This window comes from Pantoea sp. AS142, from assembly GCF_037152305.1.
Classification (GTDB): domain Bacteria; phylum Pseudomonadota; class Gammaproteobacteria; order Enterobacterales; family Enterobacteriaceae; genus Pantoea.
In genome coordinates, this window is record NZ_JBBCMO010000002.1 from 113,841 (window position 1) to 344,526 (window position 230,686).

The window sequence follows — 230,686 nt, forward strand, 5'->3', positions numbered from 1 at the left end:
ACCCGGATTCAATGGGTGAGATTGGCAGCTGGTTTGCCAGAACGTTTCCCGATGCGCTGGTGGTGTCCGTTGGCTCACCTGGTGCGGGTCGTCAGTGGTTCGGCGAAACCGACCTGCATGATCAGACCATCCAGCAGCGGGTTGATGCGGCGATGCCGCAATTTGTTGAGTCTGTACGCCACTGGCAAAAAAAGAGCGGTGTACGGCCGGAAGCCACAGCCTTGATCGGCTTTTCGCAGGGCGGCAGTATGGTGCTGGAAGGGGTTAAAGCCCATGCTGATCTGGCGAGCCGTGCCGTGGTGTTTAACGGCCGGTTTATTACCCTGCCGGAAAAAGCCAGTACCCGCACCACGATTCATCTGATCCACGGTGATTATGATGAACACATCCCGTTGCACCATGCGCAGCAGGCGGAGCAGCGGCTGACGGCCAGCGGTGGCGATGTCACATTGGATATTGTTGACGATCTGGCGCATGCCATCGATCATCGCAGTATGGAACTGGCGCTGAATCATCTGCGCTACACGGTGCCCAAACGCTACTTTGATGAGGCGTTTAACGGGGCAAAACCCGGCGATGATGATGTTATCGTGATGATGTAAAAATGCCCCTGCATGACAGGGGCATTTTCGTTTACTTCTTCTTCGGCCAGTTGTCGTCGTCATCCCATTTATCATTGAAATCACGATGCGGCGGCAGGTCAGGTTTATTATCCATAAATTTTTTGTGATCGATGCGTTTCAGATCTTTATACACGTTCATCAGCACGCCAACCATCAGCAGGATCACCAGGATCCACCAGTAATCTTTAATAAATTCCATTTGCTGCTCCTTAACAACGCCGTCAGGCGATCAGTTGTTCCATGATGCGTTGGTACATCCGGCTCAGCATCTGCAGGTCGGAGGCTTTTACACACTCATTGATTTTATGAATGGTGGCATTCACTGGCCCCAGTTCCACCACCTGCGCCCCCATCCGGGCAATAAACCGGCCATCGGAGGTTCCGCCAGTGGTCAGCAGTTGCGGCTTAATTTCATTATAGTGCGTTACAGCTTTCACGACGGCATCAACCAGCTTACCGCGCGTGGTCAGGAAGGGCTGACCAGAGAGTTTCCACTCAATGGTGTAACGCAACTGGTGACGATCCAGCAGCTCTGTGACCCGCTGACGAATCATCTCATCGGTGAGTTCGGTGCTGAAGCGGAAGTTAAACTGCACGAACAGCTCGCCGGGGATCACGTTGTTGCTGCCGGTGCCAGCCTGGACGTTCGCTATCTGCATGCTGGTAGCCGGGAAGAACTCATTCCCCTGATCCCACTCTGTCGCGACCAGGTCGTTCAGGGCGGGCATCGCCCGGTGGACCGGATTATCCGCCAGGTGCGGATAGGCGACGTGGCCCTGCACACCGTGTACCGTCAGGTTGGCGGTGATCGAGCCGCGTCGGCCATTTTTCACCACATCACCCACCACTTCAGTGCTGGAAGGTTCGCCAACCAGGCAATAGTCGAGTCTTTCCCGGCGCGCCATCAGCCGTTCAACGACTTTAACCGTGCCGTTGGTACCGCTGGCCTCTTCATCGGAGGTAATCATAAAGGCGAGTCGCCCTTTGTGATTGGGACGCACGGCAACGAAACGTTCGGCAGCCACGACCATGGCTGCCAGCGATCCTTTCATATCGGCAGCGCCGCGGCCAAACAGCATCCCGTCGCGAATAGTGGGTTCAAAAGGCGGGTTAATCCAGCGGCTGGCATCGCCAGGTGGCACCACATCAGTATGACCGGCAAACGCCAGCGTTTCACCTTCGCCACGGGTGGCCCAGAAATTCAGGGTGTCGTCGATGTTCATCGTTTCAATCTTAAAGCCAATGGCTTCCAGACGGGCGATCAGCAGAGCCTGACATCCGGCATCATCGGGGCTGAGAGAGGGGCGACGAATAAGCTGCTGCGTCAGCTCAATGACCGGGCAAAACATATTATGACTTCTCCTGGATAGCATTCTGATAGGTGGCTTCGCTGAAACCGGCGAGCAGGGAGCCATCCGGGGCGCGCAATAGCGGACGCTTAATCATGGCGGGATGCCCCAGCATCAGCGCTTTGGCACTGCTGGCATCGGTAACCGCTTCGCGATCAGTCTCGGGCAGCTTACGCCAGGTGGTGCCGCGGGTGTTAAGCAGGGCCTGATAACCCAGCGCATCGATAAATTCCTGCAGCAGGGCATCGGTCAGGCCATCGGCACGGTAGTCGTGAAAGTGATAAACAACGCCTGCGTCTGTTAAAAAGCGCCGGGCTTTTTTTATGGTGTCGCAATTTTTAATGCCGAACATCACCCACTGCGTGCTCATTGACCGATCCTTATTGTCCTGTAAGAAGTAAAAGCTGAAAAAGCAGCCAAGGCGCGAGTTTAGCATAGTGTGATCCATTGCGGCATCTGCCCGGGCGCGGGAATCAGACCAAATATCATGTCGTAATGACAATCATTTCTCATCGGGTAACCGCTATCAATTTCGCAGGCAATCATTACCTTGCTCATCATTGAGTTATTAAGAATTTCGCCATGCTGATAAAAGAGTCTACCGCTGGGCTTAAAAAAATTATTTTCAATCAGCTTAAGGGGTTGCTGAAATGTGCGTCAGCTTGCATAAACAGCAAGATTCATGTTTTTATTGCGCACGCCGATAGATATAACAGGTGTAAACGTATTCACCTGACCAAAAAAAAGACGTAGTATTGCCAGCACAATAAGAGAGGGCATTATGATTGACACTGAAATGGGAACCTGGAAAGAATTTATCGAAGCGATGTTACGCAACAAGTAATACGCTAAGAGAAAAGCAGGACAATCCCGCTTGCTGGAATTCTTACCACACACAGAAATAAGGCGGTCACTGTTACCAGTGGCCGCTTTTTATTTGGCTTTAATCGTGCGGTTTCTCTTTGAGCGGGAAACGACGACGCACCAGCACAAAGAATAGCGGCACAAAAAAGATGGCCAGCAGCGTGGCGGAGATCATCCCGCCCATCACGCCGGTTCCCACGGCGTGCTGGCTGCCAGAACCTGCACCGCTGCTGATTGCCATCGGCAGTACCCCAAAGATAAAGGCCAGTGAGGTCATCAGAATCGGCCGCAGACGCTGACGCGAGGCCTCAAGCGTGGATTCCACCAGTTCACGTCCTTTGCTGTTGATCTCATTAGCAAATTCCACAATCAGGATGGCGTTTTTGGCGGATAACCCCACCACCGTCAGCAGGCCAACCTGGAAGTAGACATCATTCTCCAGCCCACGTACCCAGGTGGCGATAAGCGCTCCCAACACGCCCAGCGGCACCACCAGTATCACCGAGAATGGGATTGACCAGCTCTCATACAGCGCGGCCAGGCAGAGGAACACCACCAGCAGCGAAATCGCATAGAGCGCCGGTGCCTGCGAACCGGAGAGCCGCTCCTGATAAGAAGCACCGGTCCACTGGAACCCGACGCCCAGCGGCAGAGCATTCACCAGTTTTTCCATCTCATCCATCGCCGAGCCACTGCTGACGCCGTTGGCTGCTTCACCGACAATCTCCAGCGACGAATAGCCGTTGTAGCGTTCAAGACGGGGCGAACCGGTCTCCCAGCGGCTGGTCGCAAAAGCGGAGAAGGGCACCATTTTGCCGCTGCTGTTGCGCACATACCATTTGTTGATGTCATCTGGCAGCATGCGGAATTCGGCGGCGGCCTGAACATAGACCTTTTTCACCCGGCCACGATCCAGGAAATCATTTACATAGTTGGAGCCCCACGCGGTGGTCAGAGTGTCGTTGATGGTATCAAGTGACACGCCCAGCGCCTGCGCTTTACGTGCATCCACATCGATCTGTAACTGCGGGCTGTCATCCAGTCCATTGTGTCGTACCCGCGACAGCGCCTTGTCGTTGCCCGCCATCTCCAGCAGTTTGTCGCGCATTGCCATCAGTTGGGTATGACCGATACCAGCGTGATCCTGCAGTTGCAGGTCAAAGCCGGAGCTGCTGCCCATGCCGGTGATCGCGGGTGGACTGCTGGCAATCACCCGACCTTCTTTAATCTTCTGAAATGCTTTTGTCGCGCGATCAATAATCGCGAACGAGGTGCGATCGGCCCCGGGTCGCGATTCCCAATCTTTAAGCCGCACAAACAGACGCGCCACGTTCTGTCCATTTCCGCCTGGGCCTGCGCCGATGGTGGAGAAGACCGACAGCACGTTGGCTTTCTCCTCAGTGAGATAATAGTGTTCGACTTTCGCTACCACGCTGGCGGTTTGCGCAAGCGTTGCGCCTGCCGGAAGCTGAACCTGAGTCAGGAAGACGCCGCGATCTTCCAGCGGCAGAAACGAGGTCGGCAGACGCAGAAACAGAAAGGCCATCAGGCCGATAATGCCGAGATAGAGCAGCAGCCAGCGCCCCCCCTTGCGCAGGATGCCCGCTACCCCGCGCTCATAGCGGTCAGCATTACGATTAAAGTGACGATTGAACCAGCCGAAGAAGCCGCGCCGTTCATGCTGCTCGCCCGGAGCCGCGGGTTTTAGCAGCGTGGCACACAGCGCCGGCGTCAGGATCATCGCCACCAGTACCGACAGCACCATCGCCGAGACAATAGTAATAGAGAACTGACGATAGATAGCACCAACGGTACCGCCGAAAAACGCCATTGGCACAAACACAGCAGAAAGCACCAGTGCGATACCGACCAGTGCACCCTGAATCTGGCCCATCGATTTTCGCGTGGCGGCACGCGGCGAGAGCGCCTCTTCATGCATGATACGTTCAACGTTTTCTACCACCACGATGGCATCATCCACCAGCAGCCCGATTGCCAGCACCATGGCAAACATGGTCAGGGTATTGATGCTGAATCCGCAGACATAGAGCACGCTGAAGGTGCCGAACAGAACCACCGGCACGGCAATGGTAGGAATTAAGGTGGCGCGGAAGTTCTGCATAAACAGGTACATCACGCCAAATACCAGCACAATCGCCTCCAGCAGCGTTTTCACCACATCCGTAATCGACGCTTTAACGAAAGGGGAGGTTTCATAGGCGATTTTCGCTTCCAGACCGTGCGGAAAGTAGTGAGACAGCTCCTCAATGCGCGCCCGCACCAGCTTGTCGGTGTTCATTTCGTTGGCCCCGGACGCGAGTTTCACGCCCAGACCTGAGGCGGGCTGGCCGTTGTAGCGGCTCAGATAATCATATTTCTCCGCGCCCAGCGCCACGCTAGCCACATCGCCCAGTGTCACCACGGAACCATCAGGATTGTTCTTCAGAGTTATGGCCCGGAACTGCTCAGGGGTCTGCAGCATCGACTGGGCGTTAACCGTCGCGTTAAGCGCCTGTTTCTCCACCGACGGCAGGCCACCGACCTGACCCACGGCAACCTGGGTGTTCTGCGACTGGATCGCACTGACCACATCGTCGGTGGTCAGTGAGTAGGCGATCAGCTTGTTGGGATCGAGCCAGATGCGCATCGCATATTGCGAGCCGTAAGCATCAACCTGGCCAACACCATCAATACGGCTTAGCGGATCCTGAATATTACTGGCGACATAGTCTGAAATATCCTGTTTATCCATGCTGCCATCGGTAGAGACGAAGGCCACCATCAAAATATTACTGTCACCGGTTTTGTTGACCGTCACGCCCTGCGATTGTACCGCCTGCGGCAATTTTCGCAGGGCGGATTGCAACTGGTTTTGTACCTGCTGGCGGGCTTCATCAGGATTGGTCCCGGCAGTAAAGGTGAGGGTGATTTGCGCCTGGCCGGTATTGCTGCTGTTGGAGGACATATACATCAGATTATCGATGCCAGTCATGTTCTGCTCGATCACCTGGGTGACGGTGTTTTCCAGTGTCTCGGCTGATGCACCCGGATAGTTAGCGGTGATACGCACATTGGGCGGGGCCAGATCGGGATACTGTTCTATAGGCAGCGAAATAATCGAAAGCGTGCCACACAGGCAGAGCAGAATCGCCAGAACCCAGGCAAAGATGGGGCGGTCGATAAAGAAATTCGACATTACATCGACACTCCTCAGTACTTTTATAATCGGTCGGGCCGACCGGCAACGGGCGCACTGGCAGAAAAATCGGAGGGGCTTTGCCACGATTTTCCGCCGCCATTTACTCTACGTGTGGCAGCGGAGGAAATCGTGGAGAAATTGAGGAGAAAATGTAAATTCGTTGGCTATTTGCGGCTTTCAAGCCACATTACTGTCGCGGCGACGCGTGAGCGGACATCCAGCTTGCGCAGCAGGTTACGGATATGCACTTTTACCGTCTCTTCAGAGATATGCAGAATGGCGGCGATCTCTTTATTCGACAGGCCGCGCGCCACCTCCTGTAGCACATCGCGCTCGCGCTCGGTGAGCTGACGCAGGGGATCGGCGCTGTGCTGGCGATTAACCAGGTAGCTGGCAACCCCTTCGCTGAAGACCTTTTCGCCACGCGATGCCTGCAGGATATGTCCCAGCAGGATCTCCGGCTCGCTATCCTTGAGCAGATAGCCATCGGCACCCGCATCCACCATGGCGAAAATATCACTGCGGGCATCTGAGACGGTCAGCACCAGGATGCGCGAACTGATCCCTTCGTGGCGCAGCGCCTTGAGCGTATTCAGCCCGGACATGCCTTTCATATTCAGATCGAGCAGAATGATGTCGGGTTCCTGTCGGCGGGCCTCTGCCAGTGCTTCAGTACCGTTGTTGGCTTCGGCAATCACCTCCAGTCGGGGATGCAGTGCCAGCAGTTGACGCACACCGCGGCGCATCAGCGGGTGGTCATCCACAATCATCAATGTTAACGCGGGCTGTTGCATATTTTCTCCGTTTGATCGGTTTCAGACTAAGGCAGATCTGAGGGGTTGGCTTACCGGCATCACCAGATGCTGAACCGACCATTCTGCAATCTGAGGCCGAGGGATTATTTTAATAAGTTAAGATCTGGTCTGGCCCATTACTCCAGCGGGCGCGCCGGTTGCGCTGGAAAGCGCAGCTCAACCCGAGTACCACCCTGCCCGGCGTGGATGGTCAGATTGCCGCTCAGACGCTGGGCGCGTTCCGCCATAATGGTCAGGCCGTAATGGCCCGGCGGTTCATCCGTGCTGTTAATCCCCACCCCATCATCCGTAATCGTCAGTAAGTGGTCACCTTTTTCACTGTGCTGATAATCCACGAGAATTACCTGGGCACTGGCGTGACGAATCGCATTCAGCAGCGCCTCCCGGGCAATCTGCAACACATGCACCTGCTGTTGTGCCTCCAGACTCAGCAGGCCGTTCTGATAGTTAAAGTGTATCTCTGCGCCGCTCTTTTCCTGCAGCGAGGCGATCATCGCCTGCATCGCCGCCACCAGATCTGCCTGATCGATGGTCAGACGGAAGGTGGTCAGCAGTTCGCGCAGCTGGCGATAGGCATCGGCCAGCGCCTGATCGAAGTCAGCGATAATGGTATGGGCAGCCCTGTCCTCCTTATCCACGGTGCGGCGCAGCAGGGTCAGCTGAATGCGTAAAAAGGAAAGCGACTGCGCCAGCGAGTCATGTAATTCGCGGGCAATGGTGGCGCGCTCTTCAATCAGCAGCATCTGTTGATACTGCTGCTGTGCCTGCCAGATCCAGAGAGAGCGCCCCAGCATTGCCGCCAGGCTGCGCATCAGCTCATCCGGCGGAGAGGCACCCGGCGTCTGCCAGCGCAGTTCACCAATCTGTTGCTCATCCTGCTGTAACGGCAGGCGTTGCCACTGACCCATTGCCTGATCATCACCGGCGCGGAACTGAAACTGGTCGCTGTCGAGCCAGATCGCCGTCAGTTTCTCGCGTGTCAGCACATTGGTTAACACCGCTTCAAACAGGTCCGGATGCAGCGGGCTGGCGGTCAGCATCTGTGAGCTGTGATACAGCAGTGACAGCGTACGATTAGCCTGGGTTAAATCTTCCGTTTTGGCGCGTACCGTGCTTTCCAACAGCTGATAGTGCGAATGCAGACGTGCCGCCATGCCGCTAAAGGCATGAGACAGCACCCGCAGTTCATTCTGCTGCTCAACATGAAGCGGCGGAAAAGCAAAGTTGCCGCTCTCGACGTAGCGACTGGCAGTGACCAGCGCATTGAGTGGCCGCACTACCTGCTGTCGGGTAAAGCGAATCGTCATCAGTGCCAGCGCTACAATCGCAATGACACCGACCAGGCTGCTGATGGCTACCAGATGCATTTTCAACTCGGTATAGCGTTGCAGACCCAGCACAAAGCGATCGATTTCACCGACGTAAATGGGAACCTGCTGTTGGTATGCCACGGTATCAACCTGTTGCAGCTGCTGCTGTAGCGAAGGCCAGGCGGATCGCAGTCGTTGATAGCGAACGCTCACTTCAAGCGGTACCCAGGGCCGATTCAGTTTTTGCAGCGCTGGGGCATCCAGTGTTTGCTGAAAGAGCACCAGATGATGAGGCAGGTTTTGCTGCTGACGGCTGGCATCCCAGGCCATGCGATAGCTTTGCATGCGCAGTGAACCCGCCAGATTGATCGCCTCCGCGTCGCGATGACTGCTGAGTAGCGTGACTAATGCCAGCCCGGTGGTGATCAGCGACAGCAGGACAATAGCGCTGAGCGCCTGAGCGATGCTTTGAGTAACGGAACGTTTAACAATCACATTAATGGCCCTGATAAGAATGTGGGAATTATAGGAGCCCAGTAACGTAACGCAAATGATCAATCCCCTGTTTATTTCACAGGAGGTTACCTATCGCACACAAAATGACCGCAATTGACAGTTCCCAGGACACGCTACTGTTGAACGGTTAAAAAAGGAACAGCTTTACACCGCCCCGATGTTGCTTTTCATTGCAGCGCTAATAATTCGTTCAGTCATTAGCTCAACCCCGATTACAGATTAAGGAGCATCCAATGAAAAAACTGAATGCAGTACTGGCGGGTGCATTACTGGCTACCGCCTCATTTGCCACTTTCGCCGCCGCGCCAGTGGATCGGTCGCAGGCGCAGAGTATGCAGAGCATCGGCAGCGTGTCGGTCTCCGGCGTTCGTGGCTCACTGGACGATGCTAATCGTCAGCTGTCGCAAAAAGCGGAAGAAATGGGCGCCAGCCATTACCGCGTTATCGGTGTCGATAACCCAGGCGACTCCAGCCTGTGGAGCGGCACCGCAGAGATTTATCGCTAACCCAGCCCTCCTGTTTCCATCCCTGTAGCTTTTACCGGCCTGAAATGGCCGGTTTTTTTGTTTTTGTGCATCAGGATGGATTCTTACAAATCAGCCTGTGCATCTGCCCGGTATATTTTGCTTCGTTCTTGCAGAACGGGTAGGATTCATCGCCGTAAATTCCCGCGTTGTCTGGCACTCACTCACAGACAAGCGCACAGAGGAAAATACCCCATTTCACAGGGCACTACGCCTGAAGTGGGGAAACGACGACTGATGGTCAGGACAAACAGGAATGCTATGAAATCTAAAAAGAAAACCCCAAGTGAGATGCGCGCTGCGAAGCGCCGCTGGCTGAATTCTCACGATGCTGGTTACCAGAAGGCGATGGGTAACCGTCACGTACAGATGATTGCGATCGGCGGTGCCATCGGTACCGGTTTGTTCCTGGGCGCAGGTGGCCGTTTGCAGGCTGCTGGCCCCGCGTTAGCCATCATCTATCTGGTGTGTGGCATCTTCTCCTTCTTTATTCTGCGTGCGCTGGGCGAACTGGTATTACACCGTCCCAGCAGCGGCAGCTTCGTCTCCTATGCCCGTGAGTTTCTTGGCGAGAAAGCCTCCTACGTGGCGGGCTGGATGTACTTCGTCAACTGGGCGATGACCGGTATCGTCGATATCACCGCCGTCGCGCTTTACATGCACTACTGGGGCGCGTTTGGTGATGTGCCACAGTGGGTCTTTGCCCTGGGTGCGCTGGCGATTGTTGGCACCATGAACATGATCGGCGTTAAGTGGTTTGCCGAGATGGAGTTCTGGTTCGCGCTGGTAAAAGTGCTGGCGATTGTGGTGTTCCTGGTGGTGGGTGTGGTGTTCCTCGGCACCGGCAAACCGCTGGATGGCAACAGCACTGGCTTCCATCTTATCACCGATAACGGTGGCATTTTCCCGCACGGCTTACTGCCCGCACTGGTACTGATTCAGGGCGTGGTATTCGCCTTTGCTTCTATCGAATTAGTGGGTACGGCGGCAGGCGAATGTAAAGACCCGAAAACCATGCTGCCTAAAGCGATCAACAGCGTGATCTGGCGTATCGGCCTGTTTTACGTCGGCTCTGTCGTCCTGCTGGTGCTGCTGCTGCCGTGGAACGCCTATCAGGCGGGTCAGAGTCCGTTCGTGACCTTCTTCTCGAAGCTGGGTGTGCCTTATATTGGCAGCATCATGAACATCGTGGTGCTGAGCGCGGCGCTCTCCAGCCTGAACTCCGGCCTCTACTCGACCGGGCGTATCCTGCGTTCCATGTCGATGGGCGGTTCGGCACCGAAATTCATGTCAAAGATGAACGGTCAGCAGGTGCCTTATGCCGGTATTCTGGTCACCATCTGCGTTTACGTGATTGGAGTGGTGCTTAACTACTACGTGCCTTCTCAGGTGTTTGAGATCGTGCTGAACATCGCCTCGCTGGGCATTATCTCCTCCTGGGCCTTTATCGTGGTTTGCCAGCTGCGTCTGCGCAAAGCGATTAAAGAGGGCAAGGCGGATGATGTCAGCTTCAAGCTGCCCGGCGCGCCATTTACCTCGTGGCTGACGCTGCTGTTCCTGTTCAGTGTGCTGGTGCTGATGGCATTCGACTACCCGAACGGCACCTACACCATTGCCTCTATTCCGCTGATTGCTGTGGTGCTGGTGCTGGGATGGTTTGGCGTGCGTAAGCGTGTTAGCGCTGTCGCGCAGACCGAACAGGATCATCACGAAGAAGAGCCTCAGCCGACCCGACTGGCTGACGACACCTCACGCTGATAAGCGCTGCAGCAATCAGGCCAGCCTCCGGGCTGGCTTTTTTTGGCCGTCAATCGACACGTTACGACGAGAATTAGGATAGTTTTCCCCTAAGCAACCCCCTATGATGAAAGGCTCCCTTTATGCGGTAACGGAGTCATCATGTCGTTTAAGATCAACATCATCAAAGATAAGCTCCTGTCTGAAAACTGGTTTGTGCTGCGTAACTACACCTACGACATCACCGATCGCCGTGGCGAGGTTATCCGCCATAAACGCGAAGTCTACGATCGCGGAAACGGGGCAACCATCCTGCTCTATAACCGTGAAAAGAACAGTGTGGTTCTGACGCGCCAGTTCCGTATTGCTACTTACGTCAATGGTAATGATGGCGGCATGCTAATCGAAGCCTGCGCCGGCTTGCTGGACGACGACTCCCCGGAAGATTGTATTCGCAAAGAGGCGATTGAAGAGACCGGTTATGCGGTAGGCGAGGTGGAGAAACTCTATGCCTGCTATATGTCGCCGGGCGGCGTAACCGAACTGATCCATTTCTTCGCGGCCGAATATAATGAATCGCTGCGTGACAACGCGGGCGGTGGCGTCGAAGATGAGTCGATCGATGTGCTGGAACTGAGCTTCCCGGATGCGCTGGCGATGGTCGCCGATGGCCGCATCCGTGACGGAAAAACTATTATGCTGTTACAGCATGCCCAAATTGCGGGCTGGCTGACGCCATAAAAAACCGTGCAGTTAACCTGTTGCCGCGTGACAGCGTTGAGAGTGGAGGGGTAAGACGGAGTCCACTGTATGCACGCTTTTTAAGCGGTTAACTGCGCTTTTTGCACAGGTTCACAGAATACGAACCCTGTCAGGGCCGTGGATGCGCTATCCTCTCCACTCTGGGTATTCGGGGATCGATTTTCTTAATGTCGTATTGGATGAAGTCGCTGTGGCTGTTGCCGTCTCTGTGGGTTGCCTGTGTTCAGGCGGAACCGTTGCAAAAGTCATTCAACGACTGGCAAATCACCTGCAACAATGAAGCCTTTTGCGTGGCGCGCAATATTCCGGGAGACAAAGGGTTAGTGATGACGATTTCGCGCCATGCGGGCGTCAACGATCGCCCCTTGCTGCGAATCGACTACGGCAGTGCCTACAGTGGCACTCTGCCGGGCGGCCCGCTTCAGGATAACCTGCTGCTCGATCAGCGCCGCCTGAAACCCGACCTCAAACACTGGACGGTAGAGCCGCATCATCTCGCCACCAGCAATGCTATCGCCATTGATGAGTTCCTTGATCTGATCATGGAGGCGAAAGCCTTACAGCTTACCTACGATCCTAATGCGCAAATCTCTCTGCGCGGCATGAAGGCCGCGCTGTTGCTGATGGATGACACGCAGGGACGGGTCAACAGCATGAGCGCGTGGATTAAACGTGGCGAGAGAGCCAGCTGGGATGTTCCGCCACCGCCTGCGCTGCCGCCACTGCCGCCTGCTGTCGTGCCGCCCGCGGCGTTGACGCGCGACGAGACCAGTGGATTAATTGATTACGCCACCTGGCGAGTCAATACCGACGCCTGCTCACTTGATCCGCTGCGCCGTCAAGTCAGCGTGGCGCCGCTCACCGATCAGCGCGCACTGCTGCTGGTGAGCTGTGAGATGGGGGCGTATAACGTGATCGATTTGGCGTTTGAAGTGACGCGCAGCCAGCCCTACGTGGCACGTGGCATCACCTTAACCCTGCCGTTTACCCCGCCAGGAGCCAGTGATCGACAGCTTGAGCTGATTAACGCCGAATATGATGCGTCAAGGGGCCTGCTTTACACCTTTGTGAAGGGACGTGGATTGGGTGACTGCGGCAGGGCCACGCGCTGGCAGTTTGATGGCACGCGTTTTGTGTTAGCGGAGTATGCAGAAGAGTCAACCTGTGATGCCTGGCACAGCAGTGATGACTGGCCAACCCTGTGGGTCAGCCAGTCTGACGGTGGTGTACAGCAGCGTTAACGAATCGCCTGTACCATCATTGGTGAACCAGACTGATTGCCGACCAGTTCGGCCAGCATATTATTTACGCCGTCGCTCATTGGCGTGAAGCGGGTCAGCGGCGAGCGCGTTACCACCACAAATACCCCAACGTTATGCTGCGGCACCATCGCCATATAAGTGATGAATCCGCCGCCGCCGCCGGTTTTCTGAATGATGCCGGGACGACCATTTTTCGGCCCCATAAAGACCCAGCCCATGCCCAGCGCATCCGCTTTACCTGGCACATCCATGCCTTCTACTTTGTTTAGCTGATCGCGACGATAGATCAGTGTTTGCAGCCTGTCGATCTGCGGCGTCCGATGGTTAACCGAAGAGTTAAGGAACTGTTGCATCCAGCGACCCATATCATCCGGCGTCGAGTAGACACCGCCGCTGCCAATTGCCGCCAGGGTATTATTGCAGGGACTGGCCCCTTTTTCCGCCACCATCAGGCGTCCGCACTGTTCAGGCGACGGCGTAAACGTCGTGTCTTTCATGCCGAGCGGTCGGGTAATCAGCTGCTGAAACAGCGCCGGATAGGGAGTGCCGGTGGCGCGCGACAGCGCATCGCCCAGCAGATCGTAGCCCAGGTTGGAGTAAGCGGCACTGCTGCCCGGCGCTGTTTTGAGGTTAGCGCGTGGCAGCCATGCCCAGCGCTCACCACGGGTTGGCCAGACAAACACCGGACGCTGCGCTTTGCCGCCTGGCTGTTCGCGCGGCAGTCCGCTGGTGTGGGTCGAGAGATTAATCAGGCGAATGGGCTGACCATTGTAAGTGGGCACGCGTGTACCCGGTGGTGCATATTTACTCAGGGGATCGTCGAGACGAATTTGTCCGCGCTCAGCCAGTTTCACCATCACTTCACTGGTCATCAGCTTACTCAGCGAGGCGATGCGAATCAGCGAGTCTTTCTGCGGACGGACATTGTTGCCGGGACGGGTTTCACCAAAGCTGGCGAACACTCGCTGATTGCCATCAATTGCTACCAGCGCCATGCCGGTTGCGCCGCTGCCGTAAAAGATATGTTCCGCATAGCGATCAACAATCTGAGAAGCCAGTAATGGATCGGGCGCGACCTGCGCCATGCTTTTTAAGGGAAGCAGTGAAACCATCAGGGCCAGTAAATAGGGTGTGCGCATGTTCAACGGAAGTGGCTTCGCTATAAAAATCGGAGGAAATCTGCCTTAACTCATCGGGATGCACTCGGTCAGTGAACCGCATTATCCCGGCAGAACAACAGCAGGAACAGACGGAGAGTCAGTGCACAGGCAGCATTAAGTATGACGGCTCTATAGTAATCAGTTTGCGCAGGGCGTGAAGAGGGGAGCGGAGATTTTTTTCTGTTTCAGGCTAAGGGATGAAATGGCCCTTCCCGATGATCCGGGAAGGGCAAAAGCATTAAACTGGCTTGAGTAATGCTTCAGCGTGGCTGACGATGTTCTCGACGGTGAAGCCAAACTCCGGGAACAGTTGACTGGCTGGCGCGGATTCACCAAAGGTGGTCATACCGACGATCGCACCGTCCAGACCGACATACTTAAACCAGTAGTCAGCGATACCCGCTTCTACGGCAACGCGTGCTTTCACCCCGCTCGGCAGGACGGATTCACGGTAAGCGGCATCCTGCGCATCAAACAGGTCAGTAGAAGGCAGTGAAACCACCCGCACTTTGTGACCGCCCGAGGTAAGCTTATTCGCTGCACCCAAGGTGATCTCAATCTCTGAACCAGTCGCAATCAGAATCACTTCTGGCGTGCCGTCGCAATCTTTCAGCACGTAGCCGCCGCGTTTGATGTTTTCGATCTGCTCCGGGGTACGTTCCGGCTGCAGCAGATTCTGACGGGAGAGGATCAGCGCAGTCGGGCCGTGATGGCGTTCGACAGCGGCTTTCCACGCCACAGCGGTTTCAACCTGATCGCATGGGCGCCATACGCTCATGTTTGGCGTCAGACGCAGGCTGGCGATTTGCTCAACCGGCTGGTGCGTCGGGCCATCTTCGCCCAGACCGATGGAGTCATGGGTGTAGACCAGAATCTGACGCGCCTTCATCAGCGCTGCCATACGCGCGGCGTTACGCGCATATTCGACAAACATCAGGAAGGTCGCGGTGTAGGGGACGAAACCGCCATGGTGCGCGATGCCGTTACCAATGGCTGTCATACCGAATTCACGAACGCCATAGTGAATATAGTTTCCAGCGGGATCCTCTTTGATCGATTTGGAGCCTGACCAGATGGTGAGGTTACTCGGTGCCAGGTCAGCAGAACCGCCGAGGAATTCCGGCAGCAATTTGCCGTACGCTTCCAGCGAGTTTTGTGACGCTTTACGGCTGGCGATTTTCTGCGGGTTAGCCTGCAACTCCTGAATGAAACGGGTCGCTTCGGTTTCCCATGTGGCGGGCATTCCGCCATTCATCCGGCGTTCATACTCTTTCGCCAGCTCAGGATGGGACTCTTTATAAGCAGCAAACTTCGCGTCCCACGCTTTTTCGCGTTCAGCACCCGCCGCTTTGGCATCCCACTGCTGGTAGATTTCAGGCGGGATCTCAAACGCCGGATAATTCCAGCCGAGCTGCTTGCGGGTCAGGGCAACCTCTGCCTCACCCAGCGCCGCACCGTGCGACTCCTCTTTACCGGCTTTATTCGGTGAACCGAAACCGATGATGGTGCGGCAGATAATCAGTGAAGGCTTATCGGTGACGCTCTGTGCTTCTTTGATCGCCTCGCGAATGGCATCAGCGTCATGTCCGTCGATGTCGCCAATCACATGCCAGTTGTAGGACTCGAAGCGTTTATGGGTGTCGTCAGTAAACCAGCCTTCGGTCTCGCCATCGATCGAGATACCGTTATGGTCGTAGAAGCCGATCAGTTTGCCGAGACCCAGGGTACCCGCCAGGGAACAGACTTCGTGCGAGATCCCTTCCATCAGACAGCCATCGCCCATAAACACATAAGTGTGGTGATCAACGATCTCATGATCCGGACGGTTAAACTGCGCGGCCAGCGTGCGTTCTGCAATCGCTAAGCCAACGGCGTTAGCCAGTCCCTGACCCAGCGGGCCGGTAGTGGTTTCAACGCCTGGGGTGTAGCCGATCTCCGGGTGACCCGGCGTTTTTGAGTGCAGCTGACGGAAATTTTTCAGTTCTTCAATCGGCAGGTCATAACCGCTCAGGTGCAGCAGGCTATAGAGCAGCATCGAGCCGTGGCCGTTAGAGAGGATAAAGCGGTCGCGATCAAGCCAGGCGGGATTGGTCGGATTGTGCTGGAGGAAGTCGCGCCATAACACTTCGGCGATATCGGCCATACCCATGGGCGCACCGGGGTGGCCTGAATTTGCCTTCTGTACCGCATCCATGCTCAGTGCACGAATCGCGTTTGCCAACTCTCTGCGTGAGGACATAAAGTTCTCCCTTGTTATGCATCAGGGCAGGAAAGTCCCGCCCGACTAAAATGAAGACTACAGGCGTGCGGAGAGCACATCTTCCAGCTTTTGCTGGTCAACCGCGAACTGGCGGATACCGTCAGAGAGTTTTTCTACTGCCATCGGATCCTGATTATGTTCCCAGCGGAACTCAGCCTCGGAAAGTGGCGATGGCTGGTGGAAGCCTTCGGTTGATGGCTCCAGTTTGCGCTCCAGCGGCGCATCACTGTTCTGCAATTCTTCCAGCAGGTTAGGCGACAGCGTCAGGCGATCGCAGCCTGCCAGCGCCACAATCTGCTCCACTTTACGGAAGCTGGCGCCCATGATGATGGTGCTGTAACGGTGCTTTTTGTAGTAATCGTAGATGCGACGCACGGACTTCACGCCCGGATCTTCATCCGCCACATAGGGTTCCATTGGCTTGCGCGAGTTATACCAGTCGTATATGCGGCCAACGAAAGGAGAGATGAGGAACACGCCCGCTTCGGCACAGGCACGCGCCTGCGCAAAGGAGAACAGCAGCGTCAGGTTGCAGTGGATGCCGTTCTTCTCCAGCTCTTCCGCTGCACGGATACCTTCCCAGGTCGAGGCCAGTTTGATCAGCACGCGTGAGCGATCAATACCGTGCTCTTCATACATCCGAATCAGTTTTTCTGCTTTGGTCACACACATGCCACGATCGAAGGAGAGGCGCGCATCCACTTCGGTCGAAACACGGCCGGGTATGCTTTTCAGGATTTCCATACCGAGGTTGATCGCCACTTTGTCGCTGGCATTGATGATCTGCGTCTCTTTGCTGCCGCCCTGTTTTTTCGCGTATTCAATCGCATCGTCAATCAGATGTTTATACCCTTCGAGACCAGATGCTTTCAGAATGAGTGAGGGATTGGTGGTGGCGTCTTCCGGGTGGTAATTACGAATCGATTCAATATCACCACTGTCCGCCACCACGGTGGTGAACTGTTTTAGGGCTTCTAGCTGGTTCATTTCTAAACTCCTTGAAAAGAAAAATGAAAGCGAACAGGGAGCACCTCAGGCCTCGCAGGCGGTCTGTGGCATGTTCTGCTACCGGAAACGCGAACCCATAACATTGCAACAGACACTTTCTGATGAAAATGCGGTTTCTCTGATTGTTGCGCTGCGAGGCGGTGCGAAGGAGCCGTCATGCGGTATTACCGTGGGTGCGCCATATTCCACCCCTAAGCATAGCAGTCAGTCGGAATGACGCAGGCAACACTGTAGCAATCCGTGCCCTGTGAAACAGAGCGCGTCGATCGGGAGAGGGGTAAGCGCAGCGCGGGTCGGGAACCACGCTGCGGCGGCAGAAGCGATCAGACTGGCAGGTTCAGCCAGTTTTTCACCGGCAGAAAATCGCGGTAAAGGGCAGCTTCAGGAGAGTCGGCGTCGGGCTGATAATCATATTCCCAGCGCACCAGCGGTGGCATCGACATCAGGATCGATTCCGTACGTCCCCCGGTCTGCAGGCCAAACAGCGTGCCACGGTCCCACACCAGATTGAACTCTACATAGCGCCCACGGCGGTAGAGCTGGAACTGGCGTTCACGATCGCCCCACGGGTGATCTTTACGGCGCGCCACGATCGGCCGATAGGCATCAATAAAGCCACGGCCCACTGCCTGCATAAAGCTGAAGCTCTGCTCAAAGTCGGGCATGTTGAGATCGTCAAAAAAGAGGCCGCCAATGCCGCGCTGCTCATCACGATGCTTCAGATAGAAATAGTCGTCACACCACTTTTTATAGCGCGGATAAAAATCATCGCCAAAAGGCTGACACAGGTTCGCGGCCGTCTGATGCCAGTGCAACGCATCTTCTTCGAAGCCATAAAAAGGGGTCAGGTCAAACCCGCCGCCAAACCACCAGACCGGATCGGCACCCGGTTTCTCTGCGATAAAAAAGCGCACGTTGGCGTGGCTGGTGGGCACATAGGGGTTGTTCGGATGAATCACCAGCGACACGCCCATTGCTTCAAAGCTGCGACCCGCCAGTTCTGGCCGGTGAGCAGTGGCGGATGCCGGCATCTGATCGCCATGCACATGCGAAAAGTTTACGCCCGCCTGCTCAAACACCGTGCCGTTGCGCAGTACGCGGCTCTGACCGCCGCCGCCGCCGGGACGCTGCCAGCTATCTTCAGCAAACACTGCGCCGCCATCTTCAGCCGCCAGCTGGTTACAAATCTCATCCTGCAAGGCGAGCAGGAACGCTTTAACGCGGGAAATATCAGCCATCTTTTCGCTTATCGTAGGTTTTAGTCTGAGGCGATTATACGCAAAACAGCGCCGCTTGCATGAGTGCGGCGCGTCGCACGGTGTAAACCCGCTATTCGCATCAGACGTTGCGGCGGTCAAATTCATCAAAGTAATTGACGATACCGCTGGCAATGGCGGCGGCTATTTTCTGGCGAAACGCGGTGGTGCCGAGCAGCTGCTCTTCACGCGGATTTGTAATAAAGGAGGTCTCGACCAATACCGAGGGAATCGACGGTGACTTGAGTACCGCGAAGGCGGCCTGCTCGGTGTGCTGGCTGTGAAGATGATGCACCGGGCGGATCTGGTCCAGCACGTGCTTGCCCAGCGTCAGGCTGTTCTTAATGGTGTCGGTCTGCACCAGGTCGAACAGGATCTGCTGCAGATAGTGATCCTGCTGCTGTGCTTTCTCGCCGCCCAATTTATCGGCATCGTTCTCCCGCTGCGACAGGTAACGCGCCATGGAGCTGCTGGCACCGCGGTTAGAAAGCGCAAACACCGAGGCGCCGCTGGCATCAGGGCTGGTAAAGCCGTCGGCATGAATCGACATAAAGAGATCGGCGCCGTGCTGGTGGGCAATCTCTACCCGCTGATAAAGCGGAATAAAGTGGTCGCTGTCGCGTGTCAGACGAACTTCTATGCGCGGATGGCTCTGTAGCTGGCGCTGCACGTTACCGGCAATCTCCAACACGATGTGCTTTTCTTCCGAACCTTCTTCGCCTACGGCGCCAGAGTCAATGCCACCGTGGCCGGGATCGATCATCACGATGCGTTTACCGTTTTTCGCGGGCGGGGCAGGGCGCGTATGACGGTTTGCACCGGTAAGGGCAGACGGCTCTTTAGCCTGAACCGCGCGCGGCGATAAAATGGCCAGAGCCAACCCGGAAAGCAGTAACTGGCGACGATGGATCAAACGTTTAAGCAGGCGCATGTAAGGGTCCGGTAACAGGAATGTTGCCGGTGTTATAGCCTAAGGCTCTCTTGCCTGCGATCACAGAACCATTTCAGGGCATTACTTTGTATTGCAGGTCGCAAACAGAAAGTTTGCGCTTTTTTATTTCCCGTCAGTCATGGAGGGTTGCGTGCAGCAGAGAATGCGTGATAATCAGCAAATTGTGCTTATTTGCAGGTAAAGAAGATGGAAATCCGCGCCTTCCGCCAGGAAGATTTTGAAGAAGTGATCACCTTATGGGAACGTTGCGATTTGTTACGGCCATGGAACGATCCGGAGCTGGATATCGAACGCAAAATGCATCACGACCCTGATCTTTTTCTGGTTGCTGAAGTGGGCGGCGTGGTCGTCGGCACGCTAATGGGTGGCTACGATGGTCATCGCGGCGCGGCTTACTATCTGGCGGTGCATCCTGACTATCAGGGACGCGGCTTTGCCAATGCGCTGATGAATCGTCTGGAGAAAAAGCTGATCGCACGCGGCTGTCCGAAACTGCATCTGATGATCCGTGAAGAGAATGATCAGGTAGTGGCATTCTATGAGAAGCTCGATTATGAGCCGGTCGATGTGCTGCTGTTTGGTAAACGTCTGATCGAAGACCGTGAATACTAAGCCGTTGCCTGACTATCTGCCGGACGACTATGACGCTAAAGGGCAGCTGCGGCTGCCGTTTCTTTTTTGGCTGATCCTGTTACTCCAGGCGCGAACCTGGCTGATGCTGGTGATGGCCGGGGCGTCACGGCAGCAGGGCAACGATTTGCTGGCGCTGTTCTATCCGGATCGTCAGGCATTCTGGAGCGGTCTTGCGCTGGGTTTACCGGCGCTGGCGGGCCTGCTGCTGACCGGTTATCGCGCGCGCCTGCCGCGACTCTGGCAGCACTGGCGCAGCGTGCTGGCGCTGTCATTGCTGGTTAATCTGCTCTGGCAGGGAATACAATTTTTACAGGGCGATCTCTTTAGCTCACCGCTGCCTTTAACGCTAACCCTGTTCGACCTGCTGGCGCTGATCTGGCTGCAGGTCAGCCATCGTTGCCGTGACTGCTTTCTGCCCAAACATCATCTCAACTAAACTTTTTGTCGCTTTGCGACTCCAATCAGTTCCGCCTTCCGGCATCGCATTTACAGGAGTTCTCATGAAAGCTGTTCGTTCCACGCTACTGATCGCCGCCGTTGTACTGAGCGGCTGTGCCAGTTCGGGTCCCGGCGCTGACAGCAGCCAGCAGGCAAGCTGGTGGAATCCGCTGACTTATCACTGGTCGTCGGCACTGCCGTGGAACTGGTTTGGTTCCTCGTTGACGGCGACTGAACAAGGTGTGGGTGGGTTAACCGCCTCAACCGCCATGAAAGAGGACGCGATTAAAGCCGGACTGAACGGTGACTATACCCTGCGACAGGGCATGCGCAGCCAGAACGGTCAGGTGATCTCTTTCTGGCAGGCGCTGGATGATGGCAAAGTGAAACTGGTGATTTACGGGCAGTCGCAGGTTGAGCGTGTTGAAGTCATGGACAGCGCGATTGCCAGCAACGACGGCAGCAAAGTGGGTGATGCCTTCAGCAATAAGTTCACCAAAGCCTTTAACAACTGCACATTAACCAGCGGCACAGATGCGCGTGACGTGGCGTGCCGCGCACCCGGTCGCCAGCATCTGACCTATGTTTATCATGGCGACTGGCATGGGCCGGAGGGATTGATGCCCTCTGACGATACCCTGAAAAACTGGAAAATCAGCAAGATTGTCTGGCAGCGTTAATCCTGTTTTTTCTGCGCGCCGCCCGTCAGGCGGCTGCTGACGTTCTCGAAACCCCTTGCCAGCGCCTGCTGCACGGGGTTCCTCCCCCCTTCAGCTTTTGCTGATTTCTGCATTAACTCTGCCGCCGTCTTATGCTTTTTTCGACTTTGAAATCATCAAACGATATATAAAACCGTTACTGGTTTTCACTGAGTTATAAATAAACTGATGCCTCAGCGGGTGAGATCCGCATCAAACTTTTTCAGGGTGCTAAATGACATTTCAAGCGATAAAAAAAATCGTGAGCGGTATCGCACTGTCGCTGAGCCTGGCCAGCGCAGCCAATGCCACTGAACTTCTTAATAGTTCTTACGATGTATCGCGGGAGCTGTTTGTTGCCCTGAATGCTCCGTTTGTTAAACAGTGGGATGCCAGCCATCCGGGTGATCCACTGACCATCAAGATGTCGCACGCCGGTTCATCAAAGCAGGCGCTGGCTATCCTGCAGGGACTGCGCGCGGATGTCGTCACCTACAATCAGGTTACCGATGTACAGGTGCTGCACGATAAAGGCAACCTGATTGCCGCAGACTGGAAACGCCGTTTGCCGAACAACAGTTCGCCTTTCTACTCCACCATGGCTTTTCTGGTGCGCAAAGGGAATCCTAAACAGATTCACGACTGGTCAGATTTAACCCGCACCGATGTGAAGCTGATTTTCCCTAATCCGAAAACCTCCGGTAATGGCCGATATACCTATCTGGCCGCCTGGGGCGCAGCGGATAAAGCGGACGAGAAGGATCAGGCCAAAACCCGAGCCTTTATGACGCAGTTCCTGAAAAACGTTGAAGTGTTCGATACGGGGGGGCGTGGCGCGACCACGACCTTTGCTGAGCGCGGTCTGGGCGATGTACTGATTAGCTTCGAGTCGGAAGTGAATAACATCCGCAACCAGTACGGCAAAGATGAGTATGAAGTGGTGGTGCCGAAAACCAACATTCTGGCGGAGTTTCCGGTGGCATGGGTGGATAAGAATGTCGCCACCAATAACACCGCTGCTGCGGCCAGCGCTTACCTGCATTATCTTTATACCCCTGAAGCGCAAAATATTATTACTCACTACTACTATCGCGTGAATAACCCACAGCTGATGGCAGAGCAGAAAGATCGCTTCCCGCAGACCAGCTTGTTCCGGGTGGAAGAGGCGTTTGGCGGTTGGGACAATGTGATGAAGACGCATTTTGTCAGCGGCGGTGAGCTCGATAAATTGTTAGCGGCGGGGCGTGGATAATGTTTACAGCCAGCCAGAAACGCGTGTTGCCCGGTTTTGGTCTTAGCCTAGGCACCAGCCTGCTCTTTACCTGCCTGATCCTGCTACTGCCGATCAGCGCGGTGATCATGCAGCTATCTCAGATGACGCTGACACAGTACTGGGATGTGGTGACCAATCCGCAGCTGATTGCCGCCTATAAAGTGACGCTGCTCTCTGCTGGCGTCGCATCACTGTTTAATGCGGTGTTCGGCATGCTGATGGCATGGATCCTGACCCGTTATCGCTTTCCAGGCCGGACACTGCTGGATGGCTTGATGGATCTGCCGTTTGCACTGCCTACGGCGGTGGCGGGTCTGACCCTGGCCGGACTCTTTTCGGTTAACGGCTGGTATGGGCAGTGGTTCGCCCAGTTTGACATCAAAATTTCTTACACCTGGATTGGTATCGCCATTGCTATGGCTTTTACCAGCATTCCGTTTGTGGTGCGTACCGTGCAGCCGGTACTGGAAGAGTTAGGCCCGGAGTATGAAGAGGCAGCCGAAACGTTGGGTGCCACGCCGTGGCAGAGCTTCCGCCGCGTTGTGCTGCCGGAAGTGGCTCCTGCGCTGCTGGCCGGTACTGCGCTATCTTTTACCCGCAGCCTGGGTGAATTTGGTGCGGTGATCTTTATTGCCGGTAATATCGCCTGGAAAACGGAAGTCACCTCGCTGATGATTTTTGTCCGGCTACAGGAGTTCGACTATCCGGCGGCCAGCGCTATCGCCTCGGTGATCCTGGCGGCATCGCTGATTCTGTTATTCGCAATTAATACATTACAGAGCCGCTTTGGCCGTCGTCTGGGAGGTCACTAATGGCTGAAGTTTCTCAACTTAATCACGTGGCTCGTCAGCCAGTGAATTGGGGCAAATGGCTGCTGATTGGTATCGGCGCGTTGATCTCGATTCTGCTGCTGGTGGTGCCGATGGCCTCCATCTTCTGGGAAGCGCTGAATCAGGGAGTGATTGTCGCCCTCAACAATCTGGCCGATCCGGACATGCTGCACGCCATCTGGCTGACGGTGATGGTGGCGTTGATCACCGTACCGGTTAACCTGGTGTTCGGCACATTGCTTGCCTGGCTGGTGACACGCTTTACCTTTCCGGGTCGTCAGCTGCTGCTGACCCTGTTTGATATTCCTTTTGCCGTGTCGCCGGTTGTGGCCGGTCTGATGTATCTGCTGTTCTGGGGCGTAAATGGCCCGGCAGGCGGCTGGCTGGATGCGCATAACATCCAGGTTATGTTTGCCTGGCCGGGCATGGTGCTGGCGACGGTGTTTGTGACCTGTCCGTTTGTCGTGCGCGAACTGGTCCCGGTGATGCTGAGTCAGGGCAGTCACGAAGATGAAGCGGCGGTGCTGTTGGGGGCCTCTGGCTGGCAGATGTTCCGTCGTGTGACGCTGCCGAACATTCGCTGGGCGCTGCTGTATGGCATCGTGCTGACCAACGCCCGTGCGATTGGTGAATTTGGTGCGGTCTCGGTGGTATCAGGATCGATTCGCGGTGAAACCTACACATTACCGCTTCAGGTTGAATTGTTGCACCAGGATTACAACACGGTCGGCGCGTTCACCGCCGCCGCCCTGTTAACCCTGATGGCAATTATGACGCTGTTTCTGAAAAGCATTGTGCAGTGGCGTTTAGAGCAACAGCACAAACGCCTGCAACAGGAAGGAAATCATGAGCATTGAGATTAACAAGATCAACAAATCCTTTGGTCGCACCTCGGTGCTGAACGATATCTCTCTGGATATTGCCTCGGGTGAAATGGTGGCGTTGCTTGGTCCATCAGGCTCGGGTAAAACCACGCTGCTGCGCATTATTGCCGGGCTGGAGCATCAGAACAGCGGTCAAATCCGTTTTCACGGCAACGATGTCAGCCGACTCCATGCGCGCGATCGTCAGGTTGGTTTTGTTTTTCAGCATTATGCGCTGTTCCGCCATATGACAGTGTTTGACAACATCGCCTTTGGCCTGACCGTGCTGCCGCGACGTGGACGTCCTTCCAGGTCGGAGATCAACCAGCGTGTTACGCGTCTGCTGGAGATGGTGCAGCTGGCCCATCTGGCGAATCGCTTTCCGGCACAGCTGTCGGGCGGCCAGAAACAGCGTGTGGCACTGGCGCGTGCGCTAGCGGTTGAACCGCAAATTCTGCTGCTGGATGAGCCGTTTGGTGCGCTGGATGCCCAGGTAAGAAAAGAGTTGCGCCGCTGGCTGCGTCAGCTGCATGAAGAGCTGAAATTTACCAGCGTGTTTGTGACCCACGACCAGGAAGAGGCGATGGAAGTCGCGGATCGCGTGGTGGTGATGAGTCAGGGCAACATTGAACAGGTCGGCACGCCAGATGATGTTTGGCGCGATCCGGCTACCCGCTTTGTGCTGGAGTTTCTGGGTGAAGTCAATCGCTTTGATGGCGAGATACAGGGATCGCAGTTCCACGTCGGCGCGCATCACTGGCCGCTAGGTTATACCACAGCGCATCAGGGTGCGGTTGAGCTGTTCCTGCGTCCGTGGGAAATCGACGTGTCACGCAGCAGCAGCCTGGAAACGCCGCTGCCGGTGCAGGTGCTGGAAGTGAGTCCACGTGGACACTTTTGGCAGCTGGTAGTCCAGCCCACCGGCTGGCAGAGCGAGCCGTTCTCGCTGGTGTTTGAAGGTGAGCAGACTGCACCGATTCGCGGTGAGCGTCTGTTTGTTGGCTTGCAGCAGGCACGTCTGTATAAGGGCGATACGCCGCTGCGCGCAGTTGCCTTTGCACAAAGCGCCTGATATTTTCTCATCAACACCGGGCGGGAGTGTCACTCCCGCTTTTTTTTGCCTTCAGTTTGTAACATGCCAGGAACCGCACCGTGACGACTCTCGAAAATACCATTGGCAATACACCGCTGATTAAGTTGCAGCGCCTGACGCCAGCCAACAACAGTGAGGTCTGGCTCAAGCTTGAAGGCAATAATCCAGCGGGCTCGGTAAAAGATCGTGCGGCCTGGTCGATGATCAATCAGGCGGAGCTGCGCGGTGATATTTCACCTGGCGATCAGCTGATTGAAGCCACCAGCGGCAACACGGGTATTGCGCTGGCAATGATCGCGGCATTGAAAGGCTATCGTCTGCGCCTGCTGATGCCGGACAACATGAGTCAGGAACGGCAGGACGCGATGCGTGCCTACGGCGCTGAGCTGATTCCCGTGCCACGTGAGCAGGGCATGGAGGGCGCACGCGATCTGGCGCAGGCGATGGCGGCGCGTGGTGAAGGCCGGGTGCTGGACCAGTTCAATAATCCCGATAACCCGTTGGGCCACTATCAGACCACCGGGCCGGAACTGTGGCAGCAGTCGAACCAGCGCATGACCCATTTTGTCTCCAGCATGGGTACCACCGGTACGATCACCGGCGTGGGACGTTACCTGAAAGAGCACAACACGGGCGTGCAGGTCATTGGCTTGCAACCCAGTGAAGGCAGCAGTATTCCGGGCATTCGTCGCTGGCCGTTGGCCTATCTGCCGGGGATCTACCGGCCCGATCTGGTGGATGATGTGATGGATATGACGCAAAAGGAAGCAGAAGAGACGACGCGGGCGCTGGCGCGCCGTGAAGGCATTTTCTGTGGCGTCAGTTCAGGTGGCGCGGTGGCGGGAGCGCTGCGCATTGCGCAGGCCAATCCGGGCAGCGTGGTGGTGGTGATTGCCTGCGATCGCGGCGATCGTTATCTCTCTACCGGACTCTATCATCAGTAACCTCTGCTGATGCGGAAACAGGCCAGTGCGCGCATTTACCGCCCACAGGCCTTTTTTTAGCCAGGATTTCCTGTGTCAGATAGACTGAATCTGTAAGGATCACGAAAATCAGGCTGCGTTCATACCCGGCACAGGACAAAATAGCGCCAATTCTGTCGAGAGATAACCATGAAAATTTTGCTTGTTGATGATGATGTCGAATTAGGCACGATGTTAAGCCAATACCTGATCGCCGAAGGGTTTGATGCCCAGCTGGTTTTGACCGGCAGCGCCGGGATTCAGGGCGCGCTATCGGGAGAGTTCACCGCCATGATTCTGGACATTATGCTGCCCGACATGAGTGGGATCGATGTATTGCGTCAAGTGCGGCAGAACAGCCGAATACCGGTGATCATGCTGACTGCCAAAGGCGATAATATTGATCGCGTGATCGGTCTGGAGATGGGCGCGGATGACTATATGCCCAAGCCCTGCTATCCACGTGAGCTGGTGGCTCGCCTGCGCGCGGTATTGCGTCGTTTCGAAGAGCAGGTGCCGCAGCCTGACGCCAAAGAACCGCTGCGCTGGGGGGAGCTGACGCTTAATCCCGCCACCCGCATGAGCGAATGGCAGGGTAAAACTTTTGATCTGACTGCATCGGAATTTAACCTGCTGGATCTGCTACTGCGTGCGCCGGACAGAGTGGTATCGAAAGATGAGCTATCTGAAAAGGGACTGGGGCGTCCACGTGAAGCCTATGATCGCAGTGTTGATGTGCATATCAGCAACATCCGTCAGAAGCTCAGTGCGTTAACCGCTGACAGCATCAACATCGAAACCGTTCGCAGCATCGGTTACCGCATTCGATGAGACAGAGTTATCGTGGACGCATGTTCTGGAAGATCTTTATCGGCTTCTGGATCGTTTTTGTCATCATGAGCCAGCTTATCTGGCTTGGCTTTACGCTCTCCGGTAAACGGCATGAACCGCCTGAAATCATGGCAATCCGTCGCATTGTTGATCTTCAGATGACTTCTGCCGCGTCGGTGCTGGAGCGGGGCGGGCCTGATGCTCTCAATGCGATGTTGTCGGACTGGGATAACACCGACCGACAGTTTTTCCATGTGACGCAGCAGATAAAATCGCCACAATCACAAAACAGCGGCAATCTGAACTATGTGGGGCCTCTTCCGGAAGAGGTGGTGCGCTGGGTGCAGGGTGCGGATGGCAAAGAGTATCAGCTGCGCTACGACCTCGATGGCATGCGTAAAGACAGCACGCATAACATGATGCCGCGAAAATTTCTGAATATTCCCGAGCCAATGTTTATCTTCGCCGGTTCAGTGGGATTGTTGTTCAGTTTGCTTCTGGCCTGGAATCTGACGCGCCCCATGCGACAGTTGCGCGAAGGATTTTCCCGCGTGGCGGAGGGGGATTTAAGCGTGCGGCTGTTTCCGATCCTGCGTAAGCGCCACGACGAAATCTCAAACGTTGCAGAAGCATTTGATGCCATGGTCGAACGGCTCGATACTCTGGTGCGCGCTCGTGAAGAATTGCTACACGATATCTCACATGAACTTCGTTCACCCCTGGCACGACTGCAATTGGCGACCGGTCTGGCCAGACAGACGCCAGAAAGCGTGAACAGTTCGCTTGATCGCATTGATGAAGAGGCGCGTCGGCTGGATAAGATGATCGGCGAACTGCTGACGCTGTCGCGGGCTGAGCATGAAAGTATTCCTGATGAACAATATTTTGACCTGACCGGTTTGCTACAGGCGGTCATCACCGATGTCCGTTATGAAGCGCAAATCCCTGGCGTCCAGGTAGAATTGCAGGTCGACGATCAGGCCGATTATACAGTGCGTGGCAACGCAGAGCTGATACGGCGCGGAATTGAGAATGTATTACGGAACGCGCTGCGCTTTTCTCTGCCAGGACAGCGGATTGAGGTTGATTTGCGCGCAGAACAGCAGTGGCTGGCGATTCAGGTGCGCGATCAAGGGCCTGGTGTCGATGAGGAGAAACTCTCCAGCATCTTTGATCCCTTTGTGCGGGTTAACTCGCCGCTGATGGGCAAAGGCTATGGTCTGGGGCTGGCTATCGTGCGTAAGGTGGTGTTGGCGCATCATGGTGAGGTCGAAGCTCGCAACAGGCCAGAAGGCGGACTTGAACTGACGCTCCGTCTGCCACATTGGCAGCCCTAAAAAACCTCATACGGCAGAAACGATAACGGCACCCGCGGGTGCCGTTATGTTATAAACGAATGCTTACTTCCTGATGCGAATCACCGGCGTTTCGCCAACGATGACCTGGCCAGACAGCTTAATCAATTCCTTGATTTCATCCATGTTGGAGATAACAACAGGTGTCAGGGTTGATTTCGCTTTCTCTTCCAGCAACGGCAGGTCAAACTCGATAACTACGTCGCCTTTTTTGACCTTCTGACCTTCTTCAGCAATACGTTTAAAGCCTTCACCTTTCAATTCAACTGTGTCGATACCGAAATGGACGAACAGCTCGATGCCATTGTCTGATTCGATCGAAAAAGCGTGATTGGTTTCAAAAATCTTACCGATAGTGCCATCAACAGGCGCAACCATTTTGTTGCCGCTGGGCTTGATCGCAATACCGTCGCCCACGATTTTTTCTGCAAACACCACATCTGGTACGTCTTCAATGTTCACGATTTCGCCTGACAGAGGCGCTACGATATCAATTGTCCCAGCGCTATCCGTTTTTTCGCCAAAAAGTTTAGAAAACAAACCCATGATCTTCTCCTAAGCAGTAATTTGGGGCCAGCATCATGCAGATTAGCAGAGCGTTTTTTCCTTAATGAACTTGTTTACCAGGTTCATTAAGTCTTCCGCTGTTGGTTGAGCCAGTGCCTGCTCTGCCAATGCCTTCGCATCTTCAAAATTAGTATTACGAATGATTTTCTTAATGCCAGGGATAGAAATGGCACTCATGCTGAACTCGTCCAGCCCCATTCCCAGTAACAGTAGTGTAGCACGTTCATCACCTGCCAGCTCACCACACATACCGGTCCATTTGCCTTCAGCGTGAGATGCATCAATGACTTGCTTGATTAAGTTAAGCACAGATGGGGTCATTGGGTTGTACAGGTGCGAGATCAAATCATTACCACGATCGACAGCCAGAGTATACTGCGTCAGATCGTTTGTCCCAATACTGAAGAAGTCGACTTCTTTTGCCAGATGATGCGCAATCACGGCTGAAGCAGGCGTTTCCACCATGATGCCGACTTCAATGCTCTCATCAAAGGCTTTGCCTTCTTCACGCAACTGGGCTTTCAGCAGTTCCAGTTCCGTTTTCAGAGTGCGCACTTCTTCAACCGAAATAATCATCGGGAACATGATGCGCAGTTTACCGAACGAGGAGGCGCGCAGGATGGCACGCAGCTGGGCATGCAAAATCTCTTTACGATCCATAGCGATACGGATAGCACGCCAGCCGAGGAATGGATTCTCTTCTTTTGGCAGGTTCATGTACGGCAGATCTTTATCACCGCCGATGTCCATGGTACGCACGATAACAGCCTGTGAACCCATGGCCTCCGCAACGGCTTTATATGCCTGAAACTGCTCTTCTTCGCTTGGCAGTGAGTCACGATCCATGAAAAGGAATTCGGTACGGTAGAGACCCACACCTTCAGCGCCATTACGCTCAGCACCAGCGATATCACGCACGGTACCGATGTTGGCGCAGACTTCAACCTGATGACCATCCAGCGTAACGGCTGGCAGATCTTTCAGCTTGGCTAATTCATGTTTTTCCGACAGATACTGGTTCTGTACGGCTTTAAGCTCTTCCTGAATCGCTTCTGAAGGGTTGACGTGAATCGCATTGTTGACGCCATCAAGGATCAGGAAATCGCCATTTTTAACCGTGACGGTCACATTGCCGGTGCCCACAATGGCTGGGATCTCCAGCGAGCGCGCCATGATTGAGGTATGTGAGGTACGGCCACCCAGATCGGTGATAAAGCCCAGTACCTTTTTCAGGTTCAGCTGCGCGGTTTCTGATGGCGTTAAATCTTTTGCCACCAAAATCGATTCATCCTGAATAGCGCTAAGGTCAACGATGTGCAGACCGAGAATGTTTTGCAGCAGACGTTTACCGATGTCACGTACGTCAGCCGCACGCTCTTTCAGGTATTCGTCATCTAACTCTTCCAGTGCTTTCGCCTGGCCATCGATGACCGAGTAGGCAGCAGCATCGGCAGAAGCGTGATCTTTTTTGATCAGGTCGATGATTTCCTGCTCCAGCTCTTCATCTTCCAGCAACATAATGTGGCCTTCGAAGATCGCTGCTTTCTCTTCACCGAGGGTTTCACCCGCTTTGACGCGAATAGCTTCCAGTTGTAATGCCGCTTTGCTACGGCCATCAAGGAAGCGCTGTACTTCCTGCTCAACCTGGTCATCAGAAATTTTCTTGCGGTTGATGACGATCTCGTCTTCTTTCAGCAGCAGTGCTTTGCCGAAAGCGATACCTGGTGATGCTAAAATGCCTGAAATCATAACGCTACCTTTTAATCACGATGGCTTATGGGACTCTATGCGGTGCCATTGTCGAGGGACACGTACTCTACGAAAGCAATAACGCGGACAGGTTGTCCGCGATCAAGATGTTTGCACTCAATGGCGCAGAGGAGTCGATTTGCTGGAGAGCTGAGCGGAGATTACTCCAGTTCAGCCATCAGTTTGACCAGATGCTCAACTGCTTTTTGCTCGTCTTCACCTTCCGCGGAAAGGGTCACAACCGTTCCCTGGGTTAAACCTAATGTCTGCAGCTTGAACAGGCTTTTCGCGCTCGCGGATTTACCGTTAGAGGTTACGGTAATTTCTGACTGGAAAGCTTTGGCTTCTTTAACAAATTGCGCAGCTGGGCGAGTATGCAGACCGTTTGGTGCAGTAATGGTTACTTCTTGCTGGAACATTCTATTTCCCCAACGTTATCAGGATGAGTGTTATGGATCTAAAGTCTAGCCTGGAGCCTTCACTTTAGCCTGTGTAGGTGCGCGGGTATAGCATCATGCTGACCAAAGACGCGCATGCGTCAAATCTACAGTCCGTTGCGTCTCAAAAACGATTCTACACGTCAACGGTTAATTATGTCGTGATTCGCCGTTTTACTAAATCCGTAAATCGATTCAGCTTGATCCACTTCAAACGTGGATTAATTTCAGGCATCGAAATAATTGGCAGTCTAAATACCAGAGCGTCGTCACTGAAATCAATCTGCCGGGTAATGAAAGTGAGATCTGTGCCACAAAAAAGCACCCGTTCGGGTGCTTTTTTCTCCATTTTCAGACTATCAGCCTCTGCTATTGCAGCTCTTTTTCAGTGAAGAGATCGGCAAATAGCGCGGTACTCAGATAGCGTTCACCGGAAGAGGGGAGAATCACCACGATGTTTTTGTTAGCGAAGGCCTCATCTTCCTGCAGCTTCAACGCAGCTGCAACGGCTGCACCGGAAGAGATACCGGCCAGAATACCTTCTTCTTCCATTAGCTGACGCGCCGTGCTGATCGCTTCTTCATTGGTAATTGCCACAACGCGATCAACCAGGTTTAGCTCCAGGTTCCCTGGAATAAAGCCTGCGCCGATACCCTGGATTTTGTGTGGGCCGGGTTTAATCTCATCGCCCGCCAGCGCCTGAGCAATCACCGGCGAATCAGTCGGCTCAACCGCGACAGTAATCAGATCTTTCTTACCTTTGGTGTTTTTGATGTAGCGGCTGACGCCGGTAAGCGTACCGCCGGTGCCGACACCCGCAATAAAGACATCCACTTCACCATCGGTGTCTTCCCAGATTTCCGGGCCGGTGGTCTTTTCATGGATTTCCGGGTTAGCCGGGTTGCTGAACTGCTGCAGCAGCACATATCTGTCAGGATCACTCGCAACAATCTCTTCGGCTTTACTAATGGCGCCTTTCATGCCTTTAGCGCCTTCGGTCAGCACCAGCTTCGCGCCAAGGGCTTTCAGTAATTTACGACGTTCCACTGACATCGTTTCCGGCATAGTCAGTGTCAATTTATAACCGCGTGCGGCGGCCACATAAGCCAGAGCAATACCCGTGTTGCCGCTGGTGGGTTCAACCAGTTCAACACCCGGTTTCAGAATACCGCGTTTTTCTGCGTCCCAAATCATATTGGCACCGATACGGCATTTTATGCTGAAGCTCGGGTTACGGGATTCAACTTTCGCAAGGATGCGGCCGTTACCGATGCGGTTCAGTCGAACCAATGGCGTATGACCAATTGTCAAAGAGTTGTCTTCATAGATCTTACTCATGGCCTGTCCTTAACTGTATGAATTATTGGGAACGCTATGAGCATACCTGTTCTGCCTGGGGGCGGAAGGAAAGAAATCGCATATCTATATGTCGCCCGGCAATAAGCCCCGCTAAAAAGAGCATAAGGCGCGCTGATGAGTTTAGTGCACCGCGTTGCGTGCCAGTTGCTGCCGGTAGCGATCGACCCACATGGCAGTGGCACCGCAGACGGCAACCGGCATAATGACAAGGTTCAGAATAGGAATCATTGTGAACAGACTGGTTAGTGCGCCAAACTGCATATTAGCCGTTTTGTGCTGGCGCAAGGCGTTGCGCATTTGCTGAAACGGGACTTTATGGTTGTCGAATGGGTAGTCGCAATACTGGATCGATAACATCCAGGCGCTGAACAGGAACCACAGCACCGGTGCTACAGTCTGACCAAAACCAGGAATAAAGTAGAGCAGCAGCAGTCCAAGCGCGCGGGGCAGGTAATAACCCAGTTTTTGCAGCTCGCGCTTCATGATGCGCGGCACATCTTTAATCATTCCAGCCCAGCCACTGTCGGGCAGCGGTTTGCCTGTCAGGCGGCCTTCAAGCTGTTCTGCCAGCAGGCCGCAAAAAGGGGCGGCAATCAGGTTCGCCAGCGTCGAGAAGAAGTAGCTAAACACCAGCACAATCGCAATCACCGACAGCGGCCACAACAGATAGCTCAGCCACTGCAGCCAGTCCGGAATATGGGCCATGAGACGCGGGATCCAGTCACCGAGACGATAGAAAAGCCAGACGAATGCGCCCCCCAGCATCACAATGTTGATCAGCAGCGGCATCACCACAAAACGGCGAATGCCAGGCAGACGTACTAGTTTCCAGCCCTGGCTAAAATAGTGCATGCCGTTAAAATTTGAGACGGAATTCTCAAGGGCCATAAAGCCAATTCTCCTGAAGGTGTTAAGGCGCGCTCACTATAACCTGGCTTTTTCTCCCGGCCAGGTGCTATTTGGGTAAAAAAACAGCGAAAAAGCGTGGGTTGCCTATCTTATTTGTCAGAAAATACTGCACAGACTTGCACTTGTGTAGCAGGGCAAATACAGTTAGAGGATAAAGTTTGCCGCGGTGGCAAGGTATTGGAACAACAGAGAATACAATGATGCAGGATTTGCGTCTGATATTAATCGTTGTTGGCGCGATCGCCATTATAGCGCTCCTTCTTCACGGGCTGTGGACCAGCCGTAAAGAGCGTTCGTCAGTGTTCCGCGATCGCCCGCACAAACGTCTAAAACAACATGATGAGCACGACCTGACAGACGACGACGATGGCGTTGGAGAGGTTCGCATTCGTTCTGAGCGCAATGCCCATCAGGAACCGCGTTTCGATGAGATTCGTGAGCCACAGCCAGAAGCGCCGCGTAAGCAAGTGCCCGTTGAGCCTGTGCGCCAGCCTGCGCCACGACCTGCACCGCCACCCGAACCTGAAAGCGATCCGCTTTTTAACCCGGCACCGCAGCCTGCACAGCAGTCGCGCTCTGAACCGGTTCGTCAGCAGCCAGCCCCCACTTTTGTCGCGCCGCCAGTTCAGGCTGACCCGCTGCTGGATCTCGATCCGCTGGAATCTGTACAGCCAGCACCGCAGTATCAGGCAGAACCTGAGACACAGCCTCAGCCTGAAGTAACATCGGCTCCGACGTCTGCACCTAAAGCGCCAGCGGAAAAACCTAAAGAAGCGGTACTGGTGTTGCATGTTGCCGCTCACTCTGGCGGCGAACTGAACGGTGAAGCATTACTGCAGGGGATTTTGCAGGCGGGCTTCCAATTTGGTGAAATGAACATTTTCCATCGTCATCTTAGCCCGGCGGGCAGTGGGCCGGTCTTATTCAGTCTGGCCAATATGGTTAAGCCGGGCTCGTTTAACCCAGACCTGATGACCGATTTCAGCACGCCCGGCATCTCTATCTTTATGATGGTGCCTTCTTATGGCGATGCGAATCAGAACTTCAAGCTGATGCTGCAGTCGGCCCAGCGTATCGCTGATGATGTGGGCGGCGTGGTGCTGGATGATGAGCGTCGCATGATGACGCCACAAAAGCTGGAAACTTACAAAGCGCGTATCCGCGATGTGGTTGGCGTCTGAGACCTGCGTTAACTGTTAACTGAATTGTTAAAACAAACCCCCGCCTGTCGGGGGTTTTTTATCTGATGGGGCTTTATGAAATCCGTCCAGGATCACATCACCGAACTGCGCACCTCGTTGCGCCATCATGAATATCTCTATCACGTTATGGATGCGCCCGAAGTACCGGATGCTGAATACGATCGTCTGATGCGTGAACTGCGTCAGATAGAAGAGGAACATCCCGATCTCATTACCCCTGATTCGCCGACACAACGCGTGGGTGCTGCGCCGCTAGCCGTATTTGAGCAGGTACGCCATGAAGTGCCGATGCTGTCGCTGGATAACGCCTTTGATGAAGCCACGTTTATGGCCTTCAACAAGCGGGTGCAGGATCGGCTGAAAAACAGTGACGACATCACCTACTGCTGTGAACTCAAGCTTGATGGCGTTGCAGTCAGCCTGATGTATGAAAATGGGCTGCTGGTTCAGGCCGCGACGCGGGGTGATGGTACAACCGGCGAGAACATTACCGCCAATGTCCGCACCATTCGTGCTATCCCGCTGCGGCTTAGAGGCGACAACATTCCGGCACGACTGGAAGTGCGTGGCGAAATTTTTATGACGCAGCACGGCTTCGAAACGTTGAATGAGGAAGCGCGACGCAGCGACGGCAAAGTGTTTGCTAACCCACGCAACGCAGCGGCAGGATCGCTGCGTCAACTTGATCCGCGCATTACCGCCAAACGTCCACTGACCTTCTTCTGTTACGGTTTTGGCCTGCTGGAAGGCGGTGAGATGCCGCACAGTCACATGGGGCGCCTGCAACAGTTCAAAGCCTGGGGCCTGCCGGTCAGCGACCGCATTAAGCTGGTGCATAACGCCGAAGAGGCACTGGCCTTTTATCGTGACATTGAGCAACAGCGTCCAAATCTTGGTTTTGATATTGATGGCGTAGTCATTAAGGTCGACTCACAGGCACTACAGGAGCAACTGGGCTTTGTGGCGCGCGCGCCGCGCTGGGCGATTGCCTTTAAATTCCCGGCACAGGAACAGCTGACCTGGGTGCGGGATGTTGAATTCCAGGTTGGCCGCACGGGAGCTATCACCCCGGTGGCTCGTCTTGAGCCAGTGCAGGTGGCGGGTGTAATCGTCAGCAATGCCACACTGCATAATGCGGATGAAGTCGAGCGGCTGGGATTACGCATCGGAGATCGGGTGGTAATTCGCCGCGCGGGTGATGTGATCCCGCAGGTGGTCAATGTGGTGACCACTGAGCGTCCTGAACAGACGCGGGAAGTGGTCTTTCCTGCACATTGTCCGGTCTGCGGTTCCGAGGTTGAACGGGTCGAAGGGGAATCGGTCACACGTTGCACGGGCGGTCTGATCTGCGGTGCACAGCGCAAAGAGGCACTTAAGCATTTTGTCTCGCGTCGGGCGCTGGATGTTGACGGAATGGGCGATAAGATTATCGATCAGCTCGTGGAGAAAGAGTACGTCTATACCCCCGCCGATCTGTTCCGTCTCACGGCGGGCAAGCTGACCGGCCTGGAGCGCATGGGGCCGAAATCAGCACAAAATGTCGTCGACGCGCTGGAGAAAGCAAAGTCGACCACGCTGGCACGTTTCCTCTATGCGCTGGGCATTCGCGAAGTGGGTGAAGCCACTGCCGCCAATCTGGCCAACCATTTTGGCGAGCTGCAAAAGGTCATGGATGCCGATCTTGAGGCGCTGATTGCTGTGCCTGATGTTGGCAAAGTCGTTGCCGCACACGTACGGAACTTCATGGAAGAGGAGAGCAATCGTGAGGTTATTCGCCAGCTGACGGACGATATCGGTATTCACTGGCCGCAGGTGGTGGTGGTGAGAGCCGAAGAGATTGACAGTCCGTTCGCCGGTAAAACGGTGGTGCTGACTGGCTCGCTGTCACAGATGAACCGCGATGATGCCAAAGCGCAGCTGATCGCGCTGGGGGCAAAAGTCAGCGGAAGCGTGTCGAAGAGAACCGATCTGCTGATTGCGGGTGAAGCTGCCGGTTCAAAACTGGCGAAAGCCCAGGAGCTGGGTATAGAAGTGATTGATGAAGCGGAAATGATCCGCCTGCTGGGTGCCTGAGATGGAGGAACATCAGCTGGTGGCGATAGCCAATACGGCGATGCCGTTTGGAAAATATAAAGGGCGGATGCTGATTGATCTGCCTGAGCCTTATTTGCTGTGGTTTGCCCGCAGTGGCGGCTTCCCGTCCGGCCAGTTGGGTGACCTGATGCAGCTGACTCTGACAATAAAAACAGAGGGTCTGGAGGGATTAGTTAAACCGCTCCAGACCCGAAGGTAACCGTGCCCGATCAGGCGGGCCGCTGAGTTACTTCTGTGACTCCATTATCGAATCTTTAACCTGTAGCGCCTGCTGTTTCTCATTGGTCTTCTTATAGCGTCCGGCAATAAACGAGCAGACCATCAGCTGAACCTGATGAAAAATCATCAGCGGCAGTACAATGATCCCCACGGTACTGGCCGGGAACAGGATATTCGCCATCGGCACGCCATTTGCCAGACTCTTCTTCGAGCCACAAAATAGCACCACAATTTCATCGGCGCGTTTAAAGCGGAACAGGCGCGAGGCCAGCAGGTTGATAATCAGCACCGCTGTGAGCAGCAGGATAGATCCTGCCACAATCCATAACAGCGTAGTCAACCCAACGCGATGCCAGATACCGTTAACCACCGCCTCACTGAAGGCTGAATAGACCACCAGCAGAATCGAGGTCTGATCAGTTTTACCAATCAGGCTGCGGTGTTTCTCAATCCAGCCCCCAATCCAGCGACGTGAGAGGTGACCCAGAATGAAAGGCACCATCAGTTGCAGCATAATCTTACCGATCTGCTCCAGACCATCGCTGGGCGCGCTGCTGTGAACATTCATCACCAGGTTCACCAGCAACGGCGAAATGAACACACCCAGAAGACTTGATGCTGAGGCGCTGCATACCGCTGCCGCAACGTTACCTCCTGCCATTGAGGTAAAGGCGATGGCGGACTGCACGGTAGCAGGCAGGATACAAAGATAGATAAAGCCGGTATAAATTTCCGGACCGACATCAACCGGATGCCACCAGACTAACAGCAGACCCAGCGCCGGAAACAGCACAAAGGTGCTGAACATAATCCACAGATGCAGTTGCCAGTGGCTGCTGCCGGAGATGATCTTTTCACGCGAAAGTTTGGCACCGTGCATAAAAAACAGCAGGGCTATGGCTGCCGTCGCGAGATAGCTAAAGATATCAACATAGATCCCTTTCGCTGGCAGGAAGGAGGCCAGCAGCACGGTGATAATGAGTTTAACCATCATCGGATCGAGCTTTAAAAATCCCATTGTTAAAATCCGGTAAATTTTTCAATAGCGCGATTGTGCGCGAAACGTGTTTAGAAATAAAATTGATTTATTGAATTAATCTATGAGTAAAATCGATGAATTATACCCTGCGTCAGCTACGTACTTTTATTGCAGTGGCACACTACGGTGGTTTCAGTCAGGCGGGGCAGGCGATAGGTCTGAGTCAGTCGGCGGTCAGCCACAGTATTAAAGAACTGGAAGCGGAAACAGGCGTGCGATTAATGGATCGAACTACCCGGGAGGTGATGCTGACCGAGGCGGGAAAACAGCTGGCGTCACGCATGGAGCGGCTGCTTGAGGAGATTCATACCACGCTGCTCGATATCCGCAGCTTTGGCGAACAGCGCAGTGGTACTGTCCGAGTCGCAGCCAGCCAGACCATCTCTGCTCATCTGATGCCGCAATGCCTGGCCGCCAGCCAGCACCATTTTCCCGATATCAAAGTAATACTGCACGATCGCGCCCAGCAGTGGGTGCTGCAAAGTGTGCGTAACGCTGAAGTCGACTTCGGAATTGTTATTGGGCCGCTGAGTGACAGCGATTTCGACAGTATCGCGATTCTGGATGAGCCTTTCCTGCTGTTATGTCGCGATGATGATCCGTTGGCGCAGGTGGAAAGGGCAGAATGGTCGATGCTGGATGGCCGCACGATGGTATTACAGGATTATGCTTCCGGCAGTCGGGTACTCATTGATGCGGCGATGCAGCAGCAGAATATCAAGGCTGAAGTGGTGCAGGAGATTGGTCATCCCGCTACGCTATTTCCTATGGTACAGGTGGGGATCGGCATCAGTATTTTGCCCGCGCTGGCATTACCGTTACCGGCGGATCGGGCATTGACGGTGCGGCGTCTTTACCCGGAAATCAATCGCAGCCTGACGCTAATAAAACGCAAGAACCGTTCGCTGACTCCAGCTGCCGAAGCAATCTGGCAGGAGGTGCGCCAGCAGGCGACGCTGCTGGCGCAACAACGCACGGCCAAACCGGCGTTTTAGATATAGACGTCGACTTTATTGCTATCGGTAGGACGGTTAATGCCGTCCGCTTTGTTCTCAGTGATCGGCTGAGTGCTGTCACTTTTTGGCTGATCCTGCTCTGCCTGCTTCTGTATGAGCTGAGCAAGCTGTGCCTGCAGCATAGTGATTTGTGACTGGTACATCTGCTGCATTTCGGACTTCTGATCCTCAGTCAGTTCTTTGTTGTCGGACAGTTCCTTAATTTGCGTTGAGACATTCTGAATTTGTTTATTCAGCGCCGCGACCTGCGAGGCAACACTGCCGCCGCCGCTGTCACCGCTACTGATCATACTGCTTAAAATGCCGGAAATTGAAGACATCGTTTTCTCCCTGTAGGTGGTCAATAACGTTATCGGCACGTCATAAAACGACTTGAGAGTCCAAAGCGTTAAGGTTGTGAAAAGGCGGGATAGGTTAATGTCAGTGCAGCAGAAATAAAACAGACACCCAAAAAGGCTTACAGACAGCAAATAAATTTAAAGCGATGGGAGTATAGGCCAGTAGCAAGTATCGCGGCCTGGGGATGGCCCGTGCTGAATCTGCCATGGATGGCGATTTTGGGTTTTTGCGAAGAGCCCAGGCTCCCTGAGCCAGCACGCTGTTAACGTCTGAAGTTGCTGTAAAAGAGGGCAGTCCTGAAATTCGGGATATCGGTATAGCAGAAACGAAAAAAGCGCCTAAAAGGCGCTTTTTTCTGAATTGGTGGGTCGTGCAGGATTCGAACCTGCGACCAATTGATTAAAAGTCAACTGCTCTACCAACTGAGCTAACGACCCGAAGTGGTGGGTGATGACGGGTTCGAACCGCCGACCCCCTCCTTGTAAGGGAGATGCTCTACCAACTGAGCTAATCACCCACTTCGTACTTCTTTTTTTCGGTACATCTCTAACAGGCAAGATATGGTGGGTGATGACGGGTTCGAACCGCCGACCCCCTCCTTGTAAGGGAGATGCTCTACCAACTGAGCTAATCACCCATATCTTCATACCTGTTCACTGCGGGCCACGCAACTAAGAGTGGTGGGTGATGACGGGTTCGAACCGCCGACCCCCTCCTTGTAAGGGAGATGCTCTACCAACTGAGCTAATCACCCCCGCTGTGTGGAGTCGCATTATAGGGATAGTTGATTTTGAGTCAACGCTTTTTAAAACATAAATGTGCGTTCGGTTTATTTTTAAACATCCTGTCGCGCTTTTGGCCAATGTGCTGGTTTTACTGGCAGAAAAGCCTCTTTTACCGAATGGCAACCGGCGGGCATCCATTGAGGATTCACCGTCAGATGCTAGAATGTGTCCACTGTTTTTCGCGTCTAACCTGTTTTTTGTCATCCAGACAGAGAACCCGCGCATCTAAGGCAATACTCAATGAAAATCAAAACACGCTTCGCGCCCAGCCCGACTGGCTATCTGCATGTCGGCGGCGCCCGTACCGCACTTTACTCCTGGCTCTTTGCCCGTCATAACCAGGGTGAATTCGTGCTGCGCATTGAAGATACCGATCTGGAGCGCTCCACGCCGGAAGCTATCGAAGCCATTATGGATGGTATGAACTGGCTAAGCCTCGACTGGAATGAAGGCCCTTACTACCAGACTAAACGTTTTGACCGCTACAACGTGGTCATTGATGAAATGCTGGCAGCGGGCACTGCCTATAAATGCTATTGCTCTAAAGAGCGTCTTGAAGCCCTGCGTGAAGAGCAGATGGCCAATAACGAAAAGCCGCGTTATGACGGCCGCTGTCGTGACAACCATGAACATCGTGCAGACGATGAGCCATGCGTAGTGCGTTTCCGCAATCCGCAGGACGGTTCGGTTATCTTTGACGACCAGATCCGTGGCCCGATTGAGTTCAGCAACCAGGAACTGGATGACCTGATTATACGCCGTACCGATGGTTCACCAACCTACAACTTCTGTGTCGTCGTGGATGACTGGGATATGGGCATCACACATGTTATTCGCGGTGAAGACCACATCAACAACACACCACGTCAGATCAACATCCTCAAAGCAATTGGTGCCCAGGTTCCGGTCTATGCCCACGTTTCGATGATCCTGGGCGATGATGGTAAAAAACTCTCCAAGCGTCATGGCGCGGTAGGGGTGATGCAGTATCGTGATGATGGCTACCTGCCGGAAGCGCTGCTGAACTACCTTGTTCGTCTTGGTTGGTCACATGGCGATCAGGAAATTTTCAGCGTGGCTGAAATGGCTGAACTGTTTACCCTGGATGCCGTCAGTAAGTCTGCCAGTGCATTCAATACTGAGAAACTGCAGTGGCTGAACCATCACTATATCAATACGCTGCCACCAGAATATGTGGCGACACATCTGCAATGGCATATCGAAGAGCAGAAAATTGATACCCGCACTGGCCCGGAATTGGCGAAGCTGGTTGGCCTGCTGGGTGAGCGCTGTAAGACATTGAAGGAGATGGCTGAATCCTGCCGCTATTTCTATGAAGACTTTGCCGGATTTGATGCCGATGCCGCGAAGAAACATCTTCGTCCGGTGGCGCGTCAGCCGCTGGAAGTGGTTCGCGATAAGCTGGCCGCACTCGATGAGTGGACAGTTGAAAACGTGCATCAGGCTATTCAGAGCACCGCAGATGAGCTGGAAGTCGGAATGGGGAAAGTTGGCATGCCGCTGCGTGTGGCCGTGACCGGTGCTGGTCAGTCACCCGGTCTGGATGTCACCGTGGAAGCGATTGGCCGCAGCCGCAGCATTGCACGTATTGAGCAGGCACTGACCTTTATCAGTGAGCGGGAAGCGCAGGCTTAATAAACACAACCGGAAGCTTCACGCTTCCGGTTTCTTTACTCTTCACCAATTCCCAGCCGCTGTAATACGCCTTTAATCCCTTCGCGTAAGATTAACGCAGAGAACTGATCCTGTTCATCCTGACTCATTTGCTGGATAGAACTTATCAATAACGCAGGTAATGAATTAGCTACTGCACCATAAGTTGCCGCTGGCTCATTGAGATTACGCGTCGACTGAATAAAACTTTTTACACGCTCATCAATATGGATCAGACGCGCTTTTCCGCCTTGTACACCGGGCTTTGGCGTAGTTGTCCAGTTCTCCCGCTTGATCCATTTATTCACCGTTTGCCGACTGTAACCCGTTTCTGCAGCCAGCTCTTCGGGAGTAAGCCATTCCTTTTTCACGATGCTATCCCTGTTAAATACATTAGCCATATATATTACAGCAAAACGTAACAGGGGAAAGTAACTGAAGCTGAAATTGCCTTATGTCTCTCGACATAAGGCAAAACAAGGTTACTGCGGATTACTGGCGGGTTCAGCGGCAGGACGGAATGCAAGGAAATAGGCCAGACCGACGAAGACGGCACCACCAACGGCATTACCTAAGAAGACCGCGGCAAAATTGGGGAAGTACTCTGCCCAGCTCATCTGACCGGCAAAAATGGCGGCCGGAATAATAAACATGTTGGCGACGACGTGCTGGAAGCCAATGGCAACAAATGCCATAACCGGGAACCACATGCCGAAGATCTTACCAACCACATCTTTACTGGCAAATGCCAGCCATACTGCCAGACAAACCAGCCAGTTACAGCCAATGCCAGAAATAAAGGCGTGCAGGAAATCGGCGTGAACTTTTGCAGAGGCGATAGCGACAGTTTTCTTCAGGTAATCCCCCTCGGTCATGCCGAGCATGTGGCCAAAGAACCAGGCCACAGCTATGCTGCCGATGAAGTTTGCCAGGGTCACCCAGAACCAGTTACGCGCCAGACTCATAAAGCTGATGCGACGGGCGAACCAGGCCACCGGTAACGTCATCATATTGCCGGTCAACAGTTCACCACCGGCCAGAACGGTCATTATGATACCCACCGGGAACACCGCGGCACCTAATAGGCCACCAAATGAGCCCCAGTCTGCGGGCAGGGTGTTAATAACGTGAAGGTCCAGCAGGAAACCGGTCGCGATAAATGCGCCCGCCATAAAGCCGAGAATCAGAAGGATGCTAACAGGCGCACGGCTTTTAGCCACGCCTGCCTGGATCGCCAGTTGTGCGATTTCTTTGGGTGTATGCAGCGACATAGTATCTCAATAGTTTTTTTATGATTAATGGGAACAAAAAACGCCTGGTGGACGCGCGGCGCGCGGGAGGGGGTCCCGGCGACCACTAAATTAGCGGACTAAGTTTTGCATGCTAAAAAGGCGAAGACAAGAAAATTCCTATAACATATTTAACCGCTGATTAACCTTATGCCAAATCGAATAACATTCAAAAAAGCTTCTGCCTGAACAGACTCGATTTTCACCTGCGGCATGCTGCTTAACCTTCTCAGGTTGCCGCCTTTTTCAGCGATCAAACTGAGAATGTCATTTTGCCGTTGACACCCTGGAGGCGGTTTCATATTATGCCGTCCGTCGCTTCACGTGACAGTTTTTCGGTTCGGGGCTATAGCTCAGCTGGGAGAGCGCCTGCATGGCATGCAGGAGGTCAGCGGTTCGATCCCGCTTAGCTCCACCAAACGTCTTCCCAAATGTTTGGCACTGAAAAACGATTCCAGATGTGGGGGTATAGCTCAGCTGGGAGAGCGCTTGCATGGCATGCAAGAGGTCAGCGGTTCGATCCCGCTTATCTCCACCATTTCTGACAACGACCATGTTCTGACACCGACGTTGTCAAAATCCTTTCTCACTTGACCTGCCATTCACCGGTTGCTACAGATTTTAACGCTTTTGCTTCGCCATCTATCCTGCTGCACGCTTAAAGGCGTTATTAACCGGCAACGCCATGACATCCGACGCTATTTGCGGGACGCTGTGCTGCTTATTTCGCACGGCTTGAATGAGACGTTATGCAGGTGTGTCATGGAAGTGGTAAAGCAGGAAAAGGCAATCAGCGGGAAGCGGAGTAAGAATGGAGCACAAAGGAGAAGGGCGAGACCCGCTCGCCCTTGAATGCTTAGAACGCCAGCACCAGACCGGCGATAGCGGCGGAGAGCACGCTGACCAGTGTTGAGCCGTACAGCAGCTTCAGACCAAAGCGGGAAACCACGTTGCCCTGCTCTTCGTTCAACCCTTTGATCGCACCGGCCACGATGCCGATAGAAGAGAAGTTGGCGAACGAGACCAGGAACACGGACAGAATACCCTCTGAATGTGGCGACAATTGCCCCGCGATTTTCTGCAGCTCCATCATGGCGACAAACTCATTCGATACCAGCTTGGTCGCCATAATACTCCCCACCTGCAACGCTTCGCCAGAAGGCACACCCATCATCCAGGCAAACGGATAGAAGACAAAGCCGAGAACGCCCTGGAAGCTGATGCCGAAGATCAAATCAAACAGCGCATTCAGACCTGAAATCAGCGCGATAAAACCAATCAGCATGGCGGCAACAATAATCGCGACGCGGAAGCCGGCCAGGATATATTCGCCAAGCATCTCAAAGAAGCTCTGGCCTTTATGCAGGTCCTGCAACTGCAGATCTTCTTCGTTCTCTACGCGATAAGGGTTGATCAGCGACAGCACGATAAAGGTGCTGAACATGTTGAGCACCAGCGCCGCCACCACATACTTCGGCTGCAGCATCGTCATGTAGGCACCGACGATAGACATCGAGACGGTCGACATGGCGGTCGCGGCCATGGTGTACATGCGACGCTGTGACATCTTGCCCAGAATATCTTTATAGGCAATGAAGTTTTCTGACTGTCCCAGTATCAGAGAACTCACGGCGTTGAAAGATTCCAGTTTACCCATGCCATTCACTTTCGACAGCACTGTACCGATACCGCGGATCACCCACGGCAGGATACGGAAATGCTGAAGGATACCAATCAGCGCAGAGATAAAGACGATTGGGCACAACACATTAAGGAAGAAGAAGGCGAGGCCTTTATCGCTCATGTTGCCAAAAACAAAGTTGGTTCCTTCGGCGGCATACTTCAGCAGATGGTCAAAAAAGCCCGCGAATCCTTTGACGAAACCCAGTCCCGCTTCTGAGTTCAGGAAGAACCAGGCGAGCACAATTTCAATCACCAGTAGCTGTATAATGTAGCGAATGCGAATGCTTTTACGATCGTGACTGACCAGCAAGGAGAGTATCCCGACCACCACCAGTGCTAAAAGAAATTGCAAAATATGGGACATGGTTGCTCCAAATTTGAGGAGGGTTGTATTTTGTTGCGTATTCTATGTAACGCGTTTCTTAAAAACGAGAGCTAAACCACAATATAAGTATTCGCTATCAGTATATTTTCCAGAAAAGTTCCAGAGATCACGCCCTGTTAACAAATCATCCACCCCAGATAACCACATAATTATTGTCTGAATTTTACATCGGGCGTAAAGTGACACCGTTGCTCATATTTTTAGCAATCATCCCCTTTACTATAATGTATAGCAATGGCTATACTTTATAGCAGTATCTATTACACCGATAACAATAAACGAATTTCACTTGCACATGCCAACCCCTAAGCTGCCGGGGCAGGCAAATGTTCAGACAGGGTAGCGTATATGTTTGAAAGTCGTACCGCAGAGCGCGCCGCTCGCGGAGTCAGAAAAGTCAAACTCGCACTGCTGGGACCCGCTTTTATTGCCGCAATCGGCTATATCGATCCGGGCAACTTTGCGACCAATATTCAGGCGGGCGCTGCTTACGGCTACAAATTGCTGTGGGTGGTGGTCTGGGCCAATATCATGGCAATGCTGATCCAGTTGATGTCAGCCAAGTTGGGTATCGCCACCGGTAAAAACCTCGCCGAGCACATTCGCGATCGTTTTCCGCGGCCCGTCGTCTGGTTTTACTGGGTGCAGGCGGAAATTATCGCAATGGCTACCGACCTGGCGGAATTTATCGGTGCCGCGCTGGGGTTTAAACTGCTGCTCGGCATTTCATTAATGCAGGGCGCGGTGCTGACCGGCATCGCCACATTCCTGATATTGATGTTACAGAGCCGTGGACAGAAGCCGCTGGAGCTGGTGATTGGAGGACTGCTGCTGTTTGTGGCCGCTGCCTATATCGTCGAACTCTTCTTTTCTCAGCCCAACGTCAAAGAGCTGGTGATCGGCATGGCGCTGCCTGCGTTACCGACGTCAGATGCTGTATTCCTGGCGGCCGGTGTGCTGGGTGCAACCATTATGCCGCACGTGATTTATCTGCACTCCGCATTGACGCAGGGGAAAAGTCAGGACAGCAAAGGTCAGCGTTACTCCTCAACCAAACTGGATGTGGCAATTGCTATGACGATCGCCGGATTCGTTAACCTGGCGATGATGGCGACCGCCGCGGCGGCCTTTCACTTCAGCGGCCACAGCAAAATCGCTGAACTCGACCAGGCCTATCAGACGCTCCAACCGCTGTTAGGCCAGGCTGCGGCAACGGTATTTGGTCTGAGCCTGGTGGCCGCCGGATTATCCTCAACGGTGGTTGGCACGCTGGCAGGGCAGGTGGTGATGCAGGGCTTTATCCGTTTCCATATTCCGCTGTGGGTGCGTCGTACCGTCACCATGGTGCCCTCCTTTATTGTCATATGGGCAGGCTGGGATCCGACCCGGGTATTGGTGATGAGTCAGGTACTGCTGAGTTTCGGCATTGCGCTGGCGTTGATTCCGCTGCTCTCTTTTACCGGTAACCGCGAGCTTATGGGCGATGATATGGTTAATTCGCGTCTGATGCAGAACACCGGACGACTGATCGTGCTGCTGGTGATTGCGCTAAATCTTTACCTGCTGGTGGGTGAAGCGCTGGGGCTGTAGCGATCTGTGAAACCTGAAACGCCCGGTTCTGCCGGGCATTGCAGACAACTGACAAACTCAAGTCAGATATCTTTCAGTCGTGAATTCGCTTAAAGCACAGGAACCCGGTCAGAGGAGGAAAGCGTCCCTCGCCAGGGACAGCGCGGGCCGAGCATGTCATGGATGAGGTCTTTTGCGTCTTTCCGATCTGACCGGGTTTCCTGTGCTGGCTCTGTCTGGCAGCAATCAGGCCTGACCTAATCAACAAATAAAAACGCCCGGCTCTGCCGGACGTTTTTATTAGTGGCGATCGTGTCCGTGATGATCGGGGCCACGATGGTCGGAGCCGTGGCGGTCATGATGATCCCAGCCACGATCGCGATCGCGGCGATACTGATGTTCCCAGCGACGCTCACGGCCGCGCTCGTGCCAGCGACGTTCACGCTCCCACTGTTGTTGACGACGCCACTCTTCGTGTCGCCACCAGCGGCGTTCGTTATAAGAATAGCGGTCATTCCACCAGTGCGGTTCACGCCAGCGACCGCCATCCCAGTAATAGCCACGGCGATCGCGATCGCCAAGATTCAGAGTGACGCCAGGGGCCAGAGTAATAGAGGCACCAGAGGCCTGGGCTGTGTGGTGTGCCAGCGGCGACAACAGGGCCAGCAGGGCAGCAAAAATAAGGACTCTTTTCATTTTCTTCTCCTCATCAACAGTCTGATGCTGTTGTGGCGCAGCGATTATGCCTGCGTATTGCGATTGTTACCGCATCATTGTGTCGGAAAATTGTGAGGAAATTGGGGAGGGAAAAGGGATTGAGACTATTCTGGCGCAGAAAACGCCCGACCTGAGGCGGGCGAGGAAACGCTTACATCAGTGCCAGTTCAATCGCAGCTAACTCGGTGTCGCTGAACTGACGATGGGTGAGCATCGCCACCGCATCATCGATCTGGGCCGTTTTGCTGGCACCGATCAGCACGGAAGTGACACGCTCATCGCGCAGCACCCAGGCCAGCGCCATCTGCGCCAGCTTCTGATCGCGCTGCTGTGCAATAACATTCAGCTTGCGAACCTTTTCCATCTTCTCTTTGGTCAGCTGATCCTCATTCAGGAATTTACTGCCGCTGGCCGCGCGCGAATCTTCCGGGATGCCCTGCAGATAACGATCGGTGAGTACGCCGCCCGCCAGTGGAGAGAAGGCGATACACCCGACACCCGCATCGCCCAATGTCTGAATCAATCCCTGCTCTGGCGAACGTTCAAACATCGAATAGCGCGGCTGGTGAATCAGACAAGGGGTGCCGAGATCGCGCAGGATAGCTATTGCTTCGGCAGCAAGATCGGCCGGATAGTTAGACAGGGCAGCGTAAAGCGCTTTGCCCTGGCGCACAACATGATCCAGTGCGCGCATCGTCTCTTCCAGCGGCGTTTCGGGATCAGGACGGTGATGATAGAAGATATCCACATACTCAAGCCCCATTCGCTTTAGACTCTGATCCAGGCTGGCGACCAGATATTTACGCGACCCCCAATCCCCATAAGGTCCCTGCCACATGGTATAGCCCGCTTTAGTGGAGATAATCAGCTCATCACGATGTGCTCGAAAATCTTCCCGCAGAATGCGACCAAAGTTCTCTTCCGCTGAGCCTGGTGGCGGGCCGTAATTGTTCGCTAAATCGAAGTGAGTGATGCCAAGGTCAAACGCATGGCGCAGCAGTTCACGGCTGTTATCAACGCGAGTACTGTCACCAAAGTTATGCCACAGTCCCAGCGAAACAGCGGGCAGTTTAATGCCAGTGCGACCGCTGCGGCGGTATTCCATCTGTTGATAGCGATCGGGATGGGGAAATGAGGACATTCAGCGCTCCTGGGTAAAAACGGGGATATGTGCCAAAAGTCTATCAGTGTATACGGTTACACTCAGTGACAGCGCGCTGCAATTCGCATTTTTACAGAATATTCCGCCAGCGTAACGTCGCCTTTCCAGCCATTGCGGCAGGCGATAATAGTGGCATTCCTCGCTAATTTCATCCTCTGTCAGATACTTAACCCGACTCTTCCCTGAAAGGAATGCGCAATGTCCATATTTACTGTTGGAGATTACCTGCTGACCCGTCTGCAGGAGATGGGTGTAAAGCATCTGTTTGGCGTGCCTGGTGACTACAACCTGCAATTTCTTGACCGCGTAATTGCCCATCCGGCAATCAGCTGGGTGGGCTGCGCTAATGAGCTCAACGCAGCTTATGCGGCGGATGGTTATGCACGCTGCAATGGCGCAGGGGCGCTATTGACTACGTTCGGCGTTGGTGAACTCAGCGCGATTAATGGCATTGCAGGCAGTTATGCTGAACATCTGCCGGTAATCCATATCGTTGGCGCGCCTGCGACTCAGGCTCAATTGCAGGGGGATTGTGTTCATCATTCGCTGGGCGATGGCGATTTCCAGCATTTTATTCGCATGGCCGCAGAAGTCAGTGCGGCAACGGCACAACTTACAAGCGACAACGCTCCGGCTGAGATTGATCGGGTGATTGTCGCTGCGCTGCAGGCCCGCCGTCCCGGCTATCTTTCGCTGGCCGTCGACGTGGCGGCCATGGAGGTACAGCCACCTGCGCAGCCCCTGGGCAGTCATCAACTCTCTACGCCCGCAGCGCGCCGCGCTTTCAGCGCCGCGGCGGAACGTTTGCTGGCACCGGCAGAGCGCATCTCACTGTTGGCAGATTTTCTTGCGCTACGCTGGCAGCAGCAGTCTGCGCTGGCCGCGCTGCGCAAACAGCGTGCGATTCCCTGCGCCAGCTTGCTGATGGGCAAAGGGGTACTGGATGAACAGCAGCCGGGTTACGTCGGTACCTACGCGGGTGAGGCCAGCGCGGGTCAGGTGTGCGAACAGATCGAGCAGGTGGATGTGGCGATCTGCGTCGGGGTGCGTTTCACCGACACCCTTACCGCCGGGTTCACGCAGCAGTTTGCCCCTGAGCGACTGATTGATGTGCAACCCTTCAGCGCCAGCGTAGGCGGTGAACACTTTGCGCCGTTGTCAATGGCTGATGCGCTCAGCGAACTGCAACCGCTGTTTGAACGCTATGGCCGGCAGTGGCAGTCCGCCGTCACACCCTCGGCCGCGCAGCCGTTAGAACCGGCCGGCGCAATCAGTCAGCACGCCTTCTGGCACACGATGCAGGCATTCCTGCAACCCGGCGACCTGGTTCTGGCGGAGCAGGGGACGGCTGCGTTTGGGGCCGCCGCGTTGCGACTGCCCTCGCAGGCGCAGCTGGTGGTTCAGCCATTATGGGGCTCAATCGGCTATACTCTCCCGGCAGCGTTTGGTGCGCAGACCGCCGACCCTGGTCGCCGGGTTATCCTGATTATCGGAGACGGTTCGGCGCAGCTGACGATTCAGGAACTGGGTTCGATGCTGCGCGATCAGCAGCGGCTGATTATCTTTTTGTTGAATAATGAAGGTTATACCGTCGAACGGGCGATTCATGGCGCAACACAACGTTACAATGATATCGCCCAATGGAACTGGACAGCCTTACCGCGCGCCCTGAGCCTGCAAAGCCAGGCGCAGAGCTGGCGCATCAGTGAAACTGTGCAGTTAAAGGAAGTCATGGCGCGACTCTCCGCACCTCAATGGCTCTCCCTGGTTGAGGTGATAATGCAGAAAGAGGATTTGCCGCCACTGCTACGAAAAGTCACCGCCTGCCTGAATCAACGCAACGGCGGCTAAGTTTCAGATAGTTGCCGCTGTGCAGGGTGGACTATCGCGGTTAGGCTGTAGCACACCTGAGTAAGACGCTCACCAATCGCACCGGTGAGCGTTGTTGTTTTATGGGCAGAATTTTATAGTGTCCTCCAACTCTTAAGACCCCAAGCGGAGCAACAGAAGAATGACAACCTATGCCTTGGTCGGCGATGTCGGCGGTACTAACGCACGCCTCGCCCTGTGTGAGGTGGAAAGCGGCAGCATCACCCAGGCCAAAACATTCTCAACATCAGAATATGACAGCCTCGAAGCTGTCATCCGCCACTATCTTGATGAACAACAGCAGAACGTTAAAGATGGCTGTATCGCTATCGCCTGCCCGATTACCGATGACTGGGTTGAAATGACCAACCATGACTGGGCGTTTTCTACGCGCAAGCTCAAAGAGAACATCGGTTTTGAACACCTGGAAATCATTAACGACTTCACCGCGGTATCCATGGCGATCCCAATGCTGACCGCCGACAACGTGATTCAGTTTGGCGGGACAGAGCCGGTCAAAGATAAACCTATCGCGATTTATGGTGCCGGTACAGGATTAGGCGTCAGCCATCTGGTGCATGTGGACAAGCGCTGGGTCAGCCTGCCAGGCGAGGGCGGTCATGTCGATTTCGCCGCCAACAGCGAAGAAGAAGATCAGATTCTGGAAGTGCTGCGCGAAGAGCTGGGCCATGTTTCAGCGGAACGTGTGCTGTCGGGTGCCGGTCTGGTTAACCTCTATCGTGCGATTGTTAAAGTGGATAATCGCGTACCGGAAAACCTGAAACCCAAAGATGTCAGCCAACGTGCGCTGGACGACAGTTGTACCGACTGCCGTCGCGCACTGTCGATGTTTTGCGTCATCATGGGCCGTTTCGGCGGCAATCTGGCGCTGAATCTCGGCACCTTTGGTGGCGTCTACATTGCGGGCGGCATCGTGCCACGCTTCCTGGAGTTCTTTAAATCGTCGGGTTTCCGTGCCGCTTTTGAAGATAAAGGCCGTTTCCGTGACTATGTTGCCAGCATTCCGGTTTATATGATTACGCACGATCAGCCTGGTCTGCTGGGCGCAGGCGCACATCTGCGCCAGACGCTGGGTCGCGAAATCTGATTCGGCTCAACCTCGCGCGCTGACGTGCTGCATGCGATGGAGTTTTCCGGTCCGCCCGCTTTGCCGGGTCAGGATCGGGAACTCACCCCCTGCTTTATTCCTGCCTCGCTTTCCCTTTCCTGAACAGTTCCGTATTCATGCTGCACTACAGGCGCATGAGTTGTCGAAACAGCTTCACCTTACTGCGGCTGACCGGCACCTGAAATTCCAGATCGCGCAGCTTCAGCAGATAGGTATTGTTAAACCACGGCTCGATTTCGCGGATTTTGCTGAGGCTGACGCAGTAAGATCGGTGGCAGCGGAAAAACTGCTGCTCCGGCAGGCGTGAACAGAATTCGGTAATATTCATCGACATCACGTATGACTCGCGCCGGGTATAAACAAATGTCAGCTTCTCATGCGCCTCAACGTAATAAATATCATTCACGTCCGTGACGATAATGCGCTCATCTTTGATCAGGTTGACCGTCTGCGGCGCGGGCGTAGCGCTGAGATGGCTGACCGATTGCTGCGCCTGGGCCGTGGCTTCCAGCTTGTTCAGCATGGTAACAATTCGCGACTCCTGATAGGGCTTGAGAATATAGTCAAACGCCTCCAGCTCAAACGCCTCTACCGCATGCTCTTTCCACGCGGTAATAAAAACGATCAGCGGCTTGTGGGCAAACTGATGGATATTCTGTGCCAGCAGCATGCCATCCAGCGAGGGAATGTTGATGTCGAGAAAAATCACATCAACCCGATGCTGTTGCAGATACTTCAGCACGTCGAGACCATCGTCAAAGCAGGCTTCAATCTCGATTTTGCTGTGATGCTGAATCATCCAGCTCAGCTCCTGCTGCGCCAAAAATTCATCTTCCACAATTAGGGCTTTCATACCAGATTCTCCGCCAGGCGCTGGCCGTTCTTACTCAGCGTAAAGGAAATTTCGGTGCCCGGCTGATGCCGCACGATGTTCAGTCCCTGACCCGACAGAAGTTTTACCCGATGGTGAACATTGAGCAGCCCGATTTTATTACCGGGCATCTCGTTGCGCGCCACCCGTCCCATCACGTCGTCGCTGATGCCCTGGCCGGTATCCCGCACTGAGACCCGCACCCGATCGCCCAAATCCCGGACGCTTAGCGTTACCACGCCTTTGCCTTTACAGGGCTGGATGCCATGCACAATGGCGTTCTCCACCAGCGGCTGAATCAGCAGGCTCGGCAGCAGAAAATGCAGGTCCTCATTGACGTCATAAATCATCGTCAGCTTATCGCCAAACCGCGCCTGTTCGATGGCAATGTAATCTTTCACCTGCCACAGCTCTTTACGGATGTCGATCAGCTCGTCGTCATTCAGTTCCAGGTTATAGCGCAGATAGCGTGACAGGTTTATCACCAGCTGGCGGGCGGTATCGGGATTAAGCCGGATAGAAGAGGAAATAGCATTCAGTGCGTTGAACAGGAAATGGGGATTTATTTTACTTTGCAGCGCGCGTAGTTCCGCTTTATTGGCCATCTCACGCAGCTGCTCGGCGCGTGACACTTCAAGCTGCGTTGAGATGATTTGTGACAGGCCGATCGCCATCTCCTTCAGCGAGCCGGTAATACGGTGTGCGCGACGGTAATAGATTTTCAGCGTGCCGGTGACTTTGCCTTTTTCCCACAGCGGGATCACAATCATCGAATGGATATCTTTGGTACGGTGCGCTTCATCGTTGTTCTTAATAATAATTTTACCGCTGGCGATTGACTGCGCCGTGGTGGGGCTGATGCCATCATCCCCATGCTGATAATTGTGTTCACCATAGCCGACGTAGGCCAGAATCTGTTTTTTATCGGTCATCGCCACCGCATCGGCTTTAATCTCCCGCCGGATAATGTCACAGATGTTGCGCAGCGAGTCGCTATTCACCTGACGAAACAGCGGCAGGGTTTTGTTGGCGATCTCCAGCGCCAGCTTGGCCTGACGGGCGGCAATAGCCTCTTTCTCTCCCTCGACGCTCTGCACCAGTAATACAATAATGCCAATGCTGGAAGCACCGAGGATCATCGGTAAGGCAATCTCCGACACAATTGCCAGCCCGAGTGAGGTGGGGCGCGCCCACAGAACGATCAGCAACATCGTCAGAGCTTCACACATCATGCCGCCGACGATACCGGCACGCCAGCGATGCTCTTTCAGCACCCGGCGGTTAATGCCGCCCGCGACGATACCGGCAATAATGCTGGTAATCAGACAGGGCACGGAAGTCACACCGTGAATATCGATCAGAAAGCGGTGCAGACCCGCAATGATGCCGGTGGCGATGCCTACCCAGGGACCAAACAGAATGCCGCCGGCCATAACAGCGATGACTCGCACATTCAGCAGCGAACCGTCGACATTAACACCCGACCAGGTACTGAACAGCGCAAACAGGGAAAAGATCGCCGTAACCGCCACTTTCTCCGCGCGGGTGTGTTCATCTTTTTGCAGCAGCTGACGAAACGGGCGGGTGCGCGTCAGGAAAAACAGGCAGATCAACATCAGGGCGGCGCGGTCAAATACTGCCAGTAACATCGTGAAGTGGGAAGACACAGGCGACTCGTCGGCAATGAAAAGTGCCTCTATGATAAAAAATGTGATCACGAACCGCTAGCGTCCCGATCAATCACTCCGGGAGTTCGTGTTTTAGATCAATTTTTGCGGCATATGTGCTAAAAGAGGAAAGGTTGAGTGGTTTAAAGGGGAACAGTTTTTCAGCCTGTTCGCGCTGGTCGCTGATGTGCCGTTTTGCTATGTTGCGCCATGACACGCGCAGCGATCGCTGGAATAGCGTGACCATCGGGAGCAGCACATGCAACTTGTCACCGACAGATTAACCCTGAGTAAATTACAGCCAGAAGACTGGCAACTGTTTCGTGCCGTCCATGAAGATCGCGACACCATGAACTGGGTGAGCGAGATTCCCGATGAAGCGGATATCCGCCAACGCTTCACCGAGCGCCTGGCACCCTGGCAGGCAAGCAGTTTTCATATGCTCTGCCTGGTGGCTCGACAGCGTGACAGCGGTGAGCCGATTGGCCTGTTCGGCTGCAGCCCCGAATGGGAGCCATACCGTCAGGCGGAAGTGGGCTATATGCTGCTGCATCGCCATTGCGGTCAGGGTTATGGCAGCGAAGCACTGGCGGCGCTGTGTCAGTTTTTGCTTGAAGCCGATTTTCACAAACTCAAAGCGATGGTGATTGAAGGTAATTGGGCGTCACGCCGTATCCTGGAGAAAAATGGCTTCCAGCTGGAGGGCACGCTACGGGATAATTATCTGCTGAACGGCTGCTGGGTGAACGATTGGCTGCTGGGGCGGCTGAACCCTCATCAATAAAAATATTTTCCGCCACCCTCGACAAAATGATCCTGGCCACGTTATGTTCATAGCGGGTCACTACAGTGACACGCGTCGCTCGGACGGTCCGGGCGCTTACGTAATCCAGAGGACATCATGGCTGATAACAGCATACCCCGTCGTTTCTCGCGTATTGAACGTTTACCTCCTTACGTTTTCAATATCACCGCTGAACTGAAGATGGCTGCGCGTCGGCGCGGCGAAGATATCATCGATTTTTCAATGGGCAACCCTGATGGCCCGACCCCGCCACACATTGTCGAAAAGTTATGTCAGGTGGCGCAGCGTGACGATACGCACGGTTATTCCACCTCTCGCGGCATTCCGCGACTGCGCCGGGCGATCTCGCGCTGGTATGCCGAGCGCTACCAGGTTGAGATCGATCCCGAATCAGAAGCGATTGTCACCATCGGTTCCAAAGAGGGGCTTGCGCACCTGATGCTGGCCACGCTGGATCATGGCGATACCGTATTGGTGCCTAATCCCAGCTATCCGATTCATATCTACGGTGCGGTGATTGCCGGGGCGCAGGTGCGCTCGGTGCCGCTGGTGGCGGGTGTCGACTTCTTCAATGAGCTGGAACGCGCTATTCGTGAGAGCTACCCCAAGCCAAAAATGATGATCCTTGGCTTCCCATCCAATCCTACTGCACAGTGCGTTGAACTCGACTTTTTCGAGCGGGTGATTGCGTTGGCGAAGCAGTACAACGTGCTGGTCATCCACGATCTGGCCTATGCCGACATCGTCTACGATGGCTGGAAAGCGCCGTCGATTATGCAGGTGCCGGGCGCGCGTGATGTCGCCGTCGAATTCTTCACCCTGTCAAAAAGCTACAACATGGCGGGCTGGCGCATCGGTTTTATGGTGGGTAACAAAGAGCTGGTCGCCGCGCTGGCGCGGATTAAAAGTTACCATGACTACGGCACCTTTACGCCACTTCAGGTGGCGGCGATTGCGGCGCTGGAAGGGGATCAACAGTGCGTGCGCGACATCGCAGAGCAGTACAAACGCCGCCGTGATGTGCTGGTAAAAGGGCTACATGAAGCGGGATGGATGGTGGATAACCCAAAAGCCTCGATGTACGTCTGGGCAAAAATCCCTGACCATTACGCGCATCTGGGTTCGCTGGAGTTTGCCAAGCATATGCTGCAGGAGGCGAAAGTGTGCGTCTCACCAGGCATCGGGTTTGGCGATTATGGCGACACGCATGTGCGCTTTGCGCTGATTGAAAACAGCGATCGCATTCGTCAGGCGGTACGGGGAATTAAAGCGATGTTTCGTGCCGATGGCGTATTGCCAGGCAGCATGAAAACAGAAGAAGAGAGCTGACAGCCAGCAGGGGCGACTTAAGAGTCGCCCCGTGGCGGCACTGTCACGCCATTACTTCAGCAGCAGAACAAAGGTGCCGAACCAAAGTAACGCGAAAAAAGATATTCCCATCAAGGCATATTTCACAAAGCAACTCCTCTGAGCGGTTACGATGATGGCGATCCCAAACCAGTGCAACGCGAACAGATGTGGAAAAGAGATCGCCATTTACAATAGTGGTCTGCTCTTTTCCCGGTCGATCTGAATAACTCAGAACAGGATCAGGCGCTAATTTACGCGTAATCCCGGCCAAATGAAATAGGTCCGTTCTGAGATATTGCTCACATTTTTACTCCGCTTCGATTTGGGGGATCGCCGACATGCCGACACGTAACTGGGCCAGATGCTGTTGGTCGCTATCCAGCACAATCTTCACCGGCAGACGTTGAACGACTTTAGTGTAGTTGCCAGTGGCGTTATCGGGTGAGATCGCCGAAAAAGTTGCGCCGGTGGCCGGTGCGATGCTGTCCACATGGCCGGTAAAGATCTTACCCGGCAGGGCGTCTACTCGTATTTGCACCCGCTGGCCTGGGCGCACATCACTTAACTGCGTCTCAAGATAGTTAGCGGTAATGTAGGTTTGCTGCAGTGGCACCACTGCCAGCAGACGGGTTCCGGCTGAAACGTATGCGCCGGTCCGCACCGAGCGCTGACCCACCATGCCGTCAACGGGAGCCATAATACGCGTGTAGGAGAGATTCAGTCTGGCCTGATCGACGCTTGCCTTAGCCACTGCAACGTCCGCTTCTGCTGAACGCACCGCGGCCTGTAACACCCCTATCTGTTTCACTGCTGACGTCAGCGCAGCCTGACTCTGATGCACGGCTGCCAGCGCCGAGCGCTGATTTGAAGTGGCTTTCTGCTGATCGTCGGCTGCCACGGTACCGCTTTTATAAAGGCGATTGTAACGATCGGCGCTCTGACCGGCATACTGCGCAGAGGCTTCGCTGGCTGCGAGGCTGGCTTTCTGCTGATCAATCACCGACTGCTGCTGTTCCAGCTGGGCCTGGCTGCTCAGCAGTTTTGCCCGACTCACCTGCAGGTCAGCCTCGGCACTTTCCAGCGCGACACGATAGTCACGGTCGTCCAGCGTTGCCAGCAGCTGGCCAGCTTTGACCTGCTGATTATCCTGTACCTGCACGCGGCTGACGTAGCCCGACACTTTCGGCGCCACCAGGGTGTAATCCGCATTAACGTAAGCATCGTTGGTGCGGTGATCGTTGCCGGTCATCAGTGACCAGATCACAAAAGCGATGGCCAGTAACACCAGCAGCAACAGACTCAGCAGCAGGGTTCTTCTCATTTCGAAAGCACGCATATTCAGTTATTCCGGGAAGGGTTTTGAATCAAAGTTTGAGGCGGCCACACCCGTTTTGGCAGGATGGCGGTAAGCAATAACAGGCAGGCGGCAAAGCCGGTCAGCATCAGCCAGCAGTCGCTCAGGCTCAGCACCGTGGCCTGATGCCTGACCAGGGTGGCGAATCCGCTGAGATTATCGCTGGCACTGATGCTGCCATCCGGCAACAGCGGCAAACTGCTGCTGGCCTGATCGGCCGTTGGAGCTATCATCAGCCAGCTGCGACTGGCCGCCTGATTAATCAGAACACTGGAGTGAAACTGCTCACGATGGGAGACGAAAACCTCAACCAGCGTGGAGGCCGCAATGCTGGAAAAGCCGCGCACCGTATTAAACATCGCCGAGGCAAATGGGCCTTCTGGTGGAGCCACAACGCTGGTGGCGCTCATCAGTATCGGCAAAATGATCATCGGCTGTCCGAACGCCTGCAGAATCTGCAGCAGCCAGAAATTCTGTCGCGCCCAGTCACTGGTGATCTGCGAGCCCAGCAGACAGGAGGCCACAAGCAGGCCGACGCCCGCCGTAAGGATCCAGCGGCAGTCGATCCAGCGGATATTCAGCAGGGCTGCAATCAGCGGCGCGATCAGCAATTGCGGCAGACCCACCGTTAGCGCCAGCGGGGCAAACTCAAGGGGGCGAAAGCCGCTAACCTGACCAAAATAGGCCGAAGGCAACGCGGAACCTGAAAGGCCAAGAATGAGCACGCAGGCCAGCCCCAGCAAGCCGTGCGCCAGATTGGGCCGCCGGAGCATCTGCAACTTAAACAGCGGCAGTGGGTGAAACCACTCATTAATCAGGAAAACCATCAGCAGCGGCAATGCGGTCAACAACATACCGGCAATCAGTGGGGAGTTTAGCCAGTCGAGGCGCTCACCCTGGGTCAGCGCCAGAACCAGCAGCGCGACACCACTGCAGCCGGTCACCATGCCAAACAGATCGATCTGTTGAAAGCGTTCCGGACGCAACGGATCCTGGGGCAATCCCCAGCTGATCAGCAGCATAGCGATTAACATCCCCGGCACCACCTGCCAGAACACCATCATCCAACTGACATTGTCGGTCCACAGCGAGGCCAGCGAGGCCGCCATGTTGGGGCCAAACGTCGCGGTCAGCGCATAACCCGCCAGGCCAAACAGTTTAAACGGGGGCGGCAGAAAGCGCAGGGCGACGGTCATCAGCATCGGCGGGAGTGCGCCGCCAAACAGGCCCTGAAGCACGCGCAGGCTGATAAACAGCGTCGGGTCCGGGACCAGCGGCAGTAGAATGCCGGTCAGCATAAATCCCGCCGACACGCCGAGGGTAAAACGCCGCAGCGACAGGGTAACGGCGAACCAGGGCGCGATCATCATGGCGGCGACTTCTGCCGCCTGATAACCGGAGATAATCCAGCTACCCTGATCGTAACCGATGCCGATGGCGGCACGGATATCGGCCAGCGCGATATCACTGACGCGATCATTCAGCCCGGCGGTCAGCGCAGCGATGAGCACACCAACTAAGCCGAGTGCCAGTCGCAGTGTAAAAGGATGAGGGGCCAGCACGGAGGCTGGCTTGGCGTTCATTGCAGGCAATCTCATTATTATGATGCAGTGTATTGCGATGTGATACAGGCCGTAATATTACATCCCGGTATACTGTATTGCAATGTGGTACAGGCTGTAAAAAGTGCGGCATTCGCGCTACAGTAAGGCAGCTCAAACAGGACGACGCTATGGCACATCAACCCTCCAGCCGTGAGGATGAAAAAACGGGCGGTATACAGGTCATCGCCCGTGCGGCAAAAATTCTTAATGCGCTTGGCGAACAGCCGGGCGGCATGAGCCTCGGCGAGATCGCTCAGGCTGTTGAACTGCCACGTTCAACGGTACAGCGTATTGTTGGCGCACTCGACAGTGCAGAGCTGGTGCGCAGCAGCGGGGCGGGCGGACTGCGTCTGGGGCCGGCACTGTTAAAACTGATCTCCAGCGTCCATACCGACGTGGTTGATCTGGTCAGTCCGCTGCTGGAAAAACTCTCATCCGACACGAATGAAACAGTTTCGCTGGCCCGTGCCAGCGGCAGCCAGCTGGCGATTATTCACCACGTAGTCGCATCGCGTGAGCTTCGGGTCGTCCCGCATATGGGACTCAACCTGCCGCTCTATAGCACGTCCGGGGGACGGGCATTGCTGGCGCTGGAATGTGAAAAAGATGTGCGGATGATCGTTGGCGACGCCTGGCAGGAGTTAACCGACATGACGGTGAAAACGCTGCCGCAGTTGCTGCAACTTATCAGGGAAGTGCGCGAAACCGGTATCGCCGTGGATCGCGGTGAAACGCTGGAAGGTATCTCTACCATGGCGTTTGCGCTGGATACGCTGTTTGGTCGCTTTTCTGTCTCTTTGCTGGTGCCCTCTGCACGTTTTCTTCGACACGAAGCCCGCTTTCGTGACGAGATGCTGAAGTGTAAAGAGGCTCTGGTGCGTGAAATTGGCAAAGTCGCCGCGATTGAAGGATAAGCATCTGATGAAAACCCTGCTGATGGCCATTGATCACTCTCCGGTAGCAGAGAAAGTGATTGCCTTGACAATTGAAGAAGCGCTGGCACATCGTGCCGATGTGGTGGTGCTGTGCTGCGTGGATCCTGCCTACTCCTCCTGTAATCAGCCGATGGAAATTGATGCGGGTGAAGACCCGGCTGATTTTGTGGCGGCGCAGGATGAGCAGAATACGGCGGAAATGGTGGTGCGTCATGCACTGGCACCGTTACTGCGCGCGGGCATTAATGCGCGTGGCATGATCCTGGCGGGTGAGGCGGCAGATACCATCGTTGCCCAGTCGCAACAACTGAAGACCAGTATGATTATCATGGGTCGTCGCCATCTTTCCTCTTTTAATCGGCTGTTAAAAGGCTCGGTCAGCGCATCGGTTATCGAGCGTGCTCATTGTCCTGTGCTGATCGATGTGCGTAAGGATTAATTCCGCAGCATGAATTCTCTGCTTTTTATTACGCTGGCCGCATTTGCGCTGCTGGCGCTGATCGTCATCGTGCTAATCAAAACCACCCGGCTGCGTTTGTGGCAGGGGCTGATAATTTTTCTGCTGCCACTGATAATGGCTAATCTGCTGTGGTTCAGCTGGGTAGCGCCGCATCAGTTGCAGGCCAGCCAGCGTGAGCAGGCGGTGAATCAACTGGCAAAGATGCCAGGCTATCGGGTGCTGCAAACTCAGGAACCGGCGCTATGGCTGTTGTTGACTCAGGAGCTGACCCGTCGGATCCGCGCGGGGGAGCCAGCTGAGCAGGCAATGGGCGAGCTACGTGGCTGGCTGATTGAAGTGATTAATCAGCGGCTGATGCGTGGAACAGATGCCGCGGTCGTCAACTACATCAGCGTCTCGGTTGAAGAGATGCGGGCGCTGAACCAAATCGATCCCGGCCTCTGCTTCCGTTATCTCTATCCGCAGGTAAGTGGTGGCATCAATTTGCAGACCACGCTGCCGCCGTCGCTGAATCGCAAAGAGACGGATGCCATGGAGGAGTTGCTGCTGAACAGTCCTCCGCCCGAGCAGCCACTGGATAAGACGCTGGCGCAGGATGATTTGCAAAAGATTGTAGCCCGGCTCTATCTGCAGTGGGGCGACAAGCTGCAGCAGCTGAATATGCCCGCCGACACGGCAGTAGATCGCTCATCGCTATGTGCCATGTCAATTGATCTCTACAGTGCGATTCTGACATTACCTGACAAGCGCGCCGCTAACCTGTTACGTAGAATGATTGCACTGACTGGCCAGTAAGCGGCAGCGGAATAGTGGCCGAAAAAATGCCCGCTAAGCGCGGGCAGAGAAGAGAGGAACAGATTTTTATTTTTGGCATTTCCTGGTGTGGTGCAGTCTTCGTTTTGTCTGAATACATCCTGTCACTTCTTGCACGATAGCGATAGCCGTTTAATCATATTGCATCAATCGGTAAAAGCTTTTTAGGTTTTGATTTTTCGCGCATTAATCCTATGGATACGTGGCATGTTGCGTCATAAACTGCGCGGGCAACATGAGGACAACTAAATGAAAAAACTAATTACCGGCGTACTGGCGCTGATTTTGCTGAGTGGATGTACTGCCAGTAAACCCGGGGCATTTGAACGTGTTGATGAAGACCCAAGCTCAAATACCGTGCAGTATCGATTTGATCCGGTAAAGGTCAATCGTGACGCAATGGATATCGATCTCGCAAACTACTGCACCCGTAAAGGATTTGATAAAGTCGAGGCATTGCCTGCGCAGGAGAGTCATATTCCAGGACTAAAGAAAGCATGGTTCCAGTGTAATTACGCACTCAAAAGCTAAATAAAACGGGCGGGATAATTATCCCGCCCTTAAAGTTTAACGCTTTTATTTTATGCTGTGTGAGATCTTTGCCCGTTAGCGGCGATGGTGACCGCCATGATACCCATCGTGATAACCTCCATAGTAGCCTCCATGATATCCGCCACCACCTCCGCGGTGCCAGCCATTGTCGTGTCTGGGGCTGATGATACAACCGCTTAATAACGTCATCAGCACAACCACCGAAGCGACTTTAATTAATCTCTTCATCGGAAGTTTCTCCTCTTTTCCAATAACTACGACACTACGCTGTAAAAGTGGAGTGAAGATGCAGGCTTTGTAGAGTTATTTAAGAAGATATAACGGAATATTTCAGGATGCTGCATTTTGCAGCGACAGGAAATAAAGAAATCAGAATGAACTGAATAATAAATACTATCAGAGAGAATATTCTCAAAATCAAGAGAAAATAATTCTCATTTGAAAGTTTTTACCACTACATTATTAGCATGTCAGTTCATTGGGAGAGAAACATGGCGCATGACGTTAAAAATATTTTGGCTTTACAGGCTGAACTGGGCGAATGCCCGCTCTGGTCAGTTGAAGAACAGGTGCTCTACTGTATCGATATCCTGGCACCGGCCATTCACCGTTTTGATCCGGTCAGCGGCGAATTGCAGACTTTCCCGCAGGCGGAAGAGGTGGGATGCATCGGTCTGCGTGAGCCGGGTGGGCTGATAGCCGCATTGCGCAGCGGTGTCTGGCTGCTGGATGCACAGGGTAAGCCTGAGAAAAAGGTTGCAGAGAATCCCGGTATAGCAGCGCAAAGTCGCTTTAATGATGGCCGCGTGGATCCCTGGGGTAATTTCTGGTGTGGCACCCTGTGGGAACCGCAAGACAAAAACGGAGCCCTGCTTTGCCGCGTGACGCCTGACCTGAAGCTGGAGGTGAAAGCGCGTGACATTAAAATTTCCAACGGGCTGGCATTCTCTCCTGACCGGCGCTGGATGTATCACAGCGATACGCCGAATGAGACGCTCTATCGCTATCCGTTAAATGAGCAGGGCGAGCCGGGTCAGCGCACACTGTTCCGGCATTTCGATGCGAAGGGCGGGTTACCGGATGGTGCCGCTGTGGATAGTGAAGGATTTTACTGGTCAGCACAGTTTGATGGCGGACGTGTGGTGCGTATCGATCCGCAGAGCTGCGACATTGTCGATGAGATCCTGCTGCCGGTGAAGTGGCCAACCATGGTGGCCTTTGGCGGTGCCGATCTTAAAACACTGTTTATCACCAGTTCGCGGGAAGATCGCACGGAAGAAGAGCTGGCACGCTATCCGCAGTCCGGCGATATCTTTGCAGTGGACGTCGCCGTTGCGGGAATGGCAGAGCCGCGATTCCGCGGCTAAATGTTAAGGGGCCGCTTCACCGCGGCCCGTGATAGTTAATGACGCTGCAACACCGGTTCTGCTGTGACGGGACTCTGTGGTAAGCGGATGGTGAGTGACAGGAACAGGGAAATGACCAGCAGCGTCATAATCAGGCTGAAGGTGACGATGAAACCACCAAACAGGGAGGCGACAAGTGAGCCCAGCACGCTACCGATACCAAAGCCGAGATAGAGCAGGCCATAGTTTTTAGTCAGGTTGTTGAGGCCGAAGAAGTCACTGACCAGCGACGGGAATACCGTAATGGTACCGCCAAAGCTGAAAGCGACACAGGCGAGTGACAGGAAGAAAGTGATCTCATTCATCAGGGTGAATAGCAGTACGCTCATACCGATAAGCGACACAATTTGCGCCAGCGAAATGACTCTGATGCGCATCATCCTGTCAGACAGCACACCCAGCACCAGGCGACCACTCAGGTTGGCAATGGCTATCACCGTTACCGCACTGGCTGCGGTCTGCGTGGTCAGATGCACCAGTCCTTCGCCGATATCTTTGGCAACGCCTATCACATACAGGCCGCTCATGCAGGCTGTCAGGAACATCAGCGCCAGCATCCAGTACTGCGGCAGTCGCACCGACTGTGCCAGCGTGTAATCCCGCGCATGTTGCTGGCCTGTGCTGGTGGTCCCGTTCTGCTGCAGTGGCGCTTCACGCATTAGCAGCGCACCAGAAATAATCATCGACATGGCCAGCACCCCCCAGATCATAAAGGTCTGCTCCAGACCGACCGTCGCCAGCAGTGTTCCGCAGATAAATTTGAATCCCAGACTGCCAAGACCGTAAGCGCCTATCGCACAGGCAGAGATCATTCCTTTGCGCTCCGGGAACCACTTCACGCAGTTTGAGAGCGTCATCAGGTAACCGGCACCATCGGCCAGACCGACCAGCAGTCCGGCACTGAAATAGAGCATCATCAGGTTATTCGCATGTGCGGTGAGCCAGAAACCCAGCGCCATCAACACACCAGCGCCGATAGTGACGCGGCGTACACCAAAACGTTCCTGTAATTTCCCGGCCAGTGAAGAGGCGATAGCCAGACCTAAACTCAGCAGGCCAAAGGAAAAAGCAACCTGACTGACAGGTGCATCCAGCTTTTGTGACAGCTGGCCATTGAACAAACTCCATGTGTAGACTGACCCCAGCGCGAACTGAGTAATTACCGTTCCGAACAATGTAAGCCAGCGGGAACGCTGGTAAGAAGCCTGTTGAGTCTGGTTCATGATTTATCTCTCCCATCCGGGAATCTGGAAACTGCAGTCAGAATAAAGCCGTGATTCGCGCGTGTGAGCAGTAAAGGCATGAACGGAACAGATCAGGGAATGAAATGCCATTCAGACGGTATGAATGGCGCCGCATAGGCGTTAGCGACGTTGCGGCAAAAGTAATCAAACCGGCAGCTTAATGTGTAAGCGTAATTAGCCGTAAGATAATGTTTCAGTCAGCTATTTCTGTGAGCAAGTTTCCAGATTATTTGCCAGGCTGTTAGTTCACTTAACAGGAGGAAATATGAAAGACCGGACATATGAATCCAGCACCAGTGAGGATGAAGTTTGCTGCATCATCGGTCAGGCGGTGATTGAACTCAGTACAGAACAACAGCCTGTGACCAAATCGACGCTGGCATTGAAACTGCTCTCAATGGCCGATCGTGATAGTGACGATGAGCGTGTTCTGCTCTACTGGATTGCACGTAAAGCGATCAATCAACCACAGAAACTCCTTCAGCAGCAGTGGGCGTAACGCCCAGCCGGACGCGGGCAAATTAGGCCGCCTCCGCGTCAGCGAATTACCCGGCGACGGCTTGCCGGCCAGCGGGCAAACATTACGATATTGCCCAGCAGAATCATGACAAGGCCAGGGATGGCGCTGGCATGCCGCCCAGACCCTTCATAATGGGTAGAAAGTGCCAGCGGAAACAGAACCGTTGTATAGGCAGCCCGACGGGCTCCGATACGTCCCACCAGCGTAAAGTAGGCACCGAACCCTATCACCGATCCCACGATAGCCAGATAGGTCAACGCCCCAATCCCCTGCGTATTCCGGTCGGCTGTAGCGAAACACCCTGTAGCAGTGAGACCAGTGCCATGATTAGCGCACCGTATAACATGCCGTAGCTGTTAGTTGTCAGCACGTCGCGTTGCAGACGCTGATGCCGCTGACTGATCATATTGCCGAATGAAAATCCAGGCGTGCCCAGGGCACTTAAACCCATGCCCTCCCGTCAGTCATGATGGCGTCGAACCGAATTGCATTATAACCTGAGCAATAAAACAACCGTTCTCAACCGCTACAAAGCACATCACTCTCCATTCCCGTTTTTTTTGCAACCCGCACGGTTGTTTTTCCTGGACGCACTCATTCACCGGCGGCTGAAATATTCATATCGCTGGCACGGGTATGAGATATGCGTAAAGTCCAGTTGTTGTAATTCCTTTCATCTGAAGAAAATAAATAAGCCCCGTTTAAGTAAATAATAAGAAATGATGGAGACCTGAAACTGTCTTCAGTTTTTCACATGCTCAGTCACGCCCTGATTCTTATTTTTTAATAAAAGTAAAAATCAGCTATTTCATGTTGTTGATGTATTTTTGTGCGAAACAGTATCCTGAGTTAAATTGCGCCTTCGCTGCACACCTTTATTCCATAAGGACTAAAGGGGTTATGCAAGAAAATTCTTATAAATCATAAAGATGATCTGTAATTGTTACGAGATGAAAATGTAAGATATTGTTACATTTTTTTATTTCCGATCGGGTGGCAAGCGTCCCTACACTCCAGTCATTGGGTTTTATCCGAATTTTTTATTTCAGATTAATACCCAAAAAATACCGTGTCGATATGCTGGTGAATGGAATGCGCTCGCTTTTCTTTCCGGGATTTCTATTTCCGTCGGATGACGTGAATGGGGACGTTGTTCTGGCTGGGTTTGCCTTTCTTATTAATTTCTCACTGGCATTGACCATTTCTATCATTCCATAAAACAGGGAAAGCCATGTCTAACTCTTCCTTTCAGTCCGAAATACCCAAGGCACGTATTAATTTAAAACTTGATCTGCATACGGGGGGAGCGAGCAAGAAAACGGAGCTCCCCCTTAAATTGCTGGTGGCGGGCGACTTCAGTAATGGTCAGGAGTCTGCACCATTGTCTGAGCGCAAAAAAGTTAATTTGAATAAAAATAACTTCGACTCAGTGCTTTCCGAATATTCCCCAAAAGTCAATCTTACCGTTAAAAACACGCTTGCTGATGACGGTAGCGAAGACAACATCAGTCTGACCTTCCAGAGTATGAAGGATTTCACCCCGGAGCAGGTTTCCCGTCAGATCCCTCAGTTGAAGGCGATGCTTTCGATGCGCAATCTGCTGCGCGATTTAAAAGCTAACCTGCTGGACAACCAAACTTTCCGGAAAGAGCTGGAAAAAATTCTGCTCGACCCGGCGTTAAGTGCAGAACTCAGAGCCGAACTTTCATCCCTGGCACCTAAACAGCCATAACGTTCACGATGTTTTAACGGATTAATAAGGAAGATGCTGATGTCTGTAAAGAATGAGAATGCCGTGGGTGGCGAGAGTGTGGTGCTTGAACGTCCTGCAGCAGGTGGGGTTTATGCGTCCCTGTTTGAAAAAATCAACCTGAACCCGGTCTCCGAGCTGAGTGCGCTGGACATCTGGCAGGACGCGCAGGCGATGTCGGATGCAACCGCGGATGAACGTTTAACGGCCGGGATGCAGGTATTTCTGGAATGCCTGACGAAAGCGGGCTCAAAAGTTGAAAAACTCGATAAAAACCTGATTGACCATCATATCGCTGAGCTGGACTACCAGATTAGCCGTCAGCTGGATGCGGTTATGCACAGCGACGAATTTCAGGCGGTAGAAAGTCTGTGGCGCGGCGTGAAATCCCTGATCGACAAAACTGATTTCCGCCAGAACGTGAAGGTTGAACTGCTGGATATGTCCAAAGAAGACCTGCGTCAGGACTTCGAAGACAGCCCGGAAATTATCCAGAGTGGACTGTATAAACATACCTATATTGATGAGTATGACACCCCGGGCGGTGAGCCGATTGCCGCGCTGATTTCCGCCTACGAGTTTGATGCGTCTGCGCAGGATGTTGCCCTGCTGCGCAATATTTCTAAAGTCTCTGCTGCAGCGCATATGCCGTTTATCGGCTCTGCCGGCCCGAAATTCTTCCTCAAGGATTCGATGGAGGAAGTGGCGGCCATCAAGGATATCGGTAACTATTTTGACCGCGCTGAATACATTAAGTGGAAATCCTTCCGCGATACGGACGATTCCCGCTATATCGGTCTGGTGATGCCGCGCGTGCTGGGTCGCCTGCCGTATGGCCCGGACACCGTGCCGGTGCGCAGCTTCAACTATGTGGAAGAAGTGAAGGGCCCGGATCATGACAAATACCTGTGGACCAACGCCTCGTTTGCCTTTGCGTCTAACATGATTCGCAGCTTCATCAACAACGGCTGGTGTGTGCAAATCCGTGGCCCGCAGGCCGGTGGCGCCGTGCAGGACCTGCCTATCCATCTGTACGATCTGGGTACCGGCAATCAGGTGAAAATCCCGTCAGAAGTGATGATCCCGGAAACCCGCGAATTTGAGTTCGCGAATCTTGGCTTCGTTCCGCTCTCCTACTATAAGAACCGCGATTACTCCTGTTTCTTCTCGGCGAACTCCACACAGAAGCCTGCCCTGTATGACACCGCGGATGCAACGGCGAACAGCCGCATCAATGCCCGTCTGCCGTACATCTTCCTGCTGTCGCGTATTGCGCACTACCTGAAGCTGATTCAGCGTGAAAATATTGGCACCACCAAAGACCGTCGTCTGCTGGAGTTAGAACTCAATACCTGGGTGCGCAGTCTGGTTACCGAAATGACCGACCCGGGCGACGAGCTGCAGGCTTCTCACCCGCTGCGCGATGCCAAAGTGATTGTGGAAGACATCGAAGACAACCCGGGCTTCTTTCGCGTCCGACTGTTCGCTATTCCGCACTTTCAGGTGGAAGGGATGGACGTCAACCTGTCACTGGTTTCTCAGATGCCGAAAGCCAAATCCTAAGGCGAGGGGAAATCAGGGATGAAAATTTACCGCCCGCTTTGGGAGGATGGGGCCGCTCTGGCCCCGCAACAATTCCAGCAGCAGGCCCGCTGGAGTGAATACGTTGCCGACACGGTCGCCCGGATGGGGTTTTCTCATCCCTGGGGCGTGGTTGCGGCAGAATTTGATGATGCTGCACTGGCGCTCGCGCGCCTGAACGCCACCCGTCTGGTGGTGCGCTTTCAGGACGGTACCCTTGTTGATACCGATCTGGCTGACACGCTTCCTCCGGTCTGTGATTTGTCTGTTGCCGCCGGCAGTGAAGCTGTTGACGTGGTTGTCGCACTGCCGCTGCTGAGCGCCAGTGGCGGCAACCTCGATAACTGTCAGGACAGTGAGCGGCCGCGTCGCTGGAAAGCGGAGCGTGTCGTCGTGCAGGAACTGGCCGGCCATGAAAGCGGGGAAATCGCTATCCTGCGTCATGCGCTGACCCTGCGTCTGTCCAGCCAGGAAAACACGGCATACCTGACCTGTCCGGTAGCCCGTCTGGTGCGTAATGCGCAGGGGCAGTGGAGCCGGGACCCGTCCTTTATCCCGCCGATGCTGTCTGTTGCTGCCAGTCCGTGGCTTGCCACCGAACTGGGTGACCTGCTGGTCCGTCTGCAGGCCCGTCGCCGTCGCCTGATGGCCATGCGCCGTGAAAGCAATGAGCGTATGGCCGACTTTGCGGTTGCGGATGTCTCCCTGTTCTGGCTGCTCAATGCCCTGAACAGCGCCGAGCCGGTGCTGACGGAACTGCTTCAGACGCCTGAGCGTCACCCGGAACTGCTGTACCGCGAACTGACCCGTCTGGCCGGCAGCCTGCTGACTTTCTCACTTGAGCACGACGCCGGCGATATTCCTTCTTACCATCACGATGCACCGGAACGGGTATTCCCGCCGCTGCTGGCACTGCTCGATAAGCTGCTGGAAGCGAGCCTGCCGTCACGGGTGGTGAGTATCCACCTGGAGCACCAGGACCAGATCTGGAAAGGTGCCCTGCACGATGCGCGCCTGCGCGAAGGAGCAGACTTCTACCTTTCCGTGCGCGCCTCCATGCCGAATCATGAACTTCAGACGAAATTCCCGCAGTTGTGTAAAGCGGGCAGTTTTGAAGATGTGTCCGATGTGGTGAATGTGGCCCTGAGCGGGATGGTTATCAAGCCGCTGAACCATGTGCCGGCAGCTATCCCGTTACGCCTCGAGAACCAGTATTTCTGGCTGGATCTAAGTACTGAGGCGGCTCGCGCAATGCTAGAGATGGGCAGTTGTACCTTCTACACCCCGCGTTCTCTGGGAGAGGTGAAACTTGAACTCTTTGCGGTGCTGCGCTCATGAATAAATCCGAACAGAGTCAAATCGAACGCATCTTCTATCCAGGCTGGCTGATGGCCAGCCAGCTACGTGGCGGCCAGGAAGTCCGGGACGGGGAAGGGCTCTATCGCCGGGCCTGCCGTCTGGTGCAGGAGGCAAAAGCGGCACTCACGGAGGCAGGTTACAGTGACATCAGTCGTGACCATATGGTGTATGCCCTGTGTGCCCTGCTTGATGAGAGCGTGATGAACAGGGGAACCACCGATGATGGTTACCTGACCTGGCGTCGTGACCCGCTGCAGGCACACTTCTTTGGCACCCTTAATGCCGGTGAGGAGCTGTGGGAACGGATCCGCAACCTGCTGAAAGAAACCGCCCCTGACGCCGCCGTCCTGACCTGCATGTACCGGACCCTGCAACTGGGGTTCGTCGGTCAGTATCGCGCCCAGGATGATGAACGCCGGGAAGATATTTTTCGCGCACTCGCAGAACGGGTGCCGGCCTTCTCGCTGGCACAGGACGCCCCCATCGTTGCCCGGGCATTACGCCTGCGCAGCAGTCGTCGCTGGTACTGGCTGAACTGGGTTGTGGCCACAGTCGCCCTGGTGGCGCTCTGGTTCTTCCTTTCGTCTTCGCTTACCGAGCTGGTAAGCCAGACCGTCAGGCCAGGATAAGCGATGCGGGATGCGTACCGAAATCTGTTAACTGCCCTGGGTGCCGTGCTGGCGCTGTGGCTCATTCTGGGATTCTGGCCACTGTCCACGGGCAGCCGCGTGGCGCTCAGCCTGCTGGTTGTTCTGGTCACCGGGGTGATGTTCTGGCGTCAGCGTCGGGCCTCCCGGGCGCGGGCGAGCGCTGTCCGGGAGAGTGTGGATGAAAACCTGCCGCCGGAAGATTTTCAGGGGGCGGTGATCCTCGTCTGCGGCGACAACACCCCGCTGTTTGTGTCCGGTTTCCGTCACCGGGAAACCCGGCAGGGCTGGTATCTGTGGGTGAAGGATGCAGAACAGCTGCCAATCCTGGCACAGCACCTGAGCCTGGTGCGCCCGGCCCTGGTGTCGCAAATTTCCGTCATGCTGGCGGTGGTACCTGAACAGCACACCTCCGGGGATGACTTCACCCAGTCTCTGCGGGGCTGGCAGCGGGCTGTCGTCCAGTGCCGTGCGGCATTTGGCACTCTCCCCCCGCTGTGGACCGTGACCTGGGTATCGCCCCCTGTGGCCTGCGCGGAGGCCGAACCCGTCTGGTTTACCACAGTAAGCCAGCGAAGCGGTATTCAGGTGTATCAGCCCGGTCAGGGCAATGTGTCACTGACGGCGTGGACCCGGGAGAGTGGATCTGACGGGCGACTTTATCGTCTGAGTCAGGGTCTGTGGCTGGACAGCCTGCTTGCCTGGCAGAACAGCGCGGTGAATGACCTGCTGTCGGTACGCCAGGGCGAGCTGCCGGTGATGAAACCCTGCGTGCAGGGGATGTGCATGGTGCCGGTAAGCGGTATCACGGGCAATCTCTGGCAACAGCACATCATCGCTGTGACGGCGTTGCCACCGGATGCCACCGGCACAACAGAGCCACTGCCGCTGCCTGAACTGCTGCTGCCGGCGTTACCACGCTGGCGTGGTGTGAGTCGCAGAATGGTGTTCTGGCGTTATGCCGGATTACTGGGCGGGATTTTCCTGGCGCTTGCCATGCTGGCGTCCTGGATGAACAACCAGCGCCTCATCCGTAATGTTGGCGATCACCTTGCATTGTATCACCAGCTGACGGGGAAGCCTGTTGCCCCGAAACTGCGGGCGCAGCAGCGCCTCAGAGTTGATGGCGCATTGCTGGACGACTGGGCGCGTCGCGGGGAGCCACTGCGTTATCGCCTGGGTTTGTATCAGGGGCTGCGCCTGGTACCGCCTGTTGAGGCTGCCGTCAGTGACTGGGCCCCGCCGCCACCGCCTCCACCGGTTATTAAGAAAATCATTCAGGGTCCGAAAACCATTCGTCTTGACAGCATGTCGCTGTTCGATTCGGGCAAATCGGCGCTGAAAGCCGGGTCCACCAAAATGCTGGTGAACTCGCTGGTCGGCGTTAAGGCGAAGCCGGGCTGGCTGATTGTGGTCGCTGGCCACACCGATAACACCGGCAATACGCAACTGAACCAGACGCTCTCTCAGAAACGTGCCGAAGCGGTGCGCGACTGGATGCGTGACACCGGTGACGTGCCGGAAAGCTGTTTTGCGGTGCAGGGTTATGGCGCAAGTCGCCCGATCGCAACCAACGACACCCCGGAGGGCCGTGCGCTAAACCGCCGTGTCGAAATCAGTCTGGTACCGCAGGCCAATGCCTGCCAGATACCGGGCCACACCCAGACGTCATCGCAGGATGATGACGTATCACAATCAAATGGAGAGTAACTCTCATGGCAATTCCTGTTTATCTTTGGCTGAAAGACGACGGCGGCGCGGACATCAAGGGTTCTGTTGACGTGCAGGACCGTGAAGGCAGCATCGAAGTTGTCGCTCAGGAGCATAACCTGTACATCCCGACCGACAACAACACTGGCAAGCTGACCGGTACCCGTATCCACACCCCGTTCCTGTTCACCAAGGAAATCGACTCCTCCAGCCCGTATCTGTACAAGGCGGTGACCACCGGTCAGACCCTCAAGTCTGCGGAATTCAAGTGGTACAAAATCAACGACGCGGGCCAGGAAGTGGAGTACTTCAACACCAAACTGGAAAACGTGAAAGTGGTGAAAGTGAATCCTGAAATGTATGACATCAAGGATCCTTCTAAAGAGAAGCACAACCACCTGGAGCGTATTGAACTGCGTTACGAAAAAATCACCTGGACCTACAAAGACGGCAACATCATTCATTCCGATTCCTGGAACGAACGCGCCACCGCGTAAGTCACGAGCGGGCAGAGTTTCTCTGTCCGCTTTTTTGCTTTTGCTGAACGTTTGCCTGTGCGGGCGTTGAGCAAAAAACATCACATCCCGGAAACAGACCTTATGGGCCTCGGTAACGGCCAGGGGCGGTAGCGTGCCTGAACGGTCCTCAACAGTGAGCAAGTAAACATGGAAAACCCGGCAATCCTTCTTCGACGTCTCAACCCTTACTGCGCCCGCGCAATGGAAGGGGCAGCCTCTCTGTGCCAGACCCGCGCCCAGGCAGAAATTCTGCCGGAGCACTGGCTGATGAAACTGCTGGAGCAGGGCGAAGGTGACCTGACCGTACTGGCACGCCGCTACGAGTGGGACATGGACGCCATCTGGCAGGATTTGCTGGGCTGGCTGGATAAACAGCCTCGCTCTGTACGCCATCGCCCGCAACTGTCTGACGCCCTTCAGACCCTGATGCAGGAGGCCTGGTTGATTGCCTCGCTCAATGGCGAAGAGCAAATTCGCAGCGTCCATCTGCTGATGGGCCTGGTGGAAAAACAGAACCTGGTGCGCTGCGATGGCCTGTGGCCACTGCTGACCTGACGCTCGGTCAGAGCCAGCTGGAGCGCCTGCGTCCTCTGCTTGATGGACAGTCGGATGAACGTCCGGAACTGCAGCAGGAAGCAGAGCTGGCGCAGAGCCGCGGCGGTGAGGTGGAGTTTGTCGGCCGTCCGGTCGGTGCAGAACTGAAAGAAGGCGAACTCAGCCCGGCGCTGCAGAACGCACTGGAAAAATTCACTCTCGACGTCACCGCCAAAGCCAAAGAGGGCAAAATCGACCCGGTATTTGGCCGTGATAACGAAATTCGTCAGATGGTGGATATCCTCTCGCGTCGTCGCAAGAATAACCCCATTCTGGTGGGGGAGCCGGGTGTCGGCAAAACGGCACTGGTCGAAGGGCTGGCGCTGCGGATTGCCGAGGGTAATGTGCCGGAATCCCTTAAACCGGTTATTCTGCGCACCCTCGACCTCGGCCTGTTGCAGGCAGGTGCAGGCGTGAAAGGTGAGTTCGAACAGCGCCTGAAAAACATCATCGATGCCGTGCAGCAGTCACCCAACCCGATTTTGCTGTTTATCGATGAAGCCCACACCATTATTGGGGCAGGTAATTCAGCCGGTGGCGCCGATGCGGCCAACCTGCTGAAGCCTGCGCTGGCGCGTGGTGAACTGCGCACTATCGCTGCCACGACATGGAGCGAGTACAAACAGTATTTTGAACGTGATGCCGCACTGGAGCGCCGCTTCCAGATGGTGAAAGTGGACGAGCCGGATGACGATACGGCCTGCCTGATGCTCCGTGGCCTGAAATCCCGCTATGCCGAACACCACGGCGTACATATCACCGATGATGCGGTGCGCGCCGCCGTCACGCTGTCCCGTCGTTACCTGACCGGACGCCAGCTGCCGGACAAGGCTGTCGATTTACTCGATACGGCCGCAGCCCGCGTCCGAATGAGCCTTGACACCGTGCCGGAACCGCTGACCTGCATTCGCTCGCAGATTACCTCTCTTGAAATGGAGAAGCAGGCGCTGATGGAAGATATTGCTGTCGGCAATCAGAACCATGGTGAACGCCTGACCGTCATTGAGCAGGAAGAGAACGATCTCATCGTTGCACTCGACGCGCTTGAAACTCAGTACGGGCAGGAACTGAAACTCACCGAACAGTTGCTGGAAAGCCGCCAGGACATCTTCCGTTGTGGTGAGACTCACGCGCTGCAACAGGAACTGAACGGAATGCAGCACGGTAACCCGTTACTCTCCGTCGATGTGGATGTACGCACCGTCGCCACCGTCATTGCCGACTGGACGGGCGTGCCACTGTCTTCCCTGATGAAAGATGAACAGACCGAACTGCTGAACCTGGAAAACGAAATCGGCAAACGGGTTGTGGGCCAGGAAGTGGCGCTTGCAGCTATCGCCCGGCGTCTGCGCGCGGCGAAAACCGGCCTCACTTCCGAGAACGGTCCGCAGGGCGTTTTCCTGCTGGTGGGCCCGAGCGGCGTGGGGAAAACCGAGACGGCGCTGGTGTTAGCAGACGTAATGTACGGCGGGGAGAAATCGCTGATTACCATCAACCTGTCTGAATACCAGGAGCCACACACCGTATCACAGCTTAAAGGCTCGCCTCCGGGCTACGTGGGCTACGGCCAGGGCGGCATTCTGACCGAGGCGGTACGCAAACGTCCGTACAGCGTTGTACTACTTGATGAGGTGGAAAAAGCGCACCGCGATGTGGTGAATCTGTTCTATCAGGTTTTCGACCGCGGCTTTATGCGTGACGGCGAAGGGCGTGAAATCGACTTCAGAAATACGGTCATTCTGATGACCTCTAACCTTGGCAGTGACCACCTGATGCAACTGCTCGATGAGCAGCCGGAAGCAACTGAAGGCGACCTGCATGAACTGCTGCGCCCAATGCTGCGTTACCACTTCCAGCCGGCGCTGCTGGCGCGCTTCCAGACCGTGATTTACCGTCCATTAGCAGAAGCCGCCATGCGCACCATCGTGGAAATGAAGCTCGCCCAGGTGAGCAAGCGTCTGCATCGTCATTACGGCTTGTCCACGATTATTGAAGAGAGTCTCTACGACGCACTCACTGCCGCCTGTCTGTTGCCGGATACCGGCGCGCGTAATGTTGATAGCCTGCTCAACCAACAAATCCTGCCGGTACTGAGCCAGCAGTTGCTGATTCACATGGCGGCAAAGCAAAAAACACACTCCCTGGCGCTCGGCTGGAATGATGAAGAAGGGATTGTACTGGCGTTTAATGAGGCGCACGGAGGCTGAAATGCAGATTTGCATGATGGATTACGGCAACCTGTCGGCAGCCTGTATAACCGAGTCCGGGCAGAGGCGATTGATGCCTGGCATGGTTACCGAAATCATCATTCTGAATGGTTTGCCCTTTTCAGCGATAAAACCAAAAGAGACGGTATCAGGGTGAATGGTCTGAACCGTACGGGATTTCGTCTCCACCCGCTGAACAGCGATGGTTCCGGTGAGTCCTGGGGTTGTATTACCCTGCGTCGTTCCAGTGATATTCAACACCTGCGACGCCTCCTGCTACAAAGAGGAACTTTCCCTGTTCCTGGTGGCAATGGTCTGAAGGCCTATCCCCCCTCGATGTGCGTGGCACTCCGAACTACAGCCTGTGTGATAAAGAAACGGAAGAAAGAAAAGAGGCTGAGAAACGTCGTACACAGCAGGCTCTGAAAAAGCGAGCGGAGAATGCCGAATGAAAATCCTGCTGTTTATCGTGCTGTTCTGGAGCGGGATCCACTTCATTCCTGATGTATGGGTTGCGAGTTTTGTTAAGGCCAATATCCCGATTAGCGGTGACGGGGAGGAAGCGATGGACAGCTTCGAAATGCATATCATCGTGATTAAAACAACGTTGTGTGCTATTGGGGCGTATCTCCTGATGAAGCTGCTCTTCTGGCTGCACAACCGCCCGAATACATAGCCTGTTTTCTTCTCTGACCGACACCGGCCCGCGCCAGCCCTGACGGAATAACCGAATACACAATGGAGTCAATGCCATGAGCCTGACGGATACCCTGAACACGATGGTGGCCACCGTCACCGGAAAAGCCCTGAACCGCTACCGCCTCGATATCCCTTCCTGCACGGCCGATATCGACGTGGAGGACTTCAGAGGTTCAGAAGCGATGAGCGAGCTTTACAGCTACACCATCAACTTCACCAGTGGCGACAAGAACATTGATGCCCGCCAGATGCTGAGCAAGCCGGCGACCCTGACCATGGGCGCGGGCAATTTGCTTTCCCTGGCGGAGCGCAAGGTGGTTCACGGGGTGGTGACCCGTTTCGAACGTACCGGTGGTTCAGCAGATGAAGCGCAGTACTGCATTGTGCTGGAGCCGTTTCTGGCGCTGCTGGGCAATCAGTTATGTACTCACCGCTTTTTCGTCAATAAATCGGTCCCGGAAGTGGTGTCAGAGGTGCTCACGGAGCATGGGCTCAAAGGCTGGGAGTATGAGTTTACTCTCAAAGCCGACTATCCAAAGCGTGAGCAGATTAACCAGTATCAGGAAAACGACCTCGCCTTCATTGAACGTCTGCTGGCGGAGGTGGGGATTTTTTACTTCTTCACCCTGCAGCCTGACACCCAGACCGAAGTGGTGCACTTTGCGGACAAGCAGAGCGCCTGGACGTTTGGGAAAAAGCTCCCGCTGAACAGCCCGTCAGGGACGAATGACAACGGCATTGATTCAGTATGGGGCGTGCATGTCTGGCACAACGTGGTGGAACGTTCTGTCACGACCAGTGACTACAATCACCGTGAAGCCCAGAACATCCTGATGTCCATACCGGCTGACATGACCCGCGGCGACGGGGAAGGGAACACCTATGGCGATGTGTACCATTATCGCCCGCGTCACCTTGAACGTGGCGACAAAATTAACCCGGCAGCGGAAACAGGTAACTTCTGGGCACGCCTGGAGCATGAACGCTACCTTTCCACCCAGACCACTGTAACTGGCAGCAGTACCGATCATACCCTGGGCCCGGCTCAGGTGTTGACTATCACCGAAACAGCTATCCCGCCGACGCTGCCGCGTGAAACCGAAAACGGGCTCGTCATCATCAGCGCCGGTTATTCTGCCAGCCGTCAGAGCGCGCTGAAGGTGGAATGGGCGGCCATGCCTTACTACGAGAACCGCTGCTGGCGTCCTGCTGCTAAAAAGCGCCCGGTGGTCAGCGGCACCCTGACGGCGCGCGTGACCAGCGCCAAAGATAACGACATCTACGCCTGGCAGGATGCATCAGGCATGTACCGGGTGAAATTTGATGCTGATCGCGACGATAAACGCCAGGGCATGGAAAGCATGCCGGTGCGCTTTGCCAGGCCTTACGGTGGTGATAAATACGGCTTCCACTTCCCGCTGATACAGGGTACTGAAGTCGCCATTGCCTTCCACGAAGGTGATCCGGATCGCCCGTATATCGCCCATGCCCTCCACGACTCCCGCCACGTTGACCATGTCACTGAACTGAACAGCACGCGTAACGTTATCCGCACAGCTGGCCTGAACAAGCTGCGGATGGAGGATAAACGCGGCGAAGAGCACGTTAAGCTGAGTACCGAATACGGGGGTAAGACCCAACTTAATTTAGGCCACAATGTCAATGCTTCAAGGGTACTTCGTGGTGAAGGGGCGGAGCTGCGCACTAACGACTGGGTCAGCGTTCGTGGTGGTAAGGGCGTTCTGCTTACTGCAGATGCTCAGCCTGACGTCGGCAGTAAAATGCTTGAAATGGACAGGGCTGTAGAACAACTGGAACAGGCACTCACGCTGGCAAGAAGCCTCCAGGCTGCTGCGAAAGGGGCACAGGCAACAGTATCTGACATCGACAGCCAAAAAATGCTAAACAGCTCACTGAAGTATCTGAAAATGCCGGGAATGCTGGCCAGTGCACCGGCTGGAATAGGCATTCTTAGTCCTGAGGCTGTCCGGCTTGCTTCAGGCGGAGCAAGTATTGGCCTGATGTCAGGTAAAAACACGGATATCAGCACCGGGCAATCGTTCACTGTAGCGGCAAGTGAGGCTGTAAGTTTATTTGCACAGTCTGCAGGAATGAAAATGTATGCAGGGGCAGGGAAGATTGATATTCAGGCACAAGCTGACGCCATGAATGTCTCAGCATTACAGGACATCACTGTCGCCAGTGGTCAGGGGAGCGTGAAGGTAAATGCCAGCAAGGAACTGATTTTAAGTTGCGGTGGTGCTTATATAAAACTTAGCGGTGGGAATATTGAACTGGGATGTCCGGGGAATATTTTGCTAAAAGCGACCAATGTTAATCAGACAGGTCCTGCCAGCTTAGATACACCGCCGGTGACTTTCCCGAAAGGGTACAGCGAAGGGTTTATCACAACATCATCCGCCAGCGGAGCAGTAAAGCCTTTCACCACATATAAAATTACAACGGCTGAAGGGGAGGTTTATGAGGGCATTTCTGGTGCAGATGGAAAGACATCTCCAATATTTACGTCTATGCCATCGCAGTTAAAAATCGAATATCCGCGAAATATTGCTGATAGCCAGGAGGGCGAATAACATGACTACCGCTGTATCCTCACTCTGCCGTAAAAACCCCCATGCTCCATGTGAAGAGCAAATGCCCTACTGGGTCGAATTTCAACTGGTTGATGAGCAGGGCGATCCCGTGGCGAATATGCCATGGACTGTTGAAAGTTCTCATCCAGTTTCTGGTCCAGTCGAAGAGTTTACGCATTCAGGCCAAAGCGATGCTAATGGACTTATCCATATTGATATGCCGCATGGTCTTGAGTTGAAACTGACACTTGACAGTAACCAACTGACAAAGGAAATGGAAAAGCGCTCTCTTCGCGTGGGTAGAGATCCTCTAAAAGACTCGATTGTTCGTCCAAAAGCTGAGGGAAATGGTTATGTGTGGCACTACGCCGTCGTGGGCGAATTATTTCATGAGCAACCTGATTTGCAATTAAGAGACGGGGAAGAGTTACCCTTATTTCATTTTCCAATAAGTAGTTCATTTAAGGGCATTAAGGTCAGAACAAATGAACTTGAAAAGCGCCATGTGATCGAAGTTTGCCCGTTCAGAGCTTGGGAATTAGTCCTCCATCACCAGAATGATTACTCAATGGCCAATGCCATTAATTTAGGATTGGCCTCGGATTTAGCTTATGATGATATAAATATTATAACGAAGTATTTTATTAATAAATGTCAGGACCTATCGACGATACCATCCAGAAAGATTGGTCAATCGACTATTAATGCTTTAGTTGTCGATGTTCCTTATAGCGATAGATATGTTTTCCCTGTCGGTTTTGATTCAGCCAAAGCAGAACAACCTGAAGGTGATACACAGTTTTACTATGTGTACAATAAAACTAAGGTTATAGTGGCTTGGCGTGGAACAGCTAGTATGACCGATGGTATAACTGATGCCTCATTTAGACCAGTTGATGCCGAGAGTTGTAATAAAAAAGTTGAATGCACCTCACTGGTTCCAGCAGGTAAAGTTCACACAGGTTTTTGGGAGGGGTATCGTGTCATTGATAAACTTTTCCATGAAAAACTGGAATTACTTAATGACTTGGCTGAAAATTTAGACTTGTATATTTGTGGACATAGCCTAGGTGGCTCTTTGGCTCTAATTCATTCGGCAAAACTAAAGAATAGCAATCCACTACTTTATACATATGGTATGCCAAGAACGTTCACTAAAAATGCTGTAGATGCATTATCAAGTATTATCCATTACCGACACGTAAACGATCAAGATCCAGTACCATCAGTTCCACCTGAGGCTGATCTGGATAACCAGTTATATAAATTATGGGGGCCATTGGGGACAACTCTCGGTTTTTTATGGTCTGTCTATGAGCTTACCGCCTGGCAAATCGTAGAGTGGGGGGACTGCTTTTGGCACCATGGAAACACAGTTGCATTTTTAACCACTACTCAAAGTAGAAAATGGCAACAATGTAGCATAGAGCTTCCTTACCCAAGAAATTGCATGACCATTCAGGCAAGGCTTCCTGAAAAAGTTAAGCTCTATCTTGTACCTTCCCTGGCACTTCAGGAAGCTAAACAATCCGGACAAGTTCAAAAGGATTTTAAAGCTACGCTTACCAAGGAAGATCTTAAAGAATTTTTCCCTGAAGGTATGAATCCAATTAGAGGTATTCCAGTTAATGTTGGAAATCATCTCCTGACATCATATATGCCCTATATAAATAATAAATTAGTAGGGTTAGCTTATGAAAAAGAGTTGAGCGATGGAAAGCCCTTCACTGAACATGCGGATAAAGTAGCTTCCTTTGAATTACAAATGGATCACTATTCAGGCGAAATTCCCAAGAATGAGCTTGACAGGAATAAAATATTTCTTTCACTCGAGGGTTTACTAAAAAACTCGCTTAACTCAACCCTCTCTGCTGCATCTGGATCTGATGCTATTAAAAGATTTGGTTATTATGGTGAAGAGGACATGGAAAATGTATAAGGCATTTAATTTATTCATCTTGCTTCAAGCTGTTTTTTTGCTAAATGGATGTGCTCAGGCAACCGACAGAACATTATCACCACCACCGAACTCCGATTGGATTAATGTTGAGATAAAAAATCCTTCACCGTATACAAAGCCTTTTCCTCTTGAAGTGTTGTACGTATCAACGACGTGCAAGCGTGAGTTGATGAGCATGCGTGATGGTCAACATTATGAGAAGGTGGGATATAACCCAGTAAAAATTCCACTTCATAAGCACAATGATTCAGATGTTTGGGTTGCAAAAATAGCAAAAGATGGCGGCGGTAAGTGCAGCTGGAAACTGAGTGAGTTCAATTTGGGTATTGAATATGTTGATGCTACACACCTCGGGAAGGGTTTAGTTCCAGGTACCGCAGTTGGTGCAACAATTGCGTTTGATGACAATGCAACGAAAAATGGCCTGTTTAAGACAGTACATGGTGATATTACTCTGTCTCCAAAGTATTATCCGTATATAAGAGAGCGAAAATTAAACTCCACTGAAACTAGCCTATCTTTATTGGGAAAACAGGATTTTATTTCCTTACGAGGGGATGCAACCACTAAAGTGAATTTTATGCCCTTTCTGGACGAAACGAAAGTTACTCGATATATCGGTGTGAAAAAAAAAGAACCTGGCGCGCATGCTAAGATAATTTATCCAGACGGAAGTGTGGCGCCAAAAGGTACGGTTATGCCTGATTTTAATAAAATTAATGCGAAGTGATTATTGTTTTTTGTTTTTTTAACGTGACGCCGTCTAAGGCTATGTTACTCTATCCGCGGGGTATGTTGTTTTTGTTCCACTCAAGGTTGATGCTCTATGAGTTAGTTTTTTTGTTAAGAGGACATGGAAAATATATAAGGCATTTAATTTATTTATCTTTCTTCAGGCGATTTTTTTGCTGAATGGATGTGCTCAGGCAACTGACAGAACATTATCACCACCATCGAATACTGAATGGGTAAATATTGAGATAAAAAATCCTTCATCGTATACAAAGCCATTTCCTCTTGAAGTGTTGTACGTATCAACGACGTGCAAGCGTGAATTGATGAGCATGCGGGATGGCCAGCATTATGGGAAAGTGGGACTCAATCCAATAAAAATATCTCTTCAGGAATAGATCTCATCAGGTATATGGATTGCAAAAATAGCAAAAGATGGCGGTGGTAAGTGCAACTGGAAACTGAGTGAGTTCAATTTAGGAATTGAATATGTTGATGCTAGTCACCTCGGTAAGGGCTTAGTTCCGGGAACTGCAGTTGGCGCAACAATTGCGTCTGATGACAATGCAACCAAAAATGGTCGCTTTAAGGTGTTTGAAGGCTCTGAACTTGTTTTATCTCCTGTGTACTACCCTTTAATTGATAGTAATAAAGATATAAATGTGAATGATACTTTGAATTTATTTGGTCAGGATGATTTTTTACTGAAAAAAATAGTATCTCCTGCTAAAAGCATTCGGATAAAATTTGAACCGACAGTTGATGAGTCTAAAGTAGTCCGAATGATCGCCCCAACAGAACAAAAAGTCGGAGTAAACTATAAAATTATCTACCCAGATGGTTCAGTTGTGTCCGACGGAACAACTCACCCTGATGTAAATAAGTTAAAGGATTAATTTATGTATAGGGTTACTAATAAGCTATTCCTCAATGCTCTAATGTTTTTTATTGTTAGCTATGTCAGTGCAGATGACCGAACATTATCGCCACCATCCGAAACTCCTGATTTTAATAAAATCAATGCAAAGTAACTGCTAATAAATATAGGCGTTTATTATGTCCAATGGCATCGTTTTGCTCGGTGATAAAACTTCTCACGGCGGAAAAGTGATCTCCGCTTCTTCCAATATTACAGTCGACGGGAAAAAAGCCCCTTTAGTTGGCGATATGGTTAGCTGCCCTGTAGAAGGACATGGAACGAATCCTATCGTGGAAGGATCACCGCACCGGACATTTAACGGTCGCGCTGTTGTCGTTGATGGCTGCAAATGTCAGTGCGGTTGTACTGTAATTTCAAGTGCTCAGAACAGCACAGTAGGATAATCAATGGGCTGGGAAAGGACGAAAGCAACAACAATGGAGTTGCCTCCTGAGCCATCTTTTACGGGATGGCTGTTGGCAGGCGGTGTTGCCGCAGTTGTGGGTATTTTGCTGTTTATTCTGCATGCATCAGGCATGGTTAAGGCACTGGCTTTGTTTAATATCTGGTGGCTGGCATCCAGCCCGGTTTTTGGCTGGTTTTTCCTGTTTTGTTTGCGGGGCTGGCTGTGGGGTAGAACAGTCAATGAACATCATTTTTTGCAGAAGGAAGATGAATACGGACAGCAACAGTGGGAAGTTTGGGCAAAACGTTATCTGGCCGTGCTTGGAAGCAGCATACTGCTACCTTCTGGAGTAACCTCTGACGCCATTGCTAAATCAGATGCTGCAGACGCGCCGCAATTTCTTTCACTGACCAGCCATTTTGATGCGAAATCGACGACGTCCACCTCCTTGCTCGAACTGGGTCTGGCCAGTGTACAAAACGCGGTCGCGATGTTGCCTGCGACAGTGCCGTTCAACGTCACCATTGTGAGCGACATGATTTCGTCAGACTTCGAGATCCGGTTTCGTGAATCATGGGGAAAAATTTATCCAGGGCGTGCGCTCACAGGTTCGATTTCATGTCGCGAAGCCCTTTCTTTTGCCTGGATCGAAGAGCGCCTTAAAAATCCCGTTTTCGATATTGATTTGATCCTGATATTGCAGAAGCAGAGTGCTAAACAGTATTCCGATGCACTCGCGGCGTTGATACTTACCAGCGATGATGTTGCTGAAAAATACCAGCTTCCTCACGCTGCCCGCATCTTGCGACCAATGCTGTTGGACATGCCAAATTTCAGGGCTGATATGGGTTTGTTCCTCGAAACACAAACGATTGCCTGTCAGACATCAAAAGTGTTTTGTGATTATGGGCACTGGAATGACGGGTTTGCTGATCTAATGACGGCATCTCAATCACATCTGACACCGTGGGTGCCCCAAAAGATTGATGTACTGGAAAAATATAACGGTATTCCAGGGGCTGGCAGTGCGTGGCTTCTAGCCTCATTACTGGCCGACATCGTGTCCGTCAGCAACAAACCTGTTTTAGGGTTGTTTACCTCAGGTACTGATCGTTTTGTCAGTACTGTTACCTCAGGGAGTAAAAATAATGATGCCGGGTAGTACATGGAGCAGAGGGGGGCTTGCCGGCATAATAGCCTGCATCTCAGCGATTATAGTGGCCTTGATCCTTCATTTCGGCCCCTCGCATGGCCTTGATACCCGACTGAAGCAAGTGCTTGCATTTGTTGCCGTATGGATAGTCTTGCTGATTGTTTTCTATACGCCGTTCATGTTCCGGTTTATGAAGGAAAGTTATCATCGCTGGCGAGAACAGAAGAACAATGCGTTGCCTTCTGATGAATCAAGAGTTGCCCGGACTCCGCCTCGCAATGTCACCGTTGATACCATCCGTGACGCCATGCGTAACCTCTACGGTCGGCGCTGGGGCCGTAAAACGCGCATTCTGCTGATAACTGGCACTGTCTCTGAGGTGGAGCAACTGACCCCTGGCCTCACTGGGCAGCTCTGGCAGGAAGACCGTGGCACACTGTTGCTGTGGGGCGGTGATCTCAACACGCCAGCAGACAGTGCCTGGCTGAGCGCACTGCGCAAACTGCGCCGCCGTCCGGTAGATGGGCTGGTATGGGTGACCTCGGCGTTCGACCAGTTGTCAGCGCCGGGGCTGGAACCACCATTACCGGCGCCTTCTGAAAGCACCATGGACTCCCTGTCCCATGCCATCAGCGCCCGTATGGAAACGCTTGGCTGGAAACTTCCCCTGTATGTCTGGTCCCTGCATCCGCGCGCCGGTCAGCCGGAAGGCCGTATCGTGCAGGCCACAGGCTGCCTGCTGCCTGCCGGCTGTTGTACCGAAGGGCTGGCAGAGCAACTCTCCGCCCTGACGTCAGATTTGACCTCGCAGGGTCTGCAACAGACCTGTGATGATGTTAAACACAACTTCCTGCTGACGCTTGTCGACCAGCTTATCCGGGAACCGGAGAGCGTGACCACGCCATTGTCGGTGATGCTCAATCCGTACCGCCCGCTACCGCTGGCGGGCGTCGTGTTCAGCCAGCTTTCTGCCGGTGCTGAACGTGCCGTGACGCATCACTGGGGCATGGACAGGCGCTGGGATGTCTTGCCTGAATCTGTCGGGATGCTTCCTGCCGCGCTGCGCCCCGTGAAACCGGGCATTCCGTGGCACAGAGTGTATGCATCTGTTGTCGCCCTGGCGATGGTGGGCTGGGCTGCGTGGATGGGCATCGCGTATGTCACCAACCGCAGCCAGATTGTCGGTGCGAATGCCCAGGCCGCACTTGCCGCCCGTCAAAACCAGCCCCTGGAACAGCGCCTCCATGCGCTGTCTGAACTTCAGAAAACGCTGGCCCGTCTGCAGTACCGTTCTGAGCATGGCGTGCCCTGGTATGAACAGGCCGGGCTGAGTCAGAATGACGTGCTGTTGGCTGCACTCTGGCCACGGTACCAGGACAGTGCACTGCCGCTGTTGCGGGATGCGGCCGCAGACCACCTGCAGAAGCAGGTCAGTGCCTTTAACGCACTGCCGCCGGGCAGCCCGCTGCGTGAACAGATGGCAAAAACCACCTATGACCAGCTTAAGCTCTACCTGATGCTGGCGCACCCGGAACACATGGACGCCGCCTGGTTCAGTTCTGCGCTGCTGCACGACTGGACAAAACGTGATGGTGTGAAAGGCGCTGTCTGGCAGGGTGTGGCTCCGTCACTGCTGACGTTCTATGGCGCGCATCTGGCTGTGCACCCGGAATGGAAGTTCCGTGCGGATGAGAGCATGGTCAGCCAGGCACGTTCCCTGCTGGTTCGCCTGATGGGCGTGCGTAACAGTGAATCGACCCTGTACCAGAAAATGCTTTCACAGGTGGCGCGTCTGTATGCCGATATGCGTCTTGAAGATATGACGGGTGATACCGATGCTGCCCGCCTGTTCAGCACCACCGAAATTATATCAGGGATGTTTACCCGTCAGGCCTGGGATCAGGCCGTGCAGCCCGCTATCGAGAAGGTGGTGAAGGCACGCCGGGACGAGCTCGACTGGGTGCTGACCGACAGCAAGCGTCAGGTAAATAAACAGGACGAGACCTCGCCGGAAGCGCTGAAAAAGCGCCTTACGGAGCGTTACTTTGCAGACTTCGGCGGGGCATGGCTGGCGTTTCTCAACAGCCTGCGCTGGAACCGGGCCGCCACGCTGTCCGATTCCATTGACCAGTTGACCCTGATGGCCGACGTGCGGCAGTCACCTCTGGTGGCGCTGATGAACACCCTGAACGTGCAGGGGCGCGCCGGGCAGGCTGGGGAGGCGATTTCAGACTCCCTGGTGAAATCAGCCAAAAATCTGCTCGGGGGTGATAACAAAGATGCCATTGACCAGAGTGCCGGTGTACGCGGTCCACTGGATGCAACCTTTGGCCCGGTGCTGGCACTGATGGACAAAAACCGTACCGGTGCGCAGGAGCAAAGCTTGCAGTCATACCTGACCCGCGTGACCCAGGTCCGTCTGCGCCTGCAGCAGGTGACCAACGCCGCCGACCCGCAGGTGATGACCCAGACCATTGCCCAGACCGTATTCCAGGGAAAAGCCGTGGACCTGACCGAAACCCGCGACTACGGCAGCCTGATTGCAGCAGGCCTGGGGCAGGAATGGAGTGGCTTTGGTCGTTCGGTGTTTGTGAACCCGATGGAGCAGGCCTGGCAGCAGGTGCTGACCCCGGCCGCCGACAGCCTCAACGCCCAGTGGCAGCAGGCAGTGGTGAGTGAATGGAACTCCGCCTTTGGCGGACGCTATCCGTTCAACAACTCCAGCAGCGATGTGTCCCTGCCACTGCTGGCTAAATACCTCAATGCCGATTCCGGGCGTATCGCCCAGTTCCTGCAGACCCGTCTCAAGGGCGTGCTGCACAAAGAAGGTAATCACTGGGTGCCGGACAGCATTAACTCGCAGGGGCTGACCTTTAACCCGGCGTTCCTCAATGCCATCAACACCCTGGGCCATATCTCGGATGTGGCCTTCACCGAAGGCAATGCCAGGATGAACTTCGAACTGCGACCAGGAACGGCCGCAGGCGTAATGCAGACTGACATGATTATCGACAGCCAGAAGCTGACTTATGTGAATCAGCTCCCGGCATGGAAGCGCTTCACCTGGCCTGCGGATACCGAAGCACCGGGGGCGAATCTGAGCTGGATTAGCACGCAGGCCGGGACCCGTCAGTACGCAGATATTCCGGGGCGCTGGGGCCTGATACGCCTGCTTGATAAAGCCAGCGTAAAAGCGTATCCGGGCGTGGGAAGCAGCTACAGCCTGAGCTGGAAAGCCCAGGATGGTCGCGCGCTCAATTACACCCTGCGTACCGAAGCCGGCGAGGGTCCGCTGGCGCTGCTGAAACTGCGTAATTTCCGTCTGCCGGAAACCATCTTCAGCACCACCGGAGTTGCTGCGTCAGACCAGGTCGCCAGTGCGAACAGTGATGCAGAGGAGGTCTACTGATGAGCACGCTCAATGCCTTACTCGATGCCTGCCAGACAGAACAGGAACCATTACTTGTAGCAACCCGTAAACGCGTGGCGCAGTGGGACCGCTGGCTGCAGCCGCTGTCCGGTTCATCGCCCATTGGTGAGGACCCAGGCTATGATGATGACTTCCAGCAAATGCGCGAGGAGGTCAACAAACTTTCCGGCGCGGATACCGAACTCATCTGCCGGCTTACAGAGAAGCTGCTGACCACCACCGCGAAAGACATTCGCGTGGCGACCTACTACTGCTGGGCGAAACTGCACCGGGAGGGCGAGCAGGGGCTGGCTGAAGGACTCGAACTGCTGGCCGGTCTGCTGGCGCGCTTTGGCACACAGTTGCACCCGCAGCGTGACCGCAGCCGTAAGGCGGCACTGGAATGGCTGGCAGGATCGCGTATGACTGACTCGCTTTCCCTGTACCCGGAAGTGGTCAGGATCGATGCGATGCGTACTACCGGGGCGCTGCTGCTGATCGCCGGGCTTACCGAAAATGAGCCGGATGAAACACGCCCGGAGCTTAATGTGCTGTACGGTGCCCTGGAAAGTCGTCTGCACAAAGCGGGGGGCGTGGATGCGGTGGTCCCGCAGAACGCCAGTACCAGCGAACCCCCTTTGACCATCAGTCACAGTGATGTCCCGGCCATCGGGCGGATCACCTCCGGTCAGGATTTGCTGGCCCAGGCCCGCACGCTCACCGAATACCTGCGCGATCAACCAGATGGCTGGCTGTCAGCACACCATCTGATGAAGAGCCTGCGTCACGACACCCTGCGGGCCATTCCGGCACCGGATGCGCAGGGGCGTACTCGTATCGAACCCCCAAGGGCGGACCAGCGGGCGCTGCTTAAACGCCTCTACCTGCAACAAAACTGGGCTGAAATGCTGGAAACGGCGGACAGCACCTTTTCCCGGGGTGCCAATCACCTGTGGCTGGATTTGCAATGGTATATCCACCAGGCCCTGACGAAATCCGGGCAGGGCGCATTGGCCGACATTGTCGCGGCTGACCTTAAGGGATTGCTGACCCGCCTGGCCGGTCTCGAAACGCTGGCGTTCAGTGACGGAACACCGTTTGCAGACGAGGTGACGCTGAACTGGATCCAGCAGAGTGTGCTGGATACGAGCGGCGGGTGGGGCAATGGCACGCCATCAGCCCCGATAAGCGCCGGTAACGATGACATTCTGGCACTGGAGCCGGAAGCCGTGGCGCTGGCGGACAGCGAAGGCCCGGATGCCGCGCTGGGCTGGCTACAGACCCGACCCGGCATGACCACCGATCGTCAGAAGTGGCTGTTGCGCCTGCTGATGGGGCGCATTGCTGAGCAGTACGGTAAAAATGAGCTGGCGGTGCACCTGTTTGCGGAGCTGGGTGAGCGTGCCCGTGAAGTGACCCTCAGTGACTGGGAGCCTGAGCTGTTATTCGAAGTTCAGGCCCGCCATCTGAAACTCCTGCGCCTGAAAGCCAGTCGCAGTGAGGCTGATAAGGCCCGCCTTACGCCGGTAATGGACCAGCTACTTGCCGGGCTGATTGCTGTCGATCCTGCCCGTGCCGCCGTGCTTTGCGGTTAAATCCACAGGAACAGAAATAAATGGAAGATTTGACCCTGCGTTATTACGACGCGGAAATGCGCTACCTGCGTGAAGCCGCGAAAGAGTTCGCACAAACCCATCCCGATCGCGCAGCAATGCTCGACCTGGAGAAAGCCGGGACGCCCGATCCCTATGTCGAACGCCTGTTTGAAGGCTTTGCTTTCTCAATGGGGCGTCTGCGGGAGAAGATTGACGACGATCTGCCGGAACTGACCGAAGGGCTGGTCAGTATGCTCTGGCCACACTACCTGCGTACCATTCCGTCGCTCTCGGTAGTGGCATTTACCCCTGCGCCGCATGCCATGAAAATGGCAGAAGTGGTGCCAGCGGGTCTTGAGATATATTCCCGTCCGGTAGGGCCAAAGAACACCGTCTGCCGTTACCGTACCACCCAGGATGTGAGGCTTAATCCCCTGGGTGTTTCGGGCATTACCATGACAACCGAACCTGACGGTCGGTCGCTGTTGCGGATACGCTTTGCCTGCAGCAGCCAGGCAGACTGGTCCAGTGCTGACCTCAGCCGTCTGAGCCTGTATCTCGGGGCGGATGCCCCCGTCAGCAGCCAGCTGCACCTGATGCTGACCAAACGGCAGGCTGCTTTTTATATGCGCCTGCCCGGGCAGGCTGACCGTATCCGTCTTGACGGGTATTTCTCGCCGGGGGGATTTGCAGAGGAGGACGGACTGTGGCCGAAAGGTGACGCCGCTTTCAGTGGCTACCAGTTGCTGCTGGAGTACTTCACTTTTCGCGACAAGTTTATGTTTGTCCACCTTAACGGTCTGGAGGGTATCACGCCGCCAGCAGGGGCCGAGTATTTTGATATTGAAGTGGTGCTCAGTACGCCGTGGCCATCAGACCTGCCGGTCACCGATGACGCGGTTCGCCTCCACTGCGTACCGGTGATTAACCTGTTTACGCTGGAGGCTGACCCGCTCACTATCTCTGGTCTTGAAAGCGAGTACCTGCTGCGTCCTAAACGTCTGCAGGACGGACATACCGAGATTTATTCGGTGGATTCAGTCACTGGCTCAAACCGGACCAGTGACGCAGAGTATGTGCCGTTCAGCAGCTTCAGGCACAAGGGCGGGATGATGCGCCGTCATGCACCACCCCGTTACTACCACACCCGCGTGAAACGCAGCGTCACCGGGCTGTATGACACCTGGCTTATCCTCGGCGGTCACCAGTGGAAAGATGACCGCCTGTTTGAGCGCGAAGCCGTGTCGCTGCAAATCACTGGCACCAACGGTCAGCTACCGCGCCGGGCATTACAAAGCACGCTGCTTGACCGCTGTGAACAGGTAGTCAGTACACCGCTTTCAGTACGCAACCTCTGCAAACCAACGCTGCCAGTCTATCCGCCTTCCGAAGACCGTTTCCAATGGCGGGTTTTGAGTCACCTTGGATCCGGCTTCCTGAACATGATGAGCACGGCCGAAGTGCTACGCGGGACGCTTGCGCTCTATAACTGGCAGGAAGATGCGCTGAACACCCGGCGTCTGGAGGCGATTCAGCAGGTGACGCACCACCGCCTTCAACGTTTTGAGCAGGGATACCTGCTGCGGGGGCTGGATATCGAAGTGACCCTCGACAGCAACGGCTTCACCGGTGAGGGCGACATCCATTTGTTTGGTGAAATGCTTAACCGGTTCTTTTCGTTGTATGCCGATATGAATCAGTTCAATCAGCTCACCCTCATCGTTCAGCCAGAAGGAAAATGCATCCGGTGGAAAGAGAATCACAGTCCGCGTCTGCTAGGCTGATAAAGCGGCTGGGGGACCGGCTGCCATATATCAACTTTTACCGCTTCTGCCAGTTACTGGAACAGAGCCAGCCTGACAAACCGGTCACCGGCAGCACCTGGCAGGTACGCCATGATCCGGTGCGCTTCCGGCCCCATCCGGGCATGGGCTTTCCGGCATCTGAAATCAAAGGGATTGAGCAGTCTGAGCATTCGCATCTGCCGCCGACTGTGCGCATCACCTTTATGGGACTCTACGGTGTGGAGTCCCCGCTGCCGACGCACTATATCGATGACATTACCCAGCGACGGGAAGGGTATGAGGCCACCGCGGATTTCCTCGATATCTTCAACCATCGGCTGATTGCCCAGTACTACCGTATCTGGCGGAAATACTCCTACCCGGCGACCTTTGAGGAAGGTGGTAAGGACAAAACCTCACAGTATCTGCTGGGGCTGGCCGGGCTCGGAATTGACGGTTGCACGGACAGTATCGCGGCCCCGGCTTCGCGCTTTCTGGCACTGCTGCCGGTCATGTTGTTGCCGGGGCGTACCGCAGAAGGCATGGTCTCGCTGGTGCGTCTGCTGGGACCCAACACCCAGGCGAAGATCTGGCACCACGATAAACGCCGTGTGCCGTTAAAAAAGCCGCTGACCCTGAGCGTCAGCCAGCCCGTCACCCTGACAAACCGACCGGTGATGGGTAACTATGCTACCGATGTGAACAGCCAGGTGCTGATGCGCCTGATAACCTCAGACCCGGCTGAGGTGCAGGGCTGGTTACCGGGTGGGGAGCTTCACACGGATTTAATGGCGCTGCTGCATGTGTATCTTGGGTCACGGCTTGATGTGCGTCTGCAGTTGTGTGTCGACCGTAGCCTGCTGCCGGACGCGACAATAAGCACTAAACCCGGAGCCGATGCTGTGCAACTGGGCCGCACAGCCGTGATGCGCCCGCTGAACGCGGCGAATACTGCTACTCACCCCAAAACCATAACCATCAATCTTGGCCGCTATGAGCGGGTACAGGAAAATATTCACCGCAGGGAGACCGATGAAGATGGCGATTACCGCTGGTAAATTTCCCCTGGTTGCACTTGCCGCAGGTATCACTCTGATACTGGCGGGTTGTGGCCTGACTCAAAAAGTCACGGACGGCACGGTTGCCATGACTAAATCGATTTTCTATAAGCAGGTAAAAACCTTGCATCTTGATATTTGCGCCCGGGAAGCCATTAACAGCAATGCCAGTGGGGTTGCGCTTTCGACGGTGGTGCGAATTTACCAGTTGAAGGACCGCAAGACTTTCGACAGCACGGACTACCCGTCACTGTTTAAAGCCGACAGTCAGGCCATCAGGGCGGATCTGGTGGCAGAGAAAGATATCCGCCTGCAGCCGGGTGGGGCGGTGACGGTGGATATGCCGATGGAGGAAGACGCGCAGTACGTGGCGGTGGCCGGGATGTTTATGTCACCGGACCAGCTGAACAATACCTGGCGCGTAGTACTGAGTCGCGATGACCTTAATCCGGATAAGGCCCGGGTGATTGCAGCGGGCAATAACCAGTTGATCCTGCAGGCGCTCAACGATGAGTGAGACATCCCGTCCTTCGCTGTATGAAACGCTCTACGGCAACTTCACCGGCGGCCTCGACCTGCATCAGGTCAGCGAGCAGAACCAGGTTATTCTGTCCGTACTCGACAATATGCAGCGTATCCTCAACAGTCGTGCGGGAGCGCTGACGCATCTGCCGGACTATGGTTTGCCCGATATGACAAAAATACTGCAGGGCATGCCGGGAACGGCGCATGAGATGATGGGCGCATTGTCTGCCGTACTGCTCAAATATGAGCCACGCCTGAAAAAAATAACCGTTGTCCTGCTGGATCAGAACGTCCCGGGAGAACTGCGCTATGCCATTGATGCTGAGCTAAACGGTGTCGGTCTGGTGCGTTACGGAACCGAGTTTATGCCCGAGGGGCGGGTTCTCCTGCGACATTTTAAGCAGCAGTATCTCGACACGACAACCCGTCTGTCAGGCCAGAGAACACCCTGTCAGTAAAATCACAGTTCCTCGAAAAATTGCAGGCCAGACAGCCAGCCCCTGTCTTGTTTATCAGCAAGACTCTGGCCGATATCGCAGAATTTCGCTTGAGAATAACGCAGCTTCAGGAGCAGATGGACGCGTGGCTGGTGGATGCCGGACTGAATGTGGAGGCGTTCACGGCATCTGTCACTGACCTGCTGGTGGAGGGCGGGCTTTTGACATTGCCGGTATCGTCCTGCGAGTCGACGACCGGGCCGTAAAATTTATGCCGGTATTTTTGTACGGTCAGGGTGTGACCGGGTGTGTGGAGGCGACCTTTCATGATGGAGGACATGTGACTTCACTGGGGCGTTTGTTCATGCGGTCAGGAACGGTGAACAACTGGACCTTTACTCCGCCTGGTACATTATCCCGCCCAGGGCAGTGTTTTGATGAAAGTACATTTTTTAGTTTGTCCCTGGCGCTTCTGCCATAGTTGCGGGTATTGCAGTACCCGTCTCCCTGAATATGCAGAAAGCGAAGCTGCATAAACGACAATCTTCAATAGTTCCTGATACGCCAAATGGACAACTGGTCATGAATGACATCTCCCCACGTAAAATAAAAACTGGTGGCGACCCACGCACGCTGCCGGACTATGCCGCCTTGCGCGATGAGCTGAACAAACTCACGCATCCGGCGAGGCCGGATGTGAACTGGCGATATGCCGAAAAACTCTGTCTCTCACTGTTTGAGCTGAATGGTGTGGAGCTACAGACGCTGTGCTGGTACACGCTGGTCCGTACGCAACTGGCTGGCTTATTCGGGCTTAATGAAGGGCTTGCGATACTCGAGGCCCTGATCAGTCATCAGTGGGGGGCGCTGTGGCCGCAGCCCGTTCATGCCCGCATGGAAATCCTCAGCAGCCTGAGCCAGCGTCTGCAGCAACGGATGCGCTCTCTCCCGCTAAATTACAGCGACCTCAGCCAGTTGTATCGGGCAGAGCAGTTGCTTACTGGTCTGGGAGAGGTGTTGCAGCGTCTGGAGCTTAAACATCTCAGCCAGCTTGATATGTTGCGTACCCGGATGCACAACAGTGCTATCCGGCTGGAAAACAGCGACGACACAACCAACTCCGGGCCGAGTATTCAGCCGGGTATTGTGTTGCCTGCCACCGTGATGAACGGTGCGACAGCGGCCACAAAGGAGCTTGCCGGTCGCCCGCCTGATGATACCCCAGGCAGTGCAATTAAGTGGGTATATGTCGCGCAACCAGAACAGCAGCCGAACGTGGAAGTGCTGTCGACAATGCCCGCTCCGGTTAAAAAGTGGAAATCCTTCGTCGCCGGGATGTGTACCATGCTGGTGATAAGCACCGTCGCCGTGTGGAGCTGGCAGTATCTTCACCGACCTGATCCGCTACAGACTCAGCTTGCAGCTTCACTGGCGCCATTCCCTGCACCTCTCTCGCCTGAACAACTGGATATGTTGCGTCAGCAGACTTCTTTACCGAAGGACCTTATCGCCCAGACACAGCAGCAGCTTGCCTGGTTGGATAAATTACCTCCTGACTGGAATATCACTTACGCAAGAAAACTTACAGAACAGGTTCAGTCGCTGTGGCCGGAACAGGCTAAACATCTGACACAGCAGCGGCAGCAACAAATTAATGTCTCTGCGTTGTCAACTGATGCAATGAACGGCTGGCATAAAGGTATGACGCAGCTTCAGGCTCTTGCCGATAAACTGAATGCGCTTGACGGTCAGAGAGGGAAATACATCACCGTTAGTGAACTTAAATCGCAGGTCTTTGGCATGCTGGCAAGCTTCAGGCAGACAGTTCCACTGGAAGAACAGTTTCGTTTGCTGAATCAGTTGCCTGAAGACTCGCTACAGCGTCAGCAGCAGGTCCGGCAGGCTGAGCAGCGCCTCCGGGCTCAAGTCTATACGCTGGTGGAAGAAAAACAGCGTGACTGATGTAAAACATTGGCTGTTTTTATTGAGTGATGACAGAAATTTCATTAGGGGGGACTTTAATGAAGTTGTACAGCCTTAAAGTCAATGGATTTAAACGAGTTCAGTCTGCAGAAATAAAATCTGGTGACGCCACCTTTCTGATTGGTGCTAATAATGATGGCAAAAGTTATTTTCTGAAAGACGTTAAATGGTGACTTTCAGATAAAAAGAAGATGGATGCTGATTGTTCCTATTGTTGTGCACTGTTGAATCTATAAGCTTGTCAATATAATCAGCATACCACTGCATCATCTCCCGGCATTTATCGAGATACTACGCATAATTATAGGTCCCACAATACAGTTCTTATCCACATGACCGAGCTGCATCTCGATCCAGGCTGTATTAAACCCCTGCTCATGCACAATGGTACTCATGGTGTGGCGAAAACCAGGCCCAATCGCTCTCTTATCGTAGCCAACCCTTTTTATAACCATATTAATGCTAGCCTCACTCATCGGTTTGTTCACATCATTGCGTCCCGCAAAAATGAGCTGGTAATTTCCTGTTAACTCTCCCAATTGACGAAGAGCGCTCAAGGATTGAACTGATAATGGGACACCGTGATGACGTTTCATTTTCATTCTGGTTTTGGGGATTTCCCAGATACGATTATCAAAATCTATTTCACTCCATTCAGCCAGACGTAATTCTACTGTTCTCAATCCTGTCAGCATGAGCAATCGGGTTGCGAAAAGGGTAATAAGATATCCAGAGTAACTTAATAGCTTTTGCAAAAAATCCGGCAGATCTGCGGCAGTAAGAAAGCGATAGTGCTGTTTCTTATGGCCTTGTAAAGCTGCTACCAGGATCAGCTGCTGGGTTGTATTCGGCACGATCTGTCACAATCGCGTAGCGAAAAACCTCACTACAGCGCTGGCGAACTTTGCTAGCGAGATCAGGTGCTCCGCGCTTTTCCATTCGTTGCAATACAGATAAAAGTACCAGTGGCTTTATTTCATTCACTGAATAAGAGCCTGGGTAGGGGAGGACATTATTTTTAAAAGCTCGCTTGACGTAATCAGCATAATTCTTCGACCAGCCAGATACTTTTGCGTTGTACCATGCGAGAGCGATTGCTTCAAATGTAGGGGTAACCGGGAGCCTTTTGGCTGGCTGCTCAGCTTTTTTTGACTTCACCGGGATTCTTATCATTCGCTAATACTTTTCTGGCTTCATCTCGTTTAGTACGGGCTTCCGCAAGTGATATGTCTGGATAGATCCCGAATGACAATTTTTCTCTTTCCCGGCAAATCGATATTTCATACGCCAGTACTTTGAACCATTAATATAAATCATGAGATAGAGCCCTCCGCCGTCAGCTAGCATATAGGCTTTGTCTCTGGTCGTTGCAGTTTCGACCTGACGCGCATTTAAGCGCATTTTGGGGGGCTCATTTTTCATTGAACAGGGTAAGCCCCCAAATGTTTATTGATTCACGTTGAAATGTGCAGACATCAGTTGACGTCGCATAGCCAGAATTGAGGGTTTATCGCTGATTATAAGGAGTTTTATTGAATTTGGTTGATATCAGGAGAGGTGTATCTGGTGTCCCCTGCAGGAATCGAACCTGCAACTAGCCCTTAGGAGGGGCTCGTTATATCCATTTAACTAAGGAGACATTGAGCGGGTATGTTCTAAACCGTTCGTTTCTGCTTCTATCTTATCGTAATTCCTCATGTTTTTTCAAGTCTTACGCTCCTTTTCATTCCGGTTTGTGTCTTTCTGTACCAGATTACCGCTGTTTCTTATAACGGATTTGGTCAGTAGGGCCACACGTGTGCTGGCGCTCTCGGATCAGGCCATGGTAGAGGTTATTAATTCGGTCACGCTTTACGGCGCAATCGTGCCGCTGCTGAACCCGCTGGATGATACTTTTGGTGTTCAGTAAGGCGCTGGCTCAGACACCTCTGTTTATGTGCATTAGCGGAGTGCCGGGTTTCGTTGCACCCAGAAGGGGGTGGGTGGTGTCAGACGAAATGACCAGTTCAGGGTGCAGACGAATACGGTTATTCCGGCGTCCGGTCAGACAGGCGCCGTGTATTACCTGGCTGTGAGCAGCGGTTCATGTGCCGTGCCGACAGGCTCGGTAACCCAGCTAATCAGTTCGGTGCTATCCACCCAGAAACTGTCTACACATGTTGATGTTGGTACGCCCGGACTCGCGGCGAAGAGTGAATCGTAGTCCCGGTCGCGGATTATGCGGTCGGGAAGGGTGACGGTGCAGGGCGTGCCCGATCTGCTGGCCGCCCCCGCAGGCAAAGGTCGATGACGTTATATCCGCGAAGGTGTCCTACCGGAAAGCCAATACTTAGCAATGGGTCATCATCACGGGCGGCGCCGATCCTTATCAACGGCGCGGGGGAAATTTACGTTTAAAATACCGGAATACGGGCATGACGTGGGTGAATTTCAGGTTAAGGCAATCAACACCAAGCTGGTGAATTTGCCGTTTGTTTACTCGTATGAAGCAGAGGCAACTGAGAAATGATGACGGGTTTTAGAAATAGTTGTGTTGGCCCTGGCCAAAAACGTGACCTCAACACAGACGATTATCACAGTGATGCCGGATCAGGGCGCAATGTTTGCCGAACTGCTGACCGATGATTATGAAAATCCCGCAAATCCTCAGAATATGTACGCGATTATTACGCTGACTAAATCTGGTCAGATTACCCGGGACATTTGCCATATAACGGCGGTGAAGAGCAACGTGCTGAGGATTGTGCGTGATCGGGAGGTGTTGGCAGCCAGAGGCTGAGCGTTTAACGACGTCATGGCCAACTTCGTGACGGGGTTATGAGAACGGTTTTATGCAGGCTGAACAGCTACAGACGGGCCGGTACACGGCGGCGGTTGCCGGTGTGTCGGAGAAAATGCGCTGGCCATACAACGGACAGGTGTGTTTATTCTGAATAACGCCTCAAACTGGAGCTTCAGAACGCCGATTATTGTTGTTCCTGCCTTGACCAATACTGGGGTCGTCACCCTGCAGCCTGGTAACGGGCGATAAAGTTTTAAGCATGTTCCATCTTTTATAAGGGTAACAAGGCCGAGTGAGAGGCCGACGATATCATTGCTGGTATTCCGATCGCATGCCTGCAGGACAAGAGCAAAACGTTTCTTAACGTGATAAACCCGGTCAAAGTCTTTTCACTGGCTGAAGGGCTGGTGCGCAGCGTTAATAAGGTCATTGAGTGGTTGGAAAAGCCATAAAAAATCCACCATCCAGGAAAGGGTAAGAAGGTGGCAGCATTGAGATAAGTTTGGTTGAATCAAAAAAAATCACCAAACGGGAGTGAAGAGTTTTAAATACATTTAAATTATTGATAATTAGCCCGCTTTTAGCATGCGCTTAAAATCCACTTCCTACTTCAAGTTGGCGTAGTATTATTAATAAGTAGTGAGGATAATTAAAATAAAAAGTATTTTTCTCAATGGTTTCCATATTGGTAATGTATTTTCGACGGGGCAAGGGTGGGTTAGTGAAACATAAGGTTAAACTGAAATTTTAGCGATCGGATTTAGCCGTACAGCATTGGGTTATTCACTGCAGTAAGGGAAGCATAGAGTCTGGCGCATTAAAGGAAAAAACAATCATGCAAATAAAAAACCTGTATTATAGGGGCGGAAATATTACAAATGGAATAATTCGACATGAGCTAACGCTGACCAGATGCATAATAATGATAATTGTTGTGAAAGATATGTCATGGTTCGCTTCAGGTGATGTGGAGCTCGAATCGCAAAAGTTGGGCATGTATAGCGCGCTGGACGGGTCTGATAGTATAGCAACGCTCAATGAACAACGAAGAAGTCTGGACTTTATCAGTATGGGTGACACACGGAGACCGGGGAGGGGGAGCCAGAAATAATCAAAGGATCCGGCGCTGATAAGAAAATAAATGCTACCAGACGATATGCCATATAACGATATGCCATATAATAAAGGCGGCCATTGACGCAACAGACGGAACCCTTACCGAATGAAACCATCTCGAAACACTTACGCACTACCAGAAAAAAACGCCCCGATAGAAGGGCGCTTTCGAAAACCGAAAAAATATAGAATTTAATGGGATTACATTGAGGTCGCTATCGCGTGAGAGAATATACGGTCTGATAGATAAACCCCGAGTAAACAAATGCGGATTGCAGATTTCAGGTTTTGAGGAAAATCAATTTTTGGCCATTAATTCGCATATGATGGTATGAGGTGCCGGATTTTTTTATAGGTTAATTTTTATTCCAATGTGATTGAATGTTAAAGATGTTCAATAGTCCGATTTTCAGACTTGAAGTCCGGGCTATATTTTCTGATTGCTATATTGTCAGTCTAATGCGTTGGCATTAGTCTCTTTTTATCCCTGATGTCAGATGAATTATTTCATGAGGTGACGATATAAAGACATTCCTGAAAGTGTAAATAGTTTCCGGATGACGGGGTCTGTATGTTTTGTTATTGATGATTTTTTATCATCACATTATCAGCTCACCCTTATGATCCTGTACATCAGGCAGTAAGCGGTCTGTGAGATCGCTTGATATGGGTTCCATTCGGCAACGTACAGTACACCACCTTCCCGAATTTACTCATGTCAAAAGTCAGCTGCCCGTTCTTCGGGTGATAGTATTGCTTAGCTGAATCTTTTTTGTGCTGCGCCAAAGAGCAGCAGGCTGTCACACCTGGCAGGGAAAAAATGAATAGTGATGATTTGATGCTTTACCTCTGTAAACGATAATTAGATCAGTTTCAGCATTAATGCTATCTGGCTTCGTTATTCAACAACTGAGTTTTTCATGAGCTTGACACCTTCCTTTGTCAATCTTAAAGCGGCAGGGTTGAGAACTTTTCTGCCCCTGACAATGGTAATGGCAGTGTGTTCAATGCTACCTTCAGAAATAAGCTGCTGAATGTTGGCAATAAGACCGGCATTAGCGAGGCTTCCGAATTGCTGGCTAATCTCATTATCAGTAATAAAACGAGGATAAATCTGATAAAGGTATTTCAGTATGCCCCACTGTGAGTTTTCAGAAAAATGTGTTTTCATTTTGCGTCTTCCTTACGTTTAATCAACTCATTAATCAACAACTTTCAGACCATTTATTCTACAGTGGCAATCTTGCAAGCCAAAAAACTGTTCTCCATCGCAGCACCGTATGGCCTCCTGATGAACCAATGTCTGCCGTATTCGTTCTTTGATATAGCGAACATGACAAACTCATCAACATCACTTGAGCAACTCATATATTACTGTACCATCATGGCATAAGGCGGAAAGATGGACCGTGCTTTAAAGATGTCACTCCGTAATTTCAATCACCAAAGACTATGGCTAATTAATTAATAGCCTTATGATTACCTCTTGAAATTATATGAATGTATGGCTTGCTCTCAACGTCAAGGTGTTTTGATTCAGGTTTTCATGTGCCTGGGCTATTTCTCTTTCTTAAATTATTTCACATATCCAGAAATTGCTCAAAAGTAAGTGTCAACTGAGCGGGCCTTAGAAAATTAACCCCACCACAACTGCGTACTGCCATCTTTCTTACAAGACCCCGCCTGACCAGAACATTTACGTTATCCGCCATTACGGATTCGCTATATTGCCCGAAGGCTGAAAAATATTGTCTTCCCGTCAGCGGATCCGGATAGGCAATTGCCAGCGCTGTGAGTATCTCTCTCTGTATACGGGCGGTAAGAAGTGTCTTATCCATCAGTGAAATCCATTCTGTTACGATTCACCAATAAAGGATGCTACTTAAGCGCAGCTGCAAAAATGATCAATATCACATTAATCACTCTTAACGATCGATAAGGGTGCATTGATCGGATTAAACGATCGTTTGCCTGTAAGTGTCGTTACTGAGAGGGTGTTGATCGACGAAGCCGGTCATATGCTGAGTTGAATGGGGTGTGCTGCTTATGTCGTGGGGGCATGGTTAGTATAGGCGCAGCAAATCGGCAGAAAATTGTTGAGCATCAGGATAGGGATGAGGCATCGTTAATGCAATCGTCTAATGCCGATCAAATGAGGATATACCGTATGCGGTTAGTGCAAACCAGCCTGGCATTGCTAACACTTTGTGAGAGCGCCATGAAAGATGGTGCCGATTACCGGAGTCGAACTGGTGACCTGCTGATTACGAATCAGCTGCTCTGCCATCTGAGCTAAATCGGCATGGTGGGTCGTGCAGGGTTCGAACCTGCGACCGATTGATTAAGAGTCAACTGCTCTGCCAGCTGAGCTAACGACCCATGCTATGATGCCAGGTGCCTCCCGGTGGGTCAGAAAAGCCAGAACCTGACCCGCGCCTTAATCGCCAGTAACGGGCTGTTTGGCTGACGCAGCCAAAGGGAATCACCGCAGCCCGAAAAGCATAGCGGTAGTTACATCAACAATGTTTCAACTCATTGGAAAAAAGCCACCCTCTGAAACAGCAATGCGAGTAAGGAGATTGAGAAAACCTGGATTAGCGCGATGGCTGGAGATATCTCAAAATAAGGTCGAATCGGAAATACAACGAGGCTTATAACCGAAAAAAAACGCCCGGCGAAAGGCGTTAAAATCGATATGCAGTAGAAGATGACAATGAGGTGGAACGCTATCTTATCTCCAGCTATTCTGCATGAACTACTCTAAATATTTATCAAATGGCTAATTATTGACAGGAGTATAAATTGACTCACATCAAATTTCTGTCAGTTTAATTTCATAAGGCCGCATTAACCCTATAAGAGCAATCACACTGATAGCAAAGATGATTAATGAGCGGATCTATTCGAGCAGCACTTCCTGAAGTCCTTTGCCTCCATAAATTATCAGCAATACGCTGTATTTTCACGCTGGTGCTTATAGTAATCCCCCCACATTCTGCTGAGCAAAAAGCAGTATTGGCAATAATGCGTTGATCTTCGCAACAGATACCTATGCCATCGGGAGCGGGTTAACAAGAGCAAAAGTGATGATAAGTGATTGTGCTAAATCAGCAATGTCCATAACCGTTCCTCCTCATTCTGTTTAATCGAACGTCTATTCTGGACACTGTGCAGCCCTACTATCCAGATCATAACCTGGGCTTAAAACCAACAGTCAGTATGGACTTATATATGTACCGCGCCCATTTAGAGCCGGTTGCGAGGTGCGTAGGGGAAAGCCAGACCTGCGCGCTTGTTATACATCGTTCACGAGCCATATATCCGTCTCTTCGAACAGTTCTTCAATTTACGTCGCTAGCTTTATCTTGTCATTCTTGCAGGCGTCTGTCTGAATGCTGTTGTTCCCCATCATCGGTTTCACCCTCACTTCGTATTGGGAAAAAAATACGATGAATGGGTTTCTCCCGTTCTGTCAGGGTCATCATTTAGGCATTCGGCAGGCCATCCGCATTCTGTTTGTCATTGATGAGTTCGCCGTACATTTTGCACCTCATATTTAGACTAAATGGATGCACAGTCATCTATTAGCGAGATGACACGGCGTAAATCAGTCGCGGGGGATCCTGAGAGCGGTTCGACGTTATGGAACAAGACTAAGTGGTAAGTTTAACCGATTGAATCTATGTGCATGGATGCGTAAATGAATATGCAAGATATCGGTTTAATTGATTGTATTTTAATGGTTTTAAATTAAATGTCGTTATGTGCATTTAATTAAGAACAGCGGGGCGCGGTATCGCGCAAACAGCCTAAGAGATTCATTATATCGCCGCGCGTTTGCTCATTCCGCCAGCAATCCCGCTTTTACACTGATTGCTATTGTGTTCAGATTTCTGAAAACAGTGCACGCTGAAAAAGCCAGTCTTCCGCAGGCTGCAGGTGTGATATCAATGTTACCCGTTCAGGCGGGATGTCTGAAAGGCAGACAGGGCTGGAAAATCTGCACTGTCTGCCTTGCCGTTTACTCCGCTTTTTCCTGCTCTTCGCGCTGGCGGCGTTTCTCCTGCTTCCGCTTTTCCGCCTTCGCTTTGGCAACGGCCGCTTCACTCATATCGTTGCGGATCTGCGCATGGCTGATCAGGGCAAAAATCAGGGTGCCGCCGGTAATGTTGCCGAGCAGGGTCGGCAGTGCAAACGGCCAGAAGAATTCATGCCAGCCGATGCTGCCATTAAACACCAGATAGAGCACTTCCACCGAACCCACCACGATATGCGCCAGATCACCCAGCGCAACCAGCCAGGTCATCATCACAATCACCAGCAATTTGGCGCCGCCCGCAGAGGGAAACATCCAGACCATGGTGGCGATAATCCAGCCGGAAATCACCGCATTGGCAAACATCTCGCCGGGTGAATTTTCCATTACCTTCAGACTGATGTCGGTAAACGCCTGGCGGGTAGCCTCATCAAATATCGGCATCTCATTAAATGCCAGCGCACCCAGCGCCGTACCGATCAGGTTACCCAACAACACAATGCCCCATAACCGTAACAGCAGACCCGCGTTGCTCCAGGTAGGTTTATGCATCACCGGTAACACGGCGGTAACGGTGTTTTCGGTAAACAGTTGCTGGCGCGCCATAATAACGATAACAAAACCAAAGGTATAACCGAGGTTTTCAAGCAGAAATGCACCCGGTACGCCATCCAGATGCACCTGAAATATCCCTTTTGCCATTAGTGAGGCGCCCATGGACAATCCCGCAGCGATAGCTGACCAGAGCAGCGCCATACCGTCGCGCTCCAGCTCCTTTTCCCCATCCTGGCGAATCTCTTCATGGATCGCCGCAGCGCGAGAGGGTAAAGCCTCCTCATCGACTTCGATGTCAGTGCCCTTGTCCTTCTCTTCGCTCTCTACGTCGTTAGGACCCTGTTCATTACCTGATGAAGGCTTCATATTTTCTCCTGGTGATAGTGCTGTAGCGTAATAAGCGTAGCTGTTTTTTATTTGCCGATAATGTAACGACCAGTGCGAATAAGCGTAACAATGTTTTTCGGCACTGCATTTTTATTGAGACTCTCTGCGATACCGCACGAATAGCCCCCTTGCATTGATCCTGAGCGGTGGGTCAGACTTCGGCCCACAGCAACATTGTGGTAATATCCCGGCCACTTTTAGCTGGTGCGATTCCCCCCTTCATGTTGGAAATCATTACGCTCACTTGTGCATATGACGATAATGCGCTGTTCCGGCAGCTCTCATTTCGCGTTTCTGCAGGTGACATTGTGCATATTGAAGGCCCCAATGGAGCCGGTAAAACCTCGTTACTGCGCCTGCTGGCTGGCCTTAGTCATCCTGAACAGGGTGAAATACGCTGGCAGCAGCAGCCGATCCTGCGGCAGCGCGAAGCCTGGCATCAGGCGATGCTCTATCTGGGCCACCATCCCGGTGTCAAAGGCGTGCTCACGCCGCTGGAAAATCTGCGCTTTTACCATCCCGATTGCAGTGATGCGCAGATCTTTGCTGCGCTTGAATGTGTCGATCTCACAGGCGACGAAGAGGTGCCGGTCAGCCAGTTGTCGGCGGGTCAGCAGCGCCGGGTGGCGCTGGCGCGTCTGTGGCTCAGCCAGGCCCACATATGGATTCTCGACGAGCCCCTGACCGCCATCGACAAAGCGGGTGTAAAAAAATTAATGGCGAAATTCGCCCGGCATGCCGATAACGGTGGCGCAGTTATCCTGACAACCCATCAGGATTTGCCTGCCGAGGCTACGCAGGTGCGTAAAATTCGGCTCGGCGAAGGGGGGACAGGCTGATGCTGTTTCGCCTGATCCAGCGTGAATTGCGCATCGCCTTTCGCGGCGGGGCGGATGTGATCAATCCGCTCTGGTTTTTCCTGATTGTGATTACTCTGTTTCCACTGGGCATCGGACCGGACCCGCAACAGCTGGCGCGCATAGCACCGGGCGTTGCCTGGGTTGCTGCGCTGCTGGCGTCGCTGCTGGCGCTAGAGCGACTGTTTCGCGATGACTTCAGCGATGGTTCGCTGGAGCAACTGGTTCTGATGCCAACGCCGTTACCGGTCACGGTCATCGGCAAAGTGGTTGCTCACTGGCTGGTCACAGGCGTACCGCTAATTATTCTGTCGCCGCTGGCCGCACTGTTGCTGTCGCTGGATTTTAATGGCTGGCGGGCGATGGCCTTAACTTTGCTGCTTGGCACGCCGACCCTGAGTTTCCTCGGCGCCATAGGGGTAGGGCTGACGGTGGGTTTACGGCGTGGCGGCGTGCTGCTTAGCCTGCTGGTGCTGCCGCTGGCGATTCCTGTATTGATCTTCGCCAGTGCGGCGATGGAGGCAGCCAGTCAGGGACTGCCGATTGGTGGCTATCTGGCGATTCTTGGCGCGATGCTGCTGGGCAGCGCCACACTCGCACCATTTGCTACGGCGGCGGCGCTACGCATTACTTTGCACTAACAGCCGTTGAAATAACCGCGCGTAAAAGACGCGGCAACACTCTTTTATCGTTAATGTGAGCATTTGATATGTGGAAAGCGTTACATCAGCTGGCCAGGCCCGAACGGCTCTATCAGTTTTCGGGGCAACTGGTTCCGTGGTTCGCCATCTCAGGGCTGGCGGCGTTGCTGCTGGGCTGGGGCTGGGGATTCGGCTTCGCACCCGCTGACTATCAGCAGGGCGACAGTTTCCGCATCATGTACATTCATGTGCCCGCCGCGATGTGGTCGATGGGTATTTATGCTTCGATGGCCATCGCCGCCTTTGTCGGCCTGGTGTGGCAGATGAAAATGGCCGATCTGGTTTCCGCGGCCATGGCACCGGTGGGTGCGGTCTTTACCTTTATTGCGCTGGTCACCGGATCTGCATGGGGCAAGCCGATGTGGGGGACCTGGTGGATCTGGGATGCGCGTCTGACGTCGGAGCTGGTACTTCTGTTTCTCTATATGGGCGTGATTGCGCTCTATCACGCATTTGACGACCGCCGCACCGCAGGCCGGGCTGCCGGTGTTCTGATTCTGGTCGGCGTGGTCAATCTGCCGATCATTCACTTCTCGGTGCAGTGGTGGAATACCCTGCATCAGGGCTCATCGGGCATCCTGCAGCAGGCGATTGCGCCAGTGATGCGAACGCCGCTGCGCTGGTCAATCGTCGGTTATCTGCTGGTGTTTATCACACTGACCCTGATGCGGCTGCGCAACCTGATTCTGTTCACTGAACGTCATCGTCCCTGGGCGATTGATGTGGCTAAGCGGGGAGAGCAGGTATGACGCCCGCTTTTTCCTCCTTGTACGCCTTCTTTGCGATGGGGGGTTACGCCTTCTATGTCTGGCTGGCGGTCGCCTGCACGCTGCTTCCGCTTGTCGGGCTGACGCTGCATACCCTGCTGCACCGCCGCCGGCTGCTGGCTGAGATCCGCCAGCGCGATGCGCGGGAACGCCGCATCCGGGCAGCGAAATCTAAAAAAATCGCTGCTGAAGAGACAGGAGAGACATTGTGAATACCCGTCGACGCAACCGCCTCTATGCGGCAGTGGCGATTCTACTCGGCCTCGGGCTGGCCACCGCGCTGGTGATGTATGCGCTGCGCTCAAACATCGACCTGTTCTATACCCCAGGGGAAATCCTCTACGGCAAAGGTGAGGCGCACGAGAAGCCTGAAGCGGGGCAGCGGTTGCGTGTCGGTGGCATGGTGATGCCCGGCAGCGTCCGACGCGATCCGAATACGCTTGCTGTGTCGTTCAAACTTTATGATGCCCGTGGCGTGGTTAGCGTCAGCTTTGAAGGCATCCTGCCAGATCTGTTCCGTGAAGGGCAGGGTGTCGTGGCGCAGGGCGTACTGGCGGCGGGCAACCAGATTATTGCCAAAGAAGTACTGGCGAAACATGATGAGAAATATACGCCGCCGGAGATCGAAGACGCGATGAAGAGTAATCACACCGGCCCGCAGTCGCTGTATCAGGCGGGAAGTAAATCATCATGATGCCCGAGATTGGTACCTTTTTGCTCTGTCTGGCGCTGGGGCTATCCCTGCTGCTGAGCAGCTATCCGCTATGGGGCGCGATGCGCCAGGATGCCCGCCTGATGGCGATGGCGCGTCCACTGGCCTGCGGTTTGTTTAGCTGCATCGCTGCCGCATTCGCGCTGCTGGTCTGGGCCTTTATCAGCAACGATTTCACCGTTGTCTATGTCGTGACTAATTCCAATAGCCTGCTGCCGGTTTACTATCGCATCGCCGCCACCTGGGGCGCGCATGAAGGATCCCTGCTGCTGTGGGTGTTGCTGCTCAGCACCTGGACATTAGCGGTGGCGATATTCAGTCGCGGTATGCCGCAGGATGCGCTGGCGCGTGTGCTGGCGGTTATGGGGATGATCAATCTTGGTTTTCTGTTATTTATCCTGCTGACTTCAAATCCGTTTGGCCGCACGCTGCCGGATTTCCCGATAGACGGCCACGATCTGAATCCGATGCTGCAGGATATCGGTCTGATCTTCCATCCGCCGCTGCTCTATATGGGCTATGTCGGCTTTTCGGTGGCGTTTGCGTTTGCCATTGCCTCGCTGATGGCCGGACAGCTCGATACCGCCTGGGCGCGCTGGTCGCGTCCCTGGACTACCGCTGCCTGGGTTTTTCTGACCATAGGTATTGTCCTCGGCTCTGCCTGGGCCTATTACGAGCTGGGCTGGGGCGGCTGGTGGTTCTGGGATCCGGTTGAAAATGCATCGTTTATGCCGTGGCTGGCGGGCACTGCCCTGATGCACTCGCTGGCGGTCACTGAAAAGCGTGGCACTTTTAAGGCCTGGACCGTGCTGCTGGCGATTACTGCGTTTTCACTGAGCCTGCTAGGGACGTTCCTGGTGCGATCCGGCGTGCTGGTGTCGGTGCATTCGTTCGCCTCCGATCCGGCGCGCGGCATGTTTATCCTCGCGTTTCTGGTGATTGTCATCGGCAGTTCGCTGCTGCTCTACGCCATCAAAGGCGGACAGGTGCGTGGCCGGGTAGAGAATGAAACCTGGTCGCGAGAATCGTTTTTGCTGGGTAATAACGTGCTGCTGATTGCCGCGATGCTGGTGGTTCTGCTCGGCACGCTGCTGCCGCTGGTGCACAAGCAGCTGGGACTGGGCAGCATTTCAGTCGGTGAGCCGTTCTTCAATACGATGTTCAGCTGGTTGATGGCGCCATTTGCGCTACTGATGGGGATTGGACCGCTGGTGCGCTGGCGTCGAGATGAACCGCAGAAGCTGGCTAAACGGTTGGCGCTGGCGCTGATAGTGACTCTGGCCTGTTCCGTGATTATCCCCTGGTGCCTGCAGGATCGTATTGAGGCCATGACCGTGGTTGGCCTGCTGATGTCGCTCTGGATTATGGTGCTGACGCTGCTGGAACTGCATGACCGCGCGACTCATCGTCATTCTTTATTGGCGGGTTTACGTCACCTGTCACGCAGCCACTGGGGCATGGTGCTGGGCCATCTTGGTGTGGGTGTTACCGTAATTGGCATTGCATTCAGCACGCAGTACAGCGTGGAGCGCGATGTGCGCATGAAGGCGGGCGATAGCGTCGATATTCACCACTATCACTTTATCTTCCGCGGCGTGCAGAATCTGCAGGGACCAAATTACAGCGGTGGCATGGGCATCATTGATGTCACACGCAACGGCAAACACGAGGCGACACTGCAGGCGGAAAAACGCTTTTATACTGCCGCCCGTACCATGATGACCGAAGCGGCGATTGATGGCGGTTTCAGCCGCGATCTCTATGCGGCGCTGGGCGAACACCTGGAGGATGGCGGCTGGGCCGTGCGCATTTACTACAAACCGTTTGTCCGCTGGATCTGGTTTGGTGGCGCACTGATGGCCCTCGGCGGGCTGTTCTGCCTGCTTGATCCCCGTTACCGTTCACGCAAAAAAGCCGAACGGGAGGAGCGGGCATGAACAAGAGAATTCTGTTTATTCCCCTGATGATGTTTCTGTTGCTGGCGGCGGCGCTACTGTGGCAGCTAACACGCAATGCCGATGGTGACGATCCGACCCGGCTCGAATCGGCCCTGATTGGTAAACCGGTGCCGCTGTTTCGGCTGGAAGCACTTGATCAGCCTGGTAAAACCTACGACCAGCGTGTGCTGACAGATGGCAAACCGATATTGCTGAACGTCTGGGCAACCTGGTGTCCGACCTGCCGCGCCGAACATCAGTATCTGAATACGCTGGCGGAGCAGGGCATTCGTGTGGTCGGCCTGAACTACAAAGATGATCGGCACAAGGCAGTTAACTGGCTGAATACGCTGGGTAATCCCTACGCACTGAGCCTTTACGATGGCAATGGTATGCTTGGACTGGATCTGGGCGTTTATGGCGCGCCGGAAACCTTCCTGATCGACGGTAAGGGGATCATCCGTTATCGTCATGCGGGCGATCTGAATGCACACGTCTGGGATCAGGAAGTGAAACCTTTGTGGATGAAATACAGTGCGGAGGCCGGGTCATGAGAACGCTGTTACTGCTCTGCGGCATGTTGTTCAGCATCAACCTGTGGGCGACCATTGACACGCTGCAATTTGACTCAGTGGCCCAGGAAGAACAATACCGTGACCTGACCGCATCACTGCGCTGTCCGAAATGCCAGAACAACAGCATCGCCGATTCGAATGCCATGATTGCTGCCGATATGCGGCTGAAAGTCTATCAGCTGATGAAACAGGGCCAGAGTCGCCAGCAGATCATCGACTACATGGTGGCGCGTTACGGCCATTTCGTCAGCTATTCGCCCCCGGTAACGCCTTCAACCCTGATTCTGTGGGCGGGGCCGGCGCTGTTTGCGCTGCTGGGTGGCGCGGTGATCATCCTGCGGAGCCGTCATCGCAAAACCCGTAGCGAGCTGAATGAAGATGAGCAACAGCGTCTTGATGCGCTACTGAAGTCAGACAGGAAGCCGTAATGAGTGCATTTTGGATCACCCTTTCTTTCTTACTGCTGGCGGCCTGCACGCTGTTCATCGCCGCAGGCTGGCGGCAACGTCAGGCCAGCGCAGGCGATCGCGATCGCCTTAATCAGCGCTTCTACCACCAGCGGATAGATGAGCTGGCGCAGGATGAAGCGCAGGGGGTTGTCGCTGAGCGACCGCTGTTGGAGCGGGAACTGCAGCAGACACTGCTGGCGGATATTCCGCCGTCACAGACCCTGCAGTCACACAGCAGCCGCCGCTGGATTCTGCTGCCCGGCCTGATTGTGCTGATTGGGGTTTCGGCAGGGACTTATCTGAAAACCGGCGGCCTGACACAATTCACTGGCTGGATGCAGGTGCAGCAGGCGTATCCTGAGCTGCGTGCCCGACTGATGGACCCCGGCGCTAAACCGCTGACCAGGGAGGAGCTGGCACGTTTACAGCTCGGATTACGCACCGCGTTGCAAAGTGAACCAGATAATCTGGCCGACTGGACGATGCTGGGGCGTCTCGGCATGGTACTGAATAATGCGGATATCGCCAGTCAGGCATTTGAGCATGCGCTACAACTGGCCCCAAATGATTTGGCGCTGAAGCAGGATTATGCTGAAGTTTTGACGCGATCCTCTGATCCCCAGGATAACCGTCAGGCGTCACTGCTGTTGCAGGCATTGCTTAAAGCGGATCCGCAAAACCTGCGTACGCTGAGCCTGCTGGCATTTAATGCTTACGGGCAGCAGCAATACGATCAGGCTATTGATGCATGGCAGACCGTGCAGAGTCTGTTGCCCGCTGGTGATTCGCGACACGCGATGATCGCCCACAGCATTGAGCAGGCCAGAAGTGCCGCCGGGCAGCAAAGTCGTCAGCTGGCGCTGACAGTGAGCCTGGCACCGCAGGCAGAAAAAATGTTACCGCAGGACGGAGTGTTGTATATTTCGGTTTCTGACGGGGCTTCACCGGTGCCGGTGGCTGTTAAGCGGATGCCGCTCAGTCACTTTCCGCTGTCGCTGACGCTGGATGACAGCAACGCCATGATGCCGAATCGCCTGCTTTCGGCGCAGCATCAGGTCGAGGTTAGGGTGCGCATTTCCCGCGATGGCAGTGCCAATCCACAGCCGGGTGACTGGCTGGGACTGAGCGCGGTGACGCCCTGGGATGGGCATCAGCCGATCGCGGTAGAGCTTAATAAGCAACTTCCCTGAACGCATCCACCGACAACGTTCAGGATGATGCGTGCCATGATCGGCTGCCTATGGCACAAAGTCAGCTATGCTCATCGGGTAAGTCGATTCGACACCGGGTTGTGACCTGAATGATGAGTAGACCTTTTTCATCCGCACAGGGAGATTGGAATGAATTATCGCCTGACCAGCCTGGCTGTCGCCAGCGTCCTTCTGGTAGGTTGTGCCAGTTCGAAGCCGGCGAATAGCGATCCTGCCGAGCGTAGCGATCCGTTCGAAGGCTTTAACCGCACGATGTTTAACTTTAACTACAACGTGCTGGATCCGTATGTGTTGCGTCCGGTGGCTGTAGCCTGGCGCGATTATGTGCCGGTCCCGGCACGTACCGGCCTGAGTAACTTCCTTGGCAATCTGGAAGAACCTGCCAGTATGGTCAACGCTATTCTGGTCGGTAACGGGCGTGATGCGGGTGTTCACTTTACCCGTTTCTTCCTTAACAGCGTGCTGGGCCTGGGCGGTTTCATTGACGTTGCCGGTAAAGCGAACCCGGAACTGGCGCGTGAAGAGCCGCACCGTTTCGGTACCACGCTGGGTCACTATGGCGTCGGCTACGGGCCTTACGTTGAACTGCCTGCTTACGGCAGCTTTACGGTACGACAGGATGGTGGCGACTACGTTGATACGCTCTATCCGATCCTCGGCTGGTTGACCTGGCCGATGTCGATCGGTAAATGGACGCTAGAAGGGATCGAGACCCGCGCGCAGTTGCTGGATTCCGATGCGATCCTGAAACAGCAGAGCGATCCGTATGCCTTTATCCGTAACGCCTACTTCCAGCGTCACGACTTCCTGGCGCGTGGCGGCAAGCTCAAGCCGGAAGAAAATCCAAACGCGGCAGCGATTCAGGATGACCTGAAGGATATCGACGCTCAATAAGTGCAGAAATCCAGATTGTGCGGCGCGCCTTGTCAGACCGCAGAAACCTGCAAACCAGGTCTGGCCGCAATAAATAAGCTTAAAACGACGGTTACAGGTAAAGAGTCCGAAAGCATCGCGGCGAGGGCTGGCTGTTGTGCATCTGCCTGATCTGACCCTGTTCTCTGGACAGCGTCCGTCTCATCGCTAACCGGTGCAGATTCAACCACGGCCAGTAAAAAAGGCGACTCACCTGAGTCGCCTTTTTTGAGCTCGCCATCCAATCAGAACTTATAGTTAAAGTTCGCGCCGTAGAGCCAGGCCTTACCTTCAGAGGTAAAGGTATAGGGGCCTTCTTTTACCGTCACTTTCTGTCCGTGCATATAAGAGATGCCCAAATCGACGGAAGCATCATCGTTGAACGCATAGGATGTCCCGGCACTCAGCCATAAACGATCCTGATCAGGGATGGAGATAGAACGCTTATCGGCCGGTACCGGGCTATCATCAAACGCAATACCGGTACGGAACGTCCAGTTCTTGTCGTAGGAATAGGTCGTGCCCAGTGCAATGCGGTAAGCGTCATGGAAGCTTTCGTCTTTATAAAATAGCGTCTGACCGTTAGCGCCCGTGGCTTTCAGCTCCTGGAACTGGCTCCAGCTGGTGTAAGCCATACTGTAGTGAACCGCCCACTGCGGTGCCACTCTATGCCAGCCCGACACTTCCCACATCTCTGGCAGATTCAGGGTTAACGCGCCTGGAACGGTGGTGCCATTGGTGCCAAAAGGTATACCTGACACTTCCGGGTTATTCACCGCATTCAGCCGGGAAGAAAGGCTACTTTTGTAATCGCCATCAAAGTCGACTTTCACTTCCGAACGATAGGTAAAGCCAAAGCGGTTATTGTCATCCACTTCATAAAGGATGCCGGCATTCCAGCCGTAGCCCCACTCATCGCCTTTCAGATGGGCAACCTGCGTATCAGCCGGAACCCCCAGCCTCGCGCCGGACTCACCGGCATAGCGTTCAATTTTGGCTTTGGCGTAAACCGCATCAAAACCGACACCAGCACTAAAATGTTCATTAAAACGCCAGGCGGTGCTGAGATTAAAATTGCCGGTCACCAGGTCGGTTTTACCGCCGTAACCCCCTGCGGTATAGCCATTATTAAACTCTGTTGCTAAGCCATAGTTTGACGTTGCAGACGCACCAATCCACCACTGATCGTTGATGGGCTGGACGTAATGAATATTGGGAACCCACTGATTCGGGGCAATATTATCGGCATCCAGGCTGCGTCCGCTGGGACTGCGACCACTGATGTTTACATCCGGCGCAATATAAACCGCCCCAATGGAAAATTCCGGGCGATCCATTAATGCCATTGTCGCCGGGTTACGGCTGGCTGATGCTGCCGTATCGCCCATTGCCCCTTCGCCTGAATATGCGCGACCTAAACCAATCGTAGAGAATTCATTTAACTGAAACCCAGCTGCGTAAACGTGTGAAGAGACAAGCGCCACTGCAGCCGCCACGGCTGACTTTGCAAACAGGTTTTTATGGTTCATGACCACAACCTCATATGAATTATTATTTAACGCTATAACGTCGCGTAACAAAGGACGGCGGATTGTAGGGACTGATGTAAAGCGCACATATCAGACCAGTGCGGAGAGTATAGGTCCGACCTGTGTGCAAGTTGCAATATTGTTTTTAAAATATTTCAGGTTTGATCGCTTAAAATTCGATCTGCATAACAAAACGGACCTGATTCTGCACAGCATACCCATTCCAGTTTGTTCTGGATCAATTTTTATTGTGATATTCGTCACTTAGCGCCATGTGCGTGGCGCATCTTTAAGCGAGCAGGTAAAATTCCGGGCATAAAATCGCTCAAACCACCAGATTGCTGGTCAGGAGAATGAAATGACTGATGCCATTAAAAAATGCAGTGCGACCGAAACCGCAGCCTGTTGTTGTGTTGATGTAGGCACGGTAATGGATAACACCGATTGCACTGCCAGCTGGTCGGAGTGGTTTGCTCAGCGTGCCGATGCTGAAGCTAAATTAGCGCAGCTGACCGAACGTGTCCGCGAGGTTGAATCAGAACCCTGCATGATTGAATCACGCTTCAGCGAAGTGAATCAGGGTGTGCAGCTGGATATCGATTTCACGTTCAGCTGCCAGGCTGAAACCATGATTTTTCAGCTCGGTTTGCGTTAAGTCCGACTACGCCGCTTCGATGCGGCGTTTTTCATTTTCGTGTTTCCCTTCGCACTTTTTCCTTTCCGGCATTGGCGGCTCAACCGCTTGTGGTTAACACTGATCAGGTCAGACCTCTTTAGGCAATGATGCCACAGTCCCAGCCACAGGTGAGAACAATGAGCAAAGCGCAGCCGCTGCTGACGCGTGATGGTGAACGCATCGCAATAACCCATGGGTTACGCACCCCTTTTTTGCGCCAGGCGACCGGCTTTCATGGCATCCCGGCCATTGAGTTGGGACGCATGGTAGTCAGCGAATTAATGGCGCGCAGTGAACTGCCGCCTGACGTGATCGAACAACTGGTCTTTGGGCAGGTGGTACAAATGCCGGAAGCGCCGAACATTGCGCGTGAAATTGTATTAAGCAGCGGACTTGATGTGCATACCGACGCCTACAGCGTCAGCCGTGCCTGCGCCACCAGTTTTCAGGCAGTGGCGAATGTGGCAGAAAGTCTGCTGGCTGGCACTATTTCTGCTGGCATCGCCGGTGGTGCGGACTCCTCGTCAGTGCTGCCGATTGGGGTCAGTAAAACGCTGGCCCGTGCGCTGGTGGATCTCAATAAAGCCCGCAGCCTTGGACAAAAACTGCAGATCCTGCGACATCTGCGTCCGCGCGATTTGCTGCCGGTTCCCCCGGCGGTGGCGGAGTATTCGACGGGCCTGCGCATGGGCGACACGGCGGAGCAGATGGCGAAGAGTCATGGTATCACCCGTGAAGCACAGGATGCGCTGGCGCTGCGCTCCCATCAGCATGCCGCCAGAGCCTGGCAATCCGGGGTACTGAATCAGGAAGTGATGGCGGCATTTATACCGCCGTGGAAAAATACCCTCGATCAGGACAATAACGTGCGTATGAACGCTAAAGCGGAAGATTACGCCCGACTGCGGCCGGCGTTTGATCGCCAGCACGGCAGCGTCACCGCGGCCAACAGCACGCCACTCACCGATGGCGCTGCCGCAGTCATTCTGATGCGCGAAGGACGCGCCTGCGAACTGGGCGTCAGGCCGCTGGGCTATCTCCGCAGCTACGCCTTTACCGCCATTGGTGTGCAGCAGGATATGTTATTGGGCCCGGCTTACGCCTCACCGCTGGCACTCGATCGTGCCGGCATTACCCTGGCCGATCTGACGCTGATTGATATGCATGAAGCTTTTGCTGCCCAGACGCTGAGCAACCTGCAACTGTTTCGCGACGAGCGCTTTGCCCGTGAGGTGCTGAACCGTCCACATGCGCTGGGCGAAGTGAACGAGGAGCGTTTTAACGTACTGGGCGGTTCAATCGCCTATGGTCATCCTTTTGCCGCTACGGGCGCGCGCATGATCACCCAGACGCTGAATGAATTACGCCGTCGCGGTGGTGGGTTAGGACTGGTCACAGCCTGCGCGGCGGGTGGTCTGGGTGCGGCAATGGTTCTGGAGGCCGAATAATGGAGCAGAATGCTTTTCATCTGAAGATGCGACTGGATCATGTCGGCATCATTACTATTGATGTACCCGGCGAGAGGATGAACACCCTGAAAGCGGAGTTTGCCGGGCAGATCACCGCCATCATTGCGGAAGCGCGGCGCGACCCGCAACTGGCTGGCCTGGTGTTGATTTCCGGTAAAGCTGACAACTTTATCGCGGGCGCGGATATCAGCATGATTGATCGCTGTCAGAGCGCACAGGAAGCCGAAGCACTGGCAAAACAGGGACAGGAAGTGATGGCTGCGCTCGACGCGCTGCCGTTCCCGGTGGTTGCCGCTATCCACGGGACCTGCCTCGGCGGCGGACTGGAGCTGGCGCTGGCCTGCGATGCACGTATCTGCTCGCTGGATGATAAAACCCGACTCGGATTGCCGGAAGTGCAGCTCGGCTTACTGCCGGGGTCTGGCGGCACTCAGCGGTTGCCTCGGTTAATCGGCGTGCAGCAGGCACTGCCGCTGATTCTGACCGGCAAAAGTTTGCGGGCTAAACAGGCACGTAAGCTGGGTGTAGTTGATGACGCCGTTCCCCAGGCGATTCTGCTGGAGACTGCTATTGCACAGGTGAAAAAGGGTAAGGTGAGCGGACGGATGCTGCCGCTGCGTGACCGTCTGCTGCATGGCCCGGTTGGTCGTCAGGGACTGTTTGCGCTGGCCACTCGTCAGACTGCAGCCAAAACTCAGGGTAACTATCCGGCAGTAAAACGCATTATTGAGGTAGTGCGCATCGGGCTGGAGCAGGGCAGCCGGGCCGGACATGATGCTGAAGCGCGCGCCTTCGGTGAACTGGCGATGACGCCAGAATCTGTTGCGCTGCGCGGACTGTTTTTCGCCACGACCGCCATGAAAAAAGAGCGGGGCGGTGAAGCGGAACCCGCTACTGTTAAGCGTGTCGCTATCCTCGGTGGTGGACTGATGGGCGGTGGCATTGCCAGCGTTACCGCGATCAACGCCGGGTTACCGGTACGCATTAAAGATATCAGCCTGGAAGGCATTAACCATGCGCTAAAAACCTGTTGGGATCGGCTGAGCAAGAAAGTCAGCCGACGCCAGCTGACCCCGGCACAGCGTCAGCAGCAGATGGCACGCATCACGGGCGGCATTGATTACCAGGGATTCTCGCAGCGCGACGTGGTAATTGAAGCCGTATTCGAAGATTTAGCGCTTAAGCAGCAGATGGTCAGTGAGGTAGAAGCACACTGTCAGCCGCACACCCTGTTTGCCTCAAATACCTCCTCGTTACCAATCGAGGAGATCGCCGCAGGGGCGCAGCGGCCTGAGAACGTCATCGGCCTGCACTATTTCAGTCCGGTAGAGAAAATGCCGCTGGTGGAGGTCATTCCACATCTGAACACCTCCACCGCGACGCTGGTCACGATTGTGGCGCTGGCGCGCAGCCAGGGTAAAACCCCGATTGTGGTGGCGGACAAGCCTGGCTTTTATGTTAACCGCATCCTGACACCCTATATAAATGAAGCGATGCGTTGCCTGCTGGAGGGTGAGCCGATTGACCATATCGATCGGGCGCTGGTGAAGTGTGGTTTCCCGGTCGGCCCGATTCAGCTGCTGGATGAGGTCGGTATCGACGTCGGCAGCAAAATCAGTCCCATCCTGACTCAGGCTTATGGGGAACGTTTTACCGCGCCCGCCGCTTTTGATGCGCTGCTGCAGGATGGCCGCAAAGGACGTAAAAACAGCAAAGGTTTCTATCGCTATGACCAGCCGCGCTGGCAGCGCAAAAAGCCGGATACCTCGCTGTATACGTTGTTGAAGGTCACGCCTCAGGCCAGACAGAGTGAAGCGCAGATTGCGGAACGCTGCATAATGATGATGCTGAATGAGGCGGCTCGCTGCCTTGATGAGCAGGTGATCCGCTGCGCCCGCGATGGGGATATCGGTGCGGTGTTTGGCATCGGCTTTCCGCCTTTCCTGGGTGGCCCGTTCCACTACATGGACAAACTGGGTGCGGCTGACGTGGTGAACAGATTAACCCGGCTAACGCAGCAGCACGGTGAACGATTTGCTCCCTGCGAAGCACTGATTCAGGCGGCGATAAAATAGACGAAATTTTACATTTCTGCTGAAAATGGAATAACCACTCCAATTCAGCGGGTTAGAAAAGCGTCGCCAGAGTCTGCGGCGCAGCATGATTCTGAGAAGTGCTTATTTAATAAACAACCGGTTGACTATACTGAAGCCATTAGGGTAAAACACAGCGTTCATTCGCAGAGTGAAGAGTCAGACGCTACGCGTCGGGCGATGTCTACAAACAACAGCGGTGCTTTATGCAAGTTTTTATCATGCGTCACGGCGATGCGGCTCTGGAAGCAGCCAGTGATTCAGTCAGGCCTTTAACCTTATGTGGCTGCAATGAATCACGTCAGATGGCCAACTGGCTCAACAGCCAGACGCCGGACATTGAGCGTGTCCTGGTGAGTCCCTATTTACGCGCGCAGCAAACGCTCGCGACTGTGCGAGAGGCCTTTCCCCTGCCGGAAAGCCCGGATGTTCTGCCGGAGTTAACGCCGGGTGGTGATCCTGAGAGGGTAGGGTGCTATCTGCAGACCCTGGCGAATGAAGGTGTGAAATCGGCTCTGGTGATCTCACATTTACCGTTGGTGGGATATTTAGTCTCTGAACTGTGCCCGCAGGAAGCACCGCCAATGTTTGCCACTTCCGCTATTGCCTGCGTAGAGTTCGATCCTGCGCAGCATGCCGGTAAACTGCTGTGGCAGGTCAGTCCCAAAAAGCTGGCAAAAGCGATCTGACGTCTTTGGGCCGATCAATCCGGCCCCTCTCTTACGGCAATTCAGGCGGTTGCCACTCCTCAATCTCAATCAATACCAGCAGTGCGGCGTCACCGCCGAACATCTTCGGTGCCTGATGGAATGCCATCACCCATGGATGCTGGGCCAGCCACAGCGGCGTCTGCTGCTTCAAGATATGCTTTCCATGACCGGTCATGACGCTGGCGCAGAACAGATGTTCACGGCGGCAGGCGGCGATCAGTGCGCCCAATTCCTGCTTAGCCTGTTGCTGAGTTAAGCCGTGCAGGTCGAGGAAAATCTCCGGCGTATAGTCGCCACGACGCAATTTTTTCAGCTCAAAGTGGCTGACATCAGCGCGCACGTAACGGGTGGCGCCTTCGGTTGAGATCAGCGGTTGAAACTCATCCGAAAAGTAATGACTGTTGTCCGCCTGCTCTGAAAGCAGACGTTTTACCGGGATCTGGCGGGTTTTAACCGGCGCTTTGTGGACAAAAGTGTCCTGTTTTAACTGACGTGTCCCCGTCATTAACTGGCGAAACAGTGCCTGATCATCCGGGCTTAGTGGCGTTTTTTTACTCATGTCATGTCAGTCATATCAGAAAAGGCTGTCACACAGCAGAGCCGATACCTTACCGTTAAGTGTCATTAAATGTCAGCTTTTTCACCTTGCTGCGCTGAATTCTCCCCGGCTTCATGGCACACTACTGGCCGATTTAGCAAAAGGCCTGCGGAGGGCTACGTGGACAAAATTTTCGTCGATGAGGCAGTGAACGAACTGCACACCATTCAGGACATGCTGCGCTGGGCGGTAAGCCGCTTTTCCGCTGCCGGAATCTGGTACGGACATGGCACAGACAATCCCTGGGACGAAGCCGTTCAACTGGTCCTGCCGTCACTCTGGCTGCCGCTGGATATTCCTGAAGATATGCGCAATGCGCGTCTGACTGCCAGCGAACGTCTTCTGATCGTCGAGCGCGTCATCCGTCGCGTTAACGAGCGTATTCCGGTCGCCTATCTGACCAATAAGGCCTGGTTTTGCGGCCACGAATTTTTTGTTGATGAGCGAGTGCTGGTGCCGCGTTCACCGATCGGTGAACTGATAGAGAACCGTTTTGCCGGTCTGATCAGCACCCCGCCCCGTCATATTCTGGATATGTGTACCGGCAGTGGCTGCATCGCGATTGCCTGCGCCTATGCTTTCCCGGAAGCAGAAGTGGACGCCGTGGATATCTCCACCGGTGCGCTGGCCGTAGCCGAGCAGAACATTGAAGAGCATGGCCTGATCCACCAGGTGACACCGATTCGTGCTGACCTGTTTCGCGAATTGCCACCGCTGAAATATGATCTGATCGTGACCAACCCGCCTTATGTTGATGCGGAAGATATGGATGACCTGCCGAATGAGTATCGCCACGAGCCGGAGCTTGGCCTGGCGGCAGGCAGCGATGGCCTGAAGCTGGTGCGCCGCATTCTGGCCTGTGCACCTGACTATCTCAGTGAGCAGGGCGTATTGGTCTGCGAAGTGGGCAACAGTATGGTGCACATGATCGCGCAGTATCCCGATGTGCCCTTTACCTGGCTGGAATTCGACAACGGCGGTGACGGCGTCTTCACGCTGACGCGCCAGCAGATTGTCGACGCACAACACCATTTCTCTTTTTACAAAGACTAAAAGTGGGGCGAAGCCTCGCCCGCCGAACTCTGACAAGGAAACAGCATGGCCGGAAATAGCATCGGGCAATTTTTTCGAGTAACGACCTTTGGCGAGTCCCATGGTCTTGCGCTGGGCTGTATCGTTGATGGTGTGCCGCCTGGCATCCCACTAACCGAAGCGGATATTCAGCATGACCTCGATCGCCGCCGTCCTGGCACATCGCGCTACACCACGCAGCGTCGCGAGCCGGATCAGGTGAAAATTTTGTCCGGTGTTTTTGAGGGTGTGACTACCGGCACCTCGATTGGCTTGCTGATTGAGAACACCGATCAGCGGTCGCAGGATTATGGTGCCATCAAAGATCTCTTCCGTCCGGGCCATGCCGATTACACCTACGAGCAGAAATATGGTCAGCGCGACTACCGTGGCGGTGGCCGCTCGTCGGCGCGCGAAACCGCGATGCGCGTTGCGGCCGGCGCGATTGCTAAGAAATATCTGCAGATGAAGCACGGTGTGGTAGTGCGCGGCTATCTGGCACAGATTGGTGACATCGCCTGTGAGCTGAAAGACTGGACCATCGTGGAACAGAACCCGTTTTTCTGCCCGGATGCAGACAAGCTGGAAGCGTTGGATGAACTGATGCGCGGCTTGAAAAAAGAGGGCGACTCAATCGGCGCCAAAGTCACGGTCATGGCAGATAACGTGCCGCCAGGCTTGGGTGAGCCGGTATTTGACCGACTGGATGCCGATCTGGCGCACGCGCTGATGAGCATCAATGCGGTGAAAGGAGTCGAAATCGGCGATGGCTTTGCGGTGGTTAATCAGCGCGGCAGTCAGCATCGCGATGAAATTCGTCACGAGGGTTTTCAGAGCAACCACGCCGGGGGCATTCTGGGCGGTATCAGCAGCGGCCAGTCCATCCGCGCGAATCTGGCGATGAAACCGACCTCCAGTATCACCGTGCCGGGTAAAACCATTACCCGCAACGGCGAAGAAGTGGAGATGATCACCAAAGGCCGTCACGATCCCTGTGTTGGGATCCGCGCAGTGCCGATCGCCGAGGCGATGATGGCGATTGTCCTGATGGATCATCTGTTGCGTCAGCGGGCGCAAAACGGTGACGTTAACTGTTCCGTACCGCGTTGGTGATGGCATGAAGGCTCTCCTGCTTATCCTGAGCGCACTGATGATCAGCGCCTCCAGCCTGGCAGCGACGCCATGGCAACGTATCCAGCAGCCCATCAGCGGCGCACCGCAGTCAATCGGCGGCTTTGCTAACGGCTGTATTGTTGGCGCCCAAGCGCTGCCGCTGAATTCGCCGCACTACCAGGTAATGCGTCAGGATCAACGGCGCTACTTCGGTCACCCCGATCTGATCCAGTTTATTCAGCGGCTTAGTACTCAGGTGCATAACCTGCAACTGGGCAATGTGCTGATTGGTGACATGGGCATGGCGGCAGGTGGGCGTTTCAGCAGTGGTCACGCAAGCCATCAGACCGGACTGGATGTTGATATCTGGCTGCAACTGCCGAAAACCCGCTGGAGCACGCAGCAGTTGCTGAAGCCGCAGCCGCTGGACCTGGTTGGGCCGGGTGACAAAAATGTGATTGCACGCCACTGGCAGCCGGAAATTGACAGCCTGATTAAACTGGCCGCGAAAGATGACGATGTTACACGTATCTTCGTCAATCCAGCGATTAAAAAGCAACTTTGTGCCGATGCGGGTCACGATCGTGACTGGCTGCGTAAAGTGCGCCCGTGGTTTGCTCATCGTGCCCATATGCACGTTCGGCTGCGTTGTCCGACGGGCAGTATCGGCTGTGAAGATCAGCCCGCACCGCCTGCTGGCGATGGCTGTGGCGCAGAGCTGCAGAGCTGGTTTATGCCGAAAACGCCCGGTTCTGGCGCGCCGGTGAAACGTGAGCCACCGCCGTTACCGCCTGCCTGTCAGGCCCTGCTGGATAAACATTTACTGTAAGGAATGCCATGGATTGGTTCGTGGTCAGCCCGATGCTGGTCGGGCTGCTGTTTTTAATCGCCATGCTCGCCGGTTTTATTGATTCCATCGCGGGTGGCGGGGGATTACTGACGGTACCTTCGTTGCTCGCTGCGGGCCTCTCTCCGGCACAGGCGCTGGCAACCAATAAACTGCAATCGGTCGGCGGATCCTTTTCCGCCAGTCTCTACTTTGTCCGGCGTGGTGCGGTCAATCTGAATGAACAGTGGCTGAACATCGCCATGACGCTGCTGGGGTCAGTGCTGGGCGCGATATTGATTCAGCGCCTGCAGGCTGACTTTCTGCGCCAGATGCTGCCGCTGTTTTTAATCGCGATTGGCTTGTGGTTCCTGCTTATGCCGCGTCTGGGTGAACGGGACCGTGCGCGCCGTCTGCACGGCCTTGCCTATGCACTGGTCGGTGGCGGGGCAGTGGGATTTTATGACGGATTTTTCGGACCGGGTGCAGGCTCATTTTATGCGCTGGCTTTTGTTACGCTATGCGGCTACAACCTCGCCAAAGCGACCGCCCATGCCAAGGTCCTTAACTTCACCTCAAACGTTGGCAGCCTGTTGTTCTTTATGTTCGGCGGCAAAGTGGTGTGGGGAACCGGCCTGATCATGATGCTCGGGGCTTTTTGCGGTGCGCGTCTGGGTGCGCGGCTGGTGCTGAGCCGCGGACAGAAACTGATCCGTCCGATGGTGGTAATTGTATCTGCCGTCATGAGCATTAAATTACTGTGGGACAGCCACGGCAGTGCCGTTCTGGCCTGGCTGGCCACGCTGCAATCGTAACCTAAAACTAGATAACGTCATGAACCCGACACATCATTATGAACAGCTGATCACGCTGTTTGATCGCTGCTTCAGCGATGAATTTCAGACCCGTCTAATTAAAGGCGATGATGAACCGATCTATCTTCCTGCTGATGCAGAGTCGCCGTGGAACCGGGTGGTCTTTGCCCACGGCTTTTACGCCAGCGCCCTCCATGAGATCTCTCACTGGTGCATCGCCGGTGAAGCGCGCCGCAAACTGGTCGATTTCGGCTACTGGTACTGTCCGGATGGCCGCGATGCGCTGACCCAGAGCCAGTTTGAAGCCGTAGAAGTGAAGCCGCAGGCGCTGGAGTGGATGTTTTGTATGGCGGCAGGCTTTCCCTTCAACGTGAGTTGTGACAATCTCGACGGAGATTGTGAGCCGGATCGCATTGCGTTCCAGCGTAAAGTACATGCTCAGGTTATGGGCTATCTGGCATCGGGCATTCCCGACCGTCCCGCGCGTTTTATTACCGCCCTGGCGGAATTTTATGGCAGGCCTTCATTAACAGCGTCGCAGTTTCCCTGGCCGGACGATCTGTGATGCATGAAAGCATTATAAAAGAGGAATTGAGATGATCGCAGAATTTGAAGCGCGTATTCTGGCCCTGATTGACGACATGGTCGAGCATGCCAGTGACGATGAGCTGTTCGCCAGCGGTTATCTGCGCGGGCATCTGACACTGGCCGTCGCCGAAGTGGAGCAACTGGGCGAACATACGCCAGAAGCGCTGCAGATTCAGGTCTCTCGCAGCCTGCAAAATGCTATCGCTGCTGGAGAACTCTCGCCGCGCGACCAGGCATTAGTGGTCGGAATGTGGGACAACCTGTTTGTTCAGGCACGCCAGCTCTCCGCATAACATTGCAGGGCGGCGTGCCGCCCTCAGCGTCGGCTAAACTGCTTTTCCCTTCAGTAATTTCCTCACCCAGTAGCGATTCGGGTTGAGTGCTGCCAGCGAACTGGCATCCAGAGGTTGCGGCTCGCCCGACAGCTGGGCTGCCAGTACTTCGGCTGCCAGCGGCGCGCTGCAAAGGCCGCGCGACCCAAGCGCACCGAAAAGATACAAGCCCGCCAGGTCGGGTGCGTCAGCGATATTGCTGCCAGCCCTCTGCTGGGCCGGTAAATCAGCATACTGCGCCAGCGTAGCAGCATAATCCGGCACGCTGCCCACCATCGGCAGGTGATCCCGCGTGGCGCAGCGCACACCCATTCTTGCCTCACCTTTACTGACATCCACCGTCTCTGCCCAGCGGCTGTCAGGCAGACAATGCAGCAGGCGGCTGCGGTTCTCCTGCTGATCCTCTTCCCGATAATCTATTGCAGTATCGCCACGATGATAGCTCGCACCAATGCAATGGGTGCCGAACTGCGGGCTGACAGGCGTCAGATAACCGTCGTAACAAAGCACGGTTTGCAGCGCGTTGAGGCCCGGCGTAGAGGGAATATGGCTCACCTGACCGGCTACCGGATAGGCTGGCAGCGGGGCGCTCTGCGCAAAGCCGGCAATCGCATGACCGTTTGCCAGCACTACCGTTAGATGACGAACTGCCGGGCGATCGCTGAATGTCAGCGTCCAGTGATCGTCATCCCTGGAAAGCGCGCTTACGCGGTGCAGCCAGTGAATACGCAATCCCTGGGTCTCGCCGTGTGCCAGCATTGCTGCGGTCAGCTCTGCTGGCGACAGCCAGCCACCCTGCGGATAGAAAATGCCGCCACAGCCATGTTCAACATTCGCCAGCTTTTCTGCCTCTGCCACATCGACGCCACAGGCGATGGTTTCTGGCAAACCCATCGCCAGCATCTGATCGATCTTTTTACGGCTTTTCTCATCCCACCCCAGCTGCAATACACCGCTCCAGTGATGTTCATAAATGACGGTTAATTGATCGTAGAGCCGCCGGGCAAAGCTGAACGCCGCCGGGAAAAAGGTGGCAAGCGCCGGATCGTGCGGGTTGAGCAGCGGATAGAGTGCCCCCTGGCGATTGCCGGATGCCCCCAGCGCGGGAGCCTCATCGGCACAGTAAAGTGTTACCCGCCAGCCGCGACGCAGCAGCGCCAGCGCCAGCGTGGCACTGGCTACGCCGCCGCCGATCAGGGCCATATCACGCTGCTCCGCAGATCGACGATGGTACCAGGGCTGGAGGCTGGGCAGCGGAGGTACATCCTGCAGGGCGCCGCATAACATTTCGCGCTTAGGACCAAATCCTTTGCGGCGGGTCACTGTAAAGCCCGCTTGTTGCAGACCGCGCCGCACAAAGCCTGCAGCGGTAAAGGTCGCAAACGTTGCCTTCGGCCGCGCCAGTTTTGCCATCATGCCGAACAGCTCCGGTGTCCACATATCCGGGTTTTTAGACGGGGCGAAACCATCCAGGAACCAGGCATCGACCTGACGATTCAGACTCTCATCCAGCTGTCCCATCAGCAGGTTAATATCGCCCAGCCAGAGGTCGAGCGTGATCCGTCCACCGTCAAACAGCAGTCGCTGACAGCCGGGCAGAGCAGCGGGCCACTGCGCTTGCAGCGCGTCGGCCCAGGGGGCCAGCTCAGGCCAGTGGCGCTGTGCTGCGGCCAAATCGTCGCGAGTTAACGGAAATTTCTCAAAGCTGATGAAATGCAGACGTTTTACACTCGCGTCGGGCTGTTCGCGCTGAAACGCATCGAACGCCTGCCACAGCGTTAGAAAATTGAGGCCGGTGCCAAAACCGCTTTCCGCCACGATCAGCAGATCGCGCGGATGCTCAGCAAAACGCTGGGGGAAACCGTTGCCGCCAAGGAACACGTAGCGTGTCTCTTCCAGACCATTGTCATTAGAGAAATAGACGTCGCCAAACGTTCGCGAAACAGGTGTACCCTGTTCATTCCAGTTTAGTTGTGCATGTTCAACCGGTGTTAATTTCACGATAAAGGCTCGTTTTTCAGGCAGTGGCGCGATTTTAACGACCCACATGACATGACGCAAATTTACAAAAGGAAATAGCTGATCGGACTTGTTCGGCGTACAAGTGTACGCTAGAGTGCATGCCAATTAAGAAGAAGTGGATGAGGAAGATTGAATGAAACGTGCTGTGATTACTGGCTTAGGGATCGTTTCCAGTATTGGTAATAACCAGCAAGAGGTGCTGGCATCTCTGCGTGAAGGACGCTCTGGCATCACCTTTTCTGAAGAGATGAAAGATTCCGGCATGCGTAGTCACGTCTGGGGTAACGTAAAATTAGATACCACCGGCCTCATCGATCGCAAAGTTGTGCGTTTTATGAGTGATGCGTCCATCTATGCTTATCTTTCCATGGAAGAAGCGATTAAAGATTCCGGCCTCAGCGCTGAAGCGTATCAGAGCAACCCACGAGTGGGTCTGATTGCGGGTTCAGGCGGCGGTTCCCCACGTTTCCAGGTTTTTGGTGCTGACGCAATGCGCAGCCCACGCGGCCTGAAAGCGGTTGGCCCTTACGTGGTCACCAAAGCGATGGCCTCTGGCGTTTCTGCCTGTCTCGCCACGCCATTCAAGATTCATGGCGTAAACTACTCGATTAGCTCCGCCTGTGCCACCTCTGCGCACTGTATCGGTAACGCCGTTGAGCAGATCCAGCTTGGCAAACAGGATATTGTTTTTGCGGGTGGCGGCGAAGAGCTGTGCTGGGAAATGGCCTGTGAGTTCGATGCCATGGGCGCGCTCTCAACCCGTTACAACGACACCCCAGAAAAAGCGTCACGCACTTATGACAATGAGCGCGACGGCTTTGTTATCGCCGGTGGCGGTGGCATGGTGGTAGTTGAAGAGCTGGAGCATGCGCTGGCTCGTGGCGCGCATATCTATGCTGAAATCGTCGGTTACGGTGCCACCTCAGACGGTGCAGACATGGTCGCTCCATCAGGTGAAGGTGCGGTGCGCTGCATGAAGATGGCGATGAATGGTGTTGATACGCCAATTGACTATCTGAACAGCCACGGGACTTCAACGCCAGTGGGTGATGTGAAAGAACTGGGCGCCATTCGTGAAGTGTTTGGCGATAACACGCCATACATCTCAGCCACCAAAGCGATGACGGGTCACTCCCTGGGTGCCGCAGGTGTGCAGGAAGCGATTTACTCACTGCTGATGCTGGAACATGGCTTTATTGCGCCAAGCATCAACATCACTTCGCTTGACGCGGCAGCAACCGGCATGAACATTGTTACTGAGCCGATGGAAAAAGAGCTGACTACCGTGATGTCCAACAGCTTTGGTTTCGGCGGCACCAATGCCACACTGACCCTGCGTAAATATCAGGCGTAATTATTACACCAGCGCTCTGAAGGGCCGGCTTGCCGGCCCTTTTTGTTTTTTTGGTAAGTCCGCTACGCTGTAAGACATTGCTTGCCCAGGGAACATGGTCAGATCGGGAAGACGCTAAAGCCAATCCCTGCCGCTCGGCTGGCTCGATTACTCACTTTATTCCTACGGTGCACCCGTAGTCGGGTCAACACTTTGCGTTGTTCAAAAACCCTTCCGGCGTTTTTGCCCACCGTGCCTGACGCTTTCCTCCTTTGCCCGTGTTCCTTGCGTGCTGAGCTACCATGTTGCGGTGAGGTTCACCCTGAATGGGGTTGGTCAGTCGTCACAGGATTTACAGCCCGTCCTCATTATCTCGTTGCCATTCTGTGTTAGCCCTCCTGCTGCAGCAGCCGCAGCAATTTATCGCATGCTGCAACGATTTCGTCAGGCGTCAGGGCGGCAAAGCCGAGTATCCAGCCCTGCTGACACGCAGGCCCGGCATAAAGTGGACTCAGACGCGGCAACAGCAAACCATTTTTTGCCGCCAGCGCGGTTAATCGCGCTTCATCCTGTTGCACTTTCACGGTTATCTGCAACCCGCCGCCGCTGGCAATCGGGGTGACCCAGGGCGACAGTCGCTGAGCGAGCAGCATTAGCAGCAGCTCGCGACGGCTGCGATAGAGCTGACGCATCAGGCGCAGATGGCTGGCGAAATGTCCCTGTTGCAGAAAGGTGGCGGTGATAGCCTGAGGCAGCAGGGCGCTGTGTCCGTCCAGCACGCTCCTTGCCTGGCCTAAGGGCGTAATCAGCGCGGGCGGCACTACCATCCATGCCAGCCGCAGGGAAGGAAACAGCGACTTAGAGAAGGTGCCCAGTGTAATGACCCGCTGGTGGCGATCCAGTCCCTGTAGCGCAGGGATCGGGCGTTCGTCGTAATGAAATTCACTGTCGTAATCGTCTTCGATCAGCCAGCACTGATTGCGCTGCGCCCAGTCGATCCAGGCCAGACGCCTCGGCAGGCTCAGCGTCACGCCGGTGGGATAATGATACGCTGGCGTCAGATACATCAGCTTTGCACTGCCGCTGGCGGGCATGGCGCCCTCGGCATCGACCTTAATCCCCCGCACCTGTGCGCCTGCAGCCAGAAAGGCATTACGTGCGCCGGGATAGCCCGGCTCTTCTATCCACACTTCATCACCGGGATCGACGAACATCATCGCCAGTAACTGTAGCGCCTGTTGTGAACTGGTCAGAATGATTACCTGTTCCGGCTGGCATGCTACGCCCCGCGAGAGCGCCAGATAATCAGCAATAGCGCTGCGTAACGGCAGGTAGCCACAGGGATCGCCATACCCCATTGCGGTGCTGCCCAGAGACCGCTGCACACTGCTGCTCAGGCGTCGCCAGGTGTCGTGGGGAAAAGCGCGTAACTCCGGGGAACCGGCGGCGAACGCGTGAGGAAAAGGAGGATCCTGACAGCCGCCCGTTGCCAGCACCTGCTGGCCTCGCAACGAGAAGCGGGCCGGGTGAAGCCGGGCCGGTAAGGCGGAGGGGCTGGCGGGGATGATGATGGCAACAAAGGTACCGCGACCGGTTTCGCGTCGCAGATAGCCTTCACTCTCCAGTTGTCCATAGGCCGCCTCTACAGTCACGCGTGACAGACGTAAATCCTGTGCCAGCTGTCGGCTGGATGGCAACTGCTGACCGGCGTGCAAATGGTGCCGGTTAATGGCCAGCCGCAGGGTAGAACAGAGCCGCTCACGCACGCCGCCACTGGCCTGATGCTGGAAAAGTTGTAACAGCGGTGAAGCCATATGGGTCTTATCCCTGATGTGGAATGGGTATCAGTAAGCAGTCCACTTTGCCGTAAACTGCGAACTCACCACAACAGGAGAATCACTATGTCATCGGTTTTACGAATTCCGGCCGCCACGCCGCAGCAAAGCCTCGACTATCTGCAGGCAAAACTCGCTTTTTATACCGACGCCTGGGATCTGGCGGAAGATCTGGGGCAGCAGCAACGGCCGGATATCGTGGTGATCGATGCCCGCACGCCGGAGGCTTATCGCGCCGGTCATATCTGCGGCGCAATAAATTTTCCGCATCGTGGGATGGATGCCAGCACAACGTCGCGGCTCGATAGCAGCAAAGTTTATGTCACCTATTGTGACGGCATTGGCTGTAACGGTTCGACGAAAGCGGCCTGGAAACTGGCATCGCTGGGATTTCAGGTGAAGGAGTTAATTGGCGGGCTGGATTTCTGGAAGCGTGACGGTCATCCGCTGACCTGGGGTGATGCAGCGGGCGAATGGCCCGTCGCCGCGCCCAAAGCATCCTGCGGCTGTTAACTCAGAGTACCAGCCAGAGCAAAAGCGTGATGACCACCAGTGCGACAAAGAATCCCAGCAGGGGACGCTGCGCCAGCGGCTGCATCGCGGGCGGCAGCGACGCAACAAACGGTGACCAGATCGGCTGCGGTTTAATCTCACTGGCAGCCAGCGGCTGTTCGTGAATTTTTTCTGCCCGGTCGGCGCGACGACTGAACAGGAAGTTCAGCAGGTCCTGCGTCTGCGTCGCGGTCAGAACCATCTGCGGCGTCGCCTGGAAACGCTGCTGGCTGTAATCCTCCAGCTGCTGCCGTTCCTGCTGATCGAGCGGCTGCTTCAGAGATGCTTCCAGCAGTTGCAGCGTTGGTGCGCTGTGCTGACTAAGCGTCTGGCGCACCTGCAGATACTGGGTCAACAGCGGGAAGTGGCGTGATGGGATCGGATCGCCGCTGGTCAGATTGACCAATTTCAGTGCAGCGGTCCAGAGCTTACCGGTTGATTCGCCCGTCGCAGCGGCAAGGCGTACTACCTGCTGATTCAGCGTCTGATGCTCGGCCGGCAACAACGTACGATCGCTAACACGGGTTTGCTGCGGCTGGGGAATCGTCATTTGTCCGTTCTGCAGCATCGTCAGAACCTGCCGCAACTGATCCTGGCTCAGCGCGCTCAGAACTGTCTGACCAAACTGCTGACGGATAAAATCGCTGACGGCCTGGCGGTTATTGCCTTTCGGCAGCAGTTCGGTGAGCTGGTTCATCAGCTGGCGTGTGCCATGCCCATTCTGTGCCTGAGTGAGTCGGCTATTAAGATATTGTTCCGCTAATGGAAAATGACGCGACTGCAACTCCGCTTCACTCTTTACGCCCACTTCATGGCGTACGCCCGCCCACAGTTCAGGCGCTTTAAGATTGCTGAGCGATAAGATACGCACGATCAGACGTTCTAACGTCGTGCGCTGCGCAGGGGAAAGGGGCTGTTCACCGGCCACTGAACCGTGACGCGTGACGCCGGTTTGCGGAGTGACAGATGAACGATCGCCGACCGGCACACCGGGGCCGCTGAGAGGTTGCATGGCGGATTCCTTGGGAAAACAGAACAGCGTGGGGTGCGCCGGAAAATGAATAGGCCATGATAGCAAAAGCCCCCGGGAAATCCCACGGGGGACGTGCGTTTCGGCGCGAGATTTACGCTTCAGTCATTATCCCTTCCTGCCTTTTTGCACCGCAATCCTCAGCGGCACCCTTACTCAGCGCAGCCGCCACCCGTAATGTGCAGATGGCACTGTTCAGGAGGGGGGAGCACTCACCGGTTTACGGTGCACTAATGGCGTACGCAGCCGCTGCGCCAGTATCACACCGCCCAACGTCAGACCGCCGCCAATCCAGTGGTAACTGTGCAGTTGTTCATGCAGAAACAGCACGGCGATCAACGCAGTAAACAGCGGCGTCAGATTCATAAAAATGCTGGTGGTGCTCGCCCCCAGGCGTTGCACGCCGTGGATCCACAAAAATGGCGCGATGATGGAGGCGAACAGTCCGGCAAACGCCACCAGTGGCAGATTATGCCGGTTAATCGACACTTCAGGTGCCAGTAAAAAGCCGGGCAATAACACCAGCACGCCGAATAAAATCTGCACATAGAGGCTTTGCCAGATCGCCAGTGGCAGCGCCCAGCGTTTAGTCAGGACGCCATACAGTGCATAGGAGGTGGAGGCGGCCAGCATCATCAGCTCACCTTTGCCCATTCCATGATTCACGAGTTGCATTACATTGCCCTCACTGACCAGCCACACCAGACCGCTAAAGGAAATAATACTGCCTATCAGGATGCCGAGCGTCGGCGCGATGCGGAGGATCACCACGCTCAGCAGTACAGTGAGCAGTGGGATCAGGGCGCCGATAATGCCCATAAAGAGTGCGCTGACGCTGTGTGCCGCGTAATAAGCGAGGCTCTGATAGAGCACCATGCCGAGCAGGCCAAGGATCCCCAACCGCCACAGATGCGGTTTAATGACCTTGCGCGCACGCCATACACCGGGCAGCACAAATGGCGTCAGGACCAGTAGCGCCAGCAGCCAGCGGTAGAATGAGATCGCCGCCGGATCGATTGCACTGGCCGACAGTTTGCTGACAATTGAGTTGATCGACCAGATCATCACCGCAAAAAGCGGATACAGGAAAAACATGGTGACTCTCCACACGGCATAATGAGGTGCAGTGTACGCTTGTCCGGATTTATTCAGATAGTTAATATCGGACAAAATGATCGGTTGAGCGGACAGAATGACTTTGAAAGTGACCTACCAGCCGCCGGTGGACGCGCCGCAGCTACGCTACTTTATGCGTTACGAACAGGCCAATGCCCGCACCGAATACCTACCGCATGCTCATGTCTGGGGCCAGTTAATTATGGTGAAAAGCCACGTACTGGAGATGCAGGTCGAGGGTGAGCGATTGCTGACACCGGCAGATATCCCGGTCTGGATCCCGCCGGGTCAGCTTCACAGCAGCTATAACCATCGCCAGGCACAATTTCGTACCTTTAATCTGGCAACCCCTCTATGCGCCGACTTACCGCGGCGCGCCTGTCTGATGCGGGTCGATCCCATAGCACACGCCATTATGAATGATTTCGCCGAACGACAAATTGAGCAGCCCGAAACCGATGCGCAGTGGCGGCTGTGTGAAGTGCTGCGCGACCGCCTGAAGCTGGCACAGGTGCAGGAGAGTTATCTGCCGACCTCTGAGGATAAATTCCTCGCGCCGGTGTTACGAGCGCTGGAAGCGCACCCGGGCGATAACACCACGCTGGCGGGCTGGGCAGAGCGGGTTTTTACCACCGAGCGAACGCTAGCGCGTCGCTGCCAGCAGCAGCTTCAAATGACCTTTGGTGAGTGGCGGCAGCGGCTGCGGTTTCTGCGCGCCATCGTGATGCTGGACCAGGGGGAAAGTGTACAGAGCATTGCCCATGAGCTGGGATACAGTTCAGCCTCGGCGCTGATCGTGATGTTTCAGCAGCAGGCGGGCACCACGCCTGAGCGCTACCGTGCGCGGTTAGGCTAACGCGTCGCTTTGTGCCAGAATAATTCCCTCACATGTAACTGACAGGAAAGCCGTGGTGAAAATTCTGGTCGATGAAAATATGCCTTATGCCCGTGAGCTATTCAGCCGTACCGGCGACGTGGTCGCGGTGCCCGGGCGTCCGCTGCCGGTGGCTGAACTGGCCGATGCCCATGGCCTGATGGTGCGCTCAGTCACCCAGGTGAATGAGGCCCTGCTGGCAGGAAAGCCGGTAAAGTTTGTCGGGACCGCCACGGCGGGCACCGATCATATCGACGAGAACTGGCTGCAGCAGACGGGCATTGCGTTCTCTGCCGCACCCGGCTGTAACGCCATTGCGGTGGTGGAATATGTTTTTTCTGCGCTGCTGCTGCTGGCGGAACGCGATGGTTTTGAGCTGCGTGACCGCACTGTCGGCATCGTCGGCGTTGGTCACGTTGGTGGGCGACTGCAAAAGCGTCTGGAAACCTGGGGCATCAAAACCCTGTTGTGCGATCCGCCGCGCGCCGATCGCGGTGACGAGGGGGATTTCCTGCCGCTGGAAGCCGTGACCGAGCAGGCTGATATTCTGACGTTCCATACGCCATTGTTTAAAGAGGGTCCCTATAAAAGCTGGCATCTGGCGGATGCGGCGCTGCTGATGGCGTTGAAGCCCAACACCATTCTGATCAACGCCTGTCGCGGCCCGGTGGTGGACAACAGTGCGCTGCTGGAGGTGCTGAAAATGCGGCCCGATCTCAGCGTAGTACTGGATGTGTGGGAGCCGGAGCCGGATCTGTCGCTGGCGCTGCTGGATAAGGTCGACATTGCCACGCCGCACATCGCGGGTTACACCCTGGAAGGCAAAGCACGCGGTACCACTCAGGTGTTTGAAGCCTGGTGCGACTTTATTGGCCAGCCGCAACAGGTGCCGCTTAACACCTTACTGCCGGTGCCGGAATTCAGTGAAATCACCCTGAATGGCCCGCTGGATCAGCCAACGCTGAAACGCCTGGCGCATCTGGTGTATGATGTGCGCCGCGATGATGCCCCCTTGCGTAAAGTGGCGGCGAAACCCGGCGAGTTTGATCGCCTGCGCAAGCAGTATCAGGAGCGTCGCGAGTGGTCATCGCTGCAGGTAAACTGTGACGACGCCACAACGGCTGAGAAGCTGAACCTGCTGGGCTTTAACGCAATCATCTCCCCAGAATAGCGGGTGCTGCAGGTCAGGCGCCCTGGCGCGGTTTCCGCACTGAATTAATCAGTGAACGGAAGGCGCGTGTCACGCGGGCGTCTCTGCATAGCGGTCTGTTTCAGGGGGGGATAAATCTGAATCCCTGGGCGGTGAATATCACCGCCTTCTGTTTTTATGTCATTGTCTGGAGTAAACCAACATGTCTGACGGCTGGAATATTGCGCTACTTGGCGCGACAGGCGCAGTAGGGAACGCTGTACTGGAACTGCTGGCGGAACGCCAGTTCCCGGTTGGTGAATTATATTTGCTGGCGAGCGAAAACAGTGCGGGCGAAACTAAACGTTTCGAGGGGCGCTCGGTGCGGGTCGAAAATGCAGAGACCTTTGACTGGTCACAGGCACAGCTGGCCTTTTTCGTAGCAGGACGTGACGCCTCGGCGCGTTTTGCCGACGAAGCGGCTAACGCCGGATGTCTGGTGATCGACAGCAGTGAGCTGTTTGCGCTGGAACCCGACGTGCCTCTGGTGGTGCCAGATGTTAACCCGCATGTGCTGGCGGATTACCGCAATCGCAATATCATCAGCGTGGCAGACAACCTGGTCAGCCAGTTGCTGACCGCCATTAAACCGCTGGTGGATGCGGCCGGATTGAGTCGTTTACAGGTCACTAACCTGATCTCGGTTTCCAGCTATGGCAAAGTGGCTGTCGATGCGCTGGCCGGTGAAAGTGCCCGCCTGCTGAATGGTATTCCGGCCGATGATCATCATTTTGGTCGTCAGCTAGCGTTTAACCTGATGCCACAGCAGGCCGATGCAGAAGGTAGCGTTGAGAGTGAACGTCGCCTGATTGATCAGGTGCGTAAGGTGTTACAGGACGAAGGCTTACCGATTGCGGTCAGCAGCGTACAGGCACCGGTGTTCTACGGTAATGCGCAGATTGTGCACATTGAAAACCTGCGCCCGCTCTCCGCTGAGGAAGCGCGTGCCGAACTGGCGCTGGCGTCAGATATTCGTCTGAGCGAAGAGGATGAAGTGCCGACGCCGGTCACGGATGCCTCAGGTAACGGCGAACTGAGCATCGGCTGTGTGCGCAACGACTACGGTATCCCGGAGCTGCTGCAGTTCTGGTCAGTGGCGGACAACATTCGTTTTGGCGGCGCGCTGATGGCGGTGAAAACTGCTGAGAAACTGGTTCAGGAGTATCTGTAACCATGTCCGAAGGTCAGACGCAAAAACTGGCGCTCGGCATTGAGTATGACGGCAGCCGTTACTATGGCTGGCAGCGTCAGAATGAGGTCCGTAGCGTGCAGGAGAAGGTAGAGCGCGCGCTATCGAAAGTCGCCGATCATCCGGTCAGCATTTTTTGTGCTGGCCGCACTGATGCGGGTGTTCACGGGACGGGGCAGGTGGTGCATTTCGAAACCACATCGCAACGGCCTGATGGCGCCTGGACGCTTGGCGTCAACGCCAATCTGCCACCGGATATTGCGGTGCGCTGGGTGAAAGCGGTGCCGGATGCGTTCCATGCCCGCTTCAGCGCAACGGCCCGACGCTATCGCTACCTGATCTACAATCAGCGTCTGCGTCCGGCGGTGCTGGCGCAGGGCGTCACGCACTTCTACCATCCTCTGGATGCGGAGAAGATGCAGCGCGCCGGGCAATGTTTATTAGGTGAGAATGATTTCACCTCATTCCGCGCGGTGCAGTGCCAGTCGCGTACACCGTGGCGCAACGTGATTCACCTTAACGTGACGCGTCAGGGTCCCTACGTGATTGTGGATATAAAAGCCAACGCCTTTGTACATCATATGGTGCGCAATATCGTGGGCAGCCTGATGGAGATAGGCTGTGGCAATAAGCCGGAATCATGGATGGCAACGCTGCTGGCGGCGAAGGATCGGACATTAGCCGCAGCCACAGCCCGGGCAGAAGGGTTGTATCTGGTGGCGGTGGATTACCCATCCCACTTTGCGTTACCACAGCCGTTGATGGGACCGTTGTTCCTCGCGGATTAATTCACTTTCAGGACTTAAAAGGGCGCGCTATGGAGTTTCTCCATTTTCTGGTTGATTTTATTTTGCACATTGACGTGCATCTTGCCGAACTGGTTGCACAGTACGGTGTCTGGATTTACGCTATTTTGTTCCTGATTTTGTTCTGCGAAACCGGCCTGGTGGTGACGCCATTCCTGCCGGGTGATTCGCTGCTGTTTGTGGCAGGCGCATTGGCCGCGCTACCGGGTAACGATCTCAATGTGCATCTGATGGTGGCGTTACTGGTGGTGGCCGCGATTCTGGGCGATGCGGTGAACTACACCATTGGTCGCTTGTTTGGCGAACGGTTGTTCAGTAACCCGAACTCAAAGGTTTTCCGTCGCAGCCATCTGGATAAAACCCATGCGTTTTATGCCCGTCACGGCGGAAAAACCATTATCCTGGCGCGCTTTGTGCCGATCGTCCGTACGTTTGCGCCGTTTGTTGCCGGTATGGGCCATATGTCATATCGCCACTTCGCGCTGTTCAACGTCACCGGTGCGCTGTTATGGGTGCTGCTTTTCTCCTATGCCGGCTACCTGTTTGGCGATCTGCCGGTGGTGCAGGAAAACCTGAAGCTGCTGATTGTTGGCATTATCCTGGTCTCGATTCTGCCAGGTGTGATTGAAGTCTGGCGTCATCGCCGCCAGGCTAAGCAACAGAAGCTGCCGTAAGGCTTCGCTAAGGGGTAAGACCAGATTTTTATCCACAGTCTGAACAGGTTGTGGTTTAATGAGCGACATTTACCGTCTGCTGAAGCGGTTTTCAGCAGTATCAAGACGACTGGACCAGGTCAGTTTTAAACAGAAAGGTCATCAATGAGCTGGATTGAACGCATTCTTAATAAAAGCACCACGACGCCTGTGCGCAAAGCCAGCATCCCGGAAGGGGTCTGGACCAAGTGCGACAGCTGTGGCCAGGTTCTCTACCGTGCCGAGCTGGAGCGTAATCTTGAGGTCTGCCCGAAGTGTGACCACCACATGCGTATGCACGCCCGTGAACGCCTCGGCAGTTTCCTCGATCAGGGCACGATGGTTGAGCTTGGCAGTGAACTTGAACCCAAAGATCTGCTCAAGTTTCGCGACTCAAAGAAGTATAAAGATCGTCTGGTAGCAGCCCAGAAAGACACCGGCGAAAAAGATGCGCTGATCGTGATGAAAGGTCAGCTGCATGGCATGCCAGTTGTGACGGCAGCCTTTGAATTTGCCTTTATGGGTGGTTCAATGGGCTCTGTGGTCGGTGCGCGTTTTGTACGTGCGGTTGAGCAGGCGTTAGAAGATAACTGTCCGCTGATCTGCTTCTCCGCCAGTGGCGGTGCTCGTATGCAGGAAGCGTTGATGTCGCTGATGCAGATGGCAAAAACCAGTGCGGCGCTGGCAAAAATGCAGGAGCGCGGGCTGCCCTACATTTCCGTGCTGACTGACCCGACCATGGGTGGCGTTTCCGCCAGTTTTGCTATGCTGGGTGACCTCAATGTCGCGGAACCTAAAGCGCTGATCGGCTTTGCCGGCCCACGCGTCATCGAGCAGACCGTGCGTGAAAAACTGCCGCCGGGCTTCCAGCGCAGTGAGTTCCTGATAGAAAAGGGCGCGATTGATATGATCATCCGCCGTCCGGAAATGCGCTACAAACTGGCAAGCCTGCTGGCAAAAATGATGAACCTGCCGGCACCGCTGCATGATGGTGAACAGTCCGCTTTCGCGACGACTGAATCGGAAAGCAACGAGGCCTGACAGGAGATAGAGAGGTGCGTCCACAGCACCTCTTACCAATGCACCGTATACCGCAGCACCAGTCTGCCAGGTATAAATAAGCAAAACGGGACATATGGACAATCTTCACCTTCCTCAAGCCACGTCGCCTTTGGCCACGTGGCTTTATTATCTTGAACACCTGCATACTCAGGCCATCGAACTGGGTCTGGACCGTATTCGCCAGGTTGCACAACGTCTCGACCTGCTGAAACCCGCCTCCTTTGTCTTTACCGTGGCCGGTACTAATGGAAAAGGTACCACCTGTCGCACCCTGGAAACGCTGCTGATCGCCGCGGGCTACCGCGTTGGCGTCTATAGCTCGCCGCATCTGGTGCGCTACACCGAGCGCGTTCGGGTTCAGGGAAAGGAGCTAAGTGAAGCGCAGCACTGCGCCAGCTTTGCGGAAATTGAAGCCGGACGTGCAGATATTTCGCTGACCTACTTCGAATTTGGCACGCTCTCCGCGCTCAATCTGTTCCACCAGGCGCAGCTGGATGTGGTGATCCTTGAAGTCGGCCTCGGCGGTCGACTGGATGCCACAAACATTGTGGATGCCGATGTCGCCGTGGTCACCAGCATCGCGCTGGATCACACTGACTGGCTTGGGCCGGATCGCGAAAGCATCGGGCGTGAGAAAGCCGGTGTGTTCCGGGCGGGAAAACCTGCGGTAGTGGGTGAACCTGATATGCCGCAGAGTATTGCCGTGGTCGCACAGGAAAAAGGCGCTCAGCTGTTACAGTGCAACCGTGACTGGTCATGGCATACGCAGGCAGAAAGCTGGTCGCTGCGTGATGCGACGGGTGAGCTAAACGATCTGCCGCTGCCACAGGTGCCGCTGCCTAACGCGGCGACCGCGCTGGTGGCGCTACGGGTCTCAGGGCTTGAGGTCAGTGAGGCGCAGATTCGTGCCAGCCTGCCGCTGGCGATGCTGCCTGGGCGTTTCCAGACCCTCTGCGAATCACCACGTGTGATTCTGGATGTCGCCCATAATCCGCATGCGGCAACCTATCTGGCATCACGGTTGTCGGCATTGCCGAAACGCGGCAAAGTGCATGCCGTCGTGGGCATGCTGCATGATAAAGATATCGCCGGTACGCTGGCGGCGCTGGCACCGGTGGTCGATGTCTGGTACTGCGCACCGCTTGACGGACCGCGCGGCGCCAGTGCTGAGCAACTGCTGAGCGGCCTGTCACAGGGTGAAGCCTTTAGCTCGGTTGAGCTCGCCTGGCAGCAGGCCCGCCAGCAGGCAGCGCCGCAGGACATTGTGCTGGTCTGTGGTTCATTCCACACCGTTGCGCAGGTCATGGAATCGATTGAAACGGAGAAAGGACGTGGCAAGTAAGTTTCAGAACCGTTTAGTCGGCACCGTTATTCTGGTCGCCGTTGGCGTGATTGTACTGCCAGGGCTGCTGGATGGTCAGAAAAAGCATTACAAAGAGGAGTTCGCCGCCATTCCACTGGTGCCGAAACCTGATGATCAGCAGGATAGCGAAATGGTGCCACCGGTAACCCAGTCGCTGCCGGCACAGCCGCCGGAAGGCGCGGGCAATGCGGTCAACAGCAGCAATGGTAATGGCAAAACCAACGCCACGGCGGAGCAGGGACGGACTCAACCGGAAGATGAGAGCGATCCCGTGGTGGTCTCGCCGCCGCCGGTTCATCCGTCTGTGCCCGCACAGACGGTGACGAAACCGAAAGCGGAAGAGCCGCGTAAACCAAAAGTCGCAGAGCAGCCTAAGCAGAAACCGGTCGAACAGCAGAAGCCAAAAACCGTGGAGCAGCCCAAACCAAAGCCGGTTGAACAGCCTAAGCAGGAAGAAGCGCCAAAAGCGGCAGAGACAACGGCACCGGCAGGACAGGCTTATGTCGTGCAGTTGGGTGCACTGAAAAACGCCAGCAAAGTGAATGAGATTGTCGCGCAGTTACGGCTGTCGGGCTATCGTGCTTTTACCGTGCCTTCAACGCCGGTACAGGGACAGATCACCCGCATTTACGTTGGGCCGGATGCCTCAAAAGCCAAAATGCAGAGCGCGGTGGGCGAACTGAAAAATATCTCAGGACTGGGCGGCGTTGTGAAGCCGTACAGCGCCCGCTAAATCAGGTGATTGGCGCTGCCGATAGCAGTAACAGGCAGTGTCTTTTGCCCGAAAAGCAGAGTGCATAAAGCCTGCTACAGCGTAAAAAAATGACGATTTTCAACGGCCTGCCCGGCTGAAAATCACCCGGGCGATAGCACTTTTTTTTATCGCCTTTTTTATGGATGCAGAAAAAGAAAACCGCTACGCAAACGTTTTCTTTTTCTGTTAGAATGCGCCCCGAACTGGATGCAGGGGTGCAATTGCACTGGCGCTGGAAGAGTTCATGATCTGGATTGATTACGTCATTATTGCGGTAGTTGGTTTTTCGGCTCTGGTCAGCCTGGTCCGTGGGTTTGTCCGGGAAGCCTTATCTCTTGTTACCTGGGGATGCGCGTTTTTTGTCGCCAGTCATTACTATGCCTACCTTGCAGTCTGGTTTACAGGTTTTGACGACGAACTGGTTCGTAACGGTATCGCCATCGGTGTGCTGTTTGTGGCTACGCTGATTGTGGGGGCCATTGTGAACTACGTTATCGGCACGCTGGTGGAAAAAACCGGCCTGTCGGGAACCGACCGGGTGTTGGGCGTCTGTTTCGGGGCGTTGCGTGGTGTGCTGATTGTGGCCGCTTTGCTGTTCTTCCTTGATACATTCACTGGCTTTTCTAAAAGTCCGGACTGGCAACAGTCTCAACTCATTCCCGAGTTCAGTTATATAATCAGGTGGTTTTTTGATTACCTGAAAAGCACGTCGAGTTTTTTACCCCGGTGATGTGACCGGGAGTGCGGCTTAATGAGGAAATGACAACATGTGCGGTATTGTCGGTATCACCGGTTTCATGCCGGTCAACCAGTCGATCTATGACGCGTTAACGGTGCTCCAGCACCGCGGGCAGGATGCCGCAGGCATTTGTACCATCGATGCGCTGAAATGTTTTCGCCTGCGAAAGGCAAACGGCCTGGTCAGCGACGTTTTCGAAGCACGCCACATGCAGCGTCTGCAGGGCAATATGGGGATTGGTCACGCGCGTTATCCAACGGCGGGAAGTTCCAGTGCCTCTGAAGCGCAGCCTTTCTATGTAAACTCGCCGTATGGCATCACCCTGGCGCACAACGGTAATCTCACCAACGCCCATGTGCTGCGTAAGCACCTGTTTGAAAAGGGCCGCCGCCACGTTAATACCACCTCAGATTCTGAAATCCTGCTGAATATCTTTGCGCAGGAACTAGATCGTTTTCAAAACGATCCGCTGGAAGCCGACAACATTTTTGCTGCGGTGGCTGCAGTGCATCAGCAGGTGCGTGGCGCCTATGCGGTGGTGGCGATGATCATCGGTCACGGCATGGTCGCTTTTCGAGATCCCAACGGTATCCGTCCGCTGGTACTGGGCAAGCGTGTTATTGCGGATGGTCGCACCGAATATATGGTCGCCTCCGAGAGCGTGGCGCTGGATACGCTGGGCTTTGAGTTCATCCGTGACGTTGCACCGGGTGAAGCGGTTTATGTCACAGAGCAGGGCCAGCTTTCAACCCGCCAGTGCGCTGAAAATCCGAAAAGCAATCCCTGTTTGTTCGAGTACGTCTATTTTGCTCGCCCCGACTCGTTCCTGGACAAAATTTCGGTCTACAGCGCCCGTGTCCGTATGGGCACCAAGTTGGGCGAGAAAATTGCCCGTGAGTGGGAAGATCTGGATATCGACGTTGTGATTCCGATTCCGGAAACCTCAACCGATATCGCGCTGGAAATTGCACGTATTCTCGACAAACCCTATCGCCAGGGCTTCGTGAAAAACCGTTACGTTGGCCGCACCTTTATCATGCCGGGCCAGCAGTTACGTCGCAGCGCGGTGCGCCGCAAGCTCAACGCTAACCGGGCCGAATTCCGTGATAAAAACGTGCTACTGGTGGATGACTCGATTGTGCGCGGTACCACCTCAGAGCAGATCATTGAGATGGCGCGTGAAGCGGGTGCAAAACGGGTTTATCTGGCATCAGCGGCACCGGAAATTCGTTTCCCGAACGTCTACGGTATCGATATGCCGAGCGCCACTGAACTGATTGCGCATGGCCGCGAAGTGGAAGAGATTCGCCAGCTGATTAAAGCCGATGCGCTGATTTTTCAGGACCTTAACGATCTTATTGAAGCGGTTCGTGAAGAGAATCCAGACATTGCACAATTTGAGTGCTCAGTGTTCAATGGCATTTACGTGACGAAAGATGTTGATCAGCAGTACCTGGAGTATCTTGAGTCGCTGCGCAATGATGACGCCAAAGCGCTCCAGCGGCAGAACGAAGTCGAAAACCTTGAGCTGCATAACGAAGGCTGATGCTCCCGACAGGCGGGCAGCATAAAGCAGGGCGGGAGCAATCCCGCCCTGTTTGTTTTCATAAACCCGCTGGCCCGCGTATGATGGCGCATTGGCTGATATAAGGTTGGAATATGAAACGACTCATCATTGGCATTTCTGGCGCAAGCGGGGTGATTTATGGCGTGCGCATGCTGCAGGTATTGCAGCAGGTGGAAGAGGTTGAAACACATCTGGTTATGAGCCAGGCGGCGCGTCAGACGCTGGGGCTGGAAAGCGATTATTCGCTGCGTGACGTACAGGCGCTGGCCGATGTGGTGCATGACGTGCGCGATATTGCAGCAAATATTTCGTCTGGATCGTTTAAAACGCTGGGCATGGCAATTTTACCCTGCTCGATGAAAACGCTCTCTGGTATCGTACACAGTTACAGTGATTCGTTGCTGACCCGTGCCGCTGACGTGGTGTTGAAAGAGCAACGTAAGCTGGTTTTATGCGTGCGCGAAACCCCGCTGCATGTCGGTCACCTGCGAATGATGACCACCGCCGCAGAGCTGGGTGCCATTATCATGCCGCCGGTGCCAGCGTTTTATCATCGTCCTGAAACCATCGATCAACTGATCGATCAGACGGTTAACCGGGTTACCGACCAGTTTGATATCGAATTACCCGAAGACCTCTTTACGCGCTGGCAGGGTGCATAAAATTCCACTGGCGCACTTATTTAGTGCATAAGCGCGCCTCGGATCACTCTTCGTGCATTTGACGCACCAAAAGTTAACAACCTCGCTTTTTCTGTTTTACTTCACTGCTATATTCTCCTCACAAACACAGCGTTTACGCGAGTCTGACATCATGCTAACGGCGTGGATAACTTGCAGAACTGGCATGAAACATGCAAATTACTTTGCGCAAACACATCACGAACCACATAACAAAAAGCATTTCACTTGAGGGTAATCTATGAAAAAGCGTGTTCTGGCTCTTTCCCTGATGCTGGGCTTATCCAGTGCTGCCAGCGTCGTCGCGGCGGTTCCGGGCTCAATCCGTATCGGCACAGATCCAACTTACCCACCGTTTGAGTCGAAAAACGCGCAAGGCAAGTTAGTGGGCTTCGATATCGACCTCGCTAACGAAATTTGTAAACGTATTCATGCCCAATGTACCTATGTTGAGAGCGACTTCGATGCGTTGATTCCCTCGCTGAAAGCGAAGAAAATTGATGCCATCATCTCCTCACTTTCTATCACAGCTAAACGTCAGGAAGAGATCGCCTTCTCGGAAAAACTTTACGCCGCTAATGCGCGTTTAGTTGCACCGAAGGGATCGAAAATTGAGCCGACCATCGAGTCGCTGAAAGGCAAAAATATCGGTCTGCTGCAGGGCACCACGCAGGAAACCTATGCTAATCAGAACTGGCGGCCAAAGGGGGTAAACGTTACGCCTTATGCTAATCAGGATCTGGTCTATCAGGATCTGAATGCGGGCCGTATTGATGCTGCGTTCCAGGATGAAGTGCAGGCCAGCGAAGGCTTTCTCAAGCAGCCGGTGGGTAAAAACTACGCCTTCGCCGGTCCGGCCGTGAAAGATGACAAGATCTTTGGCGTTGGTACCGGAATGGGACTGCGTAAAGATGACAGCGAACTGAAAGCGGCTATCGACAAAGCCGTTGCTGACATGCGTAAAGATGGTACCTACGACAAGATTGCGAAGAAATATTTCGATTTCAATGTGTACGGCGACTAACCATCCTGTCGCTTTACCCTCTGAGTACCCTGCCGTTTTGTCGGGCATGAGCCGTTTCTGCTAGGCGCTGAACCCCGACCTTTTACGTAAATGGCGGATGGCAGGGTTAAGGGAGAGGTAGAGCCAAACTGCCCGTCTCGCTTGCGGGCAGCGTTTCGTTTTCACCCCACGACAGGACCCTCTCGATGTTGTATGGCTATTCTGATGTAATTCTTCGGGGCACGCTGGTAACACTGGAGCTAGCACTGACCTCCGTGGTGCTGGCAGTGCTGCTGGGCCTGATTGGCGCAGGCGCGAAACTGTCGCGCAGCCGGCCGCTGGCGATGATTTTTGAAGGCTACACCACGTTGATTCGTGGCGTGCCAGACCTCGTACTGATGCTGCTGATCTTTTACGGTCTGCAGATTGTCCTCAACCAGGTAACCGATGCGCTGGGCATTGCCCAGTTTGATATTGATCCGATGGTCGCCGGTATCATCACGCTCGGTTTTATCTATGGTGCCTACTTCACTGAAACGTTCCGTGGCGCTTTTATGGCCGTACCAAAAGGGCAGATTGAAGCGGCAACCGCGTTTGGCTTTACCGGCGCGCAAGTGTTCAGACGCATTTTGTTCCCGGCCATGATGCGCTACGCGCTGCCAGGCATCGGTAACAACTGGCAGGTGATTCTCAAAGCCACTGCGCTGGTCTCGCTGCTGGGGCTGGAAGATGTGGTGAAGGCGACGCAGCTGGCGGGGAAAAGTACCTGGCAGCCGTTCTACTTCGCCATTGTGGCGGGTGTCATTTATCTGGTGTTCACCACGCTGTCGAACGGCGTGCTGTGGTGGCTGAACCGGCGCTATACGGTCGGCGTGAAGAGGGCGAGTTATGATTGAGATTATTCAGGAATACTGGAAATCGCTGCTCTGGACTGACGGTTATCGTTTTACCGGTGTCGCCATCACCCTGTGGCTGCTGATTCTCTCAGTCTCCCTTGGCGGCTGCCTGGCCATCCTGCTGGCGATAGCGCGGGTTTCGCCTAACCGGTTTATCAGTTTTCCGGTCTGGCTCTTTACCTACGTGTTTCGCGGCACGCCGCTCTATGTGCAGCTGCTGGTGTTCTACTCCGGGATGTACACGCTGGAGATTGTGAAAGGCACTGAACTGCTGAACGCGTTTTTCCGCAGTGGCCTGAACTGTACGCTGCTCGCTTTCACCCTTAACACCTGTGCCTATACCACGGAAATCTTTGCGGGTGCGATTCGCGCGGTGCCACACGGTGAAATTGAAGCGGCGCGGGCTTACGGCTTCTCCACCTTTAAGCTCTATCGCTGCATTATCCTGCCCTCGGCGCTTCGTACCGCACTGCCGGTCTACAGCAACGAAGTGATTTTGATGCTGCACTCCACGGCGCTGGCCTTTACCGCCACGGTGCCGGATCTGCTGAAAATCGCGCGGGATATTAACTCGGCGACCTATCAGCCGTTTACCGCCTTTGGCCTGGCGGCTGTGTTGTACCTGATTATCTCTTACGTGTTGATCAGCCTGTTTCGCCTGGCGGAACGCCGCTGGCTGGCCCACGTGAAACCCTCTTCATCGCATTGAGTAGAACTATGGCTGACAATAAATTAAGCGTCACCGAATTGCATAAACATTACGGTGAACATGAAGTGCTGAAAGGGGTCTCGTTAACTGCTAAAGCGGGTGATGTGATCAGTATCATTGGATCGTCCGGTTCAGGGAAAAGTACCTTTTTACGCTGCATCAACTTCCTCGAAAAACCGAGCGAAGGCAGTATCGTGGTCAACAACCAACAAATCACGTTAGTCCGTGACAAAGATGGTCAGCTCAAGGTGGCTGACAAAGAACAGTTGCGCGCGTTGCGTACCAGTCTGACCATGGTGTTCCAGCACTTTAATCTGTGGAGCCACATGACAGTGCTGGAAAACGTGATGGAAGCCCCGATCCAGGTGCTGGGGCTGAGCAAAGCGGAGGCACGCGAACGCGCCATCCGCTATCTCGATAAAGTGGGCATTGATGCGCGGGCCCAGGCGAAGTATCCGGTTCACCTCTCTGGTGGTCAGCAGCAGCGTGTATCGATTGCACGCGCACTGGCGATGGAGCCAGAGGTGCTGCTATTTGACGAACCGACCTCGGCACTGGATCCGGAACTGGTAGGCGAAGTGCTCCGCATCATGCAGAAGTTGGCAGAAGAGGGCAAAACGATGGTGGTAGTGACCCACGAGATGGAGTTTGCCCGTCACGTATCCAGCCATGTGATTTTCCTGCATCAGGGCAAAATCGAAGAGCAGGGACCGCCTGCGGAGCTGTTCGGCAGCCCGAAAAGCCCGCGTTTACAGCAGTTCCTTAAGGGATCGCTGAAGTAATCCTGAAGCCCGCGTCTGACAGGCGCGGGCTTCAGGTTAATGATTCACCACATCCTGCAATGCCTCCTGGAGATCGTACCAGCGGAAGCCGAAACCTGAGGCTTCCAGCCGCTTTGGCAGCACATGCTGTCCTCCCAGCACCAGTACCGACGATTCGCCCATCATCAGCTTAATGGCGCTGGCTGGCGTGCGCATAAACGCGGGCCGATGCATCACCTGACCCAGTGTTGCCGCAAACTGCTCATTACGCACCGCATAGGGGGCGACCATATTGAATGGACCTCGCAGATCGTCATGATTCAGCAGCCAGATAATGGCGTTAATCATATCGTCAAGATGGATCCAGGGCAGATACTGTTTGCCATTGCCGATTGGCCCGCCAATACCGAGTTTAAAGGGCAGCTTCATTTTGCTGAGCGCGCCGCCCTCGGGAGCCAGCACCACGCCGGTCCGCAGCAGGCATACGCGGGTGCGTTCGCTTTCAGCCGCCAGGGCCAGCTGCTCCCAGCGGGCGCAGAGCTGATGCGTAAATTCATCCTGACCCTGATCCTCTTCAGTGAGCACCAGATCGCCGGTATTGCCATAAAAGCCGGTTGCCGAACCTGAGATGAGTACGGAGGGTGGCGTGGCGCTGGCGTTGATCAGGGAGGCGATCTGCTCGGTTATCTGCCAGCGGCTTTCGCACAGCTGTTGTTTATGTGGCTCCGTCCAGCGTTTGTCTGCGATGGGTTCTCCCGCCAGATTAATCACCGCATCGATGTTATCCAGGTTTGGCTGCTGCGCCAGACCTGACCAGAACGCGACGTTCTCGCCCAGTTTTTCACGCGCGCTGATCACATCACGCGTCACCACACTAATCTGATGCCCCAGCTGTTGCAGGCGTGGAATCAGGTGACGGCCAATCAGTCCTGTGCCACCGGTAATAAGAATGTGCATGTTGCGGCTCCCTTGATGTTTTTGTTATTTGCACCTTTCAGCATAGAAGAGTGGAGCCACTCTATAGTGAGTCGCGTCGCGCTTTCTTATTCCGGAGGCAGAGATCGGATCAGCTCAGCGTTGCCTTCGTAAAAAAAAATCGGTAAACATGATGCAACCCTGACAGCCAATTGAGGTAACCGATGAATTATCCGTCCATCACCCTATGGTCAGATTCATCATTTTTCAGTCCTTACGCCATGTCGGCCTACGTCGCTCTTACCGAAAAGGGGATCCCGTTCCAGCTGAAACGCGTCGATTTGTCGCAGAATCAGCAATACGCCGCGGCTTACCGTGAACTTTCGCTGACCTGCCGGGTGCCGACTCTGCAAATTGATGATTTCCTGTTAAGCGAATCCTCAGCGATTACTGAATATCTCGAAGAGCGTTTTCTGGCACCCGAGTTTGAACGCCTCTATCCACGTGACCGTGAGAAGCGCGCCCGCGCCAGAGAGATTCAGGCCTGGTTGCGCAGCGACTTCCTGTGTATCCGTCAGGAGCGTCCGACAGAAGTGTTGTTTGCCGGTGAGCGTTTTGCGCCGCTGACCGCGTCAGCGCAGCAGACGGTGGATAAACTCGTTACGGCAGTGAATCGCCTGCTGCCGGACGGGCAACAGAACTTGTTTGGCGAGTGGTCAATTGCAGATACCGATCTGGCGATAATGCTTAACCGGCTGGTATTGCATGGCGATCCCTTGCCCGTCCGTTTACAGCATTATGCTGAGTTTCAGTGGCAGCGAGCCTCGGTACAGCTGTGGTTAGCAGAAAGTGGTAAAAATCGGTAACAGCCAGGGCTTGCTCAGGCTGGCGGAAGTGATTACCTTACGCCACATAAAAATAACAAGTGGCAAACTGCGTACCCAAGTGTACGCCAAACAGGAAAGGGTTACGGATGGTGGATCAAACTGCGGGTGACGGCATCGAATGGGTCGATATCGTAAGCGAAGAGAATGAAGTCGTTGCTCAGGCGACACGTGCGCAGATGCGCGCTCAGTGCCTGCGTCACCGCGCCACCTATATCGTGGTTCATGACGGTATGGGCAAGATTCTGGTACAGCGTCGCACTGAGATAAAAGATTTTATGCCGGGCAAACTGGACGCAACCGCAGGGGGCGTAGTGCAGAGCGGTGAAGATATGCTGGAATCTGCGCGACGTGAAGCGGAAGAGGAGTTAGGGATTGCTGCGGTACCGTTTGCTGAGCATGGCAAATTTTACTTCGAAGATCAGCATTGTCGCGTCTGGGGCGGTCTGTTCAGTTGCGTGTCGCACGGGCCATTCGCCATGCAGGAGTCGGAAGTCGATGAGATTATCTGGATGACACCCGATGAGATCACCGCGCGTTGTGATGAGTTCACTGACGATTCACTTAAAGCGCTCTCACTGTGGATGAGTCGCAACGGCGAAAACCGCGCCTGAAAACGGGCGCTCTGACGCATGTCACCGACTGGCGTTAACGCGAACAGCTGGGTTACCGACGAAAAAAGGCATGCCCTGGGGCATGCCTTTTTCGTTATCGACTGACGCTTAGCCTTCTGCCTGTTGAGACTGAATAGCCGTCAGGGCGATGGTATAAACGATGTCATCAACCAGCGCGCCGCGCGACAGGTCGTTGACCGGTTTACGCATACCCTGCAGCATTGGTCCGATCGAGATCAGATCGGCTGAACGTTGTACCGCTTTGTAAGTGGTGTTACCGGTGTTGAGATCCGGGAAAATGAATACAGTAGCGCGACCCGCAACCTGTGAATTTGGTGCTTTTGATTTCGCCACATCTTCCATGATCGCGGCGTCATACTGCAGCGGACCATCGATCACCAGATCAGGACGTTTTTCCTGCGCAATACGCGTTGCTTCGCGCACTTTTTCAACGTCGCTGCCTGCACCTGAAGTGCCGGTAGAGTAGGAGATCATTGCAACCCGTGGGTCGATACCAAAGGCTTTGGCTGAATCGGCTGACTGGATGGCAATCTCAGCAAGCTGCTCGGCGGTCGGATCCGGGTTAATCGCGCAGTCACCGTAAACCAGCACCTGCTCCGGCAGCAGCATAAAGAACACCGAGGAAACCAGTGAGCTGTTAGGCGCGGTTTTGATCAGCTGCAGTGGCGGACGAATGGTGTTGGCGGTGGTGTGAACCGCACCTGAAACCAGGCCATCCACTTCGCCGCTCTCCAGCATCATGGTACCGAGTACGACGTTATCTTCCAGCTGCTCCTGGGCGACCACTTCGGTCATGCCTTTGCTCTTACGCAACTCAACCAGACGCGGTACGTAGTTTTGACGAACCTGTTCCGGGTCAACAATCTCAACCCCTTTGCCCAGTTCGACACCCTGAGCCGCAGCGACACGCTGAATCTCATCCGGGTTGCCTATCAGTACGCAGGTGGCGATGCCGCGTTCAGCACAGATAGCAGCCGCCTTAACGGTACGCGGCTCATCACCCTCTGGCAGCACCACGCGTTTGCCCGCTTTACGCGCCAGCTCGGTCAGCTGGTAGCGGAAGGCGGGTGGCGAAAGGCGACGGCTGCGTTCTGACGTGGCGGTGAGTGACTCAATCCACTCGGCGTTAATGTAGCTGGCGACATATTCCTGCACTTTCTCGATGCGCTGCGTATCGTCAGCGGGCACTTCAAGATTAAAGCTCTGCAGGCTCAGGGAGGTCTGCCAGGTATTGGTTTTCACCATAAACACCGGCAGGCCGGTCTGGAAGGCACGGTCGCAGAGACGCGCGATACGATCGTCAATCTCATAGTTACCGGTCAGCAATATAGCGCCAATTTCAATGCCATTCATGGCAGCCAGACAGGCGGCAACCAGTACATCCGGGCGATCTGCGGAGGTGACCAGCAGTGAGCCAGGACGGAAATGCTCCAGCATGTGCGGGATACTACGGGCGCAGAACGTTACCGATTTAACACGGCGGGTCTGAATCTCACCTTCGTTGATGATGCGCGCATCCAGGTGGTGACACATATCGATCGCGCGGGTGGCAATCAGGTCAAAGCTCCACGGCACGCAGCCCAGCACCGGCAGCGGGCTGTCTGAGAACAGCTGCTTAGGATCGATATTGGCGATACTGGCTTTTGACGAGTCATCAAAAATTTCTGACAGGTCAGGGCGGGTACGCCCCTGGTCATCGACCGGCGCATTGAGTTTATTGATAATTACGCCGGTGATATTTTTGTTCTTCTGACCGCCGAAACTGCTTTGAGTCAACTCAATACGCTCTTTCAGCTGTGCCGGGGAGTCATTGCCCAGCGCCATCACGAAGACGATTTCCGCATTCAGGGTTTTCGCGATTTCATAGTTCAGCGCGTTGGCGAACTGATGCTTGCGCGTGGGGACCAGACCTTCAACCAGCACCACTTCGGCATCTTGCGTGTTGGCATGGTAACGGGAGATGATCTCCTCCATTAGCACATCCTGCTGGTTCGATCCCAGCAGTGATTCAACACGTGACATCTGCAGCGGTTCGGCGGCAGGAATCGACGAGTTCTTACGGATAATGGTGGTGGTTTGATCTGGGGTATCGCCGCCGGCACGCGGCTGAGCAATTGGCTTAAAGACGCTGAGGCGTACGCCTTTGCGTTCCATGGCGCGGATAACGCCGAGGCTGACGCTGGTCAGGCCGACGCGGGTGCCGGTCGGAATGAGCATAATTGTACGTGACACGTGTGAACCTCTCAGTAATGGCATGGTGTCAAAAACAACTCCGTCAGCCTGAGCTGACGGAGAGAAGCGTTTACGCAGTCAGACGCGCGGCGTCTTGAGCAATGACCAGCTCTTCGTTGGTCGGAATCACTAACGCCGGGCGGGTGCCTTCTTTATTGATGTAGCCAGACTTGCCGAAACGGGCCGCCAGATTGCGATCGTGATCGACGTCAAAGCCCAGCAGCGCCAGTTTTTTCAGTGAGAGCTCTCGTACCATCGCGGCGTTTTCACCGATGCCGCCAGTAAACACAACGGCGTCAAGACGGCCATCCATCAGTGCGGTGTAGCTGCCGATATATTTCGCCAGGCGATGACAGAACACATCCATTGCGCGCTTCGCATCTTGTTTGGTGGCGCAGTTCTCTTCTACGTAGCGGCAGTCGCTGGTGACTTCGGTCAGTCCTAACAGGCCAGACTCTTTGGTCAATAGTTTATTGATGGCATCAACGCTCATACCCAGCGTATCGTGCAGGAAGAAGATAATTGCCGGATCGATGTCGCCACTGCGAGTGCCCATCACCAGGCCTTCCAGCGGGGTCAAGCCCATAGAGGTGTCCACGCACGCGCCGTTACGAATGGCAGAGACAGAACCTCCGTTGCCGAGGTGGCAAGTGATAATGTTCAATGACTCCAGCGGTTTGTTGAGCATTTTGGCGGCTTCGTGAGTCACATAGAAGTGGCTGGTACCATGTGCGCCATAGCGACGAACGCCATGCTCTTTATACAGTTTGTACGGCAGCGCATAAAGATAAGACTCTTCCGGCATTGTCTGATGGAAAGCGGTGTCAAATACCGCGACATTCTTATCTGACAGGTGAGGGAAGTTTTTCATCGCTTCATCAATACCGATCAGATGCGCCGGATTGTGCAGCGGTGCAAAAGAAGAGGCGTCTTTGATGCCCTGTACCACTTCTTCAGTAATGATGACTGAGTGAGTCAGCTTCTCTCCGCCATGAACGATACGATGTCCAATTGCAGCAATTTGTGCCGACAGCTCAGGTTTTTGTGCCAGAATGGTTTTAACGATAAAGTTAAGCGCTTCGCTATGCGCTGCGCCAGCACCCAGAGGCGCTTCCTGTTTTTCGCCTTCCAGCTTCCATTTGATGCGGGCTTCAGGAAGGTGAAAACATTCCGCCAGGCCCGACAGGAATTCTTCACCGCTGGCAGGGTTAAGGATGGCAAACTTAAGGGAAGAACTGCCACAGTTCAGAACCAGAACTAACTTACTCGACATGGAAGTACCTATTTTTTGAGAGTGGCTAAATTAAACGCAATCAGACTAACAGCGTAGCCCATTAGAGCGGGTAGATTAATGACAAACATCATGCGGTAGACAGAATTCTGCATTTCCGCAAAAAATTTCGGTAATCTTACGCGAAAATTTGAAGGTTACCGTGTTGACAGATGGCTCAGCCTCTTCCCAAAGGCGCATCCCGCTTCCGGAAAAGGGTAAAAACGGCGTCAGAATAGCTGGAGTCATCTTTAAAGACAAAAAAAATTGAAGGATGTCACGTAAAGTTGTGTGGTTATAACTATATTTTTAATATTTACAGAATTAGTTGAGGTGAGCCATGGCGAATGAATCTGGCAGTACCAATTGGTTTCGGATGTTTCAACGCGGCCAACATTATATGAAGACCTGGCCTGCTGATAAGCGCCTGGCTCCCGTGTTCCCGGAAAACCGTGTTTCATCGGCAACGCGCTTTGCCATTCGCTTTATGCCACCTTTGGCGATTTTTACGCTGACCTGGCAGATAGCTATGGGGGGGCAATTAGGCCCAGCTGTGGCGACGGCGCTGTTTGCCTGTAGCCTGCCGATGCAGGGATTATGGTGGCTGGGGAAGCGGTCAGTGACGCCGCTGCCGCCAACGCTGCTTAACTGGTTTCATGAAGTGCGTGCCCGGCTGGAAGAGGCCGGCCAGGCGAGTGCGCCTGTAGAAGGCAAGCCGACCTATCAGGCGCTGGCCGATCTCTTAAAGCGGGCGTTTAAACTACTTGACCGCACCTTCCTCGACGATCTCTGATCTTTCCCTGGACGGCGGTAAAAAATTACCGCTAACCTGCGGCCAAATCAAAGAAAGGCGATACGGCGATTTTCGTGTCACTCACGCTGTGCAATCATTTCTCCATTGTTGATTAACTGAGCGGTCTCTGACCAGGAGTGAATGATGGAAATGACCCATGCGCAGCGTTTGATTCTCACTAACCAATACAAAATCATGGCCATGCTTGAGCCAGAAAATGCTGAACGCTTTCGCCGCTACCAGACCATCATCGAACGCGGTTATGCGCTGCAGATGCGTGAGCTGGATAAAGAGTTTGGCGAACTTAGCGAAGCGATCTGTCGGACGGTGATCGACATTATGGAAATGCATCACGCCCTCCACGTCTCCTGGTCGAACCTTAAAGATAAAGGTCAGCTTGAAGAACGCCGTCTCGCCTTTCTGGGCTTTGATGCGGCAACCGAAGCACGACTGCTGAGTTATGTCCGTTTTATGGTTAATACAGAAGGGCGTTACACCCACTTCGATTCCGGTACACATGGTTTTAATGCGCAGACCCCGATGTGGGAAAAGTATCAACGCATGTTAGCTTTGTGGCAGACTTGTCCGCGCCAGTACCATTTAAGTGCAAATGAAATTGCGCAAGTGATTAATGCCTGATTGAGGAGGAGCGCGTGACCTACAGAGGTTTTCTATTTGATTTAGACGGCACGCTGGTGGATTCACTGCCAGCGGTTGAACGAGCCTGGAGCCAGTGGGGTGCCCGTCATGGCATTGCGGCCGATGACATCCTGGATTTCATCCATGGCAAACAGGCGATCACCTCTCTGCGTCATTTCATGGCAGGCCAGTCGGAAGCGGCTATTCAGGCGGAGTTTGTCGCGTTGGAGCAGGCTGAAGCAGCGGATACCGATGGCGTGCAGGCGCTGCCAGGCGCCAATGCGCTGCTGAACCGGCTCAACGAGCTGCAGATTCCCTGGGCGATTGTCACTTCAGGCTCAGTGCCGGTCGCACATGCACGTCATAAAGCCGCAGGATTACCGAAGCCCGCGGTGTTTATTACCGCAGAGCAGGTGGCTAAAGGTAAACCTGAGCCCGATCCCTACCTGCTTGGAGCGGAGAAGCTCGGATTAGCGGCGACATCGTGTGTGGTGGCAGAAGATGCGCCCGCCGGAATTTTATCCGGCCTGAATGCCGGTTGCGCGGTGATAGCCATCAATGCCCCGGCGGAAACGCCACGGCTGGATGAAGTGGCGCTTCAGCTCGAATCACTGACCTCACTGGTAATAACCTGCACTTCTGACGGCAGCTTTACCTTCAGTCAGTAGGCTTAAAGGGCGGCCCGGCGGTCAGACCGTCGGGTTTACAGTGGCGTATCCTGTGAGATCTCATCCAGCGACAGGCTGAAGCTCGGAATAAACACCTCAACAAAAAAATCCATTTCCGGTGAACGGCGTTGCGCTAAGGTTTTTTCCAGCCGCGCTTTAGCCAGTAAAAATTCGTTGTTTCCGGCAGACAGTTCCTCAAGACACTTTACATAAGCGCAGAGTGCATCTGCCTGTTTCACAACGGCCTGCTCCTCTTCACTGTGCAAATGTTCATCGATTAGCGGGCGGTAGATCGCCTGAAACTCTTCAGGCAGCATCTCAATCAATTTCTGCTGGGCAATCTTCTCGATTTTTTTATATTCGTGGGCGATCTGTGCGTTGTAATACTTAACCGGAGTCGGTAAATCGCCAGTGAGGACTTCGCTGGCATCGTGATAGAGCGCCAGCATGGCAATGCGATCGGCATTAAGCGATCCACTGAACTTAAGATTTTTTATTATGGCCAGGGCATGCGCTACCATGGCGACCTGCAGACTGTGTTCAGAAACATTTTCGGTGCGCACATTGCGCATCAATGGCCAGCGATTGATCAGCTTAAGACGGGAGAGGTGAGCAAAGAAGTGACTTTGTGTCATGAGCGTTCCTGTTGGCAGGCAGGGGAGAGACAGGCTCCCCCCAAATAACGTCAGTATACGCGGCTGCGATTACTGACGATAGCCTTGCAGGAAGCGTCCAAATTTATAAATTGCCATCTCCAGATCATCGACGCGTGGCAGCGTAACAATGCGCAGGTGATCGGGCCATGGCCAGTTAAAAGCACTGCCCTGAACCAGCAGGACTTTCTCCTGTAGCAGAAAATCCAGCACCATCTTTTGATCGTCGAAGATGTTGAATTTTTTGGCATCTATTTTCGGAAACATGTAAAGCGCACCCTGCGGTTTCACACAGCTGACACCAGGAATATCGTTGATCAACTCCCAGGCGCGCTGCCGCTGCTCGTAGAGACGACCGCCAGGCATGATAAATTCGCTGATACTCTGGTAGCCGCCCAGCGCCGTCTGAATCGCATGCTGCGCCGGCACGTTGGCACAGAGGCGCATCGAGGCGAGCATCTCGAGGCCTTCTATATAGCCTTTAGCATGTTTCTTTGGCCCATTCAGTACCATCCAGCCCTGACGGAATCCGGCAACGCGATAGGTTTTGGAGAGGCCATTGAAGGTGACGGTCAGTAGATCGGGGGCCAGCGCAGCGATGCAGTGGTGCTGTGCGTCGTCATAAAGGATCTTGTCGTAGATCTCGTCAGCAAAAATGATCAGATTATGCTGACGCGCAATCTCAACAACTTCTAACAGCAACTCTTTGCTGTAGACCGCGCCGGTTGGGTTGTTCGGGTTGATAATCACGATGCCGCGGGTACGCGGCGTGATCTTACTGCGTATATCATCCAGGTCCGGGAACCAGCCAGCTGACTCGTCACACAAATAGTGCACTGCTTTACCGCTGGAAAGGGAAACTGCGGCCGTCCATAACGGATAGTCGGGTGCCGGCACCAGCATTTCGTCGCCGCTGTTCAGTAACGCCTGCATCGACTGCACGATGAGCTCTGAAACCCCGTTGCCAATGTAGATATCTTCTACCGTGACATCGCGCATGTCGCGCGCCTGGTAGTGCTGCATGATCGCTTTTCGGGCGGAATAGAGACCCTTGGAGTCGCAATAGCCCTGAGCGCTGGGAAGGTTACGAATAACATCGACCAGAATCTCATCCGGTGCTTCGAAACCAAACGGCGCCGGATTGCCGATGTTAAGCTTCAGAACTTTGTTGCCTTCTTCTTCGAGGCGCTTCGCCTCTTTCAGTACCGGGCCACGAATGTCATAGCAGACGTTGTCGAGTTTTCCGGATTTATTAATTTGAAAAGTCATTGTTACCGCCTTAATGGGCAGAATTCTTTTGGCTGCCACAGAAATCGAACCCGCACAATGTACTCTCCTCACGGTCACAAAAGAAGGGTGCCGCACCGTTTTGGCGGGTTCAACAACTTTTAGCACGATGTGCAGCATAAAAGACAAGTTGAGATACTTAAGGTGGTAAATGAAACCTTAAATTATGGAAAATTCAGGACTTAAGTCTACCTAATGAGCTGCTGAGCCAACATACGCTTTTGGCATTATGAAAGTTATCTGGAAGCTATCGAGGTTCAACATTTCTGTGCGGCTTAAATATACACACAGAGAAATAGTTAAATTTTATTTCATAAAAGTTCAGTTTGTACGCAGTTTTATAATTCAGGGAACGTTCACGCCTTAGCGCTGCTTAAGAGTGTCTCTTTTAAGGCCTTGTGATCACCGGCAAAGTGCCAAAAGAAGAGCTTCATATGGCAACTTAGTGGCAGGATTCTGAGGAGTAATTAACACTTCCTCACTAAATTTCAGAATGCTGAAGGCTTAAAAAGTGATCAATAATATGGCATAAGGGTCTGTAAAAGCCTTTAGCACAAAATTTACAGCGCTTTTCACAAAATCATTTCCATTTTGAAGTCAAAAATGATTAAGTATAATTTATTATTTAGCGCACTAAGCCGCTTCGTCCTGGCAGCCCGTAAAGTGCGTTTTTTATCCTGCCCGTTTCTTTTTGGGGGAGTAAGACAACTACGCAGCTTCCTGCATTCGCGCACCCAGCGCCATCGGTTCAGAAGTTGTATCTGTCTTAATAGCACTGTGACCCTTTCAGCTAAGTTAACAGTGCATGTTCCACATAAACATTTTTTTGTGTCAGTCTTAACACAGGACTGTCATTGAGCACCATTACTGCTTATCACTTTGATAAGCTTGTGATAACACCAGGGTAGTAGTTCGTAAAATCTTATAAGTGAAGAAAAAATCATGACTAATGCAAATCGTCCGATACTAAATCTCGACCTCGATCTGCTGAGAACTTTTGTTGCCGTTGCGGATTTGAATACCTTTGCAGCGGCCGCTGCAGCGGTCTGCAGAACCCAATCAGCAGTCAGTCAGCAGATGCAGCGTCTGGAACAATTGGTAGGTAAAGAGCTGTTTGCCAGACATGGACGTAATAAGCTGTTAACAGAGCATGGAATCCAGCTTTTAGGCTATGCCAGAAAAATTCTTCGTTTCAACGACGAAGCCTGCACTTCTCTGATGTACAGCAACATTCAGGGCGTGCTGACCATTGGTGCCTCAGATGACACGTCTGACACCATTCTGCCGTTCCTGCTAAATCGGGTGACCTCGGTTTATCCGAAACTGGCAATTGATGTGCGGGTTAAACGTAATCCATTTATGATGGAGATGCTCAATCAGGGTGAAGTGGACCTGGTTGTGACGACCTCCAGCCCGGGTAATTTTACCTATCAGGTACTGCGTACTTCACCAACTTTGTGGTACTGCGCAGCGGATTATATCTTCCAGCGTGGCGAAGCCATTCCATTAGTGCTGTTGGATGAGCCAAGTCCTTATCGTGATATGGCTATTGATCATCTTAATGAAGCGGGCATTCCGTGGCGCATCTCCTATGTCGCTTCCACACTGGCTGCAGTGCGGGCTGCGGTGAAAGCGGGATTAGGTGTGACGGCCCGTCCGGTCGAGATGATGAGCCCGGAACTCCGTGTTATGGGCGCGGCTGAAGGGTTGCCGGTACTGCCGGATACGCAATATCTGCTGTGCCGTAATCCTGACAGCGATAATGAACTGGCGCTGGCTATCTTCAATGCTATGCAGTCCACTAATGACCCGTATAATCTGAGCAATAATCCTGACGGTACGCTGTTGCTGGATGACGAAGAGTAATTTCGTTAACGTGTTGTACTCAATACCGGTGCCATTGCCTTAATAAACGCTTATAAATAAGCCTCTCATTCCCTGAAAAGAACGAGAGGCTTTTTTATGCGTGCTCCATGCCCGACTCTCCCTCTCATTACACTCCATAATGTTACTCCCATAAATTAATTTCACTCCTGAGTGAACTGAAATTTGCTGACCGAAGAAGCGAACTTTTTATTCCGAATCGCCGTTAGGGGTGGAGAAATTTAACGCAAAAAGGGCAAAAGTGTGTTCTTGATCAAGAAAATACCCCTGATAAGGGGAAGGAAAACACGGTGATACCTGTCAAGATATGTTTGTTAAATGCGCGATCCATGCGTGTGAATACCCGCTACACTAAAATTAACCCTACAGACTGAAGCGATTTAGCTGGAAAGCGGGGCATCATTTGTTAATAATATGATGCAGGTGTGAAATAATGTTTGGATACTTTTGTCAAAGTTGACAAAAGGTTATAGAAAGGAGTAAAAAACCCCATTAAATTGCTGCTTATTACATAATAACAGTGATATTTAAAAGGTTTTTACCCTTCCCTTGAATCGATGTGGTCAGTTTGCTGCGGGAAACGTGTGCAGGATGCCAGCGCCACTTTTGATGAGTAAGCAATGAGTATGTCAACTACCACCGAAATCATCGCTCAGCATTGGGCGTTTATCGTATTTATCGTTATTGCCTTTGGCCTGTGTGCTTTCATGCTGACTGGAGGATGGCTGCTTGGCGGCAGAGCGCGCGCCCGCTACAAAGACACGCCATTCGAATCGGGCATAGAATCCGTTGGTGATACCCATATCCGCCTGTCGGCGAAATTTTATCTGGTTGCGATGTTTTTCGTCATCTTCGACGTCGAAGCCCTCTTTTTATACGCATGGGCGACTTCAATCCGTGAAAGCGGTTGGATCGGCTTTGTGGAAGCCGCAATTTTCATTTTGGTGCTCCTGGCGGGTCTGGTCTATCTGGTACGCATTGGCGCACTGGACTGGGCGCCAGCTCGCCGTCGCGTGGTGGTGAAAACCGCTACGGTCAGCCACACCAATCCTCATAAGCAGTAAAAGAGAGGCAATAAGATGGACTATACGCTCACCCGCATAGACCCGAACGGTGGTGAGAACGACCGTTATCCTCTGCAAAAGCAGGAAATCGTCAGCGATCCGCTGGAGCAGCACGTTCATCGCAGCGTTTATATGGGCAAACTCGAAAACGCCCTGCATGACATGGTGAATTGGGGACGTAAAAATTCCCTCTGGCCTTATAACTTTGGCTTGTCCTGTTGTTACGTTGAGATGACAACGTCGTTTACCGCGGTTCACGACGTGGCACGTTTTGGCGCTGAAGTTATGCGCGCCTCGCCACGTCAGGCTGATTTCATGGTCATTGCCGGTACGCCATTCACCAAAATGGCCCCAGTTATTCAGCGTTTGTACGATCAAATGCTGGAGCCAAAATGGGTGATTTCCATGGGGGCCTGCGCAAACTCTGGCGGTATGTATGACATCTATTCGGTGGTGCAGGGAGTCGATAAATTCCTGCCGGTTGATGTCTATATTCCTGGCTGTCCGCCACGTCCTGAGGCGTACATGCAGGCACTGCTGCTGCTGCAGGAGTCGATCGGCAAAGAGCGTCGCCCGCTCTCGTGGGTTGTCGGTGATCAGGGCGTTTATCGCGCTAATATGCCATCTGAGCGCGAAAGAAAACGCGGCGAGCGCATTGCAGTCACGAACCTGCGCAGCCCGGACGAAGTTTAAAAACCGTATGGATGGAAAACCGCGCCTGCAGCAGAACATCACAATTTAATGCATGGCCCCATCCTGACGCCTTCATTTGAGTGCCTGAGACCAGGCCGGAATGGTGAGTAACGTATGACAGATTTGACCACGCAAGATCTCGCTCAGCCTTCATGGCAAACCCGTGATCACCTTGATGACCCGGTGATCGGCGAGTTGCGTAACCGTTTTGGGCCGGATGCCTTCACTGTTCAGCCAACCCGTACCGGCATTCCGGTAGTGTGGGTTAAGCGTGAACAGATACTGGAAATGACCGAGTTCCTGCGTAAATTACCCAAGCCTTACGTCATGCTGTATGACCTGCATGGCGTGGACGAGCGTTTACGTACCCACCGTGCAGGCCTTCCTGCGGCGGATTTTTGCGTTTTCTATCACCTGCTGTCGATTGAGCGCAACCGCGACATCATGCTCAAGGTGGCCTTATCAGAAAACGATATGCACCTGCCGACTCTTACCCGCCTTTTTCCGAATGCCAACTGGTATGAGCGTGAAACCTGGGAGATGTTTGGTATTACCTTTGATGGCCACCCGCATCTGACGCGCATCATGATGCCATCGACCTGGGAAGGGCATCCGCTGCGTAAAGATTACCCGGCGCGCGCCACCGAATTCGATCCGTTTACGCTGACCAAACAGAAAGAAGACCTGGAAATGGAAGCGCTGACCTTTAAGCCTGAAGACTGGGGCATGAAGCGCAGCACCACCAACGAAGACTTCATGTTCCTGAACCTCGGGCCTAACCACCCGTCGGCGCACGGTGCGTTCCGCATCATTCTGCAGCTGGATGGTGAAGAGATTGTCGACTGCGTGCCTGACATCGGTTATCACCATCGTGGTGCCGAAAAGATGGGCGAACGTCAGTCGTGGCACAGCTATATTCCTTATACAGACCGTATCGAGTACCTCGGCGGTTGCGTAAACGAAATGCCTTACGTACTGGCGGTAGAAAAACTGGCCGGTATCGTTGTACCCGATCGGGTCAACGTGATCCGCGTAATGCTCTCTGAGTTGTTCCGCATCAACAGCCATCTGCTCTATATCTCGACCTTTATTCAGGACGTCGGTGCCATGACCCCGGTGTTCTTTGCCTTTACCGATCGCCAGAAAATCTATGACGTGGTTGAAGCCATTACCGGTTTCCGTATGCACCCGGCATGGTTCCGCATCGGTGGCGTTGCGCATGACCTGCCGCGTGGCTGGGAACGTCTGCTGCGCGACTTCCTCGACTGGATGCCAAAGCGTCTCAAAGAATATGACAAAGCCGCACTGCGTAACAGCGTGCTGATTGGCCGTTCCAAAGGTGTTGCTGCTTACAACATGGAAGAGGCGCTGGCATGGGGCACCACAGGTGCGGGTCTGCGTGCCACTGGTCTCGACTTTGACGTGCGTAAATGGCGTCCATACTCTGGCTACGAAAACTTCGATTTTGAAATCCCGATCGGCTCCGGCGTCAGCGATGCTTACAGCCGCGTAATGCTAAAGATGGAAGAGATGTGGCAGTCGCTGCGCATTCTTGAGCAGTGTCTCAACAACATGCCAGAGGGGCCGTTTAAAGCGGATCACCCGCTGACCACGCCGCCACCGAAAGAGCGCACGTTGCAGCACATTGAAACGCTGATCACTCACTTCCTGCAGGTGTCGTGGGGACCGGTGATGCCAGCCAATGAATCGTTCCAGATGATTGAAGCGACGAAAGGGATCAACAGCTACTACCTGACCAGCGATGGCAGCACCATGAGCTACCGCACCCGCGTGCGTACGCCGAGCTTCCCGCATCTGCAGCAGATTCCTTCCGTAATCCGTGGCAGCCTGGTATCCGACCTGATCGTATATCTGGGTAGTATCGATTTTGTTATGTCAGACGTGGACCGCTAATTATGCACGATCAACACATTGCCATTAAAACGATCGACCCTAACGAGGTCTTCGTGCTGAGCGCGGAAGAGCATCACGCTATTGAGCACGAAAAACACCACTACGAAGATGCGCGTGCAGCCTCGATTGAAGCGCTGAAGATCGTGCAAAAACAGCGCGGCTGGGTGCCGGACGGCGCGATCAACGCGATCGCGGATGTGCTGGGTATCCCGGCAAGCGACGTTGAAGGTGTGGCGACATTTTACAGCCAGATCTTCCGTCAGCCGGTTGGCCGTCATGTAATCCGTTACTGTGACAGCGTGGTCTGTCATATCACTGGCTATCAGGGCATCCAGTCAGCACTGGAGCAGCAGCTGAATATTAAACCGGGTCAGACCACTGCCGATGGCCGCTTTACACTGCTGCCAACCTGCTGTCTGGGCAACTGCGACAAAGGCCCAACGATGATGGTGGATGAAGACACGCATGTGCATCTGACGCCGGAAGGCATTCCTGTTTTGCTGGAGCAGTATCAATGACAATTAAACAGATCATTCGTACTGCTGAAACGCATCCGCTGACCTGGCGGATGCGTGACGACAAGCAACCTGTCTGGCTTGACGAATACCGCAGCAAAAACGGCTATGCCGGTGCAGAAAAAGCGCTGAAAAGCCTGTCGCAGGATGAGATCGTCGCAGCAGTCAAAGATTCAGGTCTGAAAGGGCGCGGGGGTGCAGGCTTCTCTACCGGGCTGAAGTGGAGTCTGATGCCCAAAGATGAGTCGATGAACATCCGTTACCTGCTGTGTAACGCTGATGAGATGGAGCCCGGCACTTATAAAGATCGCCTGCTGATGGAGCAGATGCCCCATCAGCTGGTGGAAGGGATGCTGATCAGCGCCTTCGCGCTGAAGGCTTATCGTGGCTATATCTTTTTACGTGGCGAATACATTGAAGCCGCGGTGCATCTGCGCCGTGCGATTGCGGAAGCGACGGAAGCGGGCTATCTCGGTAAAAATATTCTCGGTACCGGCTTCGACTTTGAGCTGATCGTCCACACCGGTGCAGGGCGTTATATCTGCGGCGAAGAGACGGCACTGATTAACTCACTGGAAGGCCGTCGTGCTAACCCGCGTTCCAAGCCGCCATTCCCGGCAAGTGCGGGCGCGTGGGGCAAACCGACCTGCGTGAACAATGTGGAAACCCTCTCCAACGTCCCGGCGATTCTGGCCAACGGCGTGGAGTGGTACAAAAATATCTCTAAAAGCGAAGATGCCGGTACCAAAATGATGGGCTTCTCCGGACGGGTGAAAAATCCTGGCGTCTGGGAACTGCCATTCGGTATCACCGCGCGTGAAATCCTTGAAGATTATGCGGGCGGCATGCGTGACGGGCTGAAGTTCAAAGCCTGGCAGCCGGGCGGCGCAGGCACCGATTTCCTCACCGACCAGCATCTGGATCTGCCAATGGAATTTGCCAGCATCGGCAAAGCGGGCAGCCGTCTCGGCACCGCGCTGGCGATGGCGGTCGATCACGAGATCAATATGGTCTCACTGGTGCGTAACCTGGAAGAGTTCTTTGCCCGTGAGTCGTGCGGCTGGTGTACACCGTGTCGCGACGGCCTGCCGTGGAGCGTAAAAATTCTGCGTGCGCTGGAGCAGAAGCAGGGGCAGCCAGGGGATATCGAAACCTTACTGCAACTCTGCCGTCAGCTTGGCCCGGGTAAAACCTTCTGTGCGCATGCGCCTGGTGCGGTTGAGCCGCTGCAGAGTGCCATTAAATATTTCCGTGAAGAGTTTGAAGCTGGTATGGCACCGCAGGTGTTTGGCAATACCCGCGCAATTGGCGGGATCCAGCCAAACCTGCTGAAAGCGCGCTGGTAATTCGCCACAGAACACGGAACAGGCCTGGTGCCGCCGCCCCGACAATGTCGTGCGTCGGGGCAAGAATATGATTAACGCTCGTCTCTGACGAGCCTTACGGAAGCATGTCACTATGGCTACAATTCATGTAGACGGTAAAGAGTATGATGTGAACGGAGCGGACAACCTGCTACAGGCATGTCTCTCTCTGGGCCTTGATATTCCTTACTTTTGCTGGCATCCGGCGCTGGGAAGCGTTGGGGCCTGCCGCCAGTGTGCGGTAAAGCAATTCCAGAATGCCGAAGATACCCGCGGTCGTCTTGTCATGTCCTGCATGACACCGGCCTCTGACGGCACATTCATCTCTATTGATGATGGCGAAGCGAAAGAGTTCCGCGAAAGCGTGGTGGAGTGGCTTATGACCAACCACCCGCACGACTGCCCGGTATGTGAAGAGGGCGGTAACTGTCACTTGCAGGATATGACAGTAATGACCGGCCACAGCTTTCGCCGCTATCGCTTCACCAAGCGTACTCACCGTAATCAGGATCTCGGCCCGTTCATCTCCCATGAGATGAATCGCTGTATCGCCTGTTACCGCTGTGTGCGTTACTACAAAGATTATGCCGATGGCAAAGATCTGGGTGTCTACGGTGCGCACGATAACGTCTACTTCGGTCGCCCGGAAGATGGCACGCTGGAGAGCGAATTTTCCGGCAACCTGGTTGAAATCTGCCCGACTGGCGTGTTTACCGATAAAACTCACTCTGAACGCTATAACCGTAAATGGGATATGCAGTTTGCGCCGAGCATCTGCCAGCAGTGCAGCGTCGGTTGTAACACCAGCCCGGGTGAACGTTATGGTGAGTTACGCCGTATCGAAAACCGTTATAACGGCAGCGTAAACCACTACTTCCTGTGTGACCGTGGCCGATTTGGTTATGGCTATGTCAACCGTAACGATCGCCCACGTCAGCCGATGCTGCTGCGCGGAAACGACTGGGTCACGCTGAACGCAGAGCAGGCGGTCAATGCCGGTGCAGATTTGCTGCGTCAGGCGAAAAAAGTGATTGGTATTGGTTCGCCGCGCGCAAGTATTGAAAGTAACTTCGCCCTGCGTGAACTGGTGGGTGCAGAGAACTTCTCTACCGGCATGCCAGCGGGCGAACAGGCGCGTCTTGAACTGATGCTGAAAGTGCTGCGTGAGGGCGGTATCTATACGCCATCACTGCGTGAAATTGAAAGCTACGATGCGGTGCTGGTGCTGGGTGAAGACCTGACACAAACAGGCGCACGCGTGGCACTTTCTGTGCGTCAGGCGGTGAAAGGTAAAGCGCGTGATATGGCTGCTGCGCAGAAAGTTGCAGACTGGCAGATCGCCGCGATTCTGAACATCGGTCAGAATGCGAAGCATCCGCTGTTTATCACCCACGTTGATGAAACCCGTCTGGATGATATCGCGGCATGGAGCTATCGTGCGCCGGTTGAAGACCAGGCGCGCCTTGGCTTCGCTATCGCCAGTGCGTTGGATGAATCCGCGCCAGTAGTGAGCGATTTTGACAGCAAACTCAGTGGGAAAATGGATGTTGTCGTTCAGGCGCTGGCCGGCGCGAAAAAGCCATTAATCATTTCCGGTACCCACTCAGGCAGCAGTGCCGTGATTGAAGCGGCGGCTAACGTGGCGAAAGCACTGAAGGCACGTGGCGCAGATGTCGGCATGACTCTGCTGGCGGGTCACGCGAACAGTATCGGGCTGGGGATGATCGGCGGCAATACGCTGGAGCACGCGCTGGAGCAGTTGAGCAGCGGTGAAGCCGATGCGCTGGTGGTGCTGGAAAATGATCTCTATCGCCATGCACCAAAAGCGCTGGTGGATGCGGCGCTGGCCCAGACCACTAACGTGATTGTGGTTGATCATCAGCGTACTGCAACGCTGGAGAAAGCGGGTCTGGTGTTATCGACAGCCAGCTTCGCCGAAAGTGATGGCACCTCGATCAACCACGAAGGCCGTGCCCAGCGTTTCTTCCAGGTTTACGATCCTTCCTATTACGACAACAGCGTTGTGATGCTGGAGAGTTGGCGCTGGTTGCATTCGCTGCACAGCACGCTGGAAAGCCGTCGCGTCGACTGGACGCAGCTGGACCACGTGATCGATGCGGTGGTAAGTCAGCTGCCACAGCTGGCCGGAATCAAGGCTGCGGCTCCGGATGCCAGCTTTCGTATTCGCGGACAGAAACTGTCGCGCTCACCACACCGTTCAAGTGGCCGTACCGCGGCGCGCGCTAATATCAGTGTGCACGAACCACGTCAGCCGCAGGACCAGGACACGATGTTCGCCTTCTCAATGGAAGGGAACAATCAGCCAGGCGCACCGCGTTCGCAGATTCCGTTTGCCTGGGCTCCGGGCTGGAACTCGCCGCAGGCGTGGAACAAATTCCAGGTTGAAGTTGGCGGTCATCTGCGTAATGGCGATCCTGGCGTGCGACTGTTTGAAACCAGTGCCGATCAGTTGCCATGGTTCACTACCGTACCTGCAGCCTTTGTCAGTGATGCGCAGTGGCGCGTGGCCCCTTACTACCAGCTGTTCGGTAGCGAAGAGATGTCACAGCGTTCACCGGTATTCCAGCAGCGTATGGCGCAGCCCACGCTGGTGATTAACCCGGAGGATGCGGCAAAGCTGGGCGTCAATAATGGCGCAGCGGTTGAGTTCAGCTGTGCTGGTGAGACGCTACGTCTCCCGGTCCGTTTCTCGGCGTCACTGCAGGCGGGACAGATTGGTCTGCCGCTCGGCATGCCGGGCGTTCCGCCATTCCTGGCGAACGGTAAAATCGACACTCTGCAGGAGGCGGCGCAATGAGCTGGTTAACACCGGACGTTATCGACATTCTGCTGGCCATTGTTAAAGCCATCGTGATTCTGCTGGTGGTGGTGGCCTGCGGCGCGTTCATGAGCTTCGCCGAGCGTCGTCTGCTTGGCCTGTTCCAGAACCGTTATGGGCCAAACCGCGTAGGCTGGGGCGGCTCACTGCAGCTGGTGGCGGACATGATCAAAATGTTCTTTAAAGAGGACTGGGTTCCGCCGTTTACCGACCGCTTTATCTTTACCCTTGCGCCGGTTATCGCCTTTGTTTCACTGCTGCTGGCATTTGCTATCGTGCCGGTTTCGCCAACCTGGATGGTGACAGACCTGAATATCGGTCTGCTGTTCTTCCTGATGATGGCGGGCCTGGCGGTCTACGCTGTGCTGTTTGCCGGCTGGTCGAGTAACAACAAATACTCGCTACTGGGTGCGATGCGCGCTTCGGCGCAGACCCTGAGCTACGAAGTGTTCCTGGGGCTGTCGCTGATGGGCGTCGTGGCGCAGGCGGGTTCGTTCAACATGAACGATATCGTTAACAGCCAGACGCACCTGTGGAACATCATTCCACAATTCTTCGGTTTCGTGACCTTCTGTATTGCTGGCGTGGCGGTGTGCCACCGTCATCCTTTTGACCAGCCAGAAGCGGAGCAGGAACTGGCAGACGGCTATCACATTGAATATGCCGGGATGAAGTTCGGCCTGTTCTTCGTCGGCGAATATGTAGCGATCACCACGGTCTCAGCGCTGATTGTAACGCTGTTCTTTGGTGGCTGGCACGGCCCATTCCTGCCGCCGTTTATCTGGTTCGCCCTGAAAACGGCGTTCTTTATGATGATGTTCATCCTGATTCGTGCTGCGCTTCCGCGTCCACGCTACGATCAGGTGCTGTCATTCGGCTGGAAAGTGTGTCTGCCGTTGACGCTGTTGAACCTGCTGGCGACTGCCGCAGTGATTCTCTACACAGCGCCGTAAGGGGTTAACAAATGACTTTGAAAGATATTGTCACAGGCTTTGGCACGACAGTTCGTAGTATCTGGCTGATTGGGCTGCACGCCTTCGCCAAACGTGAAACGCAGATGTACCCCGAAGAGCCGGTTTATCTGCCACCACGCTATCGTGGTCGTATCGTGTTAACCCGCGATCCGGATGGCCAGGAGCGTTGCGTCGCCTGCAACCTGTGCGCGGTCGCCTGTCCGGTTGGGTGTATTTCGCTGCAGAAAGCAGAAACCAAAGATGGTCGCTGGTACCCGGAGTTCTTCCGTATCAACTTCTCACGCTGCATCTTCTGCGGCATGTGCGAAGAAGCCTGCCCGACCACGGCGATTCAGCTGACCCCCGATTTCGAACTGGGTGAGTTTAAGCGTCAGGATCTGGTGTATGAGAAGAACGATCTACTGATTTCGGGACCGGGTAAATATCCCGAGTACAACTTCTACCGCATGGCAGGTATGGCGATTGACGGTAAAGATAAGGGCGAAGCGGAAAACGAAGCGAAGCCTATCGACGTCAAAGGCTTATTACCTTAAGGAGCAAGGCATGGAATTTGCGTTTTATCTTTGCGGACTGGTGGCGGTGCTGACGACGTTGCGCGTCATTACCCACACTAATCCGGTACATGCGTTGCTGTACCTGATCGTTTCGCTGTTATCGATCGCGGGCGTCTTCTTCTCGATGGGTGCCTATTTTGCGGGTGCGCTGGAGATCATCGTTTACGCTGGTGCCATCATGGTGCTATTCGTCTTCGTGGTCATGATGCTGAACCTTGGCAAACAGACCGAGAAGCAGGAGCGTGAATGGCTCAGCCCGTCACTGTGGATTGGTCCAGGCGTCGTCTCGTTGCTGCTGCTGGTGGTGATGGTCTACGCCATTCTGACCGCCAATGATCAGGGCATTGATGGCACCATCATCGACGCCAAAGCGGTTGGCATCAGCCTGTTTGGTCCTTACGTCCTCGCAGTTGAACTGGCTTCCATGCTGCTGCTGGCGGGTCTGGTCGTGGCGTTCCATATCGGTCGTGAAGAGCGCCAGGGCGAAGTCCTGAGTAACCGTAATGCTGACGTCGCTCAGGTGAAAAAGGAGAACGCATGATCCCGTTACAACATGGATTGATTCTTGCTGCCGTGCTGTTTGTCCTTGGACTGACATCGCTGGTGATACGCCGCAATCTGCTGTTTATGCTGATCGGCCTTGAAATCATGATCAACGCCGCCGCCTTAGCCCTTGTGGTTGCCGGGAGCTATTGGGGGCAGGCCGATGGACAGGTGATGTATATTCTGGCAATCAGCCTGGCGGCAGCGGAAGCCAGTATTGGACTGGCTCTGCTGCTTCAGCTCTATCGTCGTCGTCAGACGCTGAACATTGATACTGTGAGCGAGATGCGCGGATGAATCTTCTCTATTTAACTGTCTTGTTTCCGCTGATCGGCTTTCTGCTGTTAGCGTTTTCGCGCGGCCGCTGGTCAGAGAACCTGTCGGCCACGATTGGTATGGGATCGGTTGGCCTGGCAGCCCTGACCACAGCGATGATCGGTTTCGACTTCTTCGCCAACGGCCAACAAGCCTTCACCCAGGCGCTCTGGACCTGGATGCATGTCGGCAACTTCGACATGAAGGTGAACCTGACGCTGGATGGCCTGTCGCTGACCATGCTGTCGGTGGTGACCGGTGTCGGTTTCTTCATTCACATGTTCGCCTCCTGGTACATGCGTGGAGAAGAGGGCTATTCCCGCTTCTTCGCCTACACCAACCTCTTTATCGCCAGCATGGTTGTTCTGGTGCTGGCCGATAACCTGATGCTGATGTATCTGGGCTGGGAAGGGGTAGGGCTATGCTCTTATCTGCTGATCGGTTTCTACTACAGCAATCCGGAAAATGGCAAAGCGGCGATGAAAGCGTTCATCATTACCCGCGTGGGCGATGTCTTTCTGGCATTCGGCCTGTTCATTCTCTATAACGAGCTGGGCACGCTGAACTTCCGCGAGATGATGGAGCTGGCACCTGCCCACTTTGCCGCAGACAATCACATGCTGCAGTGGGCAACGCTGATGCTGCTAGGGGGCGCGGTCGGTAAATCGGCGCAGCTGCCGTTACAGACCTGGCTGGCAGATGCAATGGCCGGTCCGACCCCTGTTTCAGCACTGATCCACGCCGCAACCATGGTGACGGCGGGTGTCTACCTGATTGCCCGTAGCCACGGTCTTTTCCTGCTGACGCCGGAAGTGTTGCATCTGGTCGGGATTATCGGGGCGATTACTCTGGTGCTGGCAGGCTTTGCCGCGCTGGTGCAGACCGATATCAAACGTGTCCTCGCATACTCCACCATGAGCCAGATTGGCTACATGTTTCTGGCGCTGGGCGTTCAGGCGTGGGATGCGGCGATTTTCCATCTGATGACGCACGCTTTCTTTAAAGCGTTACTGTTTCTCTCCTCGGGTTCAGTGATTCTGGCCTGCCATCACGAGCAGAACATCTTCAAAATGGGCGGCCTGCGTAAGAGCATTCCGCTGGTCTACACCTGCTTCCTGGTGGGCGGCGCGGCGCTGGCGGCACTGCCGCTGATTACGGCGGGCTTCTACAGTAAAGATGAGATTCTGTTTGGCGCACTGGCTAACGGTCACATCAACCTGATGGTTGCAGGTCTGGTGGGCGCGTTCCTGACCTCAATCTATACCTTCCGCATGATCTTCATCGTCTTCCACGGCGAAGAGAAAATTCATGCCCACGCCGGTAAGGGCATTACCCATCATCTGCCGCTGATTGTGTTGCTGCTGCTCTCCACCTTCATTGGTGCGCTGATCACGCCGCCGCTGGCGGGTGTACTGCCAGCCAATGAGTTTGGTGAAGCGGGCAAAGTGGGACTTGAAATCACCTCTGGCGTGGTGGCGATTATCGGCATTCTGATTGCTGCCGCGCTGTGGCTGGGCAAACGTGCGCTGGTTACCCGGATTGCAAACAGTGCACCAGGCCGTTTCTTCGGCACCTGGTGGTTTGCGGCCTGGGGCTTCGACTGGCTCTACGATAAAGTGTTCGTCAAACCTTATCTGGGTATTGCGTGGCTGCTGAAGCGTGACCCACTGAACGGCCTGATGAACCTGCCTGCGCTGCTGTCACGTATTGCCAACAAAGGCCTGGTCGTCAGTGAGAATGGCTACCTGCGCTGGTACGTTGCGTCAATGAGTGTGGGTGCCGTGCTGGTGCTGGCTCTGCTGCTGGTGATTTAACGATTGATGAGCGGGGCAGGTTAGTTAATCTGCCCATTGAGAATGTCAAAAATTGTCCTGAGCAAGGGCGTTATCGTCGCAGCCAGTTTGGTTACCGCCAGCGCGCAGCAACCGCAGCATACCGAGGTATGTGAGGATTGCGAGCACTGCCGGGAATCAAAATGGCAAGTAAGATAGCCCGAACTAAGACAAAGAAAAGGGAAGTGTGCCGTGTTATTACCTTGGCTAATTATCATACCCTTCGTCGGCGGTCTGATCTGCTGGCTCACTGAGCGCCTTGGCGCGAAGGTGCCACGCTGGATCGCGCTGATCACCATGGGGCTGACGTTGGCGCTTTCGCTGCAACTCTGGTTGCAGGGAGGCTATTCACTGACGCAGGCAGCGGGCATTCCGCAGTGGCAGTCAAGTTTCTCAGTTCCGTGGATCCCGCGCTTCGGCATCAGTTTCCATTTAGCCATTGATGGCCTGTCTCTGCTGATGGTGGTACTAACCGGCCTGCTCGGTTTGATGGCGGTGCTGTGTTCCTGGAATGAGATTTCAAAGTATCAGGGCTTCTTCCACCTGAACCTGATGTGGATCCTGGGCGGCGTAATCGGTGTGTTCCTCTCCATCGATATGTTCCTGTTCTTCTTCTTCTGGGAAATGATGCTGGTGCCGATGTACTTCCTCATCGCGCTCTGGGGTCATAAAGCTTCGGACGGCAAAACCCGTATCTCCGCTGCGACCAAATTCTTCATCTACACCCAGGCCTCGGGTCTGGTGATGCTGATTGCGATTCTGGGACTGGTGTTTGTCCACTACAACGCGACCGGCGTCTGGACGTTCAACTACGAACAGCTGCTGCAGACGCCAATGTCGAGCGGCGTTGAGTATCTGCTGATGCTGGGCTTCTTTATCGCCTTTGCGGTCAAGATGCCGGTGGTGCCGTTGCACGGCTGGCTGCCGGATGCGCACAGTCAGGCACCCACTGCGGGTTCTGTCGACCTGGCGGGTATCCTGCTGAAAACTGCGGCTTACGGTTTGCTGCGTTTCAGTCTGCCGCTGTTCCCGAACGCGTCAGCAGAGTTTGCGCCAATTGCCATGTGGTTGGGCATCATCGGTATCTTCTACGGTGCCTGGATGGCCTTCTCGCAGACCGATATCAAACGTCTGATTGCGTATACCTCGATTTCGCACATGGGCTTTGTACTGATTGCCATCTACACCGGCAGCCAGCTGGCACTGCAGGGGGCTGTCATTCAGATGATTGCGCACGGTCTTTCCGCTGCGGCACTCTTCATTCTGTGTGGTCAGCTGTATGAGCGTCTGCATACCCGTGACATGCGTCAGATGGGGGGGCTGTGGTCGCGCATCAAATGGATTCCAGGCCTGTCGCTGTTCTTTGCTGTTGCCAATCTCGGTATGCCGGGCACCGGTAACTTTGTCGGCGAATTTATGATTCTGACCGGCAGCTTCCAGGTGGTGCCGATGATTATCATTATTGCGACCTTTGGTCTGGTATTCGCCTCAGTTTACTCGCTGGTAATGATGCAACGTGCTTATTACGGTGAAGCGAAATCGAAAGATCCGCTGCCAGGCATGTCACCGCGTGAGTTCATGACCATCGGTGTGTTGGTGGTGCTGCTGGTGCTGCTGGGCGTCTATCCACAGCCGATTCTGGATACTTCGCACGCTGCCATGAGCAATATTCAGCAGTGGTTTACCGCTTCAATTTCAACTACAAGGCCGTAATTCGCCATGACAATAACTCCTCACCAATTGATTGCGTTGCTGCCGCTGTTAATCGTCGGATTGACGGTGGTGGTTGTGATGCTGTCCATTGCCTGGCGACGCGACCACTTCGTTAACGCCACGCTAACGGTAGTTGGCCTGAACCTGGCACTGCTCTCGCTTTACTTTGTCGGCCAGGTCGGGGCGATGGATGTCACCCCGCTGCTGCGTGTCGATGGCTATTCAATGTTCTATACCGCACTGGTGATGCTGGCGAGTCTGGCAACCTGCACTTTTGCCTATCCCTGGCTGGCAGGCTACCCGGACAACAAAGATGAGTTCTACCTGCTGGTGCTGATTGCGGCACTTGGTGGCATCGTGCTGGCCAGTGCTAACCATCTGGCGTCCCTGTTTATCGGCATTGAGCTGCTGTCGCTGCCACTGTTTGGTCTGATTGGCTACGCTTTCCGCCAGAAACGTTCGCTGGAAGCGGCGCTGAAATACACCATTCTCTCGGCCGCGGCTTCATCGTTCCTGCTGTTTGGTATCGCGCTGATCTACGCCGACTCCGGTAACCTGAGCTTCGTTGCGCTGGGCCAGAGCCTCACTGACAGCATGATTCACGCGCCACTGCTGTTGGTGGGTCTTGGCATGTTGATCATCGGTCTGGGCTTTAAGCTCTCACTGGTTCCGTTCCACCTCTGGACGCCCGATGTTTATCAGGGTGCGCCTGCGCCAGTTTCAACCTTCCTGGCAACCGCCAGCAAGATTGCTATCTTCGGTGTCATCCTGCGACTGTTCATGTATGCGCCGGTGACTGACAGCGAAGCGGTGCGCACGGTGCTGGGTATTATCGCTTTTGCATCGATTCTGTTCGGTAACCTGATGGCGATTTCGCAGAGCAACATCAAGCGTCTGTTGGGTTACTCCTCTATCGCCCACCTCGGTTATCTGCTGGTGGCGCTGATTACGGTGAAAGATCATCAGCTGTCGATGGAAACCTCGGGTGTTTACCTGGCGGGTTATCTGTTCAGCAGCCTGGGTGCCTTTGGTGTGGTGAGTCTGATGTCCAGCCCCTATCGCGGCCCGGATGCGGACTCGCTCTACTCTTATCGTGGTCTGTTCTGGCATCGTCCTATCCTGTCAGCGGTGATGACGGTCATGATGCTGTCACTGGCGGGTATCCCGATGACGCTGGGCTTTATCGGTAAATTCTACGTTATTGCTTCAGGCGTGAGTTCGCACCTGTGGTGGCTGACGGGTGCCGTTGTCGCGGGTAGCGCGATTGGCCTCTATTACTATCTGCGCGTGACGGTGAGTCTCTACCTTAGTCCGCCGGAACTGCATACCCGTGACACTCCGGCTAACTGGGCGTTTACGGCCGGTGGTGTGGTAGTCCTGATCTCTGCCATTCTGGTTCTGCTGTTCGGGGTATATCCGCAGCCGCTGATCAGACTGGTGCAGATGGCTCAGCCGCTGATGTAAGCAGGTAACTGCGAATGATGAATCAGGCCTCCGGGCCTGATTTTTTTTGCCTTTAAATCCGGTGACAAGCAGGTGCTGGTGACACCGTGTTGATGTAGAGTGTTTTGTTTAGCAAGGAGAGACCATGAACATTAACTGGCAGGATAAACACCATAGCGAACTCACCGCCCCGGAGCTTTATGCGCTACTGGCGTTGCGCAGTGCCGTGTTTGTGGTGGAACAGCAGTGTATTTATCAGGATGTGGATGGCAAAGATTTGCTGGCGGAAAATCGGCATCTGTTGGGAATGGCTGATGACCAGCTGGTGGCCTATGCGCGACTGCTTTCTCCAGAGGATGAGACCAGCCCGGTTAAAATCGGACGGGTGATCGTTTCAGATCGGGTTCGTGGTGCGCGGCTGGGCAATCGTCTTATGGAGCAGGCGATCAGTCGTTGTCAGCAGCACTGGCCGGGGCGTGACCTGTTTCTTTCCGCTCAGGCGCATCTGGAAAATTTCTATGGGCAGCATGGTTTTTGGGCTGTAGGGGAGAACTACCTGGAAGATGGTATTCCTCACGTTGATATGCTGAAAACAGCCCCATAAAAAAGGCGAGGCAACGGCCTCGCCTGTTGGCGTTAACCCACCGTCATCTGGCGGTCATCGACATATTTACGCTGGTCCGGCGCAGGTGGGAAATACTGATACAGCCAGGTTTCACTCAGCGTCTCTTCTTTGCTGCGCAGGAACAGACGCATCTCTACCGGCTGGGTAGAATCGCTGTTCGGATACCAGTCAAACAGAATGCGGTACCCCTTGAGCGGATCGACATAAAGAATCTCAACCTGCTTCACGCTACCGGATGACACGGTAATCACCGGTTCAATGCCTTTCGGCGCGGCAGCCTGCAGATCACCACCAATAAAATCGATGGCGAAGCGGCGACACCAGGTTTCCGGGAAGTGTTCCCCAGGCGCCCAGCCCTCCGGGAAACCACCAATACCAGTGCGGGTCGCATCCACGCGCGCCAGTCCACTACGCACGGGCGGCAGACCACTCCAGTAAAGCTTGTAGGAGAAGTTCAGCTCGCTGCCCGCTTTAACCGGCTCAGACGGTTGCCAGAAGCAGACAATGTTATCCAGCGTCTCACCGGTCGTTGGGATCTCCATCAGGTTGATTGCGCCTTTGCCCCACTTGCCGACCGGCTCTACCCACAAGCTTGGACGTTTGTCATACCAGCCAATCACATCCTGATAATCTTTAAAATCGTGATTCAACTGCAGCAGGCCAAAGCCACGCGGATTTTCATCTTCGTAGGCGTTGAACTGCAGACGTTGAGGATTATTCAGCGGACGGGCAATCCATTCACCTTTACCAGTCCACATCGCCAGGCGATCGGAGTCGTGAATCTGCGGATGGTAGGTGTTGCACATGCGGCGTTCGTTGGTTCCGCAGCTGAACATGCTGGTCATTGGCGAGATGCCAATCTGACGGATCTCTCTACGAGCGAACAGGTGGTTTTCCACCTCCATCACCACGCGTTTCTCTTCGCAGTGGATGATGAATTTATAGGCACCGGTGAGGCTGGCCCCATCCAGCAGGGCATAGCAGGTAAAGGTAGTATCTTCCGCTTTTGGCGTTTCAAACCAGAAGGCGGTGAAATCGGGGAACTCTTCCTGACCGTTGCTGAAGGTGTTAATTGCTACGCCACGCGCCGAGAGACCATACTGGAAGGTATCGTCAACCGCGCGGAAGTAGCTTGCGCCGAGGAAAGAAACAATGTCGCGACGGGCCAGTTCCGGTTTTTTAAATGCGCGGAAACCGGCGAAGCCGAGGTCAGTTTTGCCCTCCAGCTGCTTCGTATCGACATTGGCATTGTTGTAGTTGAACAACTCGGGGCGGAAGTGAATTTCGCGTGCCTCGCGGCTCTCGCCGTCAACAGAGAACATACGTATGCGCCGCTTGAAGCCCATACCAACATGGAAGAATTGTACATCCAGTTGACGATCGGGCAGGTTGTTCCAGAGCGAATGGTTGGCGTCGTACTGAATTTCGTTGTACGCCTGCGGGGTCAGTGTGGCCAGCGTCTCCGGCAGCGCGCCGGGTGCACCGCCCCAGGGTTTTTTCGCCAGCGCAGCCGCGTTTTTCTTCAATACGTCGAAATCGAAGCGTACTGCGGTTCCGTCAGCAATGCCATCTTCTGCCCATGCGGATTGCGCAAACAGCGTTGACAGGCCGGTCATGCCGCTGACGGCGGAGAAGGCCATTGACGCTTTCATAAACATTCTTCGATTCATGCCAGAGATCATTCCTTAGCTGTTCGAGGGTGTCGTGACTGTCGTGCAACATGCACTTTGATGGCCCGATAATTACAGGCAACAGAGGGGTACGACAGTAGGGTTACTGGAAAATTCAGTCACGACAAAATTTATCAGATTAATCAAAGAAGCGAAGCGAAATTCGGCGGTTGCCGCTGCGTCTTACATTTCTTTGCGCAGCGAAACGGCGCACCGCCTGTACTGGGCGAGTTTACCAGATGAAAAATCAGGTAATTCCTGGAGCAGGAAATCAGCAAAGCGTCAGATTATGACTATAGTTAATGGACTGCTTTGCAATTCACACGGAGGAAACGATGGTAAACCAGACAAATCAATTCGAAACGGGCCTCGATGACGATATTGCGTTACTGACCGAAACGCTGGAAGAAGTGCTTAAGGCATCAGGTGATCCAGCCGATCAGAAGTACATTGAGCTAAAAAGCAAAGCCGAACAGGCGCTGAACGACGTGAAATCCCGTGTCAGCCAGGCCTCCGATAGTTACTACTATCGCGCTAAACAAGCGGCGTACCGTGCAGACGATTACGTTCACGAAAAACCGTGGCAGGGTGTCGGTATCGGCGCAACGGCCGGTCTGGTACTCGGTCTGCTGCTGGCGCGTCGTTAATCGCGATTCGCTGATGCTGCTGCAGTAAAAAAACGGCGGGCAAATTCCGCCGTTTTTGTTCTCTTTTTCCGATGCCTCACCGTCCCACTTCGGTTATACAAACCGCCTTCATGCTCACTATCTTTTATGCGCAATGTGCTGCGTCAGACGCAACCGTCACAATCGCCGGGGTTGTCGATTGTTTTTCGCGGGTGGACTTCCTACAGTAAAGTAAACGTGAAAAGGAGAACCCGACGTGATTAGAGTAGAGATGCTGTCAACCGGCGATGAGGTGCTGCATGGCCAAATCGTTGATACCAACGCAGCCTGGCTGGCGGATATGCTGTTCCAGCAGGGGTTACCCATGACCAGCCGCACTACGGTGGGGGATTCACTTGAGTCGCTGATCGCCACGCTGCAGGCGCGCAGTCATGAAGCCGATGTGCTGATTGTCAATGGCGGTCTGGGGCCAACCAGTGACGATCTTAGTGCGCTGGCAGCCGCCCGGGCCTGTGGGGTTGAACTGGAAATGCAGCAGGATTGGCTCCAACAGATGGACGCCTGGTTCGCCAGCCGCGGACGGGTGATGGCAGCGAGCAATCGCAAGCAGGCTGAAATTCCGGCTAATGCGGAATTGATTGATAATCCGGTCGGTACCGCCTGTGGCTTTGCCCTGCAACTCAATCGCTGCTGGATGTTCTTTACGCCTGGTGTGCCATCTGAATTTAAAGTGATGGTGGAGCAGCAGATCATTCCCCGCCTGAAAGCGAAATTCTCGCCGCCCGAGCCGCCGATCTGTCTGCGACTGACCACCTTTGGTCGCGGTGAAAGCGACATTGCCGCTGAGCTTGAACCACTGACGTTGCCGGAAGGCGTGGTCATGGGATATCGCTCATCGATGCCGATCATTGAAATCAAACTGACCGGCCCGGCAAGACAGCAGGTGGCAATGGAGCAAGTGTGGCAGCAGGTGCGTCTGTTACTGGCGGAGTGCACCGTTTTTGAAGGCACCGAAGGCTTACCGGCGCTACTGGCACGTGAGCTGGCGCAGCGCGGTGAGCAGCTGGCAATCAGTGAGCAATACACCGCCGGGCTGCTTTACTGGCAACTGGCTGTCGCCAGCGTGCCGCTGGGTGATGGTGACATTCTGCCACCCCGGCAGGAGACGCTGGAGCAGCAGGTGACCCGCACCCGCAAATTTGCTGCACAGCAGCAGGCCGCGCTGGCACTTTCTATTGGCAGCCTGGAGCAGGAAGAAATTTCGGTGGCGCTGCATACGCCGGATGGCAGCTTTGGTCAGCGCGTGAAGTTCAGTACCGGTCGCTATAACCTGGAGACGCGGCAGAAGGTGGTGGCAATGATGGCGATGAACATGCTGCGCCGCTGGTTACACGGCAGCGAAGTCAGCACCGGTCACGGCTGGATTGATGTGGTTGAAACGGTCAGACAGTAATTCAGTGAAAATAAAACGGGCGCCTGAGGCGCCCGTTTTGTATGTGATTGCGAATTACCCCTTGCAGGGTCATTTTCACAGCAATGAACAAGCTCAAAGCGCGGGAAACACGGGCAGAGGAGGAAAGCGTCCCGCGCCATGGACGGCGCGGGCCGAGCTGTCAGGGACGACGCTTTTTGCGTCTTTCCGATCTGACCGTGTTCCGTAAGCTGACGCGATCCCAGAGCAAATCAAGCCAGACTTGTTCCGCCTCAGTTACAACTCAAGCTCAATCTCGCCTTTGGCTTTGCAGCAGCAGGGCAGAATCTCATCCTGCTGCAAAAAGGCCAGCGGCTGCTGTGGGTAATGCACTTCGCCTTTCAGCAGCCGCATCCGGCAGGAGCCGCAATAACCTTCGCGACACTGAAACTCCACGCAGAGATTATTGGCTTCCAGTAGCGTCAGCAGATTGGTGTGCTCGTCTGTGCATTCCAGCCGGGTGCCGGAGCTGCGCAGAATAACAACGTCGCGGCTCATGATTAAAGCTGGAAGTCGTCGAAGTCATTAGCGCCAACTTCAGAATCGATCTGACCCACCAGATAGGAGCTTACTTCCACTTCCTGCGGCGCAACCTGAACGTTGTCAGAAACCAGCCAGGAGTTAATCCACGGAATCGGATTCGAACGCGTCTGGAAGGGCAGATCAAGGCCAACAGCCTGCATACGGATATTGGTGATGTACTCGATGTACTGGCAGAGAATATCTTTGTTCAGGCCGATCATTGAGCCGCCGCTGAACAGATATTCCGCCCACTCTTTCTCCTGAAGCGCCGCCTTTTTGAACAGATCGAAGCACTCTTCACGGCATTCAGCCGCAATCTCTTTCATCTCAGGATCATCTTCACCACTACGCAGCAGATTCAGCATGTGCTGGGTGCCGGTCAGGTGCAGTGCTTCATCGCGGGCGATCAGCTTGATGATTTTGGCGTTGCCTTCCATCAGCTCACGCTCGGCGAAAGCAAATGAACAGGCGAAGCTGACATAGAAACGGATCGCTTCCAGCGCATTGACGCTCATCAGGCAGATATAGAGTTGCTTTTTCAGGGCGCGCAGGCTGACCACAACCGGTTTGCCGTTGACCTGATGCGTACCCTCACCCAGCTGATGCCAGTAGTTGGTCATCTCAATCAGATCGTCGTAATAGCGTGAAATATCCTGGGCGCGCGCCAGAATCTGCTCATTGGTAACGATATCGTCAAACACCACCGCAGGATCGTTAACGATGTTACGGATAATGTGGGTGTAAGAACGGGAGTGGATGGTTTCGGAGAACGCCCAGGTTTCAATCCAGGTCTCCAGTTCAGGAATCGAGATCAGTGGCAGCAGCGCGACGTTCGGGCTACGCCCCTGAATCGAATCCAGTAGCGTCTGATACTTCAGGTTGCTGATGAAGATGTGTTTTTCGTGATCCGGCAGCGCCTGATAGTCGATGCGATCGCGTGAGACATCAACCTCTTCCGGGCGCCAGAAGAAGGAGAGCTGCTTTTCGATCAGCTTTTCAAAGATGTCATATTTTTGCTGATCGAAGCGCGCCACGTTGACTGACTGACCGAAAAACATCGGCTCTTTCAGCTGATCATTTTTGTTCTGTGAGAAAGTGGAGTAAGCCATAAAAGTTGTCCAAAAGTAGACGAAGCCAGGCCTCGTGAAATGAATGAGGCGGGAGACGCTCCCGCCTGACCATTAGATCTTACAGGCGCCGCTCTCGCAGCCATCATCCTGGATAGAAGGTGCCAGGTCATCCTGCGCATCTTCAGCACCGTCACGGGTGTTCTGATAGTAAAGCGTTTTCACACCGAACTTGTACGCCGTCAGCAGATCTTTCAGCAGCTGTTTCATCGGTACTTTACCGTTGGCAAAGCGTGACGGATCGTAGTTGGTGTTGGACGAAATCGCCTGATCGATGAATTTCTGCATCAGACCCACCAGTTGCAGGTAGCCGTCGTTGTTTGGCATTTCCCACAGCAGTTCGTACTGATCTTTCAGACGCTCATACTCCGGCACCACCTGACGCAGGATGCCATCTTTCGACGCTTTGATGCTGATGTGACCGCGTGGCGGCTCAATACCGTTGGTGGCATTGGAGATCTGCGACGAGGTTTCAGACGGCATCAGCGCAGACAGGGTCGAGTTGCGCAGGCCGTGCGTTTTAATTTCTTCACGCAGGCTCTCCCAGTCGAGATGCAGCGGTTCGTTGCTGATCGCGTCCAGGTCTTTCTTATAGGTGTCGATTGGCAGAATGCCCTGCGCATAGGTGGTTTCATTGAACCACGGGCAGGCACCTTGCTCTTTCGCCAGCGCGTTAGACGCTTTCAGCAGGTAATACTGAATCGCTTCAAAGGTTTTGTGCGTCAGCCCATTGGCGCTGCCATCGGAGTAGCGGACACCGTGTTTCGCCAGATAGTAAGCGTAGTTAATCACGCCGATACCCAGCGTACGACGACCCATCGCGCCACGCTGGGCGGCTGGAATCGGGTAATCCTGATAGTCGAGCAGGGCGTCAAGCGCACGCACCGCCAGGGTCGCCAGCTCTTCCAGATCGTCGAGGCTTTCGATAGCACCGAGGTTGAACGCAGAGAGCGTACAGAGGGCAATCTCACCATTTTCGTCGTTAACATCTTCCAGCGGTTTGGTCGGCAGGGCGATTTCCAGGCAGAGATTAGACTGGCGAACCGGCGCAATGCGCGGGTCAAATGGGCTGTGGGTGTTGCAGTGATCGACGTTCTGAATGTAGATACGACCAGTTGAAGCACGTTCCTGCATCATCAGCGAGAAGAGATCGACCGCTTTAACACGCTGCTTGCGGATGCTCTGATCCTGCTCATATTTGGTATAGAGGCGTTCAAACTCATCCTGATCGGCAAAGAATGCGTCATAAAGGCCAGGCACGTCAGACGGGCTAAACAGGGTGATATCTTCGCCTTTGAGCAGGCGCTGATACATCAGCTTGTTGAGCTGCACGCCATAGTCCATGTGACGCACGCGATTGCCTTCAACACCACGGTTGTTTTTCAGTACCAGCAGGCTTTCGATTTCCAGATGCCACATCGGGTAGAACAGCGTGGCTGCACCACCCCGTACGCCGCCCTGAGAACAGGACTTCACCGCAGTCTGGAAATGCTTGTAGAACGGAATACAGCCGGTGTGGAACGCTTCACCGCCCCGAATCGGGCTGCCTAGCGCACGGATACGACCGGCATTAATGCCGATACCGGCACGCTGAGAGACATATTTCACAATAGCGCTGGAGGTGGCGTTGATGGAGTCCAGGCTGTCGCCACATTCAATTAGCACGCAGGAGCTGAACTGACGTGTTGGGGTGCGCACGCCAGACATGATTGGCGTCGGCAGTGAGATTTTAAACGTCGAGATCGCATCATAGAAGCGCTTGATGTAATCCATACGTGTGTCGCGCGGGTAGCCGGAGAAGAGGCAGGCGGCCACCAGAATGTAGAGGAACTGTGCGCTCTCGTAGATTTCACCCGAGACGCGGTTCTGCACCAGATATTTACCTTCCAGCTGCTTCACTGCAGCATAGGAGAAGTTCATGTCACGCCAGTGGTCGAGGAACTCGTCCATCTGCGCAAACTCTTCCTGGCTGTAATCTTCCAGCAGGTGGCGATCATATTTACCCATGTCGACCATCTTAACGACCTGGTCATAGAGCTTTGGCGGTTCAAACTGACCATACGCTTTTTTGCGCAGGTGGAAGATCGCCAGGCGGGCAGCCATGTACTGATAGTCAGGGGCATCGCGAGAGATGAGGTCTGCTGCGGCCTTGATGATGGTCTCATGAATGTCAGAAGTTCTGATGCCATCATAGAACTGAATGTGAGAGCGCAGTTCCACCTGTGAAACTGAGACGTTGTTCAGCCCTTCAGCTGCCCAGTCCAGCACACGGTGAATTTTGTCGAGGTCAATGCGCTCCTGGCGGCCATCGCGTTTAGTAACGAGCAGACTCTGGTTCATGTCGCGTTTTTACCTTTGCGTGAGTATCCAAAAATTAAAAGAAATCCCGGTTTATACACAGCCTATTCATTGTGAATAATATGTGGATAAACACTACATCTAGGGGGTGGTGGGAAAAGCCATAACTACATGAGGGCATATTTTAGTATTTTACCGCCGCTTAACAAGAGCAAATAATGATGGCTGGAGGGGTTGTAATTCTTGTGAAATTTCTTAGCCCACGCCTTGTAAGGCCTGGCATCATGTCAACCAGATCACACTTTTTTTTCTTAATTTGATCAGACGCGTATTTCTTATTCAATCTTCAGGATTCAGCAGAAAAAGGGATGAAAAATGGGTAAAAGCCGCTACCGGGTTGCTGGGAGCGGGCCAGGCCGTTGCCGTTGTTTCTGACAGCTCACCGCCCTGGCTGCGTAACTCTCTGGCACACAACAGAATGCCGTAATGTGAGTTCACGTGCGGCGCTCTCTTTTCGCCAGGGAAGTAAGCAACGTGAACAACCTCTGACGTGAATCCTTCACGGCAGAGGCGGAAAAACTAAATAAGCTGGCTGATCAGGATGACCATGCCCAGACCCACGACCGAGTTAATCAATTCCAGCAGCCCCCAGGTTTTAAAGGTATCTTTCATTGAAATACCAAAGGTTTCTTTGAACAGTAAAAAGCCACCGTCATACATCAGCGTGATGGTGTTACTGCCACAGGCTACGGCAAGCACCATCAGCGCCGGATTAAGTTGAAATGCCTCGATCATCGGGGCCACGATGCCTGCTGACGTGATGGCGGCTACCGCGCCCTGACCAGTAAGAATGCGGATCACTGCAGTGATTAACCAGGCAATAATAAAAGGTGAAAAGGGCACATGACTCATGAGGTGAACAATGCTGTCACCCACATCAGAATCGATGATCACCTGCTTGAGGATGCCGCCTGCGCTGATAACAAAGAGAACGTTTGAAATTTGTGAAATCGAGTGACTGACGTGCTGCGTTATGTCTTCGGAGGTCATCCCCCGTTTGACACCCAGAAACCACATCGCTGCCAGCGTGGCGAAAAGCATGCTGATCTCCGCACTGCCAAGCAGTTTAAAGACGCGTGTCAGCTCGGCGCCCTCTCCGGCCAGGGGTTTGACCACTGAAGCCAGGATCATCAGCATCGCAGGGATCAGTGGGATCAGAATACTGATTTTGAAAGAAGGAAGGTTTTCAGGTGCCCGCTCTTTTATCGGTTTGATCATTGAATTAAGCGGTATACGGCTGATACCCGGCAGGAAACGTGGCAGTAAAACGCCCGCGCAAAAAAGCGCAGGGATAATCACCACGATGCCGTAAAGATAGACCTGAACGATATCTGCGTTAAATGCGCTGATCAGGGCAACCGGCCCCGGTTGGGGTGGAAACAAGCTATGTCCCATGGTTGCGCCGACCACCGTCGGAATGACCAGTTTCATATAAGGGATATCCGCTTTTTTTGCAATGTTCAGCACCAGGGGCATGGCAATCAGGAAGGCGACCTCGTAGAACATGGCAATACCGAATATGACGCCGATAAACATCAGTCCGGTCGAGAGGAAGCGGGTGCCACAATGGCAGATGACGGTATCCGCTATTTGCTGGCTGGCACCTGATTCGGTCATGAACTTGCCAATAATCGCGCCGAATATGATGATCAGCGCCAGGTGGCCCATGATACTGCCGATACCCTGTTGTGCTACCCCGACAATTTTATCTAACGGAATGCCAACCATGATGGCAACAAACATGCCTGCAATCAGCAGTGAAAAAACGTTATGAAATTTATATTTCAGATTGAGTACGATTAATATCGCAATACCGGCTAATACCCAAAACAGCGATAAAAAGGGCGACATGGTTATCCTTAACATTGATTACGTTGATTTTATTCAGGCAGCAATGACTGCCCATTATTATTCTGGTTAATGCTGAGTATCCGATTGTGCTGCCATTCTAGTATATTAAATTAATGGGTGAGGTTTTTTGAAGCATGTCACACAGTGTTAAAAGCATCCTGTCAGATCGGTATGAGATATTGGCTATCGAAGAACATTCATCGCTAAATTAATTATTATCACGTTGTTATTATTGATTTTTTTAAATTATTTACGTTGAAATTAAAGGGTTTTTTACGATCGTGTTTTAGTGAGTGGCTTAATTTATTTACCTGAAATGAGGCGAGCATTAAAAAATTACTTTAATCCGCTTGATGTATCAAAAAGAGATTTTATTCTGTTTTCGCGATTAATGTTATCGTCATGTACCGAGGAAATTCATGAGGCAGATGAGTGAAAAGAACTAATGTATGTTTTTTTCTATCGTTTATAGCTGAAGAAGTTCAGCACTGAGTGTAAATAATTAAGCAGCGCGTGTAAAAGTGCTATTAACGCAACGCCGACTTTAATATTACCCGCCTGTGGTCAGGCGGGTAATATCAGTTAGATGGCGCGATGGGTATGCACCATATAATTAACGTCGGTGCCCGGAGCCAGTTTAAAGCGGTTTGTTACCGGATTATAGTGCAGGCCAATGATGTGGCGTTCACGCAGGGCAGTTTCATCGACCCAGCCAAGCAGCTCGGAAGGACGGATGAATTTCTTCACGTCGTGGGTGCCGCGCGGCAACATGCGCAACACATATTCCGCGCCGAATACCGCCAGCAGCCAGGCTTTTGGATTGCGGTTCAGCGTAGAGAAAAAGACTTCGCCGCCTGGCTTGACCAGCTGCGCGCAGGCATGAACCACCGAACGCGGGTCCGGCACGTGTTCCAGCATCTCCATGCAGGTGACCACATCATATTTGCCGGCATGTTGCTCCGCATGCGCTTCCACAGTCTGCTGCACGTAGTCCAGCGTGACACCGCTCTCCAGAGCATGCAGGCGCGCCACGGCCAGCGGTTCCGCGCCCATGTCCAGGCCGGTGACTACCGCGCCTTCACGCGCCATGCTTTCGGCTAAAATGCCGCCGCCGCATCCAACGTCGAGCACGGTTTTACCGAACAAGCCATTGCTGTGCTGCGCGATATAGCCCAGACGCAGCGGGTTGATACGGTGCAACGGTTTAAATTCACCCTCCAGATCCCACCAGCGCGAGGCAACAGCCTCAAACTTGGCAATTTCCTGCGCATCGACGTTCTGCTGATGATTCTGCGGTTGTGCATTCATTGAATCGTAACTCCTGACAAAATGTGCCCACAGTATAAACGGTTAACCGCGGATGGCCCACCTTTCAGGGGCAATGAAAAGCGGGGGAAATCGGTGGTTAACGTTCACCAGAGCATTGCAGTGTGATATACTTTCGCACCTTTAAAATCCGGGATTAAGTAGAGGGATAGCGGCTCCATGAGCGACCTTGCGAGAGAAATTACACCGGTCAATATCGAAGAAGAATTAAAAAATTCTTATCTCGGTTACGCCATGTCGGTCATCGTTGGCCGAGCTTTACCCGATGTGCGTGATGGCCTGAAGCCGGTTCATCGTCGCGTACTTTTTGCGATGAGCGTACTGGGTAACGACTGGAACAAACCCTATAAAAAATCTGCCCGCGTCGTCGGTGACGTTATCGGTAAATATCACCCGCATGGTGATTCTGCCGTTTACGACACCATTGTACGTATGGCCCAGCCTTTCTCCCTGCGTTACATGCTGGTGGACGGACAAGGCAACTTCGGTTCCATCGACGGCGACTCTGCCGCGGCGATGCGTTATACCGAAATTCGCATGTCGAAAATCGCCCACGACCTGTTAGCTGACCTGGAAAAAGAGACCGTCGATTTTGTGCCGAACTACGACGGCACTGAGCAGATCCCTGAAGTTCTGCCGACCAAAATCCCTAACTTGCTGGTCAACGGTTCCTCCGGTATCGCCGTAGGTATGGCAACCAATATTCCGCCGCATAACCTGCGTGAAGTGATTAACGGCTGCCTGGCTTATATTGACGATGAGAACATCAGCATTGAAGCGCTGATGGAGCACATTCCGGGGCCTGATTTCCCGACCGCCGCCATCATCAATGGTCGCCGTGGCATTGAAGAAGCGTACCGCACCGGACGCGGTAAAATTTATATTCGTGCGCGTGGCGAAGTGGAAGCCGATGCTAAAACGGGCCGCGAGACCATCATCATTCATGAGCTGCCGTATCAGGTTAACAAAGCACGCTTGATTGAGAAGATTGCGGAGCTGGTGAAAGAGAAGCGTGTCGAAGGCATCAGCGCACTGCGCGATGAGTCTGATAAAGACGGCATGCGTATCGTGATCGAGATTAAGCGCGACGCGGTGGGTGAAGTGGTACTGAATAATCTCTATTCACTGACCCAGCTGCAGACCTCGTTTGGCATCAATATGGTCGCCTTGCATCAGGGTCAGCCAAAGATTATGGCGCTGAAGGAGATTCTGGACGCCTTTGTTCGCCATCGTCGCGAAGTCGTCACGCGTCGTACCATCTTTGAACTGCGCAAGGCCCGTGACCGTGCGCATATTCTGGAAGGTCTGGCGATTGCGCTGGCGAATATCGATCCGATCATTGAGCTGATTCGTCGGGCACCTAACCCGGCCGAAGCGAAAGCAGGTCTGATTGCCCAGGCGTGGGATCTCGGTAACGTGTCAGCGATGCTGGCGCGTGCGGGTGATGACGCCGCTCGACCGGAGTGGCTGGAGCCGCAGTACGGCATCCGTGAGGGTCAGTACTATCTGACTGAGCAGCAGGCTCAGGCGATTCTGGATCTGCGTCTGCAGAAACTGACCGGCCTTGAGCACGAGAAGTTGCTGGATGAGTATAAAGCGCTGCTGGAGCAGATCGCTGAGTTACTGCACATTCTGTCGAGCGCTGAGCGTCTGATGGAAGTGATTCGCGAAGAGCTTGAGTTGATGCGTGATCAGTTTGGTGATGAACGTCGTACAGAGATTACGGCTAACACCGCTGATATTAATATCGAAGACCTGATCAATCAGGAAGATGTTGTGGTGACGTTGTCGCATCAGGGCTATGTGAAGTATCAGCCGCTGACCGACTATGAAGCGCAGCGTCGTGGTGGTAAGGGCAAGTCAGCTGCACGTATCAAAGAAGAGGACTTCATTGATCGTCTGCTGGTGGCCAATACCCATGACACGATTCTTTGCTTCTCCAGTCGTGGCCGTCTCTACTGGATGAAGGTTTATCAGTTGCCGGAAGCAAGCCGTGGCGCGCGTGGACGTCCTATCGTCAACCTGCTGCCGCTGGAAGCCAACGAGCGTATTACTGCGATTCTGCCGGTACGTGAGTATACCGAAGGCTTCAATATCTTTATGGCGACCGCCCTGGGTACCGTGAAGAAGACCGCACTGAAAGAGTTCAGCCGTCCACGCAGCGCGGGCATTATTGCTGTGAACCTGCGTGACGACGATGAGCTGATTGGTGTGGCGCTGACCAACGGTAACGACGAAGCGATGCTGTTCTCAGCAGCCGGTAAAGTGGTGCGCTTCGCAGAAACCGCCGTCCGTGCGATGGGGCGTACCGCCTCTGGCGTACGCGGTATCAAGCTGGCTGAAGGTGACCGCGTGGTTTCTCTGATTGTGCCGCGTGAAGAGGGTGCAATTATGACCGTGACGCAGAATGGTTACGGTAAGCGTACTGCCAACAGCGAATACCCGACCAAGTCGCGAGCGACGCAGGGTGTGATTTCAATCAAAGTGACCGAACGTAATGGTCCGGTGATTGGCGCGGTTCAGGTCGTCGATGGCGATCAGATTATGATGATCACTGATGCCGGTACGCTGGTGCGTACCCGTGTTTCAGAAGTCAGCGTCGTGGGTCGTAATACCCAGGGGGTGATTCTGATTCGTACCGCAGAGGATGAGAACGTCGTGGGCCTGCAGCGGGTTGCCGAACCGGTTGAAGAAGAAGAGCTGGATTCAATTGACGGTAGCGTGGCAGAAGGCGAGGAAGATCTTGCACCGGAAGCAGAGATCGATGATGAAGAGATTGCACCGGATGCGGATGTTGAAGACGAAGACGACGCGGCTGAAGACGAAGAGTAATTTGTCTGGCATGAGCTGAGCGTTGTTGCAGAAACGGCAGGTCAGGGGAAACCCGGCCTGCCGTTTTTTTTGGAGGTCGGGTGTGGGTGGATGTGAGTCTGGAGCCGCCGAAAGGCCCGCTATGCCCGATCGCAAAGGATTCCCGCATCCCTGCGGCTCGGCCACGCCATCCGTGGCGTGGACGCTTTGCTCTTCGGGCTTAGCGGGTCTTTCTTGTCAGGGCAGCGGTTTGGCTTTTTATTGGTGCGCGTGCGAATGGCTTTGGGTCAGGAGTGAGACTGGTTTATTGAGTCACAGGCAGGGCTTTCGCTATCTTAAAAGATTCCCAAACCGCCCGCTAAGCCAGCGGCTGGCTGGCTTTTTACGTCCGATAAAGCTAGTGTATGAGCATTAAAAATCGATGATGCGACTAACCTTGCCAACTGCGAGTTACTTTTGAAATATCCTGTCTCTTTCCGCACTACGCTTCGTATCTCGCGCTATCTGTTCCGCGCGCTGGCGTTGTTAATCTGGACGCTGGGTGCCGTTCTGACGGCCTTTTACATTATCAGCGTATTGCACAATAAAGAGACGCAGGTACGCCAGGAGTTTGCCAGCAATTACGGATCGATACAGTGGTATGTGCGCCATTCGGCGGACATGATGCGTGAGCTGAAATATATCACCGAGAACCGCTTAACCAACGCCAGTAGCGGCATGGATGTGCTGACCAGCATGATGCCAGGCAAAACAGCGCAGCCACAGTTTACGCCCCTGTTTTCAGATGGCGACTGTACCTCGATGAGCAATACCTGGCGCAACTCGCTCGATTCACTTAGTTACTACATCAACTACTGGAAAAGTAACTTCGCCTCATCGTATGAGCTCAATCGGGTGTTCTTTATCGGTGGCGAGAGCCAGTGTCTGGCCGACTTTACGATTGGCAGCAGCAATGCTGATCGGGAGCGCAGCCTGAAATCATTGCGTGAGAATGTGCTGCGCTACCGCAATAGCAGCGAAGAAGATCGTCGCAATCCGATGTACTGGATCAACAGCAGTGCTCAGCCAGGTGTCGGAACTTTCTATATGGTGGTGCCTGTCTATGTTGCTAATAAGTTGCAGGCTCTGCTGGGTGTTGAGCAGAATATCCGGCTGGATGAGTTTATTCAGCCAGGCAGCCTGCCGATCATCGCGTCCATTACCGATGAAAATTATCGTCCACTGCTTAACTCGCGTCGCGGCGGGCTGGGCTTCTCACTCGACAATCTGCCCGATGATAAAACCTGGTTCGGTTACCTGAATGGTTATCGTCAGCTGGTGTTGAAAAAGCCACTGCCGCCCTCCGATCTTAACGTGGTCTGGTCGATACCCACCGACGTGATGGTCGATCAACTCAAGCTGTTAATCATTAATGCGCTGCTGCTCAATATTTTCAGCGCCGTGATTCTGTTTACCCTCGCCTGGGTATTCGAGCGGCGAATGTTTTTGCCAGCGGAGGAGAATGCGCACCGGCTGGAAGAGCATGAGCAGTTCAACCGTAAGATTGTCGCCTCTGCGCCGGTCGGGATCTGTATTTTACGCACCAGTGACGGTACCAATATTCTGAGTAACGAACTGGCGCACAATTATCTGACGTTGCTGACGCAGGAAGATCGCCTGAGGCTGAATGAGATTATCGGCGGGCAGCAGGTCAACTTTGTCGATGTACTGACCGGCAGCAATACCAACCTGCAAATCAGCTTTGTGCATTCGCGCTATCGTAATGAGAACGTGGCGATTTGTGTGCTGGTCGATGTCTCGGCGCGCGTGCGGATGGAACAATCTCTTCAGGAGATGGCCCACGCGGCAGAGCAGGCCAGCCAGTCAAAATCGATGTTCCTTGCCACGGTCAGTCACGAACTGCGCACGCCGCTTTATGGCATTATCGGCAACCTGGATCTGCTGCAGACCAAAGAGCTACCCAGCGGTATCGACTCGTTGGTAACGGCAATGAATAACTCCTCCAGCCTGCTACTGAAGATTATCAGTGATATTCTCGACTTCTCGAAAATCGAGTCCGAGCAGCTGAAAATTGAGCCGCGTCCATTTGCACCACGTGAAATCGTCACCCACATCGTCGGCAACTATCTGTCGCTGGTGGTGAAGAAGCGGCTTACGCTCTACTGCTTTATCGAACATGATGTTCCGCAGGTGCTGGACGGCGATCCGCTGCGCTTGCAGCAGGTGATCTCGAACCTGCTGAATAACGCGATTAAGTTCACGCACACCGGCTGTATTATCCTGCACGCCTACGTTGCGCAGGGCTATCTGGCATTCCGCGTCCGTGATACCGGCGTCGGCATTCCGGCGAAAGAGCTGCCGCGCCTGTTCGATCCCTTCTTCCAGGTGGGAAATGGCGTGCAGCGTAATTTCCAGGGCACCGGGCTGGGGCTGGCGATCTGTGAAAAGCTGATCAGTATGATGGACGGTGATATTGAGGTCGACTCAGAGCCAGGCATGGGCAGCCAGTTCATTGTGCGTATTCCCATCTACAAAGGGCAGAAGCCGTCACTGATGCTGCTGGAGGATTTACAGGATAAGAAAATCTGGCTGGCGATGCGCAACGACTACCTTGAAGAGTTTATCACGCGTCAGATCCAGCACCATGGCATTCAGGTCGCGGAGTATAACGGTAAGCCAGGTCCCGACGATGTGGTGATGACCGATTACGAACTGGAAATAGATGCGCCGCTGCGCGCGCTGGTCACTTTTAACGGGTCGCATGTGGATATGCCGCGTGAACGTCAGCCCGGACGCTGGATCCACTGTACGGCCACGCTCCATGAGGTGCCGGCGCTGCTGGCACGCATCTATCGGATCGCACTCGGCCACGATGCGGCGGATGCGCTATTGCTGGCTGCACCCGTAGAAGAGAAAGTGCACAACGATGACATCATGGTGCTGATTGTCGATGACCATCCGATTAACCGTATGCTGCTGTCGGAACAGCTTGGCACGCTGGGCTATCAGGTGAAAACTGCGCAGGATGGCGTTGATGCGCTTAATGTACTGAGTCGTAATGAAATCGACATCGTGCTTACCGACGTGAACATGCCGAACATGGATGGTTATCGCCTGACGCAGCGGTTGCGTCAGTTGGGCCATCTCTTCCCGGTCGTCGGCGTGACGGCGAATGCGCTGGCCGAGGAGAAACAGCGTTGTATGGATGCGGGCATGGATAATTGTCTGTCGAAACCGGTGACGTTAGATGTGCTGAAAGTGACGCTGGCAATCTATGCTGAGCGGGTACGTAAAACGCGGATGGGATAGGGCAGGAGAGGACGGAAGCGAGGCGGTGCAGGTTGCACCGCCTCAGATGTCACTTAGTCTCTTTCAACCTGCGTCTGGCTGACAGACGACAGGTAGTTCAGCAGTGCGATATCATTATCCACGCCCAGTTTCATCATTGCTGATTTCTTCTGGCTACTGATGGTTTTGATACTGCGGTTCAGCTTCTTGGCAATTTCGGTAACCAGGAAACCTTCTGCAAACAGACGCAACACTTCGCTCTCTTTTGGGGACAGGCGTTTGTCGCCATAACCCCCCGCGCTAATCTTCTCCAGCAGTTTCGCAACGCTTTCCGGCGTATATTTCTTGCCTTTTTGCAATGCAGCCAGTGCTTTTGGCAGATCAGTTGGCGCGCCCTGTTTCAGGACGATTCCTTCGATATCGAGATCAAGGACTGAACTCAGAATCGCCGGGTTATTGTTCATGGTCAGAACAATAATAGAGAGATCGGGATAGTGACGTTTAATATATTTAATCAGCGTTATACCATCGCCATACTTCTCACCCGGCATCGAGAGGTCGGTGATCAGGACGTTGGCATCAAGCTTGGACAGATTGTTGATCAGTGCTGTTGAGTCTTCGAACTCACCTACAACGTTAACCCATTCAATTTGTTCCAGAGATTTTCGGATACCGAAAAGGACAATTGGATGGTCATCGGCAATAATTACGTTTAAGTTATTCATCTTATTGGTTACCTTGCTGCAGCAGTTGATTGACGTAAGCGTCAATATCACTGGTGGTATTTGTAATGTTTGAATCGTCACACGCTTTAATGTGGTGTTCTAACTCTTCACAAAGCTGTTTGCCGGGAGTCAGATTGAGCATGGCAAACACGCCCTTTAGGCGATGCGCTGTCTGAGCAAGCGAGGCGTAGTCCTTTTCCGCCGACTCAGTATACAGTCTCTTCACATCAACCGGTACTGTCTCCGTAAACAGCTGGAAATAGCCGCCGCTCATCAATGGCGTGGCCGCGTTGTCTTCCATGTCGTTATCCATCACATCATGCGACAGTTGCTTCTCAATCAGGGCCAGCAATGCATCCAGCAGCGCATTACTGAGATTGAAATTGACCCGATACTGCTGGTCGTTCAGTGCATGGTGACCCAGTTCATCTTCCGCCAGCAGCAGTGCCCAGCCGCTGAGTTTCGATGGGTCGTCAGTTACCAGCACATCGTGATCCTGACCGGAGATGCGCTCGTCAGGCGTCAGGCAAAGTGCTCCCCAGTTCTCCAGATGGCGGCAGACAATTTTGTGCACGTCCTCCACGGTGATCTCCACCAGCGCGGTAACGCCATCCAGAATTTTTTCCTCTTCTTCTTCGCGCTTCTGCTCCAGTACCAGCGGCAACTGCATATTGTAGCGCGTGCCGATATCCGCTTTTGCCACGATGTCGAGGCTGCCACCCATCTGTTTGCAGAGCTGTTTACACAGGAAGAACGCCATGCCAGAAGCCTGTCCGTAGCGATCCTGACTGGTATCGCCAAGGAACGGGAAGTCAACATTAGCCAGTTCATCCACGGTCAGGCCCGCACCGGTATCCACCAGTTCGATGATCAATCTATCGGCCTGTTTACCCGCAGCCTTAACTTCCAGGGTGATTTTTCCCCAGCGGGTGGTGGTCAGGGCATAGTGCATCAGCGTGGTCAGCACTTTGCGCAGGGCGCGACGGTCGCCAAATCGCATCTCGTCGTTCGGCTGGTGATTATTCACCACCAGCGACAGCCCTTTGCGGCGCATCAGCGGCAGACTTTCCAGCGCGATCTCATCCAGCAGTTCCTGCAGGTTAAAGTTGGTCGCATCAGGTGACCAGTCGTGCGCTTCAAGCCGGTTCAGCAACACGATATCATCCACCAGCCGTGCCAGCCCCTGACTTTCATCGAGCAGGTCGAGCACGGTCTCATCGGCATCACGCTGGCTGAGCTGTACCAGCTGCGTCACCATCTTCTCCAGTGGCTGATTCAGCGCATGGCCCAGATTGTGCAGCAGTTGCTGCCGCATCTGATGGTTACGATCCAGTACCTGCTGCGCTTTTTGCAGCTTCTTATTCACCAGCAGTTCGCGATCCTGGTCACGCATCATAAATAGCTGAGTATGCGGCGACAGCACGCTGCGGGCGTGACGGATTTCATAGACTTCGTTGTTGATCGTGGCCTGCAGCACGCCCTGATGCTGGTCGGACATATTAATAATCTTCTGCAGATTAAGATGAGGCAAAAGATGTTCAGCAATCTTATTGCTCAGCAGGGTACGGTTGCTGGCAAAGTCATACACCAGCAGGCCGACCGGCAGACTGGCCACAATCTCTTCATTCAATACCCTAAGTGAATCGAGTTCAGCGCTCTGGTTTTCGCTGGGACGCAGTGACTGCTGACGCAGCAGCACGATACCCGCCAGCGACAGCAGGAACAGCAGGAGGTTAATCAGCAATGGCCAGAGCAGGTTATGCAGGCTGTCAATAATCAGACGGCTAATCGGCACCTGATAGACCAGCTGCAGCGAGGTACTGGGCAGGGTGGCCGCAATCTCGATATTGGGGTTAACCAGTGAGATGCGGGTATTTTCCACCTCCTGCTGATCGGCTGTCGTGGCAGGCATTGCGCTATCCTGACGCAACTGGAAGTTTTCCAGCGGCATGTTCTGCGGAACAATATCGTTCACCGGCAGATCAAAGGCGACCACCGTCGCCAGATGACCCGGCTGATTAAAGGTAGTACGCAGCGTGAAATAGTGATCGTTCTGGAAAGCGAGGTGGCGCAGCGGCGAGAAGCTCTCTCGCTCATCCAGCGCATTGGCCTGCTGCAACATTTCAGCACGACGGCCATCCACCATGGAACTGATGGCGCTCTCTTTATAGCGTGTCGCCATATCTTTCAGCGGCAGGGTCGAGATCATAATCAGGCTATTGTCCTGACCATTTAAAAAGTACATCGACCAGGTGGGATTTTCCGCGCCCCATAGCGTGTCGAGATAGTTCGACATCCGCATGGTCATGTCCAGCGTGCTGCTGTCATGTGAGCCGAAAATCAGCGCTTCGGTTTTCCGCCGGGTTTTTTCCAGGTAATAGACGTCAGGACGCAGTCGCGTCTCCTGCAAATTACTGCCTGGTGTTGCACCGGCTGCACTGGTGGAGAGGTTTTCATAGATCTGCCAGGTGGCGAATCGGTAGGCATCAATACGCTTCTGAACGTCACGCGCCAGATTCTCCATGGCATAGCGTTTCCCGGTCAGCCAGGCATTCACCGAGTTATGCACCATAAAGCCCAGTGCCAGCAGGAGCACCAGATTGAAAACCACAAAAAAGCGGGTGACATTGCCGGAGGTCAGTGGAAACTTATACAACATAGCGTGTCGGGTACCTGAATTATCGCGCAACTTTTCGCGCACTGGCGGCTACCGCTAACAGCAACAGGGCGATGACTAAAAATGCGCCGCTGAGGCTGATCCATTGCGAAATGAATCCGATTAAAGCCGGACCTGAGAGAATACCCGCATATCCCAGCGTTGTCATGGCAGAAATCGCCAGGTTCGCAGGCATATCCTGTTGATTCCCGGCAGCATTGAACAACATCGGCACCGTGTTGGATAAACCAAAGCCAACCAGCAGGAAAGCCAGCAGGGCGATCGCCGGCCATGGCAGCCAGACGGCGAGACTCATGCCCACGGCTGCGGTCAGCGCGCCAGTCAGCATCACCGGATAGCGGCCAAACCGCTGGATGATCTTATCGCCGCTAAAACGGCCCAGCGTCATCGCCATGGAAAAGATCGCATAGCCCAGCCCGGCATAAGCGGGTGACATCGCCGGGTTCTGCAACAGCAGTAACGCCCCCCAGTCCAGCACTGCGCCTTCTGCCAGGAACAGGATAAAGCAGAGTATGCCAAGAAACGCGACCCAGCCGCGTGGGATCAAAAGCCAGGGATGATCGGGCTGGTGCAGGCGCTGATTCATCAACACCGGTAGTCGCCACAGCAGCAGCAAAAGCATCACTGCCATTACCACTAGCGTAGCGGTCAGCGGTGTAAAAGACTGGCTCAGCAGCAGGCTGACCGTGCCTGCGCCCAGAATTCCCCCAAGACTGAAGAATCCGTGAAAGCCGGACATCATCGGTTTATTCGCCGCCTGCTCAACCTGCACTGCCTGATAATTCATCGCCACATCCAGCATGCCCAGCCCGGCACCAAAGAGCATCAGCGCAGCCGCCATCACCAGATGAGAGTCAGCCGTCGCCAGCAGCGGCATCATCATCAGCACTAACAGGGTGGAGAAACCCATCACCCCACGGCAGCCAAACCGTGCCACCAGCGTGCCGGTCACCGGCATCGCAGCCAGCGAACCAATTCCCAGACAGAGCAGTAAAGCCCCCAGAGAGGCACCGCTGAGTTGCAGACGATCGCGGGCAAATGGCACCAGCGGTGCCCAGGCTGACATTCCTAACCCATTGATCAAAAAGAGAGTGCGTGTGCCCCAGTTGAGGCGGCTCTGATATTTATGTTGTTGTGCTGCATCCAGTGCGGTCATAGGTCAGATTCATCAATGCTAAAGCGGAAAAGTGTAGCACTAGCCGTGAGTCTGTGGCCGTTGCGTCTCTAATCAGAAAGGGTGCAGCAACATCGTATAAATGACAAAACCGGGAGTTTACCGACTTTTATTACGCTGCGAATTTTTTCCAGAACTTTCCTGGTATAACCACCGCCCTTCCGTAGTGAATTAACCCAAGTTTTACTGAAATTTTTCAAGGGCTTGTTATTAAAAATTGGTTCAGGACCACGCATAAACGATGGCTGACTCGCTTAATAAACAAATTTTTTCAGCGCTCATGTTTACGGAGCGACGATTTTTTACCCTTTCTGCAGCTTTTATAGAAACATTTAGCAACAACGTGACATGGGAAAACAAAAGCAAAGCCTGTTTTTAAAAACCAAAATCGGTATTTTTCTTATGAAAAAAAATGCAGAATCATAATTAAAACTGTACATTTAAATTGATTTTTAACCCGATTACATTAAAAATAAATCTGACGGGCCGTTACATTTACATGAGTATTTGACACTAAATCTAACAACAATGCTGGCGATTGTCGCTTTTTTTGGGGCTTAAATGCAGCTTCATTTTGCCGTTTCTACTCACACCAGGTTAAGCCACCTTCTGTTTTTCAGAATGTGAGATTATGTGTGAAGACTATAAATATAAAATAATTTCATGTTTATAGTTTCACTGCATTAGCCAATCTGGTGTATTTAGAGGTTACAAATGGCAGAACTCACGGAAAGCCGTGTAGACATCATCTCGCGCGAAAACGGCACACTCATCTCGCAGTCTGTTAGCGGTTCGTCACCTTCCATTAACCTCACCGAACCCAGTGTCGTGCGCATTAGCGGCACCCGCGCCATGGTGACCCAGTATGAGCGACAGGGTAACGATCTGGTGCTGCATATGCGTGACGGCAGCACTGCCCGTTATCAGAAATTCTTTCTCGACGACGCCGAAGGCCAGCACAGCGAACTGGTGTTCGATGATGGTGTCAATCCACCGGAACATACGCTCTTTCCGCAGACCGCTGAGGGCGCTGAACTCGCCTCCAGCTCGGTCACGCCCACCTATGAATCACTTGACAGTGTAGAGCCGCTGCTGCTGGCTGAAAACGCCAATACCTCAATGGGCGTGATAACGGCGGGCGGTCTGGGTGTACTCGGCTTAGCCGGCCTGGCCGCTGGCATCGGCAGCGGCGGTGGGGGTAACGGCGGCGGCAATGACGGTGGCACCGATCCCGCAACACCGGCCACGCCAGGGACGCCTGCTATCACCCTCAATGCCCTTGCGGGCAATAATGTGCTGGATAACGCGGAAAAAATCACCGATCAGGTACTGAGCGGTACTACCAGCAATGTCGAAGCGGGTCAGATTGTCACCGTGACGCTGGGCGGCCAGACCTATAACACCACCGTGGGTGCAGACGGTAGCTGGAGCGTCACAATCCCTTCTGCCGCGCTGGCGGGACTCGCCGCAGGCACCACAAACATCGACGTCAGCGCCACTAACGCGGCGGGCACGGCGGCCACCGGCAGCCTGCCCATTACTGTTGTCGCCGCCGATCCAGGCATACCCGCGACGCCGATCATCACCCTGAATCCCTTTGCAGGCGATAACCTGCTGGATAACAGTGAAAAAGCCACGCCACAAACGGTGTCCGGCAGCACCACCAGCGTTGAAGCAGGGCAGATCGTCACGGTGACCCTGGGCGGCCAGAATTACACTGCACTGGTCAACACTGACGGCAGCTGGAGCACGCAGATCCCGTCTGCAGCGCTCAGCGCGCTGGCAGCGGGCAGCACCGCCATCGCGGCCAGTGTTACCACTGCGGCAGGTGCCTTAGCCACCGACAGCCGCGACATCAACGTCGCTGCGCCAGCAGGCGAACCTGGCGGGGTTTCTATCAATGAACCGGTCAGCCTCGATGGCTTCCTCAACCTGCAGGAGTTGAGCAGTGATCTGATCATCAGTGGCTCTGCGGTGGGCGTTAATCCGGGCCAGGCGGTGCAGGTTAACTTTAACGGCAGCAATTACAGCGCAGTGGTAAGCAGCAATGGCTTCTGGAGCGTCACCGTTCCGGCAGTCGATCTCATCGGCCTCACCGACGGTGTGAAACTGATTTCAGTCACCACCCTCGATGCCAGTGGTACGCTGCTGACCGACCCAGCCCCGTTGAATGTGGTCACGACCACGCTGCCGCAAATCACACTGGATGAGAGCGCGATCACCGATGGCATTCTGAACCAGGCGGAAGCGGGCAGCGATCAGGTCATCGGCGGCGGCACCGGCAAAGCCGTGGCGGGCCAGCGGGTCGAAGTGGAACTCAACGGTAAAACCTACAGCACCACGGTCAATACCGACGGCAGCTGGAGCCTGCCGCTGCCTGCCAGCGATCTCGCTTTACTGGCGCAGGGCGCTCACAGCCTGACCGTTACCGCAATTGATGAGGCGGGCAACCGTGTGCAGGAGACGCTGAACGTCAGCGTCGACACGCTGCCACCTAATCTGATTGTGTCAGAGGTCGCAGGCGGTGATGGCATGCTTAACAGCACTGACGTGGCGGCAGGCGTACCGGTCAGCGGATCAGGTGCGTTGCCTGGCGAGGGGGTGACTGTCTCGCTGAACAACGTCATTTACAGCGCTACCGTGGATGCACAAGGCAACTGGTCGGTGGATTTGCCGCCAGCGGCGCTGCAGGCGCTGTCAGATGGCAGCAGCTATGCGCTGACCGTAACGCTGACCGATGCCAGCGGTAACATCGCCACTCAGACGCAGACGCTGGCGGTCAGCACGCCGCCGCCGGTTGCGACCGTGACTGCACCGGGCGGTGATGGCGTCCTGACCAATAACGAACTTGCAGAGCCGCTGCTAATCAGCGGAACCGGCACTGCGGGTGACCGCGTGACGGTGGAGTTAAACGGCAAGGCTTACAACGCCATTGTTGACGAAAACGGCGTCTGGAGTGCATCAGTGCCGGTTGCCGATCTTGGCGCGCTGACGAATCAGACGTATCCGGTAACGGTTACCGTGACCGATCCTGCCGGTAATATCAGCACGCAGGATACGGCTTTGCGGGTTGCCACGGCGGCACCGCCTCTTACGCTGAACAATCTCAGCGATGATAGCGTAATTAACGTCAGCGACGCGCAGCAGCCTCTGATCGTCAGCGGCACTGGCGATGAAGGCGACCTCATCCGTGTCACGCTGAATAACGTGCCTTACAGCGCCGTGGTGGCGCAGGATGGCAGCTGGCGTGTCACCGTTCCGGCCTCCGATCTGGCGAATGTGCCCAAGGGTACCCAGGCGGTATTGGTCGTGGCGACTGACGGCGATGGCAACACCACGCCAGCCAGCAGCTCACTGATTTTCGCCACCACGCCGCCGCTGCTGGATGTCTCCACGCCGGGTGGCGATGGTTATATCAATATCGCTGAGCACACCCAGGATCTCACCATCGACGGGCGCGGGGGGACGCAGGGCGACACGGTGGCAGTGAGTTTCAATGGCGAAACCTACTCCGCTACGGTTGACACCAATGGCACATGGAGCGTGACGGTGCCCGCTGCCATTATTAGTCAACTGGGCGATGCACTCTACCCGGTTGACGTGGTAATCAGCGACGCTTATGGCAACAGCACGACCGTCGCCTCCAGTGTCACGGTGCTGGCGGCAACGTCACCAGCACTGACCATTGATCCTGTGACCGGCGATAACCAGGTCGACAGTGCGGAACAGCTCACTGACATTCTGGTCACCGGTAACGTCACTGGCGTACCGGCAGGCCAGCCGGTATTACTGTCCATTAACGGTCAGTCTTACGACGGTGTAGTGCAGGCGACCGGAAGCTGGAGTGTGACGCTACCCGCCGGATCGCTGGGTGCCGCAGGCGATAAAACCTTTACCGTGGCGATTACCGACGTGGCCGGAAATCCGGCGCTGCCTGCTCAGGGGCAGTTCACCGTGATCACGACCAACGTACCGTCGCTGTCGATTGCCCCGATAAGTGACGACAACGCACTCAACGTGCTGGATGCGCAGAGCGATCTGATCCTCAGCGGCGGTTCCGCAAACCTGCCGGCGAACAGCCCGATCAGCGTGACACTGGTGCCCGGCGGCACCCTTTACAGCACCACAACCGATGAAAACGGTAGCTGGACCCTGACCGTGCCAGCCGCCGACCTGGCGAACCTGGCGCAGGGTAACACCACCGTTACCGTCACCTCAGGGGATGTACAGACCAGCCAGCCGCTGCTGGTGGCAACGACGCCGCTGGCAGAACCCCAGATCAACACGCCTTTCACTGATGGCATCCTTAATACTGAGGAAGCCAGCACAGCGCAGACACTGACCGGCTCCGTCCAGCCAGGCCAGGCCGTCAGCGTGACCCTGGGGGGCATCAGCTATCCGGCCACGGTAGCGGCAAATGGTGACTTGAGCGTCACGCTGCCGCCAGATGCGCTACAGGCACTGGCGCAGGGGAGTAATCCCGTTACCGTGACGGTGAGCGATTTAGCGGATAACCGCACCAGCATCAGCGTACCGCTGATTGTTGATACCGAAATACCGGTGTTGGCCGTGAACCCGATTGCCACCGATGGCATTATCAATGCGGCTGAAACGGCCACCGATCTGGTTCTCAGCGGCACCGTTGCGCCTGGCAGCAGCATCACGCTGACCCTGAATGGCGAAACCTATGACGCGGCGGTTGCCGGCGATGGCAGCTGGACCGCCAGCGTGCCGGCTGCCAATCTGCAACAGCTGCCAGATGCGCGTTACGATTTCAACCTGACCGTCACCACCGTGGGTGGCAACGTTGCCACCATACCTTTTCCGGTTACCGTAGATACCATTGCACCTGACTTCAGTATGAATACGCCTGCTGTCGATGGCGTGCTGAACATCGCTGAACAGGCTGCTGGCTTCAGTTTCAGCGGCGCAGGTAGTGAAGGGGACCGCGTCAGTGTGACACTGAATGGCGTCACCTACACCGGCACCGTTGATGGCGAGGGAAGCTGGGCGCTGGCCGTCCCGCCAACGGCGCTTGCCGGTCTGACCAATGGCAGCAGTTTTCCAGTGGTGGTCACCGTCACCGATGCGGCCGGTAACAGCAGCAGCCAGAACAGTACGCTGACCGTTGCCACCACGCCGCCGCCGCTGGTGGTCGCGCCGGTCAGCGGTGACAACGCGTTGAACGTCGGTGAATTGGCGGAGCCGCTGGTGGTCAGTGGCAGCGGGCAGAACGGCGACCTTATTACGGTTCAGCTTAATGACCAGATCTATAGCACCACCGTTGGCGTTAACGGTCAGTGGACGCTGCAGATCGCCCCTGATGCGCTGGCATCATTGCCTCCCGGCAGTAATCCGCTGACCGTTATCGAAACCAATGCTAATGGAAATCAGAGCAGCCAGGTGGTTGATCTGAATGTGGCAATCTCGACGGATGTGCAACCTGTGCTGACCATTGACAGCCGCACCTTTGCCGGTGACGGTATCGTCACGGCGGCCGAGCAGTTGCAGCCGATTACGGTACGCGGCAGCAGCACGAATGTTGAAGCGGGCCAGCAGGTGATCATCTCCCTGAACGGCACTGAATACAGCGGCGTGGTCGCGGCCAGCGGTAACTGGAGCATTATTCTGCCTGCGGGCGCACTGGCTGAGCTGGGTGAAGGCAATCAGACGCTGAACGTCAGCGTGATCAACGTCCTCGGTAACACCGCCAGCAGCCCGCTTAGCTTCAGCGTGGACAACACGCTGCCATCGGTAGCGCTGGCACCGATCAGCGACGACAACTACCTCAATGCCCAGGAACAGGGCGGTGCCGTTGTGGTCAGCGGCAGCACCAGCGGCCTGCCTGATGGCAGCATCATTACCGTGCTCGCCAACGGCACCACGGCCAGCATCACCGTGACGGCAGATGGACGCTGGAGCCTGACCTTACCGGCAGGCACCTTTAGCGGCGCTGCGGACGGCCCGCTGACCATCACCGCCACCGCCAGCGACGCTAACGGACAACAGCTTGCCACCCGCGACGCCACCCTGACGGTGGTGGCCAGCACACTGCCGGTGGCGACCCCAGGCGTGGCCTTTGATGATGGCATTCTCAACGGCGAGGAAGCCGCTGCCGGTGGCGTGATCACCGGTAACACTGGCGTGATCGGCGACGGCCAGGCCGTCAGCCTCACGCTGGGCGGCACCCGCTACAGCGGCACGGTCGATGCAGCAGGCAACTGGCAGGTCGCGTTGCCAGCTGAGGTGCGTTCTGCGCTGCTACAGGGTGACACACCTTATACCGTGGTCGTCAGTGATGTGGCAGGCAACAGCAGCCAGGCTGATGGCCGCCTGGTGGTGGATACGCGGCCACCGGTGCTGAACTTCATCACACCCTCCGATGGCATTATCAATGCCGTTGAAAGCCAGCAGCCGCTGACGCTGACCGGCAGCAGCGAAGCTAACGCCCTGATTGTGGCCAGCTTCAACGGCACCACCCTGAGCACCACCGCGGACGTCAACGGCGTCTGGTCGCTGGAACTGCCGGCCACGGTTTACACCGGGCTGGGCAACGGCAGCTATCCAGTGACCGTGACCGCCAGCGACGCGGCCGGGAATACCACCACCACCCGCCGCGATCTGGCGCTGAAAGTGGAGCCAGGCACACTGCCGACCCTGACGCTGGATGCCTTTGCCGGTAACAATGTGGTCGATGGCGCGGAGCGCCTCACCGATCAACGTCTCTCCGGCACCACCACCAACGTCGAAGCAGGTCAACTGGTCACCGTCACCGTTGACGGGACAGTCTACAGCGCCGCTGTGCAGGCGAGCGGGGCATGGAGCCTGATCGTGCCAGCCGGTGCGCTGGCCGCGATTAATGATGGCAGCGCCAGTTTTACCGTGGCGGTCAGCGACGTGGCGGGCAACACCACCACCAGCAATCTCATCTTTGACGTCAACAGCAACGCCTCTGGCCTGGCGATGGATGCCATCAGCGAAGACAACGACCTGAATGCGCAGGAACTGGGTCAGGCACTGGTCGTCACCGGCACGTCGGTGAATGTGACAGAGGGCAGCACGGTTACGCTGCTGTTCAACAACACCAGCTACACCGCGCAGGTCTCGGCCAGCGGCCGCTGGACAGTGATCGTTCCGGCGGAGGCACTGACGGCGCTCGCCGACGGGCCTTACACCCTGACGGTCACCGCAACGGACAGCGTCGGGTCGACCCTGAGCAACGAGGCAGCGCTCAGCGTGCTGGCGACGCTGCCAGCACCGCAGATCGTCTCTGCCTTCGGGGATGGCCTGCTCAACAGCAACGAGATCACCACAGCACAAACCCTGAGCGGCATCACCGGCGTGACCGGTGATGGCCAGACGGTGAGCGTGGTACTCAACGGCGTAACCTATAACGGCACGGTCGACAGCAAGGGCAACTGGCTGGTCAGCGTGCCCGCCACCGCGCTGGCCGATCTGCCGGAAGCAACCCTGAGCTATACCGTTACCGTACAGGATGCGGCAGGTAACACCGGCAGCAGCCAGGGCCGTGTCACGGTCGATGTCACGCCCCCGACCCTGACCCTGAACACGGTTGCGGGTGATAACAGCGTCAATATCGCCGAAAGCACCGGGCCGATTGTATTCAGCGGCAGCAGCAATGCCGAAGCCGGTCAGCGGGTCACCCTGACTCTCAACAACCAGCTCTGGACCACCACCGTGGCCCAGGACGGCGACTGGAGCCTGACGCTGCCCGCGGGCTCGCTGGCCGGGATTCCGGCTGGCACCTACACCCTGACTGTGACGGTCAGTGATGCGGCGGGCAATCCGGTAACGCAAACGCGTGAGATCACTGTGGCGACCGGGGCATTGTCGGTCAGCATGAATACCCCGTTTGGCGATGGCTATCTGAACCAGGCTGAAACGGCGGTCAGTCAGACGCTGAGCGGCAGCACCGGTGTGGCGGGTGAGGGCCAGACCGTCAACGTGACGCTGGGCGGGAATGATTACACCGCCACGGTGGATGTACAGGGCAACTGGACGCTGACCTTAACGCCGGCACAGGTGCAGACGCTGGGCGAGGGGGTTAATACTCTGGTGGTCACTGCCAGCGATGCGGCAGGTAACAGCGGTTCGCTGACCAGCAGCGTCACGGTCGATCTCACGCCGCCTGTGCTGAGCGTCAACCCTATCGGCGGCGACAACATCATCAATGCAGTGGAGGTACTGGAAGCGGTCGCCATCAGCGGCACGGCGTTGTTAGCGGATGCCGGACAGACGGTGACCGTCAGCGTCCAGAATGTCGATTACACCACTCGCGTGCTCTCTGATGGCACATGGCAGGTGACACTGCCTGCCAGCGTTGTCCAGGGGCTGGCGGACGGCAGCTACCCGGTTGTGATCTCGATGACCGATGCCGCGGGCAACCCGGCTGCTACTGTTCAGACCACACTGACGCGTGATGTTGACAGCCTGAACCTGCCAACGCTGACCATCGGGACTATCAGTGACGATAACGTCCTTAACCAGGCGGAGTCGTTGCAGGATCTGACCATTGGTGGCACCAGTACCAATCTGCCAGGCCAGCTGGTGACGGTGACGCTGAACTCACTTCAGTACAGCGGCACGGTGGCAGCGGATGGCCGCTGGACCGTGACCGTTCCGGCCGCCGATCTGGGTAATCTGCCGGATGGCGATCAACGGCTGGTCGTGGTTTCTGCGGATGATTCAGGTAACCCGGCCAGCAGCAGCGCCAGTCTGGTCGTACTGGCCAGCGCGCAGGTTCAGCCGACGCTGACCCTGAATGTCGTGGCAGGCGATGATGTGATCAATGCTACAGAGGCCACAGCGGATGTGGCCGTCAGCGGTAGCAGCACCCTGCTGGCAGCGGGTACGCTGGTGACGGTGTCGTTTAATGGCACTGACTACAGCACCACGCTCGACGCTGACGGCAACTGGACGGTGGATCTTCCCTCAACAGCCTTTAACACTCTCGATCCGGGCAGTACGCAAACCTTTACCGTCACCGCCAGTGATGTTGCCGGTAACCCGGCCACCGTGAGCCAGCAGGTCAGTTTCAGTACCACTCCGCCGGTGCTGACGGATATCACGGTCAGCGCGGGTGACACCCTTAACTTCGCAGAATCGCTGCAGGATCTCACCCTCAGTGGCACCACCACGGGCGCATTGCCGGTGACGGTGACGCTGAATAATGTCAGCTACACCACCACGGCAGATGCCAGTGGTAACTGGTCACTCACGGTTCCGGCGGGCGATTTGCAGCAGCTGGCGGACGGCCCTAATGCGATCAACGTTTCGGTCACCGATGCGGCGGGCAATACCACCCTGGACAGCACCACCTCACTGGACGTGGCGTTTAATACCCTGCCCGCACTCACCCTGAATACGCCGTTTGGCGACGCGCTGATCAGTGCGGCAGATGCTGAAGGGCCGTTAACGCTGAGTGGTGACAGTACCGGTCTGCCGCAAGGCAGCGTGGTAAACATCACTGTCGGCACGCAGAGTTTCAGTACCACCACCGATGTCAGCGGCAACTGGACGCTGAACCTGGCACCGGGCGCGCTGACGGCCTTAGCGGATGGCGTCACTCAGGTGGTGGTCACCGCCGCGGATGGTGCCGGCAATCCGGCGCAGGTTACCGCAGGCGTTGAGATCCTGAAAACTGCGCCAGATTCAGCTGCTTTCGACACTGTATTGTTCGGCGACAACATCATTAACAGCAACGAGGCAGGCTCTGTTCAGCTTGTAACGGGCACCGCCACCGCGGTGGCGGGCCAGACCCTGAGCGTCACGGTGGGCGAGGGCAATATTCCGCTGTCGGTTACGGTCGATGCCAGGGGCAACTGGACGGCCAGCATTACGCCAGAGGTGATTGCCAGTCTGGGGGCTGGGGAACACACCCTGACCCTCACGACCACGGATCGGGCCGGTAACAGCAGTGAAACGACTCAGACCTTTGTCTCGGCGATCACCCCGATTGCTGCGCCGACGCTGGATACACCCTTTGCTGATGGCCGTCTTAACGCGGAGGAAGCGGCCGCGGACGGCTCCCTCACGGGTTCCGTGAACATTGATAATGCGGCCTCGGTCGCGGTAACCGTCAATGGCACCGTCTATGCCGCGACGCTCACTGAGGGGGGGGCGGGCTGGGCACTGGATCTGCCATCTGCCGTATTGCAGTCCCTGCCGGATGGCAACCTGCCGGTGAGCGTGACCGTCACCGACGTGAACGGCAACACCGCCAGCACCGGCGGCACGCTGCTGGTGGCGGTGAACGCCCTGCCGGATGTCACGCTGAATCTGCCGTTTGGTGATGGTGCGCTGAACGCAGCAGAAGCGCTCAGTGAACAGATCCTCAGTGGCACCACCGGCATTACCGGCGCCGGGCAGACGGTCACCGTGCTGATCGCCGGCTTCAATAGCGATCAACCGCTGGCCGCCACGGTGCAGACTGATGGCCGCTGGTCTCTGGCCTTGTCACCAGAGCAGTTAGCCACCTTCACCAGTGGCACCCACACCCTTACTGTGACCGCCACCGATATCGCGGGTAACAGCGACGCCACCGCGCTGAGCGTAGTAACCGAAGTGGTTGCGCCTGTGCCGACCTTCAGCCCTGGCGCGTTTGGCGCCGACAACCTGCTGAACATCAGTGAAGCCGCGGCAGGGTTAACCCTGACCGGCACCACCGGCAGTGTGGGGGCGAACCAGTCGGTGAGCATCACCGTTGACCTCAACGGCAGCCGTTATGTTGGCGACGTGGAGGACAACGGTAACTGGACCGTTAACATTCCAGCTAATGCCCTGAGCTCGCTGGGTGACGGTGCGCAATCGCTGACGGTCAACGTGGTGGATGCGGCGGGCAATAGCGCGTCGGCACAGCTACCGTTTACCGCGGATCTCACCGCACCGCAGCCGGAGGTCAATCCGGAATTTCTCGGCGGTTATGTGAATGCCGCCGAGGTTGACGCGGGGATAACCCTGAGCGGGACCACGGGTGAGGGGGGAGAAAATCAGCGGGTGCAGCTCACGCTTGACGGCATCACCTATACCGCGACGGTGGATGCCAATGGCGACTGGACGGTGCCGCTGACCCAGGCGCAGCTTTCAGCGCTGCCGGATGGCACCTATCCGGTCACCGTCACGGCAACCGATGCGGCGGGTAACAGCACCACCCTTAACAGCTCACTGCTGCTCGACACCACACCACCGGTACTCAACGTCAGCGCCTTTACCGGCGACGACGTGCTGAATTACGGTGAGAGCATCCAGCCGCAGTTACTCAGCGGCACCGCAGTGGGCGCCGAGCCGGGCGCAGTGGTTACGGTTTCGCTGAATACTACGACCCTCGGCACCTCCGTGGTCGACGGTAACGGCAACTGGAGCGTGACGCTGACGCCAGAGCAGATGACCACCTTTGGTGCCTCCACGACCCTGACGCTGGCGGTGACCGATCTGGCAGGCAATACCGCGACCGCATCAGTCGCGCTGACGGTGGATCTGACCCCACCGCCAGGCCCGCTGGTCACGCTGGGCACGGTCTCGGGCGACAACATCATCAGCACCCAGGATGTGGCGGATGGCGTAGTCCTGAGCGGCACCTCGGCTAACCTGGGTGCGGACGGGGTGGTGACGGTGGTAATCAACGGTCAGACCTACGCCACCACGCTGGATGCAGCGGGCAACTGGTCAACGGCTGCCTTGCCGGTCAGCGCCTTTGGCAGTGCGGACGGCAGCGTCGCCATCACGGTGAATGCTACCGACGGAACGAATCCCGTGACCACCCGCGGTAACGTCCTGATCGACCTGACGCCACCGGCCCTGACAATCAATGCTTTTGCGGGTGATAACCAGGTCAATGGCAATGAAAGTGCCACCAGCCAGAGTATCAGCGGCACCGCCGATCTCAGTGAAGTGGGACGCACGGTGGTTGTGACCTTCAATAATCAGACCTACAGCGCGGTGGTGCAGAGTAACGGCACCTGGTCCACTACCATTCCTGCCAGCGCGATGCAGGCACTGACCGATGGCAGCACGCCGGTGATCACCGCGCAGCTGGCGGATGTCGCCGGTAACGTGACGACCGTGACACAGACAGTGACGGTGGATACCGCCGCGCCGCTGGTGCAGGTTGACGCGCTGGCGGGTGATAACGTGCTCAACGCCGCCGATCTGGTGACAGGTCAGGTACTGACCGGCAGCGCGCAGGGCGCAGAAGGCCAGACCATCGGCCTCTACCTGGGCGATGCCGCGCCGATCGCTACCGCAACGGTGGGTGCCGACGGACGCTGGAGCATCAGTCTCGCGCCAGATGTGCTGTCGGGCCTCACTGACGGTGCGCTGGTGTTTGGCGTGCGGGTCAATGACAGTGCCGGCAACCAGACCGATGCCACGCTGACGGTCAACAAAGTGGTCAACAGTGCGCTGACGCTGGTGGTCGATTCGGTGTTCGGCGACGGCACGCTCAGTGCGCTGGATACCACGGTGGCGCAGACCATCTCTGGAACCGCGACCTCAGCGGGCGTCGGCGCCACGGTCTCGGTGGTGCTGGGCGGCACTACGCTCTCTGCATCAGTGGGGCAGGAGGGTAAATGGGCTATCGTGGTGCCACCTGCGGTGCTGGATTTGGTCACCGACGGCAATCTGTCCGTTAACGTCACCCTGACAGATGCGGCGGGCAACACCCGCACCGTGGGTGAAACCGTGACGGCGATTGTCGATGCGGTGCCGGTGGTGGGCGCGCTCACCGGGCTGTTTGGCGGCGATAACCTGCTGAACATTGCGGAAGCCGCGGCCGGACAGCTGGTCGGCGGCGTGATACAAAATGCAGCTGCGGGCTCACCGGTGACCGTGACCTTTGGCAGCAAGAGTTTCAACACAACGGTGCAGGCGGGCGGAGCATGGAGCGTTAACCTGCCGGGCAGCGATCTCACCTCACTGCTGAATGGCAACCTGACGCTGGGCGTCAGTGTCCGGGATGCGGCGGGTAACGTCGCCTCGAATAGCGCGTCGATTGGTATCTTTACCCAGACGCCATCCATTTCGCTGACCTCGCTGTTTGGCGATGGCGTGCTGAATCTGGCGGATATTGCCACCGGCCAGGTGATCAGCGGCGTGGTGAACAACGTCGCGCAAGGTGCTGTGGTGACGCTCTCCGTGGGTAACAGTCAGGTGACCGCGACCGTGGGGGCGGGCGGAGCCTTCAGCGCCACGGTGACACCGGATATCCTCGGCACCCTGGCGCAGGGCAACCTGACGGTGGGGGCCTCGGTAACGGATGCGGCGGGCAATAACGCCGCCACCAGCGCCGGTATCCGCGTCGATACGTTGCTGCCGACTATCACCGTGAATCCACTGTTCGGTGACGGTCTGCTGAACGTGGCAGATGTGCTGGTCACACAGGTGATCGGAGGAGTGATTGGCGGTGCGGAAGCGGGATCGCGCGTGGTGATTTCTTTGGGGGCACAGCAGTTTGAGACGACGACCGATGCGAAGGGCAACTTCAACGTCTCGCTGACGCCAGCCCTGCTGCAGGGGATTGCCGATGGCAACCTGACGGTCGGCGTCAGCGTTACCGACAGCGCTGGTAACACCAGTACCACCACCGCCGGTGCGCTGGTGGGTATTCACAATCTGCCGAAGGTGACGCTCAATCCGCTGTTTGGTGATGGTGTGCTGAATCTGGCGGAATCACGGGTCACCCAGTCCATCAGCGGCACCGTCTCCGGCCTGGCCGCAGGCAGCAGCGTCAGGCTGGCGATTGGCAGTACCACCGCCACCGCGCTGGTCAACGCCGACGGCACCTTCTCAACCACCGTCTCGCCAGCCGTTCTCGCGACGCTGCTGAACGGTAACTTTACCGTCAGCGCCTCGGTCACCGACCCGGTCGGTAACGTCACCAGCACCAGTGCGGGCGTGTCACTGGGATTGGTTCAACCCACCCTGTCAGTGAATACCGTGTTTGGCGATGGCGTACTGAGCGCCGCGGATCTCGCCTCTAACCAGACCCTGAGCGGAAGCTCCAGCCTGTCAGCAGGCTCTACCGTCAGTGCCACGCTGAATGGCCTGACCTACACCACCAAAGTGGTGAGTGGCGGCAACTGGAGCATCAGCGTACCGAAAGCGGATCTTGCTGCTATCACTGACGGCAGTAAAACCGTGGCGGTCACCGGCACCGATACTTACGGCAACACGGTGAACAGCAGTGGAACGCTAAGCGTTATCAGTCAGTCAACGCCGGTCGTCGCCATTACCTCGCTGTTTGGCGATAACGCCCTGAGCGTACTGGATGTGAAAACGGCACAGACCATCAGCGGCACCGCCAGCAACGCCGAGGGATCGGTGGTACGCGTCACGCTGGGTGGCCAGACTTACAGCACTACCGTGAACAGCAATGGCAACTGGAGTCTCTCTGTTCCGGCGGCTAACCTCGCCGCCATTGCTGATGGTCTGCAGACCGTGACCGCCAGCGTCACCAATGGCGCGGGCAGCAGCGGCTCCATCTCGGCGTCGCTGGGTGTGGTCAGTCATACCACGCCGACGGTCAGCGTGAACAGCGTCTTTGGTGGCGATGGTTACCTCAACATCACCGAAGCCAATGCGGCTGAAACTATCAGAGGAACCAGCACCAACGCGGCGGGAGGCACGGTAACGGTGAATATGGCGGGCAATATCCTCACCACCACCATTGGCACGAATGGCGCATGGAGCATCAGCGTGCCGTCAGCGACGCTGAAAGGGATCGCCGATGGCAGTCATCCGCTGACCGTGACGGTGGCGGACATTGGCGGCAATACCGTAACCAGCACCAGCAGCTTTACCGCGCTGTCGCATAATCAGCCGCTGGTGGGGGTCGATCCGGTGCTCAGCATTGTCGGTTCTCTGCTCTCGGGGCTGGTGGTACAGGGGGGATCGCTGAATGCCGCACAGGGATCGAAAGTCAGCGTCACGCTGCTGCTGGCCAACGGCAACAACGGACCGACGCTGAACACCACTACTGATGCTCTGGGGCGTTACGCCGTTAACTTCTCGTCATCACTGCTGTCGGTGGGGGGGCTGCTGCTGTCGCTGAATACGCTGGCAAAAGTCTCCATCACTGACGTGGCGGGTAACAGCTATACCACCACGAACACGCTGTTACTGGGTGCCGTGCTGCCGGTGACGCTGGCGGCAACCGAGTCGGTTGCCCTGTTCTCGGTAGCCGATGACAGCGCCACTGTCGCCAGTGCCAGCGTGGAGACGCAGCACGACAGCAGCACCAGCAGTGACGATAACAGCGACCCTGTAGCAGTGGCCTCGACGCTGATTACTGAAGCGGATACCGTGACGCCGGTTAGCAGCAGTGAGAACGAGGCAACAAGTGACCCAGTCGTCACAGCGGCGCCTGCAGAAGAGGCGGGTTACACCATTGGCGGCGTCGTGATTACGCTGGCCGATGGCACGACGGTTGAAGGGGCCTCCGTTAGCGGCAGCAGCGGGGCGGATACCGTGACGGTCAGTGACCTTAACTTTAGCCATATTGATGGCGGCGCAGGCACCGATACTCTGGTGCTGAACGGAGAAAATCTCAATCTGGACCTCACCGTACTGGGCCTGAAAGTCGAACACATCGAGGTACTCGACCTGGGTAAAACCGGCACCAACTCTGTGAAACTCGATCTCAATCAGGCACTCAATATCACGGATAAACAGAGTGACGATTTGTTGATCATAGGCGCAGAGGGCAGTCAGGTGACACTGGCTAACAGCAACGGCGGGATCTGGGAAGTGGCGGGCGAGCGGACGGTGGAGGACAGAATTTTTGAAATCTACCATAACTCGGCGCTGACCAGTGATAACACTCTGGGCGATGTGCTGGTGCAGCAGAACCTGCAGCTTCATGTCGTGTAATGGCTAAAAATGTAAGTTGAGCGTCAAGAAGCAGCGGGTGCGAAAGCACCCGCTTTTTTTGTTTTTGTCACACGATAATTTCACTTTCCAGATTATCGCCACTATTCATTAGCAGAATGAAAGATTAGGGTAGGCGCAGCAAACGGCGTCACGCCGTAAATCAGCATTCTGGCTCCATTTGTCGCTTTTATTAGCGTTCTCTTGATTTGTCCTTGTTACCTGCGGGTAACCGGTTCCGACCAGCGGAAACGGGCAGCTTTGGCTGACTCACTATCATGTCTCAGACTTAACGATCGGTTTATCTGATGGTTTTGGTCTGCGTTTCTGTTATGAACTGAGGTTACCTATGTCATCACGCGATACGCTTCGTACCACCCGGCTCGAATCCATTTTCCAGACGGCGGTAAGCGACTTTGCCGTCGCCGATAGCACGCTACCCGCCATTGCGCCTGTCGCCACGTCGAGCCTGCCGATCACCACGTTCTCCACGGCGTCACTGCATAGCAGCCCACTCAACTACAGCGCACTGGCCGTCAGCGCAGTGGAGAGTGCGCCGCCCGCTGCACTGCGGCCCTATGAACCCCTCGCCAGCGATGGCGTAATTGCGGGCTGGGAAGCGCAAAAGCCGGTGCATCTGCGCGGTCGTGCTGAAGGAGAAGCGGGCTCCACCGTCACGCTGACCTTCAACGACCAGAGCTGGCACAGCACCGTTAACAAGTGGGGCTACTGGAACGCGTCCATGCCTGCTGACGCGTTAAAAGGTGTGCCGGATGGCAATCACAGTCTGACGCTAACCCTTACTGATAAAGCGGGCCACAGCACCGCAACCACGGTCGATTTTGGTCTTTATACCGACCGCACGATCACACCGACTCTGACAGTGGATACGGTCAGTGGTGATAACGCAGTGAATATTGCTGAGAGCGTTTATGGCGTCGAGATCAGCGGCAGCGCAACACACTTGCCGGTGGGTTCGGTGCTGAAATTAACCCTCGGCACGCAAACTACCACCGCTCACATGGAGAGCGACGGCAAGTGGTATGGAACATTCCATGAAAGTGATATGCAGGCGCTGCAGGATGGCGTTTATAACCTGAAGGTCACAGCGACCGATCCCAATGGAAAAACCGCGACCGAATATCACGAGCTGACGCTGATCACCCACCTGAGCAGCCTGCCAAAAATTACCTTTGATAAGGTCACGGCAGACGATGTGATCAATCTGGCGGAAACCCAGCAGGATCTGCTGCTAAGCGGCACGCTCTCCACCGTCATGCCGGGCCATCGGCTGGTGATCACCGGTGCTAATCAGAAAGATTATGCCGCCACGTTAGATGAGCAGGGACACTGGCAGGTAGTTATCCCGGCAGCGGACGTGAACGCTTTTATTCATATTGGTGAGATCCGCGCCTGGTCAATTGACGGTGCCAATAACTATACCGACGCCACCCATGAGTTGAACATCAAAACCGGTTTTATTCCGATCTACACCGAAATGGATATCGGCGGCGACATGACGCTCAACTACCAGGAGGCGCAACACGATCTGAGCTTTTATGTTGAAGGGGCCAATAGCCTGGAGATCAACGGCAAAACCTATCAGCCCGATGCTAAAGGCATGGTGACGCTCACCTCCAGCGAACTGCTGGCGTTGCCGGATGGTCCGGTCGCCGCCACCTTCCATCGCTGGGATCAATATGGCAACAGCGACAGTGAGACCCATGACACCTTCTTTACCGTCGCTGTGCATCAACGGCCGACGCTGACCCTGGATACCGCCTTTGGAGATAACGTCATTGACGCTGCCGATGTTAACAGCTGGCATCTTATTCAGGGCAGCTCCAGCCATCTTCAACCAGGCAGCCTGGTGGAATTAACACTGGGCGATCAGCACTACAGCGCCAGTGTAAAAGCGGATGGCGGCTGGGCGCTGACCATTCTTGCCGGACAGCTGGCACCCCTGGATGACGGTGAGTACCAGATGACGGTCAACGGCAAAGACAGTGCCGGTAATCTGGCCAGTGCCAGTCAGACGGTACAGGTGGCATCGCATACGGAAAGCGATACTACGCTGGATGTGCAAGCGGTTGATCAACTGCTGGAAACCGTCAGCCAGCCTGAGCAGGTTGAGACCGTACCAGTGGCACAGGCATCGGCCGCGACCGCTGCACCGCAGGAGAGCCATCTTTTCTCTGATCTCCCCTATACCCTTGCCGATCACCTGCTACAGCATCCGGCGGCACACCCCCTGGTCTGACACCAACGCATTAGCAAACGCACATCCTTCCGGACAGGTCTGTTAAGCCTGTCTGGATTGTCGCGAATTTATGTTATGGCCGATTTTCATCATTCCAGAATAAATGTTAACGATTTCATCTGTTTTTAGCCGGAATAAGCGCAGGATATGTTTAATGATGTTAAGATTATTTTAGCTTTTAGCCTTGCGAATCATAAATAAAATAACGCAATAAATCAGTCGGCTCTGCGTGGCGGGCCTTTTTGCTCACTTTGCTCACTTTGTTCACCAGGAAAAACACCATGATGATAAGAACCCCCATTGGTATGGATAATGAACAAAGCGCGATTAACTTTTTTGTTGTGCGCCCTGAGTGGCGTTGTGGTACACCCGACCTTTGCCGCACCGTTACCTAAGGCAGAATTTAACTGGCGCGCCGCGCCCAGCGAAGAGCAGATTGCCAGCTTAACGCTGCGCGACGCCATTCTCCGGGCCTTCGCCCGTAATCCGAAAATCTCGGAAGCGGCGGCACAGATCCACATCGGTGAGGGCGATCTTGATGCCGCCCGCAGCGCCTGGTATCCGCAGATCTCACTACAGGGTGCGGCGGGACGCTCTCATCAGACCGACTCCGCCGGGAGCCTGAATAATAATGGCTCTGGCGGCATCACGCTCAGTCAGCTGCTCTACGACTTTGGCCGCACCGGCAGCGCCATCGATGAACAGCATGCGCTGTCAGATGCCTATCGTTATGGCCTGTTCGACTCCATGACGACCGTGGCGGAAGATACGTTGCAGGCCTACCTGGAAGTCAAACGTTACCAGTCGCTGGCAAACACGGCACACACCAATATCGCTTCATTGCAGCGGGTGCGGGATATTGCCCGACTGCGCGCCGATGCCGGACTCAATTCTCAGTCAGACGTACTGCAGGCGGAAACCCGCATCGCCGCGATGCAGGCCACGCTGGAGCAATATCGCGCCCAGCACCGTTCCGCCACCGCACAGTTGACCGTGCTGACCGGCGTGGTGCCCACCACGCTGCCGGAACTGCCCCAGGCGCTGCTGAAACAGCAGATCACCCTCGACAAAATCGCTTATGAAAACAGCGCAGCAGTGCGCAGCGCACAGTCGAAACAGGAAGCCGCCCGTGAACGGGTGCGTCAGGCACAGTCTGGCCATTGGCCAACCATCAAAGTGCAGGCGGGCCGGACTCGCTATGAAAATGATCGTCAATCTTACTGGGATGATGAAGTGCAGCTGCAGGTGGAAGCGCCGCTTTACCAGGGCGGCCTGGTGAATGCGAAAACCCAGTCAGCGGAGGGCGATCGTGAAGCGGCGCAGGCCGCTATTCAGCAGGCCAAGCTCGCCATCAATCAAAACGCCTCTGCCGCCTATGCCGATATGATTGGCGCGCAGCAGCGGCAGGCTGCCGGTGAAGTGCAGCTGGCCAGCGCCGACCATACCCGTAATGTCTACGCCGATGAATATCGCCTGAGTAAGCGCAGTCTGAATGATCTGCTTAGTGTGGAACAGGACGTATTTCAGGCCGACAGCTCACGTATCACCGCGCTTTACGATGGCTGGGATGCCACCGTGCGCTATGCCGCCGCGGTAGACAATCTGCTCGATATCATGGGTATCGATCGCCAGCAGAACAGCGGCGATCTCCTTCCTTCGCTGCAATAGCGATAAGGCATTAATAATGAGTACACCCACCCTGAATACCGATAACTGGATTGACGCCATGCTGCGCGTAGCGGCGCGATTCGGTAAACCGGCTGATGGCAAAACCCTGCGTCAGCAGATGCGCTGGTTTGAACATCTGCCGATGTCACAGCAGCTGGAACGCCTCTCCGGCCTGCTGGGACTGCATCTGACCCTGGTGCCGCAGCACAAACTGCGCTGGCGTCAGGCGATCACGCCAGTGGTGCTGGTGCTGGAAAATGCCAGTGTGGCGGTACTGGAGAGCATCGATTCAGATGACAGCGCGCGCTACTGGCTGAGTGAAGGCGGTGATGTGGTGCGGGAAAGCGCTTTATCAGAATTGCTGGCACGCGCCCAGGGCGATGTCGGCGTGATTGGCGTGGCAGCGCGTGGCCGTGATGCGCGCATCGACGAATTCATTCAGCCTTATGAGCCGCACTGGTTCTGGAAAAATTTTCGCGGCATGGGGCGCCGTATCACGGAGATTTCGCTGGCCTCGGTGATTAGCAATGTGCTGGCGCTGGCCGGTATTCTCTTTTCGATGCAGGTCTACGACCGGGTTATTCCGGCCCAGTCGGAGTCCACGCTCTGGGTGCTGTTTGTCGGCGTGCTGATCGCGGCGGCCATTGAGTATCTGATCCGGCTGATGCGAACTCAGGTGTCAGACTTAATGGGTAAACGCATCGACCTGAAAGTCTCCGCCATGTTGTTTGCCCGGGCGATGAGCATTCGTAATGAGGCGCGTCCGAAATCGACCGGCTCGTTTATCTCGCAGCTGCGTGAGATCGACCAGGTGCGCGAGTTGCTGACCTCGACCACGGTTGGCGCAGCGGCCGATCTGCCGTTTGTCATCCTGTTCCTGTTCATCATGTCATTTGTTGGCGGCTGGCTGGTGCTGATCCCGCTGGCGGCGATTCCGCTGATCGTCATTCCCGGTCTGCTGGTTCAGATCCCGATGTCGCGGCTGGCCAAAGAAGGGCTGCGCGAGGGGGCGCTGCGCAATGCGGTGCTGGTGGAGACCATTGAAGGGATTGAGGATATTAAGGCGCTGCAGGCGGAACCCTATTTTCAGCGTCAGTGGGAGCAGACGCATGAAGTCAGTGCTTCAATCAGTAATCAGCAGCGATTATGGGGCGCGCGTCTCACCGGCTGGGCGTCGACTGTGCAGCAACTCACCTACGCGGGCATGCTGGTGTTTGGGGTTTATCTGGTGCTCGATTCACACATCACCACCGGTACGCTGGTCGCCTGTAGCCTGCTCTCATCACGCACCATCGCCCCGCTGATGCAGTTGACCATGGTCTTCTCGCGCTGGCAGCACGCCAAAATGGCGATGAACGGGCTGGATGCGTTGCTGAAAAAGCCACTCGATCAGCCTGAAGCGGCCACGCTGGCACACTGTCCGACGCTTACCGGCCAGTACGATCTGCGCAATGTGCATTACAGTTACGACGAAGAGAATGAAAAAAACGTGCTTAACGTTCAGCAATTGCAGATCAAGCCCGGTGAGAAGATTGCCATTCTGGGCAAAGTCGGGGCAGGGAAATCGACGCTGCTGAAGATCCTCGCCGGTCAGGCGCTGGCCACCCAGGGCAAGGTGATTGTCGATGGTGTCGATATTGAGCGAATCGATCCCACCGATTTACGTCGTCAGCTCGGCTGGCTGTCGCACGACTCCCGCCTCTTTTTTGGCACGTTGCGGCAAAATCTGATGCTGGGCAATCCTCATGCCAGCGAACAGGAGATGCTGCAGGCGCTGCGCATCAGCGGCGCGTTGTCGCTGGTTCAGCAGGATGCCGCCAGTCTGGATCGGATTATCAATGAAGGCGGGCGCGGACTTTCAGGTGGGCAGCGTCAGATGGTGATGCTCAGCCGGATGATCCTGCGTCAGCCGCAGGTGGTGCTGCTGGATGAGCCCACTGCGGCGATGGATGAACAGCTGGAAGAGCACGTGATCCGTCAGCTACAGGGCTGGATCAGCGGCCGGACGCTGGTGCTGGTGACGCACCGCCCGGCGCTGCTGAAGATGGTCGATCGTATTGTGGTGATGGATAACGGCCGCATTGTGGCCGATGGCCCGCGCGACGAGATCCTGCGCCGCGCGACCACGCCAGCGACGCCAGGTAAAGGAGATGCTGTATGAGTCTGGTTATTGTAGATAAAGATCTTGCCCGTCATGAGCGCCGGACATCGGCGATTATCTGGCTCTGCACTGCCGCGCTGGCAATTTTTCTCATCTGGGCGCACTTCGCCATTCTGGATGAGGTGACGGTCGGCACCGGCAAAGTCACCCCTTCCAGCCGCGCGCAGGTGATCGACAGCCTGGATGGCGGCATCGTCAAACAGCTTAACGTGCATGAAGGCGACATTGTCGAGAAAGGGCAGGTGCTGGCGACCCTCGATCCGACGCGCTTTCAGTCGAACTTCGGCGAGGCCCAGGCCAAAGTGCGCACGTTACGTGCCTCGTCCGAGCGGCTGGAGGCGGAGCTGTCGGGCACGCCGCTGACATTCAGCGCCGACACCCTGAAGGAACCCCAGTTGGTGAGGCGCGAACAACAGCTCTATGAGTCGCGACGTCGTAATCTCACGGAAACCATCAGTAATCTGCAGCAGTCGCTGCGACTGGTGCAGGATGAACTGCGGCTGACGGAACCGCTGGTGGCCAAAGGCGCGGCCGGGCAGGTCGAGGTGATTCGTCTGCGTCGTCAGGTCAGTGACCTGCGCGGCAAAATCGACGAGGCGCGCAATGACTATCTGGTACGCGCCCATGAAGAGCAGGTGAAAAATAACGCTGAACTGGATGCGCAACTGCAGGTTGCCGCAGGCAAAGAGGATCAGCTAATGCGTGCCACGCTCTACTCGCCGGTGCGCGGTATTGTCAAAGATATTCAGGTCACCACGGTCGGTGGCGTACTGGAACCGGGCGGTAAACTGATGGAAATCGTGCCGCTGGAGGATCAGCTGCTGATTGAGACACGCGTCAATCCACGCGATATCGCTTATATCCGCCCCGGTCTAGCCGCTACGGTTAAAGTGACCGCCTATGATGCCTCCATCTATGGCGATCTGCCCGGCGAAGTCGAAACGGTTTCGCCAGATACCCTGCAGGATGAGGTAAAACGTGATCAGTATTACTATCGTGTTTACGTTCGTACCCAGAAAGCGGAACTGACCAACCGCGCCGGACGGAAATTCCCGATTGTACCCGGCATGGTGGCCAACGTGGAGATTAAAACGGGTCAGAAATCAGTCATGGATTATCTGATTAAACCCCTGAATAAAGTCAAAGAATCGTTGCGTGAGCGCTGAAAATTATCAGCACCCTGAATATCTGCCTACTTAATTACGGTGATAAATTAATATGGCGGATATTTCGTCAGTCATGGCGCAAAGCGTGCGCAATTTAACAATGTGTGCGGAAATCAGGTGCAGTTAATTTAAGCCGGTTAAGAAAGTTTACGAACAAATAGCGAAACAGTAGATGGCAGGCAAAAAAAAGCCGGACAATTTGTCCGGCGGGAAATAATAAGTTGTACATCTCATTCGGGGAGAATGAAGGTAATAATGGAATAAATGATGATAGCGGGGTCTATTCTATTACCAGATGTCGTACGAGTTTTATCATTCAGTGCTTCGGAATGCTCCTATCTAACCTGTTGATAACAAAAAGCTCAAAATAGGTTTGTCCATTTGTGCGCCTTTTTTTACCGATCTGTGCGGGTTATTAGTTCCCACTGATTTACGTTTTGAAATAACAGTTTCGATTTATGAAACACTTTTGGAAATTTAGTAGCATTTTCCTGGTGGATTATTACCCGTTATAAAACAACAATGGCCTGCCGGCTGAATTTCTAAGCATTCAGTTAGCAGTGGCAAATAATAAAGGCACATAACAGAGGGTAATAAAATGAAACGTCGCATTCTCTCCCTGATGATCCCTGCATTGCTGGTTGCAGCAGGATCAGCAAACGCAGCTGAAATCTATAACAAAGACGGCAACAAATTAGATCTCTTTGGTAAAGTTGACGGACTGCACTACTTCTCTGACAACGACGGCTCTGATGGCGACCAGTCTTACGTTCGCTTTGGCTTTAAGGGCGAAACTGAAGTCAGCGACCAGCTGACCGGTTACGGCCAGTGGGAATACCAGGCGGCGCTGAACAATGCCGAGTCTGAAGGGACTGCTGACAGCTTTACCCGTGTTGGCTTTGCCGGTGTGAAATTTGGTGATGCGGGTTCGTTCGATTATGGTCGTAACTACGGCGTAGCCTACGATATCGGCGCATGGACCGACGTGCTGCCAGAGTTCGGCGGCGATACCTATGGCGCAGATAACTTCATGTATCAGCGCGGTAATGGCATGGCGACCTACCGTAACAATAACTTCTTCGGTCTGGTGGATGGCTGGAACTTCGCAGTCCAGTATCAGGGCAAGAATGGCAACAGCACCGAGTCACCTAATGGACGTGACGTACTGGGTCAGAATGGCGACGGCTGGGGTCTGAGCACCACTTATGATCTGGGTTCAGGCTTTGGAATTGGTGCAGCAACCTTCCAGTCTGATCGTACCAACGATCAGAACAGTGAAACATCCGGTATCCTTGGCCGTGGCGATAAAGCGGAAGTCTATACCGGCGGTCTGAAGTATGACGCGAACAATGTCTATCTGGCGGCGATGTATTCACGCTCCTTTAACGCAACTCGCTTCGGCAGTAGCGATTCCGCAGCCTACGGTTATGCAGATAAAGCGGACAACTGGGAACTGGTGGCACAGTATCAGTTCGACTTTGGTCTGCGTCCATCGCTGGCATATGTTACCTCACGCGGCAACGATGTGCAGAACTGGGGTAAACAAAACCTGAAGAAATACATTGATGTAGGCGCGACCTACTACTTTAACAAAAATATGTCCACCTACGTGGATTACCAAATCAACCTGCTGGATGACAACCAGTTCACCGACGCAGCCGGTATCAATACCGACGACGTGGTGGCACTGGGTCTGGTTTACCAGTTCTGATTTGTCAGGGAGCGCAGTTACCGCTGCGCTCCTGCGTTACCTTCCGGGCTGAGCGCCTCAGCCTGTCGACACTTCGTGGCTTCCGGTGCCGTTATCACTGGCGACATCACGCTGCCGAATCGCGCACCTTCAAAGGCCACGCCTGCCAGGGTGAAAGCTGAAAAGCTCAACCAGTGATGCCAGGCTGACTGCCATTTCTGCGAATTTTTCATTCTGCACCTCTCAGAGATAAACACTGTTTCAACAGTGCAGAATTCATGCCAGCTTTACCGCTCTCACAGCCACAGATGTCGCGCCCACTTTGGTACACTGGCCGCGCGCGAGGTTGCCCAAATCAGGTGCAGTGAAGCCTGTTAATGGCGCGGGCGTGAAGGTGTCATGTGACGATGACGACGCTGTTCTGCAACTTTATAACTACCGTAGACAAACAGACCCAGGGCAATGGCGAGAATCATATAGATCATCTGTAACTCCTTACTTGAATTTGTTAATCGCCTATTAAAGGGCGGAATCAGGATAGATGACTGAGAGATGTTCTCGTGATTCAGCGAAATAGACAACTCTATTTAAGCTAATTTACCAGAAGTTTATGCTTTGTAGTGGCTATTAATAAAGTGTTACAAGCGAGGAAAGATGCGTTATAAGATTAATCTGCTGTTTATGTCGCTATTCATTCTGGCGGTGGCGGGTTGCGATAAATCTGCACCGACAACATCGATGGTGCTGGAAGGTAAAACCATGGGAACCGTCTGGCGGGTGAGCCTGGCGGGTATACAGAGCGAGCGAAAAGCGGAGCTGCAACAGCGCATTCAGCAGCAACTGGACGCGGACGATGCCGAGCTCTCTACCTGGAAGCCAGACTCCGCTTTATCGCGCTTCAACCAGAGCCGTGACCTGTCACCGCAGCCGGTGAGTGAAAACATGGCGGATATCATCATTACCGCACTGCGCATTGGCCATAAAACCGGTGGGGCAATGGATATTACCGTCGGTCCACTGGTCAACTTATGGGGCTTTGGTCCGACAAAACAACCCGGCCATACGCCGGATGCGGCACAAATCGCTGCCGCCCGTGCGCAGACCGGGTTGCAGCATCTGCGGGTGCTGCAGGGCGCAGGCGGACAGTGGCTGCAAAAAGATTTGCCGGGGCTCTATGTCGATCTCTCGACGGTGGGCGAAGGTTTCGCCACCGATCATCTTGCGCGACTGATGGAGCAGCTCGGCATTAACAACTATCTGGTGTCGGTGGGTGGCGCCGTGCTGAGCCGTGGCCTTAATGCGCAGCAGCAGCCATGGCGGGTGGCGATTCAGAAACCTACCGATCGTGAGAATGCGGTTCAGGCGCGCGTTAATCTGCAAGGACACGGCATTAGCACTTCCGGCAGCTATCGCAACTATTATGAACTGGATGGGAAACGCATTTCTCATGTGATCGATCCCATTACCGGGCAGCCAATTGAGCATAAACTGGTTTCCGCCACGGTGATCGCCACCACGGCGCTGGAAGCGGATGGCTGGGATACCGGACTGATGGTCCTCGGCACCGAAAAAGCCAAAGCGCTGGCGCTAGAACAGCATCTGGCGGTCTATCTGATCAGCAAGCAGGGCGATAGATTTGTCAGCTGGATGTCGCCGCAGTTTACTGCTTTCCTGATCCCCGCCGAATCCGGAGAACCTTGATGTTAGATCTTTTTAGTGAAGAGCAACCCTGGCAGGAGACGCTGGCAGAGGGTGCAGTGATCCTGCGGCGTCGCGCGCGTGAGGATGCCGAAGCGCTTTATCAGCAGATTAGGGTGATTGCGGAGCAGAACCCGTTTGCCCATCGCATCACGCCCGGTGGCCATCGCATGTCGGTGGCGATGACCAACTGCGGCGATTTTGGCTGGTCGGTTGATTCACGCGGCTATCAGTATCAGCAGCAGGATAACCTGAACGGGCGAAAATGGCCGGCTATGCCGCCGCTGTTTCGTACCCTGGCGCAGCAGGCGGCCTCTGAGGCGGGATTCCCCGGCTTTAATCCCGATGCCTGCCTGCTTAATCGCTATGAACCGGGCGCGAAGCTGACGCTGCATCAGGATAAAGATGAGAAAGATCTGCGCCAGCCTATCGTTTCGGTGTCGCTGGGATTACCGGCGGTCTTTCAGTTTGGCGGCTTCGAGCGCAGCGACAGTACCCAGCGTGTACTGCTGGAACATGGTGATATCGTGGTGTGGGGCGGGCCGTCACGTCTGCGTTATCACGGTATCCTGCCGCTCAAGCCGGGCATTCATCCGCTGGTCGGTGCCTGGCGTTATAACCTGACGTTTCGCCGCGCCTTTTAACCTGTCACGGCGGTAACGGCGTGGTGAGAATAACTATTGCTATCATTTCGCATCCCATTACACTGCAGGCTGTTTTTGACTGATGGAATGCCTGCATGACGTTGCTAAGCGTTGTTTTTCGCCAGTTCCGCTGGCCTTTTATCGGGGTAATAGCGCTGACGCTGTTAAGCGCGGTGCTGGGTATCGGCATGATCGCCTTTATCAATCGCGAAATGATTGTCGCTATCAACACCTCATTTGCGGTATTGCCGCAGTTCCTGTTGCAGCTGGTGGTGCTGATGGCGGTAACGCTGGCCTCTCAGCTGGCGCTGACCATGCTCGGCCATCAGTTTGTCTGGCGACTGCGCGGCGAATTTATTAAGCGCATCCTCGATTCCCGCGTTGAACGCATCGAACAACTCGGCAGTGCGCAGCTGCTGGCGGGACTGACCAGCGACGTGCGGGCGATTACACTGGCCTTTGTGCGTCTGCCGGAACTGTTTCAGGGCGTCATCATTACGCTCGGCTCGGCGATCTATCTTGCCTGGCTGTCGCCTAAAATGCTGCTGGTGACCAGTGTCTGGCTGGGTGTCACGCTGGTGGGCGGCTGGCTGCTGGTCTCGCGGGTTTATCAGCACATGGCAAAGCTGCGGGAAATCGAAGATAACCTCTATCACGATTACCAGACGGTGATTGAAGGGCGTAAAGAGCTTCAGCTTAATCGCTCACGCGCGCAGCAGGTCTACGATACGGTTTATCAGGAAGATGCCCGCGCCTGGCGTCATCATATTGTGCGCGCCGATACTTATCATCTCAGTGCGGTTAACTGGTCAAATATCATGACGTTAGGCGCTATCGGTATGGTCTTTTTTATGGCCAATAGCCTGGGCTGGGCCAACACCGCTGTTGCCGCGACCTTTTCCCTGACGCTGCTATTTTTACGCACGCCGCTGCTCTCTGCGGTGGGCGCGTTACCCACTTTGCTCAGCGCACAGGTCGCATTCCGCAAGCTCAACGCCTTTGACCTCGCCCCTTATCAGCCCGGATTCCACGCGCCATCCACCGCTTCTGACTGGCAAACACTGGAACTGCGCGACGTCTCTTTTCATTATGGTGATAACGGCTTTCAGGTTGGACCAATTAACCTGACGCTGCGCCGGGGTGAACTGGTGTTCCTGATTGGCGGCAACGGCAGCGGGAAATCGACGCTGGCGATGCTCCTGACCGGGCTTTATCAGCCTCAGTCCGGCACGCTGTTGCTGGATGGCAAGCCGATAACGGCTGACGAGCTTGATCAGTGGCGCAGTCAGTTCTCGGCGGTCTTTACCGACTTACATCTGTTTGACCGGTTAATCGGGCGGGAAGGCGTAGCGGCCAATCCGGCGCTGGTTCAGCAGTGGCTGGAGAGGCTGAAGATGCAGGATAAGCTGAAGATTGAAGGCAATAAAGTGTTGAATCTGCGGCTTTCTAAAGGGCAGAGTAAGCGACTGGCCCTGCTGCTGGCGGTGGCAGAAGAGCGCGATGTGCTGTTACTGGATGAGTGGGCGGCGGATCAGGATCCCCACTTTCGACGTATCTTCTATCGTGAGCTGCTGCCGTGGTTACAGCAGGCGGGCAAAACGGTGTTTGCTATCAGCCATGACGATCACTACTTCATTCATGCCGATCGGCTGCTGGAGATGCGTGAAGGTCAGTTAACGGAGCTGACCGGCAATGAGCGCGATCTTGCCACGCTCGACTCGGTAAAACGCACCGACACCGGGCTTTAGTGGCAGCTGGCAAAACTTAGCAGAAAAGCGCCCCGGCGTGCTTCGTGTCAGACAGGTTACTTTAGCGAACAACAGAAACCCCGGTTTCTGCCATCCTGACACTTTTTTTTCGTCTGTGTTTACCACCCGGCTAAACTGCGAGGTTTTAAAGCGTCGTGTTTAGCCGGTTTTTTAAAGCCGATGCGTGACCTGGGTGATTACCTGGTTTTCATGCCATAGAAAGGTTGCCTGCAACAACGTCCCCGCCGTAAAACATCCGCTGAAGTGCTGAGTGAGACGCAGCGTAGCGCGCTGCTGCGTTAAATCTACCGACACCAGTGCAGCGTCCAGAAAGTCCATCGGTTGATACACCTGTGGCCACAGTGCTTTGTAAATGCTCTCTTTGAGAGAGAAGAGCAGGGTAGCGGCAGCGCTGAAGGAGATGGGCAGTGTTCGTAACAATTGCTGTTCCTGCTCGTTCATCAGCAGTTCTGCCGTATCCTGCGCCGTCTTCTCCAACATGAACTGTTCGACATCTATCCCGATAGCGCAGGGCTGTCGGGTAGCCGCCACCACAACGACCCCTGCACTGTGTGACAGTGATGCCTGAATGCCAGCAGGCCAGCAGGGGGAACGATCGGGTGCATTGCTCAGAATGAAATCAGCAATGCCCAGTTCTGCCATTACTGACCGGACCAGAAATCGGCTGGCGAGGTATTCGGCACGCCGCTTAATGACAGCCTGCTGCAGTCGGGCAGGCAGCGGAATACCCCATTCGACAGCCAGCGCGTCATGATACTTTTGTGGGGCAAAGTGGCTCACCGCCAGCAAAGGATCGCTGTGGTTAAGGTGACGGGAAAGAATAAAGCCGCCTGCAACAGGCGGCAGCGGCAGGTCGGGATAGCGCATGCGTAACCATGATAAAAAGCCAAAAAGTCATTTAATCAGGCGTGGTAGGTGAGGGCAAGCAGCCCGCAGTAATCAGTCATTAGGGGGAATGACAAAGCTCTTCAAAGAAACAACGAAATGGTGGTGACCCCTGCTGATACGTGCACCCCGGTCGCACCAGTGGCTCGCCAGACGAAAGAAATCGTCGCTACCAATGTCATACGCCAGTTCCACTTTGCTAATGCCTGAATGCAGTAACGCTTCTGCATCTTTCAGGCTTTTCGCTTTGATCGCCATAAAAATTATCCGTCAATTTCTGGAAAGTTCAGGATAGGCATGTTCTGTGACACTTTTGTTTCGGTTTGATGAAAATGCGCTTCCTGTGACGGGTTTTGTGAGGCGGATCAGATTCTGGTGCCAGCGTTAACCCGCTGATGGTCAGAGGAATGTTAACGGATGGACGGGATTAATTTGAATGTTAAGCGCTGGGAAAAGCAGACGTAGAAAGGCCGCGTCAGACGCGGCCCTGTGGGTTATTTCTGTTCTGGCGGGGAAGGTTGCTTATCGCCGGACTCGGGTGCTTCGGCTGGATCGTCTTTATCAATATATTTCATGAACTCTCCTCTTGTTACCTACACGTAAGTCAGTATAGATGGGATTCTGGGGCGCGCGAGGAGGGTTAACTGATCGGGAGCCGATCATAACGATTATAACAACTGCCGCCCGCACCCCACGCTGAATTATCTGACACCATCTGAATTTGCAGCGGGCTGGAGAAAGGGTAATTCAGAGAATGAAGGATCCGACATGACTAACTGCGGTTGTATCTAATACTGGGGGCAGGTCAATAGAGCCAATATGTGGGAACACATATTGACTCATTGAACGCCAGATATCGTTAAGAGTGTGAGTTGTTAATCCGGCTGCCTCTTTGGTCTTAAACCACTCAGCTGCAACTTTTTCAAACGTACTTTCACTCACACTCTTCTGACGAAGTTGCTCTGCCTTTTTATGCTCTTGAGGGTCAACGTCTTTGCTGAGAAGCGCGCGGGCTGATTCACGATTTTGGCGGGCTTCGGAAAGCGAAACGGAAGGGTATGAACCAAAGTTGATCATGCCCCGTTTACGAGTGAAGGGTTTGTAATAATGAAACCGCCAGAGTTTTGAGCCTCCGGGAGTGACCTGCAGTTCCAGACCGTCCCCGTCATAAAGAACCAGTGCTCGTCCAGCAGCTTTGGCGTTCTTCACTTCGGTATTGTTTAAAGGCTTTGTCTGTCTTGCCCTGAGCAGTCTCCATTCTGTTCCTCGGAAGGCTTAGGCATATCAAAAGGCAGTCTTAAAAACGTATGCCCATGAGTATGCCTAAATCAGGTGGATTCCACTGTATCAATCAGGATTTCACTAGACAACAGAAAAACAGCAGGTTTCAACAACCTACTGTTTAAACTGTTTTTTATGGTTCTCTCTGGACTTCACCAGACAAAACGTTGGGAGAATTTGGTCGGCACGAGAGGATTTGAACCTCCGACCCCGGACACCCCATGACCGTGCGCTACCAGGCTGCGCTACGTGCCGAACACTGGAAGATTAGTCTACTGGTTATCGTCACAAATGCAATATATCCGCCAGCTATTTGCCTGATAATTAATCAGTTAGCGATAAATCGCTTCTCCTCAGTTAATACCTGCAACAACAGCGCCAGTTCCGGCTTATGATCCTTCAGCGCGTTGCCATGCGAATCGTAAGCGCGATAGCTACCGTTGTTATTAAGTACCAGTGTCATCTGCGGGGTGGTAATCACCAGTTTATTCTCTTCGCTGCTGGCAACCCAGTCATGGCGACGACTTGCCGCAAACAGATCTTCACCCTGGGAATAGTTCACCGGATTGGTCCGGACATGCAGCAATCGCTGCATCAGCGTCGCCATTACATCCTGATGATCAGAAAGACGATCAACGGTCTGAGCGGGTGTATCAGGCCAGTGAATCACTAACGGTACCTGCAACGTCTGGCGGTTTCCCGCGCTGTCCGGATTGCCATCCAATGCCAGACCACGCTGCGCGGTAATCACTACTACCGTGTTCTTTAGCAAATCACGTGCCTGAAGGCTACTCAGCACCGCGTGGATCTGCTCATCAACGGCGGGAGCCTGGCGCAGATAGCTACGCTGACGGGCTTTTGCACTCTCGCCGGTGACGTCAGGGCCATTCAGCGCGATCCATGAGAACCACGGTGCCTGTGAACCGTCCTGTTTCTCCAGCCAGCCCTGCCATTGTGCCACAGTGCTGGCGTTGGGCTGGTTAGTCGTTGCGGGTAGTGAATAATCAGTCAGCAATGCCTGTCGGTAGAGCGGAGGATTAAAACCTTCCGAGGAGAAGAGGCCAAACTGATAACCCTGAGCGCTAAGCGCGCCCAGCAGGGTCGATGGCGTGCGGGACGCCAGAATACCGTTCATATAGCTGGAGGAGATACCATAGAACAGGCCAAATAATCCTTTCTCCGGGGTATCACCCGCGCTGAAGTGCTGGGTAAAACGCACGTTCTCGCTGGCGAACTGATTGAGTTCCGGCAGCGCTTTGTCCAGCGTGGCGTTGTTCAGACCATCGACAGTCAGCACCAGTAGGTTGTTACGCGTGCCGGCATCACGGAAAGTAATCTCGCTCAGCGGATATTCTACCGCCAGCGCTTCCGGATCACCCTGCTGAACCAGCCGACGCTGATATTCCTGCGCATCCAGTAAACCATGACGCTCAAGGAAGCGTCGGGCGGTCATCGGGTAGGAGAGCGGCAGGTTGGCACGCTGCATGGTAATGGGGCGATAGAAGTTGGCATCCGCCCAGATATACATCAGGTGGCTGGCAAAGAAGGCGCTGAAAAACAGAGCGGCGACAGGCTTACCAAATGAACGGCGATTCAGGCTGCGCAGCTTCTGCCAGCTCCAGGTCGCAAACAGCATCTCGACAAGAAAAATCAGCGGTACGCTGATAAACATCAGCTGCCAGTCGCGCGCCATCTCGCTCTGATCAGGGTTTATGACCAGCTCCCATACGACTGGATTCAGGTGCAGGTGGAAGCGGCTGAAGACCGCACTGTCAACCATCACCAGCGTCAGCCCGGACGTCGCAATCACCGCGGATAACACCCGCATCAGCCGTTGCGACATCACCACAAAGGTGAGCGGGAAAATAATCAACAGATAGGTGGCGAAAACGATAAAACTGAAGTGGCCAACCCAGCTGGTATAGGCGTAAACGCGCCCCGCCAGTGAAGAAGGCCAGTCGGCGACCAACAGGTAGCGACTGCCTAGAATCAGTGCGAATAAGATGTTAAACAGAGCAAACCAGTGCCCCCAACTGATCATCTGGGAGACTTTTTCGCGGTAGCGCTGCCGGTTGGTTACCATATTATGAAGTCAAATCAGCCAATTAATGGGCGTTATCGTCACGCACTGACGCCTGAAGGGCATCGGCGAAAGACTGTGCCAGTGAATGGCGTTGCGCCGGGGCAACATCGCTGTTAATTAAGTTGGTCACCATATTTCCCAGAACCATCAGGGAGAGATCGGTGGGGGCTTTGTCCTTGTGCAGGATTTGGGCCATTTCCGCGAGGAGTTGTTCCACGCGTTCGTCACTGTAACGGGATGATTGTGCCATATCGTCGTCTAAGCTCATTTCAAAAGGCGATATATTACCGGAACAACGCACTTTTTACCGCAATTTTATCGAAAGCAGCGCGTTCGCTTTATGCATGGAGTTGAAAGCCGATGCCGGCAGTGTTTGAATACGCGCCTGTGCTAAAAGGAGAGTCTACCATGAGTCTGGATATCGACCAGATTGCCCTGCATCAGTTAATTAAACGCGATGAAAACCAGCTTGAACTGGCGCTGCGTGATTCACTGCTGCCTGCCACCAACACGGTCAACGCGATGGTGGAGGAGTTACACCGGGTTTACAGTGCAAAAAGCAAAGCCTATGGCCTGTTCAATGCAGAGAGTGAACTGGCAGAAGCGCTGCGTAATTGTCGTAAGGGCAACGATGATTTTCTCGCTTTTAGCCGTGCCGCGACCGGCCGTCTGCGCGACGAGCTTGCAAAATACCCCTTTGCTGAAGGCGGCGTGGTGCTGTTTATTCACTACCGCTATCTGGCGGTGGAATATCTGCTGATTGCGGTGTTGAACAGTCAGTCCAGCATGCGTGTCAACGAGCAGATGGATATCAGCAGCACCCACTATCTCGACATCAATCATGCCGACATCGTGGCACGCATCGATTTAACCGAGTGGGAAACCAATCCGGAATCGACCCGTTACCTGACCTTCCTGCGCGGCCGCGTCGGCCGTAAAGTGGCTGATTTCTTTATGGACTTCCTCGGTGCCGAAGTGGGATTAGACACCAAGGCGCAGAACCGCGGTTTGTTGCAGGCCGTGGATGACTACTGCAACGAATCGGAACTGGATAAGCAGGAGCGGCAGAACTATCGCCAGCAGGTTTACAGCTACTGCAACGAGCAGTTGCAGTCGGGCGAGGAGATTGCGCTGGAAGATCTGTCGAGCGAACTGCCACCGCTGGGCGAAAAAACCTTTCAGGCTTTTACCCAGGAACAGGGTTACGAGCTGGAAGAGAGCTTCCCTGCCGATCGCAGCACGCTGCGCCAGCTGACGAAGTTTGCGGGAAGCGGCGGGGGACTGACCCTGAACTTCGATGCGATGCTGCTGGGCGAACGCATTTTCTGGGATCCGGCAATGGACACCCTGACGATTAAGGGCACACCACCCAATCTGCGCGATCAACTTCAGCGCCGTACCAGCAGCAAATAAAAAGCCGGGGCTTAGCCCGGCTTGTACTGCGTTTTGCAATGTTCTTCGCGTGGCAGCGGCAAAATAAAAGGGCCGGTTTCTCAACCGGCCCTTCTACATTTCAACGTAATCCGCGATTAAGCGCGAACGAAGTCGATGTGAAACAGTTTTGGCTTGAACGGGTGACGCTGAACAGCCTGTACTTTCACTTTGGTTTCTTTACCGTCAACTGACAGGGTCAGCACTTCGTCGTAGAAACCTGGCTTAGCTTGCAGGTT

187 protein-coding genes, 10 tRNA genes and 4 pseudogenes (2 of these 201 only partly in view) are annotated in these 230,686 nt (G+C 54.6%); 128 read left to right on the plus strand and 73 right to left on the minus strand.

Annotated features, from left to right (window positions below):
* A protein-coding gene (gene ypfH / locus WFO64_RS05615; protein ID WP_337009733.1) for an esterase crosses the window boundary here: on the plus strand, positions 1-602 show its 3' portion. It extends 79 nt beyond the left edge of the window; only the last 602 of its 681 coding nucleotides appear in the window; its start codon lies beyond the left edge, outside the window; its stop codon occupies positions 600-602.
* Positions 603-633: 31 nt separating this feature from the next.
* Here ypfH and WFO64_RS05620 read toward each other — a convergent pair whose 3' ends face one another.
* The 6 genes from WFO64_RS05620 to narQ form a co-directional block, all read right to left on the minus strand.
* Complete coding sequence (locus WFO64_RS05620) at positions 634-822, minus strand: YpfN family protein (protein ID WP_003848800.1); 189 nt, start codon at positions 820-822, stop codon at positions 634-636.
* A gap of 22 nt (positions 823-844) precedes the next feature.
* Entirely contained in the window at positions 845-1,972 is a 1,128-nt protein-coding gene (dapE, locus tag WFO64_RS05625) for a succinyl-diaminopimelate desuccinylase (RefSeq protein ID WP_337009735.1), read from the minus strand.
* A 1-nt stretch (position 1,973) separates the two neighbouring features.
* Positions 1,974-2,342 carry an ArsC family reductase gene (locus tag WFO64_RS05630; RefSeq protein WP_337009736.1) on the minus strand — a complete coding sequence of 123 codons (369 nt, stop codon included), beginning with the start codon at positions 2,340-2,342 and terminating at the stop codon, positions 1,974-1,976.
* Between the two features lie 573 nt (positions 2,343-2,915).
* Positions 2,916-6,032, minus strand: coding sequence for a multidrug efflux RND transporter permease AcrD (gene acrD / locus WFO64_RS05635; RefSeq protein WP_337009737.1), 3,117 nt, complete (start codon positions 6,030-6,032; stop codon positions 2,916-2,918).
* Positions 6,033-6,199: 167 nt separating this feature from the next.
* Positions 6,200-6,829, minus strand: coding sequence for a response regulator (locus WFO64_RS05640; RefSeq protein ID WP_337009738.1), 630 nt, complete (start codon positions 6,827-6,829; stop codon positions 6,200-6,202).
* 137 nt (positions 6,830-6,966) lie between these two features.
* Complete coding sequence (narQ, locus tag WFO64_RS05645) at positions 6,967-8,655, minus strand: nitrate/nitrite two-component system sensor histidine kinase NarQ (protein ID WP_337009740.1); 1,689 nt, start codon at positions 8,653-8,655, stop codon at positions 6,967-6,969.
* Positions 8,656-8,909: 254 nt separating this feature from the next.
* Between narQ and WFO64_RS05650 the strand changes: the two genes are divergently transcribed.
* The 4 genes from WFO64_RS05650 to WFO64_RS05665 all read left to right on the plus strand — a co-directional run bounded on the left by WFO64_RS05650 (position 8,910) and on the right by WFO64_RS05665 (position 12,940).
* Positions 8,910-9,182: a DUF1471 domain-containing protein gene (locus tag WFO64_RS05650; RefSeq protein ID WP_337009742.1), complete on the plus strand. Its 273-nt coding sequence runs from the start codon at positions 8,910-8,912 to the stop codon at positions 9,180-9,182.
* A 279-nt stretch (positions 9,183-9,461) separates the two neighbouring features.
* Complete coding sequence (gene ansP, locus WFO64_RS05655) at positions 9,462-10,958, plus strand: L-asparagine permease (RefSeq protein WP_337009744.1); 1,497 nt, start codon at positions 9,462-9,464, stop codon at positions 10,956-10,958.
* A 141-nt stretch (positions 10,959-11,099) separates the two neighbouring features.
* Positions 11,100-11,678 (plus strand): GDP-mannose pyrophosphatase NudK, encoded by a 579-nt coding sequence (gene nudK / locus WFO64_RS05660; RefSeq protein WP_337009746.1) that lies wholly within the window; start codon positions 11,100-11,102, stop codon positions 11,676-11,678.
* Positions 11,679-11,866: 188 nt separating this feature from the next.
* Entirely contained in the window at positions 11,867-12,940 is a 1,074-nt protein-coding gene (locus WFO64_RS05665; RefSeq protein ID WP_337009748.1) for a DUF1176 domain-containing protein, read from the plus strand.
* On the opposite strand, the gene ampH is transcribed toward WFO64_RS05665, so the two are convergent.
* The 5 genes from ampH to amiA all read right to left on the minus strand — a co-directional run bounded on the left by ampH (position 12,937) and on the right by amiA (position 19,576).
* On the minus strand, positions 12,937-14,100 hold the full coding sequence (gene ampH, locus WFO64_RS05670; RefSeq protein ID WP_337009750.1) for a D-alanyl-D-alanine-carboxypeptidase/endopeptidase AmpH: 1,164 nt from the start codon (positions 14,098-14,100) through the stop codon (positions 12,937-12,939). The genes WFO64_RS05665 and ampH overlap by 4 nt on opposite strands.
* Positions 14,101-14,359: 259 nt before the next feature.
* Positions 14,360-16,360 (minus strand): transketolase, encoded by a 2,001-nt coding sequence (gene tkt, locus WFO64_RS05675; RefSeq protein ID WP_337009752.1) that lies wholly within the window; start codon positions 16,358-16,360, stop codon positions 14,360-14,362.
* 57 nt (positions 16,361-16,417) lie between these two features.
* Complete coding sequence (tal, locus tag WFO64_RS05680; protein ID WP_337009754.1) at positions 16,418-17,368, minus strand: transaldolase; 951 nt, start codon at positions 17,366-17,368, stop codon at positions 16,418-16,420.
* A gap of 344 nt (positions 17,369-17,712) precedes the next feature.
* A complete protein-coding gene (gene hemF, locus WFO64_RS05685; protein ID WP_337009756.1) occupies positions 17,713-18,627 on the minus strand; it encodes an oxygen-dependent coproporphyrinogen oxidase in 915 nt (304 codons plus the stop codon).
* Positions 18,628-18,727: 100 nt separating this feature from the next.
* Positions 18,728-19,576 carry an N-acetylmuramoyl-L-alanine amidase AmiA gene (gene amiA / locus WFO64_RS05690; protein ID WP_337009758.1) on the minus strand — a complete coding sequence of 283 codons (849 nt, stop codon included), beginning with the start codon at positions 19,574-19,576 and terminating at the stop codon, positions 18,728-18,730.
* A gap of 207 nt (positions 19,577-19,783) precedes the next feature.
* On the opposite strand from amiA, the gene WFO64_RS05695 reads away from it, so the two are divergent.
* The 10 genes from WFO64_RS05695 (at position 19,784) to WFO64_RS05740 (ending at position 28,555) form a co-directional block, all read left to right on the plus strand.
* On the plus strand, positions 19,784-20,209 hold the full coding sequence (locus tag WFO64_RS05695; protein WP_140029692.1) for a GNAT family acetyltransferase: 426 nt from the start codon (positions 19,784-19,786) through the stop codon (positions 20,207-20,209).
* Entirely contained in the window at positions 20,199-20,666 is a 468-nt protein-coding gene (locus WFO64_RS05700; RefSeq protein WP_337009760.1) for a DUF2919 domain-containing protein, read from the plus strand. Before WFO64_RS05695 ends, WFO64_RS05700 begins: the two co-directional genes overlap by 11 nt.
* Positions 20,667-20,730: 64 nt before the next feature.
* Positions 20,731-21,348, plus strand: coding sequence for an RpoE-regulated lipoprotein (locus tag WFO64_RS05705; RefSeq protein ID WP_337009763.1), 618 nt, complete (start codon positions 20,731-20,733; stop codon positions 21,346-21,348).
* 253 nt (positions 21,349-21,601) lie between these two features.
* Positions 21,602-22,618, plus strand: a complete 1,017-nt coding sequence (cysP, locus tag WFO64_RS05710) for a thiosulfate ABC transporter substrate-binding protein CysP (protein ID WP_337009765.1) — start codon at positions 21,602-21,604, stop codon at positions 22,616-22,618.
* Positions 22,618-23,451 (plus strand): sulfate/thiosulfate ABC transporter permease CysT, encoded by an 834-nt coding sequence (gene cysT, locus WFO64_RS05715; protein ID WP_337009766.1) that lies wholly within the window; start codon positions 22,618-22,620, stop codon positions 23,449-23,451. The genes cysP and cysT overlap by 1 nt, the downstream gene beginning before the upstream one ends.
* A complete protein-coding gene (gene cysW, locus WFO64_RS05720; RefSeq protein ID WP_337009768.1) occupies positions 23,451-24,326 on the plus strand; it encodes a sulfate/thiosulfate ABC transporter permease CysW in 876 nt (291 codons plus the stop codon). Before cysT ends, cysW begins: the two co-directional genes overlap by 1 nt.
* Positions 24,316-25,404, plus strand: a complete 1,089-nt coding sequence (gene cysA / locus WFO64_RS05725) for a sulfate/thiosulfate ABC transporter ATP-binding protein CysA (RefSeq protein WP_337009770.1) — start codon at positions 24,316-24,318, stop codon at positions 25,402-25,404. The genes cysW and cysA overlap by 11 nt, the downstream gene beginning before the upstream one ends.
* A gap of 80 nt (positions 25,405-25,484) precedes the next feature.
* Complete coding sequence (cysM, locus tag WFO64_RS05730; protein WP_337009772.1) at positions 25,485-26,369, plus strand: cysteine synthase CysM; 885 nt, start codon at positions 25,485-25,487, stop codon at positions 26,367-26,369.
* 168 nt (positions 26,370-26,537) lie between these two features.
* The gene (locus WFO64_RS05735) at positions 26,538-27,218 is read left to right on the plus strand and encodes a response regulator transcription factor (protein ID WP_337009774.1); all 681 of its coding nucleotides are present in this window, start codon (positions 26,538-26,540) and stop codon (positions 27,216-27,218) included.
* Positions 27,215-28,555, plus strand: a complete 1,341-nt coding sequence (locus tag WFO64_RS05740) for an ATP-binding protein (protein ID WP_337009777.1) — start codon at positions 27,215-27,217, stop codon at positions 28,553-28,555. Before WFO64_RS05735 ends, WFO64_RS05740 begins: the two co-directional genes overlap by 4 nt.
* A 63-nt stretch (positions 28,556-28,618) precedes the next feature.
* Here the strand turns inward: WFO64_RS05740 and crr are convergent, their stop codons facing one another.
* The 5 genes from crr to cysZ form a co-directional block, all read right to left on the minus strand.
* Complete coding sequence (crr, locus tag WFO64_RS05745) at positions 28,619-29,119, minus strand: PTS glucose transporter subunit IIA (protein WP_337009779.1); 501 nt, start codon at positions 29,117-29,119, stop codon at positions 28,619-28,621.
* Between the two features lie 42 nt (positions 29,120-29,161).
* Positions 29,162-30,889 carry a phosphoenolpyruvate-protein phosphotransferase PtsI gene (gene ptsI / locus WFO64_RS05750; protein WP_337009781.1) on the minus strand — a complete coding sequence of 576 codons (1,728 nt, stop codon included), beginning with the start codon at positions 30,887-30,889 and terminating at the stop codon, positions 29,162-29,164.
* 161 nt (positions 30,890-31,050) lie between these two features.
* A complete protein-coding gene (ptsH, locus tag WFO64_RS05755; protein WP_003848868.1) occupies positions 31,051-31,308 on the minus strand; it encodes a phosphocarrier protein Hpr in 258 nt (85 codons plus the stop codon).
* A gap of 387 nt (positions 31,309-31,695) precedes the next feature.
* Entirely contained in the window at positions 31,696-32,664 is a 969-nt protein-coding gene (cysK, locus tag WFO64_RS05760; RefSeq protein ID WP_337009783.1) for a cysteine synthase A, read from the minus strand.
* A 141-nt stretch (positions 32,665-32,805) separates the two neighbouring features.
* Positions 32,806-33,573, minus strand: a complete 768-nt coding sequence (gene cysZ, locus WFO64_RS05765; RefSeq protein ID WP_337009785.1) for a sulfate transporter CysZ — start codon at positions 33,571-33,573, stop codon at positions 32,806-32,808.
* Between the two features lie 218 nt (positions 33,574-33,791).
* Between cysZ and zipA the strand changes: the two genes are divergently transcribed.
* The 3 genes from zipA to WFO64_RS05780 all read left to right on the plus strand — a co-directional run bounded on the left by zipA (position 33,792) and on the right by WFO64_RS05780 (position 37,089).
* On the plus strand, positions 33,792-34,775 hold the full coding sequence (gene zipA / locus WFO64_RS05770) for a cell division protein ZipA (RefSeq protein WP_337009787.1): 984 nt from the start codon (positions 33,792-33,794) through the stop codon (positions 34,773-34,775).
* Positions 34,776-34,850: 75 nt separating this feature from the next.
* Positions 34,851-36,869: an NAD-dependent DNA ligase LigA gene (ligA, locus tag WFO64_RS05775; RefSeq protein ID WP_337009789.1), complete on the plus strand. Its 2,019-nt coding sequence runs from the start codon at positions 34,851-34,853 to the stop codon at positions 36,867-36,869.
* Between the two features lies 1 nt (position 36,870).
* Positions 36,871-37,089 carry a DUF3820 family protein gene (locus WFO64_RS05780; protein WP_337009791.1) on the plus strand — a complete coding sequence of 73 codons (219 nt, stop codon included), beginning with the start codon at positions 36,871-36,873 and terminating at the stop codon, positions 37,087-37,089.
* A gap of 27 nt (positions 37,090-37,116) precedes the next feature.
* Here WFO64_RS05780 and WFO64_RS05785 read toward each other — a convergent pair whose 3' ends face one another.
* Complete coding sequence (locus tag WFO64_RS05785; RefSeq protein WP_337009793.1) at positions 37,117-38,127, minus strand: bile acid:sodium symporter family protein; 1,011 nt, start codon at positions 38,125-38,127, stop codon at positions 37,117-37,119.
* A gap of 95 nt (positions 38,128-38,222) precedes the next feature.
* Between WFO64_RS05785 and WFO64_RS05790 the strand changes: the two genes are divergently transcribed.
* The gene (locus WFO64_RS05790; RefSeq protein ID WP_337009795.1) at positions 38,223-39,143 is read left to right on the plus strand and encodes a LysR family transcriptional regulator; all 921 of its coding nucleotides are present in this window, start codon (positions 38,223-38,225) and stop codon (positions 39,141-39,143) included.
* Here the strand turns inward: WFO64_RS05790 and WFO64_RS05795 are convergent.
* From WFO64_RS05795 to WFO64_RS05815, 5 genes are all read right to left on the minus strand, one after another.
* Positions 39,140-39,484 (minus strand): FlxA-like family protein, encoded by a 345-nt coding sequence (locus WFO64_RS05795; RefSeq protein WP_337009797.1) that lies wholly within the window; start codon positions 39,482-39,484, stop codon positions 39,140-39,142. The genes WFO64_RS05790 and WFO64_RS05795 overlap by 4 nt on opposite strands.
* Positions 39,485-39,864: 380 nt before the next feature.
* A tRNA-Lys gene (locus WFO64_RS05800) sits at positions 39,865-39,940 on the minus strand.
* 4 nt (positions 39,941-39,944) lie between these two features.
* Positions 39,945-40,020, minus strand: a tRNA-Val gene (locus WFO64_RS05805).
* A 44-nt stretch (positions 40,021-40,064) separates the two neighbouring features.
* Positions 40,065-40,140 (minus strand) — tRNA-Val (locus WFO64_RS05810).
* Positions 40,141-40,181: 41 nt separating this feature from the next.
* Positions 40,182-40,257 (minus strand) — tRNA-Val (locus WFO64_RS05815).
* 271 nt (positions 40,258-40,528) lie between these two features.
* On the opposite strand from WFO64_RS05815, the gene gltX reads away from it, so the two are divergent.
* Positions 40,529-41,944: a glutamate--tRNA ligase gene (gltX, locus tag WFO64_RS05820; protein ID WP_337009799.1), complete on the plus strand. Its 1,416-nt coding sequence runs from the start codon at positions 40,529-40,531 to the stop codon at positions 41,942-41,944.
* Positions 41,945-41,979: 35 nt separating this feature from the next.
* On the opposite strand, the gene WFO64_RS05825 is transcribed toward gltX, so the two are convergent.
* Positions 41,980-42,333, minus strand: coding sequence for a YfeC-like transcriptional regulator (locus WFO64_RS05825; protein WP_337009801.1), 354 nt, complete (start codon positions 42,331-42,333; stop codon positions 41,980-41,982).
* Between the two features lie 111 nt (positions 42,334-42,444).
* The gene (locus WFO64_RS05830; protein ID WP_337009803.1) at positions 42,445-43,233 is read right to left on the minus strand and encodes a formate/nitrite transporter family protein; all 789 of its coding nucleotides are present in this window, start codon (positions 43,231-43,233) and stop codon (positions 42,445-42,447) included.
* Positions 43,234-43,593: 360 nt separating this feature from the next.
* On the opposite strand from WFO64_RS05830, the gene WFO64_RS05835 reads away from it, so the two are divergent.
* Together WFO64_RS05835 and WFO64_RS05840 are read left to right on the plus strand one after the other, a co-directional pair.
* Positions 43,594-43,669, plus strand: a tRNA-Ala gene (locus WFO64_RS05835).
* 44 nt (positions 43,670-43,713) lie between these two features.
* Positions 43,714-43,789 (plus strand) — tRNA-Ala (locus tag WFO64_RS05840).
* A 318-nt stretch (positions 43,790-44,107) separates the two neighbouring features.
* Here WFO64_RS05840 and WFO64_RS05845 read toward each other — a convergent pair.
* Entirely contained in the window at positions 44,108-45,298 is a 1,191-nt protein-coding gene (locus WFO64_RS05845) for a NupC/NupG family nucleoside CNT transporter (protein ID WP_337009805.1), read from the minus strand.
* Between the two features lie 369 nt (positions 45,299-45,667).
* Here WFO64_RS05845 and WFO64_RS05850 point away from each other — a divergent pair, with 369 nt between their 5' ends.
* On the plus strand, positions 45,668-46,909 hold the full coding sequence (locus WFO64_RS05850; protein WP_337009807.1) for an Nramp family divalent metal transporter: 1,242 nt from the start codon (positions 45,668-45,670) through the stop codon (positions 46,907-46,909).
* 279 nt (positions 46,910-47,188) lie between these two features.
* Here WFO64_RS05850 and WFO64_RS05855 read toward each other — a convergent pair whose 3' ends face one another.
* Together WFO64_RS05855 and mgrA are read right to left on the minus strand one after the other, a co-directional pair.
* Positions 47,189-47,584, minus strand: coding sequence for a DUF2502 domain-containing protein (locus WFO64_RS05855; RefSeq protein ID WP_337009809.1), 396 nt, complete (start codon positions 47,582-47,584; stop codon positions 47,189-47,191).
* Between the two features lie 172 nt (positions 47,585-47,756).
* On the minus strand, positions 47,757-48,746 hold the full coding sequence (gene mgrA, locus WFO64_RS05860; protein ID WP_337009811.1) for an L-glyceraldehyde 3-phosphate reductase: 990 nt from the start codon (positions 48,744-48,746) through the stop codon (positions 47,757-47,759).
* A gap of 219 nt (positions 48,747-48,965) precedes the next feature.
* Between mgrA and ipdC the strand changes: the two genes are divergently transcribed.
* Positions 48,966-50,618, plus strand: a complete 1,653-nt coding sequence (gene ipdC, locus WFO64_RS05865) for an indolepyruvate decarboxylase (RefSeq protein WP_337009813.1) — start codon at positions 48,966-48,968, stop codon at positions 50,616-50,618.
* A 160-nt stretch (positions 50,619-50,778) separates the two neighbouring features.
* Entirely contained in the window at positions 50,779-51,744 is a 966-nt protein-coding gene (glk, locus tag WFO64_RS05870; RefSeq protein WP_337009815.1) for a glucokinase, read from the plus strand.
* Between the two features lie 145 nt (positions 51,745-51,889).
* Here glk and WFO64_RS05875 read toward each other — a convergent pair whose 3' ends face one another.
* Together WFO64_RS05875 and WFO64_RS05880 are read right to left on the minus strand one after the other, a co-directional pair.
* Positions 51,890-52,618, minus strand: coding sequence for a LytR/AlgR family response regulator transcription factor (locus WFO64_RS05875; protein WP_337009817.1), 729 nt, complete (start codon positions 52,616-52,618; stop codon positions 51,890-51,892).
* Positions 52,615-54,285, minus strand: coding sequence for a sensor histidine kinase (locus WFO64_RS05880; RefSeq protein WP_337010509.1), 1,671 nt, complete (start codon positions 54,283-54,285; stop codon positions 52,615-52,617). Before WFO64_RS05880 ends, WFO64_RS05875 begins: the two co-directional genes overlap by 4 nt.
* A gap of 277 nt (positions 54,286-54,562) precedes the next feature.
* On the opposite strand from WFO64_RS05880, the gene WFO64_RS05885 reads away from it, so the two are divergent.
* Both WFO64_RS05885 and alaC read left to right on the plus strand, forming a co-directional pair.
* Positions 54,563-55,087 carry a GNAT family N-acetyltransferase gene (locus tag WFO64_RS05885; protein WP_337009819.1) on the plus strand — a complete coding sequence of 175 codons (525 nt, stop codon included), beginning with the start codon at positions 54,563-54,565 and terminating at the stop codon, positions 55,085-55,087.
* A gap of 117 nt (positions 55,088-55,204) precedes the next feature.
* Positions 55,205-56,437 carry an alanine transaminase gene (alaC, locus tag WFO64_RS05890; RefSeq protein ID WP_337009821.1) on the plus strand — a complete coding sequence of 411 codons (1,233 nt, stop codon included), beginning with the start codon at positions 55,205-55,207 and terminating at the stop codon, positions 56,435-56,437.
* A gap of 51 nt (positions 56,438-56,488) precedes the next feature.
* Here alaC and ypdK read toward each other — a convergent pair whose 3' ends face one another.
* The 3 genes from ypdK to WFO64_RS05905 all read right to left on the minus strand — a co-directional run bounded on the left by ypdK (position 56,489) and on the right by WFO64_RS05905 (position 59,395).
* Positions 56,489-56,563 (minus strand): membrane protein YpdK, encoded by a 75-nt coding sequence (ypdK, locus tag WFO64_RS05895; RefSeq protein ID WP_099257831.1) that lies wholly within the window; start codon positions 56,561-56,563, stop codon positions 56,489-56,491.
* 202 nt (positions 56,564-56,765) lie between these two features.
* Complete coding sequence (locus tag WFO64_RS05900) at positions 56,766-57,794, minus strand: HlyD family secretion protein (RefSeq protein ID WP_337009823.1); 1,029 nt, start codon at positions 57,792-57,794, stop codon at positions 56,766-56,768.
* 2 nt (positions 57,795-57,796) lie between these two features.
* Positions 57,797-59,395: an MFS transporter gene (locus WFO64_RS05905; RefSeq protein WP_337009825.1), complete on the minus strand. Its 1,599-nt coding sequence runs from the start codon at positions 59,393-59,395 to the stop codon at positions 57,797-57,799.
* Between the two features lie 149 nt (positions 59,396-59,544).
* Between WFO64_RS05905 and WFO64_RS05910 the strand changes: the two genes are divergently transcribed.
* The 5 genes from WFO64_RS05910 (at position 59,545) to WFO64_RS05930 (ending at position 63,543) form a co-directional block, all read left to right on the plus strand.
* Positions 59,545-60,330, plus strand: a complete 786-nt coding sequence (locus WFO64_RS05910; RefSeq protein ID WP_337009827.1) for an IclR family transcriptional regulator — start codon at positions 59,545-59,547, stop codon at positions 60,328-60,330.
* A gap of 7 nt (positions 60,331-60,337) precedes the next feature.
* Positions 60,338-60,790, plus strand: a complete 453-nt coding sequence (locus WFO64_RS05915; protein WP_337009829.1) for a universal stress protein — start codon at positions 60,338-60,340, stop codon at positions 60,788-60,790.
* Between the two features lie 9 nt (positions 60,791-60,799).
* On the plus strand, positions 60,800-61,606 hold the full coding sequence (locus tag WFO64_RS05920; RefSeq protein ID WP_337009831.1) for a hypothetical protein: 807 nt from the start codon (positions 60,800-60,802) through the stop codon (positions 61,604-61,606).
* Between the two features lie 267 nt (positions 61,607-61,873).
* Positions 61,874-62,155: a hypothetical protein gene (locus tag WFO64_RS05925; protein ID WP_337009833.1), complete on the plus strand. Its 282-nt coding sequence runs from the start codon at positions 61,874-61,876 to the stop codon at positions 62,153-62,155.
* 512 nt (positions 62,156-62,667) lie between these two features.
* Positions 62,668-63,543, plus strand: coding sequence for an SMP-30/gluconolactonase/LRE family protein (locus WFO64_RS05930; protein WP_337009835.1), 876 nt, complete (start codon positions 62,668-62,670; stop codon positions 63,541-63,543).
* A 35-nt stretch (positions 63,544-63,578) separates the two neighbouring features.
* Here WFO64_RS05930 and WFO64_RS05935 read toward each other — a convergent pair whose 3' ends face one another.
* Positions 63,579-64,805 carry an L-lactate MFS transporter gene (locus WFO64_RS05935; protein WP_337009837.1) on the minus strand — a complete coding sequence of 409 codons (1,227 nt, stop codon included), beginning with the start codon at positions 64,803-64,805 and terminating at the stop codon, positions 63,579-63,581.
* Between the two features lie 286 nt (positions 64,806-65,091).
* Between WFO64_RS05935 and WFO64_RS05940 the strand changes: the two genes are divergently transcribed.
* Positions 65,092-65,325 (plus strand): hypothetical protein, encoded by a 234-nt coding sequence (locus WFO64_RS05940; protein WP_337009839.1) that lies wholly within the window; start codon positions 65,092-65,094, stop codon positions 65,323-65,325.
* Positions 65,326-65,363: 38 nt separating this feature from the next.
* Here WFO64_RS05940 and WFO64_RS05945 read toward each other — a convergent pair.
* A pseudogene (locus tag WFO64_RS05945) lies at positions 65,364-65,800 on the minus strand (EamA family transporter); the annotation flags it as partial.
* 777 nt (positions 65,801-66,577) lie between these two features.
* On the opposite strand from WFO64_RS05945, the gene tssB reads away from it, so the two are divergent.
* The 23 genes and pseudogenes from tssB (at position 66,578) to WFO64_RS06060 (ending at position 94,945) form a co-directional block, all read left to right on the plus strand.
* Positions 66,578-67,078 carry a type VI secretion system contractile sheath small subunit gene (tssB, locus tag WFO64_RS05950; RefSeq protein WP_337009841.1) on the plus strand — a complete coding sequence of 167 codons (501 nt, stop codon included), beginning with the start codon at positions 66,578-66,580 and terminating at the stop codon, positions 67,076-67,078.
* A 33-nt stretch (positions 67,079-67,111) separates the two neighbouring features.
* A complete protein-coding gene (gene tssC / locus WFO64_RS05955) occupies positions 67,112-68,659 on the plus strand; it encodes a type VI secretion system contractile sheath large subunit (protein ID WP_337009843.1) in 1,548 nt (515 codons plus the stop codon).
* Between the two features lie 18 nt (positions 68,660-68,677).
* Complete coding sequence (tssK, locus tag WFO64_RS05960) at positions 68,678-70,015, plus strand: type VI secretion system baseplate subunit TssK (RefSeq protein ID WP_337009845.1); 1,338 nt, start codon at positions 68,678-68,680, stop codon at positions 70,013-70,015.
* Positions 70,012-70,665 (plus strand): type VI secretion system protein TssL, short form, encoded by a 654-nt coding sequence (tssL, locus tag WFO64_RS05965; protein WP_337009848.1) that lies wholly within the window; start codon positions 70,012-70,014, stop codon positions 70,663-70,665. The genes tssK and tssL overlap by 4 nt, the downstream gene beginning before the upstream one ends.
* 3 nt (positions 70,666-70,668) lie before the next feature.
* Entirely contained in the window at positions 70,669-72,393 is a 1,725-nt protein-coding gene (locus WFO64_RS05970; protein ID WP_337009850.1) for an OmpA family protein, read from the plus strand.
* A gap of 5 nt (positions 72,394-72,398) precedes the next feature.
* Positions 72,399-72,890 carry a type VI secretion system effector Hcp gene (gene hcp, locus WFO64_RS05975; RefSeq protein ID WP_024558534.1) on the plus strand — a complete coding sequence of 164 codons (492 nt, stop codon included), beginning with the start codon at positions 72,399-72,401 and terminating at the stop codon, positions 72,888-72,890.
* Between the two features lie 168 nt (positions 72,891-73,058).
* A pseudogene (gene tssH / locus WFO64_RS05980) lies at positions 73,059-75,712 on the plus strand (type VI secretion system ATPase TssH).
* Between the two features lie 9 nt (positions 75,713-75,721).
* On the plus strand, positions 75,722-76,138 hold the full coding sequence (locus tag WFO64_RS22520) for a tlde1 domain-containing protein (protein WP_442956130.1): 417 nt from the start codon (positions 75,722-75,724) through the stop codon (positions 76,136-76,138).
* Positions 76,139-76,160: 22 nt separating this feature from the next.
* Complete coding sequence (locus WFO64_RS05990; RefSeq protein ID WP_337009855.1) at positions 76,161-76,388, plus strand: hypothetical protein; 228 nt, start codon at positions 76,161-76,163, stop codon at positions 76,386-76,388.
* Between the two features lie 76 nt (positions 76,389-76,464).
* Positions 76,465-79,005, plus strand: a complete 2,541-nt coding sequence (locus tag WFO64_RS05995; protein WP_337009857.1) for a type VI secretion system Vgr family protein — start codon at positions 76,465-76,467, stop codon at positions 79,003-79,005.
* A gap of 1 nt (position 79,006) precedes the next feature.
* Positions 79,007-80,944: a lipase family protein gene (locus WFO64_RS06000; RefSeq protein ID WP_337009859.1), complete on the plus strand. Its 1,938-nt coding sequence runs from the start codon at positions 79,007-79,009 to the stop codon at positions 80,942-80,944.
* Positions 80,937-81,695 carry a hypothetical protein gene (locus tag WFO64_RS06005; protein WP_337009861.1) on the plus strand — a complete coding sequence of 253 codons (759 nt, stop codon included), beginning with the start codon at positions 80,937-80,939 and terminating at the stop codon, positions 81,693-81,695. The genes WFO64_RS06000 and WFO64_RS06005 overlap by 8 nt, the downstream gene beginning before the upstream one ends.
* A gap of 592 nt (positions 81,696-82,287) precedes the next feature.
* Positions 82,288-82,593 (plus strand): hypothetical protein, encoded by a 306-nt coding sequence (locus WFO64_RS06010; protein WP_337009863.1) that lies wholly within the window; start codon positions 82,288-82,290, stop codon positions 82,591-82,593.
* Positions 82,594-82,753: 160 nt separating this feature from the next.
* A complete protein-coding gene (locus tag WFO64_RS06015) occupies positions 82,754-83,020 on the plus strand; it encodes a PAAR domain-containing protein (protein ID WP_337009865.1) in 267 nt (88 codons plus the stop codon).
* 3 nt (positions 83,021-83,023) lie between these two features.
* Entirely contained in the window at positions 83,024-84,184 is a 1,161-nt protein-coding gene (locus WFO64_RS06020) for a hypothetical protein (RefSeq protein ID WP_337009867.1), read from the plus strand.
* A 181-nt stretch (positions 84,185-84,365) separates the two neighbouring features.
* Positions 84,366-87,584 (plus strand): ImcF-related family protein, encoded by a 3,219-nt coding sequence (locus tag WFO64_RS06025; protein ID WP_442956131.1) that lies wholly within the window; start codon positions 84,366-84,368, stop codon positions 87,582-87,584.
* Positions 87,584-89,179, plus strand: a complete 1,596-nt coding sequence (tssA, locus tag WFO64_RS06030; RefSeq protein ID WP_337009871.1) for a type VI secretion system protein TssA — start codon at positions 87,584-87,586, stop codon at positions 89,177-89,179. The genes WFO64_RS06025 and tssA overlap by 1 nt, the downstream gene beginning before the upstream one ends.
* 20 nt (positions 89,180-89,199) lie before the next feature.
* On the plus strand, positions 89,200-90,963 hold the full coding sequence (gene tssF / locus WFO64_RS06035; RefSeq protein ID WP_337009873.1) for a type VI secretion system baseplate subunit TssF: 1,764 nt from the start codon (positions 89,200-89,202) through the stop codon (positions 90,961-90,963).
* Entirely contained in the window at positions 90,918-92,021 is a 1,104-nt protein-coding gene (tssG, locus tag WFO64_RS06040) for a type VI secretion system baseplate subunit TssG (RefSeq protein ID WP_337009875.1), read from the plus strand. Before tssF ends, tssG begins: the two co-directional genes overlap by 46 nt.
* Positions 92,002-92,538: a type VI secretion system lipoprotein TssJ gene (tssJ, locus tag WFO64_RS06045; RefSeq protein WP_337009876.1), complete on the plus strand. Its 537-nt coding sequence runs from the start codon at positions 92,002-92,004 to the stop codon at positions 92,536-92,538. Before tssG ends, tssJ begins: the two co-directional genes overlap by 20 nt.
* Complete coding sequence (gene tssE / locus WFO64_RS06050; RefSeq protein ID WP_337009878.1) at positions 92,531-93,004, plus strand: type VI secretion system baseplate subunit TssE; 474 nt, start codon at positions 92,531-92,533, stop codon at positions 93,002-93,004. The genes tssJ and tssE overlap by 8 nt, the downstream gene beginning before the upstream one ends.
* Positions 92,995-93,464: pseudogene (locus WFO64_RS06055) on the plus strand (hypothetical protein). Before tssE ends, WFO64_RS06055 begins: the two are co-directional and overlap by 10 nt.
* Positions 93,465-93,565: 101 nt before the next feature.
* Positions 93,566-94,945 carry a VasL domain-containing protein gene (locus WFO64_RS06060; protein WP_337009880.1) on the plus strand — a complete coding sequence of 460 codons (1,380 nt, stop codon included), beginning with the start codon at positions 93,566-93,568 and terminating at the stop codon, positions 94,943-94,945.
* 287 nt (positions 94,946-95,232) lie between these two features.
* Here WFO64_RS06060 and WFO64_RS22525 read toward each other — a convergent pair whose 3' ends face one another.
* The 4 genes and pseudogenes from WFO64_RS22525 to WFO64_RS06075 form a co-directional block, all read right to left on the minus strand.
* Complete coding sequence (locus WFO64_RS22525; RefSeq protein ID WP_442956132.1) at positions 95,233-95,820, minus strand: tyrosine-type recombinase/integrase; 588 nt, start codon at positions 95,818-95,820, stop codon at positions 95,233-95,235.
* Complete coding sequence (locus tag WFO64_RS22530) at positions 95,768-96,139, minus strand: tyrosine-type recombinase/integrase (protein WP_442956133.1); 372 nt, start codon at positions 96,137-96,139, stop codon at positions 95,768-95,770. Before WFO64_RS22530 ends, WFO64_RS22525 begins: the two co-directional genes overlap by 53 nt.
* Positions 96,105-96,388 (minus strand): annotated as a pseudogene (locus tag WFO64_RS22535) (Arm DNA-binding domain-containing protein). Before WFO64_RS22535 ends, WFO64_RS22530 begins: the two are co-directional and overlap by 35 nt.
* A 142-nt stretch (positions 96,389-96,530) precedes the next feature.
* Positions 96,531-96,605 (minus strand) — tRNA-Arg (locus tag WFO64_RS06075).
* Positions 96,606-97,565: 960 nt separating this feature from the next.
* Between WFO64_RS06075 and WFO64_RS06080 the strand changes: the two genes are divergently transcribed.
* On the plus strand, positions 97,566-97,745 hold the full coding sequence (locus WFO64_RS06080; RefSeq protein ID WP_337009882.1) for a hypothetical protein: 180 nt from the start codon (positions 97,566-97,568) through the stop codon (positions 97,743-97,745).
* 2,017 nt (positions 97,746-99,762) lie between these two features.
* Here the strand turns inward: WFO64_RS06080 and WFO64_RS06085 are convergent.
* The 5 genes from WFO64_RS06085 to WFO64_RS06105 all read right to left on the minus strand — a co-directional run bounded on the left by WFO64_RS06085 (position 99,763) and on the right by WFO64_RS06105 (position 103,821).
* Complete coding sequence (locus WFO64_RS06085) at positions 99,763-100,035, minus strand: hypothetical protein (protein WP_337009884.1); 273 nt, start codon at positions 100,033-100,035, stop codon at positions 99,763-99,765.
* Positions 100,036-100,444: 409 nt separating this feature from the next.
* Positions 100,445-100,702, minus strand: a complete 258-nt coding sequence (locus WFO64_RS06090) for a hypothetical protein (RefSeq protein ID WP_337009886.1) — start codon at positions 100,700-100,702, stop codon at positions 100,445-100,447.
* Positions 100,703-101,090: 388 nt separating this feature from the next.
* Positions 101,091-101,166 (minus strand) — tRNA-Thr (locus WFO64_RS06095).
* Position 101,167: 1 nt separating this feature from the next.
* Positions 101,168-101,243 (minus strand) — tRNA-Lys (locus tag WFO64_RS06100).
* 1,642 nt (positions 101,244-102,885) lie between these two features.
* Positions 102,886-103,821, minus strand: coding sequence for a formate/nitrite transporter family protein (locus tag WFO64_RS06105; protein ID WP_337009888.1), 936 nt, complete (start codon positions 103,819-103,821; stop codon positions 102,886-102,888).
* 242 nt (positions 103,822-104,063) lie between these two features.
* Between WFO64_RS06105 and ccmA the strand changes: the two genes are divergently transcribed.
* The 10 genes from ccmA (at position 104,064) to mlaA (ending at position 111,945) form a co-directional block, all read left to right on the plus strand.
* Positions 104,064-104,681, plus strand: coding sequence for a cytochrome c biogenesis heme-transporting ATPase CcmA (ccmA, locus tag WFO64_RS06110; protein WP_337009890.1), 618 nt, complete (start codon positions 104,064-104,066; stop codon positions 104,679-104,681).
* Positions 104,681-105,340, plus strand: a complete 660-nt coding sequence (gene ccmB / locus WFO64_RS06115; protein WP_337009892.1) for a heme exporter protein CcmB — start codon at positions 104,681-104,683, stop codon at positions 105,338-105,340. The genes ccmA and ccmB overlap by 1 nt, the downstream gene beginning before the upstream one ends.
* Before the next feature lie 68 nt (positions 105,341-105,408).
* Positions 105,409-106,149 carry a heme ABC transporter permease gene (locus WFO64_RS06120; protein WP_337009894.1) on the plus strand — a complete coding sequence of 247 codons (741 nt, stop codon included), beginning with the start codon at positions 105,409-105,411 and terminating at the stop codon, positions 106,147-106,149.
* Positions 106,146-106,379, plus strand: coding sequence for a heme exporter protein CcmD (gene ccmD / locus WFO64_RS06125; RefSeq protein WP_337009896.1), 234 nt, complete (start codon positions 106,146-106,148; stop codon positions 106,377-106,379). The genes WFO64_RS06120 and ccmD overlap by 4 nt, the downstream gene beginning before the upstream one ends.
* Positions 106,376-106,861, plus strand: coding sequence for a cytochrome c maturation protein CcmE (gene ccmE, locus WFO64_RS06130; protein ID WP_337009898.1), 486 nt, complete (start codon positions 106,376-106,378; stop codon positions 106,859-106,861). Before ccmD ends, ccmE begins: the two co-directional genes overlap by 4 nt.
* On the plus strand, positions 106,858-108,816 hold the full coding sequence (locus WFO64_RS06135) for a heme lyase CcmF/NrfE family subunit (protein ID WP_337009900.1): 1,959 nt from the start codon (positions 106,858-106,860) through the stop codon (positions 108,814-108,816). The genes ccmE and WFO64_RS06135 overlap by 4 nt, the downstream gene beginning before the upstream one ends.
* Positions 108,813-109,370 (plus strand): DsbE family thiol:disulfide interchange protein, encoded by a 558-nt coding sequence (locus WFO64_RS06140; RefSeq protein WP_337009902.1) that lies wholly within the window; start codon positions 108,813-108,815, stop codon positions 109,368-109,370. Before WFO64_RS06135 ends, WFO64_RS06140 begins: the two co-directional genes overlap by 4 nt.
* Complete coding sequence (locus WFO64_RS06145; RefSeq protein WP_337009904.1) at positions 109,367-109,819, plus strand: cytochrome c-type biogenesis protein; 453 nt, start codon at positions 109,367-109,369, stop codon at positions 109,817-109,819. Before WFO64_RS06140 ends, WFO64_RS06145 begins: the two co-directional genes overlap by 4 nt.
* Positions 109,819-111,030, plus strand: a complete 1,212-nt coding sequence (gene ccmI / locus WFO64_RS06150) for a c-type cytochrome biogenesis protein CcmI (protein ID WP_337009906.1) — start codon at positions 109,819-109,821, stop codon at positions 111,028-111,030. Before WFO64_RS06145 ends, ccmI begins: the two co-directional genes overlap by 1 nt.
* A 150-nt stretch (positions 111,031-111,180) precedes the next feature.
* The gene (mlaA, locus tag WFO64_RS06155) at positions 111,181-111,945 is read left to right on the plus strand and encodes a phospholipid-binding lipoprotein MlaA (protein ID WP_337009908.1); all 765 of its coding nucleotides are present in this window, start codon (positions 111,181-111,183) and stop codon (positions 111,943-111,945) included.
* Between the two features lie 263 nt (positions 111,946-112,208).
* Here the strand turns inward: mlaA and fadL are convergent, their stop codons facing one another.
* Positions 112,209-113,492: a long-chain fatty acid transporter FadL gene (gene fadL / locus WFO64_RS06160; protein WP_337009910.1), complete on the minus strand. Its 1,284-nt coding sequence runs from the start codon at positions 113,490-113,492 to the stop codon at positions 112,209-112,211.
* A gap of 358 nt (positions 113,493-113,850) precedes the next feature.
* On the opposite strand from fadL, the gene WFO64_RS06165 reads away from it, so the two are divergent.
* The 4 genes from WFO64_RS06165 to sixA all read left to right on the plus strand — a co-directional run bounded on the left by WFO64_RS06165 (position 113,851) and on the right by sixA (position 118,419).
* Complete coding sequence (locus WFO64_RS06165; protein ID WP_337009912.1) at positions 113,851-114,147, plus strand: YfcZ/YiiS family protein; 297 nt, start codon at positions 113,851-113,853, stop codon at positions 114,145-114,147.
* 158 nt (positions 114,148-114,305) lie between these two features.
* Complete coding sequence (gene fadI, locus WFO64_RS06170) at positions 114,306-115,616, plus strand: acetyl-CoA C-acyltransferase FadI (protein ID WP_337009914.1); 1,311 nt, start codon at positions 114,306-114,308, stop codon at positions 115,614-115,616.
* Positions 115,616-117,712, plus strand: coding sequence for a fatty acid oxidation complex subunit alpha FadJ (gene fadJ, locus WFO64_RS06175; protein ID WP_337009916.1), 2,097 nt, complete (start codon positions 115,616-115,618; stop codon positions 117,710-117,712). The genes fadI and fadJ overlap by 1 nt, the downstream gene beginning before the upstream one ends.
* 224 nt (positions 117,713-117,936) lie before the next feature.
* A complete protein-coding gene (gene sixA / locus WFO64_RS06180; protein ID WP_337009918.1) occupies positions 117,937-118,419 on the plus strand; it encodes a phosphohistidine phosphatase SixA in 483 nt (160 codons plus the stop codon).
* A gap of 31 nt (positions 118,420-118,450) precedes the next feature.
* Here the strand turns inward: sixA and smrB are convergent, their stop codons facing one another.
* Positions 118,451-118,999 carry an endonuclease SmrB gene (gene smrB / locus WFO64_RS06185; protein ID WP_337009920.1) on the minus strand — a complete coding sequence of 183 codons (549 nt, stop codon included), beginning with the start codon at positions 118,997-118,999 and terminating at the stop codon, positions 118,451-118,453.
* A gap of 159 nt (positions 119,000-119,158) precedes the next feature.
* Between smrB and prmB the strand changes: the two genes are divergently transcribed.
* The 6 genes from prmB to WFO64_RS06215 are packed head-to-tail and all read left to right on the plus strand — an operon-like array spanning position 119,159 to position 123,744.
* Positions 119,159-120,091 carry a 50S ribosomal protein L3 N(5)-glutamine methyltransferase gene (gene prmB / locus WFO64_RS06190; protein ID WP_337009922.1) on the plus strand — a complete coding sequence of 311 codons (933 nt, stop codon included), beginning with the start codon at positions 119,159-119,161 and terminating at the stop codon, positions 120,089-120,091.
* A gap of 45 nt (positions 120,092-120,136) precedes the next feature.
* Positions 120,137-121,222, plus strand: coding sequence for a chorismate synthase (aroC, locus tag WFO64_RS06195; RefSeq protein ID WP_337009923.1), 1,086 nt, complete (start codon positions 120,137-120,139; stop codon positions 121,220-121,222).
* Between the two features lie 4 nt (positions 121,223-121,226).
* Positions 121,227-122,051, plus strand: coding sequence for a penicillin-insensitive murein endopeptidase (gene mepA, locus WFO64_RS06200; RefSeq protein ID WP_337009925.1), 825 nt, complete (start codon positions 121,227-121,229; stop codon positions 122,049-122,051).
* Between the two features lie 8 nt (positions 122,052-122,059).
* The gene (locus tag WFO64_RS06205; RefSeq protein WP_337009927.1) at positions 122,060-122,863 is read left to right on the plus strand and encodes a sulfite exporter TauE/SafE family protein; all 804 of its coding nucleotides are present in this window, start codon (positions 122,060-122,062) and stop codon (positions 122,861-122,863) included.
* A 19-nt stretch (positions 122,864-122,882) separates the two neighbouring features.
* Entirely contained in the window at positions 122,883-123,428 is a 546-nt protein-coding gene (locus tag WFO64_RS06210) for an elongation factor P hydroxylase (protein WP_337009929.1), read from the plus strand.
* Positions 123,429-123,459: 31 nt separating this feature from the next.
* Positions 123,460-123,744, plus strand: a complete 285-nt coding sequence (locus WFO64_RS06215; RefSeq protein WP_003854283.1) for a YfcL family protein — start codon at positions 123,460-123,462, stop codon at positions 123,742-123,744.
* Between the two features lie 33 nt (positions 123,745-123,777).
* On the opposite strand, the gene mnmC is transcribed toward WFO64_RS06215, so the two are convergent.
* Positions 123,778-125,784 (minus strand): bifunctional tRNA (5-methylaminomethyl-2-thiouridine)(34)-methyltransferase MnmD/FAD-dependent 5-carboxymethylaminomethyl-2-thiouridine(34) oxidoreductase MnmC, encoded by a 2,007-nt coding sequence (gene mnmC, locus WFO64_RS06220; protein ID WP_337009930.1) that lies wholly within the window; start codon positions 125,782-125,784, stop codon positions 123,778-123,780.
* Between the two features lie 154 nt (positions 125,785-125,938).
* Between mnmC and fabB the strand changes: the two genes are divergently transcribed.
* Positions 125,939-127,159, plus strand: coding sequence for a beta-ketoacyl-ACP synthase I (gene fabB / locus WFO64_RS06225; protein ID WP_337009931.1), 1,221 nt, complete (start codon positions 125,939-125,941; stop codon positions 127,157-127,159).
* A gap of 368 nt (positions 127,160-127,527) precedes the next feature.
* Here fabB and pdxR read toward each other — a convergent pair whose 3' ends face one another.
* Complete coding sequence (pdxR, locus tag WFO64_RS06230; RefSeq protein WP_337009932.1) at positions 127,528-128,952, minus strand: MocR-like pyridoxine biosynthesis transcription factor PdxR; 1,425 nt, start codon at positions 128,950-128,952, stop codon at positions 127,528-127,530.
* Positions 128,953-129,039: 87 nt separating this feature from the next.
* Between pdxR and WFO64_RS06235 the strand changes: the two genes are divergently transcribed.
* Positions 129,040-129,486: a rhodanese-like domain-containing protein gene (locus WFO64_RS06235; RefSeq protein WP_337009933.1), complete on the plus strand. Its 447-nt coding sequence runs from the start codon at positions 129,040-129,042 to the stop codon at positions 129,484-129,486.
* Position 129,487: 1 nt separating this feature from the next.
* Here WFO64_RS06235 and flk read toward each other — a convergent pair whose 3' ends face one another.
* The gene (gene flk, locus WFO64_RS06240; RefSeq protein WP_337009934.1) at positions 129,488-130,537 is read right to left on the minus strand and encodes a flagella biosynthesis regulator Flk; all 1,050 of its coding nucleotides are present in this window, start codon (positions 130,535-130,537) and stop codon (positions 129,488-129,490) included.
* A gap of 213 nt (positions 130,538-130,750) precedes the next feature.
* Positions 130,751-131,650, minus strand: a complete 900-nt coding sequence (locus tag WFO64_RS06245) for a DMT family transporter (protein ID WP_337009936.1) — start codon at positions 131,648-131,650, stop codon at positions 130,751-130,753.
* Between the two features lie 97 nt (positions 131,651-131,747).
* On the opposite strand from WFO64_RS06245, the gene WFO64_RS06250 reads away from it, so the two are divergent.
* The 15 genes from WFO64_RS06250 to hisP all read left to right on the plus strand — a co-directional run bounded on the left by WFO64_RS06250 (position 131,748) and on the right by hisP (position 145,976).
* Entirely contained in the window at positions 131,748-132,527 is a 780-nt protein-coding gene (locus WFO64_RS06250; protein ID WP_337009938.1) for an AraC family transcriptional regulator, read from the plus strand.
* Positions 132,528-132,582: 55 nt separating this feature from the next.
* Positions 132,583-133,716, plus strand: a complete 1,134-nt coding sequence (gene pdxB / locus WFO64_RS06255) for a 4-phosphoerythronate dehydrogenase PdxB (RefSeq protein ID WP_337009940.1) — start codon at positions 132,583-132,585, stop codon at positions 133,714-133,716.
* Positions 133,717-133,897: 181 nt separating this feature from the next.
* Positions 133,898-134,905, plus strand: coding sequence for an aspartate-semialdehyde dehydrogenase (locus tag WFO64_RS06260; RefSeq protein WP_337009942.1), 1,008 nt, complete (start codon positions 133,898-133,900; stop codon positions 134,903-134,905).
* Between the two features lie 2 nt (positions 134,906-134,907).
* Positions 134,908-135,711: a tRNA pseudouridine(38-40) synthase TruA gene (gene truA, locus WFO64_RS06265; RefSeq protein WP_337009944.1), complete on the plus strand. Its 804-nt coding sequence runs from the start codon at positions 134,908-134,910 to the stop codon at positions 135,709-135,711.
* A 29-nt stretch (positions 135,712-135,740) separates the two neighbouring features.
* Positions 135,741-136,403, plus strand: a complete 663-nt coding sequence (locus WFO64_RS06270) for a DedA family protein (protein WP_337009946.1) — start codon at positions 135,741-135,743, stop codon at positions 136,401-136,403.
* Positions 136,404-136,547: 144 nt separating this feature from the next.
* Positions 136,548-137,462, plus strand: a complete 915-nt coding sequence (gene accD, locus WFO64_RS06275; protein WP_337009948.1) for an acetyl-CoA carboxylase, carboxyltransferase subunit beta — start codon at positions 136,548-136,550, stop codon at positions 137,460-137,462.
* A 94-nt stretch (positions 137,463-137,556) separates the two neighbouring features.
* Positions 137,557-138,825: a bifunctional tetrahydrofolate synthase/dihydrofolate synthase gene (folC, locus tag WFO64_RS06280; protein WP_337009950.1), complete on the plus strand. Its 1,269-nt coding sequence runs from the start codon at positions 137,557-137,559 to the stop codon at positions 138,823-138,825.
* Positions 138,815-139,579, plus strand: coding sequence for a cell division protein DedD (gene dedD, locus WFO64_RS06285; RefSeq protein ID WP_337009952.1), 765 nt, complete (start codon positions 138,815-138,817; stop codon positions 139,577-139,579). The genes folC and dedD overlap by 11 nt, the downstream gene beginning before the upstream one ends.
* A 265-nt stretch (positions 139,580-139,844) precedes the next feature.
* Positions 139,845-140,330, plus strand: coding sequence for a colicin V production protein (gene cvpA / locus WFO64_RS06290; protein WP_003854265.1), 486 nt, complete (start codon positions 139,845-139,847; stop codon positions 140,328-140,330).
* A 37-nt stretch (positions 140,331-140,367) separates the two neighbouring features.
* A complete protein-coding gene (gene purF, locus WFO64_RS06295; protein ID WP_337009954.1) occupies positions 140,368-141,885 on the plus strand; it encodes an amidophosphoribosyltransferase in 1,518 nt (505 codons plus the stop codon).
* 113 nt (positions 141,886-141,998) lie between these two features.
* The gene (locus WFO64_RS06300) at positions 141,999-142,568 is read left to right on the plus strand and encodes a UbiX family flavin prenyltransferase (RefSeq protein WP_337009956.1); all 570 of its coding nucleotides are present in this window, start codon (positions 141,999-142,001) and stop codon (positions 142,566-142,568) included.
* 259 nt (positions 142,569-142,827) lie between these two features.
* Entirely contained in the window at positions 142,828-143,610 is a 783-nt protein-coding gene (argT, locus tag WFO64_RS06305; RefSeq protein ID WP_337009958.1) for a lysine/arginine/ornithine ABC transporter substrate-binding protein ArgT, read from the plus strand.
* A 185-nt stretch (positions 143,611-143,795) separates the two neighbouring features.
* On the plus strand, positions 143,796-144,485 hold the full coding sequence (locus WFO64_RS06310) for a histidine ABC transporter permease HisQ (protein ID WP_337009960.1): 690 nt from the start codon (positions 143,796-143,798) through the stop codon (positions 144,483-144,485).
* Positions 144,478-145,194, plus strand: a complete 717-nt coding sequence (locus WFO64_RS06315) for an ABC transporter permease (protein ID WP_337009962.1) — start codon at positions 144,478-144,480, stop codon at positions 145,192-145,194. The genes WFO64_RS06310 and WFO64_RS06315 overlap by 8 nt, the downstream gene beginning before the upstream one ends.
* 8 nt (positions 145,195-145,202) lie before the next feature.
* A complete protein-coding gene (gene hisP, locus WFO64_RS06320) occupies positions 145,203-145,976 on the plus strand; it encodes a histidine ABC transporter ATP-binding protein HisP (protein WP_337009964.1) in 774 nt (257 codons plus the stop codon).
* A 36-nt stretch (positions 145,977-146,012) separates the two neighbouring features.
* On the opposite strand, the gene WFO64_RS06325 is transcribed toward hisP, so the two are convergent.
* A complete protein-coding gene (locus tag WFO64_RS06325) occupies positions 146,013-146,912 on the minus strand; it encodes a TIGR01777 family oxidoreductase (protein WP_337009966.1) in 900 nt (299 codons plus the stop codon).
* Between the two features lie 182 nt (positions 146,913-147,094).
* On the opposite strand from WFO64_RS06325, the gene yfcF reads away from it, so the two are divergent.
* Both yfcF and yfcD read left to right on the plus strand, forming a co-directional pair.
* Positions 147,095-147,736, plus strand: coding sequence for a glutathione transferase (gene yfcF / locus WFO64_RS06330; protein WP_337009968.1), 642 nt, complete (start codon positions 147,095-147,097; stop codon positions 147,734-147,736).
* 107 nt (positions 147,737-147,843) lie between these two features.
* Entirely contained in the window at positions 147,844-148,368 is a 525-nt protein-coding gene (yfcD, locus tag WFO64_RS06335; RefSeq protein ID WP_337009971.1) for an NUDIX hydrolase YfcD, read from the plus strand.
* A 108-nt stretch (positions 148,369-148,476) separates the two neighbouring features.
* Here yfcD and pta read toward each other — a convergent pair whose 3' ends face one another.
* Entirely contained in the window at positions 148,477-150,606 is a 2,130-nt protein-coding gene (pta, locus tag WFO64_RS06340; protein ID WP_337010513.1) for a phosphate acetyltransferase, read from the minus strand.
* Positions 150,607-150,691: 85 nt separating this feature from the next.
* On the minus strand, positions 150,692-151,894 hold the full coding sequence (ackA, locus tag WFO64_RS06345; RefSeq protein WP_337009972.1) for an acetate kinase: 1,203 nt from the start codon (positions 151,892-151,894) through the stop codon (positions 150,692-150,694).
* Between the two features lie 337 nt (positions 151,895-152,231).
* Here ackA and yfbV point away from each other — a divergent pair, with 337 nt between their 5' ends.
* The 3 genes from yfbV (at position 152,232) to WFO64_RS06360 (ending at position 153,991) form a co-directional block, all read left to right on the plus strand.
* Positions 152,232-152,684 carry a terminus macrodomain insulation protein YfbV gene (gene yfbV / locus WFO64_RS06350; protein ID WP_337009974.1) on the plus strand — a complete coding sequence of 151 codons (453 nt, stop codon included), beginning with the start codon at positions 152,232-152,234 and terminating at the stop codon, positions 152,682-152,684.
* A gap of 144 nt (positions 152,685-152,828) precedes the next feature.
* Entirely contained in the window at positions 152,829-153,323 is a 495-nt protein-coding gene (locus WFO64_RS06355; RefSeq protein ID WP_337009976.1) for a YfbU family protein, read from the plus strand.
* 14 nt (positions 153,324-153,337) lie between these two features.
* Entirely contained in the window at positions 153,338-153,991 is a 654-nt protein-coding gene (locus tag WFO64_RS06360; protein WP_337009978.1) for a sugar phosphatase, read from the plus strand.
* A 35-nt stretch (positions 153,992-154,026) separates the two neighbouring features.
* Here the strand turns inward: WFO64_RS06360 and yfbR are convergent, their stop codons facing one another.
* Both yfbR and WFO64_RS06370 read right to left on the minus strand, forming a co-directional pair.
* A complete protein-coding gene (yfbR, locus tag WFO64_RS06365; protein ID WP_337009980.1) occupies positions 154,027-154,626 on the minus strand; it encodes a 5'-deoxynucleotidase in 600 nt (199 codons plus the stop codon).
* 69 nt (positions 154,627-154,695) lie between these two features.
* Entirely contained in the window at positions 154,696-155,913 is a 1,218-nt protein-coding gene (locus WFO64_RS06370; protein ID WP_337009982.1) for a pyridoxal phosphate-dependent aminotransferase, read from the minus strand.
* 960 nt (positions 155,914-156,873) lie between these two features.
* Between WFO64_RS06370 and lrhA the strand changes: the two genes are divergently transcribed.
* From lrhA to WFO64_RS06445, 15 genes are all read left to right on the plus strand, one after another.
* On the plus strand, positions 156,874-157,797 hold the full coding sequence (gene lrhA / locus WFO64_RS06375) for a transcriptional regulator LrhA (protein WP_013358575.1): 924 nt from the start codon (positions 156,874-156,876) through the stop codon (positions 157,795-157,797).
* Positions 157,798-158,435: 638 nt separating this feature from the next.
* Positions 158,436-158,879: an NADH-quinone oxidoreductase subunit A gene (locus tag WFO64_RS06380; RefSeq protein ID WP_337009985.1), complete on the plus strand. Its 444-nt coding sequence runs from the start codon at positions 158,436-158,438 to the stop codon at positions 158,877-158,879.
* 15 nt (positions 158,880-158,894) lie between these two features.
* Positions 158,895-159,572: a NuoB/complex I 20 kDa subunit family protein gene (locus WFO64_RS06385; RefSeq protein WP_003854245.1), complete on the plus strand. Its 678-nt coding sequence runs from the start codon at positions 158,895-158,897 to the stop codon at positions 159,570-159,572.
* A gap of 114 nt (positions 159,573-159,686) precedes the next feature.
* Entirely contained in the window at positions 159,687-161,486 is a 1,800-nt protein-coding gene (gene nuoC / locus WFO64_RS06390) for an NADH-quinone oxidoreductase subunit C/D (protein WP_337009987.1), read from the plus strand.
* A gap of 2 nt (positions 161,487-161,488) precedes the next feature.
* Positions 161,489-162,004 (plus strand): NADH-quinone oxidoreductase subunit NuoE, encoded by a 516-nt coding sequence (nuoE, locus tag WFO64_RS06395; RefSeq protein WP_337009989.1) that lies wholly within the window; start codon positions 161,489-161,491, stop codon positions 162,002-162,004.
* A 2-nt stretch (positions 162,005-162,006) separates the two neighbouring features.
* Positions 162,007-163,347, plus strand: coding sequence for an NADH-quinone oxidoreductase subunit NuoF (nuoF, locus tag WFO64_RS06400; RefSeq protein WP_337010515.1), 1,341 nt, complete (start codon positions 162,007-162,009; stop codon positions 163,345-163,347).
* Positions 163,348-163,459: 112 nt separating this feature from the next.
* Complete coding sequence (gene nuoG / locus WFO64_RS06405; protein ID WP_337009991.1) at positions 163,460-166,183, plus strand: NADH-quinone oxidoreductase subunit NuoG; 2,724 nt, start codon at positions 163,460-163,462, stop codon at positions 166,181-166,183.
* The gene (gene nuoH, locus WFO64_RS06410) at positions 166,180-167,157 is read left to right on the plus strand and encodes an NADH-quinone oxidoreductase subunit NuoH (RefSeq protein ID WP_003854240.1); all 978 of its coding nucleotides are present in this window, start codon (positions 166,180-166,182) and stop codon (positions 167,155-167,157) included. The genes nuoG and nuoH overlap by 4 nt, the downstream gene beginning before the upstream one ends.
* 11 nt (positions 167,158-167,168) lie before the next feature.
* Complete coding sequence (gene nuoI / locus WFO64_RS06415; protein WP_337009993.1) at positions 167,169-167,711, plus strand: NADH-quinone oxidoreductase subunit NuoI; 543 nt, start codon at positions 167,169-167,171, stop codon at positions 167,709-167,711.
* Positions 167,712-167,721: 10 nt separating this feature from the next.
* Complete coding sequence (gene nuoJ, locus WFO64_RS06420) at positions 167,722-168,273, plus strand: NADH-quinone oxidoreductase subunit J (RefSeq protein WP_337009995.1); 552 nt, start codon at positions 167,722-167,724, stop codon at positions 168,271-168,273.
* Positions 168,270-168,572: an NADH-quinone oxidoreductase subunit NuoK gene (gene nuoK / locus WFO64_RS06425; protein ID WP_003854236.1), complete on the plus strand. Its 303-nt coding sequence runs from the start codon at positions 168,270-168,272 to the stop codon at positions 168,570-168,572. The genes nuoJ and nuoK overlap by 4 nt, the downstream gene beginning before the upstream one ends.
* A complete protein-coding gene (nuoL, locus tag WFO64_RS06430) occupies positions 168,569-170,404 on the plus strand; it encodes an NADH-quinone oxidoreductase subunit L (protein ID WP_337009997.1) in 1,836 nt (611 codons plus the stop codon). The genes nuoK and nuoL overlap by 4 nt, the downstream gene beginning before the upstream one ends.
* A gap of 210 nt (positions 170,405-170,614) precedes the next feature.
* Positions 170,615-172,135 (plus strand): NADH-quinone oxidoreductase subunit M, encoded by a 1,521-nt coding sequence (gene nuoM, locus WFO64_RS06435; RefSeq protein WP_337009999.1) that lies wholly within the window; start codon positions 170,615-170,617, stop codon positions 172,133-172,135.
* Positions 172,136-172,141: 6 nt separating this feature from the next.
* A complete protein-coding gene (nuoN, locus tag WFO64_RS06440) occupies positions 172,142-173,599 on the plus strand; it encodes an NADH-quinone oxidoreductase subunit NuoN (protein WP_337010001.1) in 1,458 nt (485 codons plus the stop codon).
* A gap of 124 nt (positions 173,600-173,723) precedes the next feature.
* Positions 173,724-174,182, plus strand: a complete 459-nt coding sequence (locus tag WFO64_RS06445) for a GNAT family N-acetyltransferase (RefSeq protein WP_337010003.1) — start codon at positions 173,724-173,726, stop codon at positions 174,180-174,182.
* 32 nt (positions 174,183-174,214) lie between these two features.
* On the opposite strand, the gene WFO64_RS06450 is transcribed toward WFO64_RS06445, so the two are convergent.
* Positions 174,215-175,873 carry a glucan biosynthesis protein D gene (locus WFO64_RS06450; RefSeq protein WP_337010005.1) on the minus strand — a complete coding sequence of 553 codons (1,659 nt, stop codon included), beginning with the start codon at positions 175,871-175,873 and terminating at the stop codon, positions 174,215-174,217.
* Positions 175,874-176,208: 335 nt separating this feature from the next.
* Here WFO64_RS06450 and elaB point away from each other — a divergent pair, with 335 nt between their 5' ends.
* Together elaB and WFO64_RS06460 are read left to right on the plus strand one after the other, a co-directional pair.
* Positions 176,209-176,520 carry a stress response protein ElaB gene (elaB, locus tag WFO64_RS06455; protein WP_010258091.1) on the plus strand — a complete coding sequence of 104 codons (312 nt, stop codon included), beginning with the start codon at positions 176,209-176,211 and terminating at the stop codon, positions 176,518-176,520.
* A 235-nt stretch (positions 176,521-176,755) separates the two neighbouring features.
* Positions 176,756-177,952, plus strand: coding sequence for a nicotinamide mononucleotide deamidase-related protein YfaY (locus WFO64_RS06460; protein WP_337010007.1), 1,197 nt, complete (start codon positions 176,756-176,758; stop codon positions 177,950-177,952).
* 255 nt (positions 177,953-178,207) lie between these two features.
* Here WFO64_RS06460 and yfaE read toward each other — a convergent pair whose 3' ends face one another.
* The 6 genes from yfaE to ubiG form a co-directional block, all read right to left on the minus strand.
* Positions 178,208-178,468: a class I ribonucleotide reductase maintenance protein YfaE gene (gene yfaE / locus WFO64_RS06465; protein ID WP_337010009.1), complete on the minus strand. Its 261-nt coding sequence runs from the start codon at positions 178,466-178,468 to the stop codon at positions 178,208-178,210.
* Between the two features lie 2 nt (positions 178,469-178,470).
* A complete protein-coding gene (gene nrdB / locus WFO64_RS06470) occupies positions 178,471-179,601 on the minus strand; it encodes a class Ia ribonucleoside-diphosphate reductase subunit beta (RefSeq protein ID WP_337010011.1) in 1,131 nt (376 codons plus the stop codon).
* 72 nt (positions 179,602-179,673) lie between these two features.
* A complete protein-coding gene (gene nrdA, locus WFO64_RS06475) occupies positions 179,674-181,959 on the minus strand; it encodes a class 1a ribonucleoside-diphosphate reductase subunit alpha (RefSeq protein WP_337010013.1) in 2,286 nt (761 codons plus the stop codon).
* A gap of 297 nt (positions 181,960-182,256) precedes the next feature.
* Entirely contained in the window at positions 182,257-182,415 is a 159-nt protein-coding gene (locus WFO64_RS06480; protein WP_337010015.1) for a hypothetical protein, read from the minus strand.
* An 81-nt stretch (positions 182,416-182,496) separates the two neighbouring features.
* Positions 182,497-183,828 (minus strand): gluconate:H+ symporter, encoded by a 1,332-nt coding sequence (locus tag WFO64_RS06485; RefSeq protein WP_337010017.1) that lies wholly within the window; start codon positions 183,826-183,828, stop codon positions 182,497-182,499.
* A gap of 582 nt (positions 183,829-184,410) precedes the next feature.
* Complete coding sequence (gene ubiG / locus WFO64_RS06490; RefSeq protein ID WP_337010019.1) at positions 184,411-185,136, minus strand: bifunctional 2-polyprenyl-6-hydroxyphenol methylase/3-demethylubiquinol 3-O-methyltransferase UbiG; 726 nt, start codon at positions 185,134-185,136, stop codon at positions 184,411-184,413.
* Between the two features lie 177 nt (positions 185,137-185,313).
* On the opposite strand from ubiG, the gene gyrA reads away from it, so the two are divergent.
* The gene (gyrA, locus tag WFO64_RS06495; RefSeq protein WP_337010021.1) at positions 185,314-187,986 is read left to right on the plus strand and encodes a DNA topoisomerase (ATP-hydrolyzing) subunit A; all 2,673 of its coding nucleotides are present in this window, start codon (positions 185,314-185,316) and stop codon (positions 187,984-187,986) included.
* Positions 187,987-188,421: 435 nt separating this feature from the next.
* Positions 188,422-191,274, plus strand: coding sequence for a two-component system sensor histidine kinase RcsC (gene rcsC, locus WFO64_RS06500; RefSeq protein WP_337010023.1), 2,853 nt, complete (start codon positions 188,422-188,424; stop codon positions 191,272-191,274).
* Positions 191,275-191,327: 53 nt separating this feature from the next.
* Here the strand turns inward: rcsC and rcsB are convergent, their stop codons facing one another.
* The 3 genes from rcsB to WFO64_RS06515 are packed head-to-tail and all read right to left on the minus strand — an operon-like array spanning position 191,328 to position 195,811.
* A complete protein-coding gene (gene rcsB / locus WFO64_RS06505; RefSeq protein ID WP_009089068.1) occupies positions 191,328-191,978 on the minus strand; it encodes a response regulator transcription factor RcsB in 651 nt (216 codons plus the stop codon).
* Between the two features lies 1 nt (position 191,979).
* Positions 191,980-194,637 carry a phosphotransferase RcsD gene (gene rcsD, locus WFO64_RS06510; protein ID WP_337010026.1) on the minus strand — a complete coding sequence of 886 codons (2,658 nt, stop codon included), beginning with the start codon at positions 194,635-194,637 and terminating at the stop codon, positions 191,980-191,982.
* A gap of 19 nt (positions 194,638-194,656) precedes the next feature.
* Complete coding sequence (locus WFO64_RS06515; RefSeq protein WP_337010028.1) at positions 194,657-195,811, minus strand: MFS transporter; 1,155 nt, start codon at positions 195,809-195,811, stop codon at positions 194,657-194,659.
* Between the two features lie 732 nt (positions 195,812-196,543).
* Between WFO64_RS06515 and WFO64_RS06520 the strand changes: the two genes are divergently transcribed.
* The 6 genes from WFO64_RS06520 (at position 196,544) to ompC (ending at position 220,677) form a co-directional block, all read left to right on the plus strand.
* Positions 196,544-211,714, plus strand: a complete 15,171-nt coding sequence (locus WFO64_RS06520; protein ID WP_337010030.1) for an Ig-like domain-containing protein — start codon at positions 196,544-196,546, stop codon at positions 211,712-211,714.
* Between the two features lie 346 nt (positions 211,715-212,060).
* Positions 212,061-213,971 (plus strand): Ig-like domain-containing protein, encoded by a 1,911-nt coding sequence (locus WFO64_RS06525; protein WP_337010032.1) that lies wholly within the window; start codon positions 212,061-212,063, stop codon positions 213,969-213,971.
* Positions 213,972-214,283: 312 nt separating this feature from the next.
* Positions 214,284-215,639 (plus strand): TolC family outer membrane protein, encoded by a 1,356-nt coding sequence (locus tag WFO64_RS06530; RefSeq protein ID WP_337010034.1) that lies wholly within the window; start codon positions 214,284-214,286, stop codon positions 215,637-215,639.
* Positions 215,640-215,655: 16 nt separating this feature from the next.
* Complete coding sequence (locus tag WFO64_RS06535; protein WP_337010036.1) at positions 215,656-217,800, plus strand: type I secretion system permease/ATPase; 2,145 nt, start codon at positions 215,656-215,658, stop codon at positions 217,798-217,800.
* Positions 217,797-218,966, plus strand: a complete 1,170-nt coding sequence (locus WFO64_RS06540; protein WP_337010038.1) for an HlyD family efflux transporter periplasmic adaptor subunit — start codon at positions 217,797-217,799, stop codon at positions 218,964-218,966. Before WFO64_RS06535 ends, WFO64_RS06540 begins: the two co-directional genes overlap by 4 nt.
* Before the next feature lie 598 nt (positions 218,967-219,564).
* The gene (ompC, locus tag WFO64_RS06545; protein ID WP_337010040.1) at positions 219,565-220,677 is read left to right on the plus strand and encodes a porin OmpC; all 1,113 of its coding nucleotides are present in this window, start codon (positions 219,565-219,567) and stop codon (positions 220,675-220,677) included.
* A gap of 17 nt (positions 220,678-220,694) precedes the next feature.
* Here the strand turns inward: ompC and WFO64_RS06550 are convergent, their stop codons facing one another.
* Entirely contained in the window at positions 220,695-220,889 is a 195-nt protein-coding gene (locus tag WFO64_RS06550) for a hypothetical protein (protein ID WP_337010042.1), read from the minus strand.
* 141 nt (positions 220,890-221,030) lie between these two features.
* The gene (locus tag WFO64_RS06555) at positions 221,031-221,141 is read right to left on the minus strand and encodes a response regulator (RefSeq protein WP_337010044.1); all 111 of its coding nucleotides are present in this window, start codon (positions 221,139-221,141) and stop codon (positions 221,031-221,033) included.
* Positions 221,142-221,310: 169 nt separating this feature from the next.
* Between WFO64_RS06555 and apbE the strand changes: the two genes are divergently transcribed.
* The 3 genes from apbE (at position 221,311) to WFO64_RS06570 (ending at position 224,746) form a co-directional block, all read left to right on the plus strand.
* Complete coding sequence (gene apbE / locus WFO64_RS06560) at positions 221,311-222,357, plus strand: FAD:protein FMN transferase ApbE (RefSeq protein ID WP_337010046.1); 1,047 nt, start codon at positions 221,311-221,313, stop codon at positions 222,355-222,357.
* The gene (gene alkB / locus WFO64_RS06565) at positions 222,357-222,998 is read left to right on the plus strand and encodes a DNA oxidative demethylase AlkB (RefSeq protein WP_337010048.1); all 642 of its coding nucleotides are present in this window, start codon (positions 222,357-222,359) and stop codon (positions 222,996-222,998) included. Before apbE ends, alkB begins: the two co-directional genes overlap by 1 nt.
* A 95-nt stretch (positions 222,999-223,093) precedes the next feature.
* Positions 223,094-224,746, plus strand: coding sequence for a multidrug ABC transporter permease/ATP-binding protein (locus tag WFO64_RS06570; protein WP_337010050.1), 1,653 nt, complete (start codon positions 223,094-223,096; stop codon positions 224,744-224,746).
* Between the two features lie 171 nt (positions 224,747-224,917).
* Here the strand turns inward: WFO64_RS06570 and WFO64_RS06575 are convergent, their stop codons facing one another.
* From WFO64_RS06575 to WFO64_RS06600, 6 genes are all read right to left on the minus strand, one after another.
* Positions 224,918-225,634 (minus strand): 4'-phosphopantetheinyl transferase family protein, encoded by a 717-nt coding sequence (locus WFO64_RS06575; RefSeq protein ID WP_337010052.1) that lies wholly within the window; start codon positions 225,632-225,634, stop codon positions 224,918-224,920.
* Between the two features lie 72 nt (positions 225,635-225,706).
* The gene (locus tag WFO64_RS06580; RefSeq protein WP_337010054.1) at positions 225,707-225,910 is read right to left on the minus strand and encodes a hypothetical protein; all 204 of its coding nucleotides are present in this window, start codon (positions 225,908-225,910) and stop codon (positions 225,707-225,709) included.
* 489 nt (positions 225,911-226,399) lie between these two features.
* The gene (locus WFO64_RS06585; RefSeq protein ID WP_337010517.1) at positions 226,400-226,903 is read right to left on the minus strand and encodes an integrase arm-type DNA-binding domain-containing protein; all 504 of its coding nucleotides are present in this window, start codon (positions 226,901-226,903) and stop codon (positions 226,400-226,402) included.
* A gap of 208 nt (positions 226,904-227,111) precedes the next feature.
* Positions 227,112-227,188 (minus strand) — tRNA-Pro (locus WFO64_RS06590).
* A 73-nt stretch (positions 227,189-227,261) separates the two neighbouring features.
* On the minus strand, positions 227,262-229,016 hold the full coding sequence (gene yejM / locus WFO64_RS06595; RefSeq protein WP_337010056.1) for an LPS biosynthesis-modulating metalloenzyme YejM: 1,755 nt from the start codon (positions 229,014-229,016) through the stop codon (positions 227,262-227,264).
* 22 nt (positions 229,017-229,038) lie between these two features.
* Complete coding sequence (locus tag WFO64_RS06600) at positions 229,039-229,266, minus strand: YejL family protein (protein ID WP_337010058.1); 228 nt, start codon at positions 229,264-229,266, stop codon at positions 229,039-229,041.
* A gap of 158 nt (positions 229,267-229,424) precedes the next feature.
* On the opposite strand from WFO64_RS06600, the gene yejK reads away from it, so the two are divergent.
* Positions 229,425-230,429: a nucleoid-associated protein YejK gene (gene yejK, locus WFO64_RS06605; RefSeq protein ID WP_337010060.1), complete on the plus strand. Its 1,005-nt coding sequence runs from the start codon at positions 229,425-229,427 to the stop codon at positions 230,427-230,429.
* Positions 230,430-230,545: 116 nt separating this feature from the next.
* On the opposite strand, the gene rplY is transcribed toward yejK, so the two are convergent.
* A protein-coding gene (gene rplY / locus WFO64_RS06610; RefSeq protein WP_013358540.1) for a 50S ribosomal protein L25 crosses the window boundary here: on the minus strand, positions 230,546-230,686 show its end. Its footprint extends 144 nt past the window's final position; the window shows 141 of its 285 coding nt (coding positions 145-285); its start codon lies beyond the right edge, outside the window; the stop codon is at positions 230,546-230,548.

What these genes read in the sequence shown, in the direction of transcription:
- acrD (WP_337009737.1), bottom strand. Translation starts at nt 6,032, where the DNA reads ATGTCGAATTTCTTTATCGACCGCCCCATCTTTGCCTGGGTTCTGGCG.
- WFO64_RS06165 (WP_337009912.1), top strand. Translation starts at nt 113,851, where the DNA reads ATGACTGATGCCATTAAAAAATGCAGTGCGACCGAAACCGCAGCCTGT.
- nuoE (WP_337009989.1), top strand. Translation starts at nt 161,489, where the DNA reads ATGCACGATCAACACATTGCCATTAAAACGATCGACCCTAACGAGGTC.
- WFO64_RS06140 (WP_337009902.1), top strand. Translation starts at nt 108,813, where the DNA reads ATGAACAAGAGAATTCTGTTTATTCCCCTGATGATGTTTCTGTTGCTG.
- tssC (WP_337009843.1), top strand. Translation starts at nt 67,112, where the DNA reads ATGCTGATGTCTGTAAAGAATGAGAATGCCGTGGGTGGCGAGAGTGTG.
- WFO64_RS06550 (WP_337010042.1), bottom strand. Translation starts at nt 220,889, where the DNA reads ATGAAAAATTCGCAGAAATGGCAGTCAGCCTGGCATCACTGGTTGAGC.
- WFO64_RS06600 (WP_337010058.1), bottom strand. Translation starts at nt 229,266, where the DNA reads ATGGCACAATCATCCCGTTACAGTGACGAACGCGTGGAACAACTCCTC.
- argT (WP_337009958.1), top strand. Translation starts at nt 142,828, where the DNA reads ATGAAAAAGCGTGTTCTGGCTCTTTCCCTGATGCTGGGCTTATCCAGT.
- cysK (WP_337009783.1), bottom strand. Translation starts at nt 32,664, where the DNA reads ATGAGTAAGATCTATGAAGACAACTCTTTGACAATTGGTCATACGCCA.
- WFO64_RS06300 (WP_337009956.1), top strand. Translation starts at nt 141,999, where the DNA reads ATGAAACGACTCATCATTGGCATTTCTGGCGCAAGCGGGGTGATTTAT.
- flk (WP_337009934.1), bottom strand. Translation starts at nt 130,537, where the DNA reads ATGCAACCTCTCAGCGGCCCCGGTGTGCCGGTCGGCGATCGTTCATCT.
- tssK (WP_337009845.1), top strand. Translation starts at nt 68,678, where the DNA reads ATGAAAATTTACCGCCCGCTTTGGGAGGATGGGGCCGCTCTGGCCCCG.
- WFO64_RS05990 (WP_337009855.1), top strand. Translation starts at nt 76,161, where the DNA reads ATGAAAATCCTGCTGTTTATCGTGCTGTTCTGGAGCGGGATCCACTTC.
- WFO64_RS06025 (WP_442956131.1), top strand. Translation starts at nt 84,366, where the DNA reads ATGAAGGAAAGTTATCATCGCTGGCGAGAACAGAAGAACAATGCGTTG.
- tssG (WP_337009875.1), top strand. Translation starts at nt 90,918, where the DNA reads ATGCATCCGGTGGAAAGAGAATCACAGTCCGCGTCTGCTAGGCTGATA.
- WFO64_RS05995 (WP_337009857.1), top strand. Translation starts at nt 76,465, where the DNA reads ATGAGCCTGACGGATACCCTGAACACGATGGTGGCCACCGTCACCGGA.
- WFO64_RS05940 (WP_337009839.1), top strand. Translation starts at nt 65,092, where the DNA reads ATGAAAGACCGGACATATGAATCCAGCACCAGTGAGGATGAAGTTTGC.
- WFO64_RS05695 (WP_140029692.1), top strand. Translation starts at nt 19,784, where the DNA reads ATGGAAATCCGCGCCTTCCGCCAGGAAGATTTTGAAGAAGTGATCACC.
- WFO64_RS06370 (WP_337009982.1), bottom strand. Translation starts at nt 155,913, where the DNA reads ATGACTTTTCAAATTAATAAATCCGGAAAACTCGACAACGTCTGCTAT.
- mgrA (WP_337009811.1), bottom strand. Translation starts at nt 48,746, where the DNA reads ATGTCCTCATTTCCCCATCCCGATCGCTATCAACAGATGGAATACCGC.
- cvpA (WP_003854265.1), top strand. Translation starts at nt 139,845, where the DNA reads ATGATCTGGATTGATTACGTCATTATTGCGGTAGTTGGTTTTTCGGCT.
- WFO64_RS05905 (WP_337009825.1), bottom strand. Translation starts at nt 59,395, where the DNA reads ATGAACGCCAAGCCAGCCTCCGTGCTGGCCCCTCATCCTTTTACACTG.
- ptsI (WP_337009781.1), bottom strand. Translation starts at nt 30,889, where the DNA reads ATGATTTCAGGCATTTTAGCATCACCAGGTATCGCTTTCGGCAAAGCA.
- WFO64_RS06525 (WP_337010032.1), top strand. Translation starts at nt 212,061, where the DNA reads ATGTCATCACGCGATACGCTTCGTACCACCCGGCTCGAATCCATTTTC.
- accD (WP_337009948.1), top strand. Translation starts at nt 136,548, where the DNA reads ATGAGCTGGATTGAACGCATTCTTAATAAAAGCACCACGACGCCTGTG.
- ackA (WP_337009972.1), bottom strand. Translation starts at nt 151,894, where the DNA reads ATGTCGAGTAAGTTAGTTCTGGTTCTGAACTGTGGCAGTTCTTCCCTT.
- WFO64_RS06105 (WP_337009888.1), bottom strand. Translation starts at nt 103,821, where the DNA reads ATGAAGCCTTCATCAGGTAATGAACAGGGTCCTAACGACGTAGAGAGC.
- WFO64_RS06555 (WP_337010044.1), bottom strand. Translation starts at nt 221,141, where the DNA reads ATGATCTATATGATTCTCGCCATTGCCCTGGGTCTGTTTGTCTACGGT.
- nuoH (WP_003854240.1), top strand. Translation starts at nt 166,180, where the DNA reads ATGAGCTGGTTAACACCGGACGTTATCGACATTCTGCTGGCCATTGTT.
- WFO64_RS05665 (WP_337009748.1), top strand. Translation starts at nt 11,867, where the DNA reads ATGTCGTATTGGATGAAGTCGCTGTGGCTGTTGCCGTCTCTGTGGGTT.
- WFO64_RS06135 (WP_337009900.1), top strand. Translation starts at nt 106,858, where the DNA reads ATGATGCCCGAGATTGGTACCTTTTTGCTCTGTCTGGCGCTGGGGCTA.
- ansP (WP_337009744.1), top strand. Translation starts at nt 9,462, where the DNA reads ATGAAATCTAAAAAGAAAACCCCAAGTGAGATGCGCGCTGCGAAGCGC.
- cysZ (WP_337009785.1), bottom strand. Translation starts at nt 33,573, where the DNA reads ATGGCCCTTGAGAATTCCGTCTCAAATTTTAACGGCATGCACTATTTT.
- gltX (WP_337009799.1), top strand. Translation starts at nt 40,529, where the DNA reads ATGAAAATCAAAACACGCTTCGCGCCCAGCCCGACTGGCTATCTGCAT.
- tssA (WP_337009871.1), top strand. Translation starts at nt 87,584, where the DNA reads ATGAGCACGCTCAATGCCTTACTCGATGCCTGCCAGACAGAACAGGAA.
- WFO64_RS06535 (WP_337010036.1), top strand. Translation starts at nt 215,656, where the DNA reads ATGAGTACACCCACCCTGAATACCGATAACTGGATTGACGCCATGCTG.
- purF (WP_337009954.1), top strand. Translation starts at nt 140,368, where the DNA reads ATGTGCGGTATTGTCGGTATCACCGGTTTCATGCCGGTCAACCAGTCG.
- dapE (WP_337009735.1), bottom strand. Translation starts at nt 1,972, where the DNA reads ATGTTTTGCCCGGTCATTGAGCTGACGCAGCAGCTTATTCGTCGCCCC.
- tssF (WP_337009873.1), top strand. Translation starts at nt 89,200, where the DNA reads ATGGAAGATTTGACCCTGCGTTATTACGACGCGGAAATGCGCTACCTG.
- folC (WP_337009950.1), top strand. Translation starts at nt 137,557, where the DNA reads ATGGACAATCTTCACCTTCCTCAAGCCACGTCGCCTTTGGCCACGTGG.
- nrdA (WP_337010013.1), bottom strand. Translation starts at nt 181,959, where the DNA reads ATGAACCAGAGTCTGCTCGTTACTAAACGCGATGGCCGCCAGGAGCGC.
- WFO64_RS06485 (WP_337010017.1), bottom strand. Translation starts at nt 183,828, where the DNA reads ATGTCGCCCTTTTTATCGCTGTTTTGGGTATTAGCCGGTATTGCGATA.
- WFO64_RS05925 (WP_337009833.1), top strand. Translation starts at nt 61,874, where the DNA reads ATGAAAAAACTAATTACCGGCGTACTGGCGCTGATTTTGCTGAGTGGA.
- rcsD (WP_337010026.1), bottom strand. Translation starts at nt 194,637, where the DNA reads ATGTTGTATAAGTTTCCACTGACCTCCGGCAATGTCACCCGCTTTTTT.
- WFO64_RS05845 (WP_337009805.1), bottom strand. Translation starts at nt 45,298, where the DNA reads ATGTCCCATATTTTGCAATTTCTTTTAGCACTGGTGGTGGTCGGGATA.
- WFO64_RS05900 (WP_337009823.1), bottom strand. Translation starts at nt 57,794, where the DNA reads ATGCGTGCTTTCGAAATGAGAAGAACCCTGCTGCTGAGTCTGTTGCTG.
- WFO64_RS06325 (WP_337009966.1), bottom strand. Translation starts at nt 146,912, where the DNA reads ATGCACATTCTTATTACCGGTGGCACAGGACTGATTGGCCGTCACCTG.
- nuoI (WP_337009993.1), top strand. Translation starts at nt 167,169, where the DNA reads ATGACTTTGAAAGATATTGTCACAGGCTTTGGCACGACAGTTCGTAGT.
- WFO64_RS06575 (WP_337010052.1), bottom strand. Translation starts at nt 225,634, where the DNA reads ATGCGCTATCCCGACCTGCCGCTGCCGCCTGTTGCAGGCGGCTTTATT.
- fadI (WP_337009914.1), top strand. Translation starts at nt 114,306, where the DNA reads ATGAGCAAAGCGCAGCCGCTGCTGACGCGTGATGGTGAACGCATCGCA.
- WFO64_RS06515 (WP_337010028.1), bottom strand. Translation starts at nt 195,811, where the DNA reads ATGACCGCACTGGATGCAGCACAACAACATAAATATCAGAGCCGCCTC.
- WFO64_RS05915 (WP_337009829.1), top strand. Translation starts at nt 60,338, where the DNA reads ATGAAAACCCTGCTGATGGCCATTGATCACTCTCCGGTAGCAGAGAAA.
- rcsB (WP_009089068.1), bottom strand. Translation starts at nt 191,978, where the DNA reads ATGAATAACTTAAACGTAATTATTGCCGATGACCATCCAATTGTCCTT.
- nuoK (WP_003854236.1), top strand. Translation starts at nt 168,270, where the DNA reads ATGATCCCGTTACAACATGGATTGATTCTTGCTGCCGTGCTGTTTGTC.
- WFO64_RS05795 (WP_337009797.1), bottom strand. Translation starts at nt 39,484, where the DNA reads ATGTCTTCAATTTCCGGCATTTTAAGCAGTATGATCAGTAGCGGTGAC.
- WFO64_RS06250 (WP_337009938.1), top strand. Translation starts at nt 131,748, where the DNA reads ATGACTTTGAAAGTGACCTACCAGCCGCCGGTGGACGCGCCGCAGCTA.
- nuoN (WP_337010001.1), top strand. Translation starts at nt 172,142, where the DNA reads ATGACAATAACTCCTCACCAATTGATTGCGTTGCTGCCGCTGTTAATC.
- nudK (WP_337009746.1), top strand. Translation starts at nt 11,100, where the DNA reads ATGTCGTTTAAGATCAACATCATCAAAGATAAGCTCCTGTCTGAAAAC.
- cysW (WP_337009768.1), top strand. Translation starts at nt 23,451, where the DNA reads ATGGCTGAAGTTTCTCAACTTAATCACGTGGCTCGTCAGCCAGTGAAT.
- WFO64_RS06450 (WP_337010005.1), bottom strand. Translation starts at nt 175,873, where the DNA reads ATGAATCGAAGAATGTTTATGAAAGCGTCAATGGCCTTCTCCGCCGTC.
- WFO64_RS06310 (WP_337009960.1), top strand. Translation starts at nt 143,796, where the DNA reads ATGTTGTATGGCTATTCTGATGTAATTCTTCGGGGCACGCTGGTAACA.
- WFO64_RS06080 (WP_337009882.1), top strand. Translation starts at nt 97,566, where the DNA reads ATGTTTGCCGAACTGCTGACCGATGATTATGAAAATCCCGCAAATCCT.
- tssJ (WP_337009876.1), top strand. Translation starts at nt 92,002, where the DNA reads ATGGCGATTACCGCTGGTAAATTTCCCCTGGTTGCACTTGCCGCAGGT.
- WFO64_RS06520 (WP_337010030.1), top strand. Translation starts at nt 196,544, where the DNA reads ATGGCAGAACTCACGGAAAGCCGTGTAGACATCATCTCGCGCGAAAAC.
- hisP (WP_337009964.1), top strand. Translation starts at nt 145,203, where the DNA reads ATGGCTGACAATAAATTAAGCGTCACCGAATTGCATAAACATTACGGT.
- WFO64_RS05785 (WP_337009793.1), bottom strand. Translation starts at nt 38,127, where the DNA reads ATGGGATTTTTAAAGCTCGATCCGATGATGGTTAAACTCATTATCACC.
- WFO64_RS06570 (WP_337010050.1), top strand. Translation starts at nt 223,094, where the DNA reads ATGACGTTGCTAAGCGTTGTTTTTCGCCAGTTCCGCTGGCCTTTTATC.
- WFO64_RS22530 (WP_442956133.1), bottom strand. Translation starts at nt 96,139, where the DNA reads ATGATAAGAATCCCGGTGAAGTCAAAAAAAGCTGAGCAGCCAGCCAAA.
- glk (WP_337009815.1), top strand. Translation starts at nt 50,779, where the DNA reads ATGACAACCTATGCCTTGGTCGGCGATGTCGGCGGTACTAACGCACGC.
- WFO64_RS05910 (WP_337009827.1), top strand. Translation starts at nt 59,545, where the DNA reads ATGGCACATCAACCCTCCAGCCGTGAGGATGAAAAAACGGGCGGTATA.
- WFO64_RS05850 (WP_337009807.1), top strand. Translation starts at nt 45,668, where the DNA reads ATGTTTGAAAGTCGTACCGCAGAGCGCGCCGCTCGCGGAGTCAGAAAA.
- ligA (WP_337009789.1), top strand. Translation starts at nt 34,851, where the DNA reads ATGAAATCCGTCCAGGATCACATCACCGAACTGCGCACCTCGTTGCGC.
- ccmA (WP_337009890.1), top strand. Translation starts at nt 104,064, where the DNA reads ATGTTGGAAATCATTACGCTCACTTGTGCATATGACGATAATGCGCTG.
- fabB (WP_337009931.1), top strand. Translation starts at nt 125,939, where the DNA reads ATGAAACGTGCTGTGATTACTGGCTTAGGGATCGTTTCCAGTATTGGT.
- WFO64_RS06315 (WP_337009962.1), top strand. Translation starts at nt 144,478, where the DNA reads ATGATTGAGATTATTCAGGAATACTGGAAATCGCTGCTCTGGACTGAC.
- ccmI (WP_337009906.1), top strand. Translation starts at nt 109,819, where the DNA reads ATGAGTGCATTTTGGATCACCCTTTCTTTCTTACTGCTGGCGGCCTGC.
- yfbR (WP_337009980.1), bottom strand. Translation starts at nt 154,626, where the DNA reads ATGACACAAAGTCACTTCTTTGCTCACCTCTCCCGTCTTAAGCTGATC.
- smrB (WP_337009920.1), bottom strand. Translation starts at nt 118,999, where the DNA reads ATGAGTAAAAAAACGCCACTAAGCCCGGATGATCAGGCACTGTTTCGC.
- WFO64_RS06445 (WP_337010003.1), top strand. Translation starts at nt 173,724, where the DNA reads ATGAACATTAACTGGCAGGATAAACACCATAGCGAACTCACCGCCCCG.
- tal (WP_337009754.1), bottom strand. Translation starts at nt 17,368, where the DNA reads ATGAACCAGCTAGAAGCCCTAAAACAGTTCACCACCGTGGTGGCGGAC.
- WFO64_RS05705 (WP_337009763.1), top strand. Translation starts at nt 20,731, where the DNA reads ATGAAAGCTGTTCGTTCCACGCTACTGATCGCCGCCGTTGTACTGAGC.
- ipdC (WP_337009813.1), top strand. Translation starts at nt 48,966, where the DNA reads ATGTCCATATTTACTGTTGGAGATTACCTGCTGACCCGTCTGCAGGAG.
- ccmD (WP_337009896.1), top strand. Translation starts at nt 106,146, where the DNA reads ATGACGCCCGCTTTTTCCTCCTTGTACGCCTTCTTTGCGATGGGGGGT.
- mlaA (WP_337009908.1), top strand. Translation starts at nt 111,181, where the DNA reads ATGAATTATCGCCTGACCAGCCTGGCTGTCGCCAGCGTCCTTCTGGTA.
- fadL (WP_337009910.1), bottom strand. Translation starts at nt 113,492, where the DNA reads ATGAACCATAAAAACCTGTTTGCAAAGTCAGCCGTGGCGGCTGCAGTG.
- ompC (WP_337010040.1), top strand. Translation starts at nt 219,565, where the DNA reads ATGAAACGTCGCATTCTCTCCCTGATGATCCCTGCATTGCTGGTTGCA.
- WFO64_RS06000 (WP_337009859.1), top strand. Translation starts at nt 79,007, where the DNA reads ATGACTACCGCTGTATCCTCACTCTGCCGTAAAAACCCCCATGCTCCA.
- WFO64_RS06580 (WP_337010054.1), bottom strand. Translation starts at nt 225,910, where the DNA reads ATGGCGATCAAAGCGAAAAGCCTGAAAGATGCAGAAGCGTTACTGCAT.
- WFO64_RS05970 (WP_337009850.1), top strand. Translation starts at nt 70,669, where the DNA reads ATGCGGGATGCGTACCGAAATCTGTTAACTGCCCTGGGTGCCGTGCTG.
- cysA (WP_337009770.1), top strand. Translation starts at nt 24,316, where the DNA reads ATGAGCATTGAGATTAACAAGATCAACAAATCCTTTGGTCGCACCTCG.
- WFO64_RS05630 (WP_337009736.1), bottom strand. Translation starts at nt 2,342, where the DNA reads ATGAGCACGCAGTGGGTGATGTTCGGCATTAAAAATTGCGACACCATA.
- alaC (WP_337009821.1), top strand. Translation starts at nt 55,205, where the DNA reads ATGGCTGATAACAGCATACCCCGTCGTTTCTCGCGTATTGAACGTTTA.
- ccmB (WP_337009892.1), top strand. Translation starts at nt 104,681, where the DNA reads ATGCTGTTTCGCCTGATCCAGCGTGAATTGCGCATCGCCTTTCGCGGC.
- pdxR (WP_337009932.1), bottom strand. Translation starts at nt 128,952, where the DNA reads ATGGCTTCACCGCTGTTACAACTTTTCCAGCATCAGGCCAGTGGCGGC.
- ubiG (WP_337010019.1), bottom strand. Translation starts at nt 185,136, where the DNA reads ATGAATGCACAACCGCAGAATCATCAGCAGAACGTCGATGCGCAGGAA.
- mepA (WP_337009925.1), top strand. Translation starts at nt 121,227, where the DNA reads ATGAAGGCTCTCCTGCTTATCCTGAGCGCACTGATGATCAGCGCCTCC.
- WFO64_RS05885 (WP_337009819.1), top strand. Translation starts at nt 54,563, where the DNA reads ATGCAACTTGTCACCGACAGATTAACCCTGAGTAAATTACAGCCAGAA.
- hcp (WP_024558534.1), top strand. Translation starts at nt 72,399, where the DNA reads ATGGCAATTCCTGTTTATCTTTGGCTGAAAGACGACGGCGGCGCGGAC.
- nuoL (WP_337009997.1), top strand. Translation starts at nt 168,569, where the DNA reads ATGAATCTTCTCTATTTAACTGTCTTGTTTCCGCTGATCGGCTTTCTG.
- WFO64_RS06005 (WP_337009861.1), top strand. Translation starts at nt 80,937, where the DNA reads ATGTATAAGGCATTTAATTTATTCATCTTGCTTCAAGCTGTTTTTTTG.
- WFO64_RS05935 (WP_337009837.1), bottom strand. Translation starts at nt 64,805, where the DNA reads ATGAACCAGACTCAACAGGCTTCTTACCAGCGTTCCCGCTGGCTTACA.
- sixA (WP_337009918.1), top strand. Translation starts at nt 117,937, where the DNA reads ATGCAAGTTTTTATCATGCGTCACGGCGATGCGGCTCTGGAAGCAGCC.
- nuoJ (WP_337009995.1), top strand. Translation starts at nt 167,722, where the DNA reads ATGGAATTTGCGTTTTATCTTTGCGGACTGGTGGCGGTGCTGACGACG.
- WFO64_RS05880 (WP_337010509.1), bottom strand. Translation starts at nt 54,285, where the DNA reads ATGTTACTGGCAGTATTTGACCGCGCCGCCCTGATGTTGATCTGCCTG.
- yfbV (WP_337009974.1), top strand. Translation starts at nt 152,232, where the DNA reads ATGGCGAATGAATCTGGCAGTACCAATTGGTTTCGGATGTTTCAACGC.
- WFO64_RS06540 (WP_337010038.1), top strand. Translation starts at nt 217,797, where the DNA reads ATGAGTCTGGTTATTGTAGATAAAGATCTTGCCCGTCATGAGCGCCGG.
- lrhA (WP_013358575.1), top strand. Translation starts at nt 156,874, where the DNA reads ATGACTAATGCAAATCGTCCGATACTAAATCTCGACCTCGATCTGCTG.
- WFO64_RS06235 (WP_337009933.1), top strand. Translation starts at nt 129,040, where the DNA reads ATGTCATCGGTTTTACGAATTCCGGCCGCCACGCCGCAGCAAAGCCTC.
- WFO64_RS06015 (WP_337009865.1), top strand. Translation starts at nt 82,754, where the DNA reads ATGTCCAATGGCATCGTTTTGCTCGGTGATAAAACTTCTCACGGCGGA.
- yejM (WP_337010056.1), bottom strand. Translation starts at nt 229,016, where the DNA reads ATGGTAACCAACCGGCAGCGCTACCGCGAAAAAGTCTCCCAGATGATC.
- WFO64_RS05740 (WP_337009777.1), top strand. Translation starts at nt 27,215, where the DNA reads ATGAGACAGAGTTATCGTGGACGCATGTTCTGGAAGATCTTTATCGGC.
- ampH (WP_337009750.1), bottom strand. Translation starts at nt 14,100, where the DNA reads ATGCGCACACCCTATTTACTGGCCCTGATGGTTTCACTGCTTCCCTTA.
- WFO64_RS06085 (WP_337009884.1), bottom strand. Translation starts at nt 100,035, where the DNA reads ATGAAAACACATTTTTCTGAAAACTCACAGTGGGGCATACTGAAATAC.
- WFO64_RS06215 (WP_003854283.1), top strand. Translation starts at nt 123,460, where the DNA reads ATGATCGCAGAATTTGAAGCGCGTATTCTGGCCCTGATTGACGACATG.
- gyrA (WP_337010021.1), top strand. Translation starts at nt 185,314, where the DNA reads ATGAGCGACCTTGCGAGAGAAATTACACCGGTCAATATCGAAGAAGAA.
- tssB (WP_337009841.1), top strand. Translation starts at nt 66,578, where the DNA reads ATGTCTAACTCTTCCTTTCAGTCCGAAATACCCAAGGCACGTATTAAT.
- WFO64_RS06355 (WP_337009976.1), top strand. Translation starts at nt 152,829, where the DNA reads ATGGAAATGACCCATGCGCAGCGTTTGATTCTCACTAACCAATACAAA.
- cysT (WP_337009766.1), top strand. Translation starts at nt 22,618, where the DNA reads ATGTTTACAGCCAGCCAGAAACGCGTGTTGCCCGGTTTTGGTCTTAGC.
- nrdB (WP_337010011.1), bottom strand. Translation starts at nt 179,601, where the DNA reads ATGGCTTACTCCACTTTCTCACAGAACAAAAATGATCAGCTGAAAGAG.
- WFO64_RS05930 (WP_337009835.1), top strand. Translation starts at nt 62,668, where the DNA reads ATGGCGCATGACGTTAAAAATATTTTGGCTTTACAGGCTGAACTGGGC.
- WFO64_RS05650 (WP_337009742.1), top strand. Translation starts at nt 8,910, where the DNA reads ATGAAAAAACTGAATGCAGTACTGGCGGGTGCATTACTGGCTACCGCC.
- tssL (WP_337009848.1), top strand. Translation starts at nt 70,012, where the DNA reads ATGAATAAATCCGAACAGAGTCAAATCGAACGCATCTTCTATCCAGGC.
- WFO64_RS05875 (WP_337009817.1), bottom strand. Translation starts at nt 52,618, where the DNA reads ATGAAAGCCCTAATTGTGGAAGATGAATTTTTGGCGCAGCAGGAGCTG.
- WFO64_RS06090 (WP_337009886.1), bottom strand. Translation starts at nt 100,702, where the DNA reads ATGGATAAGACACTTCTTACCGCCCGTATACAGAGAGAGATACTCACA.
- WFO64_RS06210 (WP_337009929.1), top strand. Translation starts at nt 122,883, where the DNA reads ATGAACCCGACACATCATTATGAACAGCTGATCACGCTGTTTGATCGC.
- fadJ (WP_337009916.1), top strand. Translation starts at nt 115,616, where the DNA reads ATGGAGCAGAATGCTTTTCATCTGAAGATGCGACTGGATCATGTCGGC.
- yfaE (WP_337010009.1), bottom strand. Translation starts at nt 178,468, where the DNA reads ATGAGCCGCGACGTTGTTATTCTGCGCAGCTCCGGCACCCGGCTGGAA.
- yfcD (WP_337009971.1), top strand. Translation starts at nt 147,844, where the DNA reads ATGGTGGATCAAACTGCGGGTGACGGCATCGAATGGGTCGATATCGTA.
- aroC (WP_337009923.1), top strand. Translation starts at nt 120,137, where the DNA reads ATGGCCGGAAATAGCATCGGGCAATTTTTTCGAGTAACGACCTTTGGC.
- nuoC (WP_337009987.1), top strand. Translation starts at nt 159,687, where the DNA reads ATGACAGATTTGACCACGCAAGATCTCGCTCAGCCTTCATGGCAAACC.
- ptsH (WP_003848868.1), bottom strand. Translation starts at nt 31,308, where the DNA reads ATGTTCCAGCAAGAAGTAACCATTACTGCACCAAACGGTCTGCATACT.
- hemF (WP_337009756.1), bottom strand. Translation starts at nt 18,627, where the DNA reads ATGGCTGATATTTCCCGCGTTAAAGCGTTCCTGCTCGCCTTGCAGGAT.
- WFO64_RS06530 (WP_337010034.1), top strand. Translation starts at nt 214,284, where the DNA reads ATGAACAAAGCGCGATTAACTTTTTTGTTGTGCGCCCTGAGTGGCGTT.
- tkt (WP_337009752.1), bottom strand. Translation starts at nt 16,360, where the DNA reads ATGTCCTCACGCAGAGAGTTGGCAAACGCGATTCGTGCACTGAGCATG.
- WFO64_RS06205 (WP_337009927.1), top strand. Translation starts at nt 122,060, where the DNA reads ATGGATTGGTTCGTGGTCAGCCCGATGCTGGTCGGGCTGCTGTTTTTA.
- nuoG (WP_337009991.1), top strand. Translation starts at nt 163,460, where the DNA reads ATGGCTACAATTCATGTAGACGGTAAAGAGTATGATGTGAACGGAGCG.
- WFO64_RS05830 (WP_337009803.1), bottom strand. Translation starts at nt 43,233, where the DNA reads ATGTCGCTGCATACACCCAAAGAAATCGCACAACTGGCGATCCAGGCA.
- alkB (WP_337010048.1), top strand. Translation starts at nt 222,357, where the DNA reads ATGTTAGATCTTTTTAGTGAAGAGCAACCCTGGCAGGAGACGCTGGCA.
- cysP (WP_337009765.1), top strand. Translation starts at nt 21,602, where the DNA reads ATGACATTTCAAGCGATAAAAAAAATCGTGAGCGGTATCGCACTGTCG.
- WFO64_RS06245 (WP_337009936.1), bottom strand. Translation starts at nt 131,650, where the DNA reads ATGTTTTTCCTGTATCCGCTTTTTGCGGTGATGATCTGGTCGATCAAC.
- pta (WP_337010513.1), bottom strand. Translation starts at nt 150,606, where the DNA reads ATGCTCATTCCGACCGGCACCCGCGTCGGCCTGACCAGCGTCAGCCTC.
- WFO64_RS05855 (WP_337009809.1), bottom strand. Translation starts at nt 47,584, where the DNA reads ATGAAAAGAGTCCTTATTTTTGCTGCCCTGCTGGCCCTGTTGTCGCCG.
- WFO64_RS05920 (WP_337009831.1), top strand. Translation starts at nt 60,800, where the DNA reads ATGAATTCTCTGCTTTTTATTACGCTGGCCGCATTTGCGCTGCTGGCG.
- amiA (WP_337009758.1), bottom strand. Translation starts at nt 19,576, where the DNA reads ATGCGCCTGCTTAAACGTTTGATCCATCGTCGCCAGTTACTGCTTTCC.
- WFO64_RS06020 (WP_337009867.1), top strand. Translation starts at nt 83,024, where the DNA reads ATGGGCTGGGAAAGGACGAAAGCAACAACAATGGAGTTGCCTCCTGAG.
- yejK (WP_337010060.1), top strand. Translation starts at nt 229,425, where the DNA reads ATGAGTCTGGATATCGACCAGATTGCCCTGCATCAGTTAATTAAACGC.
- WFO64_RS05790 (WP_337009795.1), top strand. Translation starts at nt 38,223, where the DNA reads ATGAATTATACCCTGCGTCAGCTACGTACTTTTATTGCAGTGGCACAC.
- yfcF (WP_337009968.1), top strand. Translation starts at nt 147,095, where the DNA reads ATGAATTATCCGTCCATCACCCTATGGTCAGATTCATCATTTTTCAGT.
- zipA (WP_337009787.1), top strand. Translation starts at nt 33,792, where the DNA reads ATGATGCAGGATTTGCGTCTGATATTAATCGTTGTTGGCGCGATCGCC.
- elaB (WP_010258091.1), top strand. Translation starts at nt 176,209, where the DNA reads ATGGTAAACCAGACAAATCAATTCGAAACGGGCCTCGATGACGATATT.
- WFO64_RS06380 (WP_337009985.1), top strand. Translation starts at nt 158,436, where the DNA reads ATGAGTATGTCAACTACCACCGAAATCATCGCTCAGCATTGGGCGTTT.
- WFO64_RS06270 (WP_337009946.1), top strand. Translation starts at nt 135,741, where the DNA reads ATGGAGTTTCTCCATTTTCTGGTTGATTTTATTTTGCACATTGACGTG.
- WFO64_RS06385 (WP_003854245.1), top strand. Translation starts at nt 158,895, where the DNA reads ATGGACTATACGCTCACCCGCATAGACCCGAACGGTGGTGAGAACGAC.
- WFO64_RS06145 (WP_337009904.1), top strand. Translation starts at nt 109,367, where the DNA reads ATGAGAACGCTGTTACTGCTCTGCGGCATGTTGTTCAGCATCAACCTG.
- WFO64_RS05735 (WP_337009774.1), top strand. Translation starts at nt 26,538, where the DNA reads ATGAAAATTTTGCTTGTTGATGATGATGTCGAATTAGGCACGATGTTA.
- truA (WP_337009944.1), top strand. Translation starts at nt 134,908, where the DNA reads ATGTCCGAAGGTCAGACGCAAAAACTGGCGCTCGGCATTGAGTATGAC.
- WFO64_RS05780 (WP_337009791.1), top strand. Translation starts at nt 36,871, where the DNA reads ATGGAGGAACATCAGCTGGTGGCGATAGCCAATACGGCGATGCCGTTT.
- tssE (WP_337009878.1), top strand. Translation starts at nt 92,531, where the DNA reads ATGAGTGAGACATCCCGTCCTTCGCTGTATGAAACGCTCTACGGCAAC.
- WFO64_RS05620 (WP_003848800.1), bottom strand. Translation starts at nt 822, where the DNA reads ATGGAATTTATTAAAGATTACTGGTGGATCCTGGTGATCCTGCTGATG.
- WFO64_RS06120 (WP_337009894.1), top strand. Translation starts at nt 105,409, where the DNA reads ATGTGGAAAGCGTTACATCAGCTGGCCAGGCCCGAACGGCTCTATCAG.
- apbE (WP_337010046.1), top strand. Translation starts at nt 221,311, where the DNA reads ATGCGTTATAAGATTAATCTGCTGTTTATGTCGCTATTCATTCTGGCG.
- WFO64_RS06260 (WP_337009942.1), top strand. Translation starts at nt 133,898, where the DNA reads ATGTCTGACGGCTGGAATATTGCGCTACTTGGCGCGACAGGCGCAGTA.
- crr (WP_337009779.1), bottom strand. Translation starts at nt 29,119, where the DNA reads ATGGGTTTGTTTTCTAAACTTTTTGGCGAAAAAACGGATAGCGCTGGG.
- WFO64_RS06060 (WP_337009880.1), top strand. Translation starts at nt 93,566, where the DNA reads ATGAATGACATCTCCCCACGTAAAATAAAAACTGGTGGCGACCCACGC.
- WFO64_RS05640 (WP_337009738.1), bottom strand. Translation starts at nt 6,829, where the DNA reads ATGCAACAGCCCGCGTTAACATTGATGATTGTGGATGACCACCCGCTG.